Genomic DNA, 230,686 nt, shown 5'->3' with positions numbered 1-230,686 from the left:
TGGTGCAGCGGGCCTGGATGGAATGCGTCAAGCCCCACGTTCTCCACCTCCTCGACAAACTCCCTGTCGCCGGGCGCGGGATCATGGGCCACAGGCTGTTGACGCGCATGACCAGGGCCCCACGTGGAGACAGGTAGGGATTTCTTCCTGACGATATCGCTGAACCGGGTGCTTGACCTTCGTCTCCACCTAGGCGCGTCTTCTTACGCAACGCGGGCGGTCCGGCCCCGCGATGGGGGGGAGATCGCGGGACCGGACCTATGGGGTTGATCAGCTCCCCACGTTGCTCACTGTAGCTGAACTGTTAGAAGAGCGCCGGTTTGAAGAATGCAGCGATTGCTGCGGCTGGCCGACAGAACTCCTGACCGGGCGCTCGCGCAGACGTGAATACCAAGCTGCACACAGAATGTCACGGCATCTCATTGGTGATCGCTTCCACACAGGCGCAACGCACACCCTCGCCGGGCTCAGTGCGACATCTCGCTACTCGCTCGTTCGTATCGCATTCAAGTTCGTACTCGTTTCTCGCCACCGCTGACCAAGACCCCGCCCGTAATTATTTGTGGTTCTTGATGTTCCGAAGGGATTCTCATGTTTCTCACTTCGAACGTTTACCCAAAGTAGATGCCAAGTTGGTGCAGTCATGTTTATCGATAGACTCAGCCAAAATGTACGTCGGCAAGCCTCTGATCCAGGTAGCAACAGAGAGGGACAGAGTCTGAACGGTAGGACTGGTCACGTACCTGATCTCCATCATCACAGCGATTTATAACCCCGAGCCAGAGTTTCTGATGGCCGCATACAAGTCAGTACGAACACAAGTTGTCCCGGCTGGCTGGGGCCTGGAACGGGTCGTCCAAGAAGGCGGCGATGCTGGCATTGCGGAGAAGATCCTGCCTGCCGAGGACTGGATCAGATTCGGCACTGGCAGTCACAACGGTGTCGCGATCACCCGCAACCTCGGGCTAGGACGATCACGCGGTGCCCTCATTAAGGACCTCGATCAGGACGACGTTCTGACTGCTGGAGTACTCGAGCGCGATATTCGAATGCTGACGGCTGACCGCGATATCGGATGGACTACGTCGAGGGTTCTTGATTATTGCCAGATGGGTCGACGGCAGGATTCGATAGCGATCCTCGTGCCGGACGGATAACTCCGGGTAGCGTTCTCGAACACTGGCGATCACACAACTACCGTCTGCCGGTGCACCCTGCGACCATGTGTGTTCGCCGGAAGCTTGTGACCGCGCTCGGCGGATGGATGGCGGTGCCGGGGTCAGACGACACGGGAATGCTAATTGCCGCAAGCGTGATCAGTCCTGGCTACTTCCACCCCGAAGTCGGGCTGCTCTACAGAAAATGGTCGGGCCAAGGGAGCGCGAAGACACCACACCACGAGCGCATTGAATGGCAAACACGCATGAGCCTGATCAGCGAGCGGGCCGACGCGATCAAAGTAGGTAGGTGGATAGAATTGCCGGTCACTCCCGCTGTAGCGGTCGATTGGTCCAGCGAGCTCGGTTATCGGTACTCCACCGACCTTGGCGTCGTTGGCGCAGCTCGGGATTCATTGCTCTCCCTTCCGGCGGGTGGATTTCCTCACAAGTGTTGGTTCGTCGGTGAAAACGCCCGGGGTGGCCGACCGTAGGGTTTGCTTGCGATCAGCCGCACCTGGAATGTAACCGAGTTCTTTTCAGCCGATATTCCGGTGGGCCGATCACCTTCCACCATCTCGGCGGTCCTGTTTCGGAGTTGGCGACGCTGTGTGCTGCGTCGATACATGCGGTGCGGAATCGGTCGTGGCTGGCAGTCTCGAGGATGATGTCTGCAAAATTGGAGCATCCTGGTACGTCACACTCGTCGAGGCCTCGGGCCCTGATCGGTTTTTCCGTAGCTGGGTTCTGATTGCGCAGGAGCCCGTCTTCAGCTGTGTTGGCCATAGGATCGGATGCCCCCGGTGTTTGGGCAGTTAACTGGGGCCCGGCTTCACGGCGGGTGTCTGGAAGTTCCCGGCTGATTTGAGGTCTGCGCGGGATATCCGGTCAAGGCCCCGTGGGTCGATCTGACCGGGTGATGCAGTGAGCGTGGTTACGGTGACCGACCCCTCGACGATCACCGTAACCACTTCCCCCGTTTTGTCGCCGCCAGGTTCGGAGCCTGAAACAACGGCCATCGGCTGAGCTCGCGGTGGCCTGTGATCGCGCCGCCAGTCTCGACAGCCAGCGCCAGCAGCTGGAAGTAATACCCTCCGAGTACTCCGCCACCGAACGGCGATGCCCTCAGCCGATGCATACGGCAATGCAATCAACAGCAACAGGACCGAAGCAACCAGACTGGCGCCATATCACTCAATACTGCGTTGTCAAAGGGCACGGTGTGGTTTTCCGCGCGCGGATAATCTGTGTGCTGAGCTACGGTGCTTGGTAGCCGATCGTGGGTCGGGTAGGTGCGCATCTTGGTGTCGGTGCGGCTCGTCGCGGCGTTGACGGTTCTTGCGTCGTTCAGATCGACAGGCTGGCACCTTCACGCGCTGGTTGGTGCGGTTTCGCGGTGGCAGCCGGACGCTGTGTTGGGGCGCTGGGCGGATGCGGGCGCGAAACGACCGCCGGCTGGTGGGGACACCTGAACCAGCGGGTGGGTGGGGGCGTTCTAACGTAGGTTGACGCCGAGTTCGCGGATTGCGGTGATGCGTTGGATGGCGACTTGGCGGCTGACCTCGTCCCAGTCCAGAGTGGCGGTTACTTGTCCAGGGTGTTTGCGGTAAAGCCAGGTGACGGTAGGTGGCACATACCCTGTGGTGAGTTCTACGAGCGCGGCCAGCAGGTAGACATCGGCGCCGCGCGGGTAGCTGCCCCAGCCTCCGAGCGCACGTGTAGTGGTTGTGCGCACGGTCAGTCCTGCGGTGTGTACGGGCAGGAAGTCCGCGTGGTTGTGGCACATGTAGTCACTGACTATGCCGGGCTCGACAATTCCGGTCTCAATCGGGAGGTGGAACGATACTCGACTCCCATCGGGGAGCAGATCGTCAGCTTGGGCGGCTACCCAGTGGATGTGTGGGTATCGGCTGAAAGCGTTGATCGCGGTGGCCATCGCGTCGGGCAGCAGCAGATCATCGGAGTCCAGGACGTGCACTAATTCGCCCACAGCGCGCCTCAGCGCCAGATTGCGTGTCTGCCCTTCTCCGAGCTGCTGATTGTTGGGCTGATATCGGGCGAACGGAAACGCCGCGATGTCGTCGCCAAGGCCCGGTTGTTCACCGTCCTCTTGGACAACCCATTCCAAGGTCCACCCGTCGGGAAGGTGTTGAGCACCGATGCTCTGGCCGGCTTCGATAACGAACGGGCGCCGCACCTTCTGCGCAGGGGTCAGTATCGAAATGGTGGGCATATGTCTTCCTGGTGGCGACGCTACAGCGGGCAAGGCGGTTCGTACGGTAACGAGGGTAGCGTTTGTTTCCAGCGCTGTTCGTCGAGCGCGCCGTGGGTGCTTTGGCAGATTCGGTCGGCCGCGTTGTCGCCGTTGAGATTCCACCGTCGCAGGGCGCCATCGCGGCTTGCGGCGTATAGGTGTGCGTCGGGAGCAAATGTCACTCGTGATCGGGATGCGCCCTGTTCAGGGGTCAGTGAGTCGCCGATCAGCGCGGGCTTGGGCCTATTGGTGGTATCCCAGAGTAGGACGGTGCCGTTGTCTGTGCCGCTTGCCAGGGTGTTTCCGTCAGGGCTGAAAGAAGCTTGAGCTCCACTGCCGCCGGTCGGGAGAGGATCACCGAGGGATGCCGGGTACATCGGGTCGGTGATGTCCCAGAGCCGCAGGGTTTGGTCTTGGCCTCCACTGACGAGTGTATTTCCATCGGGACTGATGTTGACCGAGTCGACCGCGGCGGTGTGTCCGCTGAGCACGGTTGGTGAGGCGATGGGACGCCGCAGGTCGGTGATGTTCCAGATACGGATGGTTCGGTCCGAGCTCCCCGCAATCAAGTGCGCACCATCTGAGGTGAAGGTAATGGCGCTGACGAAGCCGGTAGAGCCGCGTAGTGGTTCCGAAAGGCGTTGCGGGTGGCGGGGGTTGGTGATGTCCCAGAGCTGAACTGAGTCGTCGGTGGCGGCGGTGGCCATTGTGTGCCGGTCTGGGCTGAACGCGACGACGTTGGTGTATTTGGTGGCGTTTGGCAGTTCGGCGAGCTTGGCGGGATGCTCGATGTCGGTGATGTCCCACAGTGTCGTTGGCGCCGAGCTTAGCTCAGTGGCCAGTAGACGGCCATCAGGATGTAGTTCAGCCTGATACTCGTAGCCGCCGGCGCTGTTGTCGGGTAGGCGCAGCAACCCGGCGCGGGTCGGGCGGTCCTTGTTGTGCCACAGCTGGACGAGGTTTTCTGAGGCGGTGACCATGACGTTACCGTCTGCACTGAGCGAGGGGGCGTTGACCCTGCCGAACCGGTTCGGGATCAATCCGGTTGGCAGCGTCCATAATTGGGGTACTCCGGATGTTCCCGAGGTCGCCAAGTGGTGGCCGTCGGGACTGAAGGCGACCGACGTCAATCCTCCGCCGTCAACGATGGGTTGCCCCAGTAAAACCGGGTGCGCGGGGTCTAGAACGTTCCACAGCTTGGCGGCACCGTCATAGCCTGCCGATGCAAGCGTTGCGCCATCAGCGCTGAATTGCAGTGACCACGATGCCTCCGTATGTGCGGGCAGCGGGTCACCGAGGCCTTGTGGGTGTGCCGGGTCTGTCACGTTCCACATGCGTAGAACGCCGTCTTCGCCGCTGGCGGCCAACACGGTGCTGGCGGGGTTGAAGGCGACGGCGTGGGCTATGTTAGTGAATCCGCTCAACGGTGGCCCGGCCAGCAGTGGCCGTGCTGGGTCGGTGACATCCCACAGGCGGACGGTTTTGTCGTTGCTGGCGGAAGCGAGGAGTTTTCCGTTGGCGCTGAATGTAACAGAGCGCACGGGGCCGGTGTGTCCAGTCAGGCGGACAGTGGCCCGGGCCGTGTCTGGGTTGGCCACATCCCACAGCCGCACGGTGTGGTCATCGTTGGCTGCGGCTGCCGTGCGCCCATCAGGGCTGAACGCCACCATGTAGGCGGTTCCGCCTGTGGGCAGCGGCGCTGAACGTTGTTGAACATCAGCGGGATTGGACACATTCCAAAGTCTCAGGGTGCCATCTCCACTGGTGGAGGCCAGAGTTTTGCCGTCAGGGCTGAACGCGACAGCGGTGACGAAACTGGTGTGTCCGGTCAGGGGTTGCCCTATCGGTGAGGGATTACTTGGATCGGAGGTATCCCACAGCCGCACGGTGCCGTCGTCGCTGGCCGAGGCCAGCAGTCTGCCATCCGGACTGAAGACCACGGTGTATGCCGCGCCTTTGTGTCCCACCAAAGGTGTTGCCAATGGCCTGTTTTGCGTGGCTTGGATCCGCAGGCGGACCTGCTGGTCATCGGGCCGCATTCTGTGGGCGACGAGCATCAGCTGGGCGGACAGTGAGGGGTCATTGACTACGCGTTGGTCGGCATCGGATAGGACCTGCCGGAACAGTGCATCGGCATACTGACGGCCGATGGCGCCGCGTGAGCGCACGGCGATCATCGCGGCGATGGAGGCCACCACGGTCAGCACCACCAGAACGGTCACTGCAGTCCGCGCCAGTAGCGTTAGCTGCCGCTTTCGTCTACTTGAGGCAGCCGCGAACTCTGTTGCCGCAGGACTGGCGTCGTCATCGACTGACAGCCATGCCAACGTGTTTTCCAGCCGGGCTCCGGATTGCAGGAACGACGGATCATGGTCGTGGTCTTTCCATGCGGCTGCGTCATCTTCAGCCCGTTGACGGATGGGCGCGTATTCTCGGTCAGCCTCGACCCACTGCGCCAGCCGCGGCCAGGCGCGCAGGACAACTTCGTGAGTGAAGGTCACCTCGTCATCGGCGATTGTTAGCAGCCGTGCCGCCGACAAGACCTCTAAAACTTCCTCGGCGACTTCAGGTTCGGAGGTGCTCTCGATCAGAGTTTGGCGTGGTAGGCGCCGGCAGCTGTCACGGCCGGGATCTCCGATGCTGACCAGACGCATCAGGACACCGCGCGCGACGCGCCGTTGCCGATCGTCGAGGCGATCCCAGGCCCGCTCCCCCGTCTCGGCCACCGAGCCGCGCACACCACCGGCGGCCCGATAGCCGGCGACCGTCAATTGTCCTACGCGCCGCCGTGACCAGGTGCCGGCCAGCACGTGGGACAGCAGCGGGAGCCGCCCGGGTGCGTCTTCGCCCTGGCCGACGCCGACATCGGTCAGTATCAAATCGACCAGCCCCGGTTCGATACGTAGCCCCGCTTCGGCCGCTGGTTGCACGACGGCTTCGCGGAGCTCTACAGAGGTCATGGGTTCGAGGACCATGCAGCGGGACTGCAACGCGCTGGCCAGCTCTGGGAACTCGACGCAGCTGCCCAGTACGTCTGATCGGACACCTGCGATAACTACCGCGGCTCGCCCGGTCAACGTCGACGGCTGGCATAAGTGATGGAGCGTTGTGATGAATTGAGCCACATCGGCTCTGGGTACGCCGAGGGTGAAGAGTTCCTCGAACTGGTCGACCACGACCAGTAGTTGGCCTTTGTCCGCACGGGCCTGTACATCGGCGCGCTCTAGCAGTTGCCGAAGTGCCGCGACGGGGTCGTTGCCCGGTGTCAGTAGAGCGGTGGCACACCCGATGTTGTCCTTCTGCTGTGTCCCGGGCGGGTGAGGGTCTAACGCCCCGGCACGGGCCGCGGGGATCAGTCCGGCCGACAGCACCGAGGACTTTCCCGCACCAGAGGGTCCGGTCAGGATGAAAATCCCTGAGTTGGCTGGGTCTCTTTTTATCAGGAGACCGACAAGGTTGTCGACGGCTCGGTGGCGGCCGTAGAAGCGGGAGCTGTCGGCTGAGCGGAACGGCGCTAAGCCCTGATATGGGCATGCCGCGGACTCGACCACTACCTCTGCGGCTGCCGGGGTGCTGGCAGCAGTGCGCGCATCGGTCCACAACCTCTTCCAGTATTCGAGGGTGTACAAGCCCACGGCGGGTGGCTCGGGGGTCCGTTTTCGTGCTTCGGCGATCAAGGGTTGAAGCACAGCATCAATCGACTCGAACCGCTGCGGGAGTCGTCGGCCGCGGCGCCAGTCACTGACACGCTGGATAGTTACTGGCGGGGCGCCCGGGGAGCGGCGGTTCTGCACTGCAGTGGCCAGGGCCACCACCTTTTTCAGGGGCGGCTTGCCTGCGCAGACGAACAACAACGCCAGCGATTCAGCGAACGCTGCACGTGCAGTCTCAACATATTCAGCCAGCGCAGTCTTGCCCGATTCTTCGGGGTCATCTTGGGAGATGGACGTTGGTGACTTCATCAGCTCTGAGCGTCGCCCAGATCCGACGCTGTGATCTCCGGCAGCGGTGCGCGCCACATTGCGACAGGCCCGCAGAACTCACCCCTGATCACGGCTCCGATACCTCCTAGACGTTCGCTTTCCAGATTATCTAGTTACCTGGCCCCGCCGTGCTGGATATCGCGGGGCACAGGGTGGTCGGCGGGCAGGCTGGGTCTGCGATGAAATGGACTAACACGACTCAATCACTCAGTTCGAAGATCTCGACTCGTGTCGTAAATGAACAAGTCCCCCCTCGGACACCTCCGGCGACACGACGGAGGTCGGCAGTCGCCTTGACCCGCTGACGATGCGGTCAGACGTGCTCAAAGCAACACTTCGCGGTGCCAAACACGATCCCAGGCTCAGTCTTTACTCCGGACTACCCCAATCACCATCCGTGTCGAGCCCATAAGTGCGCACAGTTTCAGCGGTTTCGCGCACCGCAGCAACGATCCGGGGCAGCCGTACAAAATTGACCTGGACCGGTCGGCTCATTGCCGAAAGTCCGGGTCTTCGCGTTCGTGGGCGTCCCAGTCCCCGATCACCGCAGGCGAAGCGGGCTTGATGGGGCCGACAAGGCGTTCGGTGTTCTCCATATTGACCAAGAATTTCGGGATCTTGTGTTCGCCCTCGTCGTCTTTGCCACCCTTGCCGTGACCGGCGCCGCCAGCACCCATCATGCCCATCGGGCCCGCACCACGCACACCCGAGCTGCTTATTCCGCTCGGATTTACCCCGCCACTGCCCGGTTGTCCGGCACCGGGATTGGCACCCGGAGGCAGACCGCCACGCAGTGATCCGCCACTGGCCGAACCCGAACCGCCGCTACCGTTGCCCCGGCCAAGCGGGTCCTGCATCCATGACGACGGGCGGGTCAGGTAACCATCGTTGAGAGCCGCCACACCGCGCCCGCCGAGGCCACTACCGGAACCGCCAGCGCCCGAACCACTTCCAGGACCACCGGACCCGCTGCCACCGCCAGAACCTCCACTAGGGGCACCAGCGCCTTGCCCTTGACCGGCGCCCTGACCCTCGCCCATGCCCCGATCGAATGCCGGGCTGGTCTTACCCGCACCATCGAGGTTCTTGAGCTGATCATCAACTTGCCCAAGGTTTTTGGACACCGCGCCGCCACCGGAGCCGCCACCGGCATTGCTTGTTGAGACCGGCGCCGGTCCTGCAGTTCCCTGGGTGGGGTCCGAAACATCCTCGACATGGCCGCTGGCGTCCACGGCGGGCTGGCTGAACGAGCTAGTCATCTGATAGCGGGCGTGCTCTTGATCCTCGGCAGCCTTCTTCTGCATGTCGCTGTCGGACAAGCCCATCGTCTTGCCCATCCGGTATGTTTCTGTGGACATCGGTGGCTGGATAGACGATTTGGCCGCATCCATCGCCGACCCGACCGGCGGCAAAGCCTTGCCGATGTCGCGAACCTTGTCGATAACCCCTTGATCCGTCTTTTGGAAGAATTCGGTACACTTTTCCTGCCCAGTTTGAGCAGCCAAGCCGCGCCAATCATTGCCAAGAATCTTTTGGACGTTCTGCCCGAGCGTGTTCATGATCTCGTACAGTTTGTCGGCTGTGCCATTCACATTCTGCGCCAGCGAGCCGACCTTGCCGCTTTGAAACCCTTGCGCGATATCGTAGATGTTCTGATGGTTACGCGAATACCAATCCTCAGGCTGCGCAGAATGCTTACCCATCAACTACCCCTCTCGAAATCTATTTATCCGCTTAGCTTTACGGGATTCTCGGCTCAACTGTGGTGGCGATCTGCACCGCCAGCGGGCACTGGTCATACCGCGCCTTGGTCAACTCGCTGTTCAAATCGACCTGCACAGTGGCGATCCCGTTCTGTGACGGTAGAGCCACCGAACAAATCGCCTGATTCACATTGTGTAAAAGCCACCCCGTGCGCGAACCAATCGTGATCTTTTCCTGCCGGTCATAACGGGCGACCGGCTTGTCCCACTGCGACAACGACCCATCAATGGCGTACACCTTCAAATACCAGCGCGGAACGTGCGATTCCCCCTCTGGTACGCCGCTCCACGCGCAGCCTCGTCCGTTCTGAGAGAACAACTTGCCCTCTAGATCTACTTTGCTGGCCGGGTCGAGCGCCCATGACCCGGCTTCGGCATCAGTGACCGAGGCACAACCGTCGAATTTCGTCGCGGTGACGTTGGGGTTCGGTGCCGCCGTGGTTGGCGGCGATACTCCAGATAACGGACCCGGGGCGCCAAGGGATGACGAAGTGGCCGATGACGATCCGGCTACCGGCGTGCCTGTCACGTCACCCGAGCATGCAGCCGCCACTAGGCACAACCCGGTAGCAACGACCACCGTCAGGAAGGCTCGCATACGACTCGTCACCTTAGGCCGGGATGGCCGGGTATGCCCCGCGCGGATCGAGTTTGGGATATGCCTCAGCATTGCGGTGCTCGGTTTCGTCATACTCCTTTTGCGCGCTCTCGGCCCACTCCGCCATCTTCGTCACCCGCTCGATCAAGGCGTCGATAGCAGCCACCACCGATCCGTCCGACCCTTGTATCACCTGCGCCATGATCGCGTTCCAGGTCTCGCCCTCCCGGCAAGCCCCCATGCCCATATCCGTATCAAGACTCATTACCCACCGCCGCAGGTCTTCAAGCTGAGGGAGTGCTTTGCGGAACTCGTCAGCGACGCGGCCCGCCGCCCGGTCTACCAGGTGCAACTCGCCCATCTTCAACCCGGACTCACCGGTCATCGACGCCTACCCTTCCGTCACAAATTCATTAGCGTAGAACTTGCCCTATAACTAACTCCGACGCACGAACCTCATGTTCGGTTCCATGTTTTCGGAAGTTTTCCTGTGAATCTTCCGTTGGGGATGAATGCTTGCCAGCACTTGGCTGGCGTCGTACCGTGACCTGCAAAGTCTGCGATTGTGAGGGGTTGAAGTGGGGAAACCGGCATTGCGCGCCGACACTGACAAGTTACGTTCGTTAGCCAGCGAGTTGTCGTATCGGGCCAACAACATCAACAATATCGACGCTGCGGCCTCGGTGCGTGAGGCAGAGTCGGCGATGCCGGGATCGAAGTTCGCCGCCGCCGTCGCGCGCTTGGGTGATCCGAATGGACGGGCTTTCAAGTCGATAGGCGGGCAGATCACCCGTATGCAGCACGCCGCGTGGGATACCTCCCTGGATTACGAGACCCAGGAGCAAGCCTTCGCCGCGCAACTGCACGATTACGGGAACGGGCGGTAACCCGCGATGGTGCTGATTTCTCAGTTGCGGGCGATGAAACCTGAGCTAGTCACCACCGCTGCCTACGATCTGGCGCAGGTCAAGGAATCATTCAAGGCGCAACTGGACACCATGAAGTACAACGTCCAGTCCGCCACTGCCGACTGGAAAGGCGAAGCCGCCGCCGCAGCATCAATCAAAACTTTGACCGAACATCTAGCGGGGACACACATCGTTGACGCCATCACCTCGCAGGAACAAGCCATCAAAGATGGAGTACGCGCGCTATCGAGCGCACGGACTAATGCACTCGGTACTGCCGACGATGCCATGGGGACTGGTTGCACCGTCTCCGATGACGGACACGTCAAAGCTCCGGACTTGAAATATGTGGTCACCGACCCCACCGCATATCTGTTGTTGCAGAACCAAGCCAACGAGAAGGCCAAAGCCTTTGAAGCACGCCTGATTCCAGCGCTGCATCTATTCGACGAGCTAGATACCGCCGCCGAGGCAGCTATCAACGGCGAAATCGCCGAAATGGAATCACTGATACGCGACCCAGACGCCACCCCCGCATCCACGTTGGCCGACGACATCCTCAACGGCAAGGCAAAGCCACCCGAGGACGCGAAAGCCTTTAAGGACTGGTGGAATTCGCTATCCGAAGGCGAGAAGAACGAGATGTACGTGCACGACCAGTACATCGGGAACAACGACAACATGCCCACTGTCGACAGAGACCGTTTCAACCGCATGAAACTTGACGACGAACTTGGTCGCGCTACCACCGCAGCCGCCCAAGTTGACGCGCTGAAAGCGCAGCACCCGGATTGGGCGGCAGGCAAGAACATTCCGGAAACCATGGTTGGCGGTATTTCTAAAGACCGTATGGATTACGAAGCTTGGCAAAGACAACTCGGCGATGCCACCCACCGCGCCAAATACCTACCCGACCTGCAAGCGACCGACAAAGCGGTGCGTGACAAGCCTGACCGCTACCTGATGGTCATGGACACCCAAGCTGGGCGACAAGCGCATGCCGCAGTGGCCAACGGGAATCCCGATACCGCCGATCACGTCTCCGTCACCACTCCCGGTATCAACACCACGGTCCGTGACGCGATCGGCGGCATGAGCGATGAAGGTATGAACCTGCGGAATGAGGCCGGTAAGCAGCTCGACCTCGCCGGTCGAAGCAACGAGTCAGTCGCGACCGTCGCGTGGATTGGATATGACCCGCCACAGATCAACGACAAACAAGGCCTTGGCGATAACGCAACAGGCGCTTGGGAAGTCATGCACGACGAACAAGCCAAAGACGGCGCGCGCAGTTTGGCCCGCTTCTATGACGGTCTAGCCAACACTCACCAAGGCGACCCCGCCCACATGACTGCCGTCGGACATTCCTACGGCTCCTTGACTACCGGACTCGCGTTGCAAGAACCCGGAAATCACGGCATCACCGATGCCATCTTCTATGGCTCACCTGGCATCGAAGCAACCACGCCCGGAGAACTCGGAGTTCAGCCTGGTCACGTCTTCACCATGGAAACCCCTGATGACCCTATCCAGTGGGTGTACGACGGGCCGAAATACGGTCACGCGACGCCACTACTACCAGCTATTTTCTGGGGCTCTGATGTCATGGGGCTCGGCGACTTTGGCCCCAACCCTGCCACCAATCTCAACTTCACCCATCTCGACACCACAGCCTTTATCACCCCGGATGGACGCCATCTCGACGCCGCGTCTGGGCATAGCGACTACCCTCGACTGGGAAGCAACGGTGAACTAAGAACCACCGGCTACAACATCGCTGCAGTAATCTCCGGGCTCGCCGAACAAAACGCAATTCACCAAAGGTAATCGCAATCAATGACTCGATACCGATTCAGCCACAAGGCAACTGGATTCCTCGTTGCTTCGACAATCCTATTAACGACAGGATGCCACATGGAGACCCCTTACAAGCCAACCGATCCCACCGATGCGACAAAGGCAGCAGCCAATCTCGCAGCCTTGCCATCGCTTGAAGAAACCCACACTCAACTTACTTCGTTAATCGAGGAGATCGGAGCGCAGGTTACAGCCATCACGCCAGAACTAACTTGGAAGTGGAACCGCGAGCCAAGCCGTGGTGGATGCAACCCTCCATACGAGCAATCACAAGGAGAGCTAATCCTGATGCCGAACTACATATCGAGTACCCCGATCCCTGAAGAACACTGGCGACAGATCTTCGAGATCGCCAAGAAGGCAGCAGCAGCACTCGGCGCAACCAGCGTAGAAACCCTCCAGGACTCACCGAACAATCACGATGTCCGGTTGTACAACGAGACCGGGACTGCAGTAAGAATCGGCTCCCAGAAAGCAGCCCTGATTTCCGGCAGCACAGGCTGCCGTCTGCCCGCAGCAAAGAAGTAAACCCCAATGAATCCCGAAGCTGGCCTTGATGACTTGATGCGGACCGCCGCTCAGGTCAATCAATCTGTCGCACAGGTACGCGGTCACGGCGAATCGGCAGGAGGATGGGTCAAGATCGAGGTCATCGGCGACGGCGCAATCAGCAACATGTATCTCGATGACCGAGCCAGGACAATGCCTGCGCATGAGTTAGGGCGAGCCATCCGCGAAGCACAGCGTATCGCAATCGCCGATGCGCTGAAACAGATACAACAGATCCAGGCTCAAATTACTGAAAACTCCTACGTATCAATGATTTTTAATCACTTACAGTCATCTCCTTCTCGCGCTACCGAAACACCGGCTACGCCGCGAATCGAAGGTGTGCCGCGTATAACCAGAGGCATGACGGAGGATGAGATGGACGCATCCCAAGAAGCTTTCAATTTCGACCCTCTTGGGCGACGGAACCGGCGCTCGTAAATCCACCAACAACTCAGCGAGACGAATAGCTATGCCTCTGCCATGCGGGACAACGCCTCCGCGATCTGCCGGTCGCGGTCTTGCGCTGCGATCTGATACCGCATGCTCGCGTTAACGCTGGAATGACCAATCCTTGCCATCAGTTCCTTCGTCGTCGCCCCAGCTTGCGCGGCCATGGTTGCCCCTACATGCCGAAGGTCATGAACGCGCATGCCGGGCTTACCCACCGAAGCAAAACCCTTCTTGACTGACTTCGTGAATGCGGTTGCCGAAAGCCTTTGACCGCGAGTTGTAGTAAAGACGAACGCCTCCGGGCCGCGCCCTGTGTAGCGCGACATGTGTTCTCCAAGAAGTTTCGCGACGTGTGGAGGAACCGTGACATCACGGACACCTGCGTCGGTTTTCGGCGGGCCAACAACGAGCTTGTTGTCAACACGCGTTGCCTGTCGGCGCACTTTGATAATCGTCGAACTCTTCGAAGAGTGAATATCTTTGCGGCGCAATTCAATTAATTCTCCAAAGCGCAGGCCACACCACGACGCCACCGAGACGGCAACTCGATACTCTTCCGGGCATGCTTCAGCGACCTTCTGCAGCTCGACGGGAGTCAGTGACTCGACAGTCCGGGGCTTCGGCGGTCTACCGGCAACCTTGCTCTGGCAAGGGTTCTCGGAAACTACGCGGTCGGCTAGGGCAGTGTTGAACATCGTCTTGAGGAGCTGGTAGGCATGAGTGTTCCGAGTTGGCGTTGCCTTGTTCGATAGTTCGGCCCACCACACCCTGACATCCTGCGAACTAATGTCCCGCATAGCGTTGTCACCCAGATCCGGCAGTATGCGCCCCTTGAGTAGATCGCGGTAGAGCGCACGAGTCTTGGGCGCAAGATCACGATGAGGGAGCCACTGCTCCGAATATTCGCGCAGTGTGACCGAGGCCGCAGCTCTTGCCAACGCTCGGGTATCTGGCGGTGACCACTCCCCCATTTCGATCAGCTTGCGCTCGTCCGCCAGCCAGCCCTCGGCATCAATTTTTGCGCCGAACGTGTGGGCTGCGTAGTACCTTGTGCCGTTCTCTCCGAGGTACGACGCTTGGATGCGCCCATTCCGCATGACCCTGAGAGTCCCCCACGACCTGCGCCTAGTCGCTTTCTTAGTCGCCATAGTTGCAACCTTAATGCAACGCACAGACATAACGAAGTGGGGTTTTGTGTCCACATATGTCCGGCTTTAGGTTGCGTGCCAACATCCTTTTTACCTAGATCTACCTGTATCAATATGGATTTTTAGCAGTCAGGTTGCGATCCTGGCTGTCGCGGGTTCGAGTCCCGTCAGCCACCCCATTTCGGAATCGCCGTCTACGCAAGTAGGCGGCGATTCCGTTTTATTGGGCCCAGATCGCCTGAAACGCTGGCCGCCGACAGGTGACACTGCAGCGATGAGAACAGACCGAAGTCACGGGATCCTCCTTGCGACCACCCTCATCGCCTTTGTCATACAGAACTCGATCGCATGGCCATATGCCAGTAAGCATGGGCTGCGGAAAGCAGCAGCGGACTTCTTCAAGCCGCCGAGCAAGGCGCCATTGCCCGCCATCCGGTTCATTTACTCCGATACCTATCTGATGGGTACTGCGTTTCAGGCCTGGGCGTTCTCCGAAGCCCGTCGGCTCGGCATTCTCCGGTGGTGGGCGGCCTCCGTCCTGGTGACATTCGGCGTCGGAGCGGGCACCGCGGTTCCGTTCTTCCTCCTGGTCCGCGATACGGCCGCGGCACGATCACACCCCCGCCGCTAGCCCGGTAACCCATACCGCGATCGGGTAATTCGCGCCATCGCTACCTGGGATTAAGCGATCAAGATCGATTTCAGGAAACGCCCCGTGTAGGCGATACGTTTCATTACACGATCCATGGCAAACCGACAGGCTCCAAAAGTGCACGTCGACAGTGACTGCCGCCAGAAGCCGTCAGCTAATCATGAATACAGAGCATCGCGACCGCAGGAAACCTTCTACCCGCATGCTGATGCCGATGAAATCCTGAACGTTCCGATCAATATTGGTGCTATGACCAGGCACGTCGAGTGATGACAAATCTGGTTACGTCATGACCCAGTCTTTACCAACAGGTGTATACGAGAACTGGTAACGCGTGTCATACTCTTCGCGGGCTAACGTCCATCCACTCTTTCCGCACCTGTTTCCAAGGGGTACCAGTGACCGCGACCACCACCAACGAGTCCACTCGGAACTTCACCCGCACCCGCAACGGGTACGACCCCATTGAGGTGAACGAGTACATCAGCCGGCTGACGATCATGCACCAGTCCGGGCTGAACGACGTCGAGACGCTCAAGAGCCGACTTGAGGACGCCACCAAGCAGATCGGCTCACTCAAGGATGAGGTGTCCAACCTCAGCGACACCTCCCCCTCGGCGCACGCCATGACCGACAGGATGGCCAAGATGCTGCGCATCGCGGTCGACGAGGTCTCCGAGATGCAGAATGAGGCGCGCACCGAGTCCGCAGCCCTGGTTGCCTCGGCCAAGTCCGACGCGGAGGCCATGCGCACCAAGCACAAAGAAATGCTGGCCGACATGGCGGCCCGGCAGAGCGCGTTGGAGACCGAATACACCGAGGTGATGGCCCGCGCCCGCGAGGAAGCCAATCAGATTGTCGCCCAGGCCGTCAGCGAGTCCGAGCGGCTGCGTGCCGCCGAGACCAAGCGGCGCGAAAAGGCGGAAACCGAACTGGACGAGGAGCTGACCAAGCTGCGGACGGAGACCCAGTCAGCCGTCGACGAGCAGCGGCGCGGAACCCAGGCCGAGTGCGAGAAGCGCCTTGCCGACGCCAAGGAAGAAGCTGACCGCCGCCTGCGTCTGGCCGACGAGCAGATCGAGCGCCGCCTGGACCAGGCCCGCCGCTCCGTGGAAGAGGTTGGCCAGCAGCGCATCTCAATTCTGGAGCAGCTGATGAGCGTGCACGGCAAGCTCGAGAGCATCCCGTCCATCCTGGAGTCGGCCTACCGCGATCGTGACAACTCCAAGTCGATCATCATGGTGCCGTCCAAGCGGGTCCTCGACCAGAAGGTCATAGAAGGCTAGAAGCGGACCAGTCCGCAGAAAAGCCCCCGCACGATCGACGTGTCGGGGGCTTTTTCGTCTGCGGCGACGCTAGTTCCGGGCGTTTCCGGCCTTCCACTGGGACCAAGGAATGTTCCAGTCGCCAAGCCCGTCGGTGACAGGAAGAACGGGGCCAACCGTGTTGGAAACGATCACGATGTCACCGCGCTTGGTGTTCTCGTAGAACCACTTCGCGTTCGCGGTGCTGACGTTCAGGCAGCCGTGGCTGGTGTTGGTGCGCCCCTGCGCGCCGACGGACCACGGTGCGGCGTGCACGTAGATCCCGCTGTAGGACATCTGGGTGGCGTACTGCACCTTGGTGCGGTAGCCGTCGGGCGAGTTGACCGCGACACCATAGGTCGAGGAATCCATGATCAGATCCTTGAACCGCTCGCCGATGATGTATGTGCCGTTGTTGGTGGGCGCCTTGTCCTTACCCATCGAGGTCGGCATCGTCTTGATGATCTCGCCGTTGCGCTCGACGTTGACGACCTTGTTGTTGTCATCCACGCGGCTGATGATCGCGTCGCCGATGGAGAAGCGGGACGTCACGTTGTCCTGCCCGAAGACGCCGTTGCCCAGGTCCACCCCATAGGTGTTGACCTTCACATCGATCGACGTTCCGGGCTCCCAAAATGCCTCTGGGCGCCAACGCACTTCGCGGTTGTTCAACCAGTAGAACGCGCCCTCGACGGGCGGGTCGGTGGTGATCTTGATGGCCTTCTCCGCCGCCGCCCGATTCGGGATGCTCTCATCGAACCGGATGGCGACCGTTTGACCGATACCGACCACCTCACCATCACCCGGCATGACATACGGCATCGTCATGTTGTCCGGCGAATGAGTGCGGAACGATGCGTTGGCGCGCGCTACCCCTCCGAGGCCTCTGGCATCGGCCTTGATGGTGTACTGCTTGTCATAGCCGAGGGGCTCGGTGGTCGACCACGTCACACCGTCGGCACCGACCTCACCGGCAATCTCTTTGCCATCGGAGTTGACCATGGTGACGGTTCCGAGCACGCCTTCGCCCGCGGTCACGGTCACGGGCGCATCGACCGGGACGCCGACAGCTCCATCCTTGACCGACATCGCCAGCTTGGGGACCAGCAGATCCGCGTAAGGCGTTGCCTTGTCAATAACTTTCGGCGGTTCCTTGGAGGTGGCGTCCGCGCATCCGCCCAGCACAGCCATGGCTACAACAGGGAGTGCGAGCGCGGTGACCCACCGCCGACGCGCGCCAACCAGCAGGCGTGGACGACCCTGGGTCATGCTTTGCTCCCTTTGAAACTTGATGCACAAACTCAACGATGATTGTACGGGTTCAGGATGGTCGGCGACGACCTCAATAACCGCGACCGGGCTATCGGGGGGATGACAATTTTCGTTACGGGCTCCGAGGCTGCTAAGGTCTTCCACGCACGTTCACGCGCCGTTAGCTCAGTTGGTAGAGCAGCTGACTCTTAATCAGCGGGTCCGGGGTTCGAGCCCCTGACGGCGCACAGCTCAGAGGCTATTTCAGGGCAAGCTACAGGTCATCCTGTAGCTTGCCCTGTAGCTTAGGAAGATTCCTCAGCGCCAACTTCAGGCGCTCTTCTGCGAACTAGCGCACTTGATCCAGGCCACCGAAGTTCTCACATTTGCCCCCTCTATCCTAAGTTGCCTGGTTTAGCTAGACGGCGGAGGATTTTTGCCACTACGCTTCCCGTAGCCAAGCCGGGCGGACCGGACGCCGGTTCTAATTACTAGTCGGGGGTGTTGATGTCGGGCGACGAGAACGTGTTGCAGGCTGACTTGGCGGCGATGGGCAAGGTCGGTCCACACCTGCGTGAGACTGCCCGCGAGATCCGGGGCCGTATCCCGGCCAGCGAGCAGTCGACCCCTGGTGCCAGTGCGGGGCTGGCGGCGCTGCACGCTCTTTCTGATGCGATCTCGGATGTGGAGCGCATCGCCGCAGCGCGGTTGGAGACGATCAGCGACATCTACGACGCGGCACACGCGGCGTTCGTGACCGCCGAACAGCTCAACACCGGATACCAACGTCTGCCCAGCATCTACCAGTCGCCCACGCGCACATAGGGCATTCGTGGTGACGCCACTGGATGAGTTCATGGCCAAGAAGGCCAATGACTACATGACGCTGCTGGACCGTTTGCGGCCCCGCACGGCGGCGCTGAAAGCCAACTACGACGACGATTACAAGCGCTGGGCCACCACCCCGGACGGCACCTACTGGTCCGGGCAGTTCGCCGGCGCCTGCCAAGAAGCTGCCGCCGATGACTGCAAGGGCACCGATAACGCCGACGACACCATCGCCGACGCTGCCTCGCTGATGACCGCGACCATCACCTACTCGGTGCTGCCGAATCTGACTGGCGGGCAGAACCTCATCGAACGGGTGCTGGCGCACGCCGACAAGGGCGTCTCGATCGATCAGAACTATCAAATGCACTACACGCCGACCGAGGGTGAAAGCGACGATTCCATCGCCCGCAACCGCGCCCATGTCGCCGACACCCAACGGCAGATCGAAGAGTATGTCGGCAAGTGGGAGAAAGCCGACGCCGAACTCAAATCCCAGGCCGACGCCGCGCGCGAGAAAATGCTCTCCCGCATCAATCCCAAAGCGGCGCTTGTCGATGGCCGCAAGATTCTGCGCGACGCCGCCACCCCGAAACCGGGCGACCCGAACGCCACCACCGTCAACTACAAGGAGATGTATCCCAAGGCCACTGATCCGGCTAGCACGCAGGCCGCAGCCGCTACCGCTGCCGATCCGCACGCACCCGTGCTGGGTCCGCCCTCACCCGGCGACAAGCCCTTCCAGCCCGATCCACGCGCAGGTGGCCTCACCGACAAACTGGGCGTGATGGGCATTACCGAGCCCAAAAGCCCATTGGATAAACCACCGCCCCCGCCGGACGCGCGCACGGTGCCCGCGCCCAAGCTGGACCCCAACACTCCCCAGGGCAAAGCGGCCATCGACAAGTTCCGCAGTATCTTGGCCACGCAGTATCCGCCTGATCAGGTGGAGGCCAAGCTGTCTGAGGCCATCAAGGGCGCTCAGCAGGACCGGCCCATGGTCGCGACACCCGAACCCGGTACGCCTGAGCGTGTCCGGCAATCCGGTGGCGAGGCTTTCGCCGAGAAATGGGATCAATCCGGCCGCGCCAAGGATGACCTGCTGGGTATCAACGGTGGCGACCACGCGAAAGAGGCGTGGAAGGGCGTCGCTAAGGGGTTGTGGGATGTGGTCAATCCCGATCCCGTCCACCAGGTGGAACGTGGCATCGACCAGGCTAAGGGCGCTATCGATGAGGTCAAATCCGGCATTGACAACCCCAAAGCCTTCATCGGCAAACACGGCATAGAGATCGCCGCAGGTATCGCCACAGCACCCGTCGGCGGCGAAGGAGCACTACTCGGCACCGAAGGCCGCGCCCTCACCCACGGACTCGAAGACGCTGCGCCAGGGCACCCACCCACCCCTCATGGCGCCGAACCCCACACGCCAGTCACGGGACACGCACCCACCGAACCGCCAAGCGGCCCAACCCATCCCACACCGACAGTGGACCACCCGGCACCTGCGGTAGACCACCCCGGCGGAGACCACGGCATTCCCTCCAGCATCGAACACGCTGCCGGACTCCCGCGTTCAGCCGATGACATCCTGAACGACTCCCGCGCCGCACACCGCCTTGAACGCGACCAACTCGACTGGGACAGAGGCGAACAGAACCTTGCCGACCTCGCAGCCCACCATGGGGTATCCGTAGACGAGTTGCCACGAACCCCGCAATACGACATTCACCACCCCACGTACACCGACAAGATTGCTGCCGATCACAGCGCAGAGATCGACCGCCATACCCAAATGTGGGAGCACGGCTACAACACCCAAAGCGTTCAGCAGGTCCTCGACAACATGGACGCACCGCGTCAGCCCACCACCGACTTGCGCAATGAGCTACGACAAGGTTTGAACGATTATGGCTATGCTGATCTGATCAATGCGGGACACAGTCCCGCAGATGCAAAACGCCTTGCGGGCGAGTACGCCGAAGCTCAATTCCCTAGGGAACCAGGGCTTATCCCGCAGCCAGTCATACATAACCCGGACGGGGCGGGAGGCGGCTACACGCGGGCGTACACATATGGTGATTGGCAGGTCAACAACGCACTAGGTAATCTGACCAAACAGGAAAAGGACGCTCTCAGGGCGTTTCTCGAAACTCAACCACGAGACGCCATCGTGAACATCAGACTCACAGACGGACGGGGGTGACCAGATGGCCGATGAACACTTCGAGTGTTTCCTTCAGGATCTGCCGTTCTCGATTCAGGGCCCTGCATGCACAGACGAGCACGTGCGGGCATACACGGGACTCGTTCCCGACTGCCTCATCTCATACTGGCGAGAGTTTGGCTTCTCAGGATTCGGCAAAGGGGCTGCATGGCTTGTTGATCCGATCGAGTGGAAGCTGACCACCGAGGAGATAATTCTCGATCGAGTCCGGCACCCGAGGCTGGGCGAGGACGCACAGTTCATTCCGTTCGCCCGAAGCGCATTCGGAAAGGTTTGGTTCTGGACGCCCGGCTACGGCATGTCGCTCATCGTTGATATGGCGCGCGGAATCTTGTACCCGAAACCACAGGCGCGGGATCTATCACCAAGCGGCCTTGAGCTCACAATGCACGCGTTCTTCGGTGCATCCACCCTGGATCGATTCGAGTTCTACGATCGCGATGAGCAGCCCATGTTTGAACGGACCCACCAGCATCTCGGCGCACTTCAGTTCGATGAAGTGTACGGATTCGCACCCGGACTGCTAATGGGAGCGCCCGCGATCGTGGACGCCACTCACTTGTTCCAGATCCACGTCCATATGGCATTCCTCCGCACGGCAATCGGAGATGACTGGCACGTCGTAATCTGACGGGGGTCAGGAAACGTATCTCAATCCCCCTCCCCTGGGTTCCAAGTTGGTACTAGCATCACGCCATGTTCACCAAGATCGCGCTAGCCGCGCTGACCGCTGGTTGCGTCCTGGCGTGCTCAGCGCCGGCTAGCGCACCTGATGTACTCAAAACGAAGTCCGAGGTCAACCAGCAGGCCTGGGGCACTGAATTCAGACGCGCCTACCCAAATGGTGACTTCCGCTTCGACGCGCTCTATGACCAAGCGGTCGAGCATTGCAACTACAGCACCGAAGAGATGGCCAAGTGGGTCGCGCTCAATCACGACAAGGGCAGCAACGGCGTCATTAACGCGACACGCATGGGCATGAGTTACGTCTGTCCAGCGCGCGTATCTCACGTTGATCAGGCGATCACTAAGGTAGACGACCGGAACTGAGACCTATTGCCATACAGCAGGTCTCAGTTCCTTGATTTTTCAGCGCACCCAGACGCCAAGCGCTATGACGACGAGCATGCCCAGGATAGTTGCACGCCAGAGAGTCGTGCACATCGCTGCGTAGGGGTCGGTCACGCCCCCGCCACCTCCGCGAGCGTCCCCGTGATGGCTGTCGCCAGCTCAGCAGCGTTGCCATAGTCCAGCTCGACCGACTGAAAATCGCCGTCTCGGTCCAGGACCTTGACGGTGATCTTCTGCGCCTTAGCCCAGTGCTGCACGTCCAGCGTGTCGCCGTCCGGGTCGGTCGCGGTGAAGACCTGTTCTGACATGGTGAACCTCCTCAGTTGCACGTTGGTAGATGACTCTACTACCAAAACTGCACGAGGTCTATGTCCACCATTTGACGTAGCGTTGCCTTGTACAACAATTTCAGTGAGTCCATATTGGTAGACTTGTCTACCACTACTGCTACACTGATCACCGACACCGCAGGGTGTCAATCACAACAACGACAAGCGGAAATAGGGAGGTGAACATGGTTCGACTGCCTGATGGGATGAGCCGAGACGAGGCGTTAGCAGCACTGCGCCTACGGCGCAGGGTCGTTACCCAGAAGATTGCAAATCGCAAACGTGAGCTTCGTGCTCTCGTGACCGAAGTGGAATCTCTGGAGGCGGAGCTGACGCAAATCGAACAAGGCGAAGATCTACTGTCTAACTAGTCGGCAGATCACCAGGGGTCGGGAGCGACCCTCGCGACCCCTGGTCCCGTCTCGCTTGTCTGAGAAGTGATTTCGTTGGTCGCGATCACGGTAAGGACGCGAGCTAGCGCGCTAAGTGGTCATTGGGCGCGGACCCTATGACTGGCTCACGTCACCAACACACGGCACCCCGCCCGTTCTTCTATACCGGGTGGCGGGCGGGGTGCCCAACCATCAACAACAACAACCTCTTTCGCAAGGCGCGAAAGGTGCATTCAATGAAAGTGAGAAACCAATGAACGATACCGACATCATCACCGGTGATGAGGTTACCTTTCACAACAACCCGCAGATCGTTCTGCCGGAAGGCATTACATACGGCCGCGCCAAGGAGATCCTGGAGCGCATGCAGGACGAGGCCGAGTCGGTGCAACAGACCAGCCGTACCTACCAGTTCCGCCCGTTTGACGGCGCGGTCGCCACCTCTCGGGTGATGAAGCGCATGTTCGGTATCACCATCGGCGCTCCGAGCGGTGGCGGTTTCTTCTCTCCACCCGAGCCCCCGGAAACCCGCACGGTGCAGATTTCCGCAACGGAGACCCTGGAAGTTCCATGGGGCAACGTCTACCTGCCCAGCGTTGATAACCGGACGTTGGTCACCGTGGGCGGCAAGCGCGATCGCGACAACGGAATCGTCACTCATGTCACCGTCATCACCGCGAAGAAGAACGCCAAGATCGCGCGTGAGTTCCTGGATGCGATCGGTGAGGAGCTGAAAACCAACTCGATCTATCGCGGCAAGGCGATTGTCGGCACCGAGGAACCTGAGTTCCTGAACCTCGCGACCATCGTACCGAGTGAGATCGTCTTCTCCGACGAAGTGATGAGCACACTGGAAGGCACTCTGTGGTCGGTGATTCGGCACCGCAAGGCGCTCAAAGGCGAGGGTGTGCGCATCAAGCGCGCGCTGCTGCTGGAGGGGCCGTACGGTACCGGGAAGACCTCGGCCGGTCAGCTCACCGCGCTGGAGGCTGTCCAGAACGGTTGGACCTTCATCGCTGCACGGCCGGGCGATGACATCAACGATGTGCTCCGCACGGCGAAGTTGTACCAGCCCGCGGTGGTCTTCATCGAGGATGTGGACAACCAGACATCGACCAGCGACGTGGATCAGGTGTCCAAGCTGCTGGAGACCTTCGATGGTGTGACATCCAAGGGGTCCGAGGTCGCACTTCTGATGACTACCAACCACTTTGAGCGCATCCACAAGGGCATGCTCCGTCCCGGTCGCATCGATGCAGTGGTGGAGGTCGCGGCGCTGGACCGCAACGGTGTTGAGCGTCTGATCAAGGCCGTCGTCGCAACCGAGCGTCTTGCAGATGACGTGAACTACGACAAGGTCTATGAGGCGATGACCATCCAGCTTGGTGATGGTGTGGTGGTCGGTTTCTATCCGGCGTTCGTGCGCGAGGCTCTGGAGCGAGCCAAGACGTTCGCGATCGGTCGGCTCAATGGTGGAACCAACTACAAGCTGGGTACCACCGATCTGGTTGGCGCAGCAGTGTCGCTACATAACCAGCTCAAGGCGCAGTTTGAGGCCGAAGAGGGCATCGCCACGCCGACCATTGACGATCAGATCCAGAACCTCATGACGGACTTCGAGATTCGGGATTACGACAATGATTACGTCGGTACCTTGAAGCTCAAGAAGAGCTGATCCGCACCGCAGATACAAAAAAGCACCCCCGAGAGTGAATCTCGGGGGTGCTTCTGTATCAACGTGTTTCGCCACTGTGACGCATCTAGCGTCTGATGAGTCTCCCGAACGTCAGGCCGAGCAGAGCACCAAACCCGACCAGCACGCCCAGCGTCGTCAGCAGGGTCCGCGTGGTCATCTCTTCGACCTCGATCTCCTCCAGGTCATCACACTCGGGGCACCGACACTTCTCACGGTAGTGCGTGCAGTCGCACGGGCCGTCCAGCTCATGGCCAGCGCACGCGCCGGCGCGATGGTGCGGGTCGCCGAGGTCGTGGCTTTCCAGGTCGTGACCGCACGCGCAGATGTCAGTCAGACCCAGATAGTCGGTCACCGCTTCCCTCTCCAACGCCGCACCGTCATACGATCAACGCGGGCCGCGCGCTGTGCGCCATGCTCACTCAGACCGTCCTCCATCGACAGCAGCGCCACGACGCGCGCGACGGCCATGCCCGTGTCGGCGCGGCTCCGCGCTCGCTCCAGCGCCAAACCAGCATCATCCAGGGTCAGCTCTTCCGAGAGATACCGCGCCGCAGCCATGATCGCCGCGTCGCGCATCGGATACTCCGCTGGGTCTGCGTAGCGCTCGACAAGATCGTTGAACGTGTCCGCGAAACGCGCCGATGCTGCGCGAGACAGCTTGAAACCGTTGTCGCGTAGCCATCCGGCTGCGTTGGTGGGAGCTGTTGCCATGGTCATGAAGTGTCCTCCAGTTGTCACCTTTTAGTCTAGTGACGTGGCCGGTAGTGCAAGCTACTAGCGCGGCAAACCTAGAGGGTCTACCGACTCAACCGGCCGATCCATGGTCGCGGTCTGTCCGGCGCGCGCGCCCTGGTTGAATCCATCGTCACTGAACTGGTCCACCATCGTGTTGACGGCGTCCGGGTACGCGCCGCGCATCGCGTCGTCAGCGCGCTCACGGTCGGACTTGTACAGCGCGACCACGCCAGCCTTGTCGGCGGCCTCACCTTCCTGGAGCTTGATGCGCTGAGCGATCGACGCGGCGAACCCGATCAACCAGGACCGGCGGTAGACGTGCAGCGATACCGGTGCGCGCATTTCGCGCGACATCTCCACCAGGTGGTTCATCCGCTCGGCTCTATTCATCGCCGCCCACTCGGGTTGGGTGAGCTTCTGAACCCGTTTCTGTTCCGGCATCTGCACTTTGGCAACCAAGCGCGTCGCCTGTGGTTGCAATATCTCCCAGAGCATCTGTAGACGCTCAACATGGTGAGACATACCGAAGACGTGCACGAACGGGATGTCATTGAGTCCAACGGTCTTGCAGTGCAACGCCTCCGCGAGGATGGACAGCATGTGCTTCTGCTCACTCGCGTAAGGACTATGAACGAGCATTAGCGTGTCGATGGCGTTCGGTATGTCGCTGATGTCGAGACCGCGCTGATGCGCGCGCACAGTCGCCAGGTCGATGCCATGCTTGGCAAGCAGCGCGAAGGCGCGTTCCTGAAATGCCTCCTCCTCGGGCGTACCTGCCACATCCTCGGCCTGTCGCAACAGCTTTGCGATCTTGTCAACGATCTTTTCGTCGGTCATGGGTGTCCTCTGATGTTGTGTTGTCTTGGTAGTTCATTCTACCGAGATGCTAGTAGACGGCTCTACCAATGTGATACGGTAGATTGGTCTACCAAACAACGGACGAAAGGGCTGCTCATGGCCAAGAGGGTTTGGATCGATAACGGCGGAATGGTCACGTGCGACGAGCACTCGGGTATGTACATGCGTTTCGCCATCAAGGAGCGGCCCAGCGCGAAGCGGCACACCACACCTCTCGGTGTGTACGTCGCTGATGAGTCCGGAAAGTACGAATGCGAAACCTGCGTCCCCTTCCACATGAGGAAACCAAATGCCTAGTAAATGGTCCAACGTGCTCCGTGGTGTCGCCTATGGCGATGCGTGGGGCTACCGCAATGAGTTCAGGTCGTACGCTCAGCTCACCGAAAACGGGCTAATGGGCCCAGAGCTGCCCGAGAAGCTGATCATCAGCGACGACACTCAGATGACGCTCGCGCTCGCGCGAGGTCTCCACGACACAAAAGATGTGACCGATGATGAGGTCGGCGTCAAGATCATCGATCAGTGGATCAAGTGGTTCGATGACCCGGACAACAACCGCGCACCGGGCAACACGTGCATGCGCGCTATCGGGGCGTTGAAGAACGACTTCCCCTGGCCCAAGGCCACCGTTTTGAACTCGGATGGATGCGGCACGGTAATGCGCGTCAGTCCCGCAGCTTTCGTAACCAAAGATCGCAGCTGGCAGGGGGTCGCCGCGTGGCAAGCAGCATCCACCCACGGACGCGCGACAGGCATCGCCGCGTCGCTCTTAACCGCAGCGATCATCCGCAAAGCGCGAAGCATCTACCCAGGGCGGCTGCTCGAAGAGGCGATCTATCTGGCAAGCACTGGGCTACATCATGATTCGTCTCTACTTACGGATGTTGACCGTTGGATCGACGGTCACCCTGTCGTCGCTGAGGTCGGCGTGCGTCGGTTCATGACGCGCGGTCTGCTCTTCGTCCAGGACCGTCTGCTGACCGCGGATATCGCACTTCGCCAGTTGCGTGATGCTGGTGCTGATCCGTGGGATCTCGATCCGTGTGAGCACGCAGGCCCCGGCTGGCGCGCTCACGATGCGCTGGCGTGCGCGCTGTTCTGCATCGATCTGTTTCCCAATGACCCGATAGCCGCGCTGCGCCGCGCGACGGTCACGAGCGGTGACAGCGACTCGATCGCGGCGGTCGCGGGATCAATCCTCGGCGCGATGTATGACGACCCATGGCCTGCCGAGTGGTTCGATCGGCTGGAAACGCGCTACCAGAAAGAGATTTCAGAAGCGGAAGGATACGAGTTCTGATGACTGACACAATGATGGGATTAGAACTAACGGTCTTGCGACCCGCGGACTTTCCTGACTGCACCCTGAATGGCATTAGCGCACGGCATTCTCGTCTGGTACTGGTCGGTATCGCGAGCGACCTCAACGGTGAGCTGATTCCACCACCGGAGGGATCACGGGTTGTGGAGTCTACGAGCGATAACGCCGTGGTGCTTGTCGGACCAAATCTACCCGGAGCGCTGCCGCATTTTGTGCCGCTCTCGGCGTTCCAGATGCGCCGGTGGACGATGTTCGGTGGCAACATGGCGTCTGGCGACTCACGACTGGGAGGGCTGATTGAAAGGGTATTCAACGGTCCCCCGTGTGTAGGAGCTGTCTGCGTCCACGATCGAATCGAGGCGGGAAGTCGCCTAATCTCCGACATCATAGCCGAACTGGATACCAGGCAGTAGAACGAAAAAGACGCCCCCAACCGCAACTGAATGCGGTTGGGGGCGTCTCCTTTTGGCACCCCTGACGGGAGCGCCAGTTACCCGGTTCACCGGACGGGTTCCAGCGCTACAACCGCCAGGGGTGGTATGTGAGGGCCAAGCGATTTGATCGCAACCCACGATGGCAAGGTTCGTGAAACAATCCCCCGGTGAACAATGATGATGATGAAGAAAGAGATGAAGAGAAGGAAGCGCTCGATCTCGCAATTGGACTCTGCGTCTCGCAGCTGAAATCGGAACCTTTGATCGATCTAGCGAAGGATCTTGGTAATCCAAATTTCAAAGATGACGTGACACGTGGACTCAGGATATTGGTGAGCATCCTTCTCTCCGCTGTGTCAACAGCCACCGGTAAGTCCGACGTAGACATCTTGGAAGAGATTCGCGAAATCACCTGATTCCCAACGATCTACGTGGCCGGTTCGGTGTGGCGAATCGGCTGGATCATCTGAATCGTCTCACCGGCAAGCGGATTGGCCAGAAGATCATCTGCCTCGACAACATCCGGCGCAAACATCAACCCGCGCAGACCACCTTGCAGGCCGATGGTCGCCTTGTCGCTGTCGAGAGCATTCAGGCTGTCCATGAGGTACACGGGGTTGATCCACACGGTCTCAGGCTCTCCGTTGAGCTGCACGTCAATGTCCTCATTGACCGTGCCGATCGAAGTGCTCGCGTAGACGTTCAGCGTGTTGTCACCAAAGGTCAATTTCATCCTCGGATGGTTGTCAGCCGACGAGCCGGTGACCGCCAGCGCGCGGGTGACAGACTCGGCGATCTCGGGGACGAGAACGGCCGCGGTGGTCAGGTATTGCTTCGGCAGCGCGGCTCGACAGTTTGGGAACTTGTCATCGACGAGTCGCGAAGTCATGCGTCGGGTACCGCCATGGATGCCGAGAAGCTGTGCGTCGCTTTCATTCCCACTGATGGCGAGATAGACCTGATCGTCACCGAGTCGGCCAATCTCGGCCAGCGCTCGCGTCGGGATCAGTAAACGTTGCCCAATGGCCAGGTTGTCGGACAGCGGCGTCCAGTCGATCTCACGCATGGCGATCCGGTGGCCGTTGGTTGTCGTGAGTGTCAGTGTGGACTGACTGGTGATCTCCAGGCTCACGCACATCTGACCGGGTTTGGCCTCGTCGCTGCTGGCCGCGCCGATCACTTGCGTGACCGCATGGCTGAACTCGTCGGCGCTCACGGTGCCGGTGTCCTCGGGCAGCACCGGCAGCACGGGATACTGGTCGGCGACCATTGTCGGGAGACTGAAGTCAACCTTGCCGCACTGGATGGCCACGGTTGAACCGTTGTCGGTCCAGGTGACCGGCTTGCGTGGCAGCACCTTGGCGATCGTCGCGAGCAGTCGGCCACTGACCAGAGAGCTACCCGGCGTCACCTGCTGCGCTTCTGGTAGGCCGATCTCGGCGCTCACATCCAGGTCGAAGCTGCTCAGCGTCAGTCCTGATGGCCCTCCCGTCACCAGCATTCCCGCCAGGATGGGCGTCTGTGGCTTACCGGGGATGATGCGTGCGGCCCACGTGACAGCCTCTGTGAACGCGTCGCGGTCCATGGTGAATGACAGATCGGGCATCTCTACTCCAGGCTCGGATAACGGGGTCTCAGAGCTGAATGTAGCCCGGTAGTTGACAGTTCATGTCCTACAGTTTTGGTAGCGCTACACGTCGAGATATTCGTATGACGTGAACAGCGCGCCGACGTTGATCACACCTAGGAACAGATCCACTCCGACCGCGACGCCGTGGTTTCTGAACCCCGGTCCATGGTTGATCTCATTAGCGCGCACCGCCAGACTCGTTACCTGCGTGTTGTTCCGGTAGGCGCGGATGGTGTGGTTGGGCTCGTCATACCACACCGACACCGAATCGCTGTTGGCCCACGCAACGCTGACCGTCGCGTGCTTGGTCACCGTCGCCGCGTTACCGCGGCCCTTGATGATGTGCAGCTTGTTATTGATGATGCCGGTCTCAACCTCGATGCCGTAGTAGGTGTTGAACAACGCGTCACCACAGATCACCAGCCGGGTCTTGCCGCCAGCCAGTGAGCCGATGACCGCGTTGGCGCGGCCGTTGTCGCTCATTGCCTGCACCTTGTGGCGCACAAGGCCGCGGCCAGCTAGCTTTCCGGCGTCGATATAGGGATCACCACCGAAGAACGGCAGGCCGCCGTAAACCATGGCGAACTTGTCCAGGTTGGTGAAGGTGTCGGTGACGTGCATCTTGCCCGTCACGCGCACATCAGCAACGACGCCGACGCGCGCACCCTTGCCGACACCCTCGATGGGCTGGGACAGCACACCGGGCCGCGCGTGAACCATCCGCGTGAACGGCTTAGGTGGGAATACCAGGGTCATGTGCGTTCCTGCACATATGGATTGAGCGCCACAACCAGATCGGCTGCGGCCTCGAAGTTCGCAACGAACGGCCGGGACCCTACGAATGCACCAGCATGCCAGAAGCCGATGTGTGTCGATACACCGACGTAAGCCGCGAATGTGACTACCGCCGTTGACTCGCCGTTGTCCGCAGGCGCCCATGTCGGTGTCTTGCGTGCGATGCCGGGCATCTCATTGGCACCACCGGCACCGGGCTCGCTGTTGTGTAGCGAGACCTCATCGAAGTAGCCAACCATTGTGGTGCACATAGCATTCAGAACAGATTCGTCAATCATCCGCTACCCCTGCCTTGAGACGGTGCCAAGAATCCAGACCAGCCGAGGCTTGGGGGCGTCTGGGTAGACGAGATAGACGCGAAACCGTGCCCCGGCTGGGATCGGCTCTAGGTCCTCGGCCTCGATGAAGAAGCTCGCACCGGAGGCGTCAACGTCGATCGATGGCCAGACGCCAAGCGTCTCACTGAAATTGTGCGAGTACATGTACAGCGTGACGGTGGTGCCAGCGGGCAGGTTATCACCTACTGGCACGTCCCATCGGTGCGCGAGGTCCTGGCCCTGAATGAGGTTGATACGATCGACGATCGCGACGTTACCGATCATGGCGGTGCCTTTTCGCTAGTTCCTGGTCCGACGCAATACGTTCGTCGCGTTCGGCATTGAGGTCTTCGCGCAGATTGCGGAACCCGGTGCGGACCTCAGAGCGAAAGTCGCCAAAGTCCTTTCGTATACCGCGAACGTCGTCTTTCACCTCGTCAAGGTCGGTGCGCATCGGCGTCTTATGACCGTTTTGGACCTGACCGCGAATGGCTTCCAACTGATTGCGCGTCTGTCGTTGCGACAGCACGTAGGCAATGCCGATGATGCCGTAGGCGACCAAGTCCATCAGGTTGTCGGCTCCGATGCCGCTCCAGTTCACGTCAGAACAACCCGTCTCGCCGCTGCTCGTGCAGCACTCGACCGGCCACGCCGATCACTCCGAGACCCAGCATGGTTCCGGCCATGTCCAGCAACGGCGGTACCGCTTCTTTGTCAATGACATTGGCAGCGGCGAGTCCCGTGAGTACCACGAAGGTAACGCCGTACAACGCAATTCGCTGTGTCGATGTCAGCTTTTCACTCAGATTCGGCATGATTAATCCTCTCGTAATTCGCTACACCGCAAGCACTTTGCGACCGTATGCGTTCATCGAATCGATGGCATGGTGGACAGAGCTACGCCCTGAGCCGTCCATTACGTCATCAATCCCGTAGGTGCCGTGATCGCGAGCACCGGATGCCGCGAACCGAATCGCGATACCAGCGGCGCGCGCGGCATCGATCAGGTTCAGCGGGTTACCCAACAGCTCGGCGATCTGCTCAGCCAGACCACCCTTGCCAGTCAATGCCGCGACCATATCTATGGCCATCTGAAACGGGTCGTGAATCTGGAGACGCGTCAGCACGTCATAGACGGCTGTAATGTCGTCGCCAGCATCACCATTCGGCACGGCTGTATACATATCGCCAGCGTGTGCATAATCGTGCCAGGTGAGCGGCGTGCCCTCGATGCGATTCGGCGAGATGCCGCGGCCCGCGAGTGTGTCACCGGGCCAGGTGTGGTTCTCCTCGCGACACGGATTACCAAAGGTGTAGCCGCCGATGAAGTCACTCGCGCGGTGCGACAGGGAGCCGCCGTGAATGATCTCTCGCAATAGACGCGATGCCGCCTCGGCACCCTGCGAGTAGCCACCGAGCATGAACTTGCCCGGCGTCGCGGCGATCCGCTTGATGCCAGCCCTTACAGCGACCTCTACCGATTCCTGGTACGACAGCGACGTAATGCCGGTGACTGGACCACCGGGGATGGGGCCGAAACTGGCTGGGTAGTCGATCGGCACCCAGGTGAAGAATCCGGGGTCCAACCCGCGTGCCGCGTCAGCCTGGAAACCCCAGTCCGCGGCGGACCATGTTCCGGCGAACGTGTATACGGTAATGCGCTGCCATGGAAGCGGTTTAAGTCCGTACAAACGCAGCCTGGTCGCGTAGTTCGCGATGCCAACTGCCGGTAGCCCGACGTTCTTCTGGAACTGAATCAACACGCGCTCAGTGAGTTCATCGAAGTAGTCGCCGTGGGTCATACCCATGTCGCGCGCCCATCGAAACTTCTCGGTGAGGTAGTACCGGACTCGCTCAACCTCGGGACCGTTGTCACCTCGGCCGTAGCCGACAAACTGACCGTTGACGATCACTTCTCGCCCCTGACCTTAGCCAGGATGCGACGGGCTAGCTCGGCGTCTCGCTGACGATCCGGGTACTCGTCGGGGTCTGCCCCAGCGATCTCCTCCAGTAGCTCAATCGCTTTGGCGTCTCCGTACCCAGCGCGCTTCTCAATCGCCTCGACGTGGCTGTTGGCGTCCATCACCCTGATGTACCCGGCAATGTTGTTCGCCTTCTTCTCACCGAGATGGCGCAGCGGAGAGAGTGATTCCACGATCTCTCGCTGCTCCCGAACGTAGCCCAAGATCTCGCGCTGTTCGTCGTCCGATAGTGCCATGAGGAAACCTCCTGTGTTGGAGCCGATTTGACGCTGAACATCGGCACGGAAGATGTCCATGTCGATCTGGCCGGGGTCCCACTTGCCCTCATCGGTCTGCGGGTCGCCGTCGTCGTATTCCTTGTGCGAGATGCTTCGGCTTGCATCAACGCCGAGGCGGCGACCGATCGCGGCGTTGATCTTGACCAGCGCCTCATATTGGGAGTCGGGCCACGAGCTGCGATGGCGTAAAGGCAGATCGGATGAGCCGCCGCCATCGTTCTGGCATTCAATGCCTATGGTCCGCTGATTACCTGTACCGGGCCTCAGATCGCCGTACGCGCCTGTTCCCGCATGCCAACACACACCGACAGCGACAAGCTCAGCCACGCCATCGCGGCGTAAATGGATGTGCGACAGTGGCCCTGGCAGGTCTGGACGTCCATCCCAGATGGATCGCCACGTTGAGCCGTTACTTCCGGTGTGGTGATTGACGACACCCCAGAGTGAGCCCATGTCGCCGTGGCCGCGCTCCAGCCAGCTCACATCGCCTACGGAGCACTCGACTACGGCCACGCCCTCGGCGCGCAGCACGTCGGCGAGCCATACGGGGTCACCCGTCCATGGTCCCGAGGGCTGTTCCGGCTCGCCGGGATTGCCACTGACGGCGCGGTCATAGACTTCGTTGGCTTCGCGCCAGTGCTCGTCGTAGCGGTCCGGGAACGCCGATCGCTGTACGTCCTGGGCCATCCGGCCCGGTGAGCGCGAATTACCGCGGTAGTCATACGACAGGCGCAACAGCGCCTCCAGAAACATGCGTGAGGACTCGCGAATGTCCATGCGGCGGAATGCACCAACGGGATCGCCGAACAGTCCACCCCACCCCCAGTTTGCACCTTTGGGCGCCTGCTGCTGAAAGTATCCCGATGAGTAGCCGTCGTCCCCCTCAGCGTCGTGTGGCAGCGCCAGGCATTGCGGGTCTTTGATGTTGGCGAAGCACCACCAGCCGTACTCGCCAGACTCGGGGTTAGTCGTGCCAACCTCCACGGCGATCGTAGCGAGCGCGATCTTGACACCCTTCGGCTCCACGCCGAGCATCGCTGCTACTGAAATAACTTCTTGTGCAATCTCTTCGCGTGTCATCATCGGCCTCGATCGCGTGAAACGCATCATCGGATCACCATCCGTGTTTCCCTTCCGCAAGGCGCGGGTCCTTCTCACCCGGTGAGTAGAGACGGGTGAGGATGATGAATGTCAGTCCTGCCGTGAGTGCGGCAACACTCGCTAGGCCGGCACCAAACAGCGCTGTCTGCACGAGCCGATTCATCTACGGCCGCCTGAATTTCAGAAAATCAGGCAGGAATGACGGCAGTAGGTTCACGATGCGTTTCGCGAGACTGTCCAGCACGACATCGTCGATCTTCCAGGGGGTGATGTTGGTCAGATTGTCGATGACCCTTGGCAGCGCCGCCACGAGCTTGGCGGTGATGATCTCACCGAACTGATCTAACAGCTCGGGGTTTTTCTTGAGATAGTCCTGGACAGCATCAAGCACGACCGGCACAAGCCATTTGACGAGCGACCGCGGGTTCACAGCTTGAATATCTTGTTCGCGCCGTTGTCCCAAACGACGTTGATGTCACCACCGTTGGGAGTCACTGGGAGTCCGGTCGCGGTGTCGATGTAGGCGATCAGCGGTGATGTGGCAGCGCTGCCGGTGTCTTTGATGATCACTGCCGCCTCGATGCTTGCGCCAGCGACGGCAGGGTGCGTGACATCAGCCGCATCGCAGACGCCCGCGGTCGCCGTCTTGGAACCCAACGCCGATGAGGTAGCGATTCGTGCACCAGCCGGGATGTCCGAAAGGAATTGATGTGTAGCGAGATTCACTGTGTATGCGCCGGTATCAACCAACACGACCTTGATGGTGTCGCCAGTCCAGTTGATGCCACCGGTCGCGAAAGCTTCACGTCCCTTGTCGTACAGAGCATTTGCCATCTTGATTCCCACTTTCTTTGCGCAGGGCTAGATGGGGTCGATGGCATATCGACCCCTGGTATTTCTTGAGTGGCTTGCGGCTAGCTGAGAACCACGGCGATCGCACCCCAGTTGATAGAGGTGTTCGAGAGCTTGAAAGTCGTTGACTCGTCCGAAATGCTGATCACGGGGAACATGAACGAACCACCCGGAGAGAGCCACAGGGTCGCGGCCCCCTCAGTTCCGGTCGGCTCCGTAGCAGTCGCGAAGAACTGAAGGATCAACTCACCGGCTGAACAGGTGACGGCCTGTGATGGTTGTGACGATGAGCCCGAGGTTTTGGTGACTACCCCTGACGGCGAGGTGACACCCGACACCGCGATACCGCAGCCACGCCACCAACCGCCGCCTGTGGCGGTGATGGAAACCGTCTTAGCGCCAGCCGAACCCATCGCGGATGCACTGCGGTAGACCTTCAGGAACCCAGTACCAACGCCGGTAGTGAAAGTCTGAGTGTCCATCAAGGTCATCGCCGTGCCCGCGCACGTGACCGATGAGGGATTGCCGGTTCGGTCCTGCGCGACTACGGCATACACGTAATCGCCTGTCGCTGCGTAGACATCAAACGTGCGCGTGTCGCCATTGCCTTCACTGGCAGTTCCCGCGCTAACTCCCGGAGTGACGCCACCAACCGCGGTTGCGCGCAGCGCCACCGCCAAAGCTGCCCACGGCCGGCTAGCGCTTAGTGTGCCTGTGAAGGAGGTATCCGCGTCCGTATCTCTTATCGACTGCGTAAGAAATCCGGCGTTGTCCAGATAGCGGCTAGTACCACCTGTGAGACTTGACAAGGTGGTGCTGTTCTCACCGGGCGTGAATGCATGTACCGTACGGCCATTGAGCGGAACGGTTACGGCCTGCGAGAATGAAGTTCCGTTGCCTACAACATGTTTAGCCGTTCGGAAGCCCTGCGCCCCGGCGTAGGACACGGCAACCGCTTGACCCCAGTTGTTGCCGATCTTCGTCAGATTGATGGTTGCGCTACCCGCAGCAACATTGCGGATCAGGTAACACACGATCAACGTGCTACTCGATGACAGTGCTTGGCCAACGCATGTCATAGGCAGATTGCTCGCGCCGTAGGTAGCGCCCATGACACCGCCGTCGCCGACCGAGAAGAAGGCCAGCACGTCCTCGCCAGCATTCGGACTGATCGTGACCTGGGTGGGTGACGAGGTTGTCTCACTCCCCACGCCTTGAGTGCTGTAATTGACGGTCGCCGGCTGCGTGAAGGTGGCCGCGCCGAACGCCTCGGCCGATGGGATGCCCGACGCAGTGACACTGACAGCGCCGCGGTTGACTGTCGCTGTTCCGAATGCTTCGCCGCTGGCGATGCCGGTCGCGCCGATGTTGCGCCCTACCCGTGGGGCTGGCACCACTTCGGCTGACGCGATGCCCGCCGTCACGATGACGACATGGGAGAACTTCGCGGTGCCGAACGCCTCGGCCGATGGGATACCTGTAGGGGTAAAGGTGACCGGGCCAACTGAGATTGTCGGCCCGCCGAACGCCTCTTCCGAGGGAATGGATACGGGGTTGAAAGAACTGCGGATAAGCGCTGTACCGAACGCCTCCCCTGACGGGATGCCGGTGGGGTAAGTGAACTGCGGGAATGTGACCAGCATCGAGCCGAAGGCTTCTGCGGACGGGATGCTGGTAGGTCGCAGGTTGTAGACAAGCTTCACCAGCTCGGGGGTGCCGAACGCCTCTGCTGACGGGATGGAGGGGACTGACGCGCTGAATCGTCCGTACCATTGGCCACCGGAACTCTTGACCGGGAAGCCCTGGGGCATCAGGCTGTCCTAATCGCGCAGAAGCCGGTGCCACCCGGACGACCGCCATTAGCCGATCCGCCGACCCCGCCCTCACCGCCGCCACCGCCACCGCCAGGTGGATTGCCGTTGGTGTCCATTGCCGCGGCGAGGCCGCCCACAAAGAGCCGACCAAAGAACGGGTAGTTCACTTGGGCCTCACCTACCGGGTCGCGATTGAAAAACCCGCCGTATGCCAGTCGCCCACCCGCACCACCGGGGATGTTCAGTAGGACCGTGAATGGACTATCGGCGAAGTGGACATTCAAGGCGCCGCCTGCGCTGCCGTTCTGCTCTCTGCTGGGAGCGCCTGCGCCGCCAGACGGGAGGTAAATCTCCAACTCCGTGACATCCCAGGGAATGCCAACGCCCCGCTCTAGACTTACCGCCGCCCATTGCCCGCGGCGTCCACCTTCACCCGGCTTGTTCCAACCGCCGTCGCCACCGCCACCGCCCCCGCCAGCGCTAGACCCAATGATGTAGATATAGCGAGCATCTGTAGGGATCAGGAAGGAATGTGTGCCTGGTGTTGAGAAGTCTGTCCACGGCGAATCCAGAAGTGTCTCACCGAGTGCACCCCAGGCGGGCGCGGACTCGGAGCGAACTATCGCGCCCGAGATAGAACCGGGAAGCCCACTGCCAGTGTTGTTCTTCTCTGTGGGGTACGTCGGCAATGGCTGCACAACCTCCGTCACCTGAAGCAATGAAGGGGTGGTGAACATCTGACCGGCAGTGCCACCGACCTGTCGTACCGCGATGAATACGGTCTCCCCTCGACCGACCCCGACACCGCCGGGGATGGCGAATGTCTGAACCTTGGATGCCGTCAGGCTTGGCTTCTTATCGCCGAGATTCACTGCCAGGGTGAGTGTTCCGTCTGTCTCGATCTTGTATACGCCGACATAGCAGTTGGTCATTGCTGAGCCGACGAGCCCGAACTTCAGCGCCTTATAGACTCGATCCGTGTCCGGCGTGATGGGGATGTAGGTGATGTCATTCAGCGCAGGGGTGAACATCGACTGTGCCGAAATGATTGGGAACGAAACATCATCGTGAGTTCCAGTGGAGATCCAGCGTGGACTGCGCCGAGGCCGGATGACCATCGAAGCTGCGAACTGTGCGGCGGCGCTGGCATCACTGGCTACTGATGTGACATGTCCAGCAGCGGCCTTCACATCGTCCGGCGTCTTGCCGGTGGCGCTTCCACCAAACACACCATTCCAGAAGCTATTCCAGGTGTTCTGGATGTCTTCGGCGATGTTGTTGCCACCCTCTAGGATACTTTGCAGATCCAGCGGGTTGATCTTGTTTGACATGTGCGGCAATACATTCGAGAACCACACATCGCCCGAAATTGCGCCGGAGTCGAGCATCAGGAGCGGCGCGGCGAAGGCCACCCCACTCTCTACTTTCCAGGGCTGGGACGGCATGGCTTGCCAGATGCCGTTAGCCGCGGGAGGTTGCAACTGGCCGGTGATCACATCGGGCAACGGATTCTTATTCGCGTCCCAGGTAGCGAAGCCAACCTTGATGGGATTCGTCCCCGGCGTGGCGGTCAGGCTTGACCACATGGTGCCCGCTGGTAGCTCAAGTACCTGTCCGGGAACAACATTGAAAATCTCTGAGCGTGCTGACTGTTGGGTTCCGTTGGCACTCATCTTGGCTGACCCGCCAGACTGCCAGCCTGGCTTGGCGGGGTCCCACTGGAGGAAGGGGTTGCCGCTCACGCTCAATGCGTTGAGGAACTGTCCAGCGCCACTGATCAGATCTTCGATGACATCAGAAATCCAAGATCGCGGAATCGTGCCGCGGAAGACGATCGACAGCAGATCGCCGATGATCGGAATTTGAAACAGCGCGTCCAGCGCCTCCTCGGCGGAGGGGAATATCGCAAACGGATTGCCGATCAGCTTGCGAATCAACGCCGTTAGCATCGCCAGGCTGTGCGGCATACCCGTTGGCAGGCCACCGAAGAATCCGCCCGTGAACTGATCTAGCGCTGTCTGATAGGGCGCATTGTACTTGTTACGCCAGTCGATCTCGGTCATCTCCGCCCAGGAGGCCAGGCTGTCGTAATTGGCCGCTTGTTCAGGGTTGAGCTGATCGGGCTGGGTCACAGATCACCGCCCTCACGCATCTTGAGTAGGCGCTCTAGAAGCTCTGCCTGCTGGAGACGGGACAGCTTGTTGATTGCCACATCGGCTGGATGCTGCTCCTCGACAGGTGTTTCCATAGGTACCCACTGCCCCGGTGAGGTCATCCAGTGCGGGCCGTTTGCCTTCGGTGGAATCCACTTCTTGACCGGCTCGCGCACCAGGCCCGCGCCACATTCGTAGAGGTGTTCAGAGACCGCCATGTTGTAACCAATGGGCATGACGAGCTGAGCGCCGACGACGCCAGGTAGTGCGACGAGCATCCATAGAAACATCTCTCGCGGGTTCTCAAGGTCGCAATTCTCGTGTGTGGGAAAGCCTTTGGAGAACTCGTAGTCTTGAGCGTTGGCACCGTTCATCCCGAAATTGGGATTCATCGCGGGCATCGTCACTTAGTACACTCCCAGATCTCGCAGGGCGGCGACGATGGACTCGATCTTGCCCCAGGCCCGCTGTGCCGGGTCCTGTAGCGCGCGTTCGTCGCCGATGGTCAGTTGCCATTCCGGTGGGGTCTCCTCATCCCACTTGAGGTCGATGCGGCGGCACCTGTCCATCTGGATTCGGTTCCGCGTGTCATTGCGCAGGGCGATACCTACACGGTCATCTAGAAAGAAGTGCCCAAGGCCGCTGTCGCCCACCATGAATGGGGCACCATCTACCACTGACACCTTGCAACTGATGGTTGTCTTCGTCGCCCAGAAGCCAGCACGAAGCACCATCAGCGCCGCGATGGTGTACGCTTTGTTCGCGCCATCTTGGAAGTACTCGAAATACCGAGACCATCCCGAATTCTGCGCCCGCTGAGTTGATTTGACCGACCACCACGCTAGAACAGTGTCCTCGTAGAGGGGTTTGACCAGTGTGTCAACTGTGCCACCGAGTGAGCCGATCTGGGCGATACCGCCAAGAATGTCGAACCCGGCCTGTATAGACGCGCTGATGGCCTCATTGACGCCAGGCATCGAGTGCCCGCCGACGTTCACCTGAATACCCTTGGCGGGTGACACGGTGAATTCCGATGTCTGGATGGGTGATTGGTCACCGTCGCGGTATATGACGTACGGCATCTCCTTGCGGGTAAGCCGCAGTCCGGGGATGAAGTAGTCCTCGGGGATGTCGTTATCGGCGATCAGGTCGTCGGTCGAGTCAATGAAGTCGTCGGCGAATTCGGCTGCGGTACGGAATAATCCGTCGAACATGGTGCCGCCGTGTGACGTTCCGATCATCACGCCGGACTTGTCCACGATGTCGATGACTAGGGTTCCGCTGCGCAGTTTCGCACCGGGCCACGGCTCGGGGTCGCCCTCTAGCCAGCGGCGGCACACAACGCTGTACTCGGCGTCTTCGAGCATAATCTTTGCCATGTCGTGCCAGTTGGCCCATCGAGACGACACCATGCCCCACACGGCACCGCTGGCCATTGCCTCGAAGAATGAGGTCGGCTTGACGACAATGCTCCAGGTGGACTGATCTAGCCCTGAGAACCAGCTCGCCAGATTCAGCGGATCATCGGGAATCGTGATGAGCGGGTTGTGTTCCCGGAAAAATTGCAGGAACAGGCTCATTTTCAGAATCCATGGGACAGGACCCGCGAGAATGAACGCGCGCGGCGCTTGGAACGCCGCGGGCAAGAATGGATTGCTCCAAACACTGTACCATTTAAGATTCTCGTAGTCGTGAAGCCAAGTGACACTGAGTGTTTGGTCGCCATCTTCGTCTGACTTGAGTGTTGCCTTGTCGAGTCGGCCAGACCAGCGCGCGCCACAGTAGTCCACGGTGATGTGGACGTTTCGCTTCTCGCCACGGTCCATGCGGCCCTGCATGTCGTGAATCCATTGCGCCACTTCTGACGTGAATGGAATGTCTGTCTGTCCGGGGCCAGAGTCGTTGGAAATAAACGAGAATTCGGCGCGGTACTCGGTGGCCAGTACGTGGTGTAGTTCCCATTCACCGTCGAAGATGCGGACGATCGGTGGCTGTCGGCGAAGTCTGATCTCGGCGCGCTCTTGCTTGATCGTCTCGTCCCAGATCGCCTCGCACTGCGCGCGCAGGTCTAGGTTGTCGAAGTCGAGCTGAATGGGTTCGTAGTCGAGTACGGCGGTGGCGTCGTTGACGCTCACTCAAGACCCCATGGCCGCGACCAGAGCCGCGGCTGTATCAGTTGAGCCATCGCGCCTCCAGCGGGGGCGTTCTTGTAGCTGATCGGAATCTGCTGCTTCGGGGTGTACGGCGGGATGACGTGCATGAAGAATCGGCCATTCATCAGCGGCAACATGTTGGTGTAGTGCGCATCGCGAATCATCAAGTCCTGCTTGTTCAGGCTGATGACCGCGCCACCCTGCACCGCGGTGATCGGCGGAATCGACAGCACCCTAGAGCGGTAGGCGCCACCGGGTTTGCGCGCGTACTTCTTGCCGCGCCAGCTGAAATCCGGGATCTCCCACTCTGCGCGAGTCAGAATCCACTTGTGCCGCATGGGCTGATCTGTCGGGTTTTCGATCTCGATGAACCCCACACCGTCGGCACCGCCATCCGAAAACTCGGTGATGACCGGGGTTTCATACCACATCGGTTGACCTGCACGGAGTTTCAGAATAAGGTTGAGGTACTGCTGTTTGATCGGATCGATGTCAGATTCAATGACAGGGTTCTCATACATCAACACGTCAAGCATGCGCACGCCAGACTTCTCAGTCTCGATGCCTAGCGTGATCGGCTCGGGATTGTCGTCCCACTCATCCACTTCGTAGGCGAAGATCTTGCGGAAGTCTGATTCGTTCTCTTCCATTGTGCGGCCAAGTGTTTCGATGCAATGGAATCCAAGCGTGAGATCTCGGTGCAGAACCTTCTTGCCCTTCTGGGTCGCGCCATCCTGGAACGCGCCCGCCTTCCAGGTGGTCTTGACCGGGGCGTCATAGATGCCCTGCACCTGACCCTTGGCATTCCAGACACCCTCATGTCCCTCGACCTCGCCATGCGTGTGGAATCGGCGACCGTCACCACTGATCCACATCGAAAGAATCTGCGACTCATAGCGATCAGGCTGGACGATGAACGGATTGCTACTCACGGTCGCCCCGCGTACCGCATCATCTGGAGCTTCTGCTTGTCGTTGAGCTGGCCCATCAATTCGTCCACATCCTTGACGTTGATGTTGTCGACCTTGATGCTGTAGTCGTTGCCCTGTAGGGCACCCGGCTCTAGCGGCTGGCGCGCGGCCGCGGTGCTGACATCGGCCCACTGGCGGCCGGTTAGAACAGGCTCGGGCGACTTCGACAGGTTGATTGCCATACCACCAGGCGGCAGCATGCCGCCGGAGTCAAAAATGCCCATCATTTTGAGCCATTCCGGGCCCATCGGTGAGTTCGGATTCTGCTGCTGCGGTGTCGCCGCGGGCGGGCCGTCCATCGTCGGCGGCGGTGCTGCAGGACCGGGTCCGGTTTTCGTGCCGAACGGATTGGAGCTAGCGGGGGGTGGCGGCAACGGCCCCTGACCACCACCCACACCAGGCAGTGCGCCGGGCTGCGCCTGTGTCTGTGTGCCAGGCGCGCCAGAGCCGGGCATCTGCCCCGCCTGGACGGGTGCGCCGGGTAGCTCGGGGCCGGGTGCGGCACCTAGGCCCTCGCCGTGCTCTTTCGTATTGGGATCGACGGCCGACTTCTGCGCCTCCGCCTTTTCCAATGTCGTGGTGGCAGCGCTCTGATTCTGGAGCTGCGGGACAAAGCCGGTGTAGTCGTAGCCCAGCCAGCGGGGAGCGCCGAATGGGAACAACTGCTCAACCAGCGCGTCCACGCCGATACCGGCCATCTGGAAGCCCCAGCTCACACCACGCTTGGCCGCGTTCGCCCCGAGACCGATCGCCGCAGCGGCGGCCGGACCTGCGGCTTGACCGCCAGCGCCGAAGCTGCCGGCTGTGGCGGCCGCTGATGCTGCTGTGGCCGCCGCTGACGCGGCCTGATCGATGAGCCCGTTGACTGCCTCGGCACCCATGTTCAGCAGCCCGGAGGCGAAACTGGTGCCCGCAGTGCCGGTGCTACCGGCCGCGGCGGGAATGTAGCCTTCGGTGCGGTCGGTGCCGCGATCGTTCATGCCACCGGCAGCCAGGGCACTCACGCCGCTTTCGCGCCCCGTTGGAATGCCGCCGTTACCCATGATCTGCCCCATGAGGCTGGCGGCGTTGGCTGGCCCGGTGCCACCATTGGCCATGTACTGCTCGGTGAGCTGGCGTCGCACCTTCGCGGGCAACACAAACCGGGTGTTTTTGCGAGGCTTCCCGCCTCCGATAGACGTGGCGTGAACGTGATCCATATGGTTGGCGGTCGGGTTACCGCGGTCGTCCATCCGGTTCGATTGGCCGTTCGCCCCGGTCCAGTTCTGTTGCCAAATAACATCTTCGAGACCGTAAGCGCTGGCATTCTCCAGCAGGTGGCGACGAATATCGTCCCCGAGTTGCTTCCCCTCGGGTGTACTCGAATCTGGAATCATGATGTCAAGTGCGCGCCCAGACGGGTGGTACGGCAGCGAGTCGGCGCGCATGCCGCCGATCTTCCGAATTCGATCACCGAACAGCATCGAAATAGCGCGGTTGATCAGAATTGTCTTGCTCTGCAAGCCCGCTTCATCCGCCAGACCCGGACCGAGGTCGCCGCCGAAGAGGTCTTCCAGGTCAACGGGTCCGCCATCCTTGAACCCCGGAAGCATGCCCTGCGCCGCCGCCCGGCGAAGTTGGAACACGCCTCTGTGTCCGCCCATGTTGTCAACGTCGTCAGCGGTAAGCATGTGCTCACCCTGCGAACCCCACATGAGTACGTCGTCGGACTTTCCGCTACCGGGGCCGTAGACCGCGCCGCCATCCTTCTTCTTCGGAAGTTGCTGCAAGGCACCCGCTACGGGGCCGATGGGTCCAGGCAGAATGGCGCCCAAACCTGTCATCTGCGCCTGAATCGTCATGGTGTGCGGCTGATTGATCTTTTCGATCAGCTCTGCAATTCGGCGCTTGGCGTCGTCGGTTTCGGCAACAACCTTGAAATTGCCGTCCTTCATTTTCTGAACTTCGTAGCCAAGGCCCTTAAGTTTGTTCTGGGCATCCTCGGTCAACGCGGTGACGACAACCGACTTACTATCTGGCACTTGGACAATGGATGCGCCAAGCTCCTTGAAGCGCTTTACGCCTTCTTCTGTTGCGCGCCAAGTGCCTTCGAGCATCGACTGGAGGTCGCGCTGCTTCTGCGACATGTCGCCGATGGAATTGCGCTGCTCATTGATGTTCTGCGTCATCGTGATAAACGACTCGCGCACATCGGGCATGATGTCGATGAAGCCCTGAAGCCCCTCAACACCTTTCTGGTAGTCCTTGTTGATGCTCTTCTGGTTTGACTGATAGTCACTGAGCTTCTTGTTAACGTCATCCCACGCGGTGCCCTCGCGCAGAAGTGCCTGCGTCAGTTCTTCATTGGTGATACCCGCATTGCGGATGTCGATCATCGCGCTTCTGGTTCGCAACCCCTTATCGCCTACTTGCTCACCGATGATGTCGGCAGCCCTATTGCGGATGTCGTTGTACGCGTTGGGATCACCAGTTCCTAGGGCTGCGTCGAGAAGCTGCGTGGGATCTAGGCCGTAGCTGCGTGCGCGCTGATCGGTGTTGATCTCCTGAAACTTGGTCGCGACCTGTTCACGCGTCTGCTCAGTGATTCGCCCAGTGGATTTGTCTAGCGTGGCGCGAAGTGCTTCCTCTTCCTGACGCTGTTGAGCAGCCTTGTCAGCAGCCTCTTGGTGCTTCGCGGCGAGTAGGCCCAGTGCGACTGATGCACCGCCAAGTGCCAACCCCCACGGGCCACCGAGTGCTGACATGAGACCGCCTGCCGCGGTGGACAAGCCAGCGGTCGCTGCACGTGCCACACCCGCTGTACGCCCGAACCGTTCGGCACCATCGACACCTGAGCGGTACGCCTCACCCATGCGACCAAGTACCGAATACCGCGCCTGCATGGTGGCAAGAGCTGCGTTCATGCCGTTCAACTGGACACCCTGGGCGGCCCCAAGACTGCGCTGTAACTGCATCTCTTCGCGGAATCCACGCATGCCGGTGACAACACCGGGTAGGGTCTGCCGCAGGTTACCCAGCGGACCCGGAAGCCGGTCTAGAAGTGCGGGGATGAACTTCCATGAAGCCCATGCCACCGCGACCGCGGTAACCAACGACTCTTGACCGTCGAGCGCGCTTGCGACCGTACTCAGCAGCGGCGCAACGAATCCGATAACGTCGCCAGCGACTTTCAGCGCTTCTACGAAGCCGGTCCACGCCGCGCTGCCAAGCGTTTGGAGAACCTCACCGAGCGCCTTGCCGAACTTCTGAATATCCGGCCATGCCTCTTTGACCCCTTCAGTGATGTCTGAAAAGACGCCACTACTGGTGTCGCCCTTCAGTGCATCTAGGAGGTCGCCAAGCGTCGTGTTGACCCAGTTGCCGACCTGTATGAGCGGACCATCAACTAGATCCGACAATTGAAGCTTGGCGTCATCGACCGTATTCGACAGACGTTCAAAGACTCCCGGTAGACCCGTGAGCTGAGCAGAGGCCAGACGTGCCGCGCCCCCTTGTTTGGTGACAGCCTCCCGCATCACGTCGAAGTCTTTGCCGCTCGTCCGCGCTGCGATACCGGCGATACGGGCAGCGTCCGAGCCGTAGAGCGTTGTGGTCGCGGATTGGAACATCTCCGGCGTCATCCGCTTTGCGGCCTGATTGAGCTGGTCCATCATCGAGCGGATGCCGACAAAGCGCCCCTGCTGGTCGTATAGAGTCAGACCCAACTCTTCGATCGCACCCTGGGCGGGCTTACTCGAATCGGTGATGGCCAGCAGTGATGCCTTGAGCATCGTTCCGGCGTCACTGCCGATGATGCCGTTCTTGGCAAACAGCGCGAGTGCGGTGGTCGTATCTTCGACGGACAGGCCGAAGTTGGATGCGACTGCGCCGCCAGCCTGCATTGCGTAGGCGACATCGGTGATTTCACCACTTGCTGCGGCGGCGGCATTCGAGAGGTTGTCGGCGACCATGGCCGCGGACTCCGCACCAAGGCCGAAGGTGTTGAGAGTGCGAGCCTGAATTTCGGCAGCAGTTGCGGCGTCCACTTGTGCGGCGGTGGCGAGTTGGAGAGTCCCGCGTGCGGCCTCCATCGCCTGCCTTACGTTCAGGCCACCCTTCACCAACTCGGTCATTGCGGCTGCGGCATCCTGCGCGGAGGTGCCAGTCAGTGTCACGTCCCTACCAAGCTCGCGAGCCCTGGCGCTGATCTGGGCCATCTCGGCCGCCGATGCGTTCGATGCGCCCTGAAGGGTGTTCAAATTCCGCTGAAACTCAGTCCCCGACTTGACGGCGGCGGTGAATCCAGCGGTGATCGACGCAAGGCCGCCCGCGATGCCCGCAGTAGCGAGACCCTTCTTCATGATGTCGCCGAACGACGTGGACGCCCCCTGTCCTAGATCGCGCCCCATGCGCCGGCCGATGGCGTCAGCGTCGTTTCCAGCGGCATTCAGTGCGCGAGTGACACCCTTTTGCAGATCGCGAGTCTCTGCCACGAGCGAGACGTATCCAACAGCCAGCTCTACGCCTTTAGCCAACGCTCACTCCTCTCGGGATCATCTGTGATTTCCTGCCACGCCTCTTGTCTCGCACCGCACGACGACGGGCGATCTCGTCGTCGTGCCGCTGTTTACGCACGGCCATAGGGATATTCGGATCGATCGATGGCCCTTCGTCGCTGGGCCTCTTGATCTGTTTGGGCTTGGAACCTCGGCCGCCCGCGCGCTGCCAGTTCGCGCCTTGAAGCGTGAAAAGGATGGCGCACAGTAGATCTACGTTCAGGTCCCATGCCCACGTGCGCGGATGACGTGCACGGAACAGCGCGGAGTTGGTGCCCAAGTTCTCCAGGAACACACGCAATTCCTGCCAGGACATCAGCAGTGAGCCGATGTCACGACGGTGAAGCTGGCGATCCATTAGGTCGGCTTGGATCGCCTCCCCCCACTCGTCTAGGAGTTCGAGGAGGCGGAAGATTCCCCCAGGCTGACGCCAGGCTCGCCGTTGTCGCGGGTCTGGCCATCCGGTCCGACTGGCTTCTGAGACTCCTTGGCCCAGTGGGCAAGAATCTGATCCAGTTCGCCGACCGTGAGCGTCATCAGCCGGTCGCACAGCGACTCATCGAGTACCGCGCTGAGCATGGCCCGGGCCGAGTCTCGGGTGGTCTCGTGCATGGTCCGGCGCGGCACCTCGGTCTCCGGGTTGCCCTCTTCATCAAGAATCGGGTTACCCTCGGCATCCAGCACTGGAACGGGCGCGTCTAGCGCGGTGAGGTTTTTCTTCATCTTTCGGGCTAGGTCTTCGTCCATGAAGTTCATGTGCGGCAATGCGAAAGCCAGCACGGAGCCGTCTTTCATAGGCACCTCAAATTCGACCTTTGCCTCAGATGCGGGGGTGATACGAAATGCCATGATGGACCGAACCTTTCAATTTGAGAGATGTTGACCGGACGGCCCCACCCCGGCAAGGGCGGTCCGGTCCAGAGGTACAACCATTGCCGGGGTGAGACTTTCGATCTAGGAGCCCGAGCCAGTGGCGTCGGGATCGTCGATCAGCGAGTAGACGCCGGGGTTACCAGATTCCGGCTTGTACACGTCGATGTTGACCGTGAACTTGACCAGTTGATCGTGGACATACTCGATGTCCTCGATCTCTACGATCTGGCCTTCTTCGATCACATTGAGCGCGGTCTTCCGTCCGTCGATGTAGCGCTGGATGAACGAGCTGCGCGGCAGCTGAGCATCAGACCATTCGACGCGGTACTTGGCGTGACCACTCGCGTAGCTCACGGTCACGTTGTCGTCACCGAAGACGGTCTTGAGCGTCACAATGTTCTGCTCGTAGATCGTTGCGGTAACAGTGCATTCGTAGTTGTCCTGGGTCGTCTTGACCGTGGACCCACCAAATGCCTTGTGCTTGGTGGTGTCACGCTTGGGGCTCACCTTGAACCCGTCGTCACCCATCCAGCCGTGGTCCTTGAAAGCAGCGTCAAGCGCATCAAGGGCGTCATCAGGCAGCGGGGTCCCCAGAGGAGCACGGTAGAAGCTACCGCCATCCTCGTGAAGAGTTGCCGCCCAAATGTTCTTGGAATTGGCCATAATTGGTCCCCTTCTACTGAGAAGTGGTCGGAACTTGGACCGGACCTGAGGGGCACCCGTTTCGGGCTAGTTGGTGGAGATGAGCAGGTCGACCGTGAACTGATAGCGGTCGTGACTCGGCACGTCGGGATCGGGAAATTCCACGGGCCCGTTGTCGTCACCGGCACAACGAACGAATCCGCCAGCGATCGTTTGGCCACTGACAGCGCGCAACACCCCACGCGCTGTGTTGGCCAGCTTCTCCCCTTCTCCGCTATCGTCCCAGCACTCGATCAGCAGATGTGCCTGGTCGGTAACGCGATTGAGCATCCCACCCGAGTTCAGTCGCGTTACGCGGATGAACTTGCCTGGCAGGATGCGATGACCCGTCGCAGTGCCCGGCTTCTTGGAAGAAACGAAGACACCGGTTAGGCCAGCTTGCGGTAACCCTGCGGTCAATGCCTGAACCGCAAGCGCTACAGATGGTTTGGGAACGATCAGCTCAGCCATGGAGCCGCTTCACCAATGTGTTGTGTCGGGCATTGTGCCGAATAGCCTTGAATGTCGTGGGAATTACGGTCGTACGCCAACGACCTTGAGGGCGCTTAACGCCCTGCACACTGCTGGTTTTGAACCCGTCCGTACCGGACTCGGCGTTCGCCGCCGCGGCGATCGCGGCTGCGCGGCGCTCAAGATCGCTTCTCACTCCCGCAGCACCGCGAATTTTGTAGTAGCCGTTCACCTTGTGCTGAATGCGAACCCGACTACTCGCCATCGGTGTCGCGATCCTCGACTACGTGCGTCCACTGGTCGCCGTTGAAAATCCCAATGCGGGTGTCGGTGCTCACTATCAGGTTGTTGGTGACCTCTTCGGTCTCCCACTCAGACTTGCCATCCTCGGGAAAATCAACGTGCTCGCCGCTCTTGAGGTGAACTCGGAACATCAGGTGACCCTCTCTAGGTCGACAACCTTGCCTGGTTGCCATAGGTGAAAACCGTTGGTGTAATCGCGCGGCCAGCCCTGAACCTCGTAGCGGTTCCAGATAATTCGGTCGTCATTGAGCGCTTGCAGGAGGCCGGCGCGTCCTGGTCGCACGCCACGCAACGAGTTCTTGTCGGGGAGGTCGATCACATCCATCGCGCCGGGATCGTCCATTGCATTGCCGTCGATGTCGATGAGCAAGGGCGGGATATACAGTTCAACCCGATCGACGGACCGATCCTTGATGTATTCGGGGTCCCCAGCGCCACCAGGGGGCGCGGCCGCCTGAAACCAGAACAGAATGCCGCGCTGACCTTTGGGTGGCGTCCAAGTGCGAACTGGCGCGTTCTCCGCGTTGACCGCGGCCGAGTTGTAGCGGTGCAGAGCACCGAGCAGGTTGGTGGGAATGGCTGCGATGATCGTCACGCCGGGGTTACATCCTCGGTATATGCGTCGGTCGCGTCGTACGTCGGAGTGATGGTGAACGCACCGCCGGACTTGATGCCACACAGGGCCTTGAGATCGCGTATCTCGTCGGTCTCAAAGCGGCGGCGTCGCGGTTTGGAGGTATCAGAGCTGACCTGGTAAGGGCCAGCCATAATGTTGCTCTGCACGCCACTCCCCGATTCGGCGGCACGCACGATGACATCGATCAGGATGTCCTTCGCTGCGGCCGCCTTCTCTATGGGGAATTGGGCTGAGGTAATGCAGGGCGCGAACAGGGCCGCTCGCGCAATCGTGCCAGCGATGAGACGATCAACCACTTCATCGGGCGCACCCGGTAGATGTGCCTGAATCTCGCCTCTGGTGATTGCAACGGCGGCCACTGTCCGCTCCCTTCTGCTAGCTACCCGGAGCGGCGTTTGCGCCCGTGATGCGGACGAAGCGGTTAACGTCGCGAACGGCGAAACCAACCTCGAACTCGACGCGGACTGCGAACATGTTGCGCTGCCACAGGTTCAGCGTTTCGGCACCATCAGTCAGGCTCGCCTGGCTGGAGATGTCGATGGACAGGCCCTCCACGTAGCCCCACATTGCGGTGGACCACTCGCCGCCGAAGCCCACGGTGGACGGCGAACCGGCCTTGTAGGCATGCGGTGTCTTGGAGACGGGACGCGCCAGAATCTCTCGCTCAACGCGACCCTCACGGGTAACCGAGTCGATGAAGATTGGGCGACCCATGGTGTCCTTGGCGCCCAGCGCGGCGATCTCAGCCTGAGAGGTGAGAACCCAGCGCTCGACGTCAGAGCCCTCGACCGAAGCGACAGACTCCAGCGCATCGACGTAGCCGTCGTAGACGTTGGTAGCGATCGAAGCGGTCGGCGCAGCCGCGAGAGTGTCGAATCCAGTACCGGGCGAGGGGTCGAACCCCAGGCACGTACGGTCGAACTTCTTGGCAAGGACACGCGGAAGGCGACTGACGAGAGCGTTGTATAGGCCCGGAAGGTCGCGCTTGAACTGGTTCGAGAACGGGACGATCACGGCAAGCGTGTAGCCCTTGATGTTCTTGGAACTCAGCGATCCGCGGCTTACCGGCTTCTCGTCGGTCTCATCGACCCACTCGGCCTGGGGATCTCCCGTGATGATCGGGATGGACAGGCCACCAGCGGGAAGATCAATCTGCGGCACGAGCTGCTGAATGATCGAAGCCTGCTGGACGTTCTGCCAGATCTGCTGGGACACAGCCGGGGGCAGAAGCACCCCGTTTGTAGTCCGATTGATGTCCACACCAGCCATTGGTGTGACCTCCTTTCAAATGAAAGTGGTTGCTAAATAACGCCTCTGAGCGCTGCGGCGAATTGCTCTTCTGGAGTTGCTCCAGCGGCACCACCGCGCCCAAACGCCGGATCGGGAGCTGGCCTGCGGGACTGGCTATTGGTCACCTCAGTGACGTAGGCAGCGAGCTTGACCTTTAGGTCCTCGACCTCGGCAGTGATCTCTTCCTCAGAAGTCGCCGTGATCAGTGGCAGCGCAAACGGTGGAATGCCTTCGGCCAGTTGGTATCTCAGAAGGCGAGCATCTGCCTCAGCCTTGTCAGCCTCGGCCTTCTCGGCGCGAGCCCGATCCTGAGCTGCCTGATCTAGCACGCGCTGATCAGGTGTCTTCTCGCTTTCCTTCTTCTGCTGTTCGCGATCGAACGCGGCCTTGTACTCGGCGAAGTGCTGATCGTGCTCCTTCGCCTTGGCCGCGTTTGTCTTTGCGCGAGCCTCGTTCTTACGAGCCTGGTCGCGCCACTGGTCGCGTTCGCCCTCCAGCGTCGCGAGCTGTTCGTCGTACGAAGTTTCCAGCTCGTCGATGCTCTCCCCCGTCGCGTCTGGCTGCTGACCAGCCGCGGTCTCGGCCGCTCCGGGCATCGAGTTGGGCGTGGGGGTTCCGACTTCTTCTGACATGTGAGATCTCTCCTGCGTTTCGCATAGAGGGGGCGCCCGTTTCGGGCGATCCGCTCGGGTGTGAGCGGAAGATTTGTGCGGTGAGGGTGGTATACGTCTCTACCAATTCGGTGGTAGAGTGCTCTACCATGAAGACCACGGATGAGGACTACCGAGAGGCGCTGGAATGGGTGCGGTACAACGCGTGCGTTGATGCCGAAATGGGCGAGCAGTTCGCGAAGTGGTACGCGAAACGTGTGAAACGCCGCGTCGAATGGGCGGAGACCGTTGCCCAGTTCTATCTATGCTGGGAGCAAGGAATTCATCCGTAACCAGGCACGCAAAAGGCCCCTAACGAAATCCCGTTAGGGGCCTTAACTATTTGGTTCTACAGGTCTGCGTTGAGTGCAATCGCGGAGTCTTCAATATCCGCGAGATTTGTCGTCGTAAGCGTGCCGTCTTCATTCCACTCTGCGCACATGTGCTCAAAGGTGTTCTTCGCGGCACTCCCCTGATGTAGCTCGCGACGAATTGATAGCGCAACGTAGGCGTACAGCACCTCATCGCCGTCTGCCACATGCAGCAGACCGCAGGCGTCTTTGTCGTTGGTCCAGAGTCGCCCGACTGGATGTTCCAGCTCCGGGTCCTGAAAGAGGTCGACGTAACGCCCAGCGCCAGTGCGTGCGCCGGGATAATCCGGCTGGTCATAGAACGCGCCCAGCTCGGCGCTGATGATGTCGTATACGCCGTTGGGCAACCAGCGTGTGGGGATGGGATTAGACAGGTTGATCCACCACCTCCACGATCACGTCAACCTTGAACTGTGACGACCCGGTTGACTTGCGCACTTCCAGCACCTTCATCTTCTGGTTACGGGGAAGGATAACCTCGCGCTCGTGGGTTCCGACGGAGGTCAGTTGATCCATTCCGTCTGGTGTACCCGAGACGAAGATGCCGCGCTGACCTGGCTTCATCTTGTAGAGCACGCGAACCGGGTTGTGGAATGCCGGCGTGGTGGTGATCGACGTGGACAGGAAGGACTTGGAGATGTACGTCTCACCCTCCAGCACCTTGAGCGCATCGATGTCAGCGCCGAAACTGAACTTCATTCCCAGACTGTTCTCGTCGTTGAACTCGACAGCGTGCGTACCGCGGCTGAGCACGATGTGCTCCTCAAACGGATTGTGCTCGTAGAACGCCGAATCGAGCGCCTTGGTTTTGGCTGACGGCACTTTGTCTTCGCGAGCGTGTGCGTTCATTGTGCTGTAGCCGCTGCCGGTGTACGACTTGATGGCACTGTGCTGGTCGGATTTCCAAGCCGAGGCATTCTGTGGCGACATCAGCGAGCCGAACTGCTGCCACTCAACCGCCTTGCCGCTGGCATCGAAAACGTGCGGGTTGTCGGCAGATCCGACGGGGGCCTTGGAGTTGGCGATAACCGTCTTGCCGAGCTTGGCCAGCTCGCCCGCGGGCTGCTCATGCTCGGGGGTGTACTTCGTCCCCTGTTTAATGACAACAGGTTTCGGAGGTTCTTTGATCTTGGAGTTACCCTGGGCTTTGAGCTTGTCCAGCACATTCTTGGCCATGTCGTCGCCGAGTGCGTCACCGTACTTGCCGAGCCATTTGGTCTGGACCCCAACGTCGTAGTAGCCCAGCAGGTTCGCCAACTGATCAGTGGTGAGCGCCGCGATACCGAACTCTTTGTCGAATTCGGGGATGGCCTCGGAGAGCTTGATACCCTTCTCGACCGCGTACGCCTTGACAGGCTGGAAGAACCCACTCGACCCGGACGTCTTCAGGAATTCTTTTTCCCATTCAAGTAACTTGGCGGACTTTGTCCCCTTCGCAGGCTTCGTAACAGACTGTGCCGCAACAGGTTGGCTAGGCCCATTGCCGTTCTTCATCTGCCAGTATTGCTCGGGTGTCATCTTCGACAGTTGAGCGAAGTTGGCGGTGTCCCCCTTCTTCTTCGCCAGGTACTTGGCTGATGCGAGCGCCTTACCAGCCTTCTTGAGCGCGTCTCCAGACAGGACCGGCGTCGGACCAGTCGGGATCGGAGTTGGTGGTAGGAAGTCACCCTGCGTGATGGTCATCCCCGGCGTCACGGTGGTGACCTCACCCTTGACTTTGGTTTTCGTCAGGCGCTTTTCGACAGCCTTGACGTAGTACGCGCTCAGATCGTTTGCGAGACCGTTCTTTCTGGCAACAACGGCTTCTAGGAACGCGTCAACATTGTTCGTCGGAGTGCTACCGTTGGCCTCGACCAACAGCTTTCCCTGTTTGACCGCACCCTCGGCGTAGGGCCGGAATAGGTTGCGGATCTCCTTGTCTGGGATCGCCTGTAGACCTTGGATGTAGTCCGCTAGCTCGCCGCCCGAGGGATTGAGCAACTTACCGGGCTTGCCTTCGGCGTACTGTCGAAACAGCGTGTTGTAAATGGGTTCTGGCGTGCCGTGCTTGACGTTGGGGTGATAGTTCCAGTCCAGCTTGTCGCCGGTGAAATACTTGAAAGCTTGGCCCTTGTCGATTCCGACAATCTCACCGCTACCAGCACGGATGAACTGCCCGGCATGACTGTCGTGGTTACCCATCAGCCAGTCGAGCGCGTGATGCTTCTGGATCGTCAACAGATCAGGTTCACTGATTGTGGACAGGTCAACCCCAGAAGGAAAGGCACTCTTGCTGCCGGGGAACATGTACTGAACGGACTGACGCTTGCCGCCTACCGTCATGATGTACATCGCCGGTGTAGTCAAGCCCGACTTCGCTTGCAGCTCAGCGGATGCCGCATCCAGCGTGACCAGGAATTGATCATTCGGGTTCTTGGGACCCTTGACCAACCACTTCTGAGACGTGGAGTCGGTGTACACGGTGGCGCCGTGAGTACCGAGAACCTGGCCGGTGCTGGCGAGAGCGCTCGGTGAGTCGGTCAGCGCACCAACGACAGCCTTGGGCTTGGTGGCGGTGCTGACGGTGCCGATGCCCGCCGTCGCCGCGGTCTCCGGGGTGGTGACCTTCGCGGTGATCGTTGTCGTGGCTTTCGGCGCGGCCACCCCACCCTTGGATGCCGCATACTCGGCGGGTGTCATCTTGGCCAGTGCGTCGTACTTGGTGGTGTCGCCCTTCTTCTTCGCCGCGTGCTTGGCCGCCGCCAGCGCCTTGGACGCCTTCTTGAGATCGACGTTCGCCGCCGCGTTGGCCATTGCGGCGACCTTCGCGGATGCCTTGGCTGCCTCGGCTGCCATCTCAAGCAATGTCTGCTGTTCGTTGTAGACCTGCTCGGCTTTGAGCCACGCGACGGTATTGGCGGCGGCCTTCTTGTTGGCCACATACTTGGCCTGCGCCGCCGCCTTCGCTTTCTTCTTGGTGAAGTCCTTCTCGGCCACCAGCCACGCCGACACGTCGGCCTGGTGCTGCTGCTCGGCCGCCAGCCATTCGGCGGTCGCCTTCTTCTTGGCCACGTATTTGGCCTGCGCCGCGGCCTTGGCCAACTTCTTGGTGTGACTCTTCTCGGCCGACAACCACGCTGACACGTCGTACTGATGCTGTTTCTCGGCATCAAGCCACTTGGCCATGTCTGCTGGCGCCGGTGACTTCTTGGTAGACATCGCTACCAGTGTTGGCCCGCTGTCTGACGCGGCCAGTTCGTTGGCCCGCATTTTCGACAGGACCGCGTTGAGCGTCGGCTTGATCTGCTCAGCTTCGAGCTGTTTGACCGTGTCGATGTACTCGGCGTCCCAGTCCTGGTAATACCCCGGACGCTGGAACTTGAGCTTTCCGCGAGCGACAGCCGGCACGCAATGGCAGTTGTCATGGCCGGCCTGCGCCGCGTGAGCGCTGCGGTATACCGCTCCGCGCGTGGCCATCACTCGGCAGAACTCGCACGCACCCGGCGACGCCAGGCGCGAGTACTTGACCTTCTCGGCGTCGGCGTTGCGCAGAATCGTCGCGCGAGCACCGTCGAACACCATGCGCTGTGCCGAACCCGTCAGCCGGGTCAGCGGATGAGCGGTGCCAGCTGCGCGAAACGCCCACTCCAGCGAGTTCATCATGCGGTCTTGTGGCACCGCGTCAATCGCGTCAACCGCTTTTGGTGTGTAGGGCTCATCAGGTGCCAGCTCCCCGTACCACTGATTCGCGACCTGGGATGCGGCCTCGACGTAGGGCTGTACAACCTCGGGGAAAACGGCCTTGAACGCGTCCAGCAGGTCGGCACCCGTCGCGCCGTCGCTTTCGAGCTTCTTGTACAGGCCCACAAGATCTTTGGTGGACAGCGTAGTAAGATCACCCAGAACGCCCTGGAGCGCTTGAGCCTGCTCAACCAGGCTGGCCAACAGATGCCGCTCTACGGTCAGCCAGGGACGCTACCTGGCTGTCCTGGCGCGCATTCTCGACACCCTGACGGACCGACGCGACGAGGTTCGTGACCGTCGTCTTCTTATCGTCAATCTCCATCTGTCGCTGATCAGCCCGACTGATTCCCAGCTTGTCGCGGGTGACACGCGATGTCGGCGTGTAAACGCCCTTGTCGATGAGCTTGGTCACCGCGTCGGATGTGGCCGCGAAGGTCGGCGTTGCGGCGTCGCGCCACTGGGGGCGTACCTTGCGAATCTCGCCGGGCAGTTCGTTGAACTTCTTGCCTTCACGCACCATCACGCACAGCCGCGCGGTCTCCGACCAGCCGCGGCCAAATGTCTTCTGGCGCTGCTCTGCGCGTTTGACGTGGCGACCCTCTAGCGACCGGATCGCGTCGGCAGATGGCGGGTTGTCTGTCTCAAAGCCCAAATAATTTGCAGGGACTGCGATTTCGGAGGATACGAGCTGGCTGAGGGTGCGCATCTGGCCGAAGAACGATTCCAGGCTGGCGCCCTTGAATTCCTTGATGTCCGGGATCTCGCCGTACTCGTCGCGCTCCAGCGCGATCATGCGGCCGATGTAGGACTTCCACGCCGGGACTGGCTTACCGTCCTCGCCGACAAAGAACGATTCCTTCGCGCCGAGCACCGCCCGCTGCGGGGATGCCAAGTACTCGCGGGCCACCTCCATGTTGGCCAGGGTCCGCATACCCGACTGTGTATGCGAGATAAGGGTTTCGGTGATCTCAGAGTGACCATTGCGGCCGCGCGCACCCGACCGTGGCCGGTTGATCATCTGCGCCACAAGCACGCGCTCTAGATTGTGTTTGTTGCGGTCGACCACACGCATATTGCCCACGCCCGCCGCGCTGAGTTCCATGGGAACGCATTCCAGGGCGATGATTTCGTTGGGCAGTATCAACCGCCCACCTACCACCCGCTGCTCACGGTCAACGATCTGCAAGAACGCCGAGGTGGCGCGACGCGTCCGAGGGTCGTAGATCGCGGTCATGTTCCGCGGCGACTCCACCGTCACGACCACTTCAGGCTCATCATCGAGACCGGAAGAAACAGCCACAAAGGAGGTTCCGTACATCAGGCCGTCTGTGTGGTTGACATCCGACTCGACATCGAGATCGTTCTCCAGGAAGATCTCATCGAGCCCCAGCGGGTCGCGGTCCTCGCCGTCACCCTCGTATGACCAGCCCTCAAAGTTCAGCCGCTCTACCAGACTGTCAACGGCGACGGCGGGCCAACCTACGCAGCACATCAGGTTGGAAAGCGTTGGCGGAATGGCGATTTTTAGGTCTTCCATTCGGCGCTTGGCCTCGTAGTACTGCTCTTTGATCAGGTTCTCGCCCTGGTGCCTCTGGAGCTGAGTAGTCAGATCCATCAGTACGGCTTGTTCGTCCTTCGACAATTGAAGCGACGGCAGCGCGATTGCAGTGGTCATCCGAGCACTACCATCCTTCCCTGGCTAGATGAGTTGACGCGTACGCCGATACCCTGGGCGTAGCAGTCGAGCCGCCCCTTGTACGCCATGACCGCCGCGTACGCGGCGTCAATTTTGTTGGGGGACTCTGGATATGCCTTGTGGATCAGGTAGCCGCGGCTGGCGGCGCGCTTTCGTGCGTTGAGGATGTGCTGTGTCAGCGCGAGATCGCCGCTGTGGCTGATCGTGATGACGGAGTCTTCCGCGCCAGCATCCTGACCCGACGTGACGACGGCGTGACGGAAAATCTCGATGTGCTCGACTACGTTGATGCCCTTACCCTTTGGCCAGGCCATCATCGGATTCTTGACGGAGCACTTGACCTTGAGCCGTCGCCCGAAGTCCTTTTCCCAGGCCACGACTTGCTCAGTCCAGCCGGTTGGGTCGGCGTTGAACGCGATGACCCGGAAGTCTGCGAACGTCTTGCGTACCGCGGCATCCACCTCGTGAACCGGAGGTACCCAGTTCTTTTCGTGTTTCTCGGCCTGCCAAATGCCGATGGTGAACAGTCGGCCGTCATGGATGCGGCACCCGATCAGCGCCGTGGCGTCAGCCTTTCCACGCTGACGGCCGCGTGAGCCGTCGAACCCAACCGCGATGAAATCACCCGGCTTGATGGGGTTCGGGTCTGGCTTGTCCTCGGCACCAACGCGAATCGCGCTCCACTCGATCTGACTGATCCACTGGTCCGACGCGTGGGTGATCTGGTTCAGGTAGTACCGGCGCGCGTCCTGCGGATCGGTGTCGTCATCCCAATACTCTTGGATGATGCGATCAAGGTTGACCCATCCGCCGTTGTCATCGGCTGACTCGCCGTACGACACGCGCAGCCCCTCGCGCAGCGAGTCGTAGTCGGATGGGTCGGTTTCCGGTGGTGCTTCGCGGTGATCGTAGTAGAGCCCGCCAGGCACCCGGCCCTCACCCTGTGGGCGCTCCGCACGAATAAGCTGCGCCTGATACGTCTTCCACGAACGCTCGGCGACGGTGTTCTCACCGGGTAGGAAAGCGTTCGGCGTCTCGACCGAGCAGCCGTTGACCTTGCCGAGGTTGCGACGGATGGTCCCAGCGAGCCGCAGGCCGCCATTGGTCTCGGTCCAGCTCTCGGTCTGATCCATTGCGGTGAAGACGGGTCGGAAACCTTCACGGCTGACACCCGCCGACGTGACGGCCTCAATTCGTCCGCGCGGAACCGTGATGAACGTTTCCATCGGGTCAACGTCGTAGTCATCGAGCAGCCGATCGCTGCTGCGCACCATGTCCAGGCATGGGTCCCAGGTATTGGCGGTCTGATCCTCTGAGACGGCGATGATCTGGACCTTCGGCTTGATGCCGAGATCGACCCAGGGGCGGCCTACGGGTTGGCCATCAGCATCCCAGCCGTCCATGACCACATCGCCGATCGCCTCGACGATGCACAGCGCCGCCACCAGCGGCGACTTGCCCCAGCCCTTGGGCCGGGAGAGCACCGCACGGCGGATCAGCCGGCCGTTGTTCATCGCTCGGCCGACGATCGCGGTGCCAGGCTTGAACAGCGGGTCCACTTCGTAGAGCCGCGCGACGAAATGCGCCTGTTCCGGCGTGAAGATCAGCGGCTCACCCAGGCTGGGGCCGTCAACGACTTGGAGGTACTCGGTTATCCAGTCGAGTACGGCCCAGCCGAGCGTGGGACGCTCACCCGGAACCGTTGGCTTCCAGGGCAACTAACCCGTCGACCCCAGCGGCCCGTACCGCCCTTTGGACCCGCCATTTGGCTTGGCGCCCGGCTCGTTGGCCTTCTTGTCCGCCTCATTGGCTGCGGCGAACTGAATGCGCAAGCGGGCGCGATCTTCCGGAGTCGCGCCGAATTTGGCAACGCGCAAACGCAATTCGGCGGCGACTTTCACGTCGCCGCTCCAGTACCGGGCGTGCAGCACAGCAGTATCGAGCAGTTCTGACCAGTCGGTGGAAGTAAACTCGCTCGACAGCGGCGAGTCCTTCCACATCTGCCACCACTCAACTGTCCGCGCGGGCCACTTGAACTGTTGGGCGACGATCTGACCGTCAACGCTGACCTCAAGGTCGAACTGCGGTAGCGGAGGCTGCTCGACGGGAGTCGCCGGGATGATGCGCAGCGGCGTAGGCCCTGCATTGCGTCTTGCTCGCCGACTTGGGTCTTTCGGGGTAGGGCCTACTCCGGCCATGATGTGCTCCTTTGTGCGCGTTGCGCGCGCCTGATTGGCCGTTTACTGGCTGCGTAGAACGCCTGAACATTCCGACGGGAGCTCAAAGGGGTCACCACTGACAACGGCTACCTTCAAGTAGGTCGCCGGTAAACCAGTCGCAAACTTTTAAAAGAGTTGACGCCGTCCACTACCAGCGCAGCTCGAAATCGTCTAAGTTGTCCCCATGCAGCCCGAAATTCAAGATCACAGCAATCCGCGTGAGACGCACTGGTGCCGAGTGCTGCAATCCCCAATCAAGCCGCAGCCCGAGCCACGAACGACATCACCGACGCTTCGAAAGTCGTTGGCCGTGATAGCTACCGCAGCAGTGGTCATCGGCGCGGTGCAGGTGGTGGGCGACAACACCACGCCAGGCAGTGGTTTCTCCACCATGGCGACTGTGGGTGCCGACCCGTCCGGCCCGCCTGGGCCGACAGGTGGGATGACAGACGGCGGAGGTTCCCAATTCAGGCCACCTGAAATGCCAGGACAGCAGCCCCAATATCAGGGCGGTAATCAGCCACCGATGAATCAGGACAACGGCATCTCGATCTACCAAACCGGCGCACAGGGAGCACCCCAGCAAGGCGGCCAGTCCGGCGGTCAGCAGCAGCCGCAACAGGGATGGGACCAGCCGGCACACGGTACGCAACCACCCAACTACTCGACAGCGCCCGGATACACCCAAGGCCCCGGAAAGCCCAACCCGGATTTTCAAGCGCCGCAACAACCCCAGCAAGGGCAGCAACCTCAAGCGCCTACCCAGGCGCCGACACCGCAGCCAACCCAACCGTCTACACCCGATCAAAATCAGTGGCCGGACGACAAGCGGCCGGTCGATCTTCAAAAAGGGTGCGCCATGGGGCCTCAAGACCCGGTGACAGGAGCGTGCAAGTGGGCACCTCGTGCCACTCTTGATCTTACTGAGGAGCAGAGTAAGAAACTCACCAATATGGCCACCGACGTGCCAAAAGCAGGATTTATCACGTCCTGCGCCGGGCTCGGCGCGCTCCTGGCCGCAGAGTCCACCCCAGTCGGTCAGTTCATCGCAGCGGGAGGCGCGGCTGTCGTATGCACTATCATCTTCGATGTAATTTGGCCAGATTTCCAAATGCCCGCAGGAAAGCATATTCAACTTGTCCTCAATGGGTACAAGCTCACTGCGGCGATAGTTTAAGGTGCACCGTAAATGAAAATTCACGAACGGATAGCTGAGCTAAATAAGTATTATATTGTGCTCATTGGTGTTGCGCTTCTGGCTTCTGCCACCGCAGTGGCACAGGTTTCGTATGCTGGCGGGGTCGCCATACTGGCCGTCGCTGTATTCATTATCTGGCCAGTCGTATTTATTCGTCTACGCGCGCCCAGAAGAGGGACCAAGTGAAACCGTCAGCCAAAACACTCGGAACCCACGCTGCCACAGCACTGCTTGCAGCCGCGATCACTGCCGGAGGTTTCTATTTAGCCTCCGACCACGGCCAGACAAGTCCCGCACCAGCAACCGGTCAAAACGATACTCAGACTAAAACGATTGAGACTGCAATCAATTCGATTTTAGAAACCTACACGGCGGGCGATACAGCCAAGCTACAGACCATGCTCTGCGGATTCGCGGCAAACAACGGGCTAAGCATGGATGAAGTCAAGCAAGGCACCGACCAAGCCAAAACACTCGGCAAGCTGTTCTTCGTCCCAGCCAGGGTCGTTGCGAACGGCGACCGCGCCATCGCAATCGGTCAACCAACCCGTGAATTCGAAAAGGTACCCGCTGATCCTGTCGTTGTAGAAATGCAAAAACAGGACTCGCAGTGGAAACTATGCTCTGCCGTCCCAATCGGCTAGACCTGAAAACGTCGCATCGGTCGGGATTGAACCTGGGGCTCCGACTTATCCGAAAAAGGCCAGACCCGTACGGAGCCTTAGCGCCTATGCCAACCGGGGATTTCCGGGGCCCCAGGGGGCTCCCCTCCCCAGCCCCTGTACGCCCGCGTGGGCTATCGGTTGCGTCCTGGGTGTGGTTCTGGGTCCCGGTATCGCTTGCGGGAACGACCTTGAGCCGCTTGCTTGGCGGTCTTCTTCTTGTGGCATGGCCTGCACGCGCATTGGAGTTCATCCACGGTGAGGGTCATACGCCTGTCGATACCCCGTTGGGTCACACCGTCTTTGTGGTCCAGCTCTTCGTAGACGCCCGTGCATCCGTCGTAGCGCAACTGGCACTCGTCGTTGTCTCTGATGCGCACACCGCGGCGTACGGACGCCGGAACGTTGGTCCCAGTGCCTCGACCGTCACCGGCCCACACCATCTCAGTCCTGCGATGTGTCGTTGATGTCTTCGGTGACCTGTTCAAGCACCGCAACGTCCTCAACTACAACGTCATCGATCTCTATGTCTGAGACTAGGAGTGTGAGGGTCAAGGTGTTGAGCGTATTGGTATCGGTACTACCTCGGTGTACCGTCACCCCATCCTCGGCAATGAACCCCGGCACCTGCACGCCATCGACCAGCACTGTGTAGTCAGCGGTGATGTGCACCCTCTGCCTGTTACCACCTGCGAAATCAGATGATCCACCATGAGCAGAGGGATACGGGTCAGCGATGTACATGAGGTCTCCTCAATGTCAGCTTGATCTCATCGCTCGACCAGTGCTCGCGTGTTCCAACCCGCCACCCCCTACGTGGGGTGACCACTATGGCCCCCTCCACTATGCGAGGTCCGCGGGGTATGCCATCGGGGTGTTCATCGATAACCGTTGGTGTGTCAGCATGATTCACCAGGCTTGGCCAGGTGTATCCGATGCGGTGCCCTGCTGTGTTTGCCCAGTGCTCTATCGCATGGTCCTGTGCCATGAAAACCGCGGGCGGCTGGGCTAGATGGTCTAGCATGCCGCGTATCAGCGGTGTGCGGATGGCTACACCCACTGCGTGCAGAAGTACGTTGCCAGTGAACCAGCATGGCGCCGCCGGCGTCTCTGGTGACAGCGCGCGAGCGATCGTGCGGATGCTGGTCTGTGCGAACTCGGGTCTCCCCTTGCCCAGATACAGCGAGACGATCGGTGTAGGCGCAACCGCCAAAGCTGATTCCAGTTGTGCGCGAAAGCCTTCGACGGGCTGCGCGTCGTCTTCGAGTACGACACTCCAGTCAGAGTCATACGCGGTCAGCATCGACCACACACGACGATGGTTACCCTCGCAACCGAGATCGCCGTCGTCATACGCGACCACGTTCGCGTCAACAGCCCCGATCATGTCCTCGGCCTGAAGCATTCGATCCTGATGCGCGACAACCCCAATTTGGATGTTCATCGCCGCTTCGCAACCAGCATGTTGAAGTAGAACGCGATGGACTCAACGGGCACGTTCCAGGCGTATCGCGAGGGGAACAGGTCAAGCTCTGTGCGCCCGCGGTAGTTGACCTCATCGGTCAACCGCTGAAAGAACTGCATCATGGTGAACTCACCATCACGTCTGCGCTTCTCGGGGTCCTCGTTGGCTTCCATCGACCCGTAGTAGTGCTCGTGGTAGGACGCGTGCGTGTCCTCCACGGCGTAGATGCCGCCTGGTGTCACATGACGAAACAGCAGCTCGAATGAGCGAATCGTCTTGGACGACAGATGACTTGCGTCATCAATGATCACATCGAACGGGCCGTACACCGCTGCGATCTGATCGATCATCGCCTGATCGTCCTGCGAGCCCTGCCAGAGGGTGATTCGCTCGTCGTCTTCTGGTCTTACGTTTTTGGACTCCAGCTCGACCACGATGATCTCGGCGCCAGGATGGGTGAAGTACTCGGCCCATGTGCGCGCGCTGTTACCGCCGCTGTCGGGGTCCTCGTGACCACCCCAGCCTAGCTCCAGCAGTGTTATCGGCTTGTCGCGCAGCGGTTCTAGTAGTGGCTCATAGATCGCCGTGTAGTTGTGATTCAGCGATGACTTGTCAGTGCCGTGCTTCTGTGCGATCTCATCGAGTGTCATCATTTGTGCTTCCAGACGCTCCAGTCGTTGCGTTCGTTGGCCTTGAATGTGGTGAGCCATTGACTGCCCCAAACGATCCGCTCGCGCCACTTGGGCGACCGTGCAACGTAATTGAATGCCGCCATGTCGCCCTTGACCTTGCTTGGGCCCACACGGAAGATCTCGCGCACCATGCCCGCTGTGAAGTCCAGCAGCGTCGCGTGATCGCCGCCTACGACGCCCGCGTTGAGCAGTTGAGCACCGCCGTTCTCCGCTATCCACTGTTGGTACGGCGGATGGTTCTGGCGCATCCAGGGGATGTCCAGGACGGTCGGCTCATACCCGACGTACAGCGCGCCCTCACGCATCAAGCCCCAGGGCTCGCGCAACATCTCGACGTCGGTGCCATCGGTCATCCATACCCACGCGCTCTCGTGGTCGCGCAGATAGCGATAGCAGACTATCCAGCGCTGGAGGTATGGATTCAGACCCGACTCCACAGATGCCCCGGCGCCTCCGTCGTGCTCATAGGGTTCGTCGGCCAGAATGATCGACTTCGCACCTCTGATCGACTTGCGCCAGGCCTGAAAGTCGGCTGACACCAACTTGGAAGCGTTCTTACGCTGTGGATCAACCACTTTCGTCAACATGGTGGTGATGACTTCATTGCCCAGTTGACGGTATGGGACGAACCCGTGCGTTGTCTCGCGCAGCTCGGCCAGCAGATGATCGTTGCGCTCGATCTGCGTCTGGCGCTCACGATCGCTCACACTGCGCTTGAATTCGGGATGCTTGTGCCAGTGCTCATCCATTGAGTAGATGAACTCAGCCGAGCCCGTGGCATCTTGAAACGCGTTGGTGGTCAAGCCGGTGTTGTTGACACGAAGGCTGTACTCGACGTGCTCATGGCCCCACACACCGAAGATGGTCCGCATGCCGCCGCAGCGCTCAATCACGCTGTGATTCATGTAGATCAGGCATCCCATGGGGTGACTGAACGCGCGCGTCCGACCATCTTCATAGATGGTCTCAGGAGTGCCCACCGGATTGCCGTTCGCGTCCAGCGTCTTGAACAGATAGCACAGGTGAGGCTCTGGGTTGTCGATATACAGATCGGTCCAGCCCTCTTTGACCGGGTAGCAGTCATCATCGAGAAGGAACAGCTCAGTACAGCCAGCGTCGACCAGCAGCTCTATGCACTTATTCTTGGCCGCGGCGACCCCGGCACGCTCGGGGAATCGGTAGGTGATGCCTACCCCTGGCGGCGTGGATGCGTCGTCAACGACAACCACCGTCGCACCCGGCGTAAAACGCCGGACATGCTCAAGTGTTGTGGCGAGGACTTCGGGGCGGTTCCGCGTCGTGATCGCGACGCCGATATGCGATTGCGTCGGCGTGTCGGACGGTACGAACTCGACCCCATTGATCAGCACTGATGGATTCAAATCGCCTCCGACGGAAGGCCTGGACCTGATTTTGGGATGGGTCTGTCAGTTGCTCATGATACGACGTGTAGTGGACATTGTGTTGCCCGGTAGTTGATGGCGCGCCCCGAAATACAACGAAGGCCCCCGGAGGGGTCCGAGGGCCTTCGTCCATCACAACAACGACACCTTTGCGGAAAGGTGCCTGATCAGTATAGATCAGGCTTCGCGCGGTCGCCTGCGTGCGAGGTAGCGATTCACCTCGCCGACGTTGTACAGCTTGGTTCCGTCATGCGCCTCGGAACTTGTTATGTAACCGCGGTAGTTCCATTGCTGAACCGTGCTAGGCAGCACGTCAGCGATCTCGGCCATCTCATTGGCCGTCAACCACTGATCAGGGTCGTACGGCATCGTGCTTGGCTGCGTCCAGTACACATGCTCATCAACGCGTGCCTGATGGAATCGCGCGAGCGCCGCGGCTGGGTCCTCGATGTCACCAGCGACCACTCGCGTCAGCAGATCGATCGCGATGATCGCGATGCGCTTGTTCCTAACCTCGCGCGACTCTCGGTAGACGTGGACGTTGGTGCTCATCGGTCGGCAGTACCCTCCAGCGCGGTCAGGAAGTGCTCCCACGGCATGCCGGTGGTGGCGCACGCCAGCTCTAGGTACCACTGCCGTTCGACGGCCAGCCAGGCGCATACGTCGCGCTGCCATTCCGCCTCCGCAAGTAGCCATTTCAGCATCTCGTGCTCCTCCTGATCTGTGAGAACCATCGACTGGAGCCACTTGTACTCGGCCTCGGTCCATGTGCCGTCCTGGTTGGGTCCACCGTTGCACGCCAGGCAACGGATGACCTCTGGGGTGATCTCCTCTTGATTGGCTGAGCTGACGCTTCGACGTTTGTCCTGCACCTCCTTGACTAGCGCTAGCTCGCCGCACACGGGGCACGGTAGGTGTTGCTTCTCTCGGTACAGTGTCTCGCCGAGATGCCGGCGGACGCGATAACCGAGGTCGAACACCTTGAGAGCCAACATGGTTCCCTCTCGCGAGGACGCCAGCACGTCAATGTTCTTGGTCACCACGTCAACGGCTTTGAGCACCACCTGGAAGTCGTATCTGTCGGCCGATGACTGGCCAACCACTACATCACCACGTGAGCGCTTGCGCTCACCCCTGCCTAGTGCCAGTCGCGTAGAGCGGTCGCAAACATCCACGATCTCACCCATCAGCTCGGCGGTGTCCACGTTGATCAGCACCTTTGAGCCGGGTTTGGGTCTGCGGCTGATCTCCTCGACCTGACCGCGCGCTCGCTTCTCCCCGATCGTCAGTTTCAGCTTGCACCAGTCATTGGGCATGCGGCGGATCAGTTTTCGCGTCTTGAGCTGACACGCCTCACACAGATGAGCCTCGCCGGTCACTTCGGCAGCACGACGCTGACCGGCGACTACTTCGTAGCCGTCGCACAGTCGACCAGCCTTGCATCGGCGTACCTCACTCATCGAGCGGTTCAACCTCCATGATGTTGTGCGGATCATTCAGCGGTCGTTGACATGTGGTGCACATCATCACGAAGTCGCGTTCCTTGATCAGCCGCTCATTGGCCGCGGCTATCCGCGCCGCAACACGCTCACCGATCAGCATGCAGCGCTCACAGACGAAGAAGATCGTTCCGCCATTTGGGGTAAGCCCCGGCTGGTTGCACTTGTCGATCATGTGCATCTCGGCGCGATACTTGGCTGGCTTACCGCATCGGCCCTCGTGCTCAGGCTGGTCTTCATTCAGCCCACATTTGACGCACTCACAAGGCCCGTGATCGGGCGTGAACTCCAGGGCCTCTAGTACGTCGTGATCGGTCATCAGAAACACTCACCTGCATGGACTAGATGACATGCCTCGCATGGTTTTTGGTCGTCGCGCTCTTTGACCTCGACAAACTTGACATAGCGCACCTCGTCATCGCCGTTGGGGTCGAATGATGTTGGATCGTTGTAGCACCCGGCATGCACCAGATCGCCGTCATCGTCATAGACGACGTGCTGACCGACTGCGATCATCTCGCCGCAGTCGAAACAGTGACCCTCGTAGGCCGCCTCGAATTCTCTACTCGGCATCGGCCAGCTCCGCACAGATGACATGCACTGGCTCTTCGTCGTGGCTGCGGTACGTCACGCGCGCACCCAGTGAGTAACCCTTGCTGCAGAGCGCACACTGACCGGGCTGGAGCGCCCCAAACGTCACGCCTACCATTTCCAGCCCGCCTCGTCCACCGGGGTGACGAAGATGGATACGCCAGGCGTCTCGCCTATCTCGGCGATTCGTTTTCGCCCGTGCAGATCGATGATCACCGAATCGTCGTCATAGACGACATGCGTCAGAGCGTCCAGAATGGCCCGCTCCAGTTTGTCGGTGTCGGGCCGTTTGATGGCCGGAGGCGTTTTGGTTTTGGGCGCCGATGTTGGCCGCGGCATGACGAAACCGAGTTCGACAGCTAACGGTGTCTGGGTGTAGATCGGCCGACCGGACATCGCTCGCTGAGCGAAGTATGCGACCTCAGACCGCCACGGCTTGAGGTCCTTGGAGCTTTCCACCAGCACGCCGCGGCCTACGTGACGTTTGGACCCTTGGGGCGCTGCCTTACCCGGCACGAACAAGGACACGAACGGCGGGGGTAGTCCGCCACCTGGCGACGGGTTCACTGCGTGAGACATCCCAGAACCTCCCTGGAGCGTTGTTTCGACTCCCGACGCTCAATCACACGCCGGTTGATGATTGATGTCCCAGCGCTTGATGTGGATGCCACAACGAGGCCACCCAACGTGAACGCGAGACCACCCAACACATCGCGGATGGGTTTCATCCACTGTTTCGGGCCGGTCAGCCATACGGTGAACGGGGTGACTGTTTCGCGACCTGTGTTCAGAAACCCTTTAGGGTTTCTGAAACAGTCGCCAGTCACACACCGTGCTGACTGTTTCAACTCGACTGTTTCACTGACTGAAACACTGAAACAGTCGAAGCATCTCCGCAGCGTCATGACCACCTCGCCGCAGATGGGTTCAATGTCATGACCTTGGCGTTACGGGCACCCTCACCGACGAGAATGACGGACTCCTCGATCGCGGTCTTGATGATCTTGCGCGCGGCATGGAAACCGACACCGCTCTCGCCCAGTTTGGCGGTCAGCGCTCGCATGCCAAGGCCGCCGATGAACTCGGGATCAGAGAGAATCTGCACCACCAGCGGCAGCCCGTCGCGCGCTTTCGTTGCCGCTCGGCCACCCTCATGTAGCAGCAGCCCGCCAGTCTCCGGGATGTACTCCAGCAAACCTTCGGCGACCGCCACGTCTCGCCCGTGCGCCGAGAAGAATCGCTTACCCCCATCGGCTGCCGGGTCCTCCCCTTCCTCGGCCTGCTCCCGCACGATCTTCCAGAGCACGTCCGGCCAATCGAGCAGCCGGGAATCGCCGCGGCTGCGCTCGGCGCTGTGCCCCATGTGGTGCACCACGATCGACTCGTCGGCTCCGGTCTCGGCCACGAACGCATCCCAGGCGACCAGGTACTTACCGGCGTCCTTGTCCTCCGAGAGCCCGAGGGCATCCAGACAGGGCCGTAGGCAGTCCAGGATGATGAAGTCCGACCCATGTAGCTTGGCCGCCCAGGATGCACGGGTGCTCGGGTCGATGATGTTGAACGTCGCGAGGTGGCCTTTCATCGGAAGCACCTGCACACGTTCGGTGTTCTGAATACCCTGCGCGCGTAGCCATCTGCGAAACATGCGCTCATCTAGCTCGGTATCGATCACAGTGACCCGCTCAACCTGAGTCGTCGGGAACTTCCCGAGGAACGACACACCATCGGCCAACGAGCGCAGCAGGTTGGCCATCATCGTCGTCTTGCCGGCCTTGTACTGGGCCGCCAGTAGCGCGCGGCCACCAACCGGGAGCAGCTCACCGATGCGATAGACGGCGTCCTCATCGGGAATGCTCAAGAAGTCGGTCAGCGACACCGGATCTGGCGCAGTTTGACCTAGCTCATGCGCCTGCTGGGCCGCGTAGAGCGCTCGGCCTTCGTCTGACACGCGGAGGTCGTATGCGGACTGCTGGACGCGCCTATGGTGCGCCAGTAGTCGCTCTGCCTCGTCGTCGCTGATCTCGGCCGCCGCGACATCCGACGCATCAGCAGAATCAGCCGGGACACTCAGCGGGTCATTCGGGTCGATGGTGAACGCCGCTGGTATCTCCTCGCGTTCGGGCACCTGCCGCGCACCGACCTTGGCGTCACTACCGCGGAAAGCCGACCGGATCGTCGGCATGATCTCGCTTTCGGCCAGGCCGATCGACCGCGCCGTGCTCACCAGGTTGTTGATGGCCGTCTGTTCGTCGATCCTTCCGGCGCGCACCAGGCCAGCGAGGCTGAATGAGGAGGTGTTGAGCTGTTGGTTGCGCGCACCCTCTGGCGTCGCGGCCAGGATCGCCAGCTCCTTTTCCATCGCGGCGCGACCGTAGCGATCGTCACCGATGAATTCGACAGGCGTCGCGCGCCGTGGTGCCGGTGGTGGCTCGGTGTCGCTTCCGCGGAATCCGCGCATGCGCTCTTTGAATGAGATGACCTGACCGCCATTGTCTTCGGGCGGTGGCGTTACCGTCTCGTCATTGTTTTCGTCACTCATCGCCGTCACGGACTAGATCCACGGACCATCTTCGGCCGCCGACCCAATGGCCGCGAAACGCTGCGCCGTGTCGGCATCTACACCCAGGGCTGTCCATTCACCGGGGGCGTCAAAGAACTCTTCGCGCGTCATCTCCAGCATGTCCTCACCGGCGATCAGGCGATCCACGATCGATTGCGGCGCATGGATGGTGTGCACGTATTTGACGGTGGGCGACTCGTCCACGACGGTGATACCGCCGCGCATGGCCTCGCCCCAGTCGATCGGCCGGCTCGGGTCCGGGCCGTTTAGAACACGCTGCGGGAAAGCGGCATAGAGAACCGCTCGGGCGATGTCCGTGGCAACTGTTCTCAGCGTCGGCTCGCCCTCGGTGTCCTGTTGTTTGTCTGGCCAGTGCCCGGTAATTGTCGTCTCGATCATGCTGATCAGGTCGGTTTCCGAACCCATGGCACTCCTCGGGTGTGTTGTGATTGCCTCTCATTGTGCGCCACACGGGCGCACTACAGCTCCCATACGCGTCCACATGAGCACGCGAACGCCGCGCGGTCACCGCGCCCGGCTGTCTCGCCGAGTACGCGGTGACCGCGGAACGAGTGCCACCACATTCGCAGGACGAACATCAGACGCCAGCCGCGGCCCTGAACACGTCGTACAGCTTGCGGAATCCCAGACGTTCAAGCTGAGCGCTACTCACCTCGTCCTCGGCGATCGCTTCGAGCGTGCGCCGGAGTGCGGTCAGGCTGACAACGTCCACGGGCCGCACGCGTGGAACAGCATCGTTGAGCGGCACCTTGTCCTTGTACCAGGCGTGATCACGGAGATTGCTGGCACCCATAGCTCGCTCGATCTCCGCGTTTGTGATCGTCTCGTTGTGACGGATCTTCTGAGTGATCATGTCGCGCAGCGCTCTCCAGCGCGGCTGAGACTGCGCATACCAGCGCCCCTCTCGTCTCGTATTCCATTCCTTGACCTCACGCGAGTACCGGTCTTTGTCGTCCTCGTGGGCCTTGAGCGCATCATCTATTGCCTGAATCAGCAAGGCGCGCTTCATCCTCATAGCTGTTGACTCCTTAGTTGGTTGTCACGTTTACTCAGCCATCCATCAATGTCGGAGACGTGACCGTTCACGTGATAGTTCACGATCTGATCACTGTTCACCGGGTTGTCGCGCTTCTCGGCCAGCACGCGGACGTTCGGCCATTCGTCCGGCCCGATCCATCGCATAAGTTCATCCCAGCAGCGCGAGCGCTGCGGGTAGTTGGATCGTGAGTCCTGCGTGAGCACCCACCTGTCGCCGTTGCGAATGGCCGCGTAGTTCAACGGCTGCTGGTCATCCTCGCGAACCTTGATGAACGCGACGACCGCGAATGGCTCGCTCGGCTCGACCGGCATGCCTGACATTTCCTCGCGCTCAATCTCGGCATCGAGGCTCCGCAGGTAGTTCACGACACCTTCACGTTCGACGCGTAGGCGTTCAATGGTTGTTTTCACTGTCTCCGTACACCTTTCGTTGTGATTCATTGCAGAGATAGCAGAGCCTTGCTCTGATATTGGGGTGTCTGAATGGCTTGTCGCATCTCTCGCATAGATGCCACTGAAGTTGGGGAGTATCCGTAGCGGTGGCTCCCAGAACAGGGCGACGTACGCCACTGCTGCGATCGGGATAGCGATGACCGCGGCCACGGCCGCGTGATGTACCAGGCATGGGCTACTCACCGCACCCACCCACGCCGAAGTCCTGCCACGGGACGAAGCGTGCAGCTGAGTTATACGGCTCCAGTCCTACTGTGTACCGCGTCGGGCACCAGAATCCCCACTGGCGCACGCGCCGGCCGGTGATGAGCAGCGTCCATGCTGGAACCTCTTGCCACTCATCACGATCAAAGTTCCAGGTCGGCTCAGACGGCAGCTCTACGCGATGGCGATGGACGGCTCGCCGAAACGCCCACGACCAACGCTCGCGCCGGATCACTCCAGTGTCGGTGTGCTCGAAGTAGTGACCCTTGAGCACCCATGAGACGAACCACCAGGGATGGTCGTGTGGTGCGCGATCGTCGTCACTGTGAATGAACTGATGGACGTACACATTCAGCAGCGGGTTGCGCGGAATGACATACCACCGTTTCAGATACAGCTCGCCGTAGCTGTTGTAGATGAGCTGATGTGGCTCGCGCCGTATCAGCTTTCGTAGCCAGCGTTTGTTGGTCGGTCCTGTGTTCATCTCCTTGCCTCCACTCCCTGAAAGCTCACCATCGTGCATTCGACGCGCGCCGAAGTTGTATGCACTTCAACCGCTATCGTGATTTGGTGTGTTGGATTTTCGTCGGTGTGACTGCTCATCCAATCGTCGCGCGCACGTGACGCCGAGGGGCCAGCGAACGCCACCCTTTCGCCGCAGTCGTGACATATCGCGACGAGATACACCCACGGAGTGCCGGGAAAGCTGTAGACAGTGCGCTCCGGGTTAGCCATCAGTCGTACTTCGCTGCTGCGCGAGACGATCTACCGCGACGACCAGTAGGTCGATGAGGTTCTCCATTTTCAGTTCTGGCCTCATCGACGCCCCAAGCGCCATCACCCCGGCGATGAACTTCGCGGGAAGTGGCCCGGTTTCCGGCTGCGAAGCAAGCATCACATCAAGCTCCGCACCAACTTTCGCGTACCAGGCGATCGCTTCGGCCTCTTGTACGGGCGTGAACGGGTGCGTCATGACGCCTCCCGCTGTTGTGCCAGACGGTCGATTGCGAGCACGAGAAGGCTGACGAGTTCGTTGATCTCGCCAACTTCGGCCTTCTCGTGCATCGCCGCGAATTTCGCTGCGATGTTGACCAGTGCCACGCCGCGATGAGGCGTGACCTGTCCGACCAGCTCAACATGGTCGTCGATCATCTCATCGAGTTCATCGCCAACCTCTTGGGGCCAGGTGTCAATCATCCCGGCGAGAACCGGTGTCACATCCATTCCGTCCATGGTCACGACACCTCTTGTTGCGCAAGTCGATCAAGCGCGATGACGAAGAGATCGATAAGATCTTCGATCCTCAGAAAGTCCTCGGTACCGAACGTCTTGACTGCCGTGTTCAGCAGGCCCGCCAGGAGTTTCAGCGGCGGGGTGCCATGCTCTCGCACCATGTCGCGATGCTCTTTTATCATCGCGTTCAGCGACTCGCCGACCGTCTCCTGCCAGGCTTGGTCCTCTTCGGTGACCGGTAGGTAGGTCATGCCGACACCACCCAGACCAGCGTCTCCGGGTTGAATCCGAGACGCTTGACGGTCGCCGTGTAGGCGGGCGTCTCGTCGTACTCCCGTACTCGAATGCCCAGGAATTTGTAGATCCAGTGCTTCATCATTATCTCCAGTTTCGTTGTTATGATTGTTGATTCATTGCCTGGTAGTTGATATGGAGCTATGACTTATCGGGGTCCATGCGCGCGAGGTCGAGCTTGATGGTCCCGAACTGCGGAGCACCGAGCACACGCGCAAAGATCTTCTGACGCGCTGTCTCCATCGCCGCCGGGTCGCTCATGATTTCTCCGACGATTCTCTGAACCATGGCGTCCTGCACCATCTCAGGTGGCGCGTCATCGTGCCCCTCGGCCGCGTTCAGGATCAAAGTCGCCATGCCACTGGAGAATCCATCGAGCCAGATGTCTAGCAGGACTTCAGAGTCCACATGCTTCACGATGGGGTCTTCATGGGTGTTAGTTGATTCATTCATTGTTTCTCTCTCCCTTTACTTTCGGTGACGGCTTGACCGTCCACGACCAGCGGTGCTGGGGGTCTATTCGTGAGGGTGGCGCGACGACATAGCCACCCGCGCCGCGGTAGTCGATACCGGGTGCGATGCGTGCTGAGTTGCCGTCGCCAGTGGGTTCGATGAGTAGGTGCACGCCACCAGATGAGGTGGCCACGCGGCCATGAACATCCGGTACGCGATCCTCATTAAGCATGTCGCGCAACGACAACCAACCATCAGGCACGTCTACATCGATCACATCGAAGTGGATGCCGGTCGGTATGCCGATGTTGCATAGCGGGTGTTTGGTCCAGAACTTCTTGATGCGCTCAGGGTCGGTCGTCGCATCCTTGAAACCGTTCCCGCCGTCTTTTTTCGCGATCGCTGGCCGCTTCCCGCCCACCTCCAGTGGGAACACGGGCCAGCCGTACTCGGTGGCGTAGAAAAGCGCCGAAAGCCCCAGCGCTGGAGGCTGCTCATCGATTGTTTTCAGCTCAGCCTCTATTCGCGCCTCCAGCTCATGCTGGTCGCCCACATGGACCGTCGCGCGCAGCTTTTCGGTCAACTGTTCCACACGCGTCAGGGTTGGTGCTGGCGCGTTCTCTGCACACTCCGGGTGCTGACGCTGGTCGTGGTCTGTAACGATCATGATCGTGTTGCACGTGACGCATGTGGAATAGGTGAACATCACCACCACCCCTGTTGAGGGGGCATCCGATTCTCAAGCCGCTCGATCTCGGTCGCCAACGTCTCTATACAATTGGCCAGACCGACGATGAGACCGTTGGTATTGCCATTGATTTCGCCGACCAGTCGCCCAGTCAGCTCACGGCCGTCGAAGTTCTTGACATCAGTCGCGGCGTCGTTGCGAACCTCATTGGCGATCTCGCGCGCGCGGATAGTCTTGGCGCTCACCCCTGCATTCCCATCAGTCGCTCCGTCTGGCCGGCGCTCTCATCGTCGCGCTTGAACTCGGTGCATAGGCAGCGCTCGTAGACATGTCCGGATTTCGCGTTGTGCGGGATGTCGGGGCAGTGCGTGCAACCGAGGCACTGACCGAATCCGGCGACGTGCGTGTCATCGTCGTGACCGCACTTGCAGGCCGGTGCTGGCGCGCTCATTTCACTCTCCGCGTGATTGTCGTGTTGTGTCAGTAGGTTTGGGGGTGGCGCTCCGCCCCCGACGCCAACGATTGGGACCTGAAACCAATCGTTGCGGTAGGGACCGGGAGCGGAGCGCCTGCCGAGACGAGCAGATCGGGCGGGGGTTGATCCGCTTCTAGCCTCGGCCGCTTATCAGAACGGTGGTTCCGCGCTGTTGTTCGACCATGGGTCATTCGCAGGTGCGGATGCCGCGGCGACAGGTGCGGCCATGTTCTGCTGGAACTTGTCGCTAGCGAGATACTTTCGCGCCAGCGCCTTCTCATCCTCGGTCGGCTCGCTCAGTGTCCAGGGCGGCTTCTGGCCCGGCTTGGGCACACCCTTGCCGAGGCGACCAAGGTTGAAACGGCCAGTTCCGATGTTGCTCTTGATCTGACCTTGCAGCACCAGCGGGAAGACGTACCCGTTGCGGTACACCGAGCCAGCCTCCGGGCCGTCCAGCACGTGAACGTTGGCCTCGATGGCGTCCTTCGGGCCGTAATTCTTGGTCGGCACTCCAACCTTCAGCTCAAGAGGCTGGACAAGCAACAATCGCTTCTCCAGGTCCTCCCAGTTGATGACATCGGCCGAGCCCGGACCGTCGAATAGGTCATCACTCATTGGTTGATCCTTTCATTCCTGGTAGTTGATACGCGCGGCGCACGTATCCCGTTCCGGCGCAGCCGGTTACGGCTTGGTGTCGAGCGGCTTGAACTGCAAGCCCGCCAGGTTGGCCTCGACCTCGGTGATGTGGAACCCGGTTTCGCGAGCGCGCCTGATCATCGCTATCTGAGCATTCAGGCGTCGCGCCTGTGCGTCGTCTCCGGTCACGCGGTCATACCTATCTCTGTAGCCGTAGCGTTTGTGGGTGGTCATGTGATGACCGCCCTCGGTGTGTCCTCGCGCGTCTTCGTACGGAAGACATAGCCGCAACCGCACTGATAGACCAGATGCGCTGGTGTGTCAGCGTTCTCGTTCACGCTCTCGACAGTGCCGAACCATTCGGTGTATTGCACGAACCCGGTAGGCAGATAAGGGCTGCCGCCGCTTGTGGGCACGCTGTATGACCTCGTGAATGGCGTGTCAGGCTGGGTCCATCCGACGAGGTGAACCTGAATATCTTCAAGCCTCTCGTCGCACATCGGGCAGTAGGGGATGGAACCGAACTCGGGTAGCGTGAGATACGCCGCCGCGCGTTCAGCCTTGCGAATGACCCCCATCGTGCGCTGTAGCTTCTCGCGAGTCTCCTTGTGGTTCTGGCGATTCTGTTCGCCATCTCGGGTGAGCCGTTCGATCGTCTGCGCCGCCTTGTCGGCGCGCTCGCGCTCGCTGGCGACCAGGCGCAGCAGCCGCTTTTTCTTCATCGCGAATCACCGGACCCTTGCAGCGTGCCACGCTCAGTCCGTGAGGCCAGTTTGGCAATGTTGATGCCCGCGATCGACTCAAGATCAGCGCCGAGCTGGGTCGCCGTCTGGGCGACATACCAGAGCACATCGCCCAGCTCGAAGATGATGCGCATCCGCGCCTCATCGGTGATCACGCCAGCGTCGTCGCGTAGCACTTTCTTGGCCTTGTTCGCGATCTCACCGGCCTCGCCAGCGAGACCCAGCGCGACATAGGCCAATCCGTTGGCGCTGTCCGCGTCTCCAGCATCCGGGTAGATGGCCGTTTCAGCCGCTCGGCGCTGGTACTCGTCAAGGGTGATCATCGGACGGGCACGGTCGGTATGGCGCCGTTGATCGGCCAGCAGCCAGCGGTGGGCTGCCCCTTCTCCAGCGACTTCTGGATGCAGTACATGATGATGACGTTCGGATCGTTGGACACCGACGACGCCAGGATCTTGTTGGCGTCGGCCTGCGCCTGTGCCGTCTGCTTGGCCTGTTCTGCCACTGCCGTGTTGGCCTTCTCGGCGTTGAACTGGTTGATCTTGTCTTCGGTCTGCTGGTCGTAGTCGATGATCGGCACGTTGACCTCAAGCACCTCGATTTGCGCGCTGATCTTGTCGTTCAGACGTTTCTGGACTTCCCGCGACAAAGTGCCCAGGTCAGCGCCATTGGTGGCATTCTTGGGCGTCAGAGGATCAAATGACGCGAAGGTCTCATTCATGGCGGACTGGAGTGAGCGAGTGACGAGGTTGGACTTCACGTTGTCGAACGTCTTGTACTGGACGAAGAGCACATCGGCTGCGTCAGCCTTGATCTGCCAGCGCACGTTGACATCAGCGTCAGCGGTGGAGTTGTTGCCGAGGCGGATCTTCACGCGGTGGTCACCGTTGAACACGTCGTTTTGAATCGCGCCATCCATCTCAGTGACGTTCGACCAGGGTGCCTTGATGTGTAGCCCATTCTGGAGCGTTGCCCCGGAAGGCTTTCCGAACGTGGTCACGATGCCGACGCTGCGCGTCGCAACGATGGTGAAGCATCCGAAAGCCAGGATGATCGTCGCTAGCGCGAGAATGGCGGTGCCGACGATGATCGTCATCTTCGAGGTGCCGCGGTTCTCGGCTACGCGATCGGCTTGGTTCCCCCAGTCGCGCAGCTTGTACGTGTAGTCATAGTCATTGGGCCCATCCTTCTCAGGCTTGGGACCGACGCTGCCGGACTTGCGCAGCATCCACAGACCGACCCCGATGATCGGGACCGCGATAAACGCCAGGACAATGAATGTCCACATCTGCCAGCTCATTTCGTACCTTTCGTTGGTAGTGCCGTTGCTGTGATTACGCCGCGCCGAGTTCGGCTAGGCGTCGCTTGACGACGACCTTGAACGCATCGTCAATCGCGTCTTCCTCGTAGGCGGTCTGCCAGAGGTCGCGAAGTTCTTCCACGGTGGTGCAGGCCAGCGCGAGAGGGATCAGCGGATCGTCCTCGCTGAGCGGGACGAACAGGCCGCTCTCGCTGCGCCAGTCCCATACCTGCTTGGCGAGCTGGCATGCCTTCCATCCGCGCGCGATGTCTACCCAGTGCAATTCGCACTTTCCCTGACCGGATGGCAGATGAATGACGATGGCGCGGTCCTGGTCGATCTCAAAGCCGTCAACCTGGTCGCCGTCAGCGGTGTATGCCGTGCTGCGCGAGTACGCGCCGAGCTGCATCGAGATCTCACGCTCAGACCAGGTGATGTCTCCGGTCTTCACGTCGATGATGTAGTGCTTCCCCTGGTACTCCCCCACCCGGTCTGGGGTGCCGGCGACCTGCCAGTCATGCAGGACGCGCATCATTTCGATCTGCTTGTATTTCAAGCCGTTGGCGTCGCGACACTTCTCATAGGCCTCGATGTCACCAACGAACGCTGACGGTATGGAACCCAGGGGCTCGCCGCGGTCCACGCGCTCGCACAGCTTGTGCAGCGCCGTCCCGGTGGTCGACTTAGACGATGACCGCGCGTGCTCCATCGCCTTGTGCGCTACGTCGTTGAGCGTCCCCTTGTCCTCTTGTGTGCAAGACGCAGCGGCCAGCACCAGGTCTTCACGCTGCCCTAGGCCTAGTGCCACCTGGCGCAGCTTCCACTTCTCCAGGTTGTAGGTGTCTTCGAGCACGTTGATGAACTTGGTGGTACGGCGGTAGGCCTTGAGCTTGCCGTCTGGCTGCTTGATCTTCGGGCGACCCCAGCCATCGCGTGGAATGTCGTTGGTGAACTGGTCGCTCACTTGCGTGCCCCCTTGGTGTCGAGAAGCCCACTGGCAGCGAGGTCAATCAGCGTCTCGCGATGCGCGTCAAGCTGCTTGGCAGCAATCGCCATCACCTCGTCGCGCGGTACGGGTGCGAATACGACTGTGGTGTTGTCGTTTTCGCTGTCGTACGCCGCTGACACGGGTCGCCAGAAAATGCCACGGGAGCATGGCCCCAGCAGTTGGGGGGTGTTGGCAACCTCGCGCGCGTCACCGTCGTAGACCGCGCGGCGACGCGCCGGGACTTCGTTCACTCAGACACCTGCTGACGACTCGGGACCAAGCTGGCCAGTCCGACCGCTGCCTTGTTCTGAGCGTCCGAGCGGATGCCCAGACCGATTTCGGCCAGCCAGGCGCGTAGTCCGCCGCGGTCATTCGGCACGAGCGCCGCCAGCGCAACCGTGAGCACTTGCAGCTCATGGCGATTGCGCTTCTCCAGCGCCTTCCAGACCTCCTCGGGGTCATCCTCGCGAATCTCACTAATCAGCTTGTATGCCTCATCGAGCACGCGGCCGCAGACCTTGACGTGAGCACCGCTCTGGTTGTGCACCTTGACGGCTCCGCGAGGTGCGCGGTAGATGCCTAGCGCCTTCTGGATGATCATCGCCTGATCAGATGTGCTGGGTCGCAGGATCATCGCAACATGCGCAAGCGCCAACTCGCTGTACCGCGTCGGCTGTGTCACGCTGCCGGGCATGTAACCGACCTCGATCAGCTCTTCGTAGTACTGGCGGGCAATGTTGGTAAGTGTCGATCGGCTGATGCCGAAGTAGTCGCAAACCTCGGGGATAGTCATGGTTCCCGCGACCACCGGGAACGCAATGCCCAGATCTGCCAAGCGTTCCAGCGCGACGGCCGATAGCGCTTCTCGCCGACGTTTCCAGTACAGCTTTTTGCGCGAGTTACGCTCACCATCAGTGGTTTTCAGAACACCTGTCGTCATGTCGTCGGTGACCAGTGCGAGTGTCATGCGATCTCCTCAATGTCCGTCAGGAACTCCCCGTCCTCCAGGGCGATGATGACCAGGGGGTCCCTAACTCGGTGAAAGGGGACGATGCGGAACTTCACGTCCCACACCGGAGGTGTGTCGTGCTGGTCTACCGTCTCGGTGCCGACGTAGACCGCCCAGTCGTCAACTTCGTCCCAGTGCGTTGACAGCAGCAGCCGCCGACCCTGACTGGTCACCAGCGCGTACGTGCCCGATCGCAGCGGCCAGTCACTACCGTTCATGCGCAGGAACAACTGATGGTCCTGCGCCCCGGCCTCCACGATCAGGTTGTTGCCTGCGGTCAGCCAGTTGTCGACCTCTACGCGCGCCTCCACGTCTAGCGACGGAAGCTGTTGCACGAGTTGGCCGAACCACTCTTTGAGCCTTCCCATCATCGACTCCGTGGTCCCAGTGCGGCGGCCCGGAAGCATGCTGCGGTCGCCCTGGCGTCGTCTAGGGCGCTGTGCTCAGCGCCGGTGTCCACCGAGAGTGATACACACACGTCGTGCAGGCCGCGAATGTCGCTCGGGTCGAATCCCAGAGCGCCACTGACGTACGCGCACACATCGGCCAGTCGGTAGTGCCAAGACTCCGCGTAGCCCGCCGCCCTGACCAGCATGTCGGCGTCGAACCGCGGGTTAGCGCCGCCGAGCCTGTTGTCTTTCAGCATGTCGAACAGCTCGCGATAGGCTTGGACGTTGTCGGCCGGACTTTTGAGCATCTTGCGGAACACGCCGCGCTCGTAATACCTGTTGATACGCAACGCTTCCGGGTCGGCCAACATCATCTGATCAGGCTTGATGTAGGGCACAAAGTAGAGTTCCTGGCCGGTGGCGACGTTGACCGCCGCCACCTCCAGAATCGAGTGAACATCGGTGTCAAGACCTGTGGTCTCTAGGTCCACCACGATCAGGTCCATTAGTTCTCCGCCGCCTTCGATACCGGGGTGGTGACGACCGTGGGGACGTGGACGATTGTCCAGTCGCCACCGATCACGTACCGCGGGTCAACACTGTCGCTACCGAAGACGTTTTCGTCCTGCGGTAGTCCGACGTTCATTCCCAAGTGGTGAGTCAGCAGGTGATGGATGAACGCCATCGCCTCAAACTTGCCTTCTGGGTTGATACGCGCGAATTCCCAGCCGTCGAGCGTTTTCAGGCCAGCGACGATCGCGAACGGATGATCATCCATCCGGCTGAAAATGATACTCCCACTGGGACACTCGTCCGGCCGCGTCTTATCCGGCCCGATGATCGTCATCGACGGGTCGCGGCAGACGATCCACGTCATATCCAGATCGCCCATTATCTCCTCGTCGGTGGACGGCTCTTGGGTGATCTTGAGCGTGCTCGATTCGGTGACCTGCATGAGATACCAGCCGTCCTCGGCGCGTAGACCGAAAACGGCGTGGTTGTCGTTGTCCGGGCAGATGGTGAACACCATTGAACCCGTGGAATACTCACGCATGGTCGGCCACCTCTTCGTCCTCGTCGGTGATCAACGGCGCGGTGGGAATGTGCACGATGGTCACGACCATCGGCTTGGGTCCCTGCTGGAGTTCATGGAAGTCTTGGTCGCTGATGACCGGGATCGAATGACCTGTCAACAGCGCGAGGCCCAACTTAAGAGGCTCCATGAACATGGTGAAATTGCCACGCTCAGCAACCCCGGAAAGGTTCCAGCCGTTGGCGTCTCGCAACAGTACTGAGACATGGTTGTCGTTGCGTGGGCATACCCAGTACGCGATGGTGCCGCTGGGGTATGTCGGGTAGTTGGTGTCCATCAGAACGCCCCCACTCGGATCAGGTACGCCGCCGCGACGATCGGCCCGGTCATGGCCAACATCAGCCAGGACGCGTAGTCGCCGAAAGTCATTTCTTTGGATGACATCTCATTCCTTCCATTCGTTGGTGTCGTTGTTGTGATGCCCTTCTAGGAGGCCGACAGCTCCGCTAGCCGTCGTTTGCATGCCTCTTTGAAGCTGGGGGTGAGCGCAATGTTCTTGTGCGCTCGCGTGTACACGTCGCGCAGCTCTTCGATGTCCTTCGCGCGTGCCGCGAGTACGTCGAACCGCTTGCGTGTCCTGTTTGAAAAGTTGTCGAACTGGCCGCGACGGCGGTACGCCTGAGCGTTCTTGGGCCGGTCGTCGGGACGCCGCACGGGCGCGATGTAGTCCTTGATGGTGCGCTTGCGAAGCTCAGAGAGCCGGTGTGCCAGCGACACATCGCCCCATCCGCGTAGCAGGTTGACCCAGTGCACGGTGGCCTTCTTCGCACCCTCGGGGATGTGCACGATCAGCCCGCGGTCGATGTCCATCGGTAGACCCTTGATGCGCTTCTTAGCCGCGGGGTCGTAGCTCTTGCCTCGCGCGGCCAACGCCATGAGTGCGATCGTCGAGCGATGAACCTCCGCGCCCGTCTCGATGCCCATCAGATAGAAGTTGTGGCGGTAGTACACGATTCGGTCGGGAATCGCGATTGCTTCGAGCTGGTCGTGGACGAAGGTCGGAAGGATGCTGACCATTTCCATTTCTGCGGTGGCGACCTGGTATGCCTTGAGGTCGGCCCGGTCGATCGCCGCGAGGTCCTTGCCCTCGTCGTTGGCCCCGAGTAATCCAGAGAGGTTGGTCTGATGACTCCAGGTCAGTCCTAGCGGCTCCAGTAGCTCGACCGCGGGTATGTACTGGTCAACGGTGCTCATGCCGCCACCGACGCATGCAGCTCTGCGAGTAGGTCACTGAGCATCCAGCGCAGCGCGCCGGCTGCCTGTTGCGGCACCACGCCATTGCCACAGATGCGCAGTTGCGCGCGCCGTGAGAGTCCTTCGATATTGACCCAATCCAGCGGCCAGCCCATCATCCACTCGGCGAACCGCGGATTCAGTTGCGGCGACCCGCCACCAGGGACCACGGGGTATGGCGCGGGTCGGAAGAGGGCTTCCCACCGCTTCACCGCGGGGTCGTACTGGTGCCACTCGGGTTCGTTGTACGCGACCGCGAGGTCGATCATCTGAACGATCGATACACCGATGCCGATTTCGCGACGCCGATTCGGGTGATACCCCTTACGAACACCGTCTGTAGCCATCGGCGTGGGCATGAGCGCGAACGTGTCATCGATGGCCGTCCGTAAATCAGGTCCGCCGGTGCCGTGGTGCCCCGCACCACCGTTGCCGTCGCTCACCCGCGGTGTGGGGAACAGCTCCTTGACCAGCCCGGTCAACATCGGCTTGCCCGCGCTGTTGTGCGTGTTGTTCTGGAGCGCAATGGGCGTCGGCAGCAGCGGATCGGGCCGACCCTTGAGGTCTGGCCGATTCGGCACCGGATCATGTCCCGTTGCGTACTGCGCGACGTACGGCAGCATCAGATGCTTAGACCCGCGGGTGTAGTACCCCGCGGTGGGCGTCGGCAGTAGATCACCGTCGCCGATACCGGTCAGGTCAGGAATGACTCCTGATTCGGGTCGGATTGCTTCTTCGACTTCTGCCGCCGTGAGGTCGGCGCGATAGGCAAGGATGAAGACTCGTTCGCGCTGATGCGGGGCTCCCCACCATGACGCGGATACAGTCCGCCAGCTCGCGTTATACCCGAGTCCGGCCAGGTCTCCGAGTACGGCTCCGGCCGCGTTGAGTGAAGGCTGTCCTGCGTCTTCTCCCAGGTCTGAGTCGCTGGGTTCCATGTTGCGATCGGCGGTTGCACTGAGTAGACCCCTCACGTTCTCAATCACGACGAACTTCGGGCGAAGCACTGAGATGGCCTCGGCGAAGTAGGACCACAGGCCCGAGCGCGTTCCATCGGTCAACCCCTTGCGGACACCCGCGCAACTCACGTCCTGGCAGGGAAAACCGCCGCACAGGATGTCAACACCCTCGACCGTGGTCCAGTCCACGGCGGTCACGTCGATCAAGTTGGGTAAACCCGGAAAGCGGGCCGCGAGCACCTTCTGAGCGTCTTTGTTGAATTCGCAGATCCAGACGGTCTCAGCGTCGAAGATGGAAGTGACACCAAGATCCAGGCCTCCAGCGCCCGAAAACAGTGAACCGAGTTTCAGCGCCATCAGTGCCCCCGACTCTCTGGGGGCTCCCAAGAGGGCAGCTCGGCAGCAAATCTCCGCAACTCCTCGGGTGTGAACATCACGCGTCCGTCTAACACTCGGGGATTGATACGACCTGTCCTAATGAGTTCATTGAGCTTGTTCAGAGAGATCGCACCCAGCGCCGCAGCGGCGACCTTCTTGGGTACGAAGATCGGTTCCATTCCGACGGTGATCTCGCCCGTGATCAGATCGGACATCAACTCGCCTGTTGGTTGGTACGTCGTTGTCTGGTAATTGATGATGCGGGCTGAAAAAGATTCGACATCTTCACGCCGAGAGCCACCGAAATCGCCTGCGCCACTTCGATAGAGAAGGTTCGGCAACGATCGGGATCGCCACTGAGGAGGTGGCCGATGAAAGACGGGTGCTTGCCGATTCTTTGAGCCAGATTACGAGCCGTCATCAGCTTCTCGGGCTCAGGACCGACCAGGCTGCGCAGCAGCGGTAGGTTCTTGACCTCGACTGATCTGACATCGTGCGCCACGTATTCACAACCCTTCAGCGTCACCCCATAACGATGCGGTGACTAGTAGGTGAACGGGATGCGTAGATCATCAACTACTAGCTATCACTCTGTCAACCACTGATATGGCGTGTCTAGCGAATCTACTAGTCCGCCACGCGGGCGGACTAACGAAGCCCTGCGCACTGAGCAGTGATGTTGTAAGGTTCAGCAACCACGAGCTACTAGTTGCATTACCGGTAATTTCGAGATCAAATAGAACTGATAGGGCCGCTAACTACTAGTGAACACCGACGATCGGAAGACAAGATGCCTATAACCAACGCGAGTAGCGATGAGGATGGGTTGACTCTCCAAGACCTGATACTCACGCTCAAGGGTGATCGGACATACAAGGACCTAGAGGACGCCAGCGGCGGAGTGGTGAAGGCCCAACGTTGGAACCAGATCACCAACGGGATCAAAGTCAAGGAGTTCCCAGAACCCGCATCGATAGAAGGCATGGCTCGCGCGCTCAACGTGAAGCTCGATGTCATATTGCTGTCGATAGCCCGATCTGTCGGCCTACCCGTCGAAGAGGACGTCTCACGACTGGCGGCGATGCTGCCCCCTGGCGCCGAAAAATTGGGTGACGCTCAGCTCGGCCTCATGCTGTCGCTCTTGCGCGAGATGATCAAAGCGAGCGAAAATGATGGCGACAGGGACACTGAAAGTGCCCCAAAAGTATTGGGCTCCAAGACTAAACCTGAGCCTGGAGCCCCAAAGAAAACGAATCGCCAGACTCGAACCAACACCCCCAAGTAAAGCCAAGACTCAGCAGTTGAGTAGGTGACCGCCGCGTGGTTGCCATTTCGACCCTCGCCGCATGTCGATCGGGGCGGCGCAGGGACGCTCCTGCCACGACAAATCGATGGGCACCGACACATGCGTCAGCAGGCCATCATCGGTTTCTGTCCACACATCCTGTTGTCGAAGCGCGTAGAACTGAACCGCGAGCTGCGCGGCGTTGACACGCCGGCACGGGATCACCACAACCGACCCTGTGACGAGCTGAATTAGCTGACCGATGTACACCATCGCGTGTGGCCCGACGTGGTGATATATGACCTCACCGACAGAGGGGTATATGGCTACAAACAAGATCATCCCCTGTTCCATACGCCACAAGCGCCCCGCAGCCGTGGCAACGATGCTTTACGGCGCGCAGCCTGCCAATTGACAGCCCCCGCGTGGGACTCAATGTAGCGCTGGATTCAACAACTTGGCCAGTTTTGACAATGCTGCCTTCGTCTGCGTCTGATCCACGTGGACGTAACCGCGATGCGCGACAACAGAACTCTGACCCATGATCGCCATCCGCACATCTTCGGGGACCTTCAGTTCCATCAAAAGCGTTGCGGCAGTGTGCCTTGACGCATAGAGCATTCTGCTAGGCAAATCTGGGATTTCCGAGTTACCAGATTCGATCTCAATTTCATTACGGCCGGTAACGGATTCATCAAACTCGAACCCAGCGGCCACCATGAGCGCATGCCATCGCTCATTCATCTCCGTCGGACCATACGGCCGACCGTCATCGTGAGCCCAAACTAGGTCCAGGTGTCCGGGCTTCTGGCGCTCTAATCGCAAGCGCAACATAGTTTCCAGCGGCTTGATGAGAGGAAGCGAGCGCTTACCCACGGCCGTCTTGGGGCGCGTCCACACCTGAGTACCGTGACAGGGGCGGTACTCAAAGCCGGGTTGGAAGTCGTACTCCGCCTGCGGGCACCAGGCCGCGCGCTTTCGCTTGCAGGGGTAGACGCCATCGTCGTTGGGCTCTCCGCACCCGTGCCTCTTATTCGTCAGCTCTTGTAGCTGCCAGGACAGATCCAAGACTTTGTTGTCGAAGTCGACCCGGCTCCACTCAAGGCCGTTGAGTTCACTCGGGCGGGCCACCGTCAGGAACGCGAAACTCCAACGATCCGCCAGGGGGTCATTCAAGTCGATCGCAGTCCTCATGACGTGCTTGGCTTCGGCCGCTGTAAACGGCTGAATCTCCGCAGTCACGTGGCTGGGCTTCTTGACCATCGTGGCGACGTTGCGCTCAAGTACGCCTTCGTTGATCGCACTCTTGAGCGCCTTCTGAAGAATCTGGTGCGCCTTGACTGCGTTCCGTGTCGAGCCCGTTTCGTTGATCTTCTTGATAACCGCACGAACATCCTCGGGCGTCAGCTTGGCGAGCTGCTTCTTGCCGATGTGTGGCTTGATCAGCAGACGAACCCCCGATTCGTAGTATCGGTAGGTCTTGGGCTTCACGTTCGGCTTGTGGATAGTTTCCAGCCAGTGATCGAGCCATTGACTGACCGTGATCTTGGGCGACTGGATGATGTTCCCCTTGGCGATGTCCTCCAGCAGCTTCTTGCGCCGATCAAGCGCCATACCGCGGTCCTTCGCTGAGACCGTTTTTCGCCTCTGTTTGCCGTCTGCACCCGGCACAGTCACAGCGCAGATCCACATACCATCCCCGCGCTTGTAAGGCTTGCCCTCACCGCGCCCTGCGCGCTGGCGCGGCGTGAGGTGCCACGCTCCGCAGTCGCACTCGTACGGCTTGACGGCCTTCGGCGGATTTCGATAACGACGGGCCAGCTCGTCGGCTGCCGCAGTCTTGTCGGGATAACCCTTGAGTTGAGGGGTTGGGCATCGCATGGCTTCGTTCTCCGTCGTTGTCATCCGAGTCGGGCAAACGCCTCGCGAGGCCCTGCCGCTGTAGCTTAGCTGTAGCTAAAAGAATGAATACTATGGTGCACTATGTTGTTCAGTATATAGGGCTTACCTGCGCAAATAGAGGTTATCCGCAGCTCAATTCTACCGCACTCGATGACTCTTAATCAGCGGGTCCGGGGTTCGAGCCCCTGACGGCGCACCACCAGAAACGCCCCGCTCCCAGCATTGGGAGCGGGGCGTTTCATTTACCCCCCGAGACCCCCGGGAATACTCCGCGACGCCCCGCGTTGGGTTGACCGTGACGGTTCCCCAGATAGTCCCCAACGTGACGCTCAATTCCGGTACCACGATTCCCCAGCTCGGCTATGGCGTCTGGCAAGTGCCCAGTGACGAAGCCGAGGCGGCGGTATCGACCGCACTGCAGGTCGGATACCGGAGCATCGACACCGCGAAGGTGTACGAGAACGAGGAGGGCACAGGACGCGCCATCGCGCAGTCCGGGGTTCCCCGTGGGGATGTCTTCCTGACCACCAAGCTGTGGAATGCCGATCAGGGCTATGACAGCGCGCTACGCGCGTTTGACGCCTCCCTGGAGCGGCTGGAGACCGATTATGTGGACCTGTACCTGATCCACTGGCCGGTGCCCGAACTCGACGAGTACGTGGCCAGCTTCAAGGCTCTGCAGCGAATCCAGGCCGACGGCCGAGCCAAGGCCATCGGGGTCAGCAATTTCACCGTCGAGAATCTCCAGCGGCTGATCGATGAAACCGGAGAAGTGCCTGCTCTCAACCAGATCGAGCTGCATCCCCGGTTCACCCAGCCCGAGCTGCGCGCCTTCCACGCCGAGTACGGCATTCTCACCGAGGCATGGTCGCCACTTGGCCAGGGCACGATCCTGGACGACCCGACCATTGGCGCCATCGCCGAGGGCCACGGGGTGAGCGCAGCGCAGGTGATCCTGCGTTGGCATCTTCAGCTGGGCAACGTCGTCATTCCCAAGTCGGTGACGCCGGCGCGCATCGCGGCCAACTTCGATGTATTCGGATTCGAACTCAGCACCGACGAGGTAGAACGCATCACCGGGCTCGACGCGGCCGACGGTCGCATCGGCCCCGATCCGTCGACGTTCAATCTGCGCTAACGCGCGTCACTGCACGATGTAGTGACTCTCCTCGGGCGAGGCGAGCATGCGCTCCATGGTCTTCCGATCGAAGGGCCACAGGTCTACCGATCCGTCCTCGGTGAGATACCAGGAGTTGCACCCGGTCGCCCACACCGTGGGTTTCATCGCCTCGCGCGCTTGGATGTTGAACTCATCGGTCGCCTCGCGGCTCACTTCCACCGTGGTGATCTCGCCACGGGCGAAACGATGTAGCCAGCTGATGACGTATTCGGCGGTGCGCTCGGCCGTGTGCTGAAGCCAGATCGATCCGGTCGGCGAGTTGGGGCCGAGCACGGTGAAGAAGTTCGGGAAGCCGGGGATGGCGGTCATCCGGTACGCCTTGGGCCCCTTCTCCCATGCCTCATCAATCGAATATCCATCTTTGCCAACCAGATTCATCGGCCGCATGTAGTTGTGCGCCTGAAATCCGGTGGCCAGCACTATCACGTCGAATTCGCGCTCGGCACCGTCGACCGTCACGATTCCGGTGGGCGTGACCCTGTCGATGCGGTCGGTGACGATCTCGACATTCGGCTTCTGGACAGCGCGATGGAACGACCCGGACAAGACCTGCCGCTTGCACAGTGGCTCGTAATCCGGGGTCAGTTTTTGACGCAACTCCTTGTCGCGGATCAGGTGCAGGCACGCCCGCGCGTACTGCTGCACCAGCCGCCGACCCCAGCTGGGCCGGGTCACGATGTTCACCAACGCGTCGGTGCCCGTCAACGCACTGAATCGCACGATGCGTTCGGTGGGCAACGCCTCCAGCAGCTTGGAGACGAACTTCGGCTGCCGCATCGCCATCGGTGCCCACAGCACCCATTGCGGTGTCCGGATGAATGAGGTCACCTGCTCGACGATGGGCTGCATCGCCGAAACCACCTGCACCCCAGTAGAGCCCGTTCCAATCGCGGCGACACGCTTTCCTTCCAGCTGCACCGAGTCATCCCACCGCGCGGTGTGCACCACCTTGCCGCGGAAGCTGTCGAGCCCTGGGATGTCGGGGATGTTCGGGTGGTGCAGCACGCCGGTGGCGGCAATCAGAAAATCGCATTCCAGCACCTCCCCCGCCGCGGTGGTAACCCGCCAGCCCGCACGGGTGAACTCTGCGGCGGTGACCTCCTGCCCGCACCGAATATGAGACATGACGCCCAGATCCTCGGCGACCGTGCGGTGATACGCCTGAATCTCTGGACCGGTGGCGAAGAGCCGTGGCCAGTCCGTGCGTGGCGCAAAGGGGTACTGATAGGCCTGGGAGGGCACATCGCAGGTCAGCCCCGGATATCGGTTCCAGTACCAGACGCCACCGACGTCATCACCCTTCTCCAGGATGGTGAAATCGTCGAAACCAGCCTCTATGAGTTTGTGCCCCACCGCGATTCCGGCCATACCGGCGCCGACGACAACAACTCTGGGGCTTCGCCGTTCGCTCACTTCTGGTGCTCCTTACTCTGCCGTTCGATGCGTTCGATGTACGCGCCGCGGGCGTTCAGGTCGAGTGAGGTCAGTGCGCGACGGTCATCGATGAGCCGACGGCCAAGTCGCTCAAGCGGTTCGGGCACAAAAAGATCCACCAGTCCCCACCCGAACGCGAGCCAGCCCGGCACCGAGATCTGCGCGCGACGAGTGTCGACACTGCGCACGATCGCGGCCGCCACATCCTCGGGATCGACGGTCGGCATCCCCTTGCCCAGCGGCGCGCCCGAGGCCAACTCGGTGCGGACCGCGCTCGGCAACACCGAGCTGATGCTGACGCCGCTGTCTGCGTACTCCTTGCGCAGCGCCACGGAAAGCCCGACCGCACCGAACTTGGACGCGTTGTAGGTGACCATGCCGGGGACCGCCAGCTTGCCGGCCATGGATGCCACGTTGACGATGTGCCCACGCCCGCGCGCCACCATCTCGGGCAACGCGGCCCGCGCACCATTGAGCGGACCGCGCACGTTCACATCGAGAATCAGATCGGTGGTGCGTTCGTTCTCCTCGACAAATCCGCCCAGCGGCATCACGCCCGCGTTGTTGATCAGGATGTCGACCGGGCCCGACTCGGCGCGCACCCGATCAAGAAATGCGGTCCAGGACTCGGGCTTGGTGACATCGAGGGCACCGGACTGTGCACGCGGGATCGCGTCCGCGGTCTCTTTGGCGACCACATCATCGACATCACCGATCCAGACATCGGCCCCCTTATCGGCGAAAAGGCGCGCGGTGGCAGCGCCGATTCCCCTGGCTCCACCGGTGATGACGACCACCGCGCCTGGCAGCTCAATCTTCGGATAACGACTCACATCAACCTCCAACGGAATGGCTTGTCAGTTTCGGAATGATATGTCATTCTCGACAAGTGTCAAGGTCGGTAGGATCGCCGCTTATGACGTCCAGCCCGTCCACACTCAGTCGCGCCGAGCGCAAGAAGCTCGAGATGCGGCAAGAGATTCTGGACGCCGCGTTTGCGTGCTTCTCCGAGCAGGGCTACCACGCGACAGGCGTTGCGGATATCGCCGGGCGGATCGGGATCGGCCATGGGACCTTCTACCGGTACTTCAAGAGCAAACGGGACATCATCGAGCATGTCATCGACGACGTCACCGAGCAGATCTTTCAGGCGATCGGCGCGGAGAACGCCGCGGGGCTGGCCGACGATATCGAGCAGTACCGCCAGCAGTCGGTGCGCATCGGCGCCGCGCTCGCGGACCTGTTCCGTGACAACCCCCAGTTGCCGCTGCTTCTGCTGGAAGCGGGCTCGGTCGACAACGAGCTACGCGAACGCGTCTTCGGAATGCTCTCCACAAGTGACCAACTGACCGAGGCCTACCTGCGTCACGGGGTCGAAAAAGGCTACCTGCGTGCCGATCTCGACACGGAGTACACCGCCCGGGCCGTGACCGGGATGATCCTGGCCACCGGCCTGCACGCCTCACGGGGAGGCGAAGTGCAGGACAGTGAGCGATTCTCGGCTGCCGTCATCGCCCTCATGTACGGCGGAATCGGCACCTAAGCACCCAACTCGCGACACCGGCGCAGGGCGCCGCGAGGCCTACCCCCTAACCTTGCACCATGGCCGCAGTGAGCAAGGTGTTCGCAGCCAGGCTCTCAGGCCTGGTGGTTCTCGGCCCGGACGGCGAGTCGATCGGACGGGTGCGCGATGTCGTGATCGCGATTGGCGTTGCCCGAAAACAGCCGCGGGTCATCGGCCTGGTCGTTGAAATGCTCACGCGCCGAAGAATATTCGTGCCCATGCTGCGAGTCACCGCCATCGAGCCCGGATCGGTGACGCTGAACACCGGAAACGTCTCACTGCGCCGTTTCGAACAGCGCCCCAGCGAGGCGCTGGTGCTCGGGCAGGTCCTGGACACCACGGTGCGCACCGATGATCCCGAGCTCGAACAATTCGACGGCGTCGACCTTGTCGTGGTTGATCTGGGCATTGAGCAGACCCGCACCCGCGACTGGGTAGTCACCCGGGTAGCCGTCCGCAGCCCGCGACGATTGGGTCGGCGTAGTGGCGTACAGGTCACCGGATGGAATCACATCCACGGATTGACGCCGTCGGCACTCAACCTGCCGGGACAGGGCGTGGCCCAGCTCATGCTCCAGTTCGAGGGCATGCGCCCCGTCGAGGTGGCCGATGCCATCCGTGAGCTTCCGCCCAAACGGCGTGACGAGGTGCTGGGCGCATTCGACGACGAGCGGCTGGCCGACATCCTCCAGGAGCTTCCCGAGGATGATCAGGCCGAGGTGCTCACCAAGCTGGAAGACGAGCGCGCCGCCGACGTGCTGGAGGCCATGGATCCCGACGACGCCGCCGACCTGTTGGGCGAACTGCCGCCCGCAGAGGCCGAATCGCTTCTGGCGCTGATGGATCCGGAGGACTCCGAGCCTGTCCGACGGCTGCTGACCCACTCCCCCAACACCGCCGGCGGCATGATGACCCCCGAACCGGTGATCCTGAGCCCCAACACCACGGTGGCAGAAGCCCTTGCCCGCGTGCGTGATCCGGATCTGACGCCGGCGCTGTCCTCGCTGATCTTCGTGGTCAGGCCGCCCACCGCGACACCCACCGGCCGGTATCTCGGATGCGTGCACCTGCAGCGGCTGCTGCGTGAGCCCCCCTACGCGATGGTCGGAGGCATTCTCGACACCGACCTGCCCTATCTGGATGCCGAGGCTCCGTTGGCCGAGGTAACCCGCTACTTCGCCGCGTACAACTTGGTGTGCGGTCCCGTGATCGACAGGGAGAACCACTTGCTCGGCGCCGTTACGGTCGACGACGTACTGGATCACTTGATGCCCGACGGCTGGCGCGCCGACGAACCCGAGAGCGTGACGGGAGGTACCCGTTCGTGAGCGATGCATCGGCCCGACAGCGGCTCGACACTCCACGGACCTCCCGCCGTCTGTCACTCGGCCTCGACGTCGAGGCAGTCGGTCGGGTCAGCGAGAACATCGCGCGGTTCCTGGGCACCGGACGTTATCTCGCCATGCAGACGGTGTTCGTCATCGTCTGGATCATCTTGAACCTCTTCGCGGTGGGCTTCCAATGGGATCCATATCCCTTCATCCTGCTCAACCTTGCCTTCTCCACCCAGGCCGCCTACGCCGCGCCCCTGATCCTGCTGGCCCAGAACCGCCAGGAGAACCGCGACCGGGTGTCGCTGGAAGAGGACCGCAGGCGCGCTGAACAAACCAAGGCCGATACCGAATACCTGGCGAGGGAGCTGGCAGCACTGCGGCTCGCGGTGGGTGAGGTGGCCACCCGCGACTATCTGCGCCGTGAGCTTGAAGAATTGCACGAAGCCATCGAGGGGCTTCGTATAAAAGAGACCCAGTAGCCCTATTTGGGCGTCACGATGCCGTGGTCGTAGGCGTACACGATGGCCGCGGCCCTGTCTCGCAGATCGAGTTTGACGAAAATTCGGCCGATGTGGCTCTTGACCGTCACCTCGGATATCACCAGCTGCTCGGCGATTTCGGAGTTGTTCGCACCGGATGCGATGAGCGCCAACACATCCAGCTCCCGCACGGTGAGCTTGTCCTCGGCGGCACCGGTACTGGCGGCGGGCGCGCGTCGATAGGCACTGAGAACCCGCGAGGTTACCGACGGATCCAGATATGCCTCACCACGGGCGACCGCATGCACGGCGCGGACCAGCTCTTCGGCCGGAGAATCTTTGAGAATGAACCCGGCGGCGCCGGCACGCAGCGCACCGGAGAGCAGCTCGTCGTCGTCAAATGTAGTCAGTGCCAATGCCGGCGGCCCCTCGGAGGCGTGCAGCAATCGGATCGCCTCGATACCGCTCATCTGCTTCATACGCAGATCCATGATCACCACATCGGGCCGCGCCCGGGTGACCGCCGCTGCTACCTCACTGCCATCTGCGCACTCCCCGACAATCGAGAATCCGTCCTTCCGACGCAGAATCCGGCGCAGTCCCGTGCGCACCAACTCCTGATCATCGACCAGCAGCACGCCCACCTCGGTATCAGTCATGACGCCATAGCACCTTTCGCCGCGCGCGGCACGGAGTCCCATTGGATTCCATTGGGACGCTGGCCGAAACTGTCCAGCCGTCCTCCGCCCGCCCGGCACGAAACTCGCCGCCGAGCATCTCAATGCGCTGCCGCATACCTGCGAGCCCGCCTCCCGAACACCCATCGTGGGGTAATCCCGCGGCCAGGTCGTTACTCACGGTCAAACTCGCCGCCGACCCGTTGATATCAAGGAGAACCGCCGCCGAAGATCTAGGCGAATGCTTGGCGATATTGGCCAAAGATTCCTGAGCCACGCGGTATAGCGCCAAACCCACTCCAGCGCTGACGGACTCACCTGACCCGTAGATATGTGATTCCACTGCCATTCCCGCCGCCGTGAAATCGGCGACCAGATCAGGTATGTCGGAGATACCGGGTTCTGGAGACAGCCGCATCGGCTCGGTTCCGCCGGGACCAGTGCTCAACAGTCCCACCGTACCGCGGATATCCGACATCGCCTGACGCCCAAGACGTTCGGCATCGAGCAATCCGGCAACGGCATCGTCGACATCGTGATCCTCCTGCAATGCCCGCCGCGCCCCGGTCAGATGAAGCATCGTCACCGACAGGGAATGCGCTATCACGTCATGGATTTCACGTGCGATGCGGCGCCGTTCATCGGAGGCTGCCTGCTCCAGCATGCGCACCTGCTGTGCGCGTTCCTGTAAGAGCAGGCGTTGTTGTAGTTGCATGATGCGCCCGATCAACCACCCGCAGAGCACAAAGAAGACCATGTAGAGCGAGAAGGTCCCAAGGTGATGCAGCTGTTCGGCCGCCACAAGCAGTGCCACACAGGCGCCAACCGCGAGAAGACCAGCGCGCACCGACGCGATGGCTCCCACTTCCCCGAGCGTGAACATCAGCAGGAAGGGCGCACCATCCACGACATTGGGCGGCCAGGTGAGAAACAGCCCGACCGCCGCCAGCGCGAACGCCACGGTCCAAAACGCGTTCAGCTTGCGACCAGCGATGATGAACGACAGGATCGGAGTCAACGCAAGCAGGGCCGCCAAGGCCAGTAGCCATGGACGGGTGAAACCGCGCTGCAGGACAGCGCAGCCCACGATCAGCAGCGTGCTGCTGTACATGACCAACGGCACCGCCCACGGAAATTCGTACGGCACCAGAGCACGGCGCTGCAACGCAGTCTCCCGGAACCAATCCATAGTGGCAGCGTAGAGGCGGTCTCGACGTCGCACATCATGCTTCGCGCGGATTCGCGTCTCCTACCAGGGTAGGAGACCAAGTCTCGCCCACAGCACGACGACCGCCGTACTCCCTCTCCGTAGCGTCGGCATGCATGTGGGAAGCCATCGCAAGGTTCTGCAGCCGCTACGCGTTTCTCGTCATCGGGATTTGGGTACTCGCCGCAGCGGCAGGCAATCTGCTTGTGCCGCAGGTGGAAAGCACGGCACACAACCACGCGCGCGGTTTCCTTCCGCAGAGTGCCCCGGTGAATACCGCGGGCGCCGTGATGGGCAGGCAATTCCAGGACGGCGACGGCGGGAACCTCAACTACCTGGTGTTGGAGAGCGACCACAAATTGGGGCCTGTCGAGCACCAGTATCACGATCGGCTCCTGACGAAGCTGCGCGCAGATACCGCCCATTTGGATTCGGCCATGGACCTGTGGGCGGACCCGCTCACGGCCGAGGGCGCAGTCAGCCCCGACGGGAAGGCTGTGTACACCATGCTGCGTGTGACCGGCGAGCTCGGTGGCGCGCAGGCCAACGCGTCCCTGGACGCGGTCAGGCAGATCGTCGCCGACGAGCCGGCACCGGCAGGGATGCACCCTTGGGTCACCGGCCCCGGCGCCACCATCGCCGACGAGCTCACCTCTATCGACACTCAGATGCTGATGATCACCGGAGTCACCGTGGTGCTCATCGCGGTGCTGCTCTTCGCCGTGTACCGATCTGTCATCACCGCGGCCATCCCCCTGATCACCGTGGGCATGGGCCTCGGGGTGGCGCGCTCGATCGTCGCCTTCCTCGGGGAACGCAATCTCATCGAGGTCTCCATCTTCTCGGTCGCATTGCTGGCCGCCCTGGTCCTTGGCGCGGCGACCGATTACGGCATCTTCCTGCTCGGGCGTTATCACGAACAGCGACGTTCAGGGTTAGCGCATGAACAGTCGCTCGAGGTTGCCAACCGCAGCGTGGCGCCGGTCATCGCGGCCTCCGGGCTGACCATCGCCGCCGCTCTTTCCTGCCTCATGTTCGCCCAGGTAGGCATGCTGCGCAGTGCCGGATTACCTTGTGCCATAGGAATCCTCACCGGAATGGCGGCATCACTGACGCTACTTCCCGCGCTCATCGGACTGGCCGGCCGCCGCGGGTTGGCCCAGCCTCGCCCACTGCGCGGGCAGCCGGGGCGCCGGTGGCGCAGGGTCGGCACCATGGTCGCGCGTTGGCCCGGGCCCGTCCTCGTCGGCTCGGCGCTCGTGCTCATGGTCTGCGCCATTCCTGTCGCCGGTCTGCGCCTTGGCTTCGACGAGCTTGCCGCACAGCCGCTTTCCACACAGGCCAACCGGGGCTACCAGGCGATGGACAGGCATTTCCCGCCGAACCGATTGCTGCCGGAGATCGTCTCGATCGAATCCGACCACGATTTGCGTAACCCTTCCGGAGTGATCGGTATCGAGCGAGTCACCAAGAAGCTCATGGAGATTCCCGGAATTCGGATGGTCCAGTCGGCTTCGCGCCCGGCCGGTGCCATCCCCGAACAGGCGGCACTGACCGAACAAGCGGGAATCATCGCCGATCAGCTGGACGACGGAACCACGCAGATGAGCCAACGTCTCGGAGCTGTCGACCAGCTCTCCGCGACGCTGAGCCAATTCTCCAAGGCGATCGCGCAACTGCAGAACGGTCTCGCGGGCGGGGTGAGTGGGTTGGGCGAACTCAACGGCGGTGTCGGTGACATGCACTCGGGAATGAAAGCGCTACAGGACAACGTGTCCCAGGTCTCCGGTTACATGGAGCCCTTGCGGAACTTCACCAACGGCAACCCCAACTGTGCCAACGACGGCATCTGCTCGCTGGTTCTCAAGGCGGTCGAACCGATGGATTCCGTGGTGGCGGCAACCGCATCGCTGACGGCCAGCACTGCCAAGTTCGGCACCGGCGCCCAGGGCATGCAGAAATCCTTCTCCGGGGCGGTGGACTCGGTCAAGAACATGCGAGCGACGGTGGCGCAGCTCAGCACGATCACCGATCAACTGACCAAGGCGGTCGGCGAGACACGCACCATGTTCTCCGGGCTGACCGAATACCTGCGCGCCATGCGCGAGGATTTCCGCAGCAGCGGCGAGGGAGGTTTCTACCTACCCCAGCGGGCCTGGCAGGACCCACGCTTCCAGCGCGCCGCCGGGCTCTACTTCGCCCCAGACGGCCGTTCGACTCGCATGCTGGTGTTCGGGGACGGCAAAGTGTTCGGCGCGGACGGCGCCCATCGGTCTCCACAGATCACCCTCGCGGTGAGCGAGGCCACCAAGGAGGGCACCCTCGCCGGTAGCACCGTGAATATCGCTGGATTCGGCACCGGCACAGCCGAATTGCGCGGATATGTCAGCGAAGACTTCTTACTACTGGCGGCCGTGGCGCTGGCGCTGGTCTTCCTGATCGTGTTGGTGATGCTGCGCAGCCCGGTGGCAGCAGCGGTGGTCATCGGCACCGTGGTCATCTCCTACGCCTCGGCGCTGGGAATCACCACCCTGATCTGGCATGACATGTTGGGGCGCGACCTGCACTGGTCGGTTCCGTCGATCGCCCTTATCGCGCTGGTCGCGGTGGGCGCCGACTACAACCTGCTGTTCACCATGCGCATGCGTGAAGAGATATTCCTGGACGGCGCCGGACTGCGTACGGGAATGATCCGCGCCTTCGGCGGTACGGGCGGCGTGGTCACGACGGCCGGGATCGTCTTCGGCATCACCATGTTCGCCATGTTGTCCAGTGACGTTTTGAGTATCGAGCAGGTGGGCACGGCCATCGGCGTCGGGTTAATCATCGACACGCTCATCGTCAGGACGTTCGTCGTGCCTGCAGTGGCGGGTCTGCTGGGCAAGTGGTTCTGGTGGTCACCGGCACCGCTGCTGCGCGGGTTGTTGTTCAGGTGGTCGAAAGCACGCTCGCCCCGCACCGCCGGGGTGCTCGCGTACCTGCTGACGCGGCCATCACGGCTGGAAAGAACCGGGGCCTAGCCGTCAGCATCCCTGTCGATGAGCCGGCGTGGAAACGCCAGGATGCCGGCGACCGAGAGCAGCCACGCCAACAGGCGCACCGCGCCGATTCCGATGCCCGGCACCAGCGTCCGGTCGATAACCCAGGTCGACCACGCGTCGAGCGTGAAGGCAAGCATCAGGCCGACCGCAGCCGCAATCGAGATTCGGTCGAACTTCTCGCGGTCCGGCCAGTAGTGCAGTGCCGTCGCTGCGATACCGACGAGAAATACCACGGCAAGCCGCACACTATCGATACCGAAGAACACCGTGAACGCGAATCCGACGATGTACAGCAGCATCGCCGCAGCTTTGGCTACAGTCGCATCTACCCTCAGACCAGCGACAATGATCATCGAAACTCCAGCCGCGCGCAGAAACTTCGCACGCCCATAGAGTAACCAGGTAATAGGGCAAGTGCGATGCCTGCAGCGAATATTGCGCGAAAAAATACAGCTATCCCATTCTGCGCGCCAGATCCTCACGAGCCGAATTTGCCTGCTCAAGTGTCAGCAGGGGGTTGGCGTAGATGTCGACGAGCGTGGCCGCCATTTTCAGATCGCCCTCGGGCGAACCGACATCAACACCCAGCCCACGCGAAACATGTTGCTGAAGTAGCGGCACCGCCAGGGCCATCGCGGTGATGACGGTGGCACGGGACTTGACGTCGATATCGGCTGGAAACACACGATTCTGGTCGGCGCTGGACAGCCAGCCCTCGGTCATTGCGACCATCTCGTCGAACACCTGGCCCGCGGAACCGTCGACCAGTGCCCTGGTGATGTAGTCCTGATACTGGCCGATCGGAATGCGTGCCGAGACATATTGCACGTCACCGCGTTCCACGTTTGTCCGGACCTGCTCGTTGATGTTCCGCATGGTCTTGACGAGATATTCATCGCACGCCTCGCGCAGTTCCTGCTTGGACCCGAAGTGGTGCCGCAACAACCCGGAGGAAACCCCCGCTCGCGCGGCGATGCCCCGAATGGTCGCGCCGTCGTACCCCCTCTCGCCGAACTCATGCAGCGCGGCATCCCGGATGCGGGCGCGGGCGGTGAGGTCGTCGGGGTCCACGGTCTCCATCGCCGCATATTACACGCCTGGACAATTGACTACACGCTTGTATAGTCGACGGCATGGGCATCGACTACCAGCGGAATCACCCCGGAGGAAGAGACCGCCTTTCTCACCCTGAAGGCACGAGCCGTCAATGACGGCTGGCGGCGACCAATCCTGCCGGATCCGGGAGCGACGGCCGCCGTCGCCGCGATCGACTACGACTTCGATGCACTGGGGGTGATAACCCCTGTGGTATGCCAATCCTCTTTACGCGCAAAACTTCTCGACGATCGCGTGCGGAGGTTCATCGTCAAGCACCCCAACTCGGTGGTGGTCGATCTCGGAGCGGGTCTCGACGACGGGTATCGACGCATCCAACCGCCACCCACCGTCGATTGGTACAGCGTTGACCTTCCCGGGATGGCAAGGCTGCGTGATCAAGTCATGGCCCCGGGTGCCAGTGAGCACACCATCGGAGTGTCGGTCACCGACCCGACGTGGATCGACGCAATACCCTCGGACCGTCCGGCGATGGTGGTCGCCGACGGGTTCTTCGCATTCCTGACCAAGGAGCAGATCATCGCCACGATGCGAGCTGTCACCGATCACTTTCCCAGCGGGCAGCTCGCATTCAACGATTACGGCCGCATGGTGGTGGGCGTGTGGATCTCAAAGCTGTTTCCACAGAAGATGTTCAAGAAGGTCAATCAGCTGCGCGGATTCGAGGGTTACAACGATCCGCACACTCCGGAGCGCTGGAACCCGAAGCTGCGGTTCGTTGAAGAGTTCAGCCTGGTGGACGCCCCCGAGGTGCAACTGTTTCCGAAGTGGCTCCAGATATCATCGCGGCTGGCGCGATACAGCCCGTCGATGAGACGCTCCGCGCGCATCCTGCGTTTCGAGTTCTAGGCCTGCGCACTCAACTTGACCTGGAGTGCACTCCAGTTCCTAGGCTTCTCATATTCACACAAGACCATGATTTGAGGAGTACCTCGTGACTTTGTCTGTGCCTGCCTACGCCGCCTACTCGCCGACGGAGCCACTCCGCCCGACAGTCATCGAGCGGCGCGAACCCGGTCCGAAAGACATTGTCATCGATATCGTTTGGGCCGGAATCTGCCACAGTGACATCCACACGGTAAGTAACCATTGGGGTCCCGCGAGTTTCCCGGTGGTGCCAGGGCACGAGATCGCCGGCGTGGTGACCCAGGTCGGCTCCGAGGTCGAGAAGTTCACGGTTGGCGATCGCGCCGGTGTCGGCTGCATGGTCGGCTCTTGCGGCGAGTGCGCCAACTGTAAGTCAGGCGAAGAGCAGTTCTGCAACGGCGAGGGCGGCTTCATCGGCACGTACAACGCGGTGGGCAAGGACGGCAGGCCGACCTACGGCGGGTACAGCGACCTCATCGTGGTGGATGAAGCGTTCGCGTTGAAGATCCCGGACGCCCTTCCCCTCGATCAGGCCGCCCCGCTGCTGTGCGCCGGGATCACCATGTACTCCCCGCTGCATCATTGGAGAGCCGGTCCTGGAACTCGTGTCGGCATCATCGGCCTCGGGGGCCTCGGCCATATGGGTGTACAAATCGCCCACGCGCTAGGCGCTGACGTCACAGTGCTGAGCCAGTCACTGCGCAAACAGGAGGACGGCCTGAGTCTCGGCGCAGACCATTACTACGCGACCAGCGATCCGGCCACCTTCACAAAGCTCGCATCCTCATTCGATCTGATCCTCAACACGGTCTCCGACGGGATCGACGTCGAAGGCCTCCTGTGGCTCCTCGATAAAGACGGGACGCTGGTACAGCTGGGCCTACCGGAAGATCCGATCAACTTCAAGCCTTCACCGCTGGTCTTCGGACGCCGACGCTGGGCGGGCTCACCAATCGGCGGAATCTCCGAAACCCAGGAAATGCTCGACTTCTGCGCGGACAAAGACATCGCGGCGCTGGTCGAGAAGATCGAGGCGCCGCAGATCAACGAGGCCTACGCGCGTGTCCTCAAGAGCGATGTGCGGTACCGGTTCGTGATTGACGGAGCCAGCTTTACGGCCTGAGTGGGGCGAATCAGTCGCGACGGAACTTGCGCACAACCTTGCGCGCCACCAGCGCGGCAACCACGGCGCCGACACCGAGGATGGTGAATTTGATGGCCGGCTTGTTGAGAGTCGCCAGCACCGAGGCCTTGGCATCCTCTGCCAGACGCTGCGGATTTGCGCGGTCACTCAGGGTGTCGACAGTCGCCGCGAGCTGATCGCGGGCCTTGTCGATATCGGCCTTGATTGCCTCGGGATCCCTGGCCACGTGTACTCCTCCACGTCCGCGGTTGAAACTCAAGCAACTACCCTAGGGCAACAACTGTACGGGTCAACAGAAAGGCATCGGTCATGGCGGAAACCAAGCGGCTCGAAGTTGGCGACAAGGCTCCGGCGTTCACCTTGCTCGACGCCGACGGCAAGAAGGTGTCGCTGTCCTCCTACAAGGGCCGCAAGGTCATCATCTACTTCTACCCGGCCGCCATGACGCCCGGTTGCACCAAACAGGCCTGCGACTTCCGCGACAGCCTCGCCCAGCTCAACGAGGCGGGCCTCGACGTCATCGGCATCTCCCCGGATAAGCCCGAGAAACTCGCCAAGTTCCGCGAACGCGATGGCGTGAACTTCCCGCTGCTGTCCGATCCCGACAAGACGACGCTGACCGCATACGGCGCCTTCGGCGAGAAGAAGCTGTACGGAAAGATCGTCGAGGGCGTCATCCGATCCACCTTCGTCGTAGACGAAAAGGGCAAGATCGAGGTGGCGCAGTACAACGTGAAGGCCACCGGACACGTCGCGAAGTTGCGCCGCGACATCTCCGTGTAGACCAAATGCCACTGATCGACATCACCTGCGGCCCCGCCGTCACAGATGGCACTCGCAGAAGGCTCGCCGAAGTCCTGCCCCACGCGGTCTCACTGGCGGTGCAGTGCACGGACGAGCCTTATGACCACCAGCTACAACCCGGTGACGTCCTGATCCGGTTCCACGAGGTCGGCCCCTTCGACCATTTCGATATCGACGTACTCGTCGAGGTGAAGTCGAAGTGGTTCAGCGACCGAGCGCAGGACCGTCAGCGCCGCGCCGAGGCAATCCACGACGCGGTACGAAACGTCATCGCGGACGAACAGACTGCCGGCGTCTATCTGACCTTGCCCGTCGCGGCGTGGGATCAGAGCGATTCTGAAACCCCGAGCCGTTGAGGACGTCCGTGCCAGAGGGTGCCCGCAAGTGGCTGGGCTTGGCCGCCATCGCCTTGGGAGTGGCGCTGATCGTCGTCGATACAACGATCGTCAACGTCATCATCCCCTCGATCGTGCGCGACCTCGGCGTCACGTCGGCACAGGCTCAATGGGTACAGGAGTCGTACGCAATCGTTTTCGCGGCGCTGCTGCTGCTCGTCGGACGAGTCTCTGACATTCTCGGTGCCCGCCGCGTCTTCCTTACCGGGGTAGTCATTTTCGGTGTGACCAGCCTGCTGGCCGGTATGGCCACCACCGGAAGCTGGTTGATACTGGCCCGCTTCCTGCAAGGTGCCGGAGCCGCGCTGATCCTGCCGACGTCGCTTGCACTGCTCAATGCGCAGTTCACCGGCAAGGCGCGGGGCCAGGCGTTCGCCGTCTGGGGGTCGACCATCGGAGCCGCGACGGCCCTCGGTCCGCTGCTCGGCGGATGGCTCGCCGAACACGCCTCGTGGCGTTGGGCTTTCGGCATCAATATCCCGCTTGTCGCGGTGATCTGTATCGGCGCACTGGCGTTCATCCCACGCTCACCGCGCACTCAGGCACGCGTGGATGTCGCCGGGGCGGTGTTCTCGATCCTCGGGCTGGGGTTGCTCGCCTTCGGTCTGATTGACGGTCGCACCTACGGGTGGGTCCGCAGCACCGAACCCTTCGAGGTGCTCGGCATGCGCTGGACGCTCGACGTATCACCGGTTTTCGTCGCACTCGTCCTGGCAGCGTTGTCCCTCATCGCCTTTGTCATCCGCCAGGTCACTCTGACCCGCGATATCGATCCCGCGCAGCCGACCACCGCACTGATGGACGTGCGGCTCTTCTCCATCGGCTCGTTCCGCAACGGCAATATCGCCACGCTGATCATCGGGATGGGCGAATTCGGCATCGTGGCCGTCCTTCCGCTATGGCTGCAATTCGCGTTGGGGTACAGCGCGGTCCAAGCAGGCTTGGCTTTGGTACCCATTGCACTCGGCAGTTTCGTCGCCAGTGGCGCCAGTTTCGCTATGACGTCACGTATCTCGGCGTTGGGATTGGTGCGCATCGGGCTGGCACTGGAGGCACTGGGGTTGGCGGCGCTCGGCTACATCGCCCGGCCCGACAGCACCTGGTGGGCCATCGCGGCGGCGCTGTTCGTGTATGGGATCGGCATCGGATTCGCCACCGCTCAGGTGACCAACGTGGTGCTCGCCGATGTACCCGAACGTAGCTCCGGTCAAGGCTCGGGCATGCAAAGCGTGTTCCGGCAGCTGGGCTCGGCCCTCGGGATCGCCGTGCTGACGACGGCCTTCTTCAGCGCTATCAGCGCACGGCTCAGCAGCACTCTCGCGTCCACCGGGGTGCCAGCCGATCAATCCGATGCGCTCACCCGTGCGGTCGTCCGCAGTGCGGGTGCTGCCATCGACGGGTTCGCGCGTCAACCCCAGACCGAGGCCGTCGCCGATGCCGCGCGCCAGGCGATGGCCCATGGAGTCGAGTTGGGCAGTTACCTAGCCGCGGCGTTCCTCGCGCTGGGACTTGCCGCGACATTTCTCATCGCCCCGGCCGCCTCAACAGAGCATGCACCGCGCTCCTAGTCCTGCGGGTCAGTGATATCGAAAACCGTGGCGGCGCTGTCGGTGTCCGCCGCAAGTTCGATCCGGCGACGCATATCCACCGTCATGTCCGGCATCGCGGCGATATCGAACCACTGCGCGGCATCGTTCTCGCCGTCCGCGGGAAAGGGTGATCCGGCAACCCAATCCATTCGGAACACGTGGTCCAAGTACTGAGCGTGATCCCCATTGACATGAACCATCGGCCGAGTCACATGCACCCACACCAGTCGTCGGGGTATCGCGCGAATGCCCGCCTCTTCCAGCACTTCCCGGACGGCGCAGTCGGCCGGATTCTCGCCGGGGTCGACGATTCCGGTTACCGCCGTCCAGGCGCCATTGTCGGCCCGCTTGACCAGCAGCACTTGTTCATCCCGAATGACCACCGCGGTCACGCCCGGTAACCACAGCGGCGCATGTCCGATGTGTCGACGCAACTCGATGACGAATTCCGGAACCGGCATAGGCACTTCTTAACAGACCGAGTCCATATCCGGCCGAGGCGAGTGTGCGAATCAAGTCGATATCTGCGCGAAAACCAGCTGTATCCGCACACTCGACGCTAAGAAGGCGTTTCGGCTTCCTGTTCCAGAACGACAAATGCCGCCGCGGTGTCGCCGTCATGCGTCAGAGTCACATGCACCGTCATATCCGCGAGGTACTCGGCGATTGCCCCGGAAAGCCGTATGCGGGGCCGGCCCCAGGTGTCCGTCACGACCTCGATGTCCCGGTGGATGTTCTCCGGTAACACCGGCCGCTGCGAGTACCGCGACCCCGACCATGCCTTGATGACGGCCTCCTTGGCGGCCCAGCGGGCAGCCAAGTATCGCGCCTCTCCACCCGTCTTCGAGGCCGCGTCCCGCCGCTCCCCCGGCGTGAACGCGGACCCGAAAGCCGTTCCGGGACTCGCTAGTTGCTCTCCGAACTCGGAGATGGTGACCAGGTCGATCCCGATACCGACAATCACCGGTGGTAGACCTCGTCCTCACTCAGGCGCGAACCTGGATCAAGCAGCATCGAGGCTTCCTGGCGCTTCTCCGACTCATCGTGGTCATGGTCGAAGCGACGTCCGTCCGGCCGCTCGTACATCGGGCGGCCGCCGGCCATGGCGGAGGCCAGGCGACGCTGTCCGGCGAGAACACGCCCACGCGAGCGCTTCTCGTAATCTTCACGATCCTCCGGACGCAGCGAGGCGATGAACGCCTGCGGATGCACCAGCGCGACCAGACCCGACACGTGACCGAAGCCCAGGCTTGTCACCAGACCCGCCTTCAACGGCAGCTTCTCCTTGAGCGGCAGCGACTCGCGCAGCCACACGAAGTGCTGGCTGGTGGCCAGTTCATCGTCGACACAGTCCAGGCTGCGGTTCGGCGGAATGACGCCGTCGCGCAGCACCTGGCACAGGCCAAGCATCTGGAACACCGCGGCGCCGCCCTTGGCGTGGCCGGTCAGGTTCTTCTGCGAGATGACGAACAGCGGCGCACCATCCGAGCGCCCCAGCGAGGCCGCGAGCCGCTCATGCAGCTCAGTCTCGTTCGGATCGTTGGCGAGCGTGGATGTGTCGTGCTTGGAGATGACGGCGATGTCATCGGCCGTCACGCCCAGCTTGTTCAGCGAGCGCGCCAGATCCGAATCCCTGCCACCGCGTCCGGCCGCGAGCGCGCCCAGACCCGGAGCCGGAATGGAGGTGTGCACGCCGTCACCGAACGACTGCGCGTACGCGACCACCGCGAGCACCGGCAGACCCATCTTGAGCGCCAGATCACCGCGTGCCAGCAGCACGCTGCCGCCACCCTGCGCCTCGACGAACCCAAGGCGACGACGGTCATTGGCCCGCGAGAACCGCTTGTCCGCAATGCCCTTGGCCCGCATCATCTCGGTGTCGGCGGTCGCGGCCATGTCACCGAAGCCGATGATGGCCTCTAGCGTCAGGTCGTCGAACCCACCGGCCAGCGCCAGATGTGCCTTGCCGAGGCGGATCTTGTCGACGCCTTCCTCGACGGACACCGCCGCGGTAGCGCACGCGGCCACCGGGTGGATCATCGAGCCGTAGGAACCGACGTAGGACTGCACCACATGCGCGGCAACGACGTTCGGCAGCACTTCCTGCAGGATGTCGTTCGGCTTGTTACGGCCCAACAGGTTTCCGTGGTACATGGTCTGCATCGAGGTCATGCCGCCCATACCGGTGCCCTGCGTGTTGGCCACCTGGCTCGGGTGCACCCAGCGCATCAGCTCGGTCGGGGTGAAGCCCGCCGACAAGAATGCGTCCACCGTCGCGACCATGTTCCACAGCGCCACCCGGTCGATGGAACTGACCATGTCCGGGGTGATACCCCAGACGGTGGGATCGAAACCGGTCGGAATCTGGGCACCCACGGTCCGCGACAGCTTGGTCTTGCGCGGCACTCGAACCTCGGTACCCGACTTGCGGGTTACCTGCCAGTCGCTGCCATCGGCCAACGGCTGGATCACCGTGTGCTCGGGGTCCCACTTCACGAACTCGCGAGCCTCGGCCTCGGTCGACACCGTGAAGGTGAAGTCCTTGTCCAGGAACACCGACACCAGCAGTGGCGAAGCGTGATCGGGGTCGATCGCACCGTCGTCGACGAACTCGCGGACACCGATGTTGGCGACCACCTTGTCGTGGTAACGCTCCACCAACTCCGATTCCGGCACCAGTTCACCGGATTCGGTGTCGTACCAACCGGCCTCGGGATCGTCCTCCCACTTGACCAGTCCGGTGGTCCACGCGAGCTCCAGCACGCCGGCGGCCGACAATTCGTCGTCGACCTCCATCTCGTAGCGGGTACGCGAGGAGCCCAGCGGGCCCAGCTCGCCACCGCCGACGATGACCACCAGATCGGCCGGGTCGACATCGAGGTCGGCCCATTCCGGAGCCAGCGTCGAGGTGTAACCGCGCGGCGGAGACGGCAGTGCCGCAATGAGGTTCGGGTCGTCCTCCTCCTCGGCGGATGCGGCGGCCTCGGCCTTCGCCTTGGCCTCCATGTCCTCGCGGGCCTTGGCGGCCAGCTCGGCCATGTCGAGCTCGACCTCGGCCAGCCCACCGGTGAGGTCCTTCTCGACCGGTGTCTGTGCGGCCTGCACGCGTGCTTCAGGTGAGCACAGCGCCAGCAGCATGGATGCCATGTCCGCGGTGGAGTACGTGGTGACTCCCGCCTCTTCGACGGCGGTGACGATGGCGTCGTTGTGACCCATCAGCCCGGTGCCACGGGTCCAGCCAATCAGCGCGTGCGCCAGGCTGACTCGCGACGCCCACGACGACTCCGCCTTCCAGCGGGTGACCAGTGCATCGAGCGCCGCTTTGGACTCGCCGTACGCACCGTCGCCACCGAACATGCCGCGGTTCGGCGAACCCGGCAGCACCACATGCAGACGCGAGGCGATATCGCGCTCCGCGCCAATGGCCGACAAGCCACCGATGAGCCGCTGCACGGCCCACAACAGCACCTTCATCTCCATCTCGGCACGCGAACCGGCTTCCGACAGATCCCCGACCACCTTCGGTGCGGCGAACGGGAACAACAGCGTCGGGGTCTGCGCGTCCTTGAGGTGGATCGACATCGGCCCAAGGCTTTCGGACTGCTCGGTGCCCACCCACTGCACCAGCGCGTCGATATCGGCGTACGAGGCCATGTTGGCCGGTACGACCCACAGCTTGGCGCCGAACCGCGCACTTTCGCGGTACAGGTTGCGGTAGAACGCCAGCCGGTCCTCGTCAAGACGCGAGGTGGTGGCGACGACCGTCGCGCCACCGGACAGCAGCGCCGCGACCACGGATGCGGCGATCGAGCCCTTGGAAGCACCCGTCACCACCGCGACCTCGCCGCCCCACTTGCCCTGCTCGGGGCTCTCGGCGCCGGCGGCGATCCGCCCGTACAGCGAAGCGTGCACGTTGCGGCCCTGTGCCAGCGACTTGCCCTGCCACCAATTGGCCTGAGCGCCAACGGCATGCCCGGCACCTTCGAAGTTTTCGGCCAACTGTGCCCACTGGCTGTCGATCTCACCTTCCTCGGTGATCCACAGGCGCGCAAGATCCTCGCGGGCGCTGGCCCAGCGGTCGTCGAACACCACGGCCTTCTTGCCGTCGAAGCTCGGCGCCACCAAACGCGGCCAGTCCGAACCCAATTCGGCCGAAACCAGCTCGATGAGCTCGGTATCGGTCGCACCGTCCGAAGTGGCGATCGGGGCCGACAGACCCAGCTGGTCGAGCACCAGACGTGCGGCCGAGGCGAGAACACCGTCGCGACCGGTGATCTGGTCGGTGAACTCGCTCAGCGCGGCAGCGTCGACGGTCGCACCGCCGCCTCCACCGGCCGAGGGCAGAGATACCCCGACGCCACGGCGCGCGGCCACTGCCGCAACACCGGCGTCAATCGCGGCATCGACGGCGTTACCGTCCGCCAGCGTGCTCGGTGCCAGGCCGCCGAGGTCGCCACCGCGGACGCTGGTGCCCTCACGGGTACCCAGCGCCAGCTCGACGGTGACGTGCTTGACCCAGCCCGGACCCAGTTCCCAGGTCTTGGTGATCCGCTCGGCGATGGCGGCCGGACGCTTACCCGAAGGTCCGAAAACGGTCTTGAGCTGATCATTGATCGAGTCCGAAAGCACCGGGCCGAACGGCTTATAGGTACGCGCCAATTTGGTGACCTGCACCCGCAATCCGGACAGGTCCGCCTCGGCGGCACCGTCGATAGCGCTCAGGTTCAGCTCGGAGCCCAGGTCGACCAGCAGCTGGTTACGACGCGAGGATGCACCGTCGGTGAGGCTCTCGATGGAGTCCACCGGCTCGATCTGATCGATGCGCATCTTCGTCGAGAGCGCGATCAACGCAAGCGTCGCATCGGAGGCGTCGAAGCCGATGTCCTCCGGACGCGGGCCGCCCGACGGCGCCGCAGGAGCGGCAGGTGCTGCGGCCGGTGCAGCCTCGGCAGACGCCGGGGCCGCAGTGCTTTCCGCGGGCTCCTCGATTTCAGGCTCGGGCTCGGGATCGCTGTCCGTTCCGAACAGCACCGCGTGATCGCGCTCGACGTTGAGCACCTCGATCGAACTGTGGCTGTACTCGGGCAGTTTCAGGGTGTTGTTGGCCAGACCGGCGACGGTCGGCATGGACTTCACGCCCACTTCAACGAAGCGCTCCACGCCAAGGCCGCCGGCGGCCTCCTCGGTGAACAGCAGGTCCTGGGTCTCGATCCACCGCACCGGGCTGGCGAACTGCCAGGCGAGCAGCTCGATAAGCACCTTGCGGCACAACAACACCGGCTTCTCGTTGCGCCAGGTGTCGTAGTCGGCCAGCACCTCGTCGAGCGGTTCGGCGGGAACCAGATCCCGGATCTCCTGGATGAATTCACGATCCAGGGTGAACGGCTTGGGCACCAGGTTCGGGATGTACTTCCCGATGATCAGGTTCGGGTCGCCGTCCATGGGCAGCACCCGCTCCAGCGAACGGCGGAATTCGGCAACGCCGACCCGCAGCACCTCGGAGTGGAACGGCACGTCGATGCCCGGCACCATGATGAAGGAGCGCCGGCCACCGAACTCTTCGCGACGCTTCTCGACCTCGGCCTCCAGCAGCTCCAGGCCGCGCACAGTTCCGGCGATGGCGTACTGCGAGCCCCGCAGGTTGAAGTTCACGATCTGCAGGAATTCTCCGCTGTGTTCGGCGATCCCCGCGACAAACGCGCTGACATCGGCGTCTTCCAGCCCGATCTGCGACGGGCGGATCGCGGCGAGGCGGTAATTGCTGCGCCCCTGCTCATCTCGCGGCACGATGTCGTGCATCGCCGACCCGCGGTGGAACACCACCTCGAGCAGACCATCCTGCGGAATGACGCCACTGACGGTGGCCAGCGCGGTGTACTCACCGACGGAGTGACCACACGTGATCGCATCCTCGACGAACGAACCGGATTCCTTCATCTCGGCGATCTGCGCGGTGGCCAGAGTGGCCATCGCCACCTGAGTGAACTGCGTCAGGTACAGGACGCCCTCGGGGTGCTGGTAGTGAACGCCACCGGCGATGAGGCTCGTCGGGTTGTCCTTGACCACATGCAGCACGGAGAAGCCGAGACGCTCGCGGGTGAACTTGTCGGCGTTGTCCCAGACCTTGCGGGCGGCCTTGGAACGTGAACGCACGTCCATACCCATGCCCTTGTGCTGGATGCCCTGCCCCGGGAAGGCGTACACCGTTTTGGGGGCTGCGAGCCGAGCGGTCGCAGACATCACCAGGTCGCTGCCGACCTTGGCTTGGATCTCTACAACCTCTGCGCCGGAATCGATTCCGACACGGTCAACCCGAACGTCAACCTCGTCTCCCGGCTGCACCATCCCCAGGAATCGCGAGGTCCAACCGACCAGTGTGCGCGGCGGAGTGCTGGAGCCATCGGCAGAGGTGACCACGTGCTGCGCGGCGGCCGAAAGCCACATGCCATGCACGATCGGTGATCCCAGTCCGGCCAGCAGCGCGGCCGACTTATCGGTGTGGATCGGGTTGTGGTCACCCGAAACCACCGCGAACGCCCGCATGTCGGTGGGCGCGAAAATCTTTGCGTCACGACGGCGGCGACGAGTGGTGTCCGCCTCGTGCTCGGAGAGCGCACCACCGGCACGGACCGGGTCGGTGAGTTCGGCCGCCCCGTTGCGGCCCAGAATCGCAAAGCGCTCCTGCAGCGTCGCCAACACGGTGCCATCTGCTGCCGCCACAGTCACGTCAACCGGTACAACCCGGCCGACCTCGGTGTCGGTCGCCACCGAAGCCGTTGCGGTAACCGACAGTTCGGCTGCTTCAGCGGGGAGAGCGGCGATCAGGTGGGCGGCATGGTCCAGGTGCACTAGCGAGAGCAGACCCTCGATGACGCCCGTACCGTCCGCGGTCTTGGCATCGCCGATCGCGGCGAACACCGCGGGCCAGCACAGGCCGACCAGCGCGTCGGGCACGGTCGACGACCCCGGCGCCAACGGCGCCGGAAGGACGGCGGTAACGCCGGTGTGGTCAGCCACGCGCTCCGGATCCCACTGCGCGACAACACGTGCCGTGCCATTTTCCACCAGCGGAAGGCCGGCCGGATCCTCGGCACCGGCGGCAACCGCAAGCACGGTCCGCATGGCGGCGCCCGCAGCTTCAGTGGTGACCACCGGGGTACCACCGTCGCGAGTCGTGGCGGGCAAGGTCAGATCGATGTCAACCCAGATGCCGGACAGCGGCACGCTCAGACGCACCGAGTCGTCGCCGGTGACCTCGAGGCGTGCACCGGTCGACGGGTGCGACGCGGTGCGGTCCTCGAAGACCTGCCAGGCACCGTCCGGGGCGATCCGGTGCACCGGGTTGACGGCAATTCGTCCGGACCACAGCACATCCGGGGCATCCAGGACGGTCGCCAATGGGCCCTCGACATCCCAGCGGCGACGCAGCCGCGAACGCACCGGCAAGGGCTCGGCACCGGTCGCGACTACCTCGTCGATGGCGGTCTGCTCGAAGCGGTTGAGCAGCTCACCCACCGGCTCGTCGACCCGGGTGATCCCGGCCACCGCGGCGGTACCGGGGATGATGCACACCTGCTCAGCGGTGTAGCGCGCGTCGTGGGCCTGCCACAGCGAGTCGCTGCGCCACCAACGACGCACATCCTTGTCGATGACGGGCACGAAGTTGACGGGCTTACCCAGCGTCTTGCACAGCGCGACGAAGAAGGGGACGTCGGCCGGGTGCAGCTTGATGGCCTCCGCTTCGGGGTAGCGCTGCAGCAGTGCCGCGATGGCATCGGCAGGGCGTTCCAGCAGCGCCTCGTCGGCGAACAGCGTCTCGACGGGGCCGGATTCCTTGGGGTGCAACCGCGCCTCTGCGCGCTTGAGCATCTGCTTGAAGCGATCGCGCCACGTGATGTCCAGCCACGGCGAGTGCGCCACGGCGGTATCGGCGGTGCTGTCGCCGTCACCGATGGACAGCTCCACATAGCGGTTCAGCCACTGCGCGTATGTCATTTCAGCCGCGTTGCCGAAGTACTGCTTGGCGGTCAGCTCCATCGCGGCGATGATCTCGTCGCGACGCTTGGCCACCGCGTCGGCATCACCGGCGACATCATCGAGCAAGCGACCACAACGCGAGGCCGCGTTGTCGATCTCGTGGATGTCGGCGCCCAGCTGGCTGCGCCCGGAGGCCATGCCGCCCTGGGCTTTTCCGGCAGGTACCCACTCGGGAGTGCCCTGGGTCTCGACAAGCATCTGCTTGACCGACGGCGAGGTGGTGGCCTCCAAGGTGGCCATGGCCGCGGTACCGACGAGGATGCCGTCGACCGGCATCAACGGGAAACCGAACTTCAAAGCCCAACGGCCACTGAGGTATTCAGCAGCTTGCTCGGGAGTTCCGATTCCACCACCGACACAGACGGTGATGTTGGAACGCGAGCGCAGCTCCGAATAGGTGGCCAGCAGCAGGTCGTCCAGGTCTTCCCAGGAGTGGTGTCCCCCGGCGCGGCCACCCTCGACGTGCATGATGATCGGGCGGGTGGGCACCTCGGCGGCGATACGCACCACCGAGCGGATCTGCTCAACCGTGCCCGGCTTGAAGACGATATGGGCGAAGCCGATGTCGGTGAGTTCCTCGATGAGTGCGACGGCCTCTTCCAGCTCGGGAATGCCAGCGGTCACCACGACACCGTCGATCGGCGCACCGGCCTGACGAGCCTTCTGCACCAAGCGCTTCGAGCCCACCTGCAGCTTCCACAGGTAGGGATCCAGGAACAATGAATTGAACTGGATCTGGCGACCGGGTTCGAGCAGGCCGGTCAGCTCTTCGATGCGGCTGCTGAAGATCTCCTCGGTGACCTGCCCACCACCGGCGAGCTCGGACCAGTGACCCGCGTTAGCAGCGGCCGCAACGATTTTGGCGTCAACCGTTGTCGGCGTCATACCCGCCAACAAGATGGGTGAGCGTCCCGTGAGGCGGGTAAACTTGGTAGAGAGCTTGACCGAGCCGTCGGGCAGCGAAACCACGGTGGGCGCGAAGCTGGTCCAGGCGCGAGCGACCTCGGGGACCGCGCCGTGCATGAACAGGTTGCGCTGACCCCCGCGAGTGGCGGTGGGCACAATCCCGATCCCCAGGCCACGGATCACCGGTGCGGTCAGCCGGGTCAGCAGGTCTCCGGGGCCAAGATCCAGGATCCAGCGGGCGCCGGCGTCGGCGACGTGGTTCACCTCGTTCACCCAGTCCACCGGGGTGACGAGAATGGCCTCGGTCAGTGCCTTGGTCAGCTCGACGTCCAGTCCCGCGGCAGCCGCCCAGCGGCCGGCGATCTCGACACCATCGGCCAAACGTGGCGTGTGGAAGCCCACCTCCACATTGACCGGGTCGAAGACCGGGCTGAACACCGCGCCTCCGCGCACCTTGTCCTTACGCTCGGCGGCCTCGCGATCGGCGATCTGCTCGCAGTAGAGCTCGAAACGCGACAGCTGATCGGGGGTGCCGGTGATGACAACGGAGCGGCGACCGTTGCGGATGGACAGCGCGGGCGGCTGAACGGTACGGACATCCTGGGCGAACTCGTCCAGAAGCGCCTTGATGCGCTCGGGGTCGACATTGGTCACCGACACCATCGGGGTGCGGCTACCGCGCACCACAATGCCGCGGCGGCGCGCGACCAAGGTGGCCGCCGCACCCACGAGCTGGGCGATGGCCAGCAGCTCGACATCGCGATCACCGTGCGCCTTGAGTGCCTCAACGGCGAGCACGCCCTGCGAGTGCCCGATGACGGCGACAGGCGGAAGCTGGGCCACATCCAGGCCCTGGATCTTCAGCGCACGGACGGCGGCCAGCTGGGCCAGCAGCACGCCGGGCATGGAGACCGCGGCCGAGGTCAGCTGGGCGGCGGCGGGCACCGGCTCCTCAGCGGTCAGCGCACGCACCCAGGTGAGCGGTGTGAAGCCGACCGGGCGCACCACCACGAGTTCCTTGGCGACGGGCTCCAGGCGCAGTTCGGCCTCACCGGCAAGGGTGGCGAGCTCCGATTCGATACCGGCCGAGGCCGCCAGCTCCGCGAGTGAGTCCAGCCAGTCGCTGCCCTGACCGCCGAAGGCCACTGCATAGGGCTCACCGGACTCCAGACGGTCGATCAGCGCGGGACCCGCGCTGGGACCGGGATCGACCGCACTGTTCGCGTCGGGGTCCTCAGAGCTGGTCACCTTGTCGTATTCGTTGATCGTCACGTCGCCGCTACCCGTCTTTCCATCAGTCATGAATCCAGCCGCGCCCGTGTCGTCGTCCTTGTCGACCGGGAGCGTTGAGGCACGTTCATCGGCACCATCACCGCAGGTCTGGATTTAAGAGTGTCATAAGAGGGGTGACGATTTCTTCTGGCGTAATAGTTACTGCCGAGTTCTACGCGAGAGTAACCACCGCTTACGTAACAGCAGGCCGCGTGCTGGCTACTGACCGCCGAATCAAACGCGCTGCATGCAGGTGGTTACGGTCGAGTAGGTATAACATCGCAGATCAGACATCGATTGTTATCGAATCGTTATGTTAGATTCCGATACCGCCAAACGTGTTCGCGCGTGTCGCGCGCGACGGCCACGAAGAGGTGGTTGTGGCCTCACAAATACAAAACACGCGTCACAAGTTTGCTGGCATTGCAGCACGGTTCCAACTTCTGTGACGGGTGAGACTGGTGATGTTTGTCCAGCTACGCATCCACGCAGCCGAAGCCTTGCCACGTACGGCCGCGCGCGCGATCACCGACCCGTCGACATCTGCCTTACCAACGCACGGCCCAACCCGCGCGCGATGGGCTGAAATCCGCGGTCCATCGCATCGGGCCGACCCGAACGGCCGAGTGCGGTGTGCGCAGCGGGCACACAGGGAGATCGTGGCACCCGACCACTTCATCGGGCGCCTCGAGCCCTCAATCGGCTAGGCAGGCGTGCAGAGCATCGGCGTGCTCAACCGCCAGGCCGCAGCCGAAACATCAAGAAACACAATCATCCCCGCCGCTCACGGCGTGATGCCTTCCGTCATGACCGGCCTCGTAACAGTGCCGGGTGTCACGACACGTACACGCCATCGCTCGCAGGGCACGACCCATCCACGCACACGCTCGTGGCGAAGCATGCGCTCAGACCCACTGCCCGAAACTGGGCTTGAGAATGTCGTTGAGGTCGACGCCGATTCCACCAACTTGACGCTTGTCGATCTCGAACTGATGCAGGTGCGCCTCAGGGTGGACGAAGCCCTTGGGACTTCCCCAGTTGTGCTGCCAGAAATACGAGCACAGCCCGTCCTGTAGCGCCCAATCAATGGTCTTGGAGTTGCCATACAGCCCGGTGCGGGCATGGCCGACCACTGATTCCCAGGCCCTCAGATACGGCGCCACCTGATTCTTGTACTGCTCGGGAGTCGGGTTGTCGTCGATCGAGACGTATATCGGCACGTTGTAGGAGCCGCCGGCCGCGACGTGTAGCTGCCAGCCACGCTGCGCGTGCTTGATCCCGGCCTCCTGGCCGCCCAGCCAGTCGGCAGTGTCCTGCTTTCCGTACTGGTAGTTGGAGACGATCTTCAAACCGGCCCGGTAGAGATCGCGCGCCTCGGTGAGCTTGATGGGTTTACCCGCCGACAACCCCGGACTGCGCGGATCTGATACGTACCGAATAGCACCCAAATGCCCTGCTGCCTTGATCGACTCGGGAGTCGGGACACCACCGGCGTAATCGATGAGTGTTCCCAGAGAGGCCGCATTCGCACGGGGGGCGGCTACGGCCGACGCGGCACCACCCAGTGCCACTGCGGCCGGCATGACCGCGGCGTATTTGAGGACATCCCTACGGGATATGGACACCACTGTTACCTCGCAAGGCCGTTCCGAGCACCGTGAAGAACTCGAGCCTCAGATTACGACAACTACCTCAACAAACACGGCAGCCACGCTTGTCACATACGACACAGAGGGTTTATGCCCCCGCCATCCGAAACACCTCGTCGGCGATCAATCGCGGTTCGGTGAGGACTATCTGATGTCCGGATTTGCGGGCCACGACGTGGCGCGCTCCCAGCCGATGCGCCGTCAGTTGGTGGGCAGCGTTCAGCTCGGACCGCGTCTCCTCGTTGAGAAACTCGGCGCGGGCTCCCGATATCACCGTGACGGGGATGCCGTTGACCATCGGCGGGTTATCACGCAACCCCGCCAGCCCTGCCACAAAGCGCCGGTCCTCCTCGTTAGCGGCCCGCCCTGCCCTCCAGGTGAGATCTTCGGACGTCATGTCCTCGACGACGTCGCGCGGCATCCGCGGCATCATGCGGCGGACGATGTGCGACAGCAGACCCACCCGTCCCAGCGCATCGAGTGCCGCACGATGAATGGTGCCGAGGATCTGGAGGCCGAGCGAGGTCGGCCGGAAGTACGAATCCAGATTCTCGTCGGAGTGATCGACGAGAATGATCCCCGCGATGCGTGACGGATCGGCAGCGGTCGACGCCAGCGCGATGGTTCCACCGTAACTGTGACCAACCAGGATGTACGGGCCCGAATCGAGCGCCGTCAGCAGGGCATCCAGATCCTCGGTGATGCGCTCCAGTGTGCGCGGTTGATCATCGTCATCGCTGCGCCCCAAGTTCGCGCGGTCATAGACCACCGACCGAAAACGCTGGGCGACAAGAGGTTGCACAAGCCCCCATGCCGACCGCGAAAATCCCATTCCCGACTCGAAGACCACTGTCGGGTCACCGGTTCCGGCGACCATGTAGTGCAACGCACGCCCGTCGGCGGTGCTTACGAAGTTGCTTGACCCCAGGGTGTGGCTCACCCAGCCCACCGTACGGAACAGCCGCCGCACGGGCGCGGTCCGCTACTCCCCCGAGCGCAGCAGCGGCCGCAGCCGTTCAGTCTTCTCCGGTGTCCAGCCCGGAGGCTGCAGAATCGCTGCCCAGGCATCGGCCACGGCTTTGACGTAAACATGGCCATGCCCGTCGGGAACATCGACCGCCACGGCCATATCAACGGACACCTGCAAGAAGGTGACAAACGGAATCCACTCCATGCTGGGCAACACGTCGTAGCCGCGAGGTTCGCGCAGCCAGTCGGGCTTACTCAAGATGAGGTCGGAATTCCACCACGCGATCGGGTCCGACGCGTGCTGCAGATAGACGATGCGCGGACGTCCCCACGGATCGGCGGGCCGTTTGAGATCTTCTGGGCGCGAAGCGAATCGGACGTTTCTGCCGTTGTCGTAAATGGGCAACACTTCCGGAGAACCGTCGTCGCGGTTATGGGTGGCTTCCAGCCACATCGTGTTGTTGAAGGTCGGGCCGGAGAACAGCGCACCGTCGGTGCGGGCCACGATGTTGTTGACCGACAGGAACGGGGCCTCACCGCCGAACGACCCGAGGCTCTCCCCGAACACCACGAGCTTGGGCCGCATCCCCTCCGGCATCGCGCGGACCCGTGCCGAGACGGCCTCAAACAACGCCTGTCCCGCCTGGCGCGCGTTCTCCTTGTCCACCAGGAACGAGAGCCAGCTGGGCAGAAATGAGTACTGCATGCTGACGATGGCGGTGTCGCCGTTGTACATGTATTCGAGGGCGTCTGCCTCGGCTTCGTTGATCCAGCCGGTTCCCGTGGTGGTAGCCACCGCGACTACCTTGCGGTGCAGGCCCCCCTCACGTTCCAGCTCACTGGCCGCCAACTCGGCCGTTGCCTTGATGCCGTCGGCCGATTCCATACCCGCGTAGGCCCGGATCGGCTCGGTGGCCGGAGCCTTGTTGAACGCCGAAAGCTCTTGTGTGGTGGCACCGCCCCCGATGAAGGCGCGGCCCTGGTTACCCAGTGAAGCCCAAGAGACCAACGACCCCGGCCCACCCGAGCGCAGCGCCGTCGTAGGCGCGGGGTTGTCCGGGTTCTCCTCGTTGTTCACCGCCGAGAAGGTGTTGTTCAAGAAATCCATCGCAACCCTGACGACGACTCCGTTGATGAGTGCCATCGCAAGAACAACAACCAGTGTGACCGCAACCACAGCCGAGACACGTTTGGGGGCCACGCGATTGAGCCGTTCGATGAGGAACAGAATCAGATGGCGGATCTGCTGGCCAATCTCGACCAGGATGAACAAAACGAGGATGGACATCGCAGCGGTCTGCGGGTGCGCCCAGAAACTCAGCCTCGGCACACCCATGAGGTCGCGCACGCGGTCCTGCCAAAAGTGGAACCACACGATCATCAGGGCGGTACCGATGATCCCCACGACGATGAGAATCCACCACGCGATGCGCGGCGCCTTAGGACTCGAATCCTGTGACCGCATGTACCGCACCAACCACACCGCCAGCACACCCAGCGCGTACCCGATGGCACCCGAGCCCCCACTGACCAGCGCTTGGAACAGCGGTCCACGGGGAAGCAACGAAGGAGTCATGGACAGCCAGAGAAAGACCAGGCCCACCGCAGTACCGGTGAAGGTGTACTGCCGTGCCCACCAGTGCCTCTTCTCTGGCTTCTGCACGGCGGTCTCCACCGCCGGTTCCTCGTCGATATCGCTGTCGATATCCCTGTCGATTGCCATCGCCACACCCTTCTCGATGCCGCCAGCTGCGAATGTCAATGGTGCCTGCACGTCGCCATACCGCACAGAGGTATCACCAGATCGGCGACATGTCGCGGCCGCACTACCGCGACGCCACCACCACCGGAAACTCCCCCGCGCAAATCTCTGAGACGGATCGGCCGGCACCGCCTCAGCGAACTGTGCACGACGGGGAGCCGACCGCCCACCCAGGTCTCTACGGTATTCTGCCAACTTGCTATCAGGGCGTTTGTCCGTAGGGCGGGGCAGATCGACGCAACGGGGGCACGACGAGGATTACACATGCGACATGCCGGTGTCGGCCGCGAGGCCAGGACGACCAGCACCCAAAGCCCTAAGCGGGAACGACGGCGCCGCGGCTCCATCACCGCCGAGGACATCATCGCCGGAGCATTTGAGCTCGCCGAGGAAATAGGGATCTGTGGGCTGAGCATGCCGCTGCTAGCGAAGCATCTCGATGTCGGTGTGACCAGTATCTACTGGTACTTCCGCAAAAAGGGCGAGCTTCTCGACGCGATGACCGACCGCGCCACCAAGCAGTATCACTTCGCCGCACCCTTCGTTGGCGACGAAACCTGGCAGGACGCCCTGCGCAGTCACACCCGCCGAATGCGGCAGGCGTTCCGGGAACGTCCGGTGCTCGTCGAGCTCATCTTGATGCGCACCAGCGAGCTCAGCGCCGAGGCATTGCAGGCCAGCATTCAAAACCTGGAATCGCTTGTCCAAACCCTGATCGGCGTCGGATTCAGCCCGGATAACGCGTTAGATGTGTACTTCTCGCTGTCGCTGCATATCCGAGGCATCGTGGTGCTTGAGCACATGGACACCGTTATGCCCGCATCCGGCGAGGCCCGCAGCGTGGTGCCGAACGCCTCGCTGGCCCCCACCCTGCATGATCTGGCATCCCGCGGTCATTCGATCGCGACGATCTCTGACGCCAACTTCGACTTCACCGTCGATGCCATCATCGAACGGGCCGAGAACTTGCTCGCACAGGACATCGCGGCCCGCGAAGCGTCCTGATCGGTGCTCAGACCTTGGAGTTGAGCAGCTCCTCAATTTTCTGGAGCCGCTTGTCCGACAGTGCCTTGTTGTCAATCGATCGATCCGCCGAGCAGGTGACCAGCTGCGAGATCACGTTCGCCTTGGCGATCACGGTGAACTCGCAAATCCATTGATCACCATCCAGATTCGTCGACCAGCGGACCATGTCCGGCGAACCCGGAACCACCGGGCCGGGCGTGACCGTATTGCGTTTCTGGTCATCCCCCCAGGCAGCGACCGAAAGCTGACATTTGGAGACGGTGGTACGCACCGACTCGAGGAATCTCGACGCCTGGAAATCACCGGGGTAGGTGGCCGACACCTCGAGGAGTTGATGCTGGTTCGGGTACTGGTTATCGGTCTGCGTCCGTGCCTCACGCCCCGTGTAGTTCGTGGGAAAAAGCGGATGACGGCCGTATCCGACAACCCCCTGGCATTCGGCGGGGTCGGCACCGATCCACAGAACCGACTGCATATCGGTCTCGAATAGCGGCTTTCCCGGCGTCACGCTCAACGATTGCGCGGGAGTGAGTAGTTGATCGAGCTGGGCGGGCTGAATGGGTCCCGCCGATACGGATGCCCGATCGGCCGTCGCCTCGCCGTCGACCCCACGTTGGCACGCCACTACCCCGAGCAGCAACGCGACCACCAGCGGCACCGACCACCTCATGTCGGCAAACATTACCCGCATGTACCGTGCTGCCGGATTTCGGCATTGTCCCGTGGCAGGCATGCGATCTCGGGTAAGAAGGGTCCAGCCGGCATGAGAAGTCGGTAATGCGATCAGGCACCACGACCCGAAAAGGAGTGCGCGGTATGTCCACCAAGCTGGCGACACCACAGGAGCTGCTGTCCCTGGGCAGAGTCGAATTGGGTACCAGCAGTTGGGTTCAGATCACCCAGGAACAGGTCAACGAGTTCGCCGACGCGACGGGTGACAGGCAGTGGATTCACACCGATACCGAACGCGCCAAGGCCGGCCCGTTCGGCGGGACCATCGTGCACGGATACCTCACGCTCGCACTCGCCCCGGCGTTCCTGGACGAGGTGCTTGAGATCGCGTCATATGACGCCGTACTCAACTACGGCGTGAACAAGGTGCGGTTCCCTGCGCCCCTACACGTGGGAGCACGGGTACGCGGACATGTCACGTTGCTGTCGGCCAAGTTGCGCGATAAGGGCACCGTGGAGGCGACCTATGGCATCAAATACGAGATCGAGGGCAAGGACCGGCCGCCGTGCGCGGCCGAGAGTGTGTATCTGTACCAGTAGTCACGCCTCGTCGAGCGCCGGGAACAGCAGTTCCTGCGCAAGCACCTGAACCGCCGCCGCGATCGGAATGGCGACCAACACACCGACGATGCCGAGCAACGCACCGCCGATAAGCACTGCGACCACGGTGACCCCTGCGGGCACCTTGACTACACGACCAATCACCTTGGGCGTCAACACATAATCCTCGAACCAACGGAATCCGACGTAGAAGGCCAAGGTACCGGCGGCCACTGGGATGGACACCGTGAGCGCCACCGCGGCAACAACGATGCCCGCGACGGTCGATCCGTAGGGAATGAGGTCGAACATCGCGACCAATACCCCGAGTAGCACCGCGTAGGGCACATCGAACGCGGCGCACCAGATGAAGGTGGCGACCCCGGCGATGATCGAGGTCACCACATTGCCGCCGACATAGGCCCCCACCTTCGCGAACACCTCATCACCGATGAGGACAGCTCGTGGCCTACGCGAGTGCGGTACAAGGCGGTACACCGTGGCACGGATGCGGGGCATGTCGATGAGGAAGTAGATGGTCAACACCGCGACGATGCCGAGGTCCGCGAGCGCGCCGAACACGGCGGTTCCAGCGCGCAACAGGTCCGAGAACGCGGTGTCCCCTTCACGGTTGACGAACTCGCCGATGTGACGCTGCACATCGAACCGATCGTTGATTTGACCAATGAATGACGAATGGTCCTGTGCCGCTTGAATGTAGCGAGGAGTTTGGTGCACTAGCTGAGTTCCCTGCTCCACCAGCGGCGGGATCGCTGCGGCCAGGAACGCGGCCAGCGCACCAAAGGCCACCAACACCACCACAGACACTGCGGCCCAGCGCGGGCATCTGTGGTTGACCAACCATGACACCGCCGGTTCCAGCCCCAATGCGACGAACATCGCCAGCCCGATGAGAATCAACACCGAGGACATAGCCGCCAAGAGATGGACGACACCGTAGGTCACGGCCACACCGGCCGACGCCATCAGCCCGACGTAGAAGGGAGCATGGCGGTTCCAGGTGGTGCCACGGCGGCCGAGCGGGTGTTGATCCGAACGTATTTGTGCCGCACGGCGTTCCGCCTCAGCGATTGGACCTTCATCCTCGCTGTGGGGCTGTGCCACCAAGCGATGGTGGCCGTCGCCGGTATCTGCCAATGCGTACCCGTCTGGTGATGTGGACAGCGACATCATAGGAGCGGCGGACCCGCTTGGGGGCAGTTCGGCCTAGCGAAGTGCCGCCTTCCCGCGAACCCTGCCCACCACGAGCAGCGCGAGTAACGTCACCAGAAGCAGCAGCGTCGTGGATGCCGCCGCCGAGAACACTTGCCCACGGTCCGAGAGACCGAAGATGGTCACCGGCAGGGTTCTCCACGTGGCCGGATACACCATCACCGTCGCTCCCAACTCCCCCATGGACAGCGCGATCGCCAGTCCGGCGGCCGCACCCAGTGACGGCATCAGCAGCGGCAGCGTCACCTTCGCCAGTACCCGCCCCGGCCCCGCGCCCAACGACTCCGCCACTTGGCGGTAGGCCGGATCAAGACGTTCCAGCGCCGCAGCAACGGAACTGAAGGCAAAGGCCAACACAAGTGCGGTATGCGCAAGGATCACAATCCATTTCGTTCCCCCGAGTAAGAAGGGACGTTCATTGAAAGCGATCAGCAATCCCAGACCGATGGCCACCGAGGGAATTGCGATCGGTAGGTGGAAGACGACATCAATGGCTCTCCGAAACCATGGCGGCACCTCGCGCACACTCAACGCGGCCCAGCCGCCGAGCACCAATGCGAATGCACTCGCGATGAGGGCCGTCTGCAGACTGACGGCCAAACTGGCGAGATCGTCACCGCTGAGCGCCTCCCCGAATCGCTCAAACCCGAGCTGCGAGGGCAACGGGCCAGTCCACGTGCCGGCGAATCCGGCGAGCACCACGGTGGCAATCGGTGCCAGGAAGATCACGGTGACCGCGGCCACGAAGACCGTCCACAGGATAAGTCTGCTCCGCCTGGTCCACAGCAGCATGTCATGCCCCCTTGGGGTGAAACGTAGTCCGCCTGGACACCATGCGCGAGAAGATGATCCGGTACAGGCCGTACAACGCAAGTGACAGCGCTACCTGAATGGTCGCGATGACTGCCGCGCCCGGCAGATCGAAGGTGACGATGCCCCGGGTGTAGATCAGGACCGGCAGTGTCACGACTTCCTTGGCACCTGTGAATAGGACGATCCCGAACTCATTGAGCGCCAGAAGTAGCACCAAGCTGCCGCCTGCCATCAGGGCCGGCCAGGCTTCCGGCATCAGTACCGTGCGCAGCACCCGCCACGGTGAGGCCCCGAGGCTCGCGGCAACATCCAACTGTTCGCGTGGGACTGTCGCGAAGGCGGCCAGCAAGGGACGCACCACAAACGGCGTGAAGAAGGTGATCTCGGCCAGGATCACTCCGGTAGGACTGGACAGGAAGTCCAGCGGACGCGCTCCTCCGGAGATACCCGCGACGACAGCGTTGACCGCACCCGCGGTGCCGTACAGAAAGGTGAAGGCGAGGGTGATCAGAAAAGACGGGAGCGCCAGGACGGTATCGATCAGTCGTCCGACCAATTCCGACCCCGGAAACGGCACGAAGGACAGCACGATGGCAATAAATGTTCCCAACGCCAGGCAACCGATGGTGGTGAGCACCGCGATCTGCGCCGTGCTCACCAGGGCACGCTGGAATAGCGTTGAGGTCAGCACCGCCAGCCACGTGCTGTTCCCCTTTCCTTCAGCGGAATTCGACAACACACGCAGCAGCGGGTACACGATGATGACGATCATGACGACAAGCGGCGGCAGCGCCCACAGCATGGGCACGGTCCGCCGTGGTTCCCTACCGGGTTTTGCGTCCGTGGGATTGGCGCGTTCCAGAACCGTGGTCATTCCGCCTCCCCCGGAATGGTGACGAGGACTCCGGCCGGCTCCGGGAACTTCACGCCGACAGCAGAATCTGGTGAAAATTCGCCATGCCCGGGGACGTCCACGTCAATGAGCTGGTCGGGAAATCCGTTCACCGCGAGCGACAGCCTGGTCGATGCTCCGCGCCACACCTGGGTGGCCACGCGTGCCCGCAGTGCACCCGGTTCGCTCGCGGCGACCACGGAAAGTGCGTGTGGGCGTATGCACACCATCGCATTGGCTCCGGGCGCCCAAGGGTCACGGCCGACTTCGGGCTTTGGTGCGGTGACGCTCAGTACCTTGTCTCCCACCGAGACCAGTGCCGACTCACCCGACACCCGTCCCACGGTGCAGGGGATCAGGTTCGCCCCACCGAGGAAGTTCGCGGTGAAATCGGAGGGCGGCCGGGTCCACAGGTTCCGTGCGGTATCGACATCGACAAGCTCCGCGTTGCGCATGACGGCAATCCGGTCCGCCAGAGCCAATGCCTCGCTTTGGTCGTGGGTGACGTACAGCATGGCGGTATCCGACAAGGTTTTTTGCAGCTGCTGCAGCTCGGCGACCATCGACTGACGCAACTGTGCATCCAGGGCGGCAAGTGGTTCATCCAGAAGCAGCACCCGGGGCCGGATTGCCAGCGCGCGTGCAATGGCCACGCGCTGCTGCTGACCGCCGGACAACTCGCGTGGATAACGGTCGGCATAGCTGGACATGCTCACCATCGCCAGCGCTTCGTCGACACGCGCCGCGATGTGGCCGGATTTGGTTCTACGTGCCCGCAAACCGAAGGCAACGTTGTCTCGCACGCGCATATGAGGAAACAGTGCATAGGACTGCACAACTACGCCGATTCCTCGTTTCGCGGGCGGTAGGTCCGTCACGTCTTGCCCATCCAATCTGACCGTGCCGAAGGTTGGCCGCACGAAGCCGGCGAGTGCCTTGAGCGCGGTGGACTTTCCCGATCCGCTAGGTCCAAGAAGGGCCACCGTTTCACCGCGAGCGATACGTAGGTTGAAGTTTCGTAACGCTTCGGCCCTCTTCTTGCCGCGGCCGTAGGCGACGGTCACATGGTCGAAGACGATCGCCGGCGCGTCCGCAATAGCGCCAGAACTCGGGGCAGGGTCGACAGGAGTTCCAGCGAGGATGTCGCCGACAAACCTTTTAGGCGAGGAGAATTCGGCACTGCGGTCCATATCAGCTCCCGGTCGCTTTCTGGTAGGCGATGAATGACGCATCAAGGGTGTCGAGCACCTGGTTCCAGTCCGGATGCCAGATGTTGACTCCGTCCAGGACTTCCGCCGGCGTGTTGGGCCCCGTCTCGGGTCGTACGTCGGTACGCACCGGCATCCCCAATGCCTCGCCAGAAACCGTCTGCTGAACACCCACGGATAGCAAGTAGCCGAGCAGCTTCTTCGCGTTCTCCACCCGCGGGGCGCCCTTGGTGATGCCGGCAACATACGGAAGGGAAACCGTTGAGCGGGAACCATCATCGGTCGCGGGGATGAACACCGAGAAGTTCGAGCGATCCTCGCGGATCGATGCGAGGTTCATTTGAACGTCTCCATTGGCCACCCATAGTTCTGCATTGCTGACCTTGGGCTGAAGCTTGCCTGTGGAGCTGGACGGCCCGACGTTGTTGTGCTGCAGCTTTCTGAGATAGTCGATGGCACCCTGCTCTCCCATGAGGTGCTGCAGGAGAACCAACATGGCGGTCCCGTCCCCGGCCTGCCCGGGTGTCGAATACTGAAGTTTGCCCTTGAGCCTCGGACTCAGAAAGTCGCTCCAGCGCGCATCTTTCAGCTCTGCGGCAGGGTTCGCGATGAACGTCAGGTAGTTGTCGACTATCGCGACGTATCTACCATCGGCGTCTCGGTTGTTCTCGGCGACCGTAGAGACGTCAACCCCGGCGCCAACGAGTAGATCACTTCTTGCCGCCTTCTGGATGAAGGGCGGCAACGTGACCAGCAGGTCGGCCTGTGGGTTGGCCTTCTCCTTGGCTACCCGCGAAACCACCTCAGCAGAACCAGCTTCCACGAGATTCACGGAGATTCCCGTACTTTGGGTGAACTTCTCGAATTGAATCTCGTACCACGAGCCCAGCCCGTCCGCGCTGTACACGGTGACGGAGTTCGGACCGGTCCCGCCACCGGTGCCGCCGCAGCCGCTCACCGCCAGAACAACTGTCGCGGTCGATACGAACCTCAGCACCCACATCAGCGGGAGATGTTTCATGTCCTGCTCTTTCAGATTCGACGCAGGACGATGTCGGCGAACTCTCCCACCGAGTGCACAATGTGCGTGGGCTGCGCGGTACTGAGCTGGGCTGCATCATGAGCGCCGGTCAGTGTCCCGGCGACAATCTGCGCGCCGGCGCGATGACCAGCCAACACATCGCTTGAGGTATCACCCAGGACCGCGACCTCCCGAACATCATTGACCTCCAAACGAAGCACCGACGTCAACACCAGGTCCGGGTAGGGCCTGCCCCTCCCCGCCTCCGAAGGAGCCAGTGTCAAGTCTGCGATGTCGGCCCATCCAAGCGCCGCAAGTAGCTTGTCCTTGGTAGAGGCGCTGAAGCCGGTTGTGAGCGCGACTTTGACGCCGGCCTTTCTGAGCTTCGAAATAGCCTCCACCGCACCGTTAATCGGCCTGGCATGACCGTCGCCGATGAGCCCGTCGTACGCGTCCTCGAAGGTCCGGTTCGCATGTTGCGCCCTGCCCTCGTCGCCGAGTAGGTGCCGGAATACGGCGATCTTCGATTGCCCCATGGTGTCGATGACGTACTGACGGGCGCGATCACGTTCAGGCCCCACCTCCTCGATACCACCGGCGGTAGCCGCCGTCTCGAATGCCTTGAGCACCATTCCGCCATCGGCGACCGTGGTGCCGGCCATGTCGAGTACGGCAAGACGAATAGGAATATCGGACATCGTTTTCCCTTTCCTGGGGTCGTCTGTACTAGAGGTTCATCAGGTCAGCTGTGTCCGCACCGATAGCCGGGCCGAGGGTCATTCCGCGCCCGCCGGGGCCGGTCACCACCCATACCCCCGGCGCCGCCTCGCGCCGATAGACGACCTCGTTCGGGTCGGTGCATTGGGAGTAGACCCCCGCCCACCGCCGTACCACCGGAGGGAGCTTGCGCCCCAACAGTTCCTCGGCCCTGTTGATGAGGTGTCGATACGGAGCCTCATCAACGTCGAAGGCGAAAGGTTCGGTGTACTCGTGGGTGTCCCCGATCGTCAGTCCGCCGTGCAGTCTTTGCACGCACAGCAGCTGCATCTTGTACTCGGCGGCCGTCGGTTCCTGGAGCTGCACGGCATTCAGGGCGTCGAGCGCATCACCGGCGAATGCGGGGTAATAACGCAGGCTGTCTCCGTCCGCGATCGCCGTGGTCAGCTCCTCACCGAGTGAGGCGGTCTGCATCATCTGCAACCGAACCCGGCGAACCGGGAAGTCACCCAGTAACTCTCGCACCAGTCCGCCGTGCGCCGCCCCCGCACATATGACAACCGCATCCGCGCGGTACACCTCGCCGTCATCAGCGCGAACCGAGACTCCGTCGGATGTGGTGTCGACCGACCGGGCCTCGGCGCCGGGCAGGAAGGAGTACCGACCCGTCTCCTTGAGGTGCAACCGCATGGCCGGCAGAGCCACGCGCGACTCGACGGCAGCGTCCCGAGCGCAATGCAGCCCGGCGAGGAACTTTCCGCGCAGTGCGGGGTTACGCCGCTGGACAGCATCCGGGTCGAGCAGTGCGAATCCACGCGCACCGGCGTCGGAGCGCGCCATCACCTCTTCGGCGACAGCCATCTCTTCCTGGGTCTGCAGCAAGGTGAGCGATCCGATTGCCCGGAAGCCGGTACCCGGAACCGATTTCGCGATCCCCTGCCAGAGATCCCGAGACCGTTGCGCGACCTCCAGCTCTCGAGGCGACCTGCCGGAAACCCACACCAGGCCGAAATTCCGGACGGTGGCCCCACGTGCTTCCGGTTCACGTTCCAGCTGCACCACGTGGTGTCCACGCTCAATCGCAGCCCACGCATGGGCCGTTCCCAGAATCCCGCCACCAACAACAACCACTCGCATGTCACCAGCGTCTTGCATTGGTCTAGACCAATCAAGAACGTGGGGGCGAACACCGCATGAACAATTGGTATAGACCAATTTGGCGTACGCTCAGTCCGTGGACACCGTCGACGAACTCGAAGCAGTGTTGATGTCGCTGCGCGGGATATGGGACGAGGAGGCCGTCGACGAGCTCGACCATGCCCTGCAAGCCGGATACCTCGCCCATGCCGACCGTGCGGACGATGAGCTGCTGCTCGCATCGGTTCTGCACGACATCGGGCACAGTCCGATCCTCGGCACCGCCGCCGACCACCGACACGATTCTGTCGCGCGCGAATGGCTTACCCCTCGCCTCGGGAAACGGGTTGGATGGCTTGCCGGTTCGCACGTCGCAGCCAAGCGGTACCTCGCACTGACTGATTCCGATTACGCGTCGCATCTGTCCGCCGCATCCGTGGCATCGCTGGCCAGCCAGGGAGGAGCCGGCGACGATACCCGATGGAGTGAGCACCCGTGGTGGCCCGACGCACTCCGGCTGCGCCGGTTCGACGATGGAGCGAAGATTCCCGGGGCCAAAGGGCTTTCCATTCCCCACGTACTCGCACTGGCCCGAAAGGTGGTGACACGGCATGACGTCTGACGTGCGACTTCCCAAGCACTACCGAGTACGCACCGAACTCGACCACATTCTCTCGACACTGAACGAGGGAGATTCGGTTCCGCCCGAGCGCGATCTTGCCGAACGATTCGAGGTGTCACGCGAGACCGTCCGCCAAGCGCTGCACGAGCTGCTCGTGGAAGGGCGCATCGAGCGGCGCGGGCGCGGAACTGTGGTATCTGCGCCGAAGCTGGTGCAGCCGTTATCGTTACGGTCATACACCGAGGGCGCCCAGAGCCAGGGCCGAACCCCCGGGCGATTGCTGGTCACCTGGGAGGACATCACCGGAGACCCGGACCTGTGCCGGGACCTCGGCATCCGAAACTCCTCGACGGTGATGCACCTGGAACGCGTCCTGCTCGCCGATGGCGCCAAGCTCGGACTGGAGAGCACCTATCTACCCAAGTCGCGGTTCAGCTCCCTTCGCAACACATTCGATCCCGGCACCTCGCTATACGAGGCGATACGCGAACTGGGAGTCGGGTTCGGCAGTGCCGTCGAGCGCATCGAAACGGTGCTCGCATCACCACGCGAGGCATCACTTCTGGACACCTCGACAGCTATGCCCATGCTCCTTCTGCACCGACGCACGCTCGACACCGACGGACGACCGATCGAATGCGTGCGCTCACTCTTCCGGGGTGACCGAGTGGCCTTCGAGGCAGTCCTTAAGGAATGATATTAAGTGTACGCCTGACGTACACTTAATATCATGGTGCCACGAGGCGAAGCGCGCACCGCGGCGATACTCGATACCGCCCTGCGGGTGTTTGTAGCAGACGGATACGAACGTTTCACCATTGATTCCGTTGCCGCACAGGCGCATGCCAGCAAGACGACCATTTACCGCAGATGGAACAACAAGGCCGAACTGGTCAAAGCCGCACTCGATGCTCACGACGCGAGCTACAACAACCAGGTTCCCGACACCGGCTCGCTGCGGGGCGACCTCATTGCAACACTGGACATGCTGCGGCGCAAAACCGCGTCGATACCACCGACCCTGTACACAGACCTCATGCGGGCAATGGAGCATGACGCGGAGTTGGCCGACGCCATCAACAGGCACCTCGCCGATCCGGGCCTGTCCCCTTTCGATGCACCCCTGTCCCGAGCGATTTCGCGGGGCGAGGCACGCGCCGATGTCGACCGCGAGCTGATACACGATGTCGCCGAGGCAATGCTCACACATCGGCTGACCATGAAAGCGACAGTGGACGACACCTTCATCGGTCGGCTCGTCGACGATGTGCTGATCGTGCTTGTTCGGGGCGGAGTTTCATGACCGTGGTGATTGCAGGGGCGGGCCCCACAGGCCTGACGTTGGCCTGCGAATTATCGCGACGCGGCATTGGGTGCCGAGTGTTGGAGAAGGCGCCCGGCCTGTTTCCGGGCTCTCGCGGCAAGGGCTTGTCGCCGCGCACCCAAGAGGTGTTCGACGACCTGGGAGTTGCCGACGCGATCCAGTCCGGTGGCATGAAGATGCCATCATTCCGTATCTATGCCGGACGCGAGATAGTTGCCGAGCGCACGCTGATGGAGATGCTGGGTTCGGACATTCCGTCGGGACCGGGGGTTCCCTACCCGGGCTTCTGGATGGTGCCGCAATGGCGCACCGATGAGATCCTGCTCAACCGATTGCGTGAACTCGGTAGCGACGTTGAATTCAACTGCGAAGTAACAGGTTTCGATCAGGATATTGACGGGGTCACGGTGACGGTGCTGCGGGACGGGACTCCCGACCGGATACGATCCTCGTACCTCGTTGGCACCGACGGCGGGCGTAGCACAGTACGTAAGGTTCTTGGCGTCGGTTTCGCCGGAGAAACCTTCGAGAGCGAACGGACACTGATCGGTGATGTCCGCGCCGACGGATTGGACGGCAAGTTCTGTCACGTACTGACGCGGGGCGGTCAGGTATCGGAACGCTTCTCGCTATGGAATCTGCCGAATAGTGACCATTACCAGTTTGTCGCGAGCATGGCCACCGACGACGTTCCCCCGCCGACCCTTGAAGCGGTGCAGGCTCTCCTTGTAGCGCGGTCAGGACGCGAAGACATTGTGCTGCACGACCTCCGGTGGATATCGCTGTATCGGGTAAATACGCGGATGGTAGACAGGTTCCGGGAGGGCCGGGTGTTTCTGGCCGGTGACGCCGCTCACGTGCACTCCTCGGCGGGCGGCCAGGGTCTGAACACCAGCGTGCAGGATGCCTACAACTTGGGCTGGAAGTTGGCGACAGTCATCGCGGGCGGTCCCGAGTATCTGCTGGACACTTACGAAGAGGAGCGGATGCCGGTAGCCGCATCGGTACTGGGGATGAGCACCGATCTGCATCATCGCAACTTCGAACCGTCGAATGACCCTGCACCACAGCTCCATCAGATGGATATCGCGTATCGCCAGAGTTCACTGGCCGTTGACGACCGCCCCGCACCCGGCACGTTACGGGCCGGCGACCGAGCCCCCGATGCGCTACTGCCGGAAGGCCATCGACTCTTCGACGTGCTCCGAGGTACGCACTTCACCCTCCTCATGGTGGAGGGCCGGGCCATCGATATCCCTGACGTTCGTGTCGCGCCCATCACGCCGTCGACCGATTACGACATCACCGCGTCGACCTTCGTCTTGGTGCGCCCAGACGGATACATCGGCGTCATGACCGAATCCGAGGAGACCGTCCGGAGGTATCTCGCTCGCATGCGTTAGAGGGCGGCGGTCACAGTGTCCAAGCGCGCGGGAACATGCTTATGCCACGGGGTACCCGCGTACTCGTCACGCCAGGCAGACGACGTCAGTGCGTTTGGTGCTACACCCGGCACGTGCGTTTCACCGGACTCGTCGGTGTAGTCGAGGCCGAATCCGTTCGGGAGTGAGGCATGGCCGGCCTGCATCATGTCGCTGATCTCGACGGTGGCCTCCGCGCTACCCGCCGCAGTGGAGATGCGCACCCGATCACCGTCGGCTATGCCGAGCTGTTGGGCGTCCTCCAGGCTTATCCGCAGTGCGCCCTGTTGATCACGTTTACGCCAGGACGGATTACGCAGGATGTCGTTGGCCGTGTACGCCCGTCGCTCGCCCGCCGACAGCACAATCGGAAACTCCGGAGTGGTCAGCTGCGCCGGCCTCGAGGCCAACCCTCTGATTTCGTCCAGCATTTCAGGAATCGCGAGGGCAATCTTGTGATCAGCATGCGTGATCAGCGCGAAGTCATCCTCGTACTCGTGAACGGTGAAGGTCACGCCCGATGGGCTGTTCAATATGGCATCGAAGAGCGCGTTGCCGTCCGAGTGGCCCGCCCGTGCCACCGCCTGCGGATAAGTCATCATCGCCTTCTGCGCCAGACCCCACAGCGCGGCGGCACCCTCCAGCCCCTTGGGCAGGGTCGGGCCGAGGGTTTCGTAGAGGACGTACGGAGCCAGCGGGCCGAGTACCGGATTGGCGAGCACCGCGAAGAACGCCTGCAGGTAGGCATCCCGACCTTGCGCGGCAGCATCACGCAGCGGCTGCAAGTCCGCGTCGTCGACCACTCCCAATGCCCGGACCAATCGCGCCCAGATCTCCGGCTCGGGCAGGGTTCCGGACTCGGGCTCCAGCAGCGGGTGCCGCAGCTGAAAAGTGTTGTGCGGGAACTCCAGGTTGAAAAATGTTGCTTCCACCTTCTCGAACTGGGTGGCGGCAGGCAGCACATAGTGAGCAAGGCGGGCCGTTTCGGTCATCGCCACGTCGACGACGACGAGCAGCTCCAATGCCTGGAAGGCCTCCTTGCATCGCGCCGAATCCGCAAGGGAATGCGCGGGATTGCTGCTCTCGACAACCATCGCACGGAACCGGTCGGGGTGATCGGTGAGGATCTCGTCGGGGATGACGTTGGACGGCACCAGGCCCCCGATGATGCGGGCTCCGGTCACCGGGGTGTTGCCGAAGAAGCCACCCATGAGCGGCGCCATCCACGAATGCAGATGTTGTCCACCGCGTTTGGCGAAGCTTCCGGTGAGAATCCATAGCATCTTGTTTAGATAGGAACTCAGCGTGCTATTGGGCGCCTGCTGAATCCCAAGGTCTTCGAAGACCGCCACACTCTCGGCAGCGGCTATACGGCGCGCCGCCGCGCGAATGAGATCTGCCGCCACGCCACAGCGCTGCGCATAGTCATCGATCGGTACCGCACGCAAGGCATCCCGAACCTCCTCGGTGCCGTTGACGTGTGCCGCGAGAAAGGCTTCGTCACAGAGATTTTCCTGCACTAGTACCGCGGCCAGTGCCGCAAGGCACCAGGCGTCGGCGCCAGGGCGCACTCGCAGGTGGAAGTCGGCCATCTTGGCGGTGTCGGTGATGACCGGATCGATGACGATCATCGACCGTTGCGGATCCTTGGCAATCTCGTTGAGCACCACCCGCGCCCGCGGGAAGCTCTGCGACATCCAGGGGTTCTTACCAACGAAGACCGACACCTCGGCGTGCTCGAACTCACCGCGGGTATGCCCGCCGTACAAGTTCTTGTCGACCCAGGCCTCGCCCGTCTTCTCCTGTGCCAGCGCGTTGGAGCGGTACTTGGATCCGATGGCCTTCAGGAAGGCACCGCTATAGGCCCCACCCAGGTGATTGCCCTGACCGCCCCCACCGTAATAAAAGATCTTGTCTCCGCCATAGCTGTCACGGATGTGCTTGAAGCCCTCGGCGATCTCGACAATGGCCGTATCCCAATCGATTTCCTCATAGGTACCGTCGGGTCGGCGGCGCATCGGCGAGGTCAGTCGATCGGCATTGTTCTGGTAGTGATCCAGGCGCAATGCCTTGTTGCAGGTGTATCCCTTGCTTGCGGGATGGTCCTTGTCGCCGCGAATCTTGGCGAGTGTGCGCCCCTCGGTCTGGACCACGATGCCGCAGTTGCACTCACACAGGATGCAGGCGGTGGGTAACCAATTGGTGGTGTTCATGACAAAGCCTCCTCGATCAGCGTGCGTAATTGCTTATGCACCACATCGATTGGTGTGATGTCGCGAGTGGACCGTGCGACGATGATTGCCCCCTCCAGGGAGGTTGTCATCAGCATGGCCAGTTCGTCGGCTCGTTCGCGGGACACACCGGCGGTGGCCAGCTTTTCGGCGATGAGGCCGATCCAACGCTGGAAGACCGCTGCCGAGTGTTCGATGAGCTTCTGGTTACTGGCTGGGCTCTCCGGATCTCCGGCCTCTACCGCGACTGCCACGACGGGACACCCCGCCCGGAAATCGCTACGTACCAATTGTTTCCGATAGGACGCGACAAGCCTGTCCAGGGCCTCCACTCCGGAGGGTGTGGCGTCGATCATCCGGGCGATGTACTCCCCCGCCAGATCCACTGCTTCACCAAGCAATTGAGTGCGACCGCCGGGAAAGTAGTGATACGCCGAGCCGCGCGGCGCACCGCTGTGTTCGAGCACATCGGAGATGGCCGTCGCGTGCGCCCCGCGCTCACGAATCAGCAGGGCGGCCGAGGCGACCATTCGTTCACGCGGGGTGCTCAATCGTCGTCCTTCCCGGGGCGCACGGGTCTATGTATGCTGCTCTACATAATCCGCTACCGACACGGAGAAGTCAATGTCTGAATACGAAACCCTGAGCATCCGTCGCGACGGATATGTCCTGGTCATCGGCCTGAACCGGCCGGCCAAGCGCAACGCGTTCGATAAGACGATGCTCCAGGAGTTGTCTCTGGCGTTCGGCGAATTCGAGGCGGATGCGGAGCTACGGGCCGCCGTCCTGTACGGCGAGGGCACGATGTTCACCGCCGGTCTGGACCTGGCGAGTGTGGCCGCCGAGATTCAAAGCGGTGCCTCCCTGACACCCGAGGGCGGGATCAATCCATGGCAGGTCGATGGGACGCAACTGTCCAAGCCACTGGTTGTCGCGGTGCATGGCAAGGTCCTCACACTGGGCATCGAGCTCGCACTCGCCGGAGATATCGTGATCGCGGATGAGACTGCGACCTTCGCGCAGCTCGAAATCAATCGGGGGATTTATCCATTCGGCGGTGCCACTATTCGTTTCCCGCGAGCCGCTGGCTGGGGTAACGCAATGCGATGGATGTTGACGGCCGACACCTTCGACGCCGCCGAGGCTCACCGGATCGGAATCGTGCAGGAGGTCGTTGCCGCCGGCGAGCACGTCGATAAGGCGATCGCCATCGCGCAGACAATCTCGCGACAGGCACCGCTGGGTGTGCAGGCAACCCTGCGCAACGCCCGCTCGGCGATACGCGAGGGCGAAACGGCTGCCGAGACGCAGCTGGTGCCCACCATCAGGGAACTCTTCACCACCGAGGACGCGGCGCTGGGCGTACAGGCCTTCCTGACCCGAACCACCGCCGAGTTCGTGGGCCGCTGACGATCCACCGATCAGCGGGCGTTGACTGCCTTTCGCACGTCACCGAGCTCCCCGATAGGCACCGTGCGCGTCGAGGCGACTGGCCGAACGCCCGGGCCGTCGGGTTTGGACACCATGACCACGCTGTCGATGTAGGGCTGGATGGTGGTCGTGTTCTGCACGGTCGCAACGATCACCAACTGGAACCCGAACTTACGAAACGCCGACAGCGCCTGCTGCGCGAACTGCGGATCGGACTTCGAGAATGCCTCGTCGAGCATCAGCTGCGCAAAGACCGGCCGGTTGTCCCCGGATTCGGGGTTGGCCAGGTTGAAGCTCAGCGCACCGGCGAGGCAGAACGCCATCAGCTTCTCTTGCTCCCCACCGGAATTCGCACCCGCATTGCTATAGGTGCGAATCGCCTCGCCGGTGGCGGCGTCGCGCTCCTCGCAGTACAACACGAAACGGTTGCGCACATCCAACGCATCGCGTGTCCATTGCCTGGCCTCGGGAGTCTCCGCGGCCAGTAGGTTCCGCAGTTGCAGGATGTCCTGGTACTGGTCGTGGATGGCCTTCTCGTCTCCCATGGAAACCGCAACGGCCCGCCCCGAAATCCGCCGGGCCCGCTCGTTGAGCTCGCCCACCGCCTCAAGCGCCTTGGGCTCGGCACGCAAGGTCAACCGGGTTCCCCTGTTGAACTCCACCGAGCCCAAACCGCTATTGACCCGGTCGATCTGGTCGGTGATGCGGTGCGCCTCCTCCTCGGCGAGCTGATGCAACCGCAGGACTGCGGTGGGTGCCTGCTCGGTGATGAGTCGCAGCATTTGTTCGTAGGCGGCGGGTAGATCACGCTCGTCGATTCGGCGGCACAAGGCGACGTAATCGTGGATCTTCTCGTCGAAGTTCTCACTGTCGTTGGGAATCGAATCCGGGAAGTCCCGGTCGTAGGCATTGAGGATCCGGTTCAGCTCGTTGCGTGAACGGGTGACGCTTTCCCGCAGCACCGACTGGTCCTTCTCGATCTGACGCCACAGCTCCAGCCGGTAGGTGTCCGGCTCCAGCACATCCAGGCTTGACGACAGCTGCGGAACATACGCTTCGATACCGGATCGGGTGTGCCCGCCCACCTCGCGCGGGTTCAAGTTGTCCAACAGGTCCAGCAGTCTCGTGCGGCGCGAATCATGTTCGGATTCTTGCCTTCTCAGTGCACCGATACGCTCGGAGAGTTTCTTGATCTCATCGAGATAGGAATCGGCCTGCTGCTGCAGTCCGGTGAGGTCGGGGTTTGCCTCCAGCATCGCGTCGTACTGGTCCTGAAGCCGTGCCACGGCGGCCTCGGCCGAATCGGTGTCGATCTGGCTCCAGTACTCGTACTGGCTGTGCAGCTTGGACCACCGCACCACCTCCGAACGCAGCTCCTCACGCTTGGTGTCCATCTCGCCGATGAACTTCTCGGCGTCACCAACGGCCTGCTGCGCCTCGACCACATCATCGGAGAGCGCGGCGCGCTTGTCGCCTGCGTTGCCCTGGTAGATGTACTGGGAGGCACGCAGCTCGCGCCGGTCATCCTTGACCGCGCGCCGGTCGCCGTCCTTGCGCAGGCCCTGATCGGTGACCGCCCGGCGATGCTTGCTGAACTCGTCGGGTGTATCAACCAACACGTAGTCGCCCACACCCGCCACCAGATTCATGGCAGCACTGGCGCATTCGTGATTGGGGTTGGTCAGGCGCAGACAGTCGGCGAGGGTGCCCGGCTCGGCGCGCCGCGGCGCGCCGGACGGGATCACCCGCTCCATCTGGAGGTAGCCGCGCATGGGGTTCTCGTTGACGTATCGCAGTACCTGCCGGTGGTGCTGGTCGGGCACCAGCAGGCACAGACCGGTAGACCGCAGCACCTTCTCCACCGACCTGCGCCACCGTTCCTGGCCCGGCCGCAGATCCATCAATTCGCAGACGTAGGGCAGCTCCTTGGCGGTAAGACCCAGCGCCGCCGCGATTTCCCCACGCATGCGGTCCTCGTCAGGAGGCACCGAGGTTCCGACATGTTCAACGCGCTTGAGCTCGGAGGAAGCAGCCCGCAGCTGATCGCGCGCCGTCGACAACGCGCCGGCCGCCATCACATAGGCGTCATGGCCCGCTTCGAGTTCCGCATTGATCCGGGTGACTGCGCGCAGGCTCTCGACCCGCATGGCTTCGAATTCCTCAGCGGACTCGACATCCTCGTCGTGGCCGAGGTCCCACAGGGCACTGTCGTAGGCGGTACGGCGGCGCGACACCTCCTCGGCCCGGGCCCGGGCATGAGCGAGCTCACTCTTGAGCGGTGCGAGATTACTGTCGGCGGCGGCGATCCGGCCGAGCAGCTTGTCCCGTTCGCCAGTGAGAATGTCCTGGCGCGACTGGATTTCGTCGCATTCACCGCCGAGCCGGGTGATTTCGGTGTCCAACAGATCGATCTCCGGGCCGGCCAGCGCCAGCCGCTGCTGGTCAACGTAGTCGCGGACGGTGTGGTGATCCACCACGTCGACGGTGGCCAGCTGTGCCGCATCGCTGGCGTATGTCTGCTGAATCTGTTCGATATCGCCCAGTGTCTGGCGCTGACGCTGCGCGACCGCCAGCGCGGCACGCGCGTCCACCAGAGGGGTGATCTGCCCCAGCGCCTCGGAAATCGCGGCCATGGACTCGGGCTCGTCGAGCATGTACTCACGCACGAACTGTTCCAGGCCACCAACGCTTTTGAGCGACTTGGCCTTACCCAAAAGCTGCTGAGCAGCCGAGGAACCTTGGATACCAACGGCGGCGTAGAGCTGTTCCAAATACCAGCGTTCGCTCTTGTGCCCACGCCAGCCCGCGCCGTCGAAGACCGCAGCCGAATATCCCTTACTCGCCCAGGCATTGCACAGGTCACGGATGTCGGCGTCGGCGTCAATCAGGTAGTAGCGGCTCGAGGAGTCCGAATCTGACCCCGGTGCAAGCCATTTGAGCACGAGGCCGGTGATCACACGACCATCGGTGCCTGAATAGGTGACCGCGATCGCCGACCATGCCGCACCCTTGCCGCGCAGGAACATCTGCGTTGGCCGCTCCCCTGGGTTCTTTAGCTCACCCCACAGACCGCGCACGTACTTGTCGACGGTGCGCTTGCCCATGCTCGAGCCGGCGGCGGTGGTATCGCTCGACGCGTTGAAGTTACGGCGGTTCGACGACAGAAATGCCAGCGAAATCGCGTCCAGTAGAGAAGATTTACCGCTACCAGAAGAGCCGGTGATCAGAGTGCCGCGGCGGCTGAACTCGATGGTGTGGTACCCGTCGAAGACACCCCAGTTGATGACCTGCAGTCGGGACAACCAGAACTGCTGGGTGGCCGAATCGCCTGGCCTGCCGGTCAGGCCGTCATTCATCGTCATCGGTATCGCCATCTTCTTCATCGTCGGTGGAGTCTTCCGGGGCCGCACCGCCACGCTGCAGCTGCTCGTATTGGCGTTGCAGTGCCTCGATCATCTGCGCGGACATCAGCGCGTTGATGACGGGACTGATGGTGTAGCTGTGCTCGTCGTCGCGAGTGCGTTGCAGGATCTCGGCCTTCGACAGGCGTTTGATGGCTTCGTCGACGCGGTCGCGCAGCATCGCTTCATCGCGGTCGATGTCGTGGCTGACATTGGCGAAGAGCTCATGGATATCGTCGCGGCTGACCAGCACCTGCTCGTCGTGCGCGGTCCTTGCGATCTTGGCCAGGTGCAGCGCAACGATCGAGGCATACGTGCCCAAGGGTTCGCGGCGCAACACCCGGGCGCCATACGCGCTGGGGTTCTCCAAGGGAGCCGGTTCGGCGTAGGCGACCTCGAGATCGTCGAAAACCCGTAGCCGTAGATCCAATTCGGACAGACGTGAGGCCAGCACCTTGCGGTGCTCCATCATCGATGCCCACAGCTCCGGCTGGCCGTCCTTGCTCAGATAGCGCCGGGCCACCAGGTTCTGCAACGCCCAGCACGCCTTGTCGGTCAGGTCGCTGGTGTCGCCGTCGAACCGTGGTCCCTTGACGGTTCTGGGTGCCGATGCATCCGGCTCGACACCGGGCAGATCGTCAAAGTTGATGTTTCCCAAAGGCGTTGTCGTCACAGTGCCGCCCCCTCCTCATCGAGGGTTGCCAACACCGGTTCACGGAACATCAACTGAGGTACCTCCATCACCCGGTCCTGTCCATCCAGGGACCGGAACTTCACCTTCACCGACTCGCGATCAAGGGTGTTGTCCTGCTTGAGGGCCAGCGACCACAGCACGATCACGTCACCCAGATACGGCGCGTCGACATGAGAAATCATGTCGGGCAGGGAAACTGGCCCCTTGGCAATGGCACTGTTCACCGTCTCGGCCAGTGCGGCCATGTCCACCTGGGTCGCCAATGCCGAGAATCCACTCAAGTCCAAGGGGCCCGATGGCGCTTCCTGGGCCAGCACCGGCGGCGCGGTGTCCTTGATAGTGAAGGACAGGGCACCGATGGAAGCCGCCGCGGAGCGGCCGATCGGTAGTTCGGCGTCAATCGGGGAATCTGCCGTGGACACCTTGAGCAGCGCGTGCCCAGCGGCCAGAGCGTCGTTGAGCTGACGCGCACGGCCACGTGCCTGCTCTGTGGTGCCGGCGGCGAAGAATCGCCGGATACGTTGCGCACAGCGCTGCTCGATGCGGGAAACTTCCGCGATCTGCTGGGAAACCAGCTTGAAGAAGTTCTTCATGACATCACGCAAACCCGGGTCTAGCTCAGGTAATCCCTCAGCGACACAGGCGATATCACTGCGCAGGGCGGCGCGTTGGTCGGGGTCCTGGATGGTGCGGGTGAAGGCGGCGTACGAGGCTCGTTCACGGGAGTCGAACAGGGCGTCGTAGTCGGCGAACATACGTCGTGCACGGTCACGGAACCCGGAATCGGAGTCCTCCGCAGCGTCGATGAGTCCCGCGGTGATCTCGTTCTGCATGCTGCCGTAGCGCACGATGTCGGTGATCACCTGCTCCATCTGATAGGCGATGGCGCGGGTTTCATCCTCGAGATCAACGATGTCCGGCTCAGGACGGTATCCATCGTCGATCGCGTGCAAGTAGGTCTGCAACTCGGCGATCTGAGCCTCGATATCGGCACGCAGCCGCGATGGGTCGCCATCCAGTTGAGTCGCGACCCGCTTGAGGCCCGCGGCGATGCCTGCGATGGACCCGCCGGTGGCGACGCTGTCAGCGCGACGCAGGCGCCGGACGAAGGCCAGCGCACTGCGCGCGTCCTCGGTCAACGAGCAGACGTTCTCGGCGTCGGGACCGGCGCCATCCGACGCGCGGTGCAACCAGCCGTCACTTGCCCAGCTCTTGATGAGGGCAAGTCCGGACTGCTCCCCCAGGCCGACCGCCTGAAGATCCCGGTCCAGTTTGGCCACCAGCTGGGGTTCGGAAACCTTCGCGCTGCGGTCCAGGTGGCGCTCCATGAGCGTGATGTACGGCGCGAGATTCTTAGCGGCCAATAGCCTGACCGCGCGGGATTTCTGCACGTCGTCGTTGTGCGCGAACAGCTCTTCGATTGTCAGGTCAGTCATCGCACACCTCCATCACATTGCTAGCGCGTGTCCCCCGGCCCCGTAGCTGTCGTAGCCACCGGCCCGGAAAACCTACCGGGCCGACGAGGGCGTGGCGAATGGGCTCGCTGACGTGGGACAAATGAGGCAAATGAGTTAGCTGAGATCTCCGTGAACGCCCAGGGAGCCGTCCAGGTACTGGCGGCGGCAGGCCCGTCGCGCCAGTTTTCCGCTGGTGGTGCGCGGGATGGCTCCCGCCGGGAGCAGGCGCACGTCGCAGAGCTCCAGGCCGTATTGGCTGCGGACCGCCTGGCGGACCGCGTCGGCCGCTTCCTGCGGGTCAGCCTTGGCCGTCCGCGAGGCACGCTCGGCGACAACCACCAGACCATCGTCGATGGTGAAGGCGGTGACGTATCCGCGCCGCACGGTGGGCGACGCGTCCGCGACGGCCGTCTCGACGTCCTGCGGGTAATACGACCCGCCGTCGATAGTGATGTGGTCGACCATGCGTCCGGTGACGTACAACTCACCGTCGAGATAGAAACCCATGTCACCGGTGCGCAACCAGTCGCCGTCCACATTGGACTTGTCAGCATGGCTTTTCGCGAGCGTCTCACCGAGCCGGGCGTGGAATGTCCTCGCACTTTCGTCCGGACGGCCCCAATAGCCGCGGCCAACATTGTTGCCCTGCAACCAGATTTCGCCGACATGACCGTCTGGAAGCTCGTTGCCTGTCCCTGGATCGACGATCACACCCGACAGGCTGCGGGCGAGTTGGCCACAGGACACATGGACGGTGATGTTGGGCGCATCGGGAGCGGTCGATACCGCGCGGCCCTCGGCGAGCTGCGCACGATCGAGGTACACGACGGAGGGTTCGGCATCCGGTGCGATGTTGGAAATAAACAGGACGGCCTCGGCAATGCCGTAGGAGGGCTTGAACGCGGTCGACGGTAATCCGAAGGGCGCAAAGGCCTTTTCAAAGGTGCGGATGGCATCGATGCTGACCGGCTCGGAACCGATGATCATCACTACGTTGCCCAGGTCGATGTCCGCACCGTCCTTCGGCACACCGCGCTGTGCGGTGTACTCGTACGCGAAATTGGGGGCGGCGGTGATGACGCGGCCTTCCTTGCAGCCGTCGGAGAGCGCCTTGATCCAGCGTTGTGGCCGACGGATGAAGGCCGTCGGCGACATGAGGGTGGAGTGACCACCATAGACCGTCGGAAAGCCGATCATGGACAAACCCATATCGTGGTAGAGCGGTAACCAGCTGCAGCCGTGCGTGTTTCGATCCAGCAGATCGATCGACAGGATCATCTGCGTCAGATTGACACCGACGGCGCGGTGCGTGATTTCCACGCCGACCGGAGGTCGGGTCGCACCCGAGGTGTACTGCAGATGCGAGATGTCGTCATCCACTAGATGCACGTACTCGAAGGTCTCGCCCGCTTCATCGGGGATCTCGTCGATGACGAGGATGCGAGTGTCCTGTTCTTTGAGGAAGTCTTCGACAACCGTGCGTGCGCTGGAGGTCGTCAGGACCACCGTGGGCCTGCAGTCCGTGAGGGCGGTATCCAGACGCTCGGCGTGGCCGGGCAACTCGGGAGCGAAGAGCGGCACCGCGATGGCGCCGGCCTTTATCGCCGAGAAGAATCCGACGACATAGTCCAGACCCTGCGGAGCCAGAATGGCGACCCGATCACCCCGTTCGATGTGACGTTGCAACGTCGCGGCTACCGCGTTCAGACGCACCCCGAGCTGCGACCACGTGAGCTCGATACGGGTGCCGTCCTCGGAGTTGGTGAAGTCCAGATAGCGATAGGCGACGGTGTCCCCGACGTTCCTGATGTTGCGCTCGATGAGGGATATCAGCGTGGTGCCGGGCGGCAGTTCGACGTTTCCGTCGGCATTCAGGCAATCGCCGATATCAAGCAAACCGTCAGCGCGAACCACGATTTCAAGTCTACGGGCGCGCGGAGAGCGCACCGGGTCCCACTGAATCTCTGGTGCGGGCGGAGGGACTCGAACCCACACGCTCTTTCGAGCACTGGCACCTAAAGCCAGCATGTCTGCCAATTTCATCACGCCCGCGTGGCAGAGCAATCCTACAGGTCAGATTGGCTCCTAACTCTGTCGGTGGTGGCCGATAAGTTCAACCGCAATCGGGGAGGCAACATGACGCGATCACATCAGCAATACCAGTCGGTACAGCACCTGATCGAGGCAGGACTCAACGACTGCGCGATATCGCGGCAGACAGGAATTCCGCGCCGCACGGTGTGCCAGTGGCGTCGCGGCCCGCGACAGGTACGACGCTCCGACGAATGCACCAGGCACGACTACAGCACACTCCCTGCGCGCCCCTACGCCTACCTCCTGGGCATGTATCTCGGCGACGGCTACATCTCACGTTCACCGCGAACATGGCGCCTCAGAGTCACATGCGACACCAAATACCCCGAGATAATCGCCGAGTGCCGGAGTGCAATAGATGCACTTATACCCGGCCAGCACGCGGCGATCGTCGACCGCGTTGGCAGTTGCGCCGATGTTTCGCTGTACTCCAAACACTGGCCCTGTCTCTTTCCTCAGCATGGCCCCGGCCGCAAGCACAGTCGCAAGATCGCCCTCGAGCCCTGGCAGCAGGACCTCGTCGATCACGCCACCGAGGATTTCGCCCGGGGTCTGATTCACAGCGATGGCTGCCGGGTGGTCGCCAACGATCGCGGAGTCGCCAGCATCCGCTATCACTTCACCAACCGCTCGGAAGACATCCTCGGCCTTTTCACCGCAGCCCTCGACAGCCTCGACATCCCCTGGACTCGATCGACCGCTTACGTCGTCTCCGTCTACCGCAAAGCTGCCACCGCGCGTCTCGACGAGTTCATCGGACCAAAGCGCTGACCAGGGGCGTTGGCACCCGCCCCCACCTCACGCGGTACCGTCAGGAGGTGTCCACTACACGGCGTCGGAGACCGGCACTCATCGTGCTGGTCGGCGTCAGTGCGCTCGCGTTCCTGGGCCTGGCCTACTGGCAGTTCCAGCGATTCGAGTCGGTGACCGGCGATGGCCAGAACCTCGGCTACGCCCTGCAGTGGCCGCTTTTCGCGGCGTTCGTGATTTGGGCTTATCGCCGCTTCGTGCAGTACGAGGACGAGGGCCCGCCCCCGCCGCCCAGCGACCGGGTGACCGAAATACCGGAGGGCCTGCTTCCCGAGCGCCCTGCCGCCGCGAAGCCGAATCCCGCCGACCGCACACTGACCGACTACAACGCCTACCTCGCCGCCCTGGCCGAAGAAGATAGGAAGCCTGCCCCGTGACCGAGCCCGAAGCCACACCCCAGACGCCCGCCGTGACCACGCCGGTCGAGAAAATCCGTGGCGCCCTGTGGCGCTACCGGATCCTGGCCTGGACCACCGGTGTGTGGCTGATTGCCCTCTGCTGGGAAATGTGGCTCAAATACATTGAGCACGTAACGCATCCGCCGAGCTGGATCGGCATCGTGCACGGGTGGATCTACTTCGTGTACCTGATCTTCACCACCGATCTGGCCATCAAGGTGCGCTGGCCGTGGCCACGCACCGCCGGCACGCTGCTCGCGGGCACGATCCCGCTGCTCGGTTTCATCGTCGAGCATTACCGCACCAAGCAGGTCAAGGAGCAGTTCGGCATCTAGCCGAAAGAAATCTCCAATGTCAGGAATACTGACATGACGATGCGACTTTGATAGCGGTATGACCACCACACATGCAGTTGTCGCCACTGCCTATGGCGCATCCGACGTACTCGAGTTCCGCGAGGTGCCGATCGATGGCCCCGCCGACGGCCAAGTACTCATCGACGTCAAAGCCGCCGGCGTTAATCCCATCGACTGGAAGCTGTATTCGGGAGCCTTCGGCACCGACCCGGCCGCAATCCCCATGCGCCTCGGCCTCGAGATCTCGGGAACTGTCGCCGCCGTCGGACCGGGTGTCGACGGGTTCCAACCCGGTGATGACGTCATCGCCGCCGGGCAGATCGGTGGCTACGCCAACCAGATCGTCACCACCGCAGACCAGGTGTTCAAGAAGCCCGCGAGTCTGTCCTTCAACGAGGCCGCCGGATTCCTGCTCACCGGGCAGACCGCGGTCCACCTATTGGAAGCCACCAATGTCACCGAAGGGGACACCGTTCTGATTCACGGTGCCGCGGGCGGCGTGGGACTGTTGGCCACCCAGCTCGCCAAGGCCCGCGGTGCAACCGTGATCGCCACCGCCAGCGCTGCCCGCCACGAACAGCTTCGTGGCTACGGAGCGATCCCGGTCGAGTACGGCCCTGGACTGCAAGACCGTGTCAGCGCAATCGGCTCCGTCGATGCGGCTCTCGATCTGGTCGGCACCGATGAGGCCGCCGACGTCTCATTGGCACTCGTTGCCGATAAGAACCGTATCGCCACGATCGCCGGATTCGGCCGTGCCGCAACCGATGGCTTCAAAGCGCTGGGCGGCGCACCCGGTGCCGATGCGGGCACCGAGATCCGTCTGGTGGCCCGCCCCGAGCTGATTCGTCTTGCGGGCAACGGCGAACTCAAGGTCACCATCGATCGCACCTATCCGTTGACCGAAGCGCGCCAGGCGCATGAGTACGTCCAGACGGGCCACGCCCGCGGAAAGATCATCCTGCTGCCCTGACCCTTGCGAGCAGTCCCCCATGCGGGGGGCTGCTCCCCGGGGCTACGGCGCGGTCCGGCCGAGGTTCACCAGGTTGCGCAGCATCGGGAGCAGCGCCGCCAGCGCCCGTCCGCGATGCGATACCGCATCCTTCTCTTCGGGCGTCATTTCCGCTGCGGTCCGCAGACCGCCGCGCGGCACGAAGATCGGGTCGTAGCCGAAGCCGTTCTGTCCCGCGGGTTCGCGCGCGACCGAGCCCTTCCAGCGCCCCTCCACGACGACCTCCTCGCCGTCCGGAGTCACCAGCGCACACGCCGATACGAACGCAGCACCGCGGCGCTCATCAGGCACATCGGCGAGCTGCGCGAGCAACAGCGCGGTGTTGGCGGCGTCATCTCCGTGCCGCCCAGCCCAGCGCGCAGACAGCACGCCGGGCATCCAGTTCAGCGCATCGACCGCAAGCCCGGAATCGTCCGCGACGCAGGCCAATCCGGTCTGTTGTGCGCCCTCGCGCGCCTTGATGAGCGCGTTGTCCTCAAAGCTGGCGCCCGTCTCGGGCACTTCCTCATACTCGGGCACGTCGGCGAGCGAAACCAGCTCGACCCCGGTAACCCCTGACGATTCGAGCACCCGATGCAACTCCGCGAGCTTCTTCGGGTTGCGGCTCGCGACAAGTATCTTCATGGCCCCCGCCTACTTCGAACCGAACGCCTTCTTCTGTGGCGCCTCCGGCAGGACACCCGGATACGGCAAGGCCAATGCTTCCTTCTGCAAAACGAACAGTTCCTCGGCGGCGCCGACGGCAGCGTCAAGCAGCTTGTCCAGCGTCGTGCGCGGGAAGGTGGCGCCCTCGCCGGTGCCTTGTACCTCCACCAACGTACCGGTGTCGGTGGCCACCACGTTCATGTCCACCTCGGCGCGCGAATCCTCTTCGTAGGGAAGGTCTACGCGCACCCGGCCGTCCACCACACCAACACTCACGGCGGCGATCGCACACGACAGTGGCTCATCATCGGCGAGCTTGCCGTGCGCTGCCAGGTATGTCACCGCATCGGCCAGCGCTACATACGCACCGGTGATCGCCGCGGTGCGAGTTCCGCCGTCGGCCTGCAGCACATCGCAATCGATGGCAATGGTGTTCTCCCCCAATGCCGACAAGTCAATACACGCACGAAGAGAACGCCCGATCAAGCGGCTGATCTCCTGAGTACGGCCGCCTACGCGCCCCTTGACCGATTCACGGTCGCTGCGGGTATGGGTAGAGGCCGGCAGCATCGCGTATTCGGCTGTCAGCCAACCAAGTCCAGAACCTTTGCGCCAGCGAGGCACACCCTCGGTGGCGCTGGCGGTGCACATCACCCGCGTCTGACCGAACTCGATGAGTACCGAACCTGCCGGGTGCGAAGTGAATCCCCGCGTAATGGTCACCGGGCGCAGCTCGTCGTCTTGTCTGCCGTCTTCTCGTCTGGACACGCCCTCGACCTTATCGTCTCCGCGAAAGTACCGAGCGTGAGCGGCAGAGCTACAGCTCTATGCTCTCCCCCGCGACGACGGCCCGCACCGGCCCGTCGAATGCCGACTTCGCCTCGGCGATGACATCCTCGCGCGAAGTCCACGGCGGGATGTGGGTCAGCAGCAGTTCCTTCACGCCTGCGCGGGCCGCGATCTGCCCCGCCTCGGTGCCGGACAGGTGAAGGTCCGGCGGGCGGTGCCCCGGCATGTGCGTCCACGACGCCTCGCACAGGAACACGTCGGCATCGCGCGCCAGCTCGACCACCGCGTCGCATATGCCGGTGTCACCGCTGTAGGCAAGGACGGCACCTGACGTGTCCTCGATCCGCAGGCCATACGACTCAGGCGGATGCGCCACCCGTGTGGGTGTCACCGTGAGCGACCCGAATTCGACGGGCACACCTTCGCTCCACGCATACAAGTCGAAGATGTCGGTGAAGTCGTCGACCTCACCGCCGATCTCAGCCGACGCGGCCCCCACCCGAATCAGGGTGTCGGCAGGCCCGTACATGATGGCCTTGCCCTTGGGCGGATTCGGGTGATAGCGACGCCACACGAACAGACCAGGCAGGTCCAGGCAGTGGTCGGCATGCAGGTGCGACAACAGAACGGACACCGATCCGGGGTCGGCGAACCGTTGCAGAGAGCCCAAGACACCGCCACCGAAGTCGATGACCAACGGTGGCGCATCCGGTGCCGTCAGAAGGTAACCAGACGCCGGTGAATCCGGTCCGGTGACACTGCCTGAGCAGCCGAGCACGGTGACTCGCACAGCCCCTAGCTTGCCACGTCCGGCAAGCGTCTCGGCACAGGGTTAGAGAGGTGTTGCAATTTCGGTGTAACCCGGAACACCGCTAGCTCGAGTTTGCACCGCTGTCACAGCCGGACCGAGGAATCTGGCCGCCAGGGTGCGGAACGCATCGGGGTCACCGGTTGCCTCAAAAATGCGGTTCGGACCTGAGGCACTCGGGTTATCCGGATGCGGCCGCAACAGATCCCTCTCCGACAGCACCCGCAGCAGGTCCTTGGCAGTTTCCTCGGCGCTGGATACCAACGTGACATCCTCGCCCATGGCGAGCTGGATCAGCCCGGACAGCAACGGATAGTGCGTGCAACCCAGCACCACGGTGTCGACCTGAGCCCGCTGCAGCGGCTCCAGATAGCCCTCGGCGAGCTGCAGCACTTGCCTCCCGCTGGTGATGCCACGCTCGACGAAGTCAACGAAACGCGGACACGCCACCGCCGTGATCTCGGTATCCCGCGCGGCCGCGAACGCATCCTGATAGGCACCCGATGCGATAGTCGCCGCGGTGCCGATGACACCGATCTTGTTGTTGTGCGTGGTGTGCACGGCGCGGCGCACGGCAGGCAACACCACCTCGATGACCGGCACCGGCGCATAGCGTTCACGGGCGTCACGCAGGCATGCCGCCGAGGCCGTATTACAGGCAATCACCAGGGCTTTCACCCCGCGTCCGACAAGGTCGTCGCCAATGGCCAGTGCATGCCGGCGGATCTCTGGAATGGTCAGCGGACCATAGGGCCCGTTGCCCGTATCACCGACGTAAATGATGTCTTCGTCGGGCAGCTGGTCGATGATGGCCCGCGCGACGGTCAGTCCGCCGACTCCGGAATCGAATATCCCGATCGGCGATGAGCCGCTCGCGCCAAGACCGTCCGAAGCGGCGCCGGGGCCCGTCACGTCGACAGCCTTGGTGGCGTCCCAGGACCACGTACAGCCTTCGCCTTGCGTTCCCTACCCGAGAGCCAATAGGCGGCCAGTACGCCGGCGATAGCCCCACTCAGGTGCCCCTGCCAGGACACCCCGAACTGTCCGGGCAGCACACCCCACAGCACGCCGCCGTAGAGGATGATCACGACGACACCGATGAGGATCTGACCCACGCGGCGGTTGAAGAATCCTCTGACAATCACATAGGTGAGCCAGCCGAAGATCAGCCCCGACGCCCCGATGTGATTGGTCTCGTAGGGCGAGCCGAGGTTGCCAATCAGCCACGTGCCGATGCCGCCGAGAACCCAGATGATCGCGGTTGCCAACAGAAAGCGTCCGAGCCCGGCGGCCGCGGCCAGGAAACCCAGCACGAGCGCGGGCACCGTGTTGGCAACCAAGTGCCCCCAATTCGCATGCAGCAGGGGCGCGAACAGGATGCCGTCCAGACCATCGGCCTCCAGGGGCCGGATGCCGTTCTCGTCGAGTCGGTGCCCGGTAACCGTATCGATGCCTTCGATGACATAAAGCAACGCGACGAACGAGACCACCAGGATTCCACCGGTGACCCATTGCGGCCGTCTGGACCGCTCGGGACGGGCAGGATGGAACCCCTCCGGGCCACCCTGGTATCCCGTCATGCCCACAACTGCCCTTCCAGCGCGTCCTCTGCGTCATCCACGGTACCGGCGTAGGCGCCGGTCGACAGATACTTCCAGCCCGCATCAGCCACCACGAATGCGATGTCCGCACGCTCGCCCGCCTTGACGGCCTTGGTCGCCATGCCGAGTGCCGCATGCAGAATCGCGCCGGTCGAGATGCCCGCGAAGATGCCTTCCACTTGCACCAACTCACGGGTACGGCGCACCGCGTCGAACGATCCCACCGAAAAGCGGGTCGTGAGCACCTCGGGGTCATACAACTCGGGCACGAATCCCTCGTCGATGTTGCGCAGCGCGTAGACGCCCTCGCCATAGCGCGGCTCGGCGGCAACAATTTGCACCCCGGGCACGTTCTCCCGCAGGAACCGTCCGGTACCCATCAGAGTTCCGGTGGTGCCCAGCCCGGCAACGAAGTGGGTGATCTCGGGCAGATCGGCCAGAATCTCCGGGCCGGTGCCGTGATAGTGCGCGGCGGCATTCGCCGGGTTGCCGTACTGGTACAGCATAACCCACGAAGGATTTTGCGCGGCAAGCTCTTTGGCAGTGGCAACGGCGGTATTGGAGCCACCCTCGGCCGAGGAGAAGATGATCTGAGCGCCGTACAGCTCAAGCAGCTGGCGTCGTTCGATGGAGGTGTTCTCCGGCATCACGCAGATCATCTTGTAGCCCTTGAGCTGGGCGGCCATCGCCATCGAGATTCCGGTGTTACCGCTCGTGGGCTCCAGAATCGTGGCACCCGGTTCCAGCAGCCCGTCCTGCTCGGCCTGTTCGATCATGCGCAGGGCAGGCCGGTCCTTGATGGAGCCGGTCGGATTGCGGTCCTCCAGCTTGGCCCATAACCGCACATGCGGATCGCCGTCCCAGGCCGGGGACAACCTCTGCAACCCGACCAGCGGCGTGTTCCCGAGGGCCTGGAGCAACGAGTCGTATCGGGTCATGCGCCGCTAGCCACCGGCCACGGCGGGCAGGATGGTGACCGAATCGCCATCGGCGATCTCGGTGTCCAGCCCACCCGAGAACCGCACGTCCTCGTCGTTGACGTAGATGTTGACGAAACGGTGCAACTTGCCATCGTCGACGAGACGCTCGGAGATCCCCGAGTAATTGGACTCCAGATCCGCGATCACCGCTTGCAGCGTGGAACCCGTTGCAGCGACGCGCTTCTCACCGCCAGTGTGGACGCGAAGAATGGTCGGAATCGATACTTGAATCGACATGGTGGACGGTCCTTTTCTCTAATACTTCTCGACGATCGTGATGTCCTCTTCAGTGACCACTCCGTCGACGATCCGGTAACTGCGCAGCTCGTGCTGCTCAGGATCGCGAGTGGACACCAAAACGTAGTGGGCATCGGGTTCCGCGGCCAGGTTGATATCGGTACGGCTGGGGTAGGCCTCGGTCGCGGTGTGCGAGTGATAGATAACCACCGGCACTTCATCGGCGTCATCCATCGCCCGCCAAACCCGAAGCTGCTCACCGGAATCAAAGCGATAAAAAGTAGGAGACCGCTCAGCGTTGATCATGGCGACGTGTCGCTCGGGGCGGTCGGAGCCCTCCGGACCGGCCAGTACACCGCAAGCCTCATCGGGGTGATCGGCACGGGCGTGCTTGACCATGGCGTCGACCAGATCGGCGCGAACTACCAGCACTGTCTTCCCTGCTTCCCTCTTGGCCGTCTCGGACGTTTACGAAAACGCTCCTGGCAACACGTCACGATATGCGGGTATTCCGGCCACGCTCGCGGCGCCCACCACTGCCCGCACCACCGCACGCTCCACACACTCGGCGGCGGCAATCCCCACCGAAATGGTGAGAGCCTCGACATCGCCCTCGCCAGCCCCGGTCGCCAGCACGTACAGCGTGTCCCCGTCCATCGGGGTATGCGCGGGCCTGATCGCCCGTGCCAGCCCGTCGTGGGCGGCAATGGCCACCCTGCGGCATTGCGCCTTGCTCAGCGGGGCGTTGGTCGCCACCACGCCGATCGTGGTGTTCAACGAGACCGATTTGTCAGGCAAGGCGGCCAGCGCCGCGAGCTGGCTCGCCGGGGGCGCGCCGAGCTCCGGTGCACATGCGGGGTCCCAAGGCAGCCCTGTCGACGGATTAATCACCAGTCCAACCGGGTTGGCGACGATCACGGCACCGACCACAATCCCGTTACCCAGATCCGCACTCGCGGAGCCGACACCGCCCTTGAGAGTTCCGGCCCGCGCTCCGACACCGGCACCCACGGCACCCCATTCGGGCGTATCGCTTGCGAGTTCTGCTGCTCGGTAACCGAATTCGGCGTCGGGACGGCTCTTCCAGGCACCCACCGGCAGATCGAAGATGACCGCCCCCGGGACGATGGGCACGGTGCCACCCTGCAGAGCCACTCCCCTGCCCTGCTCCTCCAGCCAGCGCATCACCCCATCGGCGGCGGCCAGTCCGTAGGCGCTACCGCCGGTGAGCACAATGGCGTCGACCGTGGAGACGGTGTTGGCCGGATCGAGCAGATCGGATTCACGTGTTCCCGGAGCTCCGCCGCGTACGTCGACCGCGCCGGTCGTCCCCGGCGGCGCCAGCACCACGGTGGTGCCGGTCGCCCAGCCCGATCCGAGTTCGGCATCGGCATCCACCCGCTGGTGATGTCCCACCAGCATTCCCGGAACGTCGGTGATCGCACCCGAGAACAGGCTCATACCGCCGACTTCCCCATCAACGCGAGCACCAACAACTCCTGCATCACGGTCAGCCAGTGATAAATGTCCATATGCCCTGCCATCGGATCATCTGCGGGCAACTCCTGCGGCCCGTCGCTGTCGATCCCCAGCATCGCGCCAAGCGCCAGGCGCACATCATTGAGCGCGGTCAGCCATGCGCGCGCGTCGTCCTCGGACAGCTCAAAGCGCCCGCCTTCCAGCGGAAGCGTGCGCAGCAACCGTTGACCCGCCTCACGTTTGGCGTCGATGATCTCCGGTTCGTAGAGGCTGCGCAATGCACTGTTGAGTCCGCTCACCGCCTCGAGACTGCTGGTGCCGTCCTGGTCGGGGCGGTGAAAGTCCGGAAGCAACCGCCCAAGAGTGACATCGGAGGGCGCCGCGGTGTTCCCCGTACGGATGCCGGTCAGCTGTGCCAATTCGTCACTGGGCGCCGACGATTCGCGCTCATCCAGCATCGCCAGCATGGAAGTGACCATCGACTGCACGAGCGCCGCCTCGTGCGGCTCCATCTCAGAACGCAGCCGAATCCCATCAGACGCGTTGACGCGCTTCCACTTTCGCACGGATCAGCGGCTCAACGATCCTGCTGCAGAGTGGCCCACAGACCGGCTGCGTGCAGCTTGCTGACGTCGATCTCCATCGACTCGCGCGCCCCACAGGACACCACAGCCTTGCCCTCGTGGTGAACCTGCAGCATCAGGTTGGTGGCCTCGCTCTCGCTGTAGCCGAACAGCTGCTGGAACACGTAAGCGACATAGTTCATCAGGTTTACCGGGTCATCCCACACGATGGTGACCCACGGCGACTGGGTCTCGTCGACATGTTCGACAGACCTCTCTGCGGTAGTCCCTGGCAAGGCTCGCGCCGGCGCACCCATGGCCCCAGAATACCGGGGCCGCGAACTCTGTCAGCATGAAGTTCGGGTTCCCGGTCTCCCCGGAGCCTCTCGGGACCCGTTCACGCACCCGGGTATCCCGCTAACGTGGCGCACATGGCGCACCTGCATACGTCATTGCTCACCGACAAGTACGAGCTCACCATGCTTGCCGCCGCACTGCGTGACGACACCGCGGGACGTCAGGCCACCTTCGAGGTATTCGCCAGGAGATTGCCGGACGGCCGCCGGTACGGCGTCGTCGCCGGTACCGCCCGATTGCTCGAGTCGCTTGCCGAATTCCGATTCGGATCGGAAGAATTGAAATCGCTGTCCGACTTTCTGGACGATGACACACTCCAGTACCTGGCCGGATATCGATTCAGTGGCGACATCGACGGCTACCGCGAGGGTGAGCTCTACTTCCCGGGATCCCCGGTGCTCACCGTGCGGGGAACCTTCGCTGAATGCGTCATTCTGGAAACCCTCACACTGTCGATCCTGAATCACGACAGTGCCGTCGCCTCTGCCGCCGCCCGAATGGTGTCGGCCGCCGCGGGCCGTCCGCTCATCGAGATGGGCTCACGGCGTACCCACGAACTGGCGGCGGTGGCCTGTGCCCGCGCCGCCTATCTCGCGGGATTCGAATCCACGTCCAACCTGGAGGCACATCGCCGCTACGGTGTGCCCGCCCGCGGCACCGCCGCTCACGCCTTCACTCTGCTCCACGCCAAAGACGGCATGAGCCCCAGCGAGGCCGAACGTGAGGCATTTCGCGCACAGGTCGAAGCGCTCGGGGTGTCCACCACCCTGCTGGTGGACACCTACGACATCACTACCGGGGTCGACAACGCCATCGCAGTCGCCGGGCCCGAGCTCGGGGCAGTGCGCATCGACTCGGGAGATCTGGGCATGCTGGCCCGGCAGGTTCGGGCACAACTCGACGGACTGGGCGCGCACCGGACCCGCATTGTCGTCTCCGGGGACCTCGACGAATACTCCATCGCGGCACTGCGCGCCGAGCCCGTCGACATCTATGGTGTCGGCACCTCGGTGGTAACCGGATCGGGGTTCCCGGCGGCCGGCATGGTCTACAAACTCGTCGAGATCGACGGTATCCCGGTGGCAAAACGCAGTAGCCACAAGGAATCACATGGCGGCCACAAATGTGCGCTACGCACCGCCAAACCGACCGGCACCTTCACCGAGGAAGTGGTGTATCGCGCGGCCGCCGGTGAGCCGCCCGTGACCGAACCGCACCGGGTACTGACCACCCCACTGGTGCGCGGCGGCGCGCCCATCACATCCGACTCGCTCGACGACGCCAGGGACCGGGTACGCGCGGGATTACTGAGCCTGCCGTGGGAGGGGCTGGGCCTTTCGCACGGGGATCCTGCGATTACCACCCGATTGGTGGGATAATTTCTGGCCGGAGGACACATGGCAGCCAGAAGGCAATGGGCGGGAACCACTCCCGCAGAGCGGCGAGCGACGCGTCGGCGGGCACTGCTCGATGCGGGCATCGCGGCGCTCGGCGCCATCGACGGCCCGGCGCTGACCATCCGCACGGTCTGCAGATCTTCCGGGGTATCGGAGCGCAACTTCTATGAGGAATTCGGTGACCGCGACGACTTCGTGCGTGCGGTGTACCAAGACGTGCTCGAATCCGTGATGCGTGTCGTCACCGAATTCGCCGCCAAGGGAGACGATTTAGAGACCCGCGCGGTGGAGATCTTCATCGGGGCGACGGTCGACAACCCTGCTTACGGCCGCATCATGATGCTCGCCCCATTCACCGAACCCATACTGGGCAGCGTCGGGTTCGCGGGCTCGATGGCCTTCGCCTCACTTGCCGAGAAAGCACTGATCGATGTCGACGATCCGGGACGGCGTCGCTTCCTGTCGGTGTCGCTTGTCGGCGCGGCCTCCGGCGCCATCATCGATTATCTGCGCGGAGATCTGGCCATCAGCCGCGACGAGCTCATCGACTACATCTCACGCATGGGCCGCCACGTATCTGACATCTTCGACTGAGCACCGGCGGGGGTACTGTCGATCCATGGGCAGGGCGCTTATCGTCGTCGACGTGCAAAACGACTTCTGCGAGGGCGGCTCGCTGCCCGTATCCGGCGGAGCCGCGCTGGCCCAGAAGCTCAACGACCTCACCACATCCGGTGCGTACGACGCGGTGGTCGCGACGCGCGACTTTCACATTGACCCCGGCGACCATTTCTCCCAGACACCAGACTTCGCGACAAGCTGGCCTCCGCATTGCAGGGTCGGTACACCCGGCGCCGACATTCACCCCGACTTGGACCTCACCCCGGTCGACGAGGTGTTCTCCAAAGGAGATTATTCCGCCGCCTATTCGGGTTTCGAGGGCGTCAGCGCCGATGGCACGACGTTGGCTGCGTGGCTGCAGAAACGGGATCTGGACAGCGTCGACGTGGTGGGCATCGCCACCGACTACTGTGTGGCCGCCACCGCGCGCGACGCGGCTCGACAGAGGTTGCATACCCGTGTGCTCACCGCGTATGCCGTTGGCATTGAAGAACAATCAATACATCGCGTCCTGAGTGAGCTCCAGGCCGTCGGCGTCGAGGTAGTCCGCTGAAGAACCCCGATACGCCCACATCTGCCACCGGCCTGCTTGCCACGGCCGTCACCGCGCTCGGCGGAACCGAACGCGCCGGACAGCTCACGATGGCCACGGCCGTCGAGCACTCCCTGCATAGCGGCGAGCACCTGGTGGTCCAGGCCGGCACCGGCACCGGCAAATCGCTGGCATACCTGGTACCGGCCCTTGCCCACGCCATCGAGGAGTCATCCCCGGTCGTGGTCTCCACCGCCACCATCGCGCTGCAACGTCAGCTCGTGGATCGTGATCTGCCCCGGTTGGCGGAGGCGTTGGCACCCTCACTGGCCCGCAAGCCCAGATTCGCCATCCTGAAGGGCCGGGGAAATTACCTCTGCCTCAACAAATTGCACAATGGGGCCGCATCCGATCAGGAAGCACCCGACACGTTGTTCGAGCCCTTCGCGGCCAGCGCGCTCGGCCGGGACGTACAGCGTCTCAACGACTGGGCGGAGACCACCAAGACCGGCGATCGCGATGAGCTCAAGCCAGGCGTGCCGGATCGTTCCTGGTCGCAGGTCAGCGTGTCGGCACGTGAATGCCTCGGCGCCACTCGGTGCCCGTTCGGCACCGAGTGCTTCGCCGAGCTGGCCCGGCTCGACGCCGGACAGTCGGATGTGGTGGTGACCAATCACGCGCTGCTGGCCATCGATGCCATCGCCGACATAAATATCCTGCCCGAACATGACGCAGTGATCGTCGACGAGGCGCACGACCTCGTCGACCGGGTGACAAGCGTTGCCACCCAAGAACTCTCGGCAGTAGGACTGACCGTCACCATCCGTCGAATAGGCCGACTGGTGTCACCCGAAACGGCGAGCCGTTTCGAGGCGAGCTCGGCAACCTTCTCTTCACTGATCCACGACAGCAGGCCCGGCACCATCGACCGCGCGGATGAGGAGACCGTCACCTACCTCACCGCGCTGCGCGACGCCGCGGCCGCCGCACGAACCGAGATCCCCACCGGCCAATCCACCGACCCTGCCACTGCCGCCGCACGCACCGAAGCAGTTGCCGCACTGGACGATATCGTAGATGCCGCTTCCCTGGCGCTGGCCTGCTGGGCCGAACCGGACATCACAGCGCGCCCCAACGTGGTGTGGCTCGATCACGAGGACAACCGGGGCACGGTACGTCCGGTGCTACGGATCGCCCCGCTGTCGGTCGCCGGGCTGCTGCGCACCCGCCTATTCGGGCAGCGCACCGTCGTCCTCACTTCGGCCACTCTGGTCCTCGGGGGCAAGTTCGACACGATGGCCGCCTCCTGGGGCCTGCCTGCCCGAGCACCCGACAAGAGCACCGACACCGACTCCACCACACCAGCCCGGGCCACCTGGCACGGCATCGACGTCGGATCCCCTTTCCAGCATGAGAAATCCGCCATCCTCTATCTGGCACGGCACCTTCCCGCCCCGGGACGCGATGGTGTCGGTGCGGCGACACTCGATGAGATCGAGACTCTGGTCCGTGCCGCAGGAGGACGCACCCTGGGACTCTTTTCCTCCATGCGTGCCGCCAAGGAGGCCTCCGAGGAAATGCGGACGCGGCTCGACACCCCGGTGCTGTGCCAGGGAGACGACGCGACATCGATTCTGGTCGAACAATTCAGCGCGGACCCACAAACCTCGTTGTTCGGGACGCTGTCGCTGTGGCAGGGAGTCGACGTGCCCGGACCGTCGCTGTCGCTTGTTCTCATCGACCGAATCCCATTCCCCCGCCCCGACGATCCCCTTCGGGCAGCCCGGCAGCGGGCGATCAGCGCGCGCGGAGGCAATGGATTCATGGCGGTGGCGGGCACCCAGGCGGCGTTACTGCTGGCCCAGGGCACAGGCCGCCTGTTGCGGGGCGCGCACGACAGAGGCGTTGTCGCGGTGCTTGATTCACGGATGGCCACGGCGGGTTATGGCGGATTTCTGCGTGCGTCGCTGCCACCATTCTGGTCGACACACGACTTGTCGGTAGTCACAGCGGCGCTACAACGACTGATGACCAAGCACGATGCGACCTATGCTGGAGAGGGCACCCGCACACGGGGATAGCCGCTACAGAGAGACGGCCATGTCGCTTCCGGACCGGTGGATTCACACGCCGACGGTAGTCCTGGCCTGCTGCACACTCCTGGCCCCGACACTCTCGAACTGCACGAACACTGTTGAGGGCATTCCGGTTTCACAGCTCGGCAATGCGTATCAAGTTGCCGGTCTCCCCGCCGTCGACGGTCCTTCCGGGCTACGCCCGCACCCCAAACCGGCGAACAGAGCCGTGCGCGGCGGCGACGACGGCGCGATGGACCGCCTTGCCGTCAACGCAGTCGCCGATATCGAGGATTTCTGGCAGGAGGCCTATCCGAAGAGCTTCTGGGCCACGTTTCATCCGGTCGATTCGTTGACGTCCTGGAACAGCGCGGGCCCCGGCATCGCGAACTTCTGCAACAACCTCACGATCGGCTTCGACAACGCCGGTTACTGCATCAGCCAGAACAGCCTGGGGTGGGACCGCGGCGCGCTGCTGCCCAAGCTGGTGCGGATGTTCGGCCCCATGGCGGTACCCATGACACTGGCCCACGAGTACGGGCATGCCCTGACGCACCAGGCGAAGTTGGTGGACCCAGAGACACAGACGCTCGTCAGCGAGCAGATGGCCGATTGCCTTGCCGGGACTTATCTGCGCTGGGTGGCGCAGGGCAGCTCACCACGTTTCACACTGAGTACCGGCGAGGGCCTCAACAAGGTCATCGCGGCGCTGATCGCGTTCCGGGACGATCCGATTGAGGCAGGCGGCGTAATCGATGCGCACGGATCGGCATTCGAGCGGGTGTCGGCCTTCCAACGCGGATTCGTTGACGGCGCGGCCGCATGCACCCAGATCGACAGGGCAGAGATCGCCAAGCGAGCCGGTGGACTCGCCGACGACCTCCCGTACGGCCGATCGGACGGCATTCCGGTCTCGGTCGACACCCTGCGCACCCTGATGACGGTGCTCGGAGCGATCTACAGACCCGCGCTCAACACCGCACCACCGCGGCTCTCGGTGTCGGGGGCCGCATGCGACGAATCCGGACGCCGCACAAGATCCGTGGCGGCGGTCTACTGCCCGGACTCCAACACGGTGGCTCTCGATCTGCCGCGGCTGACCACCCTGGCCCGGCCCACGCACGATCAGGGGCAGGTAACCGGCGATTTCACCGCGTACTCGATGGTCATCTCCCGTTACGCGTTAGCGGTCGAGAATCAACACGGCCTGCCGCTCGACAATGGGCAGAGCGCGCTACGCACCGCCTGTCTGACCGGTGTCGCGTCGGCGGCAATGGCCAAACCCACCACACCCGACCATGAACCGAACCCGATGATGCTCACCGCCGGGGACCTCGATGAGGCGGTATCGGGACTGCTCACCAACGGCGTGGTGGCCAGCGATGTCAACGGGACCACCGTCCCGGCGGGGTTCTCCCGGATCGATGCCTTTCGCGACGGAGTGGCCGGATCGACGGACCGCTGCCTCAAGCGCTACGGGTAAGTCGTGCCGTTAGTGCTCCAGATCGCTGGCGGCCAGCACCGCCAGACCAAGCTCGCTATCGCCGGCCAGCAGCGGATGATGCGGAAGCACCCGCACCGTGTATCCCACCGACCCGGACACCGGCAAGGTGGTCGTGGTGGAGAAGGTTTCCACCCCACCGTCGCGACTGCCGGTGTGCGCCATCGGGACAATCACCGATTCGGAAAGCTTGTCGTCCAGGTCCACTCGCCCGATCACCGCCTGCACGGCGACCTCCGAGGGCGCCAGTCCGGAAAGCTGAACCGATGCGGTGAGCGTCAACGGTGACCCCAGCAGCGGGGTGTCCGGCAGGCCCGAACTGTCGACATCGGTGATGACCAGCGAGGGCCATACCTGCTGCACTCGTTCGCGATAGCGCGCCAACTCCTTGGCCGGGGCGAACGAATGATCGGCACCGACGGTGGCACGCAACGACTTGGCCGCGGGGGCGTAGTAGCCGACGGTGTAATCGCGAACCATCCTGGATGCCAAAACCTTTGGCCCCAACTTCTCCAGGGTGTGTCGAACCATCTCGACCCAGCGTTGCGGCGTGCCGTGCTCATCGCGCTCATAGAATTTGGGCGCCACCTTTTGCGCCAGTAGCTCATAGAGCGCCGCGGCTTCCAGATCGTCGCGTCGAGTGTCATCGGTGACCCCGTCGGCCGTCGGTATTTCCCAACCGTTTTCGCCGTCGTACCACTCGTCCCACCATCCGTCACGGATGGACAGGTTGAGCCCGCCGTTGAGTGCGCTCTTCATCCCCGAGGTCCCGCACGCCTCAAGCGGACGCAGCGGATTGTTCAACCACACGTCGCAGCCGAAGTACAGATAGCGGGCCATCGACATGTCGTAGTCGGGAAGGAAGGTGATCCGGTGCCGCACGTCCGCCTGGTCGGCGAACCTGACGATCTGCTGGATGAGCCCCTTACCGCCGTCGTCGGCGGGATGCGATTTACCGGCCACGATCAGCTGCACCGGATGCTTCTCGTCCAGGAGTAGCTCGCGCAGCCGTTCCGGGTTACGCAGCATCAGCGTGAGCCGCTTGTACGTCGGGACGCGGCGGGCGAACCCGATGGTCAGCACACCCGGGTCGAAGGCATCGTCCACCCAGCCCAACTCGGCCTCGGCCGCGCCGCGCTGCAGCCACGACGCACGTATCCGCCGTCGCACATCCTGAATCAGCTGCTCGCGCAACTGTGATCGGATCCACCAGATGTGTCCGGGGTCTACCTCGTGAATCCGCTCCCATCCGCTGGCGTCGTTGAACGCCTCAGCACCGACGAGCTGCTGCCCCAGCTCCAGCCACTGCGGCGCTGCCCAAGTGGGCGCGTGCACGCCGTTGGTGATCGATCCGATGGGTACCTCGGCGGCGTCGAATGACGGCCACAGTCCGTTGAACATCGACCGGCTCACCTGGCCGTGCAGGAGCGACACACCGTTGGCGCGCTGCGCCAGCCGCAGCCCCATATGAGCCATGTTGAACGTGGAGGGGTCGTCCTCCGCACCCAGGGCGATGATGCGATCCACCGGCACACCGGGCAGCAGCGTGGAATCACCGGATTCCCCGAAGTATCGACGCACCAAGTCCACCGGGAAGCGGTCGATTCCGGCGGGAACCGGTGTGTGCGTGGTGAACACGGTGCTGGACCGGACCACTGTCAAGGCCGTTTCCACGTCCAGTCCATGCTGCCCGATGTACTCGCGAATGCGCTCGAGCCCCAGGAACCCAGCATGACCCTCATTGGTGTGGAACACCTCGGGAGATGACGCGCCAGAGGAGGTGACATACGCACGAATGGCACGTACTCCGCCGATACCGGCCAGAATTTCCTGCTTGATGCGGTGGTCCTGATCGCCGCCGTATAGCCGGTCGGTGACGTAGCGCAGTTCCCGATCGTTCTCCGCGATATCGGAATCCAAGAGCAGCAGCGGAATCCGGCCCACCTGAGCAACCCAGATGCGCGCCGAGAGCACCCGGTCCTGCGGCATCGGCACCGTGATGAGGATCGGGGTGCCATCGTCATGTGCCAGCAGCCGCAACGGCAGACCGGCCGGGTCGATCAGCGGATACTGCTCGGTCTGCCAACCGTCGGCGGTCAGCGACTGCCGGAAGTATCCCGACCGGTAGTGCAACCCCACCGCGATGAGCGGCAGACCCAGATCGGAGGCGGCCTTAAGGTGATCGCCGGCCAAGATGCCCAAGCCACCGGAGTAGTTCGGCAGCACCTCGGAGACGCCGAACTCCATCGAGAAGTACGCGATCGCGGCGGGCAGGACGGCACCCTCGGCGCCCTCGTCACTGTCCCGCTCCAGCTGACGCTGGTACCACATGGGGCGATTCAGATAGTCATGAAGATCACCCGCCAGGGCCGCCACCCTGTCGACGAAACCGTCATCGGCGGCCAGCTCGTCGAGCCGTTGCGCCGGGACCGACCCCATGACTGCAACCGGATCGTGGTTGGTCTGCTCCCACAGCTGGTGATCGATATCGGCGAAGAGATCCCGGGTGGGTTGATGCCACGACCAGCGCAGGTTGTTGGATAACTCGCCCAGCGCCGCCAACCGCTCCGGAAGATGGGCACGAACCGTGAATCGACGTAGGGCTTTCACCCTTCAGAACCTTACTGAGATTTCGGTGGATCGCATGCCCGGCGGAAATTCCGCACCGATACGCGATGCTGTGGCAGTTCCCTCTCGCACGCCTGCGGGCGTGTCGGCGAAGCCTCTGGTCCGCGCTTCTGCACCGCACCGCAAGGGCCCGTCTACTACGGTGGACGTGGTGACCGGACGCATAGGCATCGATGATGTCGCCCCCGCGATCTCCGGTGGGCGCTATCCGGCCAAGGCCGTCGTGGGTGAGGTCGTCCCCGTGGCGGCAACTGTGTGGCGCGAAGGCCATGAGGCCGTCGCCGCGACACTGGTGGTGCGGTCCCTCGGGCCCAGCTACCCGCAGCTCTCCGAGGGCCCGTTGCGCCGGATCTCGGCGCCCCGCGAGAAGGACACCACCGCGACGCGAATCAAACCGCTGCATATCCCGATGCGGCCGGGTGGGGCGCTCGATCGATTCCATGCCAGCTTCGTCCCGGACCGGGAAGGGCTGTGGACCTTCCGGGTCGATGGATGGGGTGACCCGATCACAACCTGGCGCCACAATGTCGAGGCCAAACTGGAAGCAGGGCAGGGCGCTGCCGAGTTGGCCAACGATCTGGAGATCGGTGCGCGCCTGTTCGAGCGCGCGGCGGCCGGAGTGCCACGGAAACGTCGGGGGCCGCTGCTGGCCTCGGCGGAAGCGCTGCGCACTCAGGACGACCCGGGGGCTCGCTTTCAGCATGCGCTCTCCGATGAGGTGCAGGTACTGCTTGCCGAGTTCCCGCTGCGCGATCTACTTACTCGCGGAACTCAGTACGGCATCTGGGTTGACCGCACTCGGGCGCTGTACGGCTCCTGGTACGAACTGTTCCCGCGCTCCACCGGCGGAGTGGGACCGGACGGACGGCCCATGCACGGCACGCTGGCGACCGCATCGGCCGACCTCGCACGGGTCGCCGCGATGGGATTCGATGTGGTGTATCTACCGCCGGTGCACCCGATCGGCGAGATCAACCGCAAGGGCCGCAACAACAATCCGATCGCCGAGCCCGGTGAAGTCGGTTCACCGTGGGCCATCGGCAGTGCTGCGGGAGGTCACGACGCGATCCATCCCGAGCTGGGAACCCTCAAGGACTTCGACCGGTTCGTGTCCACCGCGCGCAAGCTGGGCCTGGAAGTGGCGCTGGACTTGGCATTGCAGTGCGCACCGGATCACCCGTGGGTCAACGCCCATCCCGAGTGGTTCACCGAGCTCCCCGACGGCACCATCGCCTACGCGGAAAATCCTCCCAAGAAGTACCAGGACATCTATCCCCTGAACTTCGACACCGATCCTGCCGGCCTGTACACCGAGGTGCTGCGTGTCGTGCAGCACTGGATTGCCCATGGCGTCAAGATATTTCGGGTAGATAATCCACACACCAAGCCGCCGGACTTCTGGCAGTGGCTGATCGGCGAGGTCAAGGCGGCCGATCCCGACGTGTTGTTCCTGTCCGAGGCGTTCACTCGCCCGGCTCGTCTCTACGGTCTGGCCCGGCTCGGCTTCACCCAGTCGTACACCTACTTCACCTGGCGCACCGCCAAATCCGAGATCGCCGAGTTCGGCAAAGAAATCGCCGCGCAGGCGGACCTGGCACGCCCGAATCTCTTCGTCAACACCCCCGACATCTTGCACGCGAGCCTTCAGTACGGCGGCCCGGGCATGTTCGCGATCCGTGCCATCCTCGCCGGCACCTTGAGCCCGACCTGGGGCGTTTACTCCGGATACGAACTCTACGAACATGTCCCGTTGCGCGAGGGCAGCGAGGAATACCTGGACTCGGAGAAGTACCAGCTACGTCCCCGCGATTACAAGGGCGCTGCCGCGCGCGGCGAATCACTGGAGCCATTCATCACCCGACTCAACGAGATCCGCCGACTACATCCGGCATTGCAACAGCTGCGCAACATCACCTTCCACCACGTCGAGAACGACGCTCTGCTGGCGTACTCCAAGTTCGACCCGGTAACCGGCGATGCCGTCCTGATCGTGGTGAATCTCAACCCCTTCGGTGCCGAGGACGGCACCATCTGGCTCGACCTGCCCGCACTCGGCCTCGATTGGCATGAAACGTTCTGGGTGCGTGACGAGCTCACCGGCGAGCAATACCGCTGGGGCCAAGCCAACTATGTCCGACTGGACCCCCTGACCCCGTCTCGGCAAGTGGCGCACATCCTGAATCTGCCACAGGTCCGCGAGTCGGCCCGGACGCACTTGGTGTTCCGCCCGTGACCTCACCTACGACCTTCCTGAAACCGGACGCCGCCGATCTCGCCAGGCTGGTGGCGGGCACCCACCACAATCCGCACTCAATTCTCGGCGCGCATGAGTATGCCAACGCGGGCGGCAAGGGGCACACTGTCATTCGCGCGTTCAAACCTGGTGCCACCGCGGTGGCCGCGGTGGTGGGCGACGAGCTGCACCCCATGACCGACCTCGGGTCCGGACTGTTCGGGGTAGCTCTGCCCTTCCTGAACCTCCTCGACTACCGCCTCGACGTCGACTACAGCGGCACGCCGCTGATCATCGCCGATGCATACCGATTCCTGCCCACGTTGGGCGAAGTGGATCTGCACCTGTTCAACGAGGGCCGCCACGAGCGACTCTGGGAAATCCTTGGTGCGCATCCACGCTCGTTCGTGACGGCGGACGGTGAGGTCAGCGGGATCTCCTTTGCGGTGTGGGCACCCAACGCGCACGGGGTCTCGGTAATCGGCGATTTCAATGGGTGGAACGGCAACGACGCCCCCATGCGAACCCTGGGATCCTCCGGAGTCTGGGAACTGTTCTGGCCGGGAATGACGCTCGGTTCGCTGTACAAGTTCCGCGTGCACGGCGCCGATGGGTCGGTGACCGATCGCGCCGACCCGTTCGCGTTCGCGACCGAATTGCCGCCGGCCACCGCATCGCGGGTGACCACGTCGTCGTACTCCTGGCAGGACGAGGAATGGATGTCCCGGCGTACCACCGGCAACCCGGTGTTCGAGCCCATGAGTACCTACGAGGTGCATCTGGCATCGTGGCGCCCCGGACTCTCCTATCGGGAGCTAGCCCGCGAGCTCACCGACTATGTACTGGCACAAGGTTTCACTCATGTCGAGCTGCTGCCGGTGGCCGAACATCCCTTCGGTGGGTCCTGGGGCTACCAGGTGACCTCGTATTACGCCCCCACCTCGAGGCTGGGCACGCCCGACGACTTCCGCTACCTGGTCGATGCCCTGCACCGGGCGGGAATCGGCGTCATCGTCGATTGGGTACCCGCACACTTTCCCAAGGATGCGTGGGCACTGGCCCGCTTCGACGGAACACCCCTATACGAACACGCCGACCCACACCGGGCTGAGCAGCTGGACTGGGGCACATATGTTTTCGACTTCGGCCGCCCCGAGGTTCGCAACTTCCTGGTCGCCAACGCCCTGTTCTGGCTCGATCAGTTCCACATCGACGGGCTGCGAGTCGATGCCGTCGCGTCGATGCTCTACCTGGACTACTCACGCCCCGCGGGTGGCTGGACACCGAACATTCACGGCGGCCGAGAGAATCTCGAGGCGGTGCAGTTCCTGCAGGAGATGAACGCCACCGTGCACAAGCTGCATCCCGGGATTGTCACGGTGGCCGAGGAATCCACCTCCTGGCCGGGCGTCACCCGGGCGACCAGCCTTGGCGGCCTTGGCTTTTCCATGAAATGGAACATGGGGTGGATGCACGACACCCTGGGCTACCTCGGGCGCGATCCCATCCATCGCAGCTTCCATCACCATGAGATGACCTTCTCGATGCTGTATGCGTTCAGCGAGAATTTCGTGCTGCCGATCAGCCATGACGAGGTGGTGCACGGCAAGGGCACGCTGTGGACCCGCATCCCCGGTGACGATCACGCCAAGGCCGCGGGCCTGCGCTGCCTACTGGCCTACATGTGGGCACACCCCGGAAAGCAGCTGCTATTTATGGGTCAGGAGTTCGGTCAGCGGGCCGAATGGTCTGATGAGCGCGGTGTCGACTGGTTCCAGCTGGGCGAGGACGGATACTCCTCAGGAATCGCGGCGTTGACTGCCGACCTGAATTCGGCCTACCAGCAGCGTCGCGCATTGTGGTCACAAGACACCGCCCCCCAGGGATATTCGTGGATCGACGCCAACGATTCCGCCAACAACGTGCTGAGCTTCCTGCGCTTCGGCGACGACGGTTCGGTGTTGGCCTGCATCTTCAACTTCGCGGGCATCGAGCACGCCAGCTACCGGGTGGGGTTGCCCCTGACCGGACGCTGGCGTGAGGTCATCAACACCGACGCACTGCAGTACCACGGCAGCGGAGTAGGAAACCTGGGCGAAGTCATCGCCGAGGCGAACCCGTGGCACGGCCGCCCGGCCTCAGCCACGCTGGCCCTGCCACCGGCCGCCGCAATCTGGCTGGAACCCATCTCCGGGGAGCTGTAGACAACATTAGGATGCGCTAGACGCAAACTCGCGCGTAGTTAAAGGGGTGGCTCGATGTCCAAACGCTGGGTGGCGCTGCTGGTGGGGCTGGTGCTGGTGATCACGTCGTGTGGCCGTCCACTCGGTGGGCAACCTCAATCGATCTACGCCGACCCGCTGCGCGTGGCGGGTATGCCTGCGGTCGATGGCCCCTCCGGCATGAAGCCCGGCGTCCAGGTTCCCCAACGCAAGATCGAGAACACCGACAACGGTGAGATCGACGATTACGTCAAGGTGTCCCTGGCGGACATTGAGGATTTCTGGACGCAGTTCTACGGCGATTCGTTCGCCAACTTCCGGCCGGTATCCCGGCTCATCTCGGTCGACTCACGTAAAGAGAACGGCAGCATCAGGTTCTGCGGGGGCAACCTGAACGACTTCATCAATGCCGCGTTTTGTCCACCGGAGAACTCATTCGCGTGGGATCGCGGCCAGCTGTTCCCCTACCTGCGTAAGCAAATGGGCGACATGGCGATGAACACCGTCATGGCCCACGAGTACGGACACTCGATCCAGTATCACGCTCAGCTGATCACTCCGATCGACGATCCGAAGATGACCAAGGATCAGGTCGAGTACCTCGTCGACCTCACTCAGGAGCAGCAAGCCGACTGCTTCTCCGGCGCCTACCTGCGCTGGGTCACGCAGGGGGATTCGCCACGATTCACTTTGAACACCGCCGACGGGCTTAACAAGGTCACGGCCGCGATGATCGCGATCCGCGACAATGACACCAGCAAGAAGTGGGCCATCCACGGTTCGGCCTTCGAGCGGGTCTCGGCCTTTCAGTTCGGGTTCACCGACGGCCCTATGGCCTGCAAGCGCATCGATGCCCGCGAGATCCTCAAGCGCCGCGGCGAGCTGCCCAAGGGCCTGGGCGTGGGGCCCAACGGCGACAACTGGCCGATAAACCCGGACACCATCGATGCGGTGCTGACCGCTGCCTCACAGGTGTTCCCCATGGATAACCCTCCCAAGGCGGTATACGGCGACGGGAAATGCTCCGACGGTTCGGGCACCGCACCGGCCTCGTTCTGCCCCAACGACAATACGATTGCCCTGGATCCCAAGGCCCTGCAGAAGATGGCCACCCCCGTGTCGGACCGCGCGCTGTTCTCCGCGCAAGTCAACGGCGACTATTCGGCGTTCAGCGTGATCGTCTCGCGCTACGCACTGGCGGCGGAAAAGGCCGCGGGGCTGGAGACCGAGGGAATCATGACCGGGTTACGCACCGCATGCCTGACCGGATACTTCACCTCGCGGGCTGCCGGCAGGGGCATCGTGACCCCCCGCGCACCGGTCATCCTCTCCGGCGGCGACCTCGACGAGGCTGTCTCCGAATTGCTTTCCAGCGGTAGGGCTTCCAGCGACGCGAAGGGTGAGACAGCCCCCTCCGGATTCTCCCGTATCGACGCCTACCGAATTGGCGTCCTGGGCAATGACCAGACCTGCGCCAAACGCTTCCCGTAGCCGCGGGACCGGACAGGGGCAGATTCAGAACAGGGCGTTGGCGAGCTTGCGCCGCCCGGCGACCACCGCGGGATCGGCCGGATCAAACAGCTCGAACAGCTCCAGCAGCCGGGCACGCACCTTGGCGCGTTCGTCGTCTCTGGTCACGCGAACAAGTGCGATGAGCCTGTCGAAGGCCGAGTCCGGCTGCTGCGAAAGCACTTCCACGTCGGCAGCAGCCAATCCGGCATCGATGTCACCGGGTGCGGCATCGGCGACATCGACCGCATCCTGAGGGTGGGCCGTCGCCCGGATCAGGAACTCGATCTGACGCACCGACGCGGTTGCCTCGGCAGCGACCACACCGGTGGCGCCGTCGTCCAGCAGACCTTGATAGGCGGCACGGGCAGCCTCGAAATCTCCGGAGTCGAGGGCATCACGCGCCGCGGCGAGCGCCGGGTCGGTACTTTCTGCGGCGTATTCGGAGTCCTCGGCGCCCTCTCCGTCCGGCGCAGTGTCGTCGGGCAGCTTGCCGGCGACCGCGTCGAGAATGGAGTCGAGCCACCGCCGCAGCTGATCGGCGGGCTGAGGTCCCGCGAAGCTGGTGATGGGCCGCCCGGCAGCCACCGCCACCACGGTAGGCACCGCCTGCACACCGAAGACCTGTGCGATCTGCGGGCTGGTGTCGACGTTCACCCGCGCCAGGGCCCACGTGCCGCGGTCTTCCGCGACCAGGTCGCCCAGGGTGGCGGCCAGTGCCGCCGAGGCCTCGCTACGTGGCGATCCCAGGAGCACGATGACCGGGACACGATTGGACTGCGCCAGTACTTCGGCTTCGAGATTCGCCTCGGTTACCTCGACGGTCCATGCATCCCCGGCCGAAGGCTCGCGAGGAGCCGTGGGCTCCTGCGCGCGCTGCTTGAGAGCAGAGAGGTCGACAGCTCCGGACATGGCGGCAGCCATCGCGGGACGTGGTCGGGTCACGCTGTCCAGTCTGTCACGGCTCACGGTCTGCGCACTACGGCCCAGCGTCGCCCGCCGTCGCCGACCCCGCGACGGGCAATTTACCCGTCTTATCAGCCCATATGACAAAGATCACACTGCACAATGGGGCAACCCCAGCTAACAGTGCGAGCAACCAGGTGAGCGGAGTCCAGCGGTACTCGCGACCCGCGAGGAATCCCAACACCAGGTATGCGATGAAGACGATGCCGTGGATCCAGCCGAAGACCTTCACACCGATCTCGTTACCCGGATCCGGCACGTACTTGAAGAACATTCCGGTGAGCAGACCTGCCCAGCTGATGGCCTCGAGCAACGCGACGGTGCGAAACCTGCTGGCGGTGCTGCGCAGGTCGAAAAGCTGTGTCATGCCCTCAGTCTGCCCGATACAGCGCCCGACACATCACCGATCTACTACGTCGCGTCGTAAATCACACCCGCACGATCAGGGCATCACCCTGACCGCCGCCACCGCACAGCGCAACCACACCGATTCCGCCGCCGCGGCGCTTGAGCTCCTGCGCCAGGTGCAAAGTGATCCGGGCACCCGACATTCCGATGGGGTGGCCGATGGCGATCGCTCCGCCGTTGACGTTGACCTTGGCCGGGTCGATACCCAAGTCCTTCACCGAGGCCAAGCCCACCAGTGCGAAGGCCTCATTGATCTCGACCAGATCGAGCTGCTCGGGGGAAATCCCTTCCCGCTCACAGGCCTTCCGAATGGCGTTGGCCGGTTGCAGCTGCAGGCTGGAATCGGGGCCGGCGACCACGCCATGTGCACCGATCTCGGCGATCCACTCCAGTCCCTCGCGCTCCGCGCGCTCCTTGCTCATCACCACCACCGCGCAGGCGCCGTCGGAGATCGGCGAGGACGACCCCGCCGTGATGGTGCCGTCCTTACTGAACGCCGGGCGCAGCCCCGCCAGCGACGCCGCGGTGGTGTCCGCGCGGATGCCCTCGTCCTCGGCGAACTCGATCGGATCACCCTTGCGCTGCGGAATCTGAACCGAGACCACCTCGTCGGCGAAGACACCGTCCTTCCACGCACGGGCGGCATTCTGATGCGAGCGCGCCGCGAACTCGTCTTGCTCCTCGCGGGTGAACTTGTCGGAGGCATTGCGCTGTTCGGTGAGGATGCCCATCGCCTGGTCGGTGAAGGCATCATGCAGGCCGTCGAAGGCCATGTGGTCAACGAGCGTCACATCGCCGTACTTGAAACCGAAGCGGCTCTTGGGCAGCAGATGCGGAGCGTTGGTCATCGATTCCTGCCCACCGGCGACGACAACCTCGAACTCACCGGCCCGAATCAGCTGGTCAGCCAGCGCAATGGCATCGACGCCCGAGAGGCACACCTTGTTGATGGTGAGCGCCGGCACATCCATACCGATTCCACCGGCAACGGCGGCCTGGCGTGCGGGAATCTGGCCGGCGCCCGCGGTGAGGACCTGGCCCATGATCACGTAATCGACCGCAGACGGCGCCACCTTGGCCTTCTCCAGGGCGCCTTTGATGGCGATACCGCCGAGCTGAGCGCCCGAGAAGTCCTTCAGCGATCCCTGGAAGCGGCCAACGGGAGTACGCGCTCCAGCAACAATCACGGACGTGCTCATTGAATCTCCTTAATACTGCTCGAGTGGACGCCGTTTTCTGGAACGCGTTACCGTTGCGTTATGACGACATCGTCTCCTCTTGATGTTCCCTCGATCCTATCGACCGGTCTGGTGACCGCGATCGACCACGTAGGCATCGCGGTCCCCGACCTGGACGTCGCAATCGAGTGGTACCACGAACACCTGGGCATGATCCTGGTGCACGAGGAGATCAACGAGGGGCAGGGTGTCCGCGAGGCGATGCTGTCCTTCCCCGGAGCAGAACCCGGCAGCTCACAGATCCAGCTGATGGCACCGCTGAATGAGTCCTCACCGATCGCCAAGTTCTTGAGCACCAAGGGAGCCGGCCTGCAGCAGCTGGCCTACCGCGTCACCGATATCGATGCGCTGTCCGATCAGCTCCGCGCCGCGGGCGTGCGAGTGCTGTACGACGAGCCGCGCATCGGCACCGCGAACTCACGGATCAACTTCCTGCATCCCAAGGACACCGGCGGCGTGCTCATCGAACTCGTCCAGCCGACGCAGTCACACTAGCTCCAACGTCGCGTCGGGCTCCGATTCGCGCGGTTACTCCAGCACGGCGTATGCCAGTGCCGGCGGTCTTCCACTCCCCTGTCTTGTCCCTCGGAGACGGGCCACACCACTACATGGGCTACACCGATCGCGATCTCATGATCACAGCCGGGACAGCGATAGACCTTGATCGCGCGTGCTGCGGCGATCGGGCGCACTCGGTAGTCCAGCCCGTCGGTCCCCTGCTCGACCTGGTCACGGCCTAGAGGCGGCATACCGGCACGGTCGGCCGCAGCCCGGCGCGGCGGATGTCGGCGGCCCATGCGGTGATTCTATGAGTGGTGGGGCGATTTCAGAACAAACGGAATTCGTCTGAGTCCATTCCCCGCATCGCGTCGTAGTCCAGTGTGAGACAACGGATTCCGCGGTCTTCGGCAAGAGTGCGAGCCTGCGGCTTGATCTGCTGTGCGGCGAAGACGCCGGCAACGGGCGCCAGCGTGGTGTCCCGGTTGAGCAGTTCGAGATAGCGGGTGAGCTGCTCGACGCCGTCGATCTCACCACGGCGCTTGATCTCGACCGCAACGGTCGCACCGTCGGCGTCCCGACACAGCAGATCAACCGGCCCGATCGGCGTCATGTACTCGCGCCGCACCAGGGTGTATCCGTCGCCGAGCAGCGCGACGTGCTCGGCGAGCAACTCCTGCAGGTGCGCCTCGACTCCATCCTTGACCAATCCGGGGTCGACCCCGAGCTCGTGGGCCGAGTCGTGCTCGATGTTCTCGATGGTGATCCGCAGCTGTTCACCGGCCTTGTTCTCCACCACCCAGACGGTCGAGGCACCCGCTTCGGCAGACTCCTCATTCTCCGTCTCGACGAGCCAGCACGGCGGGCTCATCCAGTTCAGCGGCTTGTAGGCGCGGTCATCGGCGTGCACGCTCACCGAACCATCGGCCTTGATGAGCAGGAGCCGCTTGGCGGACGGAAGGTGGGCGGTGAGCCGACCGACATAATTAACGGTGCATTGGGCTACGACGAGACGCACCGGCCCACTGTATAGGGAGTTAGGCTGGCGACAACTATGGCAAACGAGTCGATTCGCGCAGTGTCGCGCCGGGTGGGCCGTGCCTTGGGCGCGATCACCGGGCAGACCGGCCGACTCGAGGCCGGCGACGGGTACGGATCGTGGCTGCTGGGCCGCTATGACGAAAGCACCCTCATCCAGCGCATCCGCATCCAGCTGATGTTGACCGTGTTCGTGGTGGCCGCCAACCTGATTGGTGTCGCCGTCGTCATACTGCTGGTGCTCGTCGCGGTGCCCGACCCCAACGTCTTCGATGCGCCCTGGTGGATCCAATTCGTGATCGTTCCGGTGTATGTGACGCTCGCGGTCCTCATCGGCGCCGTCTGGGGCACTCGCCGGATCTTCAAGGTGGTGCGGTGGGCCATCGAGGAACGCGAGCCCACCAAGGCCGACCAGCGCAACGCGTTCGCGGTCCCGCGGCGGCTGACGGTCGTCGAGGCGATTCTGTGGGCGGGCGGGACCGCCTTGTTCACCACGCTCTACGGACTGCAAGATCCGCTCTACATCCCCAAAATATTCTTCGCGGTGGGGTTCAGCGGCGTGGTTGTCTGCGCGGCCAATTATTTGTTTACCGAGTTCGCGATGCGGCCCGTTGCCGCACGAGCACTCGAAGCCGGGTACCGCCGAAGGCGGCTCGCCTCGGGAATCATGGTGCGCACCATGCTGGCCTGGCTGTTGGGATCCGGCGTGCCCGCCTTCGGCATCATGCTCGCCGGTGTCGGAGCGCTGATCTTCGGCAACTTCACGGTCAACCAACTTGCGGTGGCAGTCATCATCCTGGCGTCGTTCCCAGTGGTGTTCGGACTGATCCTCATCTGGATCGCGTCCTGGATGACGGCCGCCCCCGTCAAAGAAGTGCAGGCCGCACTCAAGCGCGTCGAACAAAACGATCTGGACGTCAACCTGGTCGTCTATGACGGCACCGAATTGGGCGAGCTGCAGGCAGGCTTCAACACCATGGCAGAGGGCCTACGCGAACGTGAGCGCGTCCGGGACCTCTTCGGCAAGCATGTCGGCCGTGAGGTCGCCGCCGCCGCCGAATTGCAACAGCCCGCGCTCGGTGGCGAGGAACGCCACGTCGCAGTCCTTTTCGCCGACATCGTCGGGTCCACCCAGCTCGCCGCGACACGGCCTGCCATTGAGGTGGTCGCGCTACTGAACCGATTCTTCACCGTCGTCGTCGAAGAAATCGACCGATACGAGGGCATGGTCAACAAGTTCGAGGGCGACGCCACACTCGCGGTGTTCGGAGCGCCTGTTCGGCAAGACCGCCCCGAGAGCCAGGCGCTCGCCGCTGCTCGCGCGATTGCCCGCCGACTACGGGCCGAGGTCCCCGAATGCCAAGCAGGCATCGGCGTCGCCTCGGGGCAGGCGGTGGCCGGAAACGTCGGCGCCCACGACCGTTTCGAATACACCGTGATCGGCGATCCGGTCAACGAAGCAGCCCGGCTCTGCGAGCTCTCCAAAACCGTGCCCGGGCACTTGGTGGCCTCGTTGGATACCGTACTGCGCGCGCACCATCGCGAGGCGCTGCACTGGCGTTCCGGCGATACCGTGACCTTGCGTGGCCGCACCGAGCCCACCGAGCTTGCGGTACCTGTTGCCTGAAAGCTGCCGCACCGCCTCCTATTCGGACTGCTTCCACCATGCTTCGACATAGAGCACCATCGCCACGACGAGTGCGATGAGCACCCACAGCACCAAGGCTTGATCTATCCACGCTCCCGGCGGCGGCGCCCCGGGCAGGATGTTCCGCAGCGGCACGATCGCGAACAACATGGTGCCGAACCACGTGGTGAGCGGCGGGTGGAACTTCTTCCTTCCCCTGACCGTCTCAATCGCCACAATCAGCGCCATCGTCGGAAGTGTGATCAACACAAGACAGATGCCGACATCGAATGCCAGCGTGCCACGAGCACGCACCAACGTAATTGTGGTCTGGTCGCCCTTGCCGGCGGGAGCCTGTGATGTCTCCGTCGACACGCGCCATCCGCCCAGGCTTCCGATCACTTCGATGCGCGCAGGCACCGTACGCCGCCCTTCACCGTTGCCCACCATGACCTCTGCGCGCAGCTTCTCGGTGGAGTACTCATCGAAGGGCCATGACTGCGCGTCACCCGTTGCGACCAGAGTGTCGTCCATAGCCGCGGGTAACGTGCCCCGCGGAAAATGCCGCTCCCCATAATCCAGCGATGACACCAATCGGACGGACATGTCCGCATTCAGCAGACCAAACGCGTCAAGGTTCGCTTTCGCGGGCAGCACCACGATCTCAGAATCCAACCGGTTATTTACCGTCCGCAGATCCTGCAGGTCGATCACCACCACCGTCTCGTTGTCCCGGGAAAGATCGAGATCCGCCGAAGCCGACCCAGAATGATGATCCAGCATCCGGTAGATGACAAGAAATCCGACGTAGATGACCAGCACGAGTACGACCGCACCTACGGTGGTGGCAGTTGGCTTCAGTTTGAAGCGCCCCTTCAATGCCTGCACAAGATTCCCATCTCTACCGTCGCGCTATTCGAAAAATCTAACAGCAGAAATGAAAACACCCCCCAGTTTCCTGGGGGGTGTTTCCAATTTATGTTCGGCGGTGTCCTACTCTTCCGTTCCGTGTTGAGAACAGTACCATCGGCGCTGAGAGGCTTAGCTTCCGGGTTCGGGATGGGACCGGGCGTTTCCCTCTCGCTGTGGCCGCCGTAACTCTTTCGTGTGATTAACACACAAGTTATCTGGTGGTGGAGTGTGGTCGTCAAATGACGACGAATAGTGGTTGCGATTTATTAGTAAGTTTTCGGTCGATTAGTGCCAGTTCCCTGAACGTATTACTACGCTTACAGGTCTGGCCTATTGAACCCATAGTCTGTGGGTGACCTTATCCCTCTAAAAGGGTAAGAAACCTGGTCTTGGAATAGGTTTCCCGCTTAGATGCTTTCAGCGGTTATCCTGTCCGAACGTAGCTATCCAGCCGTGCTCCTGGTGGAACAACTGGTACACCAGAGGTTCGTCCGTCCCGGTCCTCTCGTACTAGGGACAGGTTTCCTCAAGTTTCTGACGCGCGCGGCGGATAGAGACCGAACTGTCTCACGACGTTCTAAACCCAGCTCGCGTGCCGCTTTAATGGGCGAACAGCCCAACCCTTGGGACCTGCTCCAGCCCCAGGATGCGACGAGCCGACATCGAGGTGCCAAACCATCCCGTCGATATGGACTCTTGGGGAAGATCAGCCTGTTATCCCCGGGGTACCTTTTATCCGTTGAGCGACATCCCTTCCACTCAGAGATGCCGGATCACTAGTCCCGACTTTCGTCCCTGCTCGACTTGTAAGTCTCGCAGTCAAGCTCCCTTGTGCACTTGCACTCAACACCTGATTGCCGTCCAGGTTGAGGGAACCTTTGGGCGCCTCCGTTACATTTTGGGAGGCAACCGCCCCAGTTAAACTACCCACCAGGCACTGTCCCTGGACCGGATATACGGTCCGAGGTTAGAGGTTCAATACGATCAGAGTGGTATTTCAACGATGACTCCACAAACACTGGCGTGCCTGCTTCACAGTCTCCCACCTATCCTACACAAACCGAACCAAACGCCAATACCAAGCTATAGTGAAGGTCCCGGGGTCTTTTCGTCCTGCCGCGCGTAACGAGCATCTTTACTCGTAGTGCAATTTCGCCGAGTCTATGGTTGAGACAGTTGAGAAGTCGTTACGCCATTCGTGCAGGTCGGAACTTACCCGACAAGGAATTTCGCTACCTTAGGATGGTTATAGTTACCACCGCCGTTTACTGGGGCTTAAATTCTCCGCTTCACCCAAGGGTTAACGGGTCCTCTTAACCTTCCAGCACCGGGCAGGCGTCAGTCCGTATACATCGTCTTGCGACTTCGCACGGACCTGTGTTTTTAGTAAACAGTCGCTTCTCACTGGTCTCTGCGACCTCGTTCAGCTCACGGAGCAAGTCCGGTCACCAAGCGAGGTCCCCCTTCTCCCGAAGTTACGGGGGTATTTTGCCGAGTTCCTTAACCATAGTTATCTCGTACGCCTTAGTATTCTCTACCTGACCACCTGTGTTGGTTTGGGGTACGGGCCGTGTGTGAACTCACTAGAGGCTTTTCTTGGCAGCATAGGATCACTGAATTCGCCTCAATCGGCTATGCGTCACCTCTCAGGCTTAATGACATCCGGATTTACCTAGACGTCGCCCTACGGGCTTGCTCCGGTATAACCACTAACCGGTACAGCTACCTTCCTGCGTCACCCCATCGCTTGACTACTACCACCGAAGGTCCCACGCAGCGGGTTCACGTCGCACTCCGAAGAGATTGATCTAGAACCTTTTGGGTGGTTAGTACCGATGATTCATCATGGGCGCGCACACACGGGTACGGGAATATCAACCCGTTGTCCATCGACTACGCCTGTCGGCCTCGCCTTAGGTCCCGACTTACCCTGGGAGGACTAGCCTGGCCCAGGAACCCTTGGTCATTCGGCGGGCAAGTTTCTCACTTGCCTGTCGCTACTCATGCCTGCATTCTCACTCCCGCACCCTCCACTGCTGGATTACTCCGCAGCTTCGCTGGGTGCAGGACGCTCCCCTACCCATCCATGCCACTGCCCCGAAGGGAATGTATTGCATGAATGCCGCGGCTTCGGCGGTGTACTTGAGCCCCGCTACATTGTCGGCGCACAATCACTTGACCAGTGAGCTATTACGCACTCTTTCAAGGGTGGCTGCTTCTAAGCCAACCTCCTGGTTGTCTTTGCGACTGCACATCCTTTTCCACTTAGTACACGCTTAGGGGCCTTAGCCGGCGATCTGGGCTGTTTCCCTCTCGACGTACGGAGCTTCTCCCCCGCCGTCTCACTGCCGCGCTCTAACTTATTGGCATTCGGAGTTTGGCTGACGTCAGTAACCTAGTAGGGCCCATCGGCCATCCAGTAGCTCTACCTCCAATAAGAAACACGCGACGCTGCACCTAAATGCATTTCGGGGAGAACCAGCTATCACGGAGTTTGATTGGCCTTTCACCCCTACCCACAGCTCATCCCCTCAGTCTTCAACCTAAGTGGGTTCGGGCCTCCACGGCGTCTTACCGCCGCTTCACCCTGGCCATGGGTAGATCACTCCGCTTCGGGTCCAGAACACGCCACTATGGGCGCCCTATTCAGACTCGCTTTCGCTACGGCTACCCCTCACGGGTTAACCTCGCGACGTGTCCCTGACTCGCAGGCTCATTCTTCAAAAGGCACGCCATCACCCCACAAGGAGGCTTTGACGGATTGTAGGCACATGGTTTCAGGTACTATTTCACTCCCCTCCCGGGGTACTTTTCACCATTCCCTCACGGTACTAATCCGCTATCGGTCACTAGAGAGTATTTAGGCTTACCGGGTGGTCCCGGCAGATTCACAGCAGATTCCACGAGCCCGCTGCTACTCGGGATGAAGTACGAGACAGGTGTCGGATTTTCGCGTACCGGACTCTCACCGTCTGCGGCGGGCCGTCCCAGACCACTTCCGCTAATCACGACACTTTTTTACTGTCCGCCGGCCTGGTAGAACCGGCAAGTACAACTCCCACAACCCCGCACACACAACCCCTACCAGGTATCACATGCATGCGGTTTAGCCATCTTCCGCTTTCGCTCGCCACTACTCACGGAATCACGGTTGTTTTCTCTTCCTACGGGTACTGAGATGTTTCACTTCCCCGCGTTTCCTCCCAAAGCCTATATATTCAGCAGTGGGTAACACGACATCACTCGTGCTGGGTTTCCCCATTCGGACATCCTCGGATCAAAGCTCGGTTGGCAGCTCCCCGAGGCTTATCGCAGCCTCCTACGTCCTTCTTCGGCTTCTAGTGCCAAGGCATTCACCATGTGCCCTTAAGAACTTAGCTAATAAATTGCAAAAACTAACCTCACTCGTAAACGAGCGAGGTTTGTTAGATGCTCGCAACCACTATCCATAAGTCAAAGACCACACCCCACCACCAAGCAGGGTGACAACACAATGTGTTGCCTCAGGACCCAACAGTGTGCCAGCGTTTCAATTCTATTGACAGTCCGACGTTTTGCCGACTACCTATCCACGGGGTGGACAGGATTTATAAAACATATTCACCAAGCGAGTAACCACTACAGAAACTCGCTTTATGTTCCCAAGCTCATTCGGCTGGGAAATGGTGCTCCTTAGAAAGGAGGTGATCCAGCCGCACCTTCCGGTACGGCTACCTTGTTACGACTTCGTCCCAATCGCCGATCCCACCTTCGACAGCTCCCTCCAAAAGGTTAGGCCACTGGCTTCGGGTGTTACCGACTTTCATGACGTGACGGGCGGTGTGTACAAGGCCCGGGAACGTATTCACCGCAGCGTTGCTGATCTGCGATTACTAGCGACTCCGACTTCATGGGGTCGAGTTGCAGACCCCAATCCGAACTGAGACCAGCTTTAAGGGATTCGCTCCACCTTGCGGCTTCGCAGCCCTCTGTACTGGCCATTGTAGCATGTGTGAAGCCCTGGACATAAGGGGCATGATGACTTGACGTCATCCCCACCTTCCTCCGAGTTGACCCCGGCAGTCTCCTACGAGTCCCCGGCATTACCCGCTGGCAACATAGGACAAGGGTTGCGCTCGTTGCGGGACTTAACCCAACATCTCACGACACGAGCTGACGACAGCCATGCACCACCTGCACGCAGGCCACAAGGGAATACCTATCTCTAGATACGTCCTGCGCATGTCAAACCCAGGTAAGGTTCTTCGCGTTGCATCGAATTAATCCACATGCTCCGCCGCTTGTGCGGGCCCCCGTCAATTCCTTTGAGTTTTAGTCTTGCGACCGTACTCCCCAGGCGGGGTACTTAATGCGTTAGCTACGGCACGGATCCCAAGGAAGGAAACCCACACCTAGTACCCACCGTTTACGGCGTGGACTACCAGGGTATCTAATCCTGTTCGCTACCCACGCTTTCGCTCCTCAGCGTCAGTTACTGCCCAGAGACCCGCCTTCGCCACCGGTGTTCCTCCTGATATCTGCGCATTCCACCGCTACACCAGGAATTCCAGTCTCCCCTGCAGTACTCTAGTCTGCCCGTATCGCCCGCACGCCCACAGTTAAGCTGTGAGTTTTCACGAACAACGCGACAAACCACCTACGAGCTCTTTACGCCCAGTAATTCCGGACAACGCTCGGACCCTACGTATTACCGCGGCTGCTGGCACGTAGTTGGCCGGTCCTTCTTCTGTAGGTACCGTCACTTTCGCTTCGTCCCTACTGAAAGAGGTTTACAACCCGAAGGCCGTCATCCCTCACGCGGCGTCGCTGCATCAGGCTTGCGCCCATTGTGCAATATTCCCCACTGCTGCCTCCCGTAGGAGTCTGGGCCGTATCTCAGTCCCAGTGTGGCCGGTCACCCTCTCAGGCCGGCTACCCGTCGTCGCCTTGGTGGGCCATTACCCCACCAACAAGCTGATAGGCCGCGGGCTCATCCCACACCGCAAAAGCTTTGCACCACTCACCATGAAGTGTGTGGTCCTATCCGGTATTAGACCCAGTTTCCCAGGCTTATCCCAGAGTGCAGGGCAGATCACCCACGTGTTACTCACCCGTTCGCCACTCGAGTACCCCGAAGGGCCTTTCCGTTCGACTTGCATGTGTTAAGCACGCCGCCAGCGTTCGTCCTGAGCCAGGATCAAACTCTCCAAACAAAATTTAATCCCGACAAAACAACTGTCAAAAGAATTGTTATCGACATAAAATGTCTATATAAACACTGACACACTATTGAGTTCTCAAACAACACATTTAATTTGTTGTGGCTATGAATTCCGGAATTTCTTCCTTTATTCTCGCCTCCGCCTTTTCGGGCGGCTCGGAAACCGTATCAAGTTCGGTGAACTTGAGTCAAATTCCCGGTTTTGGCTGGTCACTTGCGCACCATCCAGTCGCCGACATTCTGGAATTTCTTCCTGAATTCCGACTTCCGCGCTTTCGGGCGGCTGGGAAACCGTATCAAGTTCGGTGAACTTGAGTCAAATTCCCGGTTTTGGCTGGTCACTTGCGCACCATCCGATCGCCGAGATATCTGAATTTCTTCTTCTATTTCGGCTTTCGCCCTTTGTAAGCGGCCCGGGAACCGTATCAAGTTCGGTGAACTTGAGTCAAACTCCGGGTTTTGGCTGGTCAACTGCGCACCAGCCTAAGGCCGGAATTTCGGAATCGCTTCCTTGTCCCGGCCTCGCTCATTCAGGGCAACCCGACCACTGTACCAAGTCCAATGAACTTGAGTCAACTTCGGGTTCTGGGGGTGGTCAGCGCTAGCTGACCCGCTCGACTTCGGCACCCAGGCTCTGGAGGTTCTCCACGAACAACGGGTAACCGCGGTCGATATGAAACACATCGTATACCTCGGTGACGCCATCCGCCACTAACCCCGCCAGCACGAGTCCCGCGCCGGCCCGGATATCGGACGACCAGACCGGCGCACTGGACAGTTGACGGATGCCCCTAACCACCGCGTGGTGCCCGTCAGTCCGCGCGTCGGCCCCCAGTCGCATCATCTCCTCGACAAAGCGGAACCGGGCCTCGAACACGTTCTCGGTGATCATAGAGGTGCCGTCGGCTATCGCTGCGAGCCCAATTGCCATGGGCTGCAAGTCAGTTGGGAATCCTGGGAACGGCAGAGTCGCCACGTTGATCGCTTTGGGACGCTCGTACTGAACCACGCGAAATCCGTTGTCGTTCTGGGTGACTGTGGCACCGGCGTCATGCAGCTTGTGCAGGACGAGCTGTAGGTGCTCCGGATCCACTCCCGTCACAGTGACATCGCCACGCGTCATCGCGGCAGCCAAACCCCAAGTGGCAGCGACGATTCGGTCTCCAATGACGCGATGCTCAGTGGGATGAAGCTTGGGAACACCGATCACCGTCAACGTCGACGTTCCAGCACCCTCTATCTGAGCACCCATCTGGACCAGCATGGTGCACAGGTCCACCACGTCCGGCTCGCGCGCGGCGTTGTGGATGGTGGTGACGCCATCCGCGAGAACCGCTGCCATCAAGATGTTCTCGGTTGCCCCCACGGAGGGGAACTCAAGCTGAATATCAGCCCCATGCAACGCTTTTGCCTCGGCGACCACGCATCCATGTTCGATGGTGCACTCCGCTCCAAGCTGTCGCAATCCCGCCTGATGCATGTCGAGTGGACGTGAGCCGATCGCATCTCCACCCGGTAACGCCACCTTGGCACGCCGGCAGCGCCCCACCAGGGGGCCCAGGACACACACCGAAGCCCGGAACTGCCGCACCGCCGCGAAATCGGCCTCGTACTTGGGTTCGTCCGGGGACGTGATCCTGACAACATCGCCCTCTAGTTCCACCGTGGCGCCCAATCCCCGCAGGACATCCGCCATCAGCGGCACATCGAGGATGTCCGGACAGTTGGTGATGGTGCTGGTTCCCTCGGCAAGAAGAGCGGCGGCCATCAGCTTGAGCACGCTGTTCTTGGCGCCGGTTACTGCCACGTTGCCGGTAAGCCGGGCGCCGCCGGTCACCAAGAAATGCTCGCTCACGCCCGACAGCGTAGCCGGGTAACGTTTCAAGACATGACCGATGAGGCCCCGGACCCGCAACGTGAGCGAGGATCATCGAGCGGTGTGCATCTGACTCGCATCTATACCCGCACCGGAGATGACGGAACCACGGGCCTGAGCGACTTCTCGCGTGTATCGAAGAGTGATCCGCGGCTCGCCGCATATGCCGACTGTGACGAGGCCAACGCCGCCATCGGCGTCGCGGTCGTGCTCGGGAACCCAAGTCAATCGGTCGGTTCGGTACTCCTGCAGATTCAGAACGATCTCTTTGACGCCGGCGCGGACCTGTCCACTCCCGTCGTGCCCGACCCCGAGTATCCGCCGCTGCGGATCACCCAGCCCTACATCGACCGTCTCGAGCGCTGGTGCGACGAGTACAACGCCGATCTGCCCAAACTGAATTCGTTTGTGCTGCCGGGCGGTACCCCACTATCCGGGTTGTTGCACGTGGCGCGCACCGTGGCCCGTCGGGCAGAACGTTCGGCCTGGGCGGCCATCGACGCCTATCCCGACAGCACCAATGTGCTCACCGCCAAGTACCTCAACCGGCTCTCGGATCTGTTGTTCATCCTGTCGCGGGTTGCCAACGACGGTAAGGACACTCTCTGGAAGCCCGGTGGGCCGGCGCAGCCCGCCTAACGCTCGCGACTGCGGCGTTCTGCACGCGGCGACGGCCGCGACTCGACCCAGGACATGAATGCGGTCAACGCACCGCGATCCAGTGCCATTTCGTAGGCGCGCGCACCATCGCGCAGCTGCAGCACCACGATCTCGGCCGTCATGATGTCGTACTCGTCACCGCGCGGAATCCGCCGGTCGATAATTTCCAGTTCACGCCGCGAGAGCTGGCGATCGGGCCAGAGCCGCACGCTGGAGAGCCGATAGAACTCGGCCTGAGATTCGCGATAGCGCATGACGCCGTGTCGCCAGCGGCCCTCCCCCACCTCCGGCACATCACGCAGCAGCGCCGCGGTGCCGCCATGCCGCAACTTGAGCAGACGAAAACTCAACGCAGCCACCGCCAAAGCAAGGACGGCGATGACCGATATCTCGATCATCGCCGTCACGCTCAAAAGCGGCTTCCTTAGTGCTTAATCAGGGATGTTGGCCGTGTGGGTACTGCTAAACCGTCTGGCCAAGGGCGCGCAGACGCGCGCGTCCCTGCGCCGCAACCCGTGGATCTTCAGAACCGGAATCGGTCTTGGCCTTGGACTCGTCGATATCCGCACGAGCCTGCGCGGACTCAACCAGAATGCTCACCTTGGTGTCGGTGATCGACAGGAATCCCCCGTCGATCGCCCACCACAGGTCATCATTGCCCTCACGCTCAATCTTCACCGCTGCATCGTCCACCAGCTGCGCCACCAACGGAATGTGGTGCGGCAGGATGCCGATTTCACCGGAGGTCGTGCGGGTAAAGACGAATGTGGCCTTACCCGACCAGATCTCACGCTCGACGGCGACAATCTCGACGTCAATCTCGGACATTCAGTGCACCTCCTTCAGATAGCTAGTGACGAATTACAGCTTGGCGCCGAGGCTTTCGGCCTTCTTCGCCAAGTCGTCCAGGCCACCGATGAGGAAGAACGCCTGCTCGGGCAGGTGATCGAACTCGCCCTTGGTGAGCTTGTCGAACGCCTCGATGGTCTCCTTGAGCGGCACGGTCGAGCCGGGCTGACCGGTGAACTGCTCGGCGGCCATCATGTTCTGGCTCAGGAAGCGCTCGATACGACGTGCGCGGCCCACCAGCTGCTTGTCCTCTTCCGACAGTTCGTCGATACCGAGGATGGCGATGATGTCCTGCAGGTCCTGGTAGCGCTGCAGAATCCGGATGACCTCCTGCGCGACGCGGTAGTGCTCGTCGCCCACGACGGACGGCAGCAGAATCGTCGACGACGAAGCCAGCGGGTCCACGGCCGGGAAGATGCCCTTGGAGAACACCGCACGAGAAAGCTCGGTGGTGGCATCCAGGTGCGCGAACGTGGTCGCCGGCGCCGGGTCGGTGTAGTCATCGGCGGGCACGTACACGGCCTGCATCGAGGTGATGGACCGGCCACGGGTCGAGGTGATGCGCTCCTGCAGCTCACCCATCTCGTCGGCCAGCGTCGGCTGGTACCCCACGGCCGAAGGCATACGACCCAGCAGGGTCGACACCTCGGAACCGGCTTGGGTGAACCGGAAGATGTTGTCGATGAACAGCAGCACGTCCTGGCCCTGCTCGTCGCGGAAGTACTCGGCCATGGTCAGCGCCGACAGGGCGACGCGCATACGCGTGCCGGGCGGCTCGTCCATCTGGCCGAACACCAACGCGGTGTCCTTGAGGACGTTGGCGTCGGCGAGCTCGACCCACAGGTCGTTGCCCTCACGGGTGCGCTCACCCACGCCGGCGAACACCGAGGTGCCACCGAAGTTGCGGGCGATGCGGTTGATCATCTCCTGGATCAGAACGGTCTTACCGACACCGGCACCACCGAACAGGGCGATCTTGCCACCACGCACGTACGGGGTCAGCAGGTCGACGACCTTGAGGCCGGTCTCCAGCATCTCGGTACGCGGCTCGAGCTGATCGAAGGCCGGAGGCTTGCGGTGGATGGACCACTTCTCGAAGTCGCTGCCGTAGCCCGGCTCGTCGAGGCAGTTGCCCAGGGCGTTGAACACGTGGCCCTTGACGCCGTCGCCGACCGGCACCGCGATGGTGTTACCGGTATTGATGACATCCACGCCGCGCACCAGACCATCGGTCGGCTGCATGGACACGGTGCGAACCAGGTTGTCGCCCAGATGCTGTGCCACCTCGAGGGTCAGCGTCTTGGCCATCGCCTCGTAGGTGATCTCGGCGTTGAGGGCGGAGAAGAGCGGCGGCACGGCGTCGCGCGGGAACTCCACGTCAACAACCGGGCCGGTAACGCGAACCACTCGCCCTACGGTCTTGTTAGCAGTTGGTGCGGTCATGTACTCGTCTCTTCCTAATGTTCGCTTGCGGCGGCCGAGGCAAGCGCGTCCACGCCGCCAACGATTTCACTGATTTCCTGGGTGATCTGGGCCTGGCGAGCGCGGTTGGCTTCCAGGGTGAGTCCCTTGATGAGCTCATCGGCGTTGTCCGTGGCGGCCTTCATGGCGCGCCGGCGGGATGCCGACTCCGAGGCTGCCGCCTCCAGCAGCGCCGCGTACACCCGGGTGGCCAGGTAACGAGGCAGCAGCGACGCGAAAAGCGTCGTGGCGTCAGGCTCGAACGAATACTGGGTGGTCGGGCCGGAAGCCTCACCGACGTATTCGATCTCCATCGGTGCGATCCGCTTGGCCACAGCCGACTGGGTCAGCATCGACTTGAACTCGGTGTAGACGATATGGAGCTCGTCCACACCCAGAATTCCGTCAGCGCCCGGATCGTCACCGTCATCATCGGCGCCCGACAGGAACGCGTCCACCAGCACGCCCGCGATCTCTTGAGCATGTGCGTACTCGGGTCGCTCGGAGAACCCCGTCCAGGAATCCGTGACCGTGCGGCCCCGGAACTTGTAGAAGTTCAGTGCCTTACGGCCGATCACGTAGATCACCGGAGTCTTGCCCTGTTCGCGCAGCAGCGCGAAGAGTTCCTCGGCGACGCGGAGCACGTTGGCGTTGTAACCACCGCAGAGCCCACGGTCCGATGACACGATCAGCACGCCGGCCCGCTTGGGCTCGGCCCGCTCCACCAATAGCGGGTGATCCAGCGCCGCGTCATCGGCGAGCGCGGTGAGCACGTTCGTGATCTCGTTCGCGTACGGCCGGGCAGCCACCACGCGAGCCTGCGCCTTGGAGATACGCGATGTCGCGATCAGCTCTTGCGCCTTGGTGATCTTCTTGATCGACCCGGCGGATTTGATCCGCCGGCGCAATTCTCGGATTTGTGCAGCCATGGCTGATTACTTCTTGGGAGCCGGCTTGCGGACCTGGACGGTCTCCTGACCGACCTCGGACGCGTCGAGCGCCTCGGCCGCTGCGTCCTTGACCTCCACCGAGCTGCCGTCCGTGGCGGCGAAGCTCTTCTTGAAGTCGTTCACGGCGTCGGTCAGCTTGGTCTCGGTGTCCTCGGAGAACTTCTTGGTCTCCTTGATGTCGGCCAGGATGTCGGCGTGTGAACCGCGCACGTGATCAAGGAACTCCTGCTCGAAGCGGATCACGTCGCCGACCGGCACCGAGTCGAGGTGTCCGCCGGTACCCAGGTAGATCGCGACAACCTGCTCCTCGACCGGGTACGGCGAGTTCTGCGGCTGCTTGAGCAGTTCGACCAGGCGGGCACCACGCTCCAGCTGGGCCTTCGAGGTGGCGTCCAGGTCGGAGGCGAACGCAGCGAAGGCCTCCAGCTCGCGGTACTGCGAGAGCTCCAGACGCAGCGAGCCGGCCACCTCCTTCATGGCCTTGATCTGTGCGGCACCACCCACGCGGGACACCGACACACCGACGTTGATGGCCGGGCGCACACCCTGGTTGAACAGGTCGGTCTGCAGGAAGCACTGTCCGTCGGTGATCGAGATGACGTTGGTGGGGATGTAGGCCGAGATGTCGTTGGCCTTGGTCTCGATGATCGGCAGACCCGTCAGCGAACCGGCACCGAGCTCGTCGGAGAGCTTCGCGCAACGCTCCAGCAGACGCGAGTGCAGGTAGAAGACGTCACCCGGGTACGCCTCGCGGCCCGGCGGACGACGCAGCAGCAGCGAAATGGCACGGTAGGCCTCGGCCTGCTTGGTGAGGTCGTCGAACACGATGAGGACGTGCTTGCCCTGGTACATCCAGTGCTGGCCGAGAGCCGAACCGGTGTACGGCGCAAGCCACTTGAAGCCGGCGGCATCGGAGGCCGGGGCGGCGATGATGGTGGTGTACTCCAGCGCGCCGGCCTCGTCCAGGGTGCGGCGCACCGCGGCGACGGTCGAGCCCTTCTGACCGACAGCGACGTAGATGCAGCGCACCTGCTGTGCCGGGTCACCGGTCTCCCAGGCCTGCTTCTGGTTCAGGATGGTGTCGACGCAGACGGCGGTCTTGCCGGTCTTGCGGTCGCCGATGATCAGCTGGCGCTGGCCGCGACCGATCGGGGTCTGCGAGTCGATGGCCTTGATGCCGGTCTGCAGTGGCTCAGAGACACTTTGACGCTCCACCACGGATGCGGCCTGCAGCTCGAGGGCACGGTTGGTCTCGGCCTCAATGTCGCCGCGGCCGTCGATCGGCTGTCCCAGCGGGTTGATGACGCGGCCCAGGAAGGCGTCGCCCACCGGCACCGACAGCACCTCTCCGGTGCGCTTGACCTGCTGGCCCTCTTCGATGCCGTGGAAGTCACCGAGGATAACGGTGCCGACGCTGCGCTCGTCGAGGTTGAGCGCGACGCCCAACACTCCGCCGGGGAACTCGAGGAGTTCCTGGGTCATGACCGAGGGCAGGCCCTCGACGTGGGCGATGCCGTCACCGGTGTCGGAGACGATGCCGATTTCTTCACGGGTGGGGTCGGCAGAGAACGTCGCGACGTACTGCTCGATCGCGCCGGAGATATCCGCCGAGGAGATCGTCAACTCTGTCATGGCTTTTCGTCTTCCTGCTCGTCTATCGGGTAGGTCTAAATAATGGTCAGTTGGGCAGATGGAGTGCGGCGGCCGAGAGTCGGCTGGACAGACTGCCGTCGATCTCCTCGTCACCGATGTTGACGACGAGCCCGCCCAGCAGCTCGGGATCCACATCCAGTTGCACCGCGATGGTGCGGCCGTAAATCTGCCCGAGCACCTGGGCAAGCCGTGTGCTCTGTGCATCGCTGATCGGGGCGGCCGACTTCACGTGTGCCACTGACTCGTCGCGCCGGGCAACCGCAAGTTCGGCTACCTCGAGCACGGCGACATCCGCGCGCTTGCCGCGCAGCAGACGCACGGTCTGCGCGAGCAGGCTTGTCACGATCAGGTTGGACCGACCGGCCAGCACGTTCTTCAGCAATGCCACACGATCGGCGGCAGGCGAGGTGGTGTTACCCAGCAGCGTGCTCAGCTGCGGCTCGCCGTCGAGGATGCGACTGACGCGGAACAACTGGTCCTCGACGTCGTCGATCTGGCCGTCGCGCTCGGCCCGCTCCAGCAGGGCGAGACGGGCGATGTGTTCGATCGCGGTGATCAGATCGTTGGAGGCGGACCAGCGGGCGGTCACCGCCGCACGCACGACCTCAAGTGCCGGCCGTCCGATCTTGGATCCGAACACCGAGTCGACCAGGGCGACCTTTGCGGCCTGCTCGCTGGCATCGACCGGCTCGGACAGGTGCTTACGTAGCACCAGCTCCTTGACGAGAAGCTCGGCGACCGCAGTCAGATCATCGGCCAGCGCGTTGAGCGTCAGGCTGTCGAGGGAGACCGCATTGGCCTGGAAGGCCTTCACCTGCTCGGCGAGCGATTCGCGACTGGCGGCGTGCAGACCCGCACCACCGGCGGCCAATGGCCGACGTTCGGTATTGATGCTGCCGGCCATCTGCGACAGCTCATCCAGGAACCGGTCGACGGTCGCGGACCGAGCCGCGGGGTCGCTCACGTGTGAGCGAACCAGATCGCCTGCGCGGTTCACGGATTCGGCACCGAGGTCACCACGGAGCTGACGGATCAGCTGCTGGCGCTGAAGCAGGATCTGCTCCTGCCCATGCACCTTGATCCGCTCGACCTCGGCATCGGCCTGCTCGCGCAGCTGCTTCGAGATCTGCACGGCATCGGCCTTGGCTTCCTCCGCGATGTGAGCGGCATCGGCCTTGGCATCCTCGATGGCCTTGGCATGCGCACCCTCGGCCTCGACCAGCTTGTCCGCCGCAGTCTTGCTGTCAGCCAGCTGCTGACGCACCGCGTCCTGCTGCTTGGCCATCAACGTGCGTACCGGCGGCACCACGAACTTGACCACCAGGAACACGATGACAGCGAAACCAATGAGCTGTCCGATAAATGTCGACATCTTTGTTTAGCCTCGCCCTGCGTTCGCTGGTTCCGAAAGGCTCACGCCGAGAACGCGTTCGGCGAGCGTCCGAGACAGGCTCTCGACGCTTGCCGATAGCTCTCCGGAAGTTGCCTCGCCCTGACGAGCCAACTCTTCGGCGGCCTTCGCATTCACGGCGGTCGCTTCGGTGTTGGCCCGCTGACGCATGTCCTCGAGAATTCCGCGTCCCTCGGCTCTGGCCTCGTCACGCACCGCGGTTGCCGCACCGCGCGCCTTGGCCAGCTCGTCCTTGTAGTCAGCCTCGGCGGCGGTGAATTGCTCAGCAGCGTTCCGGTTGTCCTCGGCCGTCTTGGCGACCGTGTCCTCGCGTGCCTTGAGCACCTTTTGGATCGGGGGCACCACGAAGGTTCCGATGACCGCCAGGACGATCAGGAAGATCGCCAAGACGACAAAGAAGGTGCCGTTGGGGATGAGGAAGTTGTTCTGCTTCCCACCCTCTTCGGCGGCTTCCGCCGCGACTGCCATGACGGCAGAAGCGACACTGTGCAATTCACCCATGCCGATTAGCTGGCGCCGGGAGTCGCGAAGACGAACAGCGCCATGAAGGCCAGGTTGATGAAGTACGCAGCCTCAACCAGACCGACGGTGATGAAGAACGGGGTGAACAGCCGGCTCTGAGCCTCGGGCTGACGGGCCACACCCGAGATCAGGGCGTTACCGGCGATACCGTCACCGATACCGGCACCGATCGCGCCGCCGGCCATGATCAACCCACCGCCAATGAGGGCACCAGCAACAATTGTCGGGTCCGCCATTTTCTTCCTCCTTATTAAGTGGTAGCTGTGCTACCAGGGTCTATTCAATGTGGTCTGTGTAATTAGTGGTGCTCGTCGTCCAGTTCCATCGACTGGCTGAAGTACAGGACAGTCAGCAGCGCGAAGATGAAAGCCTGGATCAGGCCGACGAACAGGTCGAACGATTTCCAGATGGCGTTGGGCGCCCACATGATCCATGCCGGGAACATCGCGATCAGCGCGACCATGATGCCGCCGGCGAACATGTTGCCGAAGAGTCGCAGCGACAGCGAGATCGGCTTGGCCAGTTCCTCGATCGGGTTGATGAACGCCGTAACCCAGGTGTGGCCCTTGAGCAGCTTGATCGGGTGGCCGACGAGGCCGCGGCGTGCAAAGCCCGCGATGTGGTAGCAGACGAAGACGAACAGCGCCAAGGCCAGCACGTAGTTGATATCCGAGGCCGGCGGGGCCAGCAGTTCGGCCGTCTTACCGTTCTCGTCCGTGTACTGCACGGGCAGCACCGAGATCCAGTTGGACACGAGGATGAAGACGAAGATCGTGACCGCCAGCGGCAGCACGAACGGCGCGATCCTCATGCCGATGGCCGACTCGACCTGATTGCGGAACTGAACGGTCACCGCCTCGAAGAACAGCTGCACCCCGTTCGGCACACCGGTCGAGGTGACCTTGGCCCGCAGGAACAGTGCCAGCGCGATCACCACCACTGCGGCCAGCGAGGTGGCAACGATGGTGTCCACGTTGACCTCACCGAGAAAACCCCAGTGTGCGTGCTTGTGATGGCCAACTTCGATGGCGGCTTCTGCCTGGAATGTCGTAATCATGCTGGGCTTATACCTCCGCCTGCGGCTGATTCACTGAACGGATCCCTTTCCACACCGGCACAGCGGTGGTCAACACCAGCAGCACCTGGAACAACGCGACTCCGAAGAACACCCCAAGACCTGCAGGGCGGAACACGAAGGCGATCACCAGGGCGAGGACGGTGATGATCATCAACCGCGCTGCGGAATTGATGGCCATCTTTTGCTTGCTTGGATTGTCTTGCGCAGTAATGACTTCCGCAGACTGGCGAACGAGGAGAGCGTTCACCAGTCCGAGGCCAAGCCCAGTAACGAAGAAAATGCCGAACTGCCAATGCCCGAGCAGGGCGGAGGCCAGCAGAGCCAGGGCACCGAGCACGCCACACAGAACCGCCAGACGCAACGGGCGAAACGCCAATGCCGGAAGGACCAGCGGGGCGTCGGGCGTTGTCACCTGGGGTGTCACCTCACATCTTTGTCGGGGTGGCGGAACAAAAACTGCATTCGTCGGTTCCAGACCTTATAGGAGGTCTGCGGGCTCGCTGAACTCACCTCAAAGGGCAGCTCCCTGTCGGTCAGTTGATCGGTCCGGCGAACCCCTGGATTGTCTGGACAGACTTTCCAAAAATTCCACCGATCCGGCGTGGCCGGCACCCGTGAGTTTTCGGGTATGGCAGAACCGTATCACATGGTAGAGGGGGTTAATGCACCCCTACTACTTTTCGTCGTACATGACCGGTTCGGCCGGAACCGTCGTCGAACTCCCGTCCAATTGGGTGCCCGAGAGCCGATCCGGTTCTTCGCCGCGCAGCAAGGGGACGACCGTCGCCACGATGGCGATACCGATCGCGCCCAACACCACCGCACCGGCATACCGAGGCTCGAAGAAGATGGTGCTGGCGGCGCCGAACGCGATGATGGCCACCCACAGATAGATGATCAGCACCGCCTTGCGATGGGAATGCCCAATCTGCAACAGCCGGTGATGCAGATGCATCTTGTCCGGGCTGAAGGGGCTGCGGCCCGCGCGGGTGCGCCGGATGATCGCCAACAACGCATCCAGGGCGGGCACCAGCATCACCGCGATCACCAGCAGGAACGGTGACAGCAAGACGAACATGTCTTTGGCCCCGTACGAGCTCTGCGAGATGGGGCCCGCGGCCGTGGTCGATGCCGCTGCCAGCATGAGGCCGATCAGCATCGACCCCGAGTCCCCCATGAAGATGCGGGCCCGGTGGAAGTTGTGTGGCAGGAATCCCAGGCACGCCCCGGCCAGCACTACCGAGATGACGGCGGGCGGGTAATACAGGACGTCGCCGCCGTGGCTGCGCAGCAGCCCGATCGAGAAGATGCAGATGGCCGCCGCGGTGATGAGCCCCAAGCCTGCGGCCAGGCCATCGAGGCCGTCCACGAAGTTCATGGCGTTGACGATCGATACCGTCAAGGCGAGCGTCACCAGGATGGACGACATCTGGTCCAGCACGATCGTTCCCACCCCACCGAACGGGATGTAGATCATGCTCCAGGCCACCCCCATGGTGACCAGCACGCTGGCGGCCGTCACTTGGCCCGCGAATTTGGTGAGCGCGTCCAGGCCCCACTTGTCGTCGATGAGACCGACGACCATGATGATGCCTCCCGCGACGACCACGGCGGGCATTCCCGAGGAGTAGACGAATCCCCTTGTCAGGGCGGGCAGTTGCGAGGCCAGGAAGATGGCGGCACAAACACCGAGATACATCCCGAGACCGCCCATCCGGGGGGTCGGCTGCAGGTGCACGTCGCGTTCGCGCGGGTAAGCCACCGCGCCCACCCGGGTCGCGAACATCCGCACACCACCGGTGCAGAAGAACGTCGTGATGGCCGCGGTCAGCCCAACCAGGGCAAGCTCACGCAGAGGGACACCCGCACCGCGATCGGCAAGGGCCAGCAGCTCACTCACGCATCCGACCGTACTTCAAGATTCTGTGGGTTCCGCCGACTCGCCGGGACCGACATCGCCACCAATCACATCGACGATCTGTTCCCGGGTGATCGGCCCCTCCCGCACGACCAGCGGTACCGGCCCGGTGAGATCAACGATGGTCGACGCTGCCCCCAATTCCGCGGTGCCGCCGTCCAGATACACGGCAACCTTGTCCCCCAGTTGATCGCGTGCTTCACCGGCGGTGAGTGCCGCCGGCTGCCCCGAAACGTTGGCACTGGAGACCGCCATCGGACCGACAGCGCGCAAGAGATCGATGGCCACCGGGTGCAGCGGCATCCGCAGCATGACGCTTCCCTGCGCGTCCCCGAGATCCCAGGACAACGACGGCGCATGCTTCACGATGATGCTCAGCGGCCCCGGCCAGAACGCCTCGATGAGTTCACGGGCCGCCGACGGAACGGCGAAGACGAGCCCGTCGATGGTGTGCCAGGACCCGACGAGCACGCCGACGGGCATATCCCGGCCTCGCCCCTTGGCGGCCAACAGCGCCGAAACCGCATTGGAATCGAATGCGTCACAACCTAATCCGTAGACGGTGTCGGTGGGCATCACTACCAACTCACCCGCCTTGAGCGCGCTCACCGCCGCGTCGACCCCCTCCTGGCGGGTCGCAGCGTCCTGGCATTCGTAGACGGCGGTCACGACCCCAGTCTATGACGCCGGAGATTTGCGGCGTGCGGTGACAAATCTCGGGCGGCCCGCCAGGTCGTGCCGCTGCACAACCTCATCGAACAGTCCACTGGCCGTGAACAACTCGCGTGTTCCCTCACCGTTGGTGTCGTCATGCTCAACACCGATGTGGCCTCCGGGGGCAAGGAGCCGGCCTGCGGCGGTCACGATTGACGCGATGACGGTAAGCCCGTCGAACCCCGCAAAAAGCGCCAACGGCGGATCATGCTGCGCCACTTCCGGCTCCAATTCGGCGTCTTCGGGGATGTAGGGCGGGTTGGCGACGATCAGATCGACCGTTCCATCGAGCTCCCTCAACAGCGCGGGTGAGGTCACATCGGCCTGGATCACCTCGACCGGAGTTCCAGCGGTGTTACGCCGCGTGTAGACCAGTGCCTGATCGTCGAGTTCGATCGCGAGGATGCGTGCGGCGGGCTCGTCATGCGACAGCGCGATCGCCAGCGCCGCAGACCCGGCACACAGCTCGACAGCCGTGGCGTGCGGCATCAATTTCCCTGTTGCCCAGGCATACAGAGATTCCGTCTCCGGACGCGGGATGAACACGCCCGGGCCCACCGACACCTCGACGGGGCCAAATGCGGCGTTTCCGGTCAAGTGTTGCAAGGGAATCCGCTGCACGCGTGCCGCCACCAGGTCGCGGTAACTCTCGGAGAAACCAGGGGCGATCTCAGCGAAGCGCAATCGGGTTCGCGAGACTCCAAGCAGATGGGCTGCGAGCTCTTCGGCGTCTACCTGCGGACTGGAAACTCCTGCCCCAGAGAGCGATTCGACCGCCTCGGCGATCAGCTGACGCAACGCGCTCATCTGGTTCACGCCTCCTGCAGGCGTGCCTTCCGATCGGCCACTGCCAGCGCATCGAACAGTGCATCGAGGTCACCGTCGAGCACCTGGTCAAGGTTGTGCGCCTTGAACCCCACGCGGTGATCGGTGATGCGGTTCTCCGGGAAGTTGTAGGTGCGGATGCGCTCGCTGCGATCCACCGTGCGGATCTGGCTGGCCCGACCGGCGGAGGCGTCGGCCTGCGCCTGCTCCTCGGCGAGCGCCTGCAGCCGCGCCGCCAGCACCTGCATGGCGCGGGCCTTGTTCTGCAGCTGAGAACGCTCGTTTTGGCAGGTCACCACGATCCCGGTCGGCAGGTGCGTGATGCGGACCGCCGAGTCGGTGGTGTTGACGCCCTGGCCACCCTTGCCCGAGGAGCGATAGACGTCGATCCGAAGGTCCGACTCGTCGATCTGGATTTCTTCTACCTCTTCCGGCTCCGGATAGACCAGCACTCCGGCTGCCGAGGTGTGCACGCGCCCTTGGGATTCGGTGACAGGCACACGCTGGACGCGGTGCACACCGCCTTCGAACTTGAGCCGCGACCAGACGCCGTCGGCGGTATCTCCCTTGCTGGCGATGGCCAAGGTGGCGTCTTTGTAGCCGCCGAGGTCGGATTCGGTCTCGTCCAGAACGGTGACCTTCCAGCCATGCCGCTCGGCGTACCGGATGTACATCCGGGCCAGGTCGGCGGCGAACAGCGCCGACTCCTCGCCTCCCTCACCAGATTTCACTTCGAGGAGGATGTCGTCACCGTCATGGGGGTCGCGGGGCGCGAGCATGTCCGAGAGCTGCGTCTCCAGCTCGGCGATCGAGGATTCCAGCTCGGTCACCTCGTCGGCAAACGAGGGATCGTCCGCCGACAACTCACGGGCGGTGGCCAGATCATCCCGGGCGGAGACCAGCTTGCGGTGGGTAGCGACGATCGGCGAGAGCATCGCGAACCGGCGTCCGGCCTTGCGCGCCGCACCAGGATCCGCGTGCAACGCCGGGTCGGCCAGTTGCTTCTCCAGTTCAGCGTGCTCGGCCAGCATCGCGTCGATCAGCGGCGTCTCGCTCATGCGCCCTCCTCCCAATGTTCATACCCGCAGTGGGTCATACAAAAAACCGACGCCCGGACTGCACAAAGGCAAATCCGGGCGTCGGCAAGGAAGCTACTTGTCGGCTGCGGCCTTGCGCTTGCCGTACCGGGCCTCGAACCGGGCGACGCGACCGCCGCTGTCCAGGATCTTCTGCTTACCGGTGTAGAAGGGGTGGCACTGCGAGCAGACCTCGACCACGATGTGGCCGCTGTCCTTGGTGCTGCGGGTGCTGAAGGTGTTGCCGCAGCCGCAGACCACGTTGGTCTCGACGTAGGTGGGGTGGATACCCGATTTCATTGCTTTTCCTCTGCGTGTTGTGGTCGCCGGGTCGCTTGTGGGCGTGAACCGGAACCCTTCAAAAGGCTGAGAGGCCATTATGCCAGCTCAGTTACGTAGAACCTAAACGGCGCCGACCTGCGCACTATTCCCGATTTCTGAACCCGGCGTACGTTGGGGAAGGAAAGCCGATTCGGGAAGGAAACGCATGAACATCAAGAGATTGATCGTCACAAGCGCATCCGCGGCAGCGATGGGTTTGGCCGCATTCGCCGGCGCACCGGGGCTGGCCTACGCCGACCCCATCACGCCTCCGGCACCGCCGCCCATCCCCCAGGCCCCACCGATCCCCCAGGGAACCGGTGTACCGCCCGTCCCTCAGGCGCCGCCGATTCCGCAGATTCCGTCCATTCCGCAGCCCTGATACGCGCCCGACCTCGGGCATGTAACGGGCATTGACATCCTGTCGATATCCACAACGGCAGCCGCGGCATAACCAACGCGGAGCAGCTGTTGGAAATCGGTACTTCGGTTGAGTCGGGGCGAACCGCCGAGATAATCGGACAGGAGTCGCACGTGAATCTGAAAAGTGTTGTGAGCCAAGGTGTCATCGTCGGCACGTTGACAATGGGAGCGCTTGGACTGGGCGTCGTTCCGGCGTACGCGCAGCCCCCAGGACAACCCGGTTACATCCAGGATCATCCCAACCGCCCACATGGCGACGATGACGATGACTGGGGCGGCCACGACGGTTGGCGGAACAACGGCAACTGGCGCGGCAATGACAATTGGCGCGATCGCGACCAGGACTGGCGGGACGATCGCAGATGGCGCGATGACCGTCGGGAATGGCGCGACAACCCATGGCATTACGACCAGCGTCCACCGTGGGGCTGGGCCCCACCACCTCGCGCGGAATGGCGCGGACCGCTTCCAGATCGTTGGGGCCCGCCCCCTGCGGCCTTCGACTACTGGGGATATCGGGTACAGCCCATCTGGGATGACGGTTTCCGGACCTGGGGATTCTGGCTTTTCGGTATCTGGATCCCGCTCGCGTCGATCGGCTAGCGGTTCGGCACAGCGGTCCCGGCCATAGGAACCTGACGCGGTATCACCGATACCCGGTGATACCGCGTCAGGTTCTAGCTGTACTGCGGCTCGTCAGCGCCGTTGGAGCCCGGGGTGTTCTTGGAGACCTGGACCAGGAATTCGTAGTTGGTCTTGGTCTTGCGCAGCTGGCTCATCAGCAGGTCGATGGCTTGATGCGAATCCAGGCCGGAGAGCACGCGGCGCAGCTTGTGCACGATCGCGAACTCGTCGCCGCTCATCAGCAGCTCGTCCTTGCGAGTACCCGACGGGTTGACGTCGACGGCGGGGAACACCCGGCGTTCGGCGATCTTGCGGTCGAGCTTGAGCTCGGCGTTACCGGTGCCCTTGAACTCCTCGAAGATGACCGTGTCACCGGTGGATCCGGTCTCAACCATCGCGGTGGCGATGATGGTCAACGAGCCGCCGTGCTCGATGTTGCGCGCCGCGCCCAGGAACCGCTTGGGCGGGTACAGCGCCGTCGAGTCGACACCACCGGACAGGATGCGGCCGGAAGCCGGCGAGGCGTTGTTGTAGGCACGTCCCAGACGGGTGATGGAGTCGAGCAAGACCACAACGTCCTTGCCCTGTTCCACGAGACGCTTGGCACGCTCGATGGCGAGCTCGGCAGCCTGAGTGTGGTCTGACGGCGGGCGATCGAAGGTGGAGGCGATGACCTCACCCTTGACCGAGCGCTGCATGTCGGTGACCTCTTCGGGCCGTTCGTCGACCAGCACCACCATCAGATGGCACTCGGGGTTGTTGGCAGAGATCGCGTTGGCGATGTTCTGCATGATCGTGGTCTTACCGGCCTTCGGCGGAGACACGATCAGCGCGCGCTGCCCCTTGCCGATCGGCATGATCAGGTCGATCACACGAGTCGTCAGCTTCTCGGTGGTGGTTTCCAGCCGCAGCCGCTGATTCGGGTACAGCGGGGTCAGCTTGGTGAAGTCGGGACGCTTCTTGGCGTCCTCAACCGGGCCACCGTTCACGGAATCGAGGCGCACCAGCGGGTTGAACTTCTGGCGCTGGTTCTGATTCCCGGCATCCGGGTCGCGGGGTACCCGCACGGCACCGGTGATGGCATCGCCGCGGCGCAGCCCGTTCTTGCGGACGAGGTTCATCGAGACGTACACATCGTTTGGCCCGGCCAGATATCCGGACGTCCGGACGAACGCGTAGTTGTCGAGCACATCCAGAATGCCGGCCACGGGCTGGACGACATCGTCCTCGCGCAGCTCGGTCTCACCACCCTCGTTGGTGTTGCGATCGCGGCCACGACGGCGTTCGCGGGTACGGCGACCACGGCGGCCCCGGCCCTCACCGTCATCGCCACGGTTGCCCTGGTTCTGGTTGTTGTCCTGGTTCTGATTGTCCGAGTTCTGGCTCCCCGAGCCACCCTCACGCCCCGAGTTCTCAGAGTTCTCTGAGTTCCCCCGGCCACCGTTCTGCTGCTTGCGCTCGCCCTCGGCGTTCTGGTTCTGGTTGCGACGCCGCTCGCCGCGGCCCTCACGAGGCGCGCCGGAGGTCTCGGCGTCCTTGCCCTCACCGGAGTCGGCTTCCGGAGCGGACTTCGGCGCCTCGGCGGGCAGATCGAGTGTGGTCTGAGTGGGCTCGGATCGAGCGGATTCGCTCTGGTCGTTCCGGGCCGGCTCCTTCTGTGCCGGTTCCTTCTGCTCCACCTCAGCCGACGCGGAGGCCTGTGGCTGCTGGGCCTGGCTGGCCTGGTTGTTGTTCTTCGACGCGCCAAGCGCACCCTGATGCTCGCGAATGGCAGCGATCAGATCGCCCTTACGCATTCCGGAGGTGCCCTTGACGCCTACTTGGCTGGCCAATGCACGCAACTCCGGCAACACCATCGTCGACAGCGCGCCCAGTCCGTCACCCCGACGCTCCTTGTTGGAGCGATCAGAGGAGGCTGTGGCGGGCGCCTCGGGGGCTTCCGGGGCGGCTTCGGTCGCGATGAGGTCCGTATCGGTCACGGATTTCCTTTCCTTCCCCCGCCAAATATGGGGCGAGGGTCTCACTTCGGCCAGTCAGGTTGCTGGCCGCGAAGTTCATGCTGCGGGCCCACACAGATAGGGCCACGCGAGGTCCTGAGAAATGGCAGCTGACCATCGACCTTGCCCAATATCGTCGCCTGTCTAGGACGACGGAGACATCGGAAAGAACTAGGAGAATTTGTGATCGTCCTCGTTCTCGGCGCAGGTGCGCAGAAGCTGCAATTGCTGGGACTGATACCGAGGATAACCCCCTGGTGGGTATCAAGCAACCAGCACCCCCCGGCGAGTCCCCCGCTCACCAGCCATAACGTCGGCTATCGAATCGACACGCCCGCCGATACGGACATCGTCGCCAGCGAGAAACCTTGATCTTCAGCGTATTTCACCGCGACATCAGGGATATCACCGGTGGTCAGGGCCAACACCGCAGGTCCAGCCCCGGAAAGAACCGCCGCAACCCCCTGACTGCGCAGGTATCCGAGCACCTCCGCAGACGCCGGCATCGCGGAGGCGCGCTGCGGCTGATGTAGGCGGTCTTCGGTGGCCGTCATCAGCAGATCCGGCCGCACGGTCAGCGCGACGGTGAGCAGCGCCGCTCGGCTAATATTGAACCTCGCGTCTACATGGGTGACCGACTCTGGCAGCAATACACGCGTGTGCGCGGTGGAGGACTGTTCCTCCGGGATCGCGGCAACAATTCTGATATCGGGGTGCACATCCAGCCGGGTGGCCGCATAGACAGGGGCCGCACCCGCGGTCTCCGACCAGGAGACCACGGCTCCCCCGAGCACGCTGGCCGCCGCATTATCGGGATGCCCCTCGAATTCCGAGGCCAACTGCACCAGCACCTCATCGGAGAGCAGCGGCCGGCCGGCCTTGGCAAGTAGTCCGTTGGCGACAGCCAGGCCGGCAACTGCTGCCGCGGCCGATGAACCCAAACCCCGCGAGTGTGGAATCTTGTTGCGGCACTGAACGATCAGGCCAGCGGCGGCAGTTCCTCCGGCAGCGAGCCCGCGCTCGATCGCCCGCACCACGAGGTGGCTGCCGTCGAGCGGAACCTCACCGGCACCCTGACCTTCGACGGCCACCTTGAGACCAGATTCGGTTGTACTGACCTCGATCTCGTCGTACAGCGACAGCGCGATGCCGAGGCTGTCGAAACCCGGGCCCAGGTTTGCGCTCGACGCCGGCACCACGACGGTGGTGATCAGCCCCGCGGGCAGGACTTGGTTCACGCGAGTTCCAGCGCCTCGGCGACCGCGCTCGCCTGCACCGGAATGGGAGTCACCTCGGGCATGCCGTTCAGGGCGTTATCGGGATCCTTCAGGCCGTTCCCGGTCACGGTGCAGACCACGGTGGAACCCTTCGGAACCCAGCCGTCGGCAACCGATTTCAGCAGACCGGCAATGCTTGCCGCCGATGCGGGCTCTACAAAAACGCCCTCGCTGGAGGCGACCAGCCGGTAGGCGCTGAGAATCTCGTCATCGGTGACGGCCAGGAACTTACCGCCGGATTCCTGTTGTGCGGCAACAGCCCCCGACCACGACGCCGGCGATCCGATCCGGATGGCAGTGGCGATCGTCTCCGGATTGGCAACCGGCGCCCCGTTGACCAACGGCGCCGCACCCGCAGCCTGCGCACCCAGCATCTTGGGCAGGCGGTCCGACAGACCGTCACGGTGGTACTCGTTGTAACCGCGCCAGTAGGCGGTGATGTTTCCCGCATTGCCGACCGGCAGCGCGTGAATATCGGGGGCGGTGCCGAGGGCATCCATGATCTCGAAGGCCGCAGTCTTCTGTCCCTCGATGCGCACCGGGTTCACGGAGTTCACCAGGGCGATGGTCGGATAGTCCGCGGTGGTCTTGCGCGCCAGCTCCAGACAGTCGTCAAAGTTGCCGTCCACCTGGATGATCCGCGCACCGTGGATTACGGCTTGGGCCAGCTTGCCCATCGCGATCTTGCCCTGCGGGATCAGCACCGCACACGTGATACCCGCCTTGGCGGCGTAGGCGGCGGCGGAGGCCGAGGTGTTCCCGGTCGAGGCGCACAGCACCGCACGCTGGCCACGGGCCAGCGCGTCGGTCACCGCCATGGTCATCCCGCGGTCCTTGAACGATCCGGTGGGGTTGAGGCCTTCGACCTTCAGGTGCACGGTGCAACCGGTGAGCTCGGACAGCCGCTTCGCGGGAAGCAGCGGAGTGCCACCCTCACGCAGCGTCACGGGCTGCCAGTTCTCCCCGATCGGGAGGCGGTCCCGGTATGCCGCGATGAGGCCGGGCCAAGGGGTATGAACGGTCACTCTTGTGTTCCTTCCAGCCGGATGACACTCGCGACGCCCAACACCACGTCGAGGTCGGCAAGTGCAGCAACGGTTTCCGAGAGCGCAGCATCGGTGGCCTTGTGGGTGAGCACCACCAGACGGGCGCCCGTCTCGTCGACCTCGCCCTCCTGCCGGACGGTGGCGATACTGACTTCGCGCTTGGAGAACTCGGCGGCAACGGTGGCCAGCACACCGGGCTTGTCGGCTACGCGCATGCGCACGTAGTACCGGGTCGGGATGAGACCGATCGGCGCAATGGGCAGCTGCGCGTACCGAGACGCCCGCGGTCCGCGTCCGCCCTGCACTCGGTTGCGCGCCGCCATCACCAAATCGCCGAGCACGGCAGATGCGGTCGGCGCACCGCCGGCGCCCTGGCCGTAGAACATGAGTTCCCCGGCGGCCTCAGCCTCGACGAAGACCGCGTTGAACGCGCCGTTGACGCTCGCGAGCGGATGGGTCAACGGCACCAGGGCCGGGTACACCCGCGCCGAAACTCGTTGGGTTCCATCGGCGTCCGTAAGCCGTTCACAGATAGACAGCAGCTTGATCGTGCACTGCAGGGCGCGCGCCGACTCGAAGTCGTCGGCACTGATCTTCGTGATGCCCTCGCGGTATACGTCGTCGGCACTGACCCGGGTGTGGAAGGCGATCGACGCGAGAATAGCGGCCTTGGCCGCAGCGTCGTAGCCCTCGACATCGGCGGTCGGATCGGCCTCGGCGTATCCGAGCTCCCCTGCCTCGGCAAGTGCGGTGTCATAACCGGCACCTGTGGTGTCCATGGCAGACAGGATGTAGTTGGTGGTGCCGTTGACGATGCCGGACACCCGAATCACCGAATCGCCAGCCAGCGACTGGGTCAAGGGCCGGATGACGGGAATGGCGCCGGCCACGGCCGCCTCGAAATAGAGGTCAACCCTTGCCTTCTCGGCAGCTTCGGCGAGCTCACCGGCAGACTGGGCCAGAAGCGCCTTGTTGGCGGTCACCACCGACTTGCCCGCATTGAGTGCACCCAGAATGCCACGCCGTGCGGGTTCCACCGGACCCATGAGCTCGACGACGATGTCGACGTCGTCTCGCGAAACCAGCGCGTCGATATCGTCGGTGAGCAGCTCGACCGGGACACCGCGGTCATCGGCCACACGGCGCACACCGATACCGCGAATCTCCAGCGGCGCACCGATGCGGGCGGCGAGGTCACTCGCGCTGCTCTCGATGATCCGCGCTACTTCGCTGCCGACGTTGCCCAGGCCCAGGATCGCTACGCCTATCGCGTCACTCATTCACTTACCTCCAAACTCACCAAATCCTCGACGGTCTCACGCCGCAGGATCAGTCGCGCCTTGCCGTCCTTGACGGCGATAACCGCCGGACGGGTCAGCAGGTTGTACCGGCTGGACATCGAGTAGCAGTACGCACCGGTCGCGGCGACCGCCACCAGGTCGCCGGGAGCCACGTCCTCGGGCAACCACGCGTCCCTGACCACGATATCGCCGCTTTCGCAGTGCTTTCCCACCACCCGGGACAGCACCGGCGCGACGTCACTATCGCGGGAAACCAGCTGCGGGTGGTACTCGGCCTGATACAGCGAGGTGCGGATGTTGTCGCTCATCCCGCCGTCGACGCTCACGTACCGCCGCTGCCCGTTGGACAGGATCACGTCCTTGGTGGTGCCCACGCGGTACAGCGTCACGGTGCCGGGACCGGCGATGGCCCGGCCGGGCTCGATCACCAAACGCGGCTCGGGCAGGCCCGCCAGTGCCGACTCGGTGCGCACGATCACGCCGAGCTTGGCCGCCAGATCCTCGATGGGGGGCGGATCGTCGGACGGCACATAACTGATGCCGAGGCCGCCGCCGAGGTCGATGATGTTGAGCTGCGCGGTCTTCTCGGTACCGAACTCGGCGACCACCTCACGCAGCAGCCCGATCACCCGGTGCGCGGCGACCTCAAACCCGTCGACATCGAAGATCTGCGAACCGATGTGGCTGTGCAGTCCCACGAGTCGCAGGTTGTCGGTGGCGAAGACACGTCGCACGGCCTCCAGTGCCTGCCCACCGGCCAGGGACAACCCGAACTTCTGGTCCTCATGCGCGGTGGAGATGAACTCATGGGTGTGCGCCTCGACACCGACGGTGACACGCACCAGAACGTCTTGCACCACACCGGCGCTGCCCGCGATCGCGTCCAGTCTCTCGATCTCGATCATCGAATCGACGACGATGTGTCCGACGCCCACCTGCACCGCCTGGGCGAGCTCCGCCTCGGATTTGTTATTACCGTGCAACGCGATTCGCGCCGGAGGGAACTCGGCGCGCAGCGCGATGGCCAGCTCGCCCGCTGAGCAGACGTCCAGGCCCAGCCCCTCATCCTTGATCCACCGCGCGATCTCGGTGCACAGGAACGCCTTCGAGGCGTAGTGCACGCGCGCAGCGCCGCCGAACGCCGCGGCCATGTCGCGGCAGCGCGATCGGAAATCGTCCTCGTCGATGACAAAAAGCGGCGTGCCGTACTCCTCGGCGAGCTCGGAGACGGTGAGACCCGCGAGGGTCACCTCGCCGTTGGCGCCGCGAGACGCATTGCGGGGCCATACGTTCGGTGCCAATTCGGTCGGGTTGACCGGAGGTGCGCTGCTCATGGCGGTGTGCTGTTCCCCTTCTGCGTGGCGGGGGCCTGCCGGGTGTGCGCTCACATCCGCTCCGGTGCGCTCACGCCGAGAATGTCCAGGCCGTTGGCGATGACCTGCCGGGTGGCAAGGCATAACGCTAGGCGTGCCGCGTGCAGATCCCCCGGTGTTTCGTCACCTTGCGGGAGCACCCGGCACGAGTCGTAGAACCGGTGGTAATCACCGGCGATGTCTTCCAAATACCGTGCGACGCGGTGCGGTTCACGCAGCACCGCAGCGTTTTGCAGAATGCGGCCGAACTCGCCGAGCCCCCGGATCAGCGCACCCTCCTTCTCATGGGTGAGCAGTTCGAGATGATCGGTCGAGTGCCGCAGGCCCAGATCCGCGGCATTGCGCGCCAGTGCACAGAGCCGTGCGTGCGCGTATTGCACGTAATAGACCGGGTTCTCGCTAGACGCGGAGGCCCACAGCTGCAGATCGATATCGATCGAGGTGTCCACCGAGGACCGGATCAACGCGTAGCGCGCGGCATCGACTCCGATGGCGTCGACCAGGTCATCGAGAGTGATCACGGTGCCCGCGCGCTTGGACATCCGCACCGGCTGACCGTCGCGCACCAGGTTGACCATCTGACCGATGAGCACCTCAACGCTGTCGGCGTCGTAACCCAACGCCGCCGCAACGGCTTTCAGGCGTGCGATGTACCCGTGGTGATCGGCACCGAGCATGTAGATGCACAGGTCGAAGCCGCGCTCGCGCTTGTCGAGGTAGTAGGCGATGTCACCGGCGATGTACGCAGGATTGCCATCACTCTTGATGACAACGCGGTCCTTGTCATCACCGAAGTTGCTCGAACGCAACCAGGACGCGCCATCCTTCTCGTAGATGTTGCCGGTCTTACGCAGCTGCGCGATGGCCTCCTGCACCCGACCCGAGGTGTGCATCGAGTCCTCATGGGTGAAAACGTCGAAGTCCGTGCCGAATTCGTGCAGCGACTTCTTGATGTGCGTGAACATCAGGTCCACGCCGATTTCCCGAAAGACTTCGGCAGCCTCGGTCTCCGGCAGCGCGAGCGCATCGGGACGCCGAGTAAGGACCTGCTTGGCGATATCGGCGATGTAATCGCCGGCGTACCCGTCCTCGGGAGCTTCCTTGCCCTCGGCCGAGGCGATGAGCGAGCGGACAAACCGGTCGATCTGCGCGCCATGGTCGTTGAAGTAGTACTCGCGGGTGACCTTGGCGCCCTGGCGGGCCAGCAGGCGGCCCAGCGCGTCGCCGACCGCAGCCCACCGGGTGCCTCCGATGTGAATCGGCCCCGTCGGGTTGGCCGAGACGAACTCCAAGTTGATGGTGTGCGTGCCCTGCGCGTCGGAATTGCCGTAGTTCTCGCCCGCGTCCAAGATATTCGCGACGATGGTGCCCTGCGCGTCGGCGGCGATCCGCAGGTTCACGAACCCGGGTCCGGCAATCTCCGCGGCAGCGATCGCGTCGTTGGCGACGAGGGCTTCGACGAGCCAGGTGGCCAGGTCACGCGGGGCGACGCCGACCTTCTTGGCGACCTGCAGGGCCACGTTGGTGGCGTAGTCACCGTGCTCGGGGTTACGGGGGCGTTCGACGGTCACGGTGTCCGGTAGCGCCGACGTGTCCAGACCTCGCTCGTCCAGCACCGTGGTAGCGGTGGAACGTAGCAGGTCGGCGAGGTCGGCGGGAGTCACGGCGATCATCCTATGGGCTCGGGTATCCAGGCCCCGAATCCTTTACCCGCGACCGAAACGGTGGTCGGGATGCCGGTTGGGATGCGCTAGGCTGTCCCCGCTAGTCTTTCCAAGCCCTGATGCCCTCGTAGCTCAGGGGATAGAGCGTCTGCCTCCGGAGCAGAAGGCCGCAGGTTCGATTCCTGCCGAGGGCACACACAATTATTCGGCCGCGGGACTTTCCGCCGCGGCGGCGGCAGCCTCACGAACCTGCTGCTTCTCCACCTTCACCCGGCGGCGCCAGTTGCGCACCACGAAGAACGTGACGAGCAGGAAGATCAACAGCGCCACGGTCGCCCCGATGGCCGTCGCTCCCCGGAATCCGGGCGCTTCGACGTCCAGCACACGCTCACCGGCATGTGCGGAATTACTGGTGCCGAACACGATCGTCAGGGTCATCAGGTTGGGCACCGCGACAATGACGGCGAGCAGCGTCAGCACCCCGGCGAAGAACGTCCCACCCCGGCGACCCCGTATCATGAATGCCCACAGCGCGAGCAACAGCGGTATTCCGGTGCACAGCAGACCGAGCGTGAGCCCGCTGCCGATCCCCTTGGTGAAACTGCCGTGACCGGACATATCGGCGATGCGTTGTGCCCACCACCGCGGGATGAAAGCCGACAGCGCGAAGTACACGGCAACCAAGGTCAACAACAACGCAATGACCGCGATCACGCGACCGCGCCACCTCGCCCAGACCGACTCCTTGCCCGCAGACCCTGCTTTGCCACTCCCAGCCATGGGAAAAGGCTATGCCAATAGAATTGACTTCGTGCGCCAGAAAGCAGTGTTCGGTCTGATTGGTCTGGCATTGACGCTGTGCTGGGCGCCGGTGGCGAACGCCGATCCGATTCCGGTCTGCCCGTTCAACCAGCCATCAGGATGGAACGGGCAGCAGTGTTTCCCCCAACCATGCGTTCCTCCGTACGCGCCGGGGGTCCCGCCGTGCTTCATGCCGCCGCCGACAATCGCGCCCCCGACGATGGCGCCGGGCGGCATCCCCCACTGATCGACTCAGGCCACTGACGGCGTGAGTGGGCGGCGCCGCGCGTACAACAGCGATAACGCGAGTACTAGGAGCCCCGCGACCGCCAGCGCCGCGCCGACCAGAGAAGGGGCGCGGTAGCCATACCCAGCGGTGATGACCAGGCCCCCGAGCCAGGCGCCGCCGGCATTGGCGATATTGAGCGCCGAGTGATTCAGCGCGGCGGCCAACGTCTGCGCGTCATCTGCCACATCCATCAATCGGGTCTGCAGAGCGGGCACCAGTGACGTTCCGGCGACTCCCACGGCGAACACCAGCACCAGTGCGGCCCAAGGATTTCGGGATACCGCCGCGAAAATCACCAGCATCACGGCCACCAGCACCAGACCAATGGCGATGGCCCTGACCACACTGCGGTCCGCCATCCAGCCACCCAGCACGTTTCCGGTGACCATGCCGATGCCGTAGAGCGCCAATGCCAGCGGGACGAGGGCCCTCGATAGTCCGGAGACGCTGGTGAGTGTGGTGCTGATGTAGGTGTAGAAGGCGAACATGCCGCCGAAGCCCACGATGCCGATGAGCAGGGTGAACCACACCTGAGCGCGACGCAGCGCGCTGAGCTCCGTCAGCGGATTCGTGATCTTCATATCCGTCAGCCCTGGCAAGAACCGCAACAACGCCGCGACCGTGACCACGCCGATGACCGCGACGACGGCAAAGGCCGAACGCCAGCCCACCGTGTTGCCGAGCCAGGTGGCCACCGGAACACCCACGACATTGGCCACCGACAAACCCAGCATGGTCTGCCCCACGGCCTTGGCGCGTTCCCCTGGGCCGGCAAGGTGTGCCGCCACCAGCGCCGCGACGCCGAAGTACGCACCGTGCGGCAGCCCGGCGACGAACCTGGACGCGATCAGCGCGGCGTACCCCGGCGCGAAGACGGTGGCCGCATTGCCGATCGTGAACGCGATCATGAGCGCGATGAGCAGGGTCCGACGCGAGGCCCGGGCGGTGAGTGCCGCGATGATCGGTGCACCCACGACCACACCCAGCGCATAGGCGCTGATGACGTGCCCGGCCTCAGGCTCGGTGACGTGGAAGCCGTGCGCGATGTTGGGCAGCAGTCCCATCGCCACGAATTCGGTTGTCCCGATCCCGAATCCACCTATGGCAAGTGCCAGAATCGCGCCTCGGCGAATGCGTGGTGACACCGGCGACTCGGGCTGCACGCGTGAATCGACAACGGCAGTCATGAATAGGGCTCCTGTGCGGTATGCGGCTAGATGCGCACATCGATGAGCGCCCTGATCGGTCAACCACCGATTCTGCCGGGTTCATTCCCTTCAGGCGAACTGTGGTCGTCCCATAGTTGTCCGCAGTCGTCAGCGGAACGGGCTGATGATGTCGCGCATGAACTGCCCGATGTTGGTCGGCGCATCGCCATCGGGGAAGCTCGCGGTGGCCAGCACGTTGCCGCCCGCGTCGGTGAAGTTCCGATCTGCGCGCTGTTGATGGGTCGAGTTGGTCACCAGAATGATTCCCGAGGCGCCGGCCTGCTTGGCCAGCGGCACCGAGAACTGCGCATTCTGCACCGTGCTGTTGGCCCGGGGTTCCACAACGATGCGGTCGGATGGATACCCAAGGCCGACAAGCATGTTGCGCATCTGCTCGGCCTCTGACACACCGTTTTGCGGATTACCTCCGGTCACGATGATGAACGAGTTCGGGAACATATTGGCGATCGCCCTGCCCGTCGCTACCCGCTGATACAGCTTGTCCCGCATCGAGCCATCGGGCTTGAGGCCGTACCCAAGGATGACGACCGCGGGCTTCGAGAAGTCCTTACCCGCCGCCATGGGCTCGGCGCTCGCGGCCCCGGGAGTGCACAGCGCGAGAACGGCACCGACGACCCAGATGGTCGCCCATCGAGTGATCAATGCGCCCTCCAAGTCTCAGTGACTCCTGCGACAGACGAGATACATGGTGCCAGAGTTACCCCTGTCAAGTCGACCCGCCGGTGAAATCTCCCGCGATTCCCTCTGGTGTGACCGATATGACAGATGTAGGCTGTGCTATAAGACACATGTCTACTAACACCACAACGCCGTGGAGGGTGACGTGACCGAAGCCTCAACCATCGACCGAGAAGCCGATACGCCCGAGCCGACCGCTCCCCCGCTCGTTGCACTTCCCAAGCTGGCCCAGGGCATCGCCTTCGTAGCCTCCCGGCGATGGACCACCAGCAGACTGGCCAAGAAGTACGGCAAGGTCTACACGATCAACATCCCCAAATTCGGATACACGGTCGTGGTGGCGGACCCGGATCTCACCCGGCAGGTGTTCACCACCAGCACCGAGATTCTGGGCAACATCCAGCCCAATCTGAGCCAGCAGCTCGGACCCGGGTCGGTCTTCGCCTTGGAGCGCAACGAACACCGGCATCGCCGCAAGCTGCTCGCACCAAAGTTCCACGGCAAGGCCATGATTCAGTACGAGCAGATCATCGAGGAAGAGACGCTGCGCGAATGCGCGTCATGGCCCGAGGGGCAGCAGTTCCAGACCATGGAACCGATGATGCGGATAACCCTCAACGCCATCTTGCGCGCGGTCTTCGGCGCCGACGGAGCCGAGCTGAACGTGCTACGCGAGCTGATTCCACCGTGGGTGGTACTGGCGTCTCTGACCACTCGGGTACCGCAGCCGAAACGAGTCTATGGGCGGTTCAGTCCGTGGGGCCGATTGAAGGCCTACCGTGCGCGTTATGACGAGGTGATCGCACTTCTCATCGACAAGGCTCTCGCCGCACCAGATTTCGAGGACCGCACCGACATCCTCGCCCTGCTGTTGCGGTCCACCTACGACGACGGCACCACCATGTCGCGCAGCGATGTCTCCGACGAGCTACTCACTCTGCTGGCAGCCGGTCACGAGACCACCGCCACCACTCTGGCGTGGGCCTTCGAACGGATCACCCGTCACCCACAGGTGCTGTCGCGCCTGGCCGAGGAGGCACAGACCGAGAACAACGAATACCGCCAGGCGACAATCCTTGAGGTACAACGCAGTCGGCCGGTCATCGATTTCGCGGGGCGTCACGTGCTGGCGCCCTACGTCGATATCGGGCCCTACCGAATCCCCCAGGGCCACTCCCTGGTGGTGAGCATCAATTTGATGCATGACGACCCGGCCGCTTTCCCCAACCCCGAGCGTTTCGACCCGGAACGCTTCACCGACGCCAAACCCGGCAACTCGTGGGTTCCCTATGGCGGCGGGACCCGGCGCTGCGTCGGCGCGGCCTTCGCCAACATGGAGATGGACATCGTCCTGCGGACCGTGTTGCGGCACTTCACCATTGAAACCACAACGGAGCCCAACGAAAAGTGGCACTCACGCGGGGTCGCCTCGTGCCCGAAGAACAACGGGCTCATGACGGTGCGTCGCCGCTGACGCCCTCGGGCAAGTCTGCGCGGCTCCGCCTCAGGGATGCCGTTTACGCAGCTGCATGAGGATCTCGCCCTCGGGTCCTCCGGTGAAGGTCACTTCGCGGCGCGGCTTCTGACCCGGCACCATTTCCAGCTCGTATTTCTGGGCCAGCGACGCGATACCGATGATGGCTTCCAGGTTCGCGAAGCCTGAGGCGATACACATGCGCTTGCCCGCTCCAAACGGCATGTGCGCCTTGCGCTGTTCGGGCTGCAGGTTCTCCTTGAGGAACCGTGCGGGATCGAAGGTCCTGGCGTTCTCCCACACTCGCTCGTTGTGGTGGATGCTGTCGATCAACACGGTGACGGTGGTACCGGCCGGAATCGGGTAATCACCCAGCACATCATCGGCCTTCGCGGCACGCGCCAATCCCAAAATCGGCGGGTACACCCGCATCGCCTCATTCAGTACCGCGGCGGTCCATGGCAGATTGTCGACATCCGCAGCGGTGGGTAACCGTCCACCGAGCACCCGATCGACCTCTTCGCCGAGTTTCGCGCGCGCATCGGGATTGCGGGACAACAGATACCAGGTCCACGCGAGCGCGGCAGCGGTGGTCTCAAAGCCCGCACCGAGGAAGGTCATCAGTTCATCGCGGATTTCCAGATCCGTGTACCTGGCACCCGTTTCGGGATCTTCGGCGGCCATCAACAGCGCCAACAAGTTGTCCTGCCTGGTGATCCGGCCGGAGTGATGATCGGCGATGAGCTGATCGATGGTGCGCTCAACCCAGCGCAGACCCTTCATGGTCCGCGGAGCGGCCACCGACGCGCCGATACGCAACGCGCGTATGGCCAACCGCGGGGTGTGTGAAGCCAACTCGTCAGGGCCGTGGGTGGCAAGCTTGTCCACGAACCAGCGCAGCGGTGGGGCCGCCCCCACGATGTAGCCCACGCCGAAGAGCTTCAGCAGGCGTGCGAAGTTGATCCGCATCCTCTCGGCCATGTCGCCGGACAGATCGATACCGAACATCGTTTGCGCGACGATATCCATGGTCAGGTAGTTCATCTCGGCGGTGACATCGACCGCCTTCCCCTGGGAATACAGCTCGTCCCATCGAGCGAGGGTGCGCGCGCTGGCCTCCGCCATCTGTGGAGCGAACAGGTCGACCTGGCGCTTGGCGAAGATCGGCTGCACCAGCCGACGATTTCGGTTCCAGAGTCCCTCGTTGAGATCGGTCACCAGCCCGCGGCCGAAACCGACTGCCAGGAGATCGTATTCGGCACTCTTGATGTAATTGTCCTGATTAGCCACCAGCACATGACGGGCCAGTTCCGGATTGCGGACAATCACCGTCTTACGCATGGGCGCCCGCGCAACGATGACGTCGTCCTGCCCGGGCAGGTTGGCGAGGTACTCGGAGATGGTGTGTCGGTAGGTGGACCAGACCGCCCCGAGTGCGAGACGCCACGACTTCAGATAGCCGACCTTGGTGTTATGCCACCGGAGGAAGGTCGGCCCGCCCGGATAGAGGTCGTGGTTGACCGGACATTCACGGGCCGCCGTGGCGACCGGCGCGGAAAGGGGTTCTGGCTGCAACGCTGGAGCCGACACGGTTAGACCCTTTCCTGCTCGGAGACGCCGTCGCGCGCCTCGTCAACCTCTGATTCGGAAGTCACCTCTTCCACCACGGCGTCGTTCTCGTCGTCGGCCCCCGCATCGGCAGTGTCATCGTCGTGGCCCTCATCGTCGAGGTCGACGAGTTCGCCTTCCTCGGCATCGTCGTCGGCGGCGTCGTCCAGATCTGTATCCGCCGAAGCACCCCAGCGCTCATGGTCAGCTCGGGCCCTCTTGTTGGCTTCCGCGATTTCGAACCCGTCGGCCACAACGCCGCTCAGCTCCTGCCCAACTTCTCCCACCGTCCGCGTGATGATGCGGATGATCCGGCCGACACGAGACCCGACCGACTCCACGACCTCCTGGACGACGTTGACGTTGCGCTCTACAGGTCCCACCATGCTGCACTGCCCCTTCGAATTCGGTGGCCAAATAGTGAACAATCGTGCACTGAGATCAGTGTGCGTAACGTAGATGAACCTGTCAATACCAGGCCTCAACACGGTTTCGAACAAAAGAAGCCAATCGATAAGAGCACGACCGTACACTGACAGGCATGCGACATAGTCGTGCTGAAAAGAAGCTGCATACCCGTCGCGCGTTGCTCGACGGGACCTTGGATCTGCTCAAGGTGCGTGGCTTCGCCGCCGTGAGCCTGCGCGAGGTGGCCAAATCCGCGGGTTTGGTTCCCACGGCGTTCTATCGGCATTTCGAATCGATGGAGGACCTGGGCACGGTCCTGGCCGAAGAGAGCGTTCGTGCGCTTCGTGACACCTTCCGTCAGGCCCGGCGCGAGGTGGGCAGTGACAACCCTGCCAAAATTCTCGGACTCATGGTCGACCGGGTGAGCGAGCATGCGAACAACTTCCGGTTTCTGGTGCGTGAACGTCATGGCGGCTCGCCGCAGGTTCGACGTGCCATCAACAACGAGATGCGCATGCTCACCAACGATGTCGTGGTCGAGCTCGCGCGCAATCCCGCAACGAACCACCACACCACCGAAGATCTCGAGATCGCTGCCGAACTCATCGCCGGCTCGATTCTCAACACCATCGGCATGCTGGTGGACACCGATCACCCCACCGATGCCGATGCGCAGGCGGCCCTCAATCGCGCGTTGCGCCAGCTAGACCTGGTCACCAGCGGGCTGGCTCACACCGGCAGCGTCACGACCGTCATTCCGAAGCCGACTGCCGCCGGTGCGCAGGACGAATCTTCTGCCACAGCCAGAGTCCCGTAAGCATGCCGACCGCATCGGCAAGCACATCAAGCAGACTTCCGTCCCGGCGCGGAACCCACAGTGCCTGAATAACCTCTGAACACGCAGCGAAGGTCAGAACCCAGGCCAGTGTGAACTTCTCGTCGATCCTTGCGAATCGCGAGGACACCGCCAACATCCCGAAAATCAGAAAATGCACCACCTTGTCCGCCCCAGGCGGTCCGGACGGAACTGCGCTGCCGGGTGTGAACAACAGCAGGCACGCGATCGTCAAAGCACACACCAGGGTGAGCCAGCGAAAGCATGGAAACCACGAATGAACTATGCGAATCATCGTGACCCATATTGCCGCTTCGGTTCTGGGTGATTCAAAGCGATGCCGCCAATGGGCATGCTGCGTACAACGAAGATATGACCTCCGCTCCGTCAGTCCTCGAAATCCGCGCACTGCCCGGCACCGAGACCTACCGGAATCTGCTCACCCAGGTCGCCGACGGGGCACGAGAACGTGACCTTGACGACGAGAATCCCTTTGACCAGGTTCGGCTGCTCAAGGAGGCAGGGATCGGTCGGCTGCGTATCCCGGTAGAACTGGGCGGCGCAGGACTTTCTGTGCGGCAACTCTTTTCCACCATCATCGATATCGCGCAGGCCGACCCCATCGTCGCGCACATCTTCCGCACTCACTTCTGGTTCGTCGAGGAACGGCTGCGCACGCTTTCCGATCCCACGTCGGCCGCCTGGCTGACGAAGGTGAACGAAGGCAACCTGTTCGCCAATGCATTCAGCGAGAAGGGGACTTTGGCCGTCGGAAGTCTGGTGTTCAACACCCGTCTACTGCCGGCCGGTGATGGATATCGGTTGAATGGCGAGAAGTTCTACAGCACCGGGACCTTGTTCGCGGACTACCTGACGGTCACCGCAACCACCGACCACGATTCGATCGCATCGGTCATCGTCCCCGGCGATCGCGACGGGGTGCGGCTGGTGGACGACTGGGATGGATTCGGCCAGCGACGCACTGGTACGGGCACCACGATCTTTACTCAGGTCGATGTCGCTGGCAACGAAATCCTTTCCGACACACCGTATGACGCGGCCCCGGTGCCCACCACGCAGTATGCGTCGTTGCAGCTCTACATCCTGGCGATTGTCGCCGGAGTGCTGCGGTCAGTCGTAGATGACGGTGCGGCACTGCTGCGTTCCCGGCAGCGCAACTTCAGTCATGCTCTCACCGAACGTCCGGTCGATGATCCGTTGTTGCAACGCACCCTGGGCGAACTCAGCGCAACCGCGTTCGCGGCCGAGGCCACGGTTCTCGCCGCGGCCGATGCCATTGATGCCGCCACCGCGTCCTTGCGCGATGGAGTTCCCGATGCGCAGCTCGCCGAGGAAGCCCAACTGGCGGTCGCCAAGGCCAAGGTGCACATCGATGCCGTCGCACTCGACGCCGCAACGAAGCTGCTGGACCTGGGTGGTGCCAGCGCCTCCAGCCGGAGCCGAAATCTGGACCGGCACTGGCGGAACATCCGGACCATCAGCCTGCATAATCCGGTGCACTACAAGGCCCGGGTGATCGGCCAGAACCTGCTGCACGGCACGCCGCTTCCGGCGAACGCGTATTTCTGAGAGGCACCGATTTTGAGGGGTATCGGGGCAGCCGAGTCACTCAGGCCGACAGGCTGATTCGCTGCGCCCCGGTGACCGAGTGATAACGGTCGGGGCTGCAGGTCAGCACGATCACCTGCGCCTCCGTGCCCACCGCGCCGAACACCTCTCCCATGCGCTCCAGCCTGTCGCTGTCGGTGAATCCCAGCGCGTCATCGATGATGACCGGCACCGCATCCTGCGGAGCCACCAACGCGGCACTCGCCAGTCGCGCGACGATGCCCAGTTGTTCCTTCGCGCCACCCGATAGCGACTCGTAGGGCACCGTTCGGCCTTCTAGCGTCCGGCTGCGAATACTCAGATCGCTGTCGACGTCCACTTCGAAGGTGGGGCCGAAGACCATGCGCCCCAACCGCTCCAGCTCCGCACGGAATGGGTCGACATAACGCAATCTCATGCCGTCCCGATGCCGCAACATCACCGATCGCAGAGTGTCGACGGCTCGGGCCTTCGCCCCGATCCGGGCGAATTCCGTTGCCGCATATTCACGCTCGGAAGCAGCGGCATCCAGCTGGTCCTTACGGCCCTGCCTGCCGAACACTTCCAGGCGCACCGAGATATCGCGTAGCCGATGACGCAACGACTCGTGCTGCTGATCCAGCCCCTGTGCTCGCGCGGAGACCTCGCCGAGTTCGGCGCGTACCCGATCAGCCTCGAGCGCGGCCAACTGACCCATCAGATCGGTGATGCGGCGAGCGGTCAGGTCTGCCGCTTGGACCGCCTGCTCATGGCGTTCGGTGAGCAGATCGTCGGAAGCCGATGCCCGAACCTGGGCCAGGCGCTGCTCCACGGCGGCCAACTCTTCGGCGCGGGCGCCCTGCTTCTCTCGCAATACCATTGCCTCGGTGGACTTCTCGGCAAGTTTCTGATTGGCGACCTGGGTGGCGTGGCGGTGGGTGACCTCTTCAGTCTGCAGGCGCTCCACCTCGGCCACCAACCGGGCGACCTCTGCGCGAGCCTGCGCCGGATCGATCGCATCCCACAGACCGTCGGCCTCCGGTGCCAACTCGCGCAAGCGGCTCAGCTTCTCGCGCAGTGCATCAAGGCTCTCGGAGCCCATCAGCCCATCGAGCAGTGCCGTCAACCGGTCGCGTTCGGCATTCAGCTCGGTCCGCCGCTCATGCTGCTTATGGGCCTCACCGACATCGGCTACACCAGCAGCCGCCAATGCGCCGGTGAGCGCCTCGCGAGCCGCATCGAGGTTTCCACGCAGCTGCGCGGCGTTGGCCCCCGGAATGATTCGGGTGACTGCCACACCGGGAGCGGTGATCTCGACGGTATCGGTGGCCGCACTTGCCCATTGCTCCCCGGCCGCAACCCGCAGCTGGCGGCCATCCACGGTGATGTCGACATCGGCGAGCGCGCGAACCTCCACCTGCGCCGAAGCGGTGTCCAGAGCCACCTCTGCCATGCCCACGGTTCGCGCGGCGGCCTCGATAGCGCCAAGGGTCTGTGCGGTGATGGCCAGTGCCGAAAGTTCCGCACCGGCCGTGGTCAACTGCCGGGTAGCGAGGTCGATACGCGACACCCGGGCCGCCAGTCCATCCACCTCATCCCGGGCCAGTGCGCGGTCCAAAGTGTCGCGGGCCGAATGCAATTGAGTACGGGTAGCCTCGACCGCCTGGGCCATCCGGGCCGCGGCAACCTCGGCCGCCTCTGCTACCTGTTGCGCTTCAGCGTGCGCTTCCTTCGCGGCCGACACCTGCTCGGCGAGCCCATCGATTCCGGCGCGACGGGCCTGGATATCCGCGACCAGTTGGGCCCGCTCGTCACGTTTGGTCTGTGCTGCCACCGCCGCGGCCTGCGCCGCCTCAGCGACTACGGCTGCGTTATCGCGTTGTTGCATCAAGGTCGAAACGGCTTGAGAGGCCTGCTCCAACGGAACCAGCCGACGACTCACCTCGGCACGGTCGGCAATGACGGAGGCCAGCTCCCGAGTCAGCTCGTCGTGCTCACGAACCTGTTGCTCGACCTCGGCCACGGCCGCGTTGGCGACGGCAAGCGCATCCTCGGCGGCGGTCAGCCGGACACCGGCCTTGGCCCATTCACCGGTGGGACGCCCGGTCGCGGTGAAGTACAGCGCGTACTCGGCGTCGATCCGCTCCACCAAATCGGGCTCGCTACCGGACAGCGCAACCGATTGTCCGGCAGCAAGATCCAGTGCGCGGGTAAGCGCATCGCTCGACGACAGATCGAGTACACCTGCACCCGCCGACTGCAGAACCCGCTGCGCCTTCCACAAGTTCATGTCGATGGACTGATCCAGCATGTCCAGCACCCGCTGATGCGCCTCATCTCCGGAGAGCTGTTCGCGGCGTGGCTCGATGACCGTCAGATGCGTCTCGGCGCGCTTGTGAAAACGCTTCCGATACACGAATCGATAGGGGCCACAGCTGATCTCGGCTTCAATCTCGGAGCCTACGTCGGCAAACGTGGGCTTGACCTGCTTGACGTCCTTCTTGGTGGAACGATCCTTGGATTCGATCAGCAGGTCCAGCGCCTCGATCATGGACGTCTTGCCGATCTCATTCGCTCCGCTGACCACCACAACACCGCGATCGGGAAAAGTGATGTCGCGATGAGCTATTCCGCGATAGTTGGTGACCGAAAGGCGGTGCAGCTTCACGCCGCTGACCCTCGTGCCACCGCGCCGCCCTTGGCCGAGCCGCCACGCCCGGCACTGGACGTGAGGCGCAGTAACAGCGACAGGGCGCCCTGGGCATCCGCCGACGACGACCCGCCCGCGGCCGCCATCTCCTTCAGCTCGGCGATCGCGGACTCAGCGAAACCACCGACACCGAGGTCACTGAACTCTCCATCGGCGGGCACCACCGCAATATCGGTATGCCGCTCCCACATCCGCATGCTGGCGAAAAGCCGCGTGTACTTGTCCAAGCACTCTTCCAGCACGGCGTTATCGGTCACGCTGAGCGTGCCGGTGAGCCCCAGACGCACCACCGTGCGCTCCTTGTCGGGCAGCAGTTCGAGGTTCAGTCCGAGATCGGCGATATCGCGCGCGTTGTCCACCGACCGCCGCAACGTCACGAACCGCCATCTGCCCACATGATGGGCATCCACCTGCACCGCACCCGATTCGTCCAGGCCCACCACAAGAGCATGTCCCGGATCGGATTCGACATCGTCGTAGTTGGTGACCTCGGGCGCCCCCGAGTACCAGACCCGCCCGGTGGATCCCACCTGGGTCCGGGAATGCTTGTCCCCCAACGCCACGTAATGGACCGCGCCGCGGGCGATGGCGTCCTCGACGGCCTTCAGCGCGATGAGCGCCGGTTTCGTCGGGTCGGGGTCCAGCGCATCCACACCACCGTGGGCCACCACGATGCGGCGGGTGCCGTCAACGGGCAGAGCCTGCAGCTGTTCGGCCACCAGATCATGCGTGGGCGCCTTGGAACGCCACGGCACCGCGACCAGCTCGACACCGGCAGCCACCCGATGCACGCCCGCGGTATCGAGGACGTGGACGTTCGCGGGCTTCTCGGCCAGGAACAGCTCACTGGTGTACACCGAGGCGGCGTCCAGGGGATCGTGGTTGCCGGGCAGCAGATAGATATCCACCCCGACGCCACGCATCACCTCCAGCGCCTGACTGATGACGCGCGGGGCCAGCTGGTTGGACTCGAAGACATCTCCACACACCACCATGAAGTCGCAACCCTGTGCCACAGCAACCTCACCAAGGGAGGCGATAGCCTCCCTACGCGCGGCTGAATACTGCGGCTGAGCTTCGCCGGCAAGGAAATGCCGGGTCATGCCGAGCTGCCAGTCAGCGGTGTGCAGGAACTTCACACGGGAAGTCTATGGGCGTCCACCGACAACCTCCGGGTGCCGCGCCTGATCCCCGCGGCCCGGATTGGTGACTTATCCACAGGTCGGGCATTTGCCCGTCTTTCGTCACCTACCCCGGCTACCGTACGACCATGCCGGATGACGCCAAGCGCACCCTGATCTTGATGCGGCATGCGAAGTCGGCGTATCCGCCAGGAGTCGACGACCACCAGCGCCCGCTGAATCTGCGTGGTACGCGACAAGCCACCCAGGCCGGAACGTGGCTGCAAGACAATTTCAATCGGATCGACGCGGTGCTGTGTTCAACCGCTACCCGGACCCGCGCGACGTTGACTCAAACCGGGGTACACAGCCAGCTCGTCAGATTCAGCGACAAACTCTACGACTCAACGGTGGGAATCACCCTCGGCGAGATCAACGCGGTACCGGATTCCGCGAGCACGGTGCTCGTCGTCGGGCATGAACCCACCACTTCGCAGCTGGCACTCATGCTCGCCGACACCGGTACCAGCAATGCAGAGGCCGCGAACCGGATCTCCACCAAGTTTCCGACCTCCGCAATCGCGGTGCTCACCACTCGGTCGCCGTGGTCACGGCTCGAATTAGGCGGCGGATCGCTCACCAAGTTCCACGTGCCGCGCTAGTCGGCAGGGTCTCAGACCTTCTCAGCCACCTGGGTGGACAGCTTCATCGCGCAGTGACATGCGTCCGAGGATGTGCCGTGACCCGCACCGAGCAGGGTGACCGCCAGTTCGAAGAATTGGTCGTCCCCGTACTCCAGCGCGGTGACGCACATCCCGTACGTCGAACTGATGAAACCGCTCTTGCCTCCCGCGGAGAAGTCCCTGACCTCGTCACGCGTCCGCTCCTCCCCCTCCCGCTCGCGACCGATCGGGCTGCCGCGATACCAGGACAGGGTGACGTTCGGGAGCGCGCTCCACGATCCATTCGGAGACCAGGTGCATCCGGCGGGCGTCTTTGCAATCAGCCTGAGGTCAGCCCGGCGTACGACGGCCATCACATCGGGTGTGGTGAGGCTGCCGCACTCGGAGTACCCCGGGCCGACCCGGACGTCATGCGAGGTAGCCACCTCATGCCCGTTGACTTCGTGGTGGTGCCCGGAACATCCCGAACTCAACAGCATTCCCATGGCCAGCACCGCACACAGCACTATCCCGCCCACACGGGACGAGCGAACACGACCTGTCAGATGTTCACTGACAGCGTCATCTCCATCAATTTTATTGCCTGCGTGCATGAGTCTCCGCCTTGGCCCTGCGGGTTGACCCACCATCCAACAACACCTGCCGCGTCGCTGGCAACTCCACAGGCGCCCGGCTGGTCCGGCGGCTTCATCACGATCGACGGGATTCCCTGAATCGCCCGTTCCTGGACGTTGTATTTCAGACTGTTCGCTGTGGCCTTCTCCGCTTCGAGACTGCCCGTCTCGAACCAGAAGCGGGTGATGTCGACGAGGCCACCGCTCTTACTCATCGCCTGCCACCGGCACAATGCGCCCACAAACGTGCTCTGAATGTCCCTCGGATCCGCGTCGACGGCCTTGGCCAGAACGTCGGTGGTGAGGACGTCGCATTCCTTGAGCAGGTTGGGGTACTTCTGCTCGGCGGGCGTGCCGTCACCCAGATCGCCGCGGCCGGGCATGACCGCTTCTCCGTCGACGGTGCCGCCACAGCCTGCGGACGTGAATGCGACCAGCGCGACGCACGCCGCCGCGAACAGGGACTTCGTTTTCCGATGGGTCATTTCTTGGCCGCCTTGATCGACGTCTCGGTCAGCTGCTTGGCCACGTCGCAGGAGTCGGGAGCGCCGGATCCGGGCTCGAAGTTGATAGACCATTCGATGAAATCGTTTCCGAAGTCCATGCCGATCTCGCACAGTGTGGTCACGGTGCCCGGGTAGCCGTTGGTGGCGATGAACCCCTTGTATCCGGCGATCTCGATGTCCTCGACGCTGGGGCGTGTCCGCTCCTCCGTCGCCCGTTCACGACCGATGGGGCTGCCTCGGTACCAGTTGAAGGAGAAGTGCGGTCCCACGATGCTTCCCCCGCGCAGCCAGACACATCCGACCGAATTCTTGGCGGTGCCCACCAAACCCACGACCTTGGTCAGCTGCATCATCGCCTGATCGCTGACACCGCCGCATTCCGAGAACATCGGACCCTCGACGCCCTTGGACTTGGTCTGCGCCGGTGCTGTCGCGTTCGGCTCATTGCCATTGGGTTGATCAGACTTATCACCGCCCGAACAACCGGCCACCACAAGCGCCACCATCACCACGGCGACAGCACACTTGCTCCACACGTTGCGCGAATCCAAGCCCAACCTCACATGTGCACTGTAGCGGCACAAACCCGCGCCAACCACTGAGCTGCGGGTTTGTTGCGGGAGTCGTGTGCGACAGTGGTGCCCATGCCTCAGGGTCAGTTGCGGGCCCTCCTGCGACGTTATGTCCGTCCCTACCGCAGTCTGGTCGCGGTGGTCGTCATGCTGCAGATCATCAGCACCCTGGCCGCGCTATATCTGCCGACAGTCAACGCGGCGATCATCGACGACGGAGTCGCGCAGGGCGATACGCGCACGATCATGCGACTCGGCATGGTGATGCTGGCGGTGACGCTGGTACAGATCGCCTGCTCGATCGGCGCGGTCTACTTCGGTTCCCGGACCGGCATGGGCTTCGGCCGCGACATGCGGTCGGCGCTGTTCCACCACATCACCGGGTTCTCCGCCGAAGAGTCGTCTCGATTCGGCGCGTCGACCTTGTTGACGCGCACCACCAACGACGTTCAGCAGCTGCAGGTACTGGTCCAGATCACCTGCACCATGCTGGTGACGGCACCGATCATGTGCATAGGCGGGATCGCGATGGCGATCCACCAGGATGCGGGGTTGTCCTGGCTGCTCATCGTGAGCATGCCTGCGCTCGGCCTGGTCAATTGGTACATCGTGCGGTCGATGTTGCCGATCTTCCGCCGCATGCAACGGCTCATCGATGGCATCAACCGGGTCATGCGGGAACAGTTGTCCGGCATTCGTGTCATTCGCGCATTTACCCGGGAAACTCTGGAACGCAAGCGGTTTGGTGCGGCCGTCGCCGAGGTGTCCGAAGCGGCACTTGCCGCCGGCCGATGGCAGGCCCTGATGCTGCCCACCACTTCACTGGTCATCAACACCTCCAGCGTCGCGCTGATCTGGTTCGGCGGGCTGCGTATCGACCAGGGACAGATGCAGGTGGGCTCGCTGCTGGCCTTCTTGTCCTACTTCTTGCAGATCCTCATGTCGATGATGATGCTCACCATGTTGGCCGTCATGGTGCCGCGAGCCTCGGCGTGCGCCGAACGGATCACCGAGGTATTCGAGACAGTGGGATCGATTACCGCCCCGCCCGATCCGCTTTCCGCGGACGCATCGGATCCGACCGTTGAGTTCACCGATGCCGGCTTCCGCTATCCAGGTGCCGAACGTGCGGTATTAGAAGGAGTTTCATTCACGGCACAACCCGGAACGGTCACCGCGGTGGTCGGTGCGACGGGCTGCGGCAAGAGCACGTTGTTGTCACTGATCCCCCGCTTGCACGACGTGACCGCGGGTTCGGTACGCGTGGGCGGTAACGATGTCCGGCGATATGACCCTGAGAACCTTTGGACACTCATGGGGTTGGTTCCGCAACGCGGGTACCTGTTCTCCGGAACGGTGGAAAGCAACCTGCGCTACGGCAAGTCCGACGCTACCGAGAACGAGATGTGGGAGGCGTTACAGGTAGCGCAGGCGGCGGATTTCGTCCAAGCGCATCCTGCGGGGTTGCACATGCCGGTGTCACAGGGCGGCATCAATTTTTCCGGCGGGCAGCGTCAGCGCATAGCCATTGCGCGCGCGGTGATTCGCCGTCCGGGCATCTACCTGTTCGATGACGCGTTCTCCGCGCTGGATGTACGTACCGATGCCCGGTTACGGGAGGCGCTGCGCGCGGTCGCCGCACTGTCCACCGTGATCGTGGTGGCTCAACGGATCTCGACGGTAATCGATGCCGACCAGATCGTGGTGCTCGACAATGGTCGAGTGGCCGCGGTGGGCACCCATGCCGAGCTGGTGGACTGCTGCGGGATGTACCGGGAGATCTGCGATTCGCAGGCGGTGTCACTGGTATGACTCAGGGGATCGGTTTTCGAGGGGTGCAGCAAGGGCTGGTAGAGCGTTCCCGGGACTTCCGTGGCACCGGAGTGCGGATGGTGAGGCGTCTTGCTCCGCAACGTCTTCTGACCGCGGTGGTGATCATCCTGTCGATGACCGGTATCACGATCGGGGTGATCGGGCCCCGAATCCTGGGCCACGCCACCGACCTGTTGTTCAACGGGGTGGTTGGGCGAGAGTTGCCCGCCGGACTCAACAAGGAACAAGCCATCGAGGCGGCACGGGCACGCGGGGACGGCCAATTCGCACAGATGCTTTCCGGCATGAACGTCACCCCAGGAGTGGGTGTCGACTTTCATGCCGTGGGGATGACGTTGGCACTGGCACTGGGTCTGTACCTGGCGGCTGGGTTGTTGGCGTGGGTTCAGGCCCGGCTTCTGAACGTCACCGTGCAGCGCACGGTCGTGGCATTGCGGGCCGATGTGGAAGACAAACTACATCGGCTTCCGTTGTCGTACTTCGATTCCCGCCAGCGCGGGGAGATTCTCAGCCGCGTGACCAATGATATCGACAACATCCAGACGTCTCTTCAGATGAGCATCAACCAACTGCTGAGTTCGATGCTCACCCTAGTCGCAGTGCTTGTCATGATGCTCAGCATTTCGCCGCTACTGGCCGTGATCACCCTCGTGACGGTGCCCCTGTCGCTGTGGGTGACGCGGGCCATCGCCCGTCGCTCGCAACGGCTGTTCGTCGCGCAATGGTCTAACACCGGGAAACTGAACGCGCATATCGAAGAGACGTACAGCGGTTTCACCATCGTCAAAACATATGGACACCGCACGGACGCAGAGGCGATCTTCGCGGATCGGAATGCCAAGGTGTACCGCAGCGCCTTTGGCGCACAGTTCTTCTCGGGCCTGGTGTCTCCCGCTACGGCGTTCGTAGGGAACCTGAGCTATGTGGCGGTGGCGGTGGTGGGCGGCCTCAAGGTGGCCTCGGGCGATCTGACACTGGGCAGCATCCAGGCGTTTACGCAGTACGTACGGCAGTTCAACCAGCCGCTGACGCAGGTGGCCGCGATGTACAACACCCTGCAGTCCGGACTCGCCAGCGCCGAAAGGGTTTTCGAGTTGCTCGACGCTGGCGAGGAGACTCCGGACCCGGCACATCCCGCCGCTATTCCCGCCGGGTCGCCGGGTGTCGAGTTCGAGGACATCAGTTTTGGCTACTCCCCCGAAACCCGGGTGATCGATGGGCTGTCGCTGCGCGTCGAACCTGGGCAGACGGTGGCGATCGTCGGGCCGACCGGGGCAGGAAAGACCACCCTGGTGAACCTGCTGATGCGCTTCTACGACCTCGACTCCGGGCGGATACTGCTTGACGGCATTGATATCTCAACGGTGAGTCGCCACGATCTGCGATCACTGATGGGGATGGTGCTGCAAGACACTTGGCTCTTCGCAGGCACCATCGCCGAGAACATTGCCTATGGGCGGCCCGGGGCGTCCGACGACGAGGTTCGCGAGGCGGCACGCGCGGCGTACGTGGACCGATTCGTGCAGACACTCCCCGACGGATACGACACCAGGATCGCCGACGACGGCGAGAACATCAGCGCCGGCGAGAAGCAGTTGATCACCATAGCCCGGGCCTTCCTGGCACGCCCGCAGCTGCTGATACTCGATGAGGCGACGAGTTCGGTGGACACCCGAACCGAACTACTGATTCAGCGGGCTATGGCCGAGCTACGTCGGGATCGGACGAGTTTCATTATTGCCCATAGGCTTTCCACCATTCGTGATGCGGATCGCATTGTCGTGATGGACGGCGGCAGTGTGGTCGAGAGTGGCACCCATACCGAGCTGTTGGCGCGCCGCGGTCCCTACTTCGCGATGACGCAGGCCTAGAGCTGCGGGCCTTGCGTTCGCAGATCCCGAACCTCTGTCATGGCCCCCCGTAGCTTGTCCAGCCATTCCTCGGCGTGTTCACCGACCAGCCGCACCGCCCATGCCAGCGCGTCGGCGCGGGAGCGGGCGACTCCCGCTTCGACCAGGGTGTCGAGCACCTGGCGCTCGGGCTGGCGCAGACGAGTCATCACCGGGACCGCGATGTGCGTGAACAGGATCCGCTCGGACTCCTCGGCGGTGCCCACGTCGACACCCCAGGAGACCTTGCGCCCATACCGGGCCTGCGCCTCGTCGGCGATGCGCATTCGGTGAGAGCGGGTCTCTTCCCGGAAGCGAGAGGCGCGGCCTGCTGCGCGCGCCTCACTTTCCTTGGCACTCTCCTCGGCGGGCAGTCGGCCGATGACGGTGATCTCTTCGCGGTCGACAACGACTTCAGGATCGCCACTGAACCAGCCGTCGGGCAGGCGCCCGGCGAACCAATCCGCGGCGTCGGAGGCGTCGGATTGTTGATCTCGTTTCATGATTACAAAATTACATGCTTACAAACATCGCGGCGTTCGCCTACAGCGAACAACGAGCGAACGCGGACGCTACGTCAGCCGCGGCGCATGACGATCGCGGCACCACCTGCGAGCAGGATGACCACCGCGAGGACCAGCGCCCATCCGAGACCAGCGATCCACCACACGGCGCCGATGACGGCCAGCACCGGGGCGGCCAAGAACAGCGCCATACCTGGGTGCTGACGGATCACCGCCAGCGCGGCGTTTGCCCGCTGCTTGTCGATTTCCTTACCAGCCATATCACCAGCGTACTGCGCATCGGCGGCGGTCAGCGGTCCACTTTCTCCAGGATCTCGGCATCCGCGCGCAGTAATCCATCGAGATAGAGCGGACGGATACCGTTCTCGTCGAACGCGACGAGAATCCGACGCCGCAACTCCCGCTCCACCGACCACTGCGCATTAGCCCGGACGGCCACCGTCAATCGCAGACTGATCGCGTCGGTGGTGATTCCATCGACACCCTGCATCTCCGGAGCTCCGAGCACGTCCTGCCGCAACGCATCGTCGGCGACTGCCCGCTCGGCGGCCTCGAGCGCCACCTTGCAGGCCAGGTCGACATCGGCGCTGTAGGACACGGGCACCTGCAGGAAGGCCACCGCATAGTCCTGACTGAAATTTCCTACGCGGGCGATCGCCCCGTTGCGCACATACCAGAGGGTGCCGTGCAGGTCACGCACCGTGGTGATGCGCAGACCAACACTTTCAACGGTGCCCACCGCATCACCGACGTCCACCACGTCGCCGACGCCGTACTGGTCCTCGAACAGCATGAATATTCCGGTGATGAAGTCTCGCACCAGGTTTTGCGCGCCAAAACCGAGTGCGACGCCGACGATCCCCGCGGATGCGATGAAGGGAGCCACGTTCACCCCCAGGATCGCGAGCGACTGCAGGATCACCCAGACGAGCACCAGAAACGAGACTGCTGATTTGAGAACGGAACCCAAGGTCTGCGCGCGCTGCGCCCGGCGTCTACGCCTTCGTGCGTCACGGGCCGGGTCCTGAGCACGTCCGCGCAGGGTGCGCACGGTCGAGGGCCGTCGCTCAGCCTCGTCAAGAGCCTCGTTTTCGGCCGCCTCCGACGCGCGGCGCGTGAAAAGCGACCACCGCCGGCGGCTCTCCGCCTGATCTGTCCGTTTCGCCCCCTGGACCAGCCGATCGATTGCGCGGTGAAACACGTATCGCACCACCAGCGCCAAAACGATGTAGATCGCGATGTCGACCGGCTTGTGGATCAGCCAATCCCGGCCGGACTCGGACAATTGGATTGCTAGGTCTGACACCACCCCGAGGGTACCCATCGAGGACGATTCCACGAGTGGGCAAAGGACTATCGCCCGCCGCGCACCCACGAAAATTGTTTGCCCCGTAGGGAACTGAACGTCGGACCAAGATACGCATTCTAAAAGCCTTACAGCAAAGGAGAATAGAGCGCGTCCGGTCGCTCATACGCACCAGTGATGGCCTTGCCCAACTCTGGTCGGTGGGGGGACCTCAAGGCCGGGCTTCCGGGCAAGCAGACGCCTACAACACGGCCTTGCAGGCGTCCAGGGAAAGTAAGAACTCCTCTTTCGCTGCCGGGACAATCCTGGCGAAATCAAGATAGCCATGGACCAGGGCGTCCGCGTTGCGGAGCTGGACCGCTACCCCCGCGTCCGCGAGAAGTGCCGCGTAGATCCGGCCGTCGTCTCGAAGCGGGTCGTGTTGCGCGGTGGCGATGTACACCGGGGGCAGACCCTCGAGGTCCCCGTTGACCGGCGCAACGGTGAACGGTAGTGCTGTCGGGTCAGCGGTTTCGGATAATTCACCGAGATATGCCTGGCCGAAGATCCTCATCATGTCGCGGGAGAGAACCGGGCCGGCGGCATTCTCGATGACCGACGGCAAGGAGAGATCGCTGGTGGTGCCCGGGTACCAGAGCAGTTGAAACTTCAGATGTGGACCACCGCGGCTTTTGGCCAGCTGGGCGGCTACGGTGGCGAGGTTACCCCCGGCAGAATCGCCGGCTACCGCGATTCTGGCTGGGTCCGCGCCCAATTCCGTGGCATGCTCCGCCGCCCAAGTGAGTGCGACGAATGCATCGTCGACAGCGGCAGGGTAGGGATTTTCGGGCGCGAGGCGGTAATCCACGGAGACCACCACCGCTTCGATATGTGCGCATATCGAACGTGCCACCCAGTCGTGAGTATCGATGCTGCCCAGCGCAAAACCGCCGCCGTGGTAGTAGACGGCAAGTGGGAGCTCTCCGGCGTCTTCGAAGCCCAGCGGCCAGTAGACGCGCGCCGCGATGGGGGGTGCGTCGGTCGCCGGAATCACGATGTCCTTCACACGGCCAACCGCGGTCGACGGCGCCTCACCGCGGACAGCATGTCGGCGGGACTCACGTGCCAGAGACAAATCCGCCGGCCGATCAAGATGCACCGCCGGGCTCGCATCGAGGACAGACTTCAAGACAGCATCAATGGGCCTGATCACGATTTCCTACCTTCGGCATCGGCGGGTGGTGCGTCGCGGACAGTGAGCGCCAGCAAGAAACCGAGGCCCATCAATCCGCTGATGTATATCAACAGACCAGCCCATCCCGCATCCGTGAGCACGCGGCTACCGACGAGCCCGAACACGGCGCTCCCACTGAAGCTCGACGCGAGAAAAAGCGAGGACGCCTGCGCCCTACCTTTATGCGCGATCGTCGCCGACAGGCTCGTGAGGCACGTGTACCCCGCAAACCCTCCCCCGGTGACAAGCGCTGCTCCAAGCACAATGATCCACACCACGGGAACGGCTAGCAGCGCTACTCCGGCCAGCATCAAGACAACAGCCAGAAGTAGCGTGTTCCTGATTCCGATCCGCGCGGCTACGGTACCCGAGGTCTTCGCGGTGAAAACGCCCACCAGAATAACCAGAAAGAATGTGCCGTACATACTCGGCGATATATTGAATGGTGGCGATTCGACCCTGAAGGGCAAGGCATTGAATATCGAAATAATCGCCCCCATGAAGCAAAATATCAGCAGATATATTACGAGCAACCGAGGGTTCGAAAGGTGCGAGAGGAAGAGCCTGGCTTCCATGGCGTACGAAATATCGCTGGATACGAAGAAGTTCGAGCGCGGCAGTGTGATAGCGGAAACAACAATTACTCCAAGCAGTAGCACGGCCAGCACGCCGAGTGCCAACCGCCATGAACCCGTGCCCCCAACAATCCAGGCCGGCAACATTTGGCCCAAGAGTGACCCGAGGGCGTTTCCTGCCGCGTATATCCCCATCGCAGGGGTAACGGCCTGGGGTTCGAACTCTTCCCCTATGTATGCCATAACAATGGCAGAAACACCGGCCAGCAGGACTCCCTGAAGCCCTCTCAACAAGACGATTTCAGTGAGGTTGTGGCAGAACACCAGAAGCAGGTATATCAACGTTCCAAGCGTTGACGACGCCAGCAGTATGCTCCGCCTGCCATAGCGTTCGGACAACAGGCTGATGGGGATCAATCCCAGCGCAAAACCGGCAAATGCCGCCAAGAAAATAAGTTGGCTGTCGCCCGCAGAGATCTGCAGCCCCTCCGCGACCTGCGGCAGAATTCCCTGGATGCAATATAGCTGCGCAGGTCCAATCATCGAGGCCAGGAGCAGGCCAACTGCCGCGACGCGAAACTCTCGGGACTTGGCACGGATCCTGCCTGCGGCGCCGTCCTGCTGCGATTCAGCGGTAGACATCGCCATCATGTTCCATTCCGGGCATTCGCGAGGGTGGTGCCGGACGTACCCGCCGGCGGGCGCCAACGCACGATCCGCGGCCACCAGAACCATGGGCCCAAAATCCTGGCGATAGCTGGGACGATGAACGAGCGCACAATCAGGGTGTCAAGCAAAAGGCCTACACAGATAATCGAGCCCACTTGCGAGATGGCGCGTAGATCGTTCGGCACCATGGACAGCATGGTGAATGCGAATACCAAACCGGCGGCTGTCACAACACCACCGGTTGACCCGACCGACCGTATGATCCCAGTCTGGATTCCGCCGTGCAATTCTTCCTTCATGCGTGCGATTAGCAGCAGATTATAATCCGAACCCACCGCGACCAAGAGGATAAAGGCAAGAGGCAGGACCATCCAGTGCAGGTTCAAGCCAACTATGTGCTGCCAAATCAATACGCCCAATCCAAAAGCTCCCGAGAAGGAGAAGGCTACGGTGCCGATAATGGTGCACGCGGCAATTACGCTCCTCGTGATGATCAGCATTATGACGAAGATCAAAGTGAACGAGGCGATAGCCGCGATCAGCAGATCGGACTTTACAAATTGTTCGATGTCTCGATAATTCGAGGCCGAGCCCCCGAGGTAGATCTTCGCCCCGGCGAGAGATGTGCCTTTCAGCCCCTCATACGCGGCCTTTTCGATGGCATTAACATGGGCTACCCCCTCGGGGCTCAGGGCCTCACCGTCATGGTTGATGATGAACCTCGCCGCCGTACCGTCCGGCGAAACAAGAAACCGGAGAGCGACCTGGAAGTCGGTGTTGCTGAAGATATATTTCGGCGCATAGAAGAGGTCGTCATTACGAGAATCGTCAAAATCCTGACCGATATCGATCATGTCGTTTGCGTCGTCGGCCGCGGTGTAGGTGTTCAGCGCCTGGGTGCCGCGTGACTTGACCATCATCCCGCGCATGATGGTCATGTCACTTAATGCCATGCGTGTCTGCGTAAGCATGCGGGGCAGCAGCTGGTCCATGACCTGCATGGAGGCCAGCGCCTCCGCTGTCAGTGCCGTCATCCCGTCGATGCTGTCCATCGACTCGAACATCGACCGCCCCATCCAGCAAATGGGGATGTCCGCGCAGTGTGGTTCCCAGTAGTAGTAGTTCTTAATAGGTCTGAGGAAATCGTCGACGGCGCTGATGTTTATTTCCACCTGGTCAGCGAGTGCCTTCATCTCCTCCATTGTCCCCACCATGTCATGGGTGAGTTGCGTCATTTGATCCATGAGCCCAATAACTGTCTGCATGATCGAGATGGTGTGATCCATGACGGCCACTTGGTTATCTAAATCTGCTACTTGGTTCTCGGTAAATGGCAGCTGTTGACCACTGCTACTACCTTGTCCCGCCAGTATGTTGGCGATTGACGCGCGCTCCATCGGACGGCCCTCCGGCCGGGTGATGCCTTGAACTTGGGCAATCCCCGGAGTGTGGAAGATGGTCTTGGCGATATGATCGAGTGAGATGAAATCGGCAGGGTTTCGCATATCGTGGTCGGACTCGATCAAGAGCATTTCCGAGTTCAGTTTCCCGCCCGCAAAATGTCGGTCCGAGGCCATGAATCCGGCGTTGGCTGGCGTGTTCACCGGCTGGAAGGCCCGCTCGTTATAGCTCACTCGGTAGGACGGTAGAAAGACGGCCCCCACCAATACTGCTGCACTTGAGGCAACGAGGACTGGCTTTGGCCAGCGCACGACGATCGTGCCTACCCTGCGCCATCCCCGGGACTGTCGGGTCGGTCTCGGGTCGAGAAGGCCAAATTTACTTGCGATTGCGAGCAGAGCCGGGCCGAGCGTCAACGCCGCTGCGACCGTGACCAACATGGCGATGGCGCAGGCCGGCCCCATCGTATTGAAGTAGCCAAGCCGCGCAAAACCAAGGCAGAGGCACGCCCCCGCAATGGTGAGCCCCGACCCCAAAATGACGTGCGACACTCCGTGAAACGTTGTGTAAAACGCGCGGTCCCGATCCTCGCCCGCATTACGTGCCTCGTGATATCTGCCGAGCAGAAATATCCCGTAATCTGTTCCGGCTGCAATGATAAGTGACTCGACCATGCTGGTCGCGAATGTCGAAATGCCGATGACGTTGTGAACCACGAAAAAGGAAACAATGCCGTTAGACACCGTGAATTCGAAGGCGACGGTGAGTAATATCAATATCACGCACGAAATGGACCGGTAAACCAGGACAAGCATGATGATGATGACGGCAATCGTAAAAAGCAGCACCCGCTTCATGCTTTTGTCGCCGGCGTCAAGCAGGTCCGCAGACAGCGGCGCCGCCCCGGAGACGTACACCTTGAGTCCGGGTGGGGGCGGGGTTCGCTCAAGGGTATTTTGCACCGTCTTGCGTAGTGCGATGGTGGACTCGTTGGCGGCGGCCTCGCCGATATCGCCGACCAAACGCAGCATCACGTAGGCGGCCTTGTTGTCGGGGCTCTGACTGCCCGCGGCCGTGATCGGCTTACCCCACATGTTCATGATGAACTGAACATGCTGCTTGTCCGCGTCGAGCAAACGGATCAACTCGTCGTAGTACTTGTGGTCGGCATCCCCCAGTATTCGGCCCTCGGTCTCCAGCAGGATGTAGGCGAGGCTCGTGGAAGTCGATTCTTGAAACTTCTCGCCAATGTGCAGCATTGCGCGCTGCGAAGGCGCATCCAGGGGAACCATCGGCCCTGCGTGTTGCTTTGTCACGCCGTCGAGCTTGGGGACTAACAAGCTAGCCGCAACGGCAGCGCCGACCCAGAAGAGGACGATCGGGATCGCGAGCACCCGAACAGCGTGCGCGATGAAAGGGCGCCTTTCGCCGCGGTCCGGCCCCACATGCTTGTTACCCACGTGTCACGTCGTCTCGTGCGGTGGTCATGCCGACTTCACCTTGCATGCGACCGATCCCTGCTCGCGACTCTGGACCTGTTCGTCGCGAACCTCGCCGTTGACGATGATCCTGCAACCGAGTTGATCCCCCGTCGACTGCGCCATGAGATTGGCCAACATCGACGTGCGGGTCGTCACTTCTTCGTGCGTCCAAGGCAACGTCGTGAAGTCGACACGGTGTGGTCTGCTGTCGACGTCTAGGTAAGTGAGCGTCCCTGTGCCCGCGGATTCCCCGAACACCATGTAGACCACATGCTTGGGAGCGAACGACGGGAGCTTCGGTGCACCCTTCGGACTCACCACCGGCCCCGACGGGGCAGATAGCGCGCGCACCTTCACCACGGATACGGACGCAAGCGAGACCACGACCGCTATCACCACGACCAACCAGCCGTGTCGGATGACCTTGCGCCCGAACGCACCGAGCCCTCGAGGGAACGCCATCAGATGCGAGCGTCTATCGCCGCGGTCAGTTCGTCTTCGATGTACGCAAGAAGCTCATCGCTCTTTTCGTAACTTCCGGCTAGGAAACCCACCCGCAGTCGTTGATTCAGCGAGTCAATCGTGTACACCGAAACTTCCCGACCGTACAAGAACGTATAAATAGCTGACCCCAATGCCGATGCATGACTGGATGTGATGTCGTCTACTACCAGATTCCCCGGTAGGCGGGGAACACGAATTCGACCTAGCTGAGTGGCATGAATTGCGCCACCAAAAGACTTATCAGCGAGAAGCTTCGTTGGTTCATTTCTAACTCGCGTTCGGTGAATTGTGCCGTCCGCTAAGTCCCTGTCGAATTGGACATGTATCTTTCTGGCGAGTGTGACGAGATCCGGCCCGATCTCAACATCGCCGAACCATGCGTTGGAGAGCAAGTTGGTCGCTTCGGTGGGGGCAACCGGAGGCGCCACACAGTCGCGAAGATCTACCGGATAGAAATACAGTGGGACTGGGTCGCCAGCGCGAACATGCGCACGAATCAGAGCTGCGGATACAAGCGCGTTGATCGAGATGCTTTCGATATTGCCGAGGCGGGCGAGGCTTGCTCTGCCGAGTTTTTCCAACGTCATCTGTTTGGCGAGCGCGGGCTCCCGAGGGGGTGGGAGTTTCTGGGCAAGCGCGGCCTCATCCCACAGCGGCACACGTAATACTTCATCCGCCTTCACGCTCGGATCCGCGCCCGGATACTGAGTGCGGTTCAGGAAGTACTCCCCCGACTGTGGGAATTTTTGGGTGAGGATCGGCGGGAACTGCCCTTCCTCGATGCGCTGAACGTAAAGGCTCCAAAACTCGATGAGGATCGCAGATCCGTGACGGCCGTCCGCGATTGAGTGGTGGACGAAGAACGTTATGCGGGCCTGGCCGTCCCCGAGAAGCAGATCGACATAGAAAAGCTGCTGCGTCTGATCGAATACGGCCTCACGCCCAGTGGACCGGGTCTCAAGGTCTTCTCCCTCGAATACGCGGATCGAT

Annotated in this window: 224 protein-coding genes, 3 tRNA genes, 3 rRNA genes and 2 pseudogenes (1 of these 232 cut by a window edge); 61 read left to right on the top strand and 171 right to left on the bottom strand. The window is 62.4% G+C overall.

Annotation, left to right across the window (positions count from 1 at the left end):
• The first annotated feature begins 791 nt into the window (after positions 1-791).
• Positions 792-1,157 (top strand): hypothetical protein, encoded by a 366-nt coding sequence (locus tag BB28_RS25420; protein WP_064393437.1) that lies wholly within the window; start codon positions 792-794, stop codon positions 1,155-1,157.
• A 1,495-nt stretch (positions 1,158-2,652) separates the two neighbouring features.
• On the opposite strand, the gene BB28_RS07970 is transcribed toward BB28_RS25420, so the two are convergent.
• From BB28_RS07970 to BB28_RS07950, 5 genes are all read right to left on the bottom strand, one after another.
• On the bottom strand, positions 2,653-3,390 hold the full coding sequence (locus BB28_RS07970) for a glycosyltransferase (RefSeq protein ID WP_046253106.1): 738 nt from the start codon (positions 3,388-3,390) through the stop codon (positions 2,653-2,655).
• 20 nt (positions 3,391-3,410) lie between these two features.
• A complete protein-coding gene (locus BB28_RS07965) occupies positions 3,411-7,373 on the bottom strand; it encodes a WD40 repeat domain-containing protein (RefSeq protein ID WP_052740155.1) in 3,963 nt (1,320 codons plus the stop codon).
• A 512-nt stretch (positions 7,374-7,885) separates the two neighbouring features.
• Positions 7,886-9,097, bottom strand: a complete 1,212-nt coding sequence (locus BB28_RS07960; RefSeq protein WP_046253105.1) for a WXG100 family type VII secretion target — start codon at positions 9,095-9,097, stop codon at positions 7,886-7,888.
• 37 nt (positions 9,098-9,134) lie between these two features.
• Positions 9,135-9,755 (bottom strand): DUF3558 family protein, encoded by a 621-nt coding sequence (locus BB28_RS24480; protein ID WP_075874233.1) that lies wholly within the window; start codon positions 9,753-9,755, stop codon positions 9,135-9,137.
• A 13-nt stretch (positions 9,756-9,768) separates the two neighbouring features.
• A complete protein-coding gene (locus tag BB28_RS07950) occupies positions 9,769-10,140 on the bottom strand; it encodes a hypothetical protein (RefSeq protein WP_046253103.1) in 372 nt (123 codons plus the stop codon).
• Between the two features lie 193 nt (positions 10,141-10,333).
• On the opposite strand from BB28_RS07950, the gene BB28_RS07945 reads away from it, so the two are divergent.
• The 4 genes from BB28_RS07945 (at position 10,334) to BB28_RS07935 (ending at position 13,510) form a co-directional block, all read left to right on the top strand.
• On the top strand, positions 10,334-10,642 hold the full coding sequence (locus tag BB28_RS07945; RefSeq protein ID WP_046253102.1) for a hypothetical protein: 309 nt from the start codon (positions 10,334-10,336) through the stop codon (positions 10,640-10,642).
• 6 nt (positions 10,643-10,648) lie between these two features.
• Positions 10,649-12,490: an alpha/beta hydrolase gene (locus tag BB28_RS07940; RefSeq protein WP_046253101.1), complete on the top strand. Its 1,842-nt coding sequence runs from the start codon at positions 10,649-10,651 to the stop codon at positions 12,488-12,490.
• 87 nt (positions 12,491-12,577) lie between these two features.
• Positions 12,578-13,048 carry an LppA family lipoprotein gene (locus tag BB28_RS24475; RefSeq protein ID WP_081252226.1) on the top strand — a complete coding sequence of 157 codons (471 nt, stop codon included), beginning with the start codon at positions 12,578-12,580 and terminating at the stop codon, positions 13,046-13,048.
• 6 nt (positions 13,049-13,054) lie between these two features.
• Positions 13,055-13,510, top strand: a complete 456-nt coding sequence (locus tag BB28_RS07935) for a YbaB/EbfC family nucleoid-associated protein (protein WP_046253100.1) — start codon at positions 13,055-13,057, stop codon at positions 13,508-13,510.
• A gap of 29 nt (positions 13,511-13,539) precedes the next feature.
• On the opposite strand, the gene BB28_RS07930 is transcribed toward BB28_RS07935, so the two are convergent.
• Positions 13,540-14,670, bottom strand: a complete 1,131-nt coding sequence (locus BB28_RS07930; protein ID WP_064393436.1) for a tyrosine-type recombinase/integrase — start codon at positions 14,668-14,670, stop codon at positions 13,540-13,542.
• A 274-nt stretch (positions 14,671-14,944) separates the two neighbouring features.
• Here BB28_RS07930 and BB28_RS07920 point away from each other — a divergent pair, with 274 nt between their 5' ends.
• Together BB28_RS07920 and BB28_RS07915 are read left to right on the top strand one after the other, a co-directional pair.
• Positions 14,945-15,301 carry a DUF2834 domain-containing protein gene (locus BB28_RS07920; RefSeq protein WP_046253099.1) on the top strand — a complete coding sequence of 119 codons (357 nt, stop codon included), beginning with the start codon at positions 14,945-14,947 and terminating at the stop codon, positions 15,299-15,301.
• Between the two features lie 419 nt (positions 15,302-15,720).
• Entirely contained in the window at positions 15,721-16,608 is an 888-nt protein-coding gene (locus BB28_RS07915) for a DivIVA domain-containing protein (protein WP_030094999.1), read from the top strand.
• A gap of 69 nt (positions 16,609-16,677) precedes the next feature.
• Here the strand turns inward: BB28_RS07915 and BB28_RS07910 are convergent, their stop codons facing one another.
• On the bottom strand, positions 16,678-17,895 hold the full coding sequence (locus tag BB28_RS07910) for a L,D-transpeptidase (RefSeq protein WP_046253098.1): 1,218 nt from the start codon (positions 17,893-17,895) through the stop codon (positions 16,678-16,680).
• A 157-nt stretch (positions 17,896-18,052) separates the two neighbouring features.
• Here BB28_RS07910 and BB28_RS07905 point away from each other — a divergent pair.
• The 5 genes from BB28_RS07905 to BB28_RS07885 all read left to right on the top strand — a co-directional run bounded on the left by BB28_RS07905 (position 18,053) and on the right by BB28_RS07885 (position 21,982).
• A tRNA-Lys gene (locus BB28_RS07905) sits at positions 18,053-18,125 on the top strand.
• 259 nt (positions 18,126-18,384) lie between these two features.
• Entirely contained in the window at positions 18,385-18,702 is a 318-nt protein-coding gene (locus tag BB28_RS07900) for a hypothetical protein (RefSeq protein ID WP_046253097.1), read from the top strand.
• Between the two features lie 7 nt (positions 18,703-18,709).
• Positions 18,710-20,911, top strand: coding sequence for a hypothetical protein (locus BB28_RS07895; RefSeq protein WP_235604546.1), 2,202 nt, complete (start codon positions 18,710-18,712; stop codon positions 20,909-20,911).
• A 4-nt stretch (positions 20,912-20,915) separates the two neighbouring features.
• Positions 20,916-21,563, top strand: coding sequence for a GAD-like domain-containing protein (locus BB28_RS07890; RefSeq protein ID WP_046253096.1), 648 nt, complete (start codon positions 20,916-20,918; stop codon positions 21,561-21,563).
• 65 nt (positions 21,564-21,628) lie between these two features.
• The gene (locus BB28_RS07885) at positions 21,629-21,982 is read left to right on the top strand and encodes a hypothetical protein (RefSeq protein WP_046253095.1); all 354 of its coding nucleotides are present in this window, start codon (positions 21,629-21,631) and stop codon (positions 21,980-21,982) included.
• Between the two features lie 131 nt (positions 21,983-22,113).
• Here the strand turns inward: BB28_RS07885 and BB28_RS07880 are convergent, their stop codons facing one another.
• Positions 22,114-22,311 (bottom strand): hypothetical protein, encoded by a 198-nt coding sequence (locus BB28_RS07880; RefSeq protein ID WP_064393435.1) that lies wholly within the window; start codon positions 22,309-22,311, stop codon positions 22,114-22,116.
• A gap of 666 nt (positions 22,312-22,977) precedes the next feature.
• Here BB28_RS07880 and BB28_RS07875 point away from each other — a divergent pair.
• Positions 22,978-24,399: an AAA family ATPase gene (locus BB28_RS07875; RefSeq protein ID WP_046253092.1), complete on the top strand. Its 1,422-nt coding sequence runs from the start codon at positions 22,978-22,980 to the stop codon at positions 24,397-24,399.
• 85 nt (positions 24,400-24,484) lie between these two features.
• On the opposite strand, the gene BB28_RS07870 is transcribed toward BB28_RS07875, so the two are convergent.
• From BB28_RS07870 to BB28_RS07860, 3 genes are read right to left on the bottom strand one after another with little or no spacing between them, the layout of a single operon-like run.
• Positions 24,485-24,772 carry a hypothetical protein gene (locus BB28_RS07870; RefSeq protein ID WP_046253091.1) on the bottom strand — a complete coding sequence of 96 codons (288 nt, stop codon included), beginning with the start codon at positions 24,770-24,772 and terminating at the stop codon, positions 24,485-24,487.
• Entirely contained in the window at positions 24,769-25,137 is a 369-nt protein-coding gene (locus BB28_RS07865) for a hypothetical protein (protein WP_052740154.1), read from the bottom strand. Before BB28_RS07865 ends, BB28_RS07870 begins: the two co-directional genes overlap by 4 nt.
• A 57-nt stretch (positions 25,138-25,194) precedes the next feature.
• On the bottom strand, positions 25,195-25,992 hold the full coding sequence (locus BB28_RS07860; RefSeq protein ID WP_046253090.1) for a DUF2786 domain-containing protein: 798 nt from the start codon (positions 25,990-25,992) through the stop codon (positions 25,195-25,197).
• Between the two features lie 310 nt (positions 25,993-26,302).
• Here BB28_RS07860 and BB28_RS07850 point away from each other — a divergent pair, with 310 nt between their 5' ends.
• Both BB28_RS07850 and BB28_RS07840 read left to right on the top strand, forming a co-directional pair.
• Positions 26,303-27,313, top strand: a complete 1,011-nt coding sequence (locus tag BB28_RS07850) for an ADP-ribosylglycohydrolase family protein (protein WP_046253088.1) — start codon at positions 26,303-26,305, stop codon at positions 27,311-27,313.
• Positions 27,314-27,935: 622 nt separating this feature from the next.
• A complete protein-coding gene (locus BB28_RS07840) occupies positions 27,936-28,184 on the top strand; it encodes a hypothetical protein (RefSeq protein WP_046253086.1) in 249 nt (82 codons plus the stop codon).
• A gap of 11 nt (positions 28,185-28,195) precedes the next feature.
• Here BB28_RS07840 and dnaN read toward each other — a convergent pair whose 3' ends face one another.
• From dnaN to BB28_RS07710, 25 genes are all read right to left on the bottom strand, one after another.
• The gene (gene dnaN, locus BB28_RS07835; RefSeq protein ID WP_052740151.1) at positions 28,196-29,374 is read right to left on the bottom strand and encodes a DNA polymerase III subunit beta; all 1,179 of its coding nucleotides are present in this window, start codon (positions 29,372-29,374) and stop codon (positions 28,196-28,198) included.
• A gap of 84 nt (positions 29,375-29,458) precedes the next feature.
• A complete protein-coding gene (locus BB28_RS07830; protein WP_046253085.1) occupies positions 29,459-30,154 on the bottom strand; it encodes a hypothetical protein in 696 nt (231 codons plus the stop codon).
• Positions 30,151-30,444, bottom strand: a complete 294-nt coding sequence (locus BB28_RS07825) for a hypothetical protein (protein WP_126315379.1) — start codon at positions 30,442-30,444, stop codon at positions 30,151-30,153. The genes BB28_RS07830 and BB28_RS07825 overlap by 4 nt, the downstream gene beginning before the upstream one ends.
• A gap of 30 nt (positions 30,445-30,474) precedes the next feature.
• Complete coding sequence (locus BB28_RS07820) at positions 30,475-30,795, bottom strand: LtfC-like domain-containing protein (RefSeq protein WP_046253083.1); 321 nt, start codon at positions 30,793-30,795, stop codon at positions 30,475-30,477.
• A complete protein-coding gene (locus BB28_RS07815) occupies positions 30,785-31,111 on the bottom strand; it encodes a DUF2746 domain-containing protein (protein ID WP_052740149.1) in 327 nt (108 codons plus the stop codon). Before BB28_RS07815 ends, BB28_RS07820 begins: the two co-directional genes overlap by 11 nt.
• Before the next feature lies 1 nt (position 31,112).
• Positions 31,113-31,325 (bottom strand): hypothetical protein, encoded by a 213-nt coding sequence (locus BB28_RS07810; protein ID WP_046253082.1) that lies wholly within the window; start codon positions 31,323-31,325, stop codon positions 31,113-31,115.
• A 21-nt stretch (positions 31,326-31,346) separates the two neighbouring features.
• On the bottom strand, positions 31,347-32,423 hold the full coding sequence (locus tag BB28_RS07805) for a PE-PPE domain-containing protein (RefSeq protein WP_081252225.1): 1,077 nt from the start codon (positions 32,421-32,423) through the stop codon (positions 31,347-31,349).
• A complete protein-coding gene (locus BB28_RS07800) occupies positions 32,420-33,805 on the bottom strand; it encodes a peptidoglycan recognition protein family protein (protein ID WP_052740148.1) in 1,386 nt (461 codons plus the stop codon). The genes BB28_RS07805 and BB28_RS07800 overlap by 4 nt, the downstream gene beginning before the upstream one ends.
• A gap of 229 nt (positions 33,806-34,034) precedes the next feature.
• The gene (locus BB28_RS07795) at positions 34,035-34,301 is read right to left on the bottom strand and encodes a hypothetical protein (RefSeq protein WP_046253081.1); all 267 of its coding nucleotides are present in this window, start codon (positions 34,299-34,301) and stop codon (positions 34,035-34,037) included.
• A complete protein-coding gene (locus tag BB28_RS07790; RefSeq protein WP_046255645.1) occupies positions 34,298-34,705 on the bottom strand; it encodes a hypothetical protein in 408 nt (135 codons plus the stop codon). Before BB28_RS07790 ends, BB28_RS07795 begins: the two co-directional genes overlap by 4 nt.
• 80 nt (positions 34,706-34,785) lie before the next feature.
• Positions 34,786-36,534 carry a hypothetical protein gene (locus BB28_RS07785; protein ID WP_225422008.1) on the bottom strand — a complete coding sequence of 583 codons (1,749 nt, stop codon included), beginning with the start codon at positions 36,532-36,534 and terminating at the stop codon, positions 34,786-34,788.
• The gene (locus tag BB28_RS07780) at positions 36,534-38,669 is read right to left on the bottom strand and encodes a glycine-rich domain-containing protein (protein ID WP_225422007.1); all 2,136 of its coding nucleotides are present in this window, start codon (positions 38,667-38,669) and stop codon (positions 36,534-36,536) included. The genes BB28_RS07785 and BB28_RS07780 overlap by 1 nt, the downstream gene beginning before the upstream one ends.
• Complete coding sequence (locus tag BB28_RS07775; protein WP_201257832.1) at positions 38,666-39,082, bottom strand: phage gene 29 protein family protein; 417 nt, start codon at positions 39,080-39,082, stop codon at positions 38,666-38,668. The genes BB28_RS07780 and BB28_RS07775 overlap by 4 nt, the downstream gene beginning before the upstream one ends.
• Positions 39,083-39,097: 15 nt before the next feature.
• The gene (locus tag BB28_RS07770; protein WP_201257831.1) at positions 39,098-40,825 is read right to left on the bottom strand and encodes a Gp37-like protein; all 1,728 of its coding nucleotides are present in this window, start codon (positions 40,823-40,825) and stop codon (positions 39,098-39,100) included.
• Positions 40,822-41,775 carry a hypothetical protein gene (locus BB28_RS07765; RefSeq protein ID WP_052740146.1) on the bottom strand — a complete coding sequence of 318 codons (954 nt, stop codon included), beginning with the start codon at positions 41,773-41,775 and terminating at the stop codon, positions 40,822-40,824. The genes BB28_RS07770 and BB28_RS07765 overlap by 4 nt, the downstream gene beginning before the upstream one ends.
• Positions 41,772-46,328: a phage tail tape measure protein gene (locus BB28_RS07760; RefSeq protein WP_126315378.1), complete on the bottom strand. Its 4,557-nt coding sequence runs from the start codon at positions 46,326-46,328 to the stop codon at positions 41,772-41,774. The genes BB28_RS07765 and BB28_RS07760 overlap by 4 nt, the downstream gene beginning before the upstream one ends.
• Entirely contained in the window at positions 46,321-46,707 is a 387-nt protein-coding gene (locus tag BB28_RS24470) for a hypothetical protein (RefSeq protein WP_052740143.1), read from the bottom strand. The genes BB28_RS07760 and BB28_RS24470 overlap by 8 nt, the downstream gene beginning before the upstream one ends.
• 32 nt (positions 46,708-46,739) lie before the next feature.
• Positions 46,740-47,198 carry a hypothetical protein gene (locus BB28_RS07750; protein ID WP_046253080.1) on the bottom strand — a complete coding sequence of 153 codons (459 nt, stop codon included), beginning with the start codon at positions 47,196-47,198 and terminating at the stop codon, positions 46,740-46,742.
• A 105-nt stretch (positions 47,199-47,303) separates the two neighbouring features.
• A complete protein-coding gene (locus tag BB28_RS07745; protein ID WP_046253079.1) occupies positions 47,304-47,885 on the bottom strand; it encodes a phage tail tube protein in 582 nt (193 codons plus the stop codon).
• Between the two features lie 66 nt (positions 47,886-47,951).
• A complete protein-coding gene (locus BB28_RS07740) occupies positions 47,952-48,374 on the bottom strand; it encodes a hypothetical protein (RefSeq protein ID WP_046253078.1) in 423 nt (140 codons plus the stop codon).
• 254 nt (positions 48,375-48,628) lie between these two features.
• On the bottom strand, positions 48,629-48,808 hold the full coding sequence (locus tag BB28_RS07730; RefSeq protein ID WP_046253076.1) for a hypothetical protein: 180 nt from the start codon (positions 48,806-48,808) through the stop codon (positions 48,629-48,631).
• Positions 48,808-49,272, bottom strand: a complete 465-nt coding sequence (locus BB28_RS07725; RefSeq protein ID WP_046253075.1) for a hypothetical protein — start codon at positions 49,270-49,272, stop codon at positions 48,808-48,810. Before BB28_RS07725 ends, BB28_RS07730 begins: the two co-directional genes overlap by 1 nt.
• A complete protein-coding gene (locus BB28_RS07720) occupies positions 49,269-49,673 on the bottom strand; it encodes a hypothetical protein (protein WP_052740140.1) in 405 nt (134 codons plus the stop codon). The genes BB28_RS07725 and BB28_RS07720 overlap by 4 nt, the downstream gene beginning before the upstream one ends.
• Positions 49,674-49,689: 16 nt before the next feature.
• Positions 49,690-50,583: a phage major capsid protein gene (locus tag BB28_RS07715; RefSeq protein WP_052740139.1), complete on the bottom strand. Its 894-nt coding sequence runs from the start codon at positions 50,581-50,583 to the stop codon at positions 49,690-49,692.
• Positions 50,584-50,615: 32 nt separating this feature from the next.
• The gene (locus BB28_RS07710) at positions 50,616-51,236 is read right to left on the bottom strand and encodes a hypothetical protein (RefSeq protein WP_075874212.1); all 621 of its coding nucleotides are present in this window, start codon (positions 51,234-51,236) and stop codon (positions 50,616-50,618) included.
• A gap of 128 nt (positions 51,237-51,364) precedes the next feature.
• On the opposite strand from BB28_RS07710, the gene BB28_RS07705 reads away from it, so the two are divergent.
• A complete protein-coding gene (locus BB28_RS07705) occupies positions 51,365-51,547 on the top strand; it encodes a hypothetical protein (RefSeq protein ID WP_046253073.1) in 183 nt (60 codons plus the stop codon).
• Between the two features lie 56 nt (positions 51,548-51,603).
• On the opposite strand, the gene BB28_RS07700 is transcribed toward BB28_RS07705, so the two are convergent.
• The 5 genes from BB28_RS07700 to BB28_RS25415 are packed head-to-tail and all read right to left on the bottom strand — an operon-like array spanning position 51,604 to position 59,242.
• Positions 51,604-51,972, bottom strand: coding sequence for a hypothetical protein (locus BB28_RS07700; RefSeq protein WP_046253072.1), 369 nt, complete (start codon positions 51,970-51,972; stop codon positions 51,604-51,606).
• 19 nt (positions 51,973-51,991) lie between these two features.
• Complete coding sequence (locus BB28_RS07695) at positions 51,992-55,549, bottom strand: VG15 protein (protein ID WP_052740137.1); 3,558 nt, start codon at positions 55,547-55,549, stop codon at positions 51,992-51,994.
• Positions 55,533-57,023: a phage portal protein gene (locus BB28_RS07690; RefSeq protein ID WP_046253071.1), complete on the bottom strand. Its 1,491-nt coding sequence runs from the start codon at positions 57,021-57,023 to the stop codon at positions 55,533-55,535. The genes BB28_RS07695 and BB28_RS07690 overlap by 17 nt, the downstream gene beginning before the upstream one ends.
• Positions 57,020-58,762, bottom strand: coding sequence for a hypothetical protein (locus BB28_RS07685; RefSeq protein ID WP_046253070.1), 1,743 nt, complete (start codon positions 58,760-58,762; stop codon positions 57,020-57,022). Before BB28_RS07685 ends, BB28_RS07690 begins: the two co-directional genes overlap by 4 nt.
• The gene (locus BB28_RS25415) at positions 58,763-59,242 is read right to left on the bottom strand and encodes a phage terminase small subunit (protein WP_046253069.1); all 480 of its coding nucleotides are present in this window, start codon (positions 59,240-59,242) and stop codon (positions 58,763-58,765) included.
• Between the two features lie 205 nt (positions 59,243-59,447).
• Between BB28_RS25415 and BB28_RS24995 the strand changes: the two are divergent.
• Together BB28_RS24995 and BB28_RS07670 are read left to right on the top strand one after the other, a co-directional pair.
• A pseudogene (locus BB28_RS24995) lies at positions 59,448-60,089 on the top strand (hypothetical protein); the annotation flags it as partial.
• 554 nt (positions 60,090-60,643) lie between these two features.
• Positions 60,644-61,105, top strand: coding sequence for an Rv0361 family membrane protein (locus BB28_RS07670; protein WP_046253067.1), 462 nt, complete (start codon positions 60,644-60,646; stop codon positions 61,103-61,105).
• Positions 61,106-61,567: 462 nt separating this feature from the next.
• Here the strand turns inward: BB28_RS07670 and BB28_RS07665 are convergent, their stop codons facing one another.
• The 39 genes from BB28_RS07665 to BB28_RS07485 form a co-directional block, all read right to left on the bottom strand.
• Positions 61,568-61,867, bottom strand: coding sequence for a hypothetical protein (locus tag BB28_RS07665; RefSeq protein ID WP_126315377.1), 300 nt, complete (start codon positions 61,865-61,867; stop codon positions 61,568-61,570).
• Positions 61,854-62,567, bottom strand: coding sequence for a glycosyltransferase family 25 protein (locus tag BB28_RS07660; protein WP_046253065.1), 714 nt, complete (start codon positions 62,565-62,567; stop codon positions 61,854-61,856). The genes BB28_RS07665 and BB28_RS07660 overlap by 14 nt, the downstream gene beginning before the upstream one ends.
• Positions 62,564-63,241, bottom strand: coding sequence for a class I SAM-dependent methyltransferase (locus BB28_RS07655; protein WP_126315376.1), 678 nt, complete (start codon positions 63,239-63,241; stop codon positions 62,564-62,566). Before BB28_RS07655 ends, BB28_RS07660 begins: the two co-directional genes overlap by 4 nt.
• Positions 63,238-64,650 carry a glycosyltransferase family 2 protein gene (locus BB28_RS07650; RefSeq protein WP_052740130.1) on the bottom strand — a complete coding sequence of 471 codons (1,413 nt, stop codon included), beginning with the start codon at positions 64,648-64,650 and terminating at the stop codon, positions 63,238-63,240. The genes BB28_RS07655 and BB28_RS07650 overlap by 4 nt, the downstream gene beginning before the upstream one ends.
• 210 nt (positions 64,651-64,860) lie before the next feature.
• Complete coding sequence (locus BB28_RS07645) at positions 64,861-65,235, bottom strand: hypothetical protein (protein WP_046253063.1); 375 nt, start codon at positions 65,233-65,235, stop codon at positions 64,861-64,863.
• Positions 65,232-66,143, bottom strand: coding sequence for a hypothetical protein (locus BB28_RS07640; protein ID WP_046253062.1), 912 nt, complete (start codon positions 66,141-66,143; stop codon positions 65,232-65,234). Before BB28_RS07640 ends, BB28_RS07645 begins: the two co-directional genes overlap by 4 nt.
• Positions 66,136-66,501, bottom strand: coding sequence for a hypothetical protein (locus BB28_RS07635; RefSeq protein WP_046253061.1), 366 nt, complete (start codon positions 66,499-66,501; stop codon positions 66,136-66,138). Before BB28_RS07635 ends, BB28_RS07640 begins: the two co-directional genes overlap by 8 nt.
• Positions 66,501-66,755 (bottom strand): hypothetical protein, encoded by a 255-nt coding sequence (locus BB28_RS07630; RefSeq protein ID WP_064393432.1) that lies wholly within the window; start codon positions 66,753-66,755, stop codon positions 66,501-66,503. The genes BB28_RS07635 and BB28_RS07630 overlap by 1 nt, the downstream gene beginning before the upstream one ends.
• A complete protein-coding gene (locus tag BB28_RS24990) occupies positions 66,745-66,882 on the bottom strand; it encodes a hypothetical protein (RefSeq protein ID WP_157889428.1) in 138 nt (45 codons plus the stop codon). Before BB28_RS24990 ends, BB28_RS07630 begins: the two co-directional genes overlap by 11 nt.
• Positions 66,883-66,884: 2 nt before the next feature.
• Complete coding sequence (locus tag BB28_RS07625) at positions 66,885-67,352, bottom strand: RusA family crossover junction endodeoxyribonuclease (RefSeq protein WP_046253059.1); 468 nt, start codon at positions 67,350-67,352, stop codon at positions 66,885-66,887.
• A 322-nt stretch (positions 67,353-67,674) separates the two neighbouring features.
• The gene (locus BB28_RS07620; RefSeq protein WP_046253058.1) at positions 67,675-69,312 is read right to left on the bottom strand and encodes an AAA family ATPase; all 1,638 of its coding nucleotides are present in this window, start codon (positions 69,310-69,312) and stop codon (positions 67,675-67,677) included.
• A gap of 12 nt (positions 69,313-69,324) precedes the next feature.
• Positions 69,325-69,759 carry a hypothetical protein gene (locus tag BB28_RS07615; protein ID WP_046253057.1) on the bottom strand — a complete coding sequence of 145 codons (435 nt, stop codon included), beginning with the start codon at positions 69,757-69,759 and terminating at the stop codon, positions 69,325-69,327.
• 172 nt (positions 69,760-69,931) lie between these two features.
• Positions 69,932-70,369, bottom strand: coding sequence for a hypothetical protein (locus BB28_RS07610; protein WP_126315375.1), 438 nt, complete (start codon positions 70,367-70,369; stop codon positions 69,932-69,934).
• Positions 70,366-70,803 (bottom strand): hypothetical protein, encoded by a 438-nt coding sequence (locus BB28_RS07605; RefSeq protein ID WP_064393431.1) that lies wholly within the window; start codon positions 70,801-70,803, stop codon positions 70,366-70,368. The genes BB28_RS07610 and BB28_RS07605 overlap by 4 nt, the downstream gene beginning before the upstream one ends.
• Positions 70,804-71,020: 217 nt before the next feature.
• Positions 71,021-71,533, bottom strand: coding sequence for a hypothetical protein (locus BB28_RS07600; protein WP_046255631.1), 513 nt, complete (start codon positions 71,531-71,533; stop codon positions 71,021-71,023).
• Positions 71,534-71,776: 243 nt separating this feature from the next.
• The gene (locus BB28_RS07595) at positions 71,777-72,022 is read right to left on the bottom strand and encodes a hypothetical protein (RefSeq protein ID WP_046253054.1); all 246 of its coding nucleotides are present in this window, start codon (positions 72,020-72,022) and stop codon (positions 71,777-71,779) included.
• Entirely contained in the window at positions 72,019-72,282 is a 264-nt protein-coding gene (locus BB28_RS07590; RefSeq protein WP_046253053.1) for a hypothetical protein, read from the bottom strand. Before BB28_RS07590 ends, BB28_RS07595 begins: the two co-directional genes overlap by 4 nt.
• Before the next feature lie 2 nt (positions 72,283-72,284).
• The gene (locus tag BB28_RS07585) at positions 72,285-72,533 is read right to left on the bottom strand and encodes a hypothetical protein (protein ID WP_046253052.1); all 249 of its coding nucleotides are present in this window, start codon (positions 72,531-72,533) and stop codon (positions 72,285-72,287) included.
• Positions 72,530-72,661, bottom strand: coding sequence for a hypothetical protein (locus BB28_RS25635; RefSeq protein WP_263854198.1), 132 nt, complete (start codon positions 72,659-72,661; stop codon positions 72,530-72,532). The genes BB28_RS07585 and BB28_RS25635 overlap by 4 nt, the downstream gene beginning before the upstream one ends.
• A gap of 56 nt (positions 72,662-72,717) precedes the next feature.
• A complete protein-coding gene (locus BB28_RS07580; protein WP_046253051.1) occupies positions 72,718-73,029 on the bottom strand; it encodes a hypothetical protein in 312 nt (103 codons plus the stop codon).
• The gene (locus BB28_RS07575) at positions 73,022-73,735 is read right to left on the bottom strand and encodes a bifunctional DNA primase/polymerase (protein ID WP_126315374.1); all 714 of its coding nucleotides are present in this window, start codon (positions 73,733-73,735) and stop codon (positions 73,022-73,024) included. Before BB28_RS07575 ends, BB28_RS07580 begins: the two co-directional genes overlap by 8 nt.
• Positions 73,735-73,962, bottom strand: a complete 228-nt coding sequence (locus BB28_RS07570; RefSeq protein ID WP_046253050.1) for a hypothetical protein — start codon at positions 73,960-73,962, stop codon at positions 73,735-73,737. Before BB28_RS07570 ends, BB28_RS07575 begins: the two co-directional genes overlap by 1 nt.
• The gene (locus BB28_RS07565) at positions 73,959-74,168 is read right to left on the bottom strand and encodes a hypothetical protein (protein ID WP_046253049.1); all 210 of its coding nucleotides are present in this window, start codon (positions 74,166-74,168) and stop codon (positions 73,959-73,961) included. The genes BB28_RS07570 and BB28_RS07565 overlap by 4 nt, the downstream gene beginning before the upstream one ends.
• Before the next feature lie 174 nt (positions 74,169-74,342).
• Positions 74,343-74,807: a hypothetical protein gene (locus BB28_RS07560; protein ID WP_046253048.1), complete on the bottom strand. Its 465-nt coding sequence runs from the start codon at positions 74,805-74,807 to the stop codon at positions 74,343-74,345.
• 66 nt (positions 74,808-74,873) lie between these two features.
• Positions 74,874-75,017 carry a hypothetical protein gene (locus BB28_RS07555; RefSeq protein WP_157889427.1) on the bottom strand — a complete coding sequence of 48 codons (144 nt, stop codon included), beginning with the start codon at positions 75,015-75,017 and terminating at the stop codon, positions 74,874-74,876.
• Between the two features lie 41 nt (positions 75,018-75,058).
• A complete protein-coding gene (locus BB28_RS07550; protein WP_046253046.1) occupies positions 75,059-75,550 on the bottom strand; it encodes a hypothetical protein in 492 nt (163 codons plus the stop codon).
• A complete protein-coding gene (locus BB28_RS07545) occupies positions 75,547-75,894 on the bottom strand; it encodes a nucleoside triphosphate pyrophosphohydrolase family protein (RefSeq protein WP_201257830.1) in 348 nt (115 codons plus the stop codon). Before BB28_RS07545 ends, BB28_RS07550 begins: the two co-directional genes overlap by 4 nt.
• A complete protein-coding gene (locus tag BB28_RS07540) occupies positions 75,891-76,871 on the bottom strand; it encodes an SPFH domain-containing protein (protein WP_225422006.1) in 981 nt (326 codons plus the stop codon). The genes BB28_RS07545 and BB28_RS07540 overlap by 4 nt, the downstream gene beginning before the upstream one ends.
• A 34-nt stretch (positions 76,872-76,905) precedes the next feature.
• Positions 76,906-77,835: a hypothetical protein gene (locus tag BB28_RS07535; protein WP_046253045.1), complete on the bottom strand. Its 930-nt coding sequence runs from the start codon at positions 77,833-77,835 to the stop codon at positions 76,906-76,908.
• Positions 77,832-78,110, bottom strand: coding sequence for a hypothetical protein (locus BB28_RS07530; protein ID WP_046253044.1), 279 nt, complete (start codon positions 78,108-78,110; stop codon positions 77,832-77,834). Before BB28_RS07530 ends, BB28_RS07535 begins: the two co-directional genes overlap by 4 nt.
• Positions 78,107-78,826 (bottom strand): hypothetical protein, encoded by a 720-nt coding sequence (locus BB28_RS07525; RefSeq protein ID WP_046253043.1) that lies wholly within the window; start codon positions 78,824-78,826, stop codon positions 78,107-78,109. Before BB28_RS07525 ends, BB28_RS07530 begins: the two co-directional genes overlap by 4 nt.
• Positions 78,823-79,236 (bottom strand): hypothetical protein, encoded by a 414-nt coding sequence (locus BB28_RS07520; protein ID WP_046253042.1) that lies wholly within the window; start codon positions 79,234-79,236, stop codon positions 78,823-78,825. The genes BB28_RS07525 and BB28_RS07520 overlap by 4 nt, the downstream gene beginning before the upstream one ends.
• The gene (locus BB28_RS07515; RefSeq protein ID WP_046253041.1) at positions 79,236-79,763 is read right to left on the bottom strand and encodes a 3'-5' exonuclease; all 528 of its coding nucleotides are present in this window, start codon (positions 79,761-79,763) and stop codon (positions 79,236-79,238) included. Before BB28_RS07515 ends, BB28_RS07520 begins: the two co-directional genes overlap by 1 nt.
• Complete coding sequence (locus BB28_RS07510; RefSeq protein ID WP_046253040.1) at positions 79,763-80,311, bottom strand: hypothetical protein; 549 nt, start codon at positions 80,309-80,311, stop codon at positions 79,763-79,765. The genes BB28_RS07515 and BB28_RS07510 overlap by 1 nt, the downstream gene beginning before the upstream one ends.
• Positions 80,304-80,627: a hypothetical protein gene (locus BB28_RS07505; protein WP_046253039.1), complete on the bottom strand. Its 324-nt coding sequence runs from the start codon at positions 80,625-80,627 to the stop codon at positions 80,304-80,306. The genes BB28_RS07510 and BB28_RS07505 overlap by 8 nt, the downstream gene beginning before the upstream one ends.
• Before the next feature lie 149 nt (positions 80,628-80,776).
• Positions 80,777-81,544 carry a hypothetical protein gene (locus BB28_RS07500; protein WP_046253038.1) on the bottom strand — a complete coding sequence of 256 codons (768 nt, stop codon included), beginning with the start codon at positions 81,542-81,544 and terminating at the stop codon, positions 80,777-80,779.
• The gene (locus BB28_RS07495) at positions 81,541-82,899 is read right to left on the bottom strand and encodes a DNA cytosine methyltransferase (protein ID WP_109550621.1); all 1,359 of its coding nucleotides are present in this window, start codon (positions 82,897-82,899) and stop codon (positions 81,541-81,543) included. Before BB28_RS07495 ends, BB28_RS07500 begins: the two co-directional genes overlap by 4 nt.
• On the bottom strand, positions 82,899-83,135 hold the full coding sequence (locus tag BB28_RS07490; RefSeq protein ID WP_225422005.1) for a MerR family transcriptional regulator: 237 nt from the start codon (positions 83,133-83,135) through the stop codon (positions 82,899-82,901). The genes BB28_RS07495 and BB28_RS07490 overlap by 1 nt, the downstream gene beginning before the upstream one ends.
• Complete coding sequence (locus BB28_RS07485; protein ID WP_052740126.1) at positions 83,135-83,446, bottom strand: helix-turn-helix domain-containing protein; 312 nt, start codon at positions 83,444-83,446, stop codon at positions 83,135-83,137. Before BB28_RS07485 ends, BB28_RS07490 begins: the two co-directional genes overlap by 1 nt.
• A gap of 264 nt (positions 83,447-83,710) precedes the next feature.
• On the opposite strand from BB28_RS07485, the gene BB28_RS07480 reads away from it, so the two are divergent.
• The gene (locus BB28_RS07480; protein WP_046253037.1) at positions 83,711-84,205 is read left to right on the top strand and encodes a hypothetical protein; all 495 of its coding nucleotides are present in this window, start codon (positions 83,711-83,713) and stop codon (positions 84,203-84,205) included.
• Between the two features lie 432 nt (positions 84,206-84,637).
• Here BB28_RS07480 and BB28_RS07470 read toward each other — a convergent pair whose 3' ends face one another.
• A complete protein-coding gene (locus BB28_RS07470; protein WP_052740125.1) occupies positions 84,638-86,110 on the bottom strand; it encodes a tyrosine-type recombinase/integrase in 1,473 nt (490 codons plus the stop codon).
• Between the two features lie 319 nt (positions 86,111-86,429).
• On the opposite strand from BB28_RS07470, the gene BB28_RS07465 reads away from it, so the two are divergent.
• Positions 86,430-87,245, top strand: a complete 816-nt coding sequence (locus tag BB28_RS07465; protein ID WP_046253035.1) for an aldo/keto reductase — start codon at positions 86,430-86,432, stop codon at positions 87,243-87,245.
• 6 nt (positions 87,246-87,251) lie between these two features.
• Here BB28_RS07465 and BB28_RS07460 read toward each other — a convergent pair whose 3' ends face one another.
• The gene (locus BB28_RS07460; RefSeq protein ID WP_046253034.1) at positions 87,252-88,700 is read right to left on the bottom strand and encodes a flavin-containing monooxygenase; all 1,449 of its coding nucleotides are present in this window, start codon (positions 88,698-88,700) and stop codon (positions 87,252-87,254) included.
• Positions 88,697-89,554, bottom strand: a complete 858-nt coding sequence (locus BB28_RS07455) for an SDR family oxidoreductase (RefSeq protein ID WP_046253033.1) — start codon at positions 89,552-89,554, stop codon at positions 88,697-88,699. The genes BB28_RS07460 and BB28_RS07455 overlap by 4 nt, the downstream gene beginning before the upstream one ends.
• An 83-nt stretch (positions 89,555-89,637) precedes the next feature.
• Between BB28_RS07455 and BB28_RS07450 the strand changes: the two genes are divergently transcribed.
• The 3 genes from BB28_RS07450 to BB28_RS07440 are packed head-to-tail and all read left to right on the top strand — an operon-like array spanning position 89,638 to position 92,098.
• Positions 89,638-90,264: a TetR/AcrR family transcriptional regulator gene (locus BB28_RS07450; RefSeq protein WP_046253032.1), complete on the top strand. Its 627-nt coding sequence runs from the start codon at positions 89,638-89,640 to the stop codon at positions 90,262-90,264.
• Positions 90,265-90,323: 59 nt separating this feature from the next.
• Complete coding sequence (locus BB28_RS07445) at positions 90,324-91,613, top strand: magnesium transporter MgtE N-terminal domain-containing protein (protein ID WP_046253031.1); 1,290 nt, start codon at positions 90,324-90,326, stop codon at positions 91,611-91,613.
• On the top strand, positions 91,610-92,098 hold the full coding sequence (locus BB28_RS07440) for a DUF1003 domain-containing protein (RefSeq protein WP_046253030.1): 489 nt from the start codon (positions 91,610-91,612) through the stop codon (positions 92,096-92,098). The genes BB28_RS07445 and BB28_RS07440 overlap by 4 nt, the downstream gene beginning before the upstream one ends.
• A gap of 2 nt (positions 92,099-92,100) precedes the next feature.
• Here the strand turns inward: BB28_RS07440 and BB28_RS07435 are convergent, their stop codons facing one another.
• Together BB28_RS07435 and BB28_RS07430 are read right to left on the bottom strand one after the other, a co-directional pair.
• Positions 92,101-92,757 carry a response regulator gene (locus tag BB28_RS07435; RefSeq protein WP_046253029.1) on the bottom strand — a complete coding sequence of 219 codons (657 nt, stop codon included), beginning with the start codon at positions 92,755-92,757 and terminating at the stop codon, positions 92,101-92,103.
• The gene (locus BB28_RS07430; protein WP_046253028.1) at positions 92,750-93,964 is read right to left on the bottom strand and encodes a sensor histidine kinase; all 1,215 of its coding nucleotides are present in this window, start codon (positions 93,962-93,964) and stop codon (positions 92,750-92,752) included. The genes BB28_RS07435 and BB28_RS07430 overlap by 8 nt, the downstream gene beginning before the upstream one ends.
• 134 nt (positions 93,965-94,098) lie before the next feature.
• On the opposite strand from BB28_RS07430, the gene BB28_RS07425 reads away from it, so the two are divergent.
• On the top strand, positions 94,099-97,002 hold the full coding sequence (locus BB28_RS07425) for an MMPL/RND family transporter (RefSeq protein ID WP_046253027.1): 2,904 nt from the start codon (positions 94,099-94,101) through the stop codon (positions 97,000-97,002).
• Here BB28_RS07425 and BB28_RS07420 read toward each other — a convergent pair.
• Both BB28_RS07420 and BB28_RS07415 read right to left on the bottom strand, forming a co-directional pair.
• Positions 96,999-97,376 (bottom strand): hypothetical protein, encoded by a 378-nt coding sequence (locus BB28_RS07420; protein WP_046253026.1) that lies wholly within the window; start codon positions 97,374-97,376, stop codon positions 96,999-97,001. The genes BB28_RS07425 and BB28_RS07420 overlap by 4 nt on opposite strands.
• A gap of 100 nt (positions 97,377-97,476) precedes the next feature.
• Positions 97,477-98,103, bottom strand: coding sequence for a TetR/AcrR family transcriptional regulator (locus BB28_RS07415; protein ID WP_046253025.1), 627 nt, complete (start codon positions 98,101-98,103; stop codon positions 97,477-97,479).
• A gap of 53 nt (positions 98,104-98,156) precedes the next feature.
• On the opposite strand from BB28_RS07415, the pseudogene BB28_RS07410 reads away from it, so the two are divergent.
• Positions 98,157-98,988, top strand: a pseudogene (locus BB28_RS07410) (class I SAM-dependent methyltransferase).
• A gap of 85 nt (positions 98,989-99,073) precedes the next feature.
• Positions 99,074-100,129: an NAD(P)-dependent alcohol dehydrogenase gene (locus tag BB28_RS07405; RefSeq protein ID WP_046253023.1), complete on the top strand. Its 1,056-nt coding sequence runs from the start codon at positions 99,074-99,076 to the stop codon at positions 100,127-100,129.
• 10 nt (positions 100,130-100,139) lie between these two features.
• Here the strand turns inward: BB28_RS07405 and BB28_RS07400 are convergent, their stop codons facing one another.
• On the bottom strand, positions 100,140-100,376 hold the full coding sequence (locus BB28_RS07400; protein ID WP_030094977.1) for a DUF3618 domain-containing protein: 237 nt from the start codon (positions 100,374-100,376) through the stop codon (positions 100,140-100,142).
• A gap of 83 nt (positions 100,377-100,459) precedes the next feature.
• Here BB28_RS07400 and bcp point away from each other — a divergent pair, with 83 nt between their 5' ends.
• The 3 genes from bcp to BB28_RS07385 are packed head-to-tail and all read left to right on the top strand — an operon-like array spanning position 100,460 to position 102,917.
• Complete coding sequence (bcp, locus tag BB28_RS07395) at positions 100,460-100,933, top strand: thioredoxin-dependent thiol peroxidase (RefSeq protein ID WP_046253022.1); 474 nt, start codon at positions 100,460-100,462, stop codon at positions 100,931-100,933.
• A gap of 5 nt (positions 100,934-100,938) precedes the next feature.
• Positions 100,939-101,310: a hypothetical protein gene (locus BB28_RS07390; protein ID WP_046253021.1), complete on the top strand. Its 372-nt coding sequence runs from the start codon at positions 100,939-100,941 to the stop codon at positions 101,308-101,310.
• Positions 101,311-101,318: 8 nt separating this feature from the next.
• Complete coding sequence (locus tag BB28_RS07385; RefSeq protein WP_046253020.1) at positions 101,319-102,917, top strand: DHA2 family efflux MFS transporter permease subunit; 1,599 nt, start codon at positions 101,319-101,321, stop codon at positions 102,915-102,917.
• On the opposite strand, the gene BB28_RS07380 is transcribed toward BB28_RS07385, so the two are convergent.
• The 6 genes from BB28_RS07380 to BB28_RS07355 all read right to left on the bottom strand — a co-directional run bounded on the left by BB28_RS07380 (position 102,914) and on the right by BB28_RS07355 (position 117,494).
• Positions 102,914-103,399, bottom strand: coding sequence for an NUDIX hydrolase (locus BB28_RS07380; protein ID WP_030094973.1), 486 nt, complete (start codon positions 103,397-103,399; stop codon positions 102,914-102,916). The two genes, BB28_RS07385 and BB28_RS07380, sit on opposite strands and share 4 nt — an antisense overlap.
• 98 nt (positions 103,400-103,497) lie before the next feature.
• Entirely contained in the window at positions 103,498-103,902 is a 405-nt protein-coding gene (acpS, locus tag BB28_RS07375) for a holo-ACP synthase AcpS (RefSeq protein WP_046253019.1), read from the bottom strand.
• The gene (locus tag BB28_RS07370) at positions 103,899-113,153 is read right to left on the bottom strand and encodes a type I polyketide synthase (protein WP_046255623.1); all 9,255 of its coding nucleotides are present in this window, start codon (positions 113,151-113,153) and stop codon (positions 103,899-103,901) included. Before BB28_RS07370 ends, acpS begins: the two co-directional genes overlap by 4 nt.
• 905 nt (positions 113,154-114,058) lie before the next feature.
• Positions 114,059-114,781 (bottom strand): glycoside hydrolase domain-containing protein, encoded by a 723-nt coding sequence (locus BB28_RS07365; RefSeq protein ID WP_046253018.1) that lies wholly within the window; start codon positions 114,779-114,781, stop codon positions 114,059-114,061.
• Positions 114,782-114,890: 109 nt separating this feature from the next.
• Positions 114,891-115,742, bottom strand: coding sequence for an alpha/beta fold hydrolase (locus tag BB28_RS07360; protein ID WP_046255622.1), 852 nt, complete (start codon positions 115,740-115,742; stop codon positions 114,891-114,893).
• Positions 115,743-115,784: 42 nt separating this feature from the next.
• Positions 115,785-117,494: an alpha/beta hydrolase gene (locus BB28_RS07355; RefSeq protein ID WP_046255621.1), complete on the bottom strand. Its 1,710-nt coding sequence runs from the start codon at positions 117,492-117,494 to the stop codon at positions 115,785-115,787.
• A gap of 303 nt (positions 117,495-117,797) precedes the next feature.
• Here BB28_RS07355 and BB28_RS07350 point away from each other — a divergent pair, with 303 nt between their 5' ends.
• A complete protein-coding gene (locus tag BB28_RS07350) occupies positions 117,798-118,538 on the top strand; it encodes a TetR family transcriptional regulator (RefSeq protein ID WP_030094967.1) in 741 nt (246 codons plus the stop codon).
• A 7-nt stretch (positions 118,539-118,545) separates the two neighbouring features.
• Here BB28_RS07350 and BB28_RS07345 read toward each other — a convergent pair whose 3' ends face one another.
• Positions 118,546-119,241, bottom strand: coding sequence for a sensor domain-containing protein (locus BB28_RS07345; RefSeq protein WP_046253017.1), 696 nt, complete (start codon positions 119,239-119,241; stop codon positions 118,546-118,548).
• A gap of 134 nt (positions 119,242-119,375) precedes the next feature.
• On the opposite strand from BB28_RS07345, the gene BB28_RS07340 reads away from it, so the two are divergent.
• A complete protein-coding gene (locus tag BB28_RS07340; RefSeq protein ID WP_030094965.1) occupies positions 119,376-119,831 on the top strand; it encodes a MaoC family dehydratase in 456 nt (151 codons plus the stop codon).
• On the opposite strand, the gene BB28_RS07335 is transcribed toward BB28_RS07340, so the two are convergent.
• The 7 genes from BB28_RS07335 to BB28_RS07305 form a co-directional block, all read right to left on the bottom strand.
• Positions 119,832-120,956: an AI-2E family transporter gene (locus BB28_RS07335; RefSeq protein WP_046255620.1), complete on the bottom strand. Its 1,125-nt coding sequence runs from the start codon at positions 120,954-120,956 to the stop codon at positions 119,832-119,834.
• 102 nt (positions 120,957-121,058) lie between these two features.
• Positions 121,059-121,856, bottom strand: coding sequence for an ABC transporter permease (locus tag BB28_RS07330; protein ID WP_046253016.1), 798 nt, complete (start codon positions 121,854-121,856; stop codon positions 121,059-121,061).
• 1 nt (position 121,857) lies between these two features.
• A complete protein-coding gene (locus BB28_RS07325) occupies positions 121,858-122,751 on the bottom strand; it encodes a 2-aminoethylphosphonate ABC transporter permease subunit (RefSeq protein WP_075874213.1) in 894 nt (297 codons plus the stop codon).
• Positions 122,748-123,959, bottom strand: a complete 1,212-nt coding sequence (locus tag BB28_RS07320; protein ID WP_046253015.1) for an ABC transporter ATP-binding protein — start codon at positions 123,957-123,959, stop codon at positions 122,748-122,750. Before BB28_RS07320 ends, BB28_RS07325 begins: the two co-directional genes overlap by 4 nt.
• 1 nt (position 123,960) lies before the next feature.
• Positions 123,961-124,998: a 2-aminoethylphosphonate ABC transporter substrate-binding protein gene (locus tag BB28_RS07315; RefSeq protein WP_419894512.1), complete on the bottom strand. Its 1,038-nt coding sequence runs from the start codon at positions 124,996-124,998 to the stop codon at positions 123,961-123,963.
• Between the two features lie 11 nt (positions 124,999-125,009).
• Positions 125,010-125,696 (bottom strand): phosphonatase-like hydrolase, encoded by a 687-nt coding sequence (locus BB28_RS07310; RefSeq protein ID WP_046253014.1) that lies wholly within the window; start codon positions 125,694-125,696, stop codon positions 125,010-125,012.
• Between the two features lie 28 nt (positions 125,697-125,724).
• Positions 125,725-126,852 (bottom strand): TIGR03364 family FAD-dependent oxidoreductase, encoded by a 1,128-nt coding sequence (locus BB28_RS07305; protein WP_046255617.1) that lies wholly within the window; start codon positions 126,850-126,852, stop codon positions 125,725-125,727.
• Positions 126,853-126,949: 97 nt separating this feature from the next.
• On the opposite strand from BB28_RS07305, the gene BB28_RS07300 reads away from it, so the two are divergent.
• The 4 genes from BB28_RS07300 to BB28_RS07285 are packed head-to-tail and all read left to right on the top strand — an operon-like array spanning position 126,950 to position 130,201.
• Entirely contained in the window at positions 126,950-127,474 is a 525-nt protein-coding gene (locus tag BB28_RS07300; RefSeq protein WP_165690397.1) for an HD domain-containing protein, read from the top strand.
• Positions 127,464-128,171: a GntR family transcriptional regulator gene (locus BB28_RS07295; protein ID WP_046253013.1), complete on the top strand. Its 708-nt coding sequence runs from the start codon at positions 127,464-127,466 to the stop codon at positions 128,169-128,171. The genes BB28_RS07300 and BB28_RS07295 overlap by 11 nt, the downstream gene beginning before the upstream one ends.
• 33 nt (positions 128,172-128,204) lie before the next feature.
• Entirely contained in the window at positions 128,205-128,777 is a 573-nt protein-coding gene (locus BB28_RS07290; RefSeq protein WP_046253012.1) for a TetR/AcrR family transcriptional regulator, read from the top strand.
• Positions 128,774-130,201, top strand: coding sequence for an FAD-dependent monooxygenase (locus BB28_RS07285; protein WP_046253011.1), 1,428 nt, complete (start codon positions 128,774-128,776; stop codon positions 130,199-130,201). The genes BB28_RS07290 and BB28_RS07285 overlap by 4 nt, the downstream gene beginning before the upstream one ends.
• Here the strand turns inward: BB28_RS07285 and BB28_RS07280 are convergent.
• Positions 130,198-132,432 (bottom strand): molybdopterin-dependent oxidoreductase, encoded by a 2,235-nt coding sequence (locus BB28_RS07280; protein WP_046253010.1) that lies wholly within the window; start codon positions 132,430-132,432, stop codon positions 130,198-130,200. The two genes, BB28_RS07285 and BB28_RS07280, sit on opposite strands and share 4 nt — an antisense overlap.
• A complete protein-coding gene (locus BB28_RS07275; protein ID WP_046253009.1) occupies positions 132,429-133,001 on the bottom strand; it encodes a TetR/AcrR family transcriptional regulator in 573 nt (190 codons plus the stop codon). The genes BB28_RS07280 and BB28_RS07275 overlap by 4 nt, the downstream gene beginning before the upstream one ends.
• A gap of 73 nt (positions 133,002-133,074) precedes the next feature.
• On the opposite strand from BB28_RS07275, the gene BB28_RS07270 reads away from it, so the two are divergent.
• The gene (locus BB28_RS07270; protein WP_046253008.1) at positions 133,075-133,860 is read left to right on the top strand and encodes a crotonase/enoyl-CoA hydratase family protein; all 786 of its coding nucleotides are present in this window, start codon (positions 133,075-133,077) and stop codon (positions 133,858-133,860) included.
• Positions 133,861-133,871: 11 nt separating this feature from the next.
• On the opposite strand, the gene BB28_RS07265 is transcribed toward BB28_RS07270, so the two are convergent.
• From BB28_RS07265 to BB28_RS07245, 5 genes are all read right to left on the bottom strand, one after another.
• Positions 133,872-137,237: an ATP-binding protein gene (locus BB28_RS07265; protein ID WP_046253007.1), complete on the bottom strand. Its 3,366-nt coding sequence runs from the start codon at positions 137,235-137,237 to the stop codon at positions 133,872-133,874.
• Complete coding sequence (locus tag BB28_RS07260) at positions 137,230-137,955, bottom strand: DUF4194 domain-containing protein (protein WP_046253006.1); 726 nt, start codon at positions 137,953-137,955, stop codon at positions 137,230-137,232. Before BB28_RS07260 ends, BB28_RS07265 begins: the two co-directional genes overlap by 8 nt.
• Positions 137,952-139,412, bottom strand: a complete 1,461-nt coding sequence (locus BB28_RS07255) for a DUF3375 domain-containing protein (RefSeq protein WP_046253005.1) — start codon at positions 139,410-139,412, stop codon at positions 137,952-137,954. The genes BB28_RS07260 and BB28_RS07255 overlap by 4 nt, the downstream gene beginning before the upstream one ends.
• Positions 139,413-139,547: 135 nt before the next feature.
• On the bottom strand, positions 139,548-141,347 hold the full coding sequence (locus tag BB28_RS07250; protein ID WP_046255615.1) for a fatty acyl-AMP ligase: 1,800 nt from the start codon (positions 141,345-141,347) through the stop codon (positions 139,548-139,550).
• A gap of 51 nt (positions 141,348-141,398) precedes the next feature.
• Positions 141,399-141,485, bottom strand: a tRNA-Leu gene (locus BB28_RS07245).
• Positions 141,486-141,569: 84 nt separating this feature from the next.
• Here BB28_RS07245 and BB28_RS07240 point away from each other — a divergent pair.
• Genes BB28_RS07240 through BB28_RS07225 form a run of 4 tightly spaced genes read left to right on the top strand, consistent with a single transcriptional unit; the run spans position 141,570 to position 144,064 of the window.
• Positions 141,570-142,298: a hypothetical protein gene (locus BB28_RS07240; protein WP_046255614.1), complete on the top strand. Its 729-nt coding sequence runs from the start codon at positions 141,570-141,572 to the stop codon at positions 142,296-142,298.
• Between the two features lie 47 nt (positions 142,299-142,345).
• Positions 142,346-142,714, top strand: coding sequence for a hypothetical protein (locus BB28_RS07235; protein WP_075874214.1), 369 nt, complete (start codon positions 142,346-142,348; stop codon positions 142,712-142,714).
• Positions 142,711-143,070 (top strand): DUF3817 domain-containing protein, encoded by a 360-nt coding sequence (locus BB28_RS07230; protein WP_046253003.1) that lies wholly within the window; start codon positions 142,711-142,713, stop codon positions 143,068-143,070. Before BB28_RS07235 ends, BB28_RS07230 begins: the two co-directional genes overlap by 4 nt.
• Before the next feature lie 58 nt (positions 143,071-143,128).
• A complete protein-coding gene (locus BB28_RS07225) occupies positions 143,129-144,064 on the top strand; it encodes an NADP-dependent oxidoreductase (RefSeq protein ID WP_046253002.1) in 936 nt (311 codons plus the stop codon).
• A gap of 42 nt (positions 144,065-144,106) precedes the next feature.
• On the opposite strand, the gene rdgB is transcribed toward BB28_RS07225, so the two are convergent.
• The 11 genes from rdgB to clpS are packed head-to-tail and all read right to left on the bottom strand — an operon-like array spanning position 144,107 to position 151,522.
• Positions 144,107-144,727, bottom strand: a complete 621-nt coding sequence (rdgB, locus tag BB28_RS07220; RefSeq protein ID WP_046253001.1) for an RdgB/HAM1 family non-canonical purine NTP pyrophosphatase — start codon at positions 144,725-144,727, stop codon at positions 144,107-144,109.
• 9 nt (positions 144,728-144,736) lie between these two features.
• Positions 144,737-145,516: a ribonuclease PH gene (gene rph / locus BB28_RS07215; protein ID WP_030094934.1), complete on the bottom strand. Its 780-nt coding sequence runs from the start codon at positions 145,514-145,516 to the stop codon at positions 144,737-144,739.
• Positions 145,517-145,565: 49 nt separating this feature from the next.
• Positions 145,566-146,327: a cyclic nucleotide-degrading phosphodiesterase gene (locus BB28_RS07210; RefSeq protein WP_046253000.1), complete on the bottom strand. Its 762-nt coding sequence runs from the start codon at positions 146,325-146,327 to the stop codon at positions 145,566-145,568.
• A 42-nt stretch (positions 146,328-146,369) separates the two neighbouring features.
• Positions 146,370-147,257 carry a glutamate racemase gene (gene murI / locus BB28_RS07205; RefSeq protein WP_046252999.1) on the bottom strand — a complete coding sequence of 296 codons (888 nt, stop codon included), beginning with the start codon at positions 147,255-147,257 and terminating at the stop codon, positions 146,370-146,372.
• Positions 147,254-147,925 carry a rhomboid family intramembrane serine protease gene (locus BB28_RS07200; protein WP_046252998.1) on the bottom strand — a complete coding sequence of 224 codons (672 nt, stop codon included), beginning with the start codon at positions 147,923-147,925 and terminating at the stop codon, positions 147,254-147,256. The genes murI and BB28_RS07200 overlap by 4 nt, the downstream gene beginning before the upstream one ends.
• Entirely contained in the window at positions 147,922-148,884 is a 963-nt protein-coding gene (locus BB28_RS07195; protein WP_046252997.1) for a cysteine synthase, read from the bottom strand. The genes BB28_RS07200 and BB28_RS07195 overlap by 4 nt, the downstream gene beginning before the upstream one ends.
• A 6-nt stretch (positions 148,885-148,890) precedes the next feature.
• Positions 148,891-149,163 carry a MoaD/ThiS family protein gene (locus tag BB28_RS07190; protein WP_046252996.1) on the bottom strand — a complete coding sequence of 91 codons (273 nt, stop codon included), beginning with the start codon at positions 149,161-149,163 and terminating at the stop codon, positions 148,891-148,893.
• 18 nt (positions 149,164-149,181) lie between these two features.
• Positions 149,182-149,595 carry a M67 family metallopeptidase gene (locus BB28_RS07185; protein ID WP_046252995.1) on the bottom strand — a complete coding sequence of 138 codons (414 nt, stop codon included), beginning with the start codon at positions 149,593-149,595 and terminating at the stop codon, positions 149,182-149,184.
• A gap of 36 nt (positions 149,596-149,631) precedes the next feature.
• A complete protein-coding gene (locus tag BB28_RS07180; RefSeq protein WP_046252994.1) occupies positions 149,632-150,624 on the bottom strand; it encodes a P1 family peptidase in 993 nt (330 codons plus the stop codon).
• Positions 150,621-151,208: an oxidative stress transcriptional regulator AosR gene (gene aosR / locus BB28_RS07175; protein WP_046252993.1), complete on the bottom strand. Its 588-nt coding sequence runs from the start codon at positions 151,206-151,208 to the stop codon at positions 150,621-150,623. Before aosR ends, BB28_RS07180 begins: the two co-directional genes overlap by 4 nt.
• A gap of 11 nt (positions 151,209-151,219) precedes the next feature.
• Positions 151,220-151,522, bottom strand: a complete 303-nt coding sequence (gene clpS / locus BB28_RS07170; RefSeq protein ID WP_030094925.1) for an ATP-dependent Clp protease adapter ClpS — start codon at positions 151,520-151,522, stop codon at positions 151,220-151,222.
• Positions 151,523-151,636: 114 nt separating this feature from the next.
• On the opposite strand from clpS, the gene BB28_RS07165 reads away from it, so the two are divergent.
• From BB28_RS07165 to BB28_RS07145, 5 genes are read left to right on the top strand one after another with little or no spacing between them, the layout of a single operon-like run.
• Positions 151,637-152,941 carry a nicotinate phosphoribosyltransferase gene (locus tag BB28_RS07165; RefSeq protein WP_046252992.1) on the top strand — a complete coding sequence of 435 codons (1,305 nt, stop codon included), beginning with the start codon at positions 151,637-151,639 and terminating at the stop codon, positions 152,939-152,941.
• An 18-nt stretch (positions 152,942-152,959) separates the two neighbouring features.
• On the top strand, positions 152,960-153,553 hold the full coding sequence (locus BB28_RS07160) for a TetR/AcrR family transcriptional regulator (protein WP_046252991.1): 594 nt from the start codon (positions 152,960-152,962) through the stop codon (positions 153,551-153,553).
• A gap of 25 nt (positions 153,554-153,578) precedes the next feature.
• Positions 153,579-154,133 carry an isochorismatase family protein gene (locus tag BB28_RS07155; protein ID WP_046252990.1) on the top strand — a complete coding sequence of 185 codons (555 nt, stop codon included), beginning with the start codon at positions 153,579-153,581 and terminating at the stop codon, positions 154,131-154,133.
• Positions 154,130-156,193 (top strand): ATP-dependent DNA helicase, encoded by a 2,064-nt coding sequence (locus tag BB28_RS07150; RefSeq protein WP_046252989.1) that lies wholly within the window; start codon positions 154,130-154,132, stop codon positions 156,191-156,193. The genes BB28_RS07155 and BB28_RS07150 overlap by 4 nt, the downstream gene beginning before the upstream one ends.
• 19 nt (positions 156,194-156,212) lie before the next feature.
• Positions 156,213-157,670: a neutral zinc metallopeptidase gene (locus BB28_RS07145; RefSeq protein WP_046255613.1), complete on the top strand. Its 1,458-nt coding sequence runs from the start codon at positions 156,213-156,215 to the stop codon at positions 157,668-157,670.
• Between the two features lie 9 nt (positions 157,671-157,679).
• On the opposite strand, the gene glgP is transcribed toward BB28_RS07145, so the two are convergent.
• Complete coding sequence (gene glgP / locus BB28_RS07140) at positions 157,680-160,298, bottom strand: alpha-glucan family phosphorylase (protein ID WP_046252988.1); 2,619 nt, start codon at positions 160,296-160,298, stop codon at positions 157,680-157,682.
• 169 nt (positions 160,299-160,467) lie between these two features.
• On the opposite strand from glgP, the gene BB28_RS07135 reads away from it, so the two are divergent.
• Genes BB28_RS07135 through BB28_RS07125 form a run of 3 tightly spaced genes read left to right on the top strand, consistent with a single transcriptional unit; the run spans position 160,468 to position 166,262 of the window.
• Positions 160,468-162,549 (top strand): alpha-1,4-glucan--maltose-1-phosphate maltosyltransferase, encoded by a 2,082-nt coding sequence (locus tag BB28_RS07135; RefSeq protein WP_046255612.1) that lies wholly within the window; start codon positions 160,468-160,470, stop codon positions 162,547-162,549.
• Between the two features lie 17 nt (positions 162,550-162,566).
• Positions 162,567-164,753 carry a 1,4-alpha-glucan branching protein GlgB gene (glgB, locus tag BB28_RS07130; RefSeq protein WP_046255611.1) on the top strand — a complete coding sequence of 729 codons (2,187 nt, stop codon included), beginning with the start codon at positions 162,567-162,569 and terminating at the stop codon, positions 164,751-164,753.
• A gap of 54 nt (positions 164,754-164,807) precedes the next feature.
• The gene (locus tag BB28_RS07125; protein ID WP_046252987.1) at positions 164,808-166,262 is read left to right on the top strand and encodes a neutral zinc metallopeptidase; all 1,455 of its coding nucleotides are present in this window, start codon (positions 164,808-164,810) and stop codon (positions 166,260-166,262) included.
• Positions 166,263-166,286: 24 nt separating this feature from the next.
• Here BB28_RS07125 and BB28_RS07120 read toward each other — a convergent pair whose 3' ends face one another.
• The 3 genes from BB28_RS07120 to BB28_RS07110 form a co-directional block, all read right to left on the bottom strand.
• Positions 166,287-167,192, bottom strand: coding sequence for a tetratricopeptide repeat protein (locus BB28_RS07120; RefSeq protein WP_191985265.1), 906 nt, complete (start codon positions 167,190-167,192; stop codon positions 166,287-166,289).
• Between the two features lie 67 nt (positions 167,193-167,259).
• On the bottom strand, positions 167,260-167,613 hold the full coding sequence (locus BB28_RS07115) for a DUF3817 domain-containing protein (protein WP_046252985.1): 354 nt from the start codon (positions 167,611-167,613) through the stop codon (positions 167,260-167,262).
• A 61-nt stretch (positions 167,614-167,674) separates the two neighbouring features.
• Positions 167,675-168,853, bottom strand: a complete 1,179-nt coding sequence (locus tag BB28_RS07110; RefSeq protein WP_046252984.1) for an acetyl-CoA C-acetyltransferase — start codon at positions 168,851-168,853, stop codon at positions 167,675-167,677.
• Positions 168,854-168,913: 60 nt separating this feature from the next.
• On the opposite strand from BB28_RS07110, the gene mce reads away from it, so the two are divergent.
• Positions 168,914-169,387: a methylmalonyl-CoA epimerase gene (gene mce, locus BB28_RS07105; RefSeq protein ID WP_046252983.1), complete on the top strand. Its 474-nt coding sequence runs from the start codon at positions 168,914-168,916 to the stop codon at positions 169,385-169,387.
• On the opposite strand, the gene BB28_RS24465 is transcribed toward mce, so the two are convergent.
• Positions 169,384-169,689 (bottom strand): hypothetical protein, encoded by a 306-nt coding sequence (locus tag BB28_RS24465; protein ID WP_046252982.1) that lies wholly within the window; start codon positions 169,687-169,689, stop codon positions 169,384-169,386. The genes mce and BB28_RS24465 overlap by 4 nt on opposite strands.
• A 29-nt stretch (positions 169,690-169,718) precedes the next feature.
• Complete coding sequence (gene nucS, locus BB28_RS07095) at positions 169,719-170,408, bottom strand: endonuclease NucS (protein ID WP_030094910.1); 690 nt, start codon at positions 170,406-170,408, stop codon at positions 169,719-169,721.
• 36 nt (positions 170,409-170,444) lie between these two features.
• On the opposite strand from nucS, the gene BB28_RS07090 reads away from it, so the two are divergent.
• A complete protein-coding gene (locus BB28_RS07090; RefSeq protein WP_046252981.1) occupies positions 170,445-172,055 on the top strand; it encodes an adenylate/guanylate cyclase domain-containing protein in 1,611 nt (536 codons plus the stop codon).
• Between the two features lie 18 nt (positions 172,056-172,073).
• Here the strand turns inward: BB28_RS07090 and BB28_RS07085 are convergent, their stop codons facing one another.
• The 5 genes from BB28_RS07085 to murA form a co-directional block, all read right to left on the bottom strand.
• Positions 172,074-172,943 carry a DUF4436 domain-containing protein gene (locus BB28_RS07085; RefSeq protein WP_046252980.1) on the bottom strand — a complete coding sequence of 290 codons (870 nt, stop codon included), beginning with the start codon at positions 172,941-172,943 and terminating at the stop codon, positions 172,074-172,076.
• 92 nt (positions 172,944-173,035) lie between these two features.
• Positions 173,036-173,152: ribosomal RNA gene (rrf, locus tag BB28_RS07080) — 5S ribosomal RNA — on the bottom strand.
• A gap of 80 nt (positions 173,153-173,232) precedes the next feature.
• A 23S ribosomal RNA gene (locus BB28_RS07075) occupies positions 173,233-176,347 on the bottom strand.
• Positions 176,348-176,643: 296 nt separating this feature from the next.
• Positions 176,644-178,159, bottom strand: a 16S ribosomal RNA gene (locus BB28_RS07070).
• Together the 16S, 23S and 5S rRNA genes form the textbook arrangement of a ribosomal RNA operon.
• A gap of 609 nt (positions 178,160-178,768) precedes the next feature.
• Positions 178,769-180,022, bottom strand: a complete 1,254-nt coding sequence (murA, locus tag BB28_RS07060) for a UDP-N-acetylglucosamine 1-carboxyvinyltransferase (RefSeq protein ID WP_030094907.1) — start codon at positions 180,020-180,022, stop codon at positions 178,769-178,771.
• Between the two features lie 84 nt (positions 180,023-180,106).
• Here murA and BB28_RS07055 point away from each other — a divergent pair, with 84 nt between their 5' ends.
• Positions 180,107-180,682 carry a cob(I)yrinic acid a,c-diamide adenosyltransferase gene (locus BB28_RS07055; protein WP_046255610.1) on the top strand — a complete coding sequence of 192 codons (576 nt, stop codon included), beginning with the start codon at positions 180,107-180,109 and terminating at the stop codon, positions 180,680-180,682.
• Here the strand turns inward: BB28_RS07055 and BB28_RS07050 are convergent.
• The 15 genes from BB28_RS07050 to rpmE form a co-directional block, all read right to left on the bottom strand.
• On the bottom strand, positions 180,679-181,101 hold the full coding sequence (locus tag BB28_RS07050; protein ID WP_046252979.1) for a DUF2550 domain-containing protein: 423 nt from the start codon (positions 181,099-181,101) through the stop codon (positions 180,679-180,681). The genes BB28_RS07055 and BB28_RS07050 overlap by 4 nt on opposite strands.
• 64 nt (positions 181,102-181,165) lie before the next feature.
• Positions 181,166-181,531, bottom strand: coding sequence for a F0F1 ATP synthase subunit epsilon (locus BB28_RS07045; protein ID WP_046252978.1), 366 nt, complete (start codon positions 181,529-181,531; stop codon positions 181,166-181,168).
• Between the two features lie 33 nt (positions 181,532-181,564).
• Positions 181,565-182,995 (bottom strand): F0F1 ATP synthase subunit beta, encoded by a 1,431-nt coding sequence (gene atpD / locus BB28_RS07040; protein ID WP_030094903.1) that lies wholly within the window; start codon positions 182,993-182,995, stop codon positions 181,565-181,567.
• Between the two features lie 14 nt (positions 182,996-183,009).
• Positions 183,010-183,942, bottom strand: coding sequence for a F0F1 ATP synthase subunit gamma (locus BB28_RS07035; RefSeq protein WP_046252977.1), 933 nt, complete (start codon positions 183,940-183,942; stop codon positions 183,010-183,012).
• 6 nt (positions 183,943-183,948) lie between these two features.
• Entirely contained in the window at positions 183,949-185,595 is a 1,647-nt protein-coding gene (gene atpA / locus BB28_RS07030) for a F0F1 ATP synthase subunit alpha (RefSeq protein WP_046252976.1), read from the bottom strand.
• A gap of 46 nt (positions 185,596-185,641) precedes the next feature.
• On the bottom strand, positions 185,642-186,988 hold the full coding sequence (locus BB28_RS07025; protein ID WP_046252975.1) for a F0F1 ATP synthase subunit B/delta: 1,347 nt from the start codon (positions 186,986-186,988) through the stop codon (positions 185,642-185,644).
• Between the two features lie 6 nt (positions 186,989-186,994).
• Positions 186,995-187,528 carry a F0F1 ATP synthase subunit B gene (locus tag BB28_RS07020; protein WP_030094899.1) on the bottom strand — a complete coding sequence of 178 codons (534 nt, stop codon included), beginning with the start codon at positions 187,526-187,528 and terminating at the stop codon, positions 186,995-186,997.
• Between the two features lie 5 nt (positions 187,529-187,533).
• Positions 187,534-187,785 (bottom strand): F0F1 ATP synthase subunit C, encoded by a 252-nt coding sequence (locus tag BB28_RS07015; RefSeq protein ID WP_030094898.1) that lies wholly within the window; start codon positions 187,783-187,785, stop codon positions 187,534-187,536.
• A gap of 62 nt (positions 187,786-187,847) precedes the next feature.
• Complete coding sequence (atpB, locus tag BB28_RS07010; RefSeq protein ID WP_046252974.1) at positions 187,848-188,606, bottom strand: F0F1 ATP synthase subunit A; 759 nt, start codon at positions 188,604-188,606, stop codon at positions 187,848-187,850.
• A gap of 7 nt (positions 188,607-188,613) precedes the next feature.
• Entirely contained in the window at positions 188,614-189,039 is a 426-nt protein-coding gene (locus BB28_RS07005) for an ATP synthase subunit I (protein ID WP_030094896.1), read from the bottom strand.
• A gap of 261 nt (positions 189,040-189,300) precedes the next feature.
• Entirely contained in the window at positions 189,301-190,527 is a 1,227-nt protein-coding gene (locus BB28_RS07000) for a glycosyltransferase family 4 protein (protein ID WP_046252973.1), read from the bottom strand.
• A 15-nt stretch (positions 190,528-190,542) separates the two neighbouring features.
• Positions 190,543-191,214, bottom strand: coding sequence for an L-threonylcarbamoyladenylate synthase (locus BB28_RS06995; protein ID WP_030094894.1), 672 nt, complete (start codon positions 191,212-191,214; stop codon positions 190,543-190,545).
• A gap of 9 nt (positions 191,215-191,223) precedes the next feature.
• On the bottom strand, positions 191,224-192,066 hold the full coding sequence (gene prmC, locus BB28_RS06990) for a peptide chain release factor N(5)-glutamine methyltransferase (protein WP_046255609.1): 843 nt from the start codon (positions 192,064-192,066) through the stop codon (positions 191,224-191,226).
• A gap of 5 nt (positions 192,067-192,071) precedes the next feature.
• Entirely contained in the window at positions 192,072-193,142 is a 1,071-nt protein-coding gene (prfA, locus tag BB28_RS06985) for a peptide chain release factor 1 (protein WP_046252972.1), read from the bottom strand.
• Positions 193,143-193,235: 93 nt separating this feature from the next.
• Positions 193,236-193,460, bottom strand: coding sequence for a 50S ribosomal protein L31 (gene rpmE / locus BB28_RS06980; RefSeq protein WP_046252971.1), 225 nt, complete (start codon positions 193,458-193,460; stop codon positions 193,236-193,238).
• A gap of 187 nt (positions 193,461-193,647) precedes the next feature.
• On the opposite strand from rpmE, the gene BB28_RS06975 reads away from it, so the two are divergent.
• Both BB28_RS06975 and BB28_RS06970 read left to right on the top strand, forming a co-directional pair.
• Positions 193,648-193,863, top strand: coding sequence for a hypothetical protein (locus BB28_RS06975; RefSeq protein WP_030094890.1), 216 nt, complete (start codon positions 193,648-193,650; stop codon positions 193,861-193,863).
• Between the two features lie 152 nt (positions 193,864-194,015).
• On the top strand, positions 194,016-194,507 hold the full coding sequence (locus BB28_RS06970; RefSeq protein WP_046252970.1) for a hypothetical protein: 492 nt from the start codon (positions 194,016-194,018) through the stop codon (positions 194,505-194,507).
• Positions 194,508-194,581: 74 nt separating this feature from the next.
• Here the strand turns inward: BB28_RS06970 and rho are convergent, their stop codons facing one another.
• From rho to argS, 6 genes are all read right to left on the bottom strand, one after another.
• Positions 194,582-196,507: a transcription termination factor Rho gene (gene rho / locus BB28_RS06965; protein ID WP_046252969.1), complete on the bottom strand. Its 1,926-nt coding sequence runs from the start codon at positions 196,505-196,507 to the stop codon at positions 194,582-194,584.
• A gap of 335 nt (positions 196,508-196,842) precedes the next feature.
• Positions 196,843-197,763: a homoserine kinase gene (thrB, locus tag BB28_RS06960; protein WP_046252968.1), complete on the bottom strand. Its 921-nt coding sequence runs from the start codon at positions 197,761-197,763 to the stop codon at positions 196,843-196,845.
• A complete protein-coding gene (thrC, locus tag BB28_RS06955; protein ID WP_046252967.1) occupies positions 197,760-198,827 on the bottom strand; it encodes a threonine synthase in 1,068 nt (355 codons plus the stop codon). The genes thrB and thrC overlap by 4 nt, the downstream gene beginning before the upstream one ends.
• Positions 198,824-200,128, bottom strand: coding sequence for a homoserine dehydrogenase (locus BB28_RS06950; RefSeq protein ID WP_046252966.1), 1,305 nt, complete (start codon positions 200,126-200,128; stop codon positions 198,824-198,826). The genes thrC and BB28_RS06950 overlap by 4 nt, the downstream gene beginning before the upstream one ends.
• A complete protein-coding gene (gene lysA, locus BB28_RS06945; RefSeq protein WP_046252965.1) occupies positions 200,125-201,537 on the bottom strand; it encodes a diaminopimelate decarboxylase in 1,413 nt (470 codons plus the stop codon). The genes BB28_RS06950 and lysA overlap by 4 nt, the downstream gene beginning before the upstream one ends.
• Entirely contained in the window at positions 201,534-203,186 is a 1,653-nt protein-coding gene (gene argS / locus BB28_RS06940) for an arginine--tRNA ligase (protein ID WP_046255608.1), read from the bottom strand. The genes lysA and argS overlap by 4 nt, the downstream gene beginning before the upstream one ends.
• Before the next feature lie 121 nt (positions 203,187-203,307).
• Here argS and BB28_RS06935 point away from each other — a divergent pair.
• Positions 203,308-203,380, top strand: a tRNA-Arg gene (locus tag BB28_RS06935).
• A gap of 7 nt (positions 203,381-203,387) precedes the next feature.
• On the opposite strand, the gene BB28_RS06930 is transcribed toward BB28_RS06935, so the two are convergent.
• The gene (locus BB28_RS06930; protein ID WP_046252964.1) at positions 203,388-203,966 is read right to left on the bottom strand and encodes a hypothetical protein; all 579 of its coding nucleotides are present in this window, start codon (positions 203,964-203,966) and stop codon (positions 203,388-203,390) included.
• A gap of 31 nt (positions 203,967-203,997) precedes the next feature.
• Here BB28_RS06930 and BB28_RS06925 point away from each other — a divergent pair, with 31 nt between their 5' ends.
• Positions 203,998-204,234, top strand: a complete 237-nt coding sequence (locus BB28_RS06925; RefSeq protein WP_123771716.1) for a hypothetical protein — start codon at positions 203,998-204,000, stop codon at positions 204,232-204,234.
• Positions 204,235-204,239: 5 nt separating this feature from the next.
• Here BB28_RS06925 and BB28_RS06920 read toward each other — a convergent pair whose 3' ends face one another.
• On the bottom strand, positions 204,240-205,463 hold the full coding sequence (locus tag BB28_RS06920) for an MFS transporter (protein ID WP_046252962.1): 1,224 nt from the start codon (positions 205,461-205,463) through the stop codon (positions 204,240-204,242).
• 129 nt (positions 205,464-205,592) lie between these two features.
• Positions 205,593-206,159, bottom strand: a complete 567-nt coding sequence (locus BB28_RS06915) for a YdcF family protein (protein ID WP_046252961.1) — start codon at positions 206,157-206,159, stop codon at positions 205,593-205,595.
• Positions 206,160-206,316: 157 nt separating this feature from the next.
• On the opposite strand from BB28_RS06915, the gene BB28_RS06910 reads away from it, so the two are divergent.
• Positions 206,317-207,657: a cytochrome P450 gene (locus tag BB28_RS06910; protein ID WP_081252222.1), complete on the top strand. Its 1,341-nt coding sequence runs from the start codon at positions 206,317-206,319 to the stop codon at positions 207,655-207,657.
• A gap of 30 nt (positions 207,658-207,687) precedes the next feature.
• On the opposite strand, the gene BB28_RS06905 is transcribed toward BB28_RS06910, so the two are convergent.
• Together BB28_RS06905 and BB28_RS06900 are read right to left on the bottom strand one after the other, a co-directional pair.
• Positions 207,688-209,247, bottom strand: coding sequence for a cytochrome P450 (locus BB28_RS06905; RefSeq protein ID WP_046252960.1), 1,560 nt, complete (start codon positions 209,245-209,247; stop codon positions 207,688-207,690).
• Between the two features lie 2 nt (positions 209,248-209,249).
• Positions 209,250-209,651, bottom strand: coding sequence for a hypothetical protein (locus BB28_RS06900; RefSeq protein WP_046252959.1), 402 nt, complete (start codon positions 209,649-209,651; stop codon positions 209,250-209,252).
• A 155-nt stretch (positions 209,652-209,806) separates the two neighbouring features.
• Between BB28_RS06900 and BB28_RS06895 the strand changes: the two genes are divergently transcribed.
• Entirely contained in the window at positions 209,807-210,490 is a 684-nt protein-coding gene (locus BB28_RS06895; protein WP_046252958.1) for a TetR family transcriptional regulator, read from the top strand.
• Here the strand turns inward: BB28_RS06895 and BB28_RS06890 are convergent.
• Positions 210,426-210,803, bottom strand: a complete 378-nt coding sequence (locus BB28_RS06890) for a VanZ family protein (RefSeq protein ID WP_046252957.1) — start codon at positions 210,801-210,803, stop codon at positions 210,426-210,428. The two genes, BB28_RS06895 and BB28_RS06890, sit on opposite strands and share 65 nt — an antisense overlap.
• Before the next feature lie 11 nt (positions 210,804-210,814).
• Between BB28_RS06890 and BB28_RS06885 the strand changes: the two genes are divergently transcribed.
• Positions 210,815-212,098, top strand: a complete 1,284-nt coding sequence (locus tag BB28_RS06885) for an acyl-CoA dehydrogenase family protein (protein WP_081252221.1) — start codon at positions 210,815-210,817, stop codon at positions 212,096-212,098.
• 40 nt (positions 212,099-212,138) lie between these two features.
• Here BB28_RS06885 and BB28_RS06880 read toward each other — a convergent pair whose 3' ends face one another.
• Both BB28_RS06880 and BB28_RS06875 read right to left on the bottom strand, forming a co-directional pair.
• A complete protein-coding gene (locus BB28_RS06880) occupies positions 212,139-214,763 on the bottom strand; it encodes an AAA family ATPase (protein ID WP_046252956.1) in 2,625 nt (874 codons plus the stop codon).
• Positions 214,760-215,944, bottom strand: a complete 1,185-nt coding sequence (locus BB28_RS06875; protein ID WP_046252955.1) for a metallophosphoesterase family protein — start codon at positions 215,942-215,944, stop codon at positions 214,760-214,762. Before BB28_RS06875 ends, BB28_RS06880 begins: the two co-directional genes overlap by 4 nt.
• Before the next feature lie 131 nt (positions 215,945-216,075).
• On the opposite strand from BB28_RS06875, the gene BB28_RS06870 reads away from it, so the two are divergent.
• Entirely contained in the window at positions 216,076-216,588 is a 513-nt protein-coding gene (locus tag BB28_RS06870) for a SixA phosphatase family protein (RefSeq protein WP_046252954.1), read from the top strand.
• An 11-nt stretch (positions 216,589-216,599) separates the two neighbouring features.
• On the opposite strand, the gene BB28_RS06865 is transcribed toward BB28_RS06870, so the two are convergent.
• From BB28_RS06865 to BB28_RS06855, 3 genes are read right to left on the bottom strand one after another with little or no spacing between them, the layout of a single operon-like run.
• Complete coding sequence (locus BB28_RS06865; protein ID WP_046255605.1) at positions 216,600-217,118, bottom strand: DUF3558 family protein; 519 nt, start codon at positions 217,116-217,118, stop codon at positions 216,600-216,602.
• 32 nt (positions 217,119-217,150) lie between these two features.
• Positions 217,151-217,708: a DUF3558 domain-containing protein gene (locus BB28_RS06860; protein ID WP_046252953.1), complete on the bottom strand. Its 558-nt coding sequence runs from the start codon at positions 217,706-217,708 to the stop codon at positions 217,151-217,153.
• Positions 217,705-218,235, bottom strand: coding sequence for a DUF3558 domain-containing protein (locus tag BB28_RS06855; RefSeq protein ID WP_044104574.1), 531 nt, complete (start codon positions 218,233-218,235; stop codon positions 217,705-217,707). The genes BB28_RS06860 and BB28_RS06855 overlap by 4 nt, the downstream gene beginning before the upstream one ends.
• 153 nt (positions 218,236-218,388) lie before the next feature.
• Between BB28_RS06855 and BB28_RS06850 the strand changes: the two genes are divergently transcribed.
• Both BB28_RS06850 and BB28_RS06845 read left to right on the top strand, forming a co-directional pair.
• Positions 218,389-220,113 (top strand): ABC transporter ATP-binding protein, encoded by a 1,725-nt coding sequence (locus tag BB28_RS06850; RefSeq protein WP_191985264.1) that lies wholly within the window; start codon positions 218,389-218,391, stop codon positions 220,111-220,113.
• Positions 220,110-222,005, top strand: coding sequence for an ABC transporter ATP-binding protein (locus tag BB28_RS06845; protein ID WP_046252951.1), 1,896 nt, complete (start codon positions 220,110-220,112; stop codon positions 222,003-222,005). The genes BB28_RS06850 and BB28_RS06845 overlap by 4 nt, the downstream gene beginning before the upstream one ends.
• Here the strand turns inward: BB28_RS06845 and BB28_RS06840 are convergent.
• From BB28_RS06840 to BB28_RS24455, 8 genes are all read right to left on the bottom strand, one after another.
• Entirely contained in the window at positions 222,002-222,526 is a 525-nt protein-coding gene (locus tag BB28_RS06840; RefSeq protein WP_046252950.1) for a hypothetical protein, read from the bottom strand. The two genes, BB28_RS06845 and BB28_RS06840, sit on opposite strands and share 4 nt — an antisense overlap.
• A gap of 74 nt (positions 222,527-222,600) precedes the next feature.
• Complete coding sequence (locus BB28_RS06835; RefSeq protein ID WP_046252949.1) at positions 222,601-222,807, bottom strand: hypothetical protein; 207 nt, start codon at positions 222,805-222,807, stop codon at positions 222,601-222,603.
• 29 nt (positions 222,808-222,836) lie between these two features.
• Entirely contained in the window at positions 222,837-223,871 is a 1,035-nt protein-coding gene (locus BB28_RS06830) for a mechanosensitive ion channel family protein (protein ID WP_046252948.1), read from the bottom strand.
• A gap of 223 nt (positions 223,872-224,094) precedes the next feature.
• Positions 224,095-225,045, bottom strand: coding sequence for an alpha/beta hydrolase (locus BB28_RS06825; protein ID WP_109550624.1), 951 nt, complete (start codon positions 225,043-225,045; stop codon positions 224,095-224,097).
• Entirely contained in the window at positions 225,042-226,283 is a 1,242-nt protein-coding gene (locus tag BB28_RS06820) for an MFS transporter (protein WP_046255603.1), read from the bottom strand. Before BB28_RS06820 ends, BB28_RS06825 begins: the two co-directional genes overlap by 4 nt.
• Positions 226,284-226,288: 5 nt before the next feature.
• Positions 226,289-229,171 (bottom strand): MMPL/RND family transporter, encoded by a 2,883-nt coding sequence (locus BB28_RS06815; protein ID WP_046252947.1) that lies wholly within the window; start codon positions 229,169-229,171, stop codon positions 226,289-226,291.
• A gap of 24 nt (positions 229,172-229,195) precedes the next feature.
• Entirely contained in the window at positions 229,196-229,654 is a 459-nt protein-coding gene (locus tag BB28_RS06810) for an MmpS family transport accessory protein (protein ID WP_030094860.1), read from the bottom strand.
• A protein-coding gene (locus BB28_RS24455) for a phthiocerol/phthiodiolone dimycocerosyl transferase family protein (protein ID WP_075874216.1) crosses the window boundary here: on the bottom strand, positions 229,654-230,686 show its 3' portion. The gene runs 257 nt beyond the window's last position; the window shows 1,033 of its 1,290 coding nt (coding positions 258-1,290); the start codon falls outside the window, past its right edge — the gene reads right to left on this strand; it ends in the stop codon at positions 229,654-229,656. The genes BB28_RS06810 and BB28_RS24455 overlap by 1 nt, the downstream gene beginning before the upstream one ends.

The organism is Mycobacteroides chelonae CCUG 47445, from assembly GCF_001632805.1.
GTDB classification, from domain to species: domain Bacteria; phylum Actinomycetota; class Actinomycetes; order Mycobacteriales; family Mycobacteriaceae; genus Mycobacterium; species Mycobacterium chelonae.
The sequence above is the reverse complement of the archived record's forward strand: the minus strand, read 5'-3'. Positions and strand labels throughout refer to the sequence as shown.

Bases quoted from the DNA above. Each gene is read 5' to 3' on its own strand.
- BB28_RS25420 (WP_064393437.1), top strand. From the start codon at position 792: ATGGCCGCATACAAGTCAGTACGAACACAAGTTGTCCCGGCTGGCTGG.
- BB28_RS07970 (WP_046253106.1), bottom strand. From the start codon at position 3,390: ATGCCCACCATTTCGATACTGACCCCTGCGCAGAAGGTGCGGCGCCCG.
- BB28_RS07965 (WP_052740155.1), bottom strand. From the start codon at position 7,373: ATGAAGTCACCAACGTCCATCTCCCAAGATGACCCCGAAGAATCGGGC.
- BB28_RS07960 (WP_046253105.1), bottom strand. From the start codon at position 9,097: ATGGGTAAGCATTCTGCGCAGCCTGAGGATTGGTATTCGCGTAACCAT.
- BB28_RS24480 (WP_075874233.1), bottom strand. From the start codon at position 9,755: ATGCGAGCCTTCCTGACGGTGGTCGTTGCTACCGGGTTGTGCCTAGTG.
- BB28_RS07950 (WP_046253103.1), bottom strand. From the start codon at position 10,140: ATGACCGGTGAGTCCGGGTTGAAGATGGGCGAGTTGCACCTGGTAGAC.
- BB28_RS07940 (WP_046253101.1), top strand. From the start codon at position 10,649: ATGGTGCTGATTTCTCAGTTGCGGGCGATGAAACCTGAGCTAGTCACC.
- BB28_RS24475 (WP_081252226.1), top strand. From the start codon at position 12,578: ATGGAGACCCCTTACAAGCCAACCGATCCCACCGATGCGACAAAGGCA.
- BB28_RS07935 (WP_046253100.1), top strand. From the start codon at position 13,055: ATGAATCCCGAAGCTGGCCTTGATGACTTGATGCGGACCGCCGCTCAG.
- BB28_RS07930 (WP_064393436.1), bottom strand. From the start codon at position 14,670: ATGGCGACTAAGAAAGCGACTAGGCGCAGGTCGTGGGGGACTCTCAGG.
- BB28_RS07920 (WP_046253099.1), top strand. From the start codon at position 14,945: ATGAGAACAGACCGAAGTCACGGGATCCTCCTTGCGACCACCCTCATC.
- BB28_RS07910 (WP_046253098.1), bottom strand. From the start codon at position 17,895: ATGACCCAGGGTCGTCCACGCCTGCTGGTTGGCGCGCGTCGGCGGTGG.
- BB28_RS07900 (WP_046253097.1), top strand. From the start codon at position 18,385: ATGTCGGGCGACGAGAACGTGTTGCAGGCTGACTTGGCGGCGATGGGC.
- BB28_RS07890 (WP_046253096.1), top strand. From the start codon at position 20,916: ATGGCCGATGAACACTTCGAGTGTTTCCTTCAGGATCTGCCGTTCTCG.
- BB28_RS07885 (WP_046253095.1), top strand. From the start codon at position 21,629: ATGTTCACCAAGATCGCGCTAGCCGCGCTGACCGCTGGTTGCGTCCTG.
- BB28_RS07880 (WP_064393435.1), bottom strand. From the start codon at position 22,311: ATGTCAGAACAGGTCTTCACCGCGACCGACCCGGACGGCGACACGCTG.
- BB28_RS07875 (WP_046253092.1), top strand. From the start codon at position 22,978: ATGAACGATACCGACATCATCACCGGTGATGAGGTTACCTTTCACAAC.
- BB28_RS07865 (WP_052740154.1), bottom strand. From the start codon at position 25,137: ATGACCATGGCAACAGCTCCCACCAACGCAGCCGGATGGCTACGCGAC.
- BB28_RS07860 (WP_046253090.1), bottom strand. From the start codon at position 25,992: ATGACCGACGAAAAGATCGTTGACAAGATCGCAAAGCTGTTGCGACAG.
- BB28_RS07850 (WP_046253088.1), top strand. From the start codon at position 26,303: ATGCCTAGTAAATGGTCCAACGTGCTCCGTGGTGTCGCCTATGGCGAT.
- dnaN (WP_052740151.1), bottom strand. From the start codon at position 29,374: ATGCCCGATCTGTCATTCACCATGGACCGCGACGCGTTCACAGAGGCT.
- BB28_RS07830 (WP_046253085.1), bottom strand. From the start codon at position 30,154: ATGACCCTGGTATTCCCACCTAAGCCGTTCACGCGGATGGTTCACGCG.
- BB28_RS07825 (WP_126315379.1), bottom strand. From the start codon at position 30,444: ATGTGCACCACAATGGTTGGCTACTTCGATGAGGTCTCGCTACACAAC.
- BB28_RS07820 (WP_046253083.1), bottom strand. From the start codon at position 30,795: ATGATCGGTAACGTCGCGATCGTCGATCGTATCAACCTCATTCAGGGC.
- BB28_RS07810 (WP_046253082.1), bottom strand. From the start codon at position 31,325: ATGCCGAATCTGAGTGAAAAGCTGACATCGACACAGCGAATTGCGTTG.
- BB28_RS07800 (WP_052740148.1), bottom strand. From the start codon at position 33,805: ATGCTCGGCGTGGAGCCGAAGGGTGTCAAGATCGCGCTCGCTACGATC.
- BB28_RS07790 (WP_046255645.1), bottom strand. From the start codon at position 34,705: ATGGCAAATGCTCTGTACGACAAGGGACGTGAAGCTTTCGCGACCGGT.
- BB28_RS07785 (WP_225422008.1), bottom strand. From the start codon at position 36,534: ATGCCCCAGGGCTTCCCGGTCAAGAGTTCCGGTGGCCAATGGTACGGA.
- BB28_RS07775 (WP_201257832.1), bottom strand. From the start codon at position 39,082: ATGAATCCCAATTTCGGGATGAACGGTGCCAACGCTCAAGACTACGAG.
- BB28_RS24470 (WP_052740143.1), bottom strand. From the start codon at position 46,707: ATGGATCGCCAGCTTCACCGTCGTGACATCGGCTCACTGCTGATGTCC.
- BB28_RS07750 (WP_046253080.1), bottom strand. From the start codon at position 47,198: ATGGCATTTCGTATCACCCCCGCATCTGAGGCAAAGGTCGAATTTGAG.
- BB28_RS07745 (WP_046253079.1), bottom strand. From the start codon at position 47,885: ATGGCCAATTCCAAGAACATTTGGGCGGCAACTCTTCACGAGGATGGC.
- BB28_RS07740 (WP_046253078.1), bottom strand. From the start codon at position 48,374: ATGGCTGAGCTGATCGTTCCCAAACCATCTGTAGCGCTTGCGGTTCAG.
- BB28_RS07730 (WP_046253076.1), bottom strand. From the start codon at position 48,808: ATGTTCCGAGTTCACCTCAAGAGCGGCGAGCACGTTGATTTTCCCGAG.
- BB28_RS07715 (WP_052740139.1), bottom strand. From the start codon at position 50,583: ATGGCTGGTGTGGACATCAATCGGACTACAAACGGGGTGCTTCTGCCC.
- BB28_RS07710 (WP_075874212.1), bottom strand. From the start codon at position 51,236: ATGTCAGAAGAAGTCGGAACCCCCACGCCCAACTCGATGCCCGGAGCG.
- BB28_RS07705 (WP_046253073.1), top strand. From the start codon at position 51,365: ATGAAGACCACGGATGAGGACTACCGAGAGGCGCTGGAATGGGTGCGG.
- BB28_RS07690 (WP_046253071.1), bottom strand. From the start codon at position 57,023: ATGACCACTGCAATCGCGCTGCCGTCGCTTCAATTGTCGAAGGACGAA.
- BB28_RS25415 (WP_046253069.1), bottom strand. From the start codon at position 59,242: ATGGCCGGAGTAGGCCCTACCCCGAAAGACCCAAGTCGGCGAGCAAGA.
- BB28_RS07665 (WP_126315377.1), bottom strand. From the start codon at position 61,867: ATGTACATCGCTGACCCGTATCCCTCTGCTCATGGTGGATCATCTGAT.
- BB28_RS07660 (WP_046253065.1), bottom strand. From the start codon at position 62,567: ATGAACATCCAAATTGGGGTTGTCGCGCATCAGGATCGAATGCTTCAG.
- BB28_RS07655 (WP_126315376.1), bottom strand. From the start codon at position 63,241: ATGATGACACTCGATGAGATCGCACAGAAGCACGGCACTGACAAGTCA.
- BB28_RS07645 (WP_046253063.1), bottom strand. From the start codon at position 65,235: ATGAGCACCAACGTCCACGTCTACCGAGAGTCGCGCGAGGTTAGGAAC.
- BB28_RS07640 (WP_046253062.1), bottom strand. From the start codon at position 66,143: ATGAGTGAGGTACGCCGATGCAAGGCTGGTCGACTGTGCGACGGCTAC.
- BB28_RS07635 (WP_046253061.1), bottom strand. From the start codon at position 66,501: ATGACCGATCACGACGTACTAGAGGCCCTGGAGTTCACGCCCGATCAC.
- BB28_RS07630 (WP_064393432.1), bottom strand. From the start codon at position 66,755: ATGCCGAGTAGAGAATTCGAGGCGGCCTACGAGGGTCACTGTTTCGAC.
- BB28_RS07625 (WP_046253059.1), bottom strand. From the start codon at position 67,352: ATGTCTCACGCAGTGAACCCGTCGCCAGGTGGCGGACTACCCCCGCCG.
- BB28_RS07620 (WP_046253058.1), bottom strand. From the start codon at position 69,312: ATGAGTGACGAAAACAATGACGAGACGGTAACGCCACCGCCCGAAGAC.
- BB28_RS07615 (WP_046253057.1), bottom strand. From the start codon at position 69,759: ATGGGTTCGGAAACCGACCTGATCAGCATGATCGAGACGACAATTACC.
- BB28_RS07610 (WP_126315375.1), bottom strand. From the start codon at position 70,369: ATGAGGATGAAGCGCGCCTTGCTGATTCAGGCAATAGATGATGCGCTC.
- BB28_RS07600 (WP_046255631.1), bottom strand. From the start codon at position 71,533: ATGAACACAGGACCGACCAACAAACGCTGGCTACGAAAGCTGATACGG.
- BB28_RS07595 (WP_046253054.1), bottom strand. From the start codon at position 72,022: ATGACGCACCCGTTCACGCCCGTACAAGAGGCCGAAGCGATCGCCTGG.
- BB28_RS07590 (WP_046253053.1), bottom strand. From the start codon at position 72,282: ATGGACGGAATGGATGTGACACCGGTTCTCGCCGGGATGATTGACACC.
- BB28_RS07585 (WP_046253052.1), bottom strand. From the start codon at position 72,533: ATGACCTACCTACCGGTCACCGAAGAGGACCAAGCCTGGCAGGAGACG.
- BB28_RS25635 (WP_263854198.1), bottom strand. From the start codon at position 72,661: ATGATGAAGCACTGGATCTACAAATTCCTGGGCATTCGAGTACGGGAG.
- BB28_RS07580 (WP_046253051.1), bottom strand. From the start codon at position 73,029: ATGAATGAATCAACTAACACCCATGAAGACCCCATCGTGAAGCATGTG.
- BB28_RS07575 (WP_126315374.1), bottom strand. From the start codon at position 73,735: ATGTTCACCTATTCCACATGCGTCACGTGCAACACGATCATGATCGTT.
- BB28_RS07565 (WP_046253049.1), bottom strand. From the start codon at position 74,168: ATGAGCGCGCCAGCACCGGCCTGCAAGTGCGGTCACGACGATGACACG.
- BB28_RS07560 (WP_046253048.1), bottom strand. From the start codon at position 74,807: ATGAGTGATGACCTATTCGACGGTCCGGGCTCGGCCGATGTCATCAAC.
- BB28_RS07550 (WP_046253046.1), bottom strand. From the start codon at position 75,550: ATGAAGAAAAAGCGGCTGCTGCGCCTGGTCGCCAGCGAGCGCGAGCGC.
- BB28_RS07545 (WP_201257830.1), bottom strand. From the start codon at position 75,894: ATGATCACCCTTGACGAGTACCAGCGCCGAGCGGCTGAAACGGCCATC.
- BB28_RS07540 (WP_225422006.1), bottom strand. From the start codon at position 76,871: ATGAGCTGGCAGATGTGGACATTCATTGTCCTGGCGTTTATCGCGGTC.
- BB28_RS07525 (WP_046253043.1), bottom strand. From the start codon at position 78,826: ATGACACTCGCACTGGTCACCGACGACATGACGACAGGTGTTCTGAAA.
- BB28_RS07520 (WP_046253042.1), bottom strand. From the start codon at position 79,236: ATGGGAAGGCTCAAAGAGTGGTTCGGCCAACTCGTGCAACAGCTTCCG.
- BB28_RS07515 (WP_046253041.1), bottom strand. From the start codon at position 79,763: ATGGACCTGATCGTGGTGGACCTAGAGACCACAGGTCTTGACACCGAT.
- BB28_RS07510 (WP_046253040.1), bottom strand. From the start codon at position 80,311: ATGCGTGAGTATTCCACGGGTTCAATGGTGTTCACCATCTGCCCGGAC.
- BB28_RS07505 (WP_046253039.1), bottom strand. From the start codon at position 80,627: ATGGACACCAACTACCCGACATACCCCAGCGGCACCATCGCGTACTGG.
- BB28_RS07500 (WP_046253038.1), bottom strand. From the start codon at position 81,544: ATGAGCACCGTTGACCAGTACATACCCGCGGTCGAGCTACTGGAGCCG.
- BB28_RS07495 (WP_109550621.1), bottom strand. From the start codon at position 82,899: ATGGCGCTGAAACTCGGTTCACTGTTTTCGGGCGCTGGAGGCCTGGAT.
- BB28_RS07490 (WP_225422005.1), bottom strand. From the start codon at position 83,135: ATGTCCGATCTGATCACGGGCGAGATCACCGTCGGAATGGAACCGATC.
- BB28_RS07480 (WP_046253037.1), top strand. From the start codon at position 83,711: ATGCCTATAACCAACGCGAGTAGCGATGAGGATGGGTTGACTCTCCAA.
- BB28_RS07470 (WP_052740125.1), bottom strand. From the start codon at position 86,110: ATGACAACGACGGAGAACGAAGCCATGCGATGCCCAACCCCTCAACTC.
- BB28_RS07450 (WP_046253032.1), top strand. From the start codon at position 89,638: ATGACGTCCAGCCCGTCCACACTCAGTCGCGCCGAGCGCAAGAAGCTC.
- BB28_RS07445 (WP_046253031.1), top strand. From the start codon at position 90,324: ATGGCCGCAGTGAGCAAGGTGTTCGCAGCCAGGCTCTCAGGCCTGGTG.
- BB28_RS07435 (WP_046253029.1), bottom strand. From the start codon at position 92,757: ATGACTGATACCGAGGTGGGCGTGCTGCTGGTCGATGATCAGGAGTTG.
- BB28_RS07430 (WP_046253028.1), bottom strand. From the start codon at position 93,964: ATGGATTGGTTCCGGGAGACTGCGTTGCAGCGCCGTGCTCTGGTGCCG.
- BB28_RS07425 (WP_046253027.1), top strand. From the start codon at position 94,099: ATGTGGGAAGCCATCGCAAGGTTCTGCAGCCGCTACGCGTTTCTCGTC.
- BB28_RS07420 (WP_046253026.1), bottom strand. From the start codon at position 97,376: ATGATCATTGTCGCTGGTCTGAGGGTAGATGCGACTGTAGCCAAAGCT.
- BB28_RS07415 (WP_046253025.1), bottom strand. From the start codon at position 98,103: ATGGAGACCGTGGACCCCGACGACCTCACCGCCCGCGCCCGCATCCGG.
- bcp (WP_046253022.1), top strand. From the start codon at position 100,460: ATGGCGGAAACCAAGCGGCTCGAAGTTGGCGACAAGGCTCCGGCGTTC.
- BB28_RS07390 (WP_046253021.1), top strand. From the start codon at position 100,939: ATGCCACTGATCGACATCACCTGCGGCCCCGCCGTCACAGATGGCACT.
- BB28_RS07380 (WP_030094973.1), bottom strand. From the start codon at position 103,399: ATGCCGGTTCCGGAATTCGTCATCGAGTTGCGTCGACACATCGGACAT.
- BB28_RS07355 (WP_046255621.1), bottom strand. From the start codon at position 117,494: ATGGCAATCGACAGGGATATCGACAGCGATATCGACGAGGAACCGGCG.
- BB28_RS07350 (WP_030094967.1), top strand. From the start codon at position 117,798: ATGCGACATGCCGGTGTCGGCCGCGAGGCCAGGACGACCAGCACCCAA.
- BB28_RS07345 (WP_046253017.1), bottom strand. From the start codon at position 119,241: ATGTTTGCCGACATGAGGTGGTCGGTGCCGCTGGTGGTCGCGTTGCTG.
- BB28_RS07340 (WP_030094965.1), top strand. From the start codon at position 119,376: ATGTCCACCAAGCTGGCGACACCACAGGAGCTGCTGTCCCTGGGCAGA.
- BB28_RS07330 (WP_046253016.1), bottom strand. From the start codon at position 121,856: ATGCTGCTGTGGACCAGGCGGAGCAGACTTATCCTGTGGACGGTCTTC.
- BB28_RS07325 (WP_075874213.1), bottom strand. From the start codon at position 122,751: ATGACCACGGTTCTGGAACGCGCCAATCCCACGGACGCAAAACCCGGT.
- BB28_RS07320 (WP_046253015.1), bottom strand. From the start codon at position 123,959: ATGGACCGCAGTGCCGAATTCTCCTCGCCTAAAAGGTTTGTCGGCGAC.
- BB28_RS07315 (WP_419894512.1), bottom strand. From the start codon at position 124,998: ATGAAACATCTCCCGCTGATGTGGGTGCTGAGGTTCGTATCGACCGCG.
- BB28_RS07310 (WP_046253014.1), bottom strand. From the start codon at position 125,696: ATGTCCGATATTCCTATTCGTCTTGCCGTACTCGACATGGCCGGCACC.
- BB28_RS07305 (WP_046255617.1), bottom strand. From the start codon at position 126,852: ATGCGAGTGGTTGTTGTTGGTGGCGGGATTCTGGGAACGGCCCATGCG.
- BB28_RS07295 (WP_046253013.1), top strand. From the start codon at position 127,464: ATGACGTCTGACGTGCGACTTCCCAAGCACTACCGAGTACGCACCGAA.
- BB28_RS07290 (WP_046253012.1), top strand. From the start codon at position 128,205: ATGGTGCCACGAGGCGAAGCGCGCACCGCGGCGATACTCGATACCGCC.
- BB28_RS07285 (WP_046253011.1), top strand. From the start codon at position 128,774: ATGACCGTGGTGATTGCAGGGGCGGGCCCCACAGGCCTGACGTTGGCC.
- BB28_RS07280 (WP_046253010.1), bottom strand. From the start codon at position 132,432: ATGAACACCACCAATTGGTTACCCACCGCCTGCATCCTGTGTGAGTGC.
- BB28_RS07270 (WP_046253008.1), top strand. From the start codon at position 133,075: ATGTCTGAATACGAAACCCTGAGCATCCGTCGCGACGGATATGTCCTG.
- BB28_RS07265 (WP_046253007.1), bottom strand. From the start codon at position 137,237: ATGAATGACGGCCTGACCGGCAGGCCAGGCGATTCGGCCACCCAGCAG.
- BB28_RS07255 (WP_046253005.1), bottom strand. From the start codon at position 139,412: ATGACTGACCTGACAATCGAAGAGCTGTTCGCGCACAACGACGACGTG.
- BB28_RS07240 (WP_046255614.1), top strand. From the start codon at position 141,570: ATGACGCGATCACATCAGCAATACCAGTCGGTACAGCACCTGATCGAG.
- BB28_RS07225 (WP_046253002.1), top strand. From the start codon at position 143,129: ATGACCACCACACATGCAGTTGTCGCCACTGCCTATGGCGCATCCGAC.
- rdgB (WP_046253001.1), bottom strand. From the start codon at position 144,727: ATGAAGATACTTGTCGCGAGCCGCAACCCGAAGAAGCTCGCGGAGTTG.
- BB28_RS07200 (WP_046252998.1), bottom strand. From the start codon at position 147,925: ATGACGGGATACCAGGGTGGCCCGGAGGGGTTCCATCCTGCCCGTCCC.
- BB28_RS07195 (WP_046252997.1), bottom strand. From the start codon at position 148,884: ATGACCCGATACGACTCGTTGCTCCAGGCCCTCGGGAACACGCCGCTG.
- BB28_RS07190 (WP_046252996.1), bottom strand. From the start codon at position 149,163: ATGTCGATTCAAGTATCGATTCCGACCATTCTTCGCGTCCACACTGGC.
- BB28_RS07180 (WP_046252994.1), bottom strand. From the start codon at position 150,624: ATGAGCCTGTTCTCGGGTGCGATCACCGACGTTCCGGGAATGCTGGTG.
- clpS (WP_030094925.1), bottom strand. From the start codon at position 151,522: ATGGGTGCGCCGGCGCGAGCCTTGCCAGGGACTACCGCAGAGAGGTCT.
- BB28_RS07165 (WP_046252992.1), top strand. From the start codon at position 151,637: ATGGCGCACCTGCATACGTCATTGCTCACCGACAAGTACGAGCTCACC.
- BB28_RS07160 (WP_046252991.1), top strand. From the start codon at position 152,960: ATGGCAGCCAGAAGGCAATGGGCGGGAACCACTCCCGCAGAGCGGCGA.
- BB28_RS07155 (WP_046252990.1), top strand. From the start codon at position 153,579: ATGGGCAGGGCGCTTATCGTCGTCGACGTGCAAAACGACTTCTGCGAG.
- BB28_RS07145 (WP_046255613.1), top strand. From the start codon at position 156,213: ATGTCGCTTCCGGACCGGTGGATTCACACGCCGACGGTAGTCCTGGCC.
- BB28_RS07125 (WP_046252987.1), top strand. From the start codon at position 164,808: ATGTCCAAACGCTGGGTGGCGCTGCTGGTGGGGCTGGTGCTGGTGATC.
- BB28_RS07120 (WP_191985265.1), bottom strand. From the start codon at position 167,192: ATGTCCGGAGCTGTCGACCTCTCTGCTCTCAAGCAGCGCGCGCAGGAG.
- BB28_RS07115 (WP_046252985.1), bottom strand. From the start codon at position 167,613: ATGACACAGCTTTTCGACCTGCGCAGCACCGCCAGCAGGTTTCGCACC.
- BB28_RS07110 (WP_046252984.1), bottom strand. From the start codon at position 168,853: ATGAGCACGTCCGTGATTGTTGCTGGAGCGCGTACTCCCGTTGGCCGC.
- mce (WP_046252983.1), top strand. From the start codon at position 168,914: ATGACGACATCGTCTCCTCTTGATGTTCCCTCGATCCTATCGACCGGT.
- BB28_RS24465 (WP_046252982.1), bottom strand. From the start codon at position 169,689: ATGGGCCGCCGACATCCGCCGCGCCGGGCTGCGGCCGACCGTGCCGGT.
- BB28_RS07090 (WP_046252981.1), top strand. From the start codon at position 170,445: ATGGCAAACGAGTCGATTCGCGCAGTGTCGCGCCGGGTGGGCCGTGCC.
- BB28_RS07050 (WP_046252979.1), bottom strand. From the start codon at position 181,101: ATGATCGAGATATCGGTCATCGCCGTCCTTGCTTTGGCGGTGGCTGCG.
- BB28_RS07045 (WP_046252978.1), bottom strand. From the start codon at position 181,531: ATGTCCGAGATTGACGTCGAGATTGTCGCCGTCGAGCGTGAGATCTGG.
- atpD (WP_030094903.1), bottom strand. From the start codon at position 182,995: ATGACCGCACCAACTGCTAACAAGACCGTAGGGCGAGTGGTTCGCGTT.
- BB28_RS07035 (WP_046252977.1), bottom strand. From the start codon at position 183,942: ATGGCTGCACAAATCCGAGAATTGCGCCGGCGGATCAAATCCGCCGGG.
- atpA (WP_046252976.1), bottom strand. From the start codon at position 185,595: ATGACAGAGTTGACGATCTCCTCGGCGGATATCTCCGGCGCGATCGAG.
- BB28_RS07025 (WP_046252975.1), bottom strand. From the start codon at position 186,988: ATGTCGACATTTATCGGACAGCTCATTGGTTTCGCTGTCATCGTGTTC.
- BB28_RS07020 (WP_030094899.1), bottom strand. From the start codon at position 187,528: ATGGGTGAATTGCACAGTGTCGCTTCTGCCGTCATGGCAGTCGCGGCG.
- BB28_RS07015 (WP_030094898.1), bottom strand. From the start codon at position 187,785: ATGGCGGACCCGACAATTGTTGCTGGTGCCCTCATTGGCGGTGGGTTG.
- atpB (WP_046252974.1), bottom strand. From the start codon at position 188,606: ATGATTACGACATTCCAGGCAGAAGCCGCCATCGAAGTTGGCCATCAC.
- prmC (WP_046255609.1), bottom strand. From the start codon at position 192,066: ATGAGCGCGTTGCGTCAGCTGATCGCCGAGGCGGTCGAATCGCTCTCT.
- prfA (WP_046252972.1), bottom strand. From the start codon at position 193,142: ATGAGCGAGACGCCGCTGATCGACGCGATGCTGGCCGAGCACGCTGAA.
- rpmE (WP_046252971.1), bottom strand. From the start codon at position 193,460: ATGAAATCGGGTATCCACCCCACCTACGTCGAGACCAACGTGGTCTGC.
- BB28_RS06975 (WP_030094890.1), top strand. From the start codon at position 193,648: ATGAACATCAAGAGATTGATCGTCACAAGCGCATCCGCGGCAGCGATG.
- BB28_RS06950 (WP_046252966.1), bottom strand. From the start codon at position 200,128: ATGAGTGACGCGATAGGCGTAGCGATCCTGGGCCTGGGCAACGTCGGC.
- BB28_RS06930 (WP_046252964.1), bottom strand. From the start codon at position 203,966: ATGGCTGGGAGTGGCAAAGCAGGGTCTGCGGGCAAGGAGTCGGTCTGG.
- BB28_RS06920 (WP_046252962.1), bottom strand. From the start codon at position 205,463: ATGACTGCCGTTGTCGATTCACGCGTGCAGCCCGAGTCGCCGGTGTCA.
- BB28_RS06900 (WP_046252959.1), bottom strand. From the start codon at position 209,651: ATGGTGGGACCTGTAGAGCGCAACGTCAACGTCGTCCAGGAGGTCGTG.
- BB28_RS06895 (WP_046252958.1), top strand. From the start codon at position 209,807: ATGCGACATAGTCGTGCTGAAAAGAAGCTGCATACCCGTCGCGCGTTG.
- BB28_RS06890 (WP_046252957.1), bottom strand. From the start codon at position 210,803: ATGATTCGCATAGTTCATTCGTGGTTTCCATGCTTTCGCTGGCTCACC.
- BB28_RS06870 (WP_046252954.1), top strand. From the start codon at position 216,076: ATGCCGGATGACGCCAAGCGCACCCTGATCTTGATGCGGCATGCGAAG.
- BB28_RS06860 (WP_046252953.1), bottom strand. From the start codon at position 217,708: ATGACCCATCGGAAAACGAAGTCCCTGTTCGCGGCGGCGTGCGTCGCG.
- BB28_RS06855 (WP_044104574.1), bottom strand. From the start codon at position 218,235: ATGGTGGCGCTTGTGGTGGCCGGTTGTTCGGGCGGTGATAAGTCTGAT.
- BB28_RS06845 (WP_046252951.1), top strand. From the start codon at position 220,110: ATGACTCAGGGGATCGGTTTTCGAGGGGTGCAGCAAGGGCTGGTAGAG.
- BB28_RS06840 (WP_046252950.1), bottom strand. From the start codon at position 222,526: ATGAAACGAGATCAACAATCCGACGCCTCCGACGCCGCGGATTGGTTC.
- BB28_RS06835 (WP_046252949.1), bottom strand. From the start codon at position 222,807: ATGGCTGGTAAGGAAATCGACAAGCAGCGGGCAAACGCCGCGCTGGCG.
- BB28_RS06830 (WP_046252948.1), bottom strand. From the start codon at position 223,871: ATGGGTACCCTCGGGGTGGTGTCAGACCTAGCAATCCAATTGTCCGAG.
- BB28_RS06820 (WP_046255603.1), bottom strand. From the start codon at position 226,283: ATGTCTACCGCTGAATCGCAGCAGGACGGCGCCGCAGGCAGGATCCGT.
- BB28_RS06810 (WP_030094860.1), bottom strand. From the start codon at position 229,654: ATGGCGTTCCCTCGAGGGCTCGGTGCGTTCGGGCGCAAGGTCATCCGA.